This is a genomic window from Pseudomonas sp. BIOMIG1BAC (assembly GCF_001705995.2).
Classification (GTDB): domain Bacteria; phylum Pseudomonadota; class Gammaproteobacteria; order Pseudomonadales; family Pseudomonadaceae; genus Aquipseudomonas; species Aquipseudomonas sessilinigenes.
The window spans coordinates 2042466-2266397 of the sequence record NZ_CP049045.1; the positions used below are offsets into that span (position 1 = coordinate 2042466).

Below are 223932 nucleotides of genomic sequence, written 5' to 3' on the forward strand. Positions count from 1 at the left end.
TGGAGTTATTGGCCAGGCCATCCCTTGAGCGCCTTTATGTGCATATTCTCAACGGTGCCGTGTTCAAGTTGGTGCTGCAGCTGCTGGAGCAGGACGGCTGGCTGGCCGACCCGCGGGTGGAGTTGCTGTACGCCGGTGACTTGCGCGAGATCCAGTTGCCGTTCTTCGCCCTGCCGGCCGAGCTGGTGCTGGCGGACGATCACAGCGCGAAGATTCGTGACCGGCTGATCAGCGAGACCCACCTGGCCTTCAATAACCGACTGTTCAGTGAAGATGTGGAGCAGCTCCAGGAGCGGCTTGTGGCCGTGGAACCGTGGGTCGCGATCGATCCTGATGTCGCCCAGCTGCTCGATACCTGTGTGGGGCGAGAGGTTTTCGTCATCGCTACCGGGCCGAGCCTGGAGCAGCACTTTGGTGCATTGCGTGCCTTGGTCGGCCAGGCGCACAGGCCGCTGTTGATGTGTGTCGATACGGCCTATATGCCGCTGCGCAGGAATGGCATCCGGCCGGATCTGGTGGTGAGCATCGACCAGCGGATCTCCACTCGGCATCTACCGCCCCCAGGACAGTGAGGGGGCGACCCTGGTCTATATGCCCCTGGCCGATCCGCAGGTGCTCGAAGGCTGGCAGGGGCCGCGTTACGTCGGCTACTCAGCCAGCGATGTGTTCCAGGTGCTGCGCCAGCGCCTGCCTCGCGCGCAGCTGCACTCTGGCGGCAGCGTGATTCATCCGGCGGTAGACCTGGCAGTGAGGATGGGCGGCAAGCGCATCACGCTATTCAGTGCGGATTTTGCTTTTGCGCTAAACCGTACCCATGCCGGCTGGGAGGATGGAGATCTGGGGTCACAGCTGGGCGTGGCCAGGCATTGGGTGCTCGATGGTCACGGGCAGCGAGTGAGGACCCAGCTCAATTTTTGCAGTTACCTCTGCGAGTTGGAGCGATACATCGAGGCTCGGCCTGATGTTGCTTTCTTCAATACCAGCCGTAGTGGCGCGATGATCGCCGGTACCACCTTTCATGGAGACTATGTCCAATGAAGCCGCTTGAGCCGTTGTTGGCCCGCGCTCGGGCGGTTGCGAGGCTGTTTCGCCTGGGGTGCGATGTCGAGGCGGCGGGGCATGATCGACCTGTTCGAGTCGGTGCAGGCGCGGGTGGATACCGCACCGGGGGCGTTTCAGCAGGACTGGGCGCGGCTGTTGGGGGGGGGCGATGCTGGCGTGCCAGGGCGCGCAGGACTGGCTGGGGCTCGCCGACTATCTGGAATATGAGCTGGTGGATTGGCTGCAGGAGGGGGGCGCCGATTGAATGTGTGCCTTGTCGGGCAAGGTTTTCTGGCGTCAGTTTTTCGTTGGGTAGGGGTTTAAGCCCTTGTATTTAAAGGGGTGGCAGGGTGATGGCAAATATTTTTGAAAAAGCCCTAAAGCAACTTGCATCCGCGACGATAACTATTACGAAGGTTCTCTAGGCCATTACCCGGCGGTTGCCAGGGCCGGAAGCCACAGTACCCAACCCACGAGGAATTCGTCATGGCTTTAACAGTAAACACTAACGTTACATCGCTGATGGTTCAGAGAAACCTGAACCGCGCTTCCGACGCTCTGTCGACTGCGATGAGTCGTCTGTCTTCCGGCCTGAAGATCAACAGTGCAAAAGACGACGCTGCTGGCTTGCAGATCGCTACCCGTATGACTTCGCAGATCCGTGGTCAGAATATGGCGATCAAGAACGCTAGTGACGGCATCTCCATTGCCCAAACCGCTGAAGGTGCGATGCAAGAATCCACCAACATCCTGCAGCGTATGCGTGAACTGGCTGTTCAGGCTCGAAACGACTCTAACGGCACAAATGATCGTGTGGCTCTGAACAAAGAGTTCTCTCAGATGTCGGCCGAGCTGACTCGTATCGCCAAATCGACTAACTTGAACGGCAAGAACTTGATTGACGGTAGTGCTGGAACTATGACCTTTCAGGTCGGTTCCAACACCGGTCCAGATAACCAGATTTCCCTCGACCTGACCGCTAAGTTCGACGCTGCCAGTCTAAGTGTTGACAGCGGAACAATTGCCATCACTGGCGACTCCGCTACAATCGAAGGAAACACAAAAAATGCTCTGCAAAAAATCGACGCTGCTCTACAGACAATTAACTCCAGCCGCGCCGACCTCGGTGCTGCCCAGAACCGTCTGACCAGCACCATCTCCAACCTGCAGAACATCAATGAAAACGCCAGTGCTGCACTGGGCCGCGTACAAGATTCCGACTTCGCTGCTGAAACGGCCCAACTGAACAAGCAACAGACTCTGCAACAGGCTTCGACTGCAATTCTGGCTCAGGCCAACCAGCTGCCAAACGCTGTGCTGAAGCTGCTTCAGTAATGGCTGACTGAGCTTTGGCGAGGGTGTGCGCTGGTCGTGCTCTCTCGCCTTTTTACTTTAAGAGGTGGTGGGCATGGATATGAGTGTGAAGCTGAACTTGTCTTATCCCGTGGCCAAGCTCGCGGCGCCTGTCGCTGACCACCCAGTGGAAAGGTCTCTAGACCGTGTTCCTGCTGTGGCTGATCCAATCGTGCATACACAGGAAAGCAGTAAGGAGGCTCAATTCGAGCGGGAAAAAGTAAAGATGGCCGTGCAGGAAATCGAGAGGTTCGTCCAGTCGGTCAAGCGTAACCTGGAGTTCTCCATCGACGAGCCCTCCGGAAAAGTTGTAGTCAAAGTGATTGCCAGTGACTCGGGGGAAGTGGTTCGCCAGATTCCCAACGAAGAAGTGCTGAGGTTGGCAAACAGTTTGAACGATGCCAGCAGCCTGCTGTTCAGTGCCAAAGTTTGATAGTTGGCATGAATATTGTTCTTGTTCTTTTGGGCACCCTAGATGCCAAAAGACTGGCGGCACACTGAAGGGAGATACACATGGCAAGTCCAATTCTACCGAGTATCGGTCTGGGTTCCGGTGTCGATATCGGCGCCATCGTCAAGAGATTGGTAGAGGCTGACAAAGTAGCTAAGCAGAGCCAAATCGATCGGGCAACTGGAATCAACAGCGCGAGCATCTCGGGTATCGGAGCTTTGAAGTCGTTGCTGTCGACCTTTCAAGGCACCCTCTCGGCTACCGGGCTGGGCAGTGCCGTCAATCCAGCTTTTAAGGGGTTTGTTGCGACCTCCAGTGATACCAAATTCGTGGATGCTACGACTACCAATGCTGCAGTTTCTGGGAAGTATCAAATCCATGTCTCGCAACTGGCGACGGCATCGAAAGTGGCCAGTGGCGCTTTTTCCGGAGGGGCGTCCAGTGTGATTCCCCCCGGTACCTTGAATATCACTCAGAATGGCAAGAGCTATTCGCTGACGGTAGGTGCCAATGCGACCTTGCAGTCGGTGCGTGATTCGATCAACGCCGATTCCAAGCTGTCCTCGGCGGGGATCAGTGCCAACATCGTTACCGATTCTTTTGGTTCGCGATTGGTTATTGGTTCGGATGAGACCGGGGCTGGTTCCGATATCTCCACTAGCGGTATTGCTGGGCTGGAGATTGATGGTACTAAGGTGATGCCGAAGGGGGATGGCACCGATCCTATGACGGCTTCTGCCTCCGGCGCCATTGGCGGTGTGGCTAAGGATGCAATGTTCACTGTCGACGGTATGCCGCTGACGAGCAAGAGTAATACGACCTCGCAAGCTATTTCTGGTTTGAAGTTAAATCTGGTGGCAGCGATGACTGAGAGTACGGCTTCAGTCACGGTTGAAGTGAAAAGTAATACTGACGGTCTCAAGACCTCCATCCAGAAATTCGTTGATGCCTATAATGCTGTCGTCAATGGAATCACAACCCTGACTAAGCCGACCCCAGGGGTTGCTGGCAAGCCTTCAGTGCCTGCCCAGTTGACCGGTGATCCGCTACCGCGTTCGATCCTGGCGGCGATTCGCGCACCGCTCTCGGAGGTGGGATCGGGAGACAGGCTGACCGTGTTGGCGCAGTTGGGGGTCACGACCAACCCGAAGACCGGTGCTCTGGATTTCGATGACAAGAAGTTCACGGCGGCCATGAACGACAAGAAGCTGGGGGGGGAGGTTCAGAAGCTGTTCACCGGCGATAGTGCTGTTCCTGGCTCGGGTTTGTTGGATCGTATGGCTACTGCGATTAAGCCATTTACCGAGGGTGTTGACACCGCTGAGGGGGTTTTGACCGCTCGTGCTAAGAACCTTGACTTGGCCAAGAAGAAACTCGAAGGGCAGCAGGCTGCCTTGGATCGTCGTGTGGAAACACTAACCGCGGTGCTGACCAAGAAGTACAACAATATGGATGCCTTGGTTGGCAAGTTGAGGGCCACGGGTAACAGGATCACTTCGATGTTCGAGGCAATGAACGCGCAGAAGAGAGGCTGATTACAGCCTGCGCCAAAAGCCCGGCAGCGTTTTCCAACGCTCCGGGCTTTTGCGTTTTGCCTAAAGTTTTTTGACGTTGCGTCGATACGCTGTTTATACAAACCCTTGAGTTTTGAAGAGGTACCACATGAATCCGATGTTAGCCCTTCGCCAGTACCAAAAGGTGGGTGGGCAGGCGCAGACCTCCGAGGCTAGCCCGCATCGCCTGGTGCAGATGCTGATGGAAGGTGGCCTGGATCGTATCGCTCAGGCCAAGGGGGCAATAGAGCGCAAGGATGTTGCCAACAAGGGCGTGTTCATCAACAAGGCTATCGGTATCATCGGTGGCTTGCGCGAAGGCCTGGACCTGGAAAACTCCATGGACACCCTGGGGGGGCTGGACGGTCTGTACATTTATATGATGAAGCGTTTGGTCGAGGCTAACATCAAGAGCGATCCTGCGATTCTCGATGAGGTCGCCAACCTGCTGCGTACGGTCAAAGAGGGCTGGGATGCGATCGCCGCCCAGGGTCCCCAGTTTTAAGGAGAAACACCATGAGTGCAGTCCTGCAACGCATTGAAGAAACTCGCGTGGCCCTGGTCGATGCCTTGGCCGAGCGCAATTGGCAAGCCATCGGTGAGTTGGACTTGGCCTGCCGTTCGTGCATGGAGGACGTGCTTAGCGAAGCCGAGGTCGACGAGGCGGCCCTGAAGGGCAATCTGGAGGAGTTGATGGGGGTCTATCAGCAACTGCTGGAAGTGGCGACTGGCGAGCGCCAAGCGATATTCGACGAGATGTCGCAGATCCACCAAGCACAGAGCGCAGCAAAGGTTTACCATTTGTTCGGTTAATGTCGAGTTGAACCGAACACTGCGCGCCATAAATTTGACTGTGCACGCTTTTTTGACTTAACTAGTGGCTGTTTTCAGATTTCAGGCGTCTATGAGGGCAGAAAATGCCTTCAAGTGCGTCTAGCTTGCCCCCCTCTTTTTTTGGGCATTGAGTTGACTAGGGAAGTTGCTATTGCATGTGGCGTGAAACCAAAATTCTGCTGATCGATGACGATAGCGTCCGCCGCCGCGACCTGGCGGTGATTTTAAATTTTCTCGGCGAAGAAAATTTACCCTGCGGTAGCCATGACTGGCAGCAGGCTGTCGACTCTTTGTCGTCCAGTCGTGAAGTTATTTGCGTCCTCATCGGGACCGTAAATGCTCCTGGCGCAGTTCCGGGCTTGTTAAAGACACTCTCGACCTGGGATGAGTTCCTTCCGGTTCTGCTGATGGGTGAAAATTCCTCTGTTGATCTTCCCGAAGATCAGCGTCGTCGGGTGCTGTCCACCCTGGAAATGCCGCCTAGCTACAGCAAGCTGCTCGACTCGCTGCATCGGGCTCAGGTCTATCGTGAGATGTACGACCAGGCGCGTGAGCGCGGGCGTCATCGCGAACCCAATCTGTTTCGTAGCCTGGTCGGCACCAGCCGAGCGATCCAACACGTCCGGCAGATGATGCAGCAGGTGGCGGATACCGACGCCAGCGTGCTGATCCTTGGCGAGTCGGGTACCGGCAAGGAAGTGGTTGCACGCAACTTGCACTATCACTCCAAGCGCCGCGACGCGCCTTTCGTGCCGGTCAATTGCGGGGCGATTCCTGCCGAGTTGCTGGAAAGCGAGCTGTTTGGCCATGAAAAAGGCGCATTCACCGGGGCGATTACCAGCCGTGCCGGGCGTTTCGAGCTGGCCAATGGCGGAACGCTGTTCCTCGATGAAATTGGCGACATGCCGTTGCCGATGCAGGTCAAGCTCTTGCGTGTGCTGCAGGAGCGGACCTTCGAGCGCGTGGGTAGCAACAAGACCCAGGGCGTGGATGTGCGCATCATCGCTGCGACCCACAAGAACCTGGAAAGCATGATCGAGGTCGGCAGTTTCCGTGAGGACCTGTACTACCGCCTCAATGTGTTCCCTATCGAGATGGCCCCGCTGCGTGAGCGGGTGGAAGACATTCCACTGCTGATGAACGAGCTGATTTCGCGAATGGAGCACGAGAAGCGCGGTTCGATTCGCTTCAATTCCGCCGCCATCATGTCCTTGTGCCGTCATGGCTGGCCGGGCAACGTCCGCGAGCTGGCCAACCTGGTAGAGCGCATGGCGATCATGCACCCCTATGGGGTGATCGGCGTGGTCGAGTTGCCGAAGAAATTCCGCTACGTCGACGATGAAGACGAGCAGATGGTCGACAGCCTGCGCAGTGACCTGGAAGAGCGGGTGGCGATCAACGGCCATGCCCCGGACTTTGCTTCCACCGCCATGCTGCCGCCGGAGGGCCTGGATCTGAAGGACTACCTCGGTAGTCTGGAGCAGGGGTTGATCCAGCAGGCGCTGGACGATGCCAATGGCATCGTGGCGCGTGCCGCCGAGCGGTTGCGTATCCGGCGTACCACCCTAGTGGAGAAAATGCGCAAGTACGGCATGAGCCGTCGTGAAGGTGATGAACAGGCGGATGATTGACGCCTGTTTTTCAAGTCATTGAAATATGGGCGGTTTTTTTTAGGCACGGGTATTGCTAAGTCTCTCGTAACGTTCCGTTTAACTGACGGTCAGCCACGCGAGAGAGCCCCATGCCCCAAGCCGCCCAGATGTCTCCTGCTCCCGATACCCAGGGGCAATCGTCGTCCGTAGAGCAGGCAAGCCGGCTGGGTCTTGAGCAGGCCTTTGCCCTGTTCAACCAGGTATCGAGCCAACTTACTGACTCCTACAGCATGCTTGAAGCCCGGGTCACCGAGCTCAAGGGCGAGTTGGCGGTGGTCAGTGCCCAACGCATGCAGGAGCTGGCGGAAAAAGAACGCCTGGCCAATCGCCTGCAGAACCTCCTCGACCTGTTGCCGGGCGGCGTGATCGTGATCGACGGCCATGGCATCGTCAGCGAAGCCAACCCGGCCGCCTGTGATCTCCTGGGCTTGCCCCTGGAAGGGGAGTTGTGGCGCAACGTCATTACCCGCAGTTTCGCTCCGCGCGAAGACGATGGTCATGAGATTTCCCTGCGCGACGGTCGACGGCTGTCCATCTCGACCCGCTCGCTGGATGCAGAACCTGGGCAATTGGTGCTGCTCAACGACCTGACTGAAACCCGCCATTTGCAAGATCAGCTGGCTCGCCATGAGCGTCTGTCCTCCCTGGGCAAAATGGTGGCGTCCCTGGCGCACCAGATCCGTACGCCGCTGTCGGCGGCCTTGTTGTATGCCAGCCATTTGACCGAGCAGGAGCTGCCCGTGAGCACCCAGCAGCGTTTTGCCGGTCGGCTCAAGGAGCGCCTGCATGAGCTCGAGCACCAGGTGCGCGACATGCTGGTGTTCGCCCGTGGCGAGCTGCCGTTGACGGATCGCCTGACGGCCAGTGCCCTATTGCAGTCGTTGCAGGAAGCGGCCGCGCCTCATGTCCAGGAGGCGTCGGTGCGCTGGCAGTGCGATAGCCGCGAAGGCGAGCTGTTGTGCAATCGCGACACCCTGGTGGGGGCCTTGCTCAATCTGATCGAGAATGCGCTCCAGGCCAGTGCCGCAACGGCACGCTTGAAGGTCCACCTGTATCGGCGTGATGACACCTTGCGGTTGTGTATCAGTGACAATGGCAGTGGTATCGACGCTGCCGTGCTGGAGCGCCTGGGGGAGCCGTTTTTCACCACCAAGGCCAATGGAACAGGGCTTGGCCTGACAGTGGTCAAGGCGGTGGCGCGGGCTCATCAGGGAGAATTGTCACTGCGCTCGCGTCCCGGGCGTGGTACTTGCGCACTGGTGACCCTGCCTCTGTTCTCCAGTGCCCATGGAGTGGAGTGAAGGTAATGGCAATCAAGGTTCTACTGGTTGAAGACGATCGCGCCCTGCGTGAAGCACTGGCCGACACCCTGCTGCTGGCGGGGCATGACTACAAGGCGGTCGGTAGCGCCGAAGAGGCATTGACGGCAGTGGCCAGCGAGTCTTTCAGCCTGGTGCTCAGTGACGTCAACATGCCCGGCATGGATGGCCATCAGTTGCTGGGCCTGCTGCGCGCGCGCCAGCCGCAGTTGCCGGTGCTATTGATGACGGCCCACGGCGCAGTCGAGCGTGCCGTGGATGCCATGCGCCAGGGGGCTGCCGATTATCTGGTCAAGCCCTTCGAACCCAGGGCCCTGCTCGATCTGGTGGCGCGTCATGCCCTGGGCTGCTTGGGAGTGAGCGACGATGAAGGTCCGGTCGCCTTCGAGCCGGCCAGCATGCAGTTGCTGGAGCTGGCGAGTCGAGTGGCCCGCAGTGATTCCACGGTGCTGATCTCCGGGGAGTCGGGCACTGGCAAGGAGGTGCTGGCGCGCTACATTCACCAGCATTCGCACCGTGCGAGCCAGCCCTTTATCGCCATCAACTGTGCGGCGATTCCGGACAACATGCTCGAGGCCACTCTGTTCGGGCATGAGAAGGGGGCCTTTACGGGCGCTATCGCAGCCCAGCCGGGCAAGTTCGAGCAGGCCGATGGTGGCACGATCTTGCTCGACGAGATCTCCGAAATGCCCCTCGGCCTGCAGGCCAAGCTGCTGCGGGTCTTGCAGGAGCGTGAAGTGGAGCGGGTCGGCGCGCGCAAGCCCATCAGCCTGGATATCCGCGTAGTGGCCACGACCAACCGCGACCTGGCGGGAGAGGTGGCGGCCGGGCGTTTCCGCGAGGACCTTTATTACCGCTTGTCGGTTTTCCCCCTGGCCTGGCGTCCATTGCGCGAGCGCACTGCCGATATTCTGCCGCTGGCCGAAAGATTGCTGCTCAAGCACGTCAATAAAATGAAGCATGCCGCCGCCAAGCTCTCGGTCGAAGCCCAGGCTTGTCTGTTGACCTACCCCTGGCCGGGTAATGTGCGTGAGTTGGACAACGCATTGCAGCGGGCCCTGATCCTGCAGCAGGGCGGCCTGATTCGCCCTGAGGATTTCTGTCTCGCCGGGCCCGTTGCCTGTGCGCCGTTGCCGGCGCTCACGCCCGTTGGCCAGGCGGCCCGCGATGTGGTGGGGGAGCTGCCTGAGGCACCCCAGGAGTCGGGTGGCCTGGGGGACGATCTGCGGCGGCGGGAGTTCCAGATGATCATCGATACCCTGCGCTCAGAGCGCGGACGGCGTAAGGAGGCGGCGGAGCGCCTGGGCATCAGTCCGCGCACCCTGCGTTACAAATTGGCGCAGATGCGTGACGCCGGCATGGACGTCGAGGCCTATCTGTTCGCTACCTGATGAGAGGTTTACGAAGCCCAGGATGGGCTTTTGTCGAGTTGGGTCATGGAGCTGGCACCCTTGTTGCTAACACCTCACTAACCGCGGAGTGAGCGTCAAAAAAATGCGGGTCGTCAGAGAGAGTAGACCATGAGCCAAGGTATTGAATTTAATCGGTTGATGTTGGATATGCGGGCCATGCAGATGGACGCTATGTCGCAGCCAAAATCCGCCGCAGTAGCAGAGGTCGCCGGCAGCAGTTTCGCCGACCTGCTTGGCCAGGCCGTGAACAAGGTCAACGATACCCAGCAAGCCTCCAATCAGTTGGCCAACGCCTTCGAGATTGGCAAGAGCGGCGTCGATCTGACGGACGTGATGATTTCCTCGCAAAAGGCCAGTGTGTCTTTTCAAGCCTTGACCCAGGTGCGTAACAAGCTGGTTCAAGCGTATCAAGACATCATGCAGATGCCGGTTTAAGGACGAGATTGAGTCATGGCAGAAGCAGTCGCCGATAACGTACCGGCCAAGGCCACACCGCCGGTAGACGGGAAACCGCCGCTGTTCGGTTTGTCGTTCCTGGAAAACCTGTCCCAGATGACCATGCTGCGTCAGGTCGGCCTGTTGGTGGGCCTGGCCGCCAGCGTGGCGATTGGCTTCGCCGTGGTGTTGTGGTCCCAGCAGCCCGATTACCGGCCGCTGTATGGCAGCCTGGCGGGGATGGATGCCAAGCAGGTCATGGATACTCTGGCCTCTGCCGATATTCCCTACACCGTCGAGCCCAACTCCGGAGCCCTGCTGGTCAAGGCCGATGACTTGCCTCGTGCCCGCCTGAAACTGGCCGCCGCCGGCGTAGCGCCGGGTGATGGCAATGTCGGCTTCGAGATCCTCGATAAAGAACAGGGGCTGGGCACCAGCCAGTTCATGGAGGCTACCCGCTACCGCCGTGGTCTGGAAGGCGAACTGGCCCGCACTATTTCCAGCCTGAACAACGTCAAGGGTGCCCGGGTGCACCTGGCCATTCCGAAAAGCTCGGTATTCGTGCGTGATGAACGCAAGCCCAGCGCTTCGGTGTTGGTCGAGCTGTACTCTGGCCGCTCCCTGGAGCCTGGCCAGGTCATGGCTATCGTCAATTTGGTGGCGACCAGCGTTCCCGAGTTAAGCAAGTCCCAGGTCACCGTCGTGGACCAGAAGGGCAACCTGCTTTCCGACCAGGCGGAAAACTCCGCGCTGACCATGGCCGGCAAGCAGTTCGACTACAGCCGCCGCATGGAAAGCATGCTGACCCAGCGGGTGCATAACATCCTGCAGCCGGTGCTGGGTAACGATCGCTACAAGGCTGAAGTCTCGGCCGATGTCGACTTCAGTGCGGTGGAATCCACCTCTGAACAGTTCAACCCCGACCAGCCGGCCTTGCGCAGCGAGCAGTCGGTCAACGAGCAGCGTTCCAGCAGCAATGGCCCGCAAGGCGTTCCCGGTGCCCTGAGCAACCAGCCGCCGTCGCCGGCCTCGGCCCCGCAGACCACCGGTGGCGCCACCGCTGCTGCCGGTATGGTGCAGCCAGGGCAGCCGTTGCTGGATGCCAACGGCCAGCAGATCATGGACCCGGCCACTGGCCAGCCGATGCTCGCGCCTTATCCGTCGGACAAGCGTCAACAATCCACCAAGAACTTCGAACTCGACCGTTCCATCAGTCACACCAAGCAACAGCAGGGCCGCTTGAATCGCCTCTCGGTCGCCGTGGTGGTGGACGACCAGGTCAAGGTCAACCCGGCCAATGGCGAAACTACCCGTGCGCCGTGGAGCGCCGACGAATTGGCGCGCTTCACCCGCCTGGTTCAGGACGCGGTCGGTTTCGATGCCAGCCGTGGTGACAGCGTCAGTGTGATCAACGTGCCGTTCTCCGCCGATCGTGGGGAAGTGGTCGCCGATATTCCGTTCTACTCGCAGCCCTGGTTCTGGGACATCGTCAAGCAAGTGCTGGGCGTGCTGTTCATCCTGGTATTGGTGTTCGGTGTCCTGCGTCCGGTGCTCAACAACATCACCGGCGGCGGCAAAGGCAAGCAACTGGCTGGCCTGGGCAGCGACGTCGAGCTGGGCGGCATGGGCGGCCTGGATGGCGAGTTGGCCAACGACCGTGTCAGCCTCGGTGGTCCGCAAAGCATCCTGCTGCCGAGCCCGAGCGAGGGTTATGACGCTCAGTTGAATGCAATCAAGAGTCTGGTGGCAGAAGACCCGGGTCGAGTGGCCCAGGTCGTGAAAGAGTGGATTAACGCAGATGAGTGATAACCGAGCCGCTACCGCCAAACTGACCCGGGTCGACAAGGCCGCGATCCTGCTGCTGTCCCTGGGGTCTACCGATGCCGCGCAAGTGTTGCGCCACATGGGGCCCAAGGAGGTCCAGCGTGTGGGTGTGGCCATGGCGCAGATGGGTAACGTGCACCGTGAGCAGGTCGAGCAGGTGATGAGCGAGTTCGTCGACATCGTCGGCGACCAGACCAGTCTCGGCGTGGGCTCTGACGATTACGTACGCAAGATGCTCACCCAGGCCCTGGGCGAGGACAAGGCCAACGGCTTGATCGACCGCATCCTGCTGGGCGGCAACACCAGTGGCCTGGACAGTCTGAAGTGGATGGAGCCGCGGGCCGTGGCCGACGTGATCCGCTACGAGCACCCGCAGATCCAGGCGATCGTAGTGGCCTACCTGGATCCGGACCAGGCTGGCGAGGTGCTGGGCAACTTCGACCACAAGGCGCGACTGGACATCATCCTGCGGGTTTCTTCGCTCAACACCGTGCAACCTGCGGCGCTGAAAGAGCTGAACCAGATCCTCGAGAAGCAGTTCTCCGGTAACTCCAACGCTTCGCGTACCACCTTGGGCGGTATCAAGCGCGCCGCCGACATCATGAACTTCCTCGACAGCTCGATCGAAGGCCAGCTGATGGACTCGATCCGCGAAGTGGACGAGGACCTGTCCGGCCAGATCGAGGACTTGATGTTCGTCTTCAACAACCTGGCCGATGTCGACGACCGCGGGATCCAGGCGCTGTTGCGCGAGGTGTCTTCCGATGTGCTGGTGCTGGCCCTCAAGGGGTCGGACGAGGGCGTCAAGGAAAAGATCTTCAAGAACATGTCCAAGCGTGCCGCCGAGTTGCTGCGCGACGACCTGGAAGCCAAGGGTCCGGTGCGCGTCAGCGACGTGGAAACTGCGCAGAAGGAAATCCTCACCATTGCCCGCCGTATGGCCGAAGCCGGAGAGATCGTTCTCGGTGGGAAGGGCGGCGAAGAAATGATCTAAGGTCGCTTTATGTCGTCCAGCAGTGATGAAGCCCAGAGCGGACTGATCCGTGCTCGGGACGTAGAGGGTTTCGATGTCTGGGCGCTGCCCAGCTTCGACCCGGAACCCGAGCCGGAGCCGGAACCCGAGCCCGAGGAGATCGAGGAAGAAATCGAGGAGGTGCCGCTGGAGGAAGTCCAGCCACTGACCCTGGAGGAACTCGAGAGCATTCGCCAGGAAGCCTACAACGAGGGTTTTGCCACCGGTGAACGCGAGGGCTTCCACAGCACCACGCTCAAGGTTCGCCAGGAAGCTGACGTGGCCTTGAATGCCAAGTTGCAGGCGCTCGAATTGCTGATGGGCAATCTGTTCGAGCCAATCGCCGAGCAAGACACCCAGATCGAGAAAACCCTGGTGGACCTGGTCAGGCATGTAGCGCGCCAGGTGATCCAGCGTGAGCTGGCGATGGACTCCAGCCAGATCGAACAGGTCATGCGCGAGGCCCTCAAGCTGCTGCCCCTGGGCGTTGGCAATGTGCGGCTGTATGTCAATCCGCAGGACTTCGAACAGGTCAAGAGCCTGCGCGACCGGCATGAAGAAGACTGGCGCATCGTCGAGGACGAGTCCCTGCTGCCGGGCGGCTGCCGGGTCGAGACCGAGCACAGTCGTATCGATGCCAGCGTCGAGACCCGGATTACCCAGGCCATGGACCAGCTCTTCGATCAATTGCACGAACAATCGCTGCATCCTGCGGCGGCGGACTTGAGCCTGGAGCTCGGGCCGCGTACGCCGGACTTGCCGCAGGCACCAGCTGCCGATCCAGGTGCTGAACAGGATGCCGAGCAGCCTGAGCACACGGACCCTGTCCATGCGCCTTGATCGGACCAGCTTCGGCAAGCGCCTGGGCAGCTACGCCGAGGCCGTCAAGTTGCCGAGCCAGCCGGTCCTCGAGGGACGCCTGCTGCGCATGGTCGGCCTGACCCTGGAGGCTGAAGGCCTGCGAGCCGCCATGGGCACCCGCTGTCTGGTGATCAACGACGACAGTTACCACCCGGTTCAGGTCGAAGCCGAAGTCATGGGTTTCTCCGGGAGCAAGGTGTTCCTGATGCCGGTGGGCAGTGTCGCCGGGATTGCTCCCGGTGCTCGCGTGGTACCGCTGGGCGATACCGGGCGCCTGCCCATGGGCATGAGCATGCTCGGGCGAGTGCTGGACGGTGCCGGTCGGGCCCTGGACGGCAAGGGCGGCATGCGTGCCGAAGACTGGGTGCCGATGGACGGTCCGACCATCAACCCGCTCAATCGCGACCCTATCAGCCAGCCGCTGGATGTGGGTATCCGCAGCATCAACGGTTTATTGACAGTCGGTCGCGGCCAGCGCCTGGGTCTGTTCGCCGGTACGGGCGTGGGCAAGAGTGTGCTGCTGGGCATGATGACCCGCTTCACCGAGGCCGACATCATCGTGGTCGGGCTGATCGGTGAGCGGGGACGCGAGGTCAAGGAGTTCATCGAGCATATCCTCGGCGAAGAGGGGCTCAAGCGCTCGGTGGTGGTGGCATCGCCGGCGGACGACGCACCGCTGATGCGTTTACGCGCGGCGATGTATTGCACGCGGATCGCTGAGTATTTTCGCGACAAGGGCAAGAATGTCCTGTTGCTGATGGATTCGCTGACTCGTTTTGCCCAGGCCCAGCGGGAAATCGCCTTGGCGATCGGCGAGCCTCCGGCGACCAAGGGCTATCCGCCGTCGGTATTCGCCAAGCTGCCCAAGCTGGTGGAGCGCGCGGGCAATGCCGAGGCCGGTGGTGGTTCGATCACGGCGTTCTATACCGTGCTTTCCGAAGGCGACGACCAGCAGGATCCGATCGCCGACTCGGCCCGGGGCGTGCTCGACGGACACATCGTGCTGTCCCGGCGCCTGGCGGAGGAGGGGCACTACCCGGCAATCGATATCGAGGCCTCCATCAGCCGGGTCATGCCGGCGGTGATCAGTGCCGAGAACATGGCGCGCGCCCAGTACTTCAAGCAGTTGTGGTCGCGTTACCAGCAGGCTCGCGATCTGATCAGCGTCGGGGCCTACGTCGCCGGTGGCGATCGCGACACCGATACCGCGATCTCCCTGCATCCGGCGATGGTGGCCTATCTGCGCCAGGGACTGAACGACAACGTCAGCCTGGGCCATAGCCAGACCCATCTGGAAATGTTGTTCTCCCAGATCGCGAGCGGGTAACCGGTCATGGCCGATAGCCGTGCGGCGCGCCTGGCGCCGGTGGTGGACATGGCGGAGAAAGCCGAGCGCACTGCGGTCCAGCGCCTGGAATACTTCAATGGCCAGATGCGGGTCGCCGAAAGCAAGCTGGGTGACCTGGAGCGGTTTCGCAACGACTACCAGGAGCAATGGGTCGAGCGCGGCAAGCTGGGGGTTTCCGGCCACTGGCTGCTCAACTACCAGTACTTCCTCAGTCAGCTGGACACCGCTGTAGCCCAGCAGCGCCAGAGCCTGGCCTGGCACCAGAACAACCTCGACCGCGCCCGTGAGGCCTGGCAGCAGGCCTACGCGCGGGTGGAAGGGTTGCGCAAGCTGGTGCAGCGCTATATCGACGAGGCGCGGGCGCTGGAAGACAAGCGCGAGCAGAAACTGCTGGATGAGCTTTCCCAGCGCCTGCCGCGCCAATCGCCTTATTGAGCGGCGGTTTTTTTCCTGGCAGGTTGTTCGGCTGCCCAGTGGGTGCTAAACCTTCTAGACGTCGCCAATGACAAGGAACCAGTCTCATGTCGGTCGTTACAGAAATATCCCCGGATGGACAGAAACTCACTATTTCGATCAAGGGGCGTTTCGACTTCGGGCGTCACCAGGAATTTCGCGAGTCCTACGAACGACTCAACAAGACGCCGGAATCCATCGTGGTGGATCTCAAGGAGGCCACCTATCTCGACAGCTCGGCCCTGGGCATGTTGCTGCTGCTGCGTGATCACGCCGGTGGCGACAATGCCGACGTCCGGGTGATCAATAGCAACTCGGATGTCCGCAAGATCCTCGCCATCTCCAATTTCGACAAGCTTTTCGATATCAGTTGACTGGCGTGCGGTCGATGACCGAGTCCCTGTGCGTATTGATTGCCGAGGATGGCGCGGCGGACCGTCTGTTGCTGTCGAGCATCGTTCGTCGCCAGGGCCATCGGGTACTGGCCGCGAGCAATGGCCTGGAGGCCCTGGAGTTGTTCCAGGGCCAGCGCCCGCAGATCGTATTGATGGATGCGATGATGCCGGTCATGGACGGATTCGAGGCGGCGCGTCGGATCAAGGCGCTGGCGGGTGAGACCCTGGTGCCCATTATCTTCCTGACCTCCCTGAGCGAGGGCGAGGCGCTGGCTCGTTGCCTGGAGGCCGGAGGCGACGATTTTCTGGCAAAGCCCTATAACCCGGTAATCCTGGCGGCCAAGATCAATGCCATGGACCGCTTGCGCCGTCTGCAGGAAACCGTATTGCAGCAGCGTGACCAGATCACTCGTCACCATGACTACCTGCTCAACGAGCAGCGGGTGGCCAAGGCGGTGTTCGACAAGGTGGCGCATTCCGGCTGCCTGAATGCACCGAACATCCGTTACCTGCAATCGCCCTACGCACTGTTCAACGGCGATCTGCTGCTGGCGGCGTATACCCCGGCGGGGGATATGCACGTGCTGCTGGGGGATTTCACCGGCCATGGCCTGCCGGCTGCCGTCGGGGCGATGCCCCTGGCCGAGGTGTTCTATGGCATGACTGCCAAGGGCTACGGGTTGCCGGAAACCCTGCGGGAGATGAATGCCAAGCTCAAGCGCATCCTGCCGGTGGACATGTTCTGCTGTGCCACGCTGCTGTGCCTGAGTTCCCAGCGGCGGGCGCTGGAAGTGTGGAACGGCGGCATGCCCGAAGGGTATCTGTACAGCCATGCCAGTGGCGCGCGAACGCCCCTGGTGTCCCGGCACCTGCCGCTTGGGGTGCAGGGGGTTGAGGTGTTCGAGGACCGCACCGAGGTCTTTCCCATGGCCCCGGGGGGCCGGGTGTTCCTGCTCTCCGATGGTGTGATCGATACCTGCAATGCCGAGGATGAGTTGTTCGGTGCACAGCGCCTGCAGCAAGTGTTTGCCGCCAACCGCCAGGAGGAGTGCCTGCTGGGGGAGATCCAGCAGGCACTGGAAGACTTTGGCGGCCAGGCCCGGGACGATGTGAGCATGGTCGAGGTCAGCCTGCCGGAGTTCTCCCGCTTGGTGCCCCCGGCCCTGGTCTACTCCGACAGCGGCTTGTCCTGCCCGCTGGATTGGTCGGTGAGCTTCGAGTTTCGTGCCGCCACTCTCAAGCGCTTCAATCCGCTGCCTTATCTGTTGCAACTGCTATTGGAGGTGCATGGCCTGCGTTCCCAGAGCGGGGCGTTGTACAGCGTGTTGGCCGAGTTGTACTCCAATGCGCTGGAGCATGGAGTGCTTAAGCTGGACTCGCAACTCAAGCGTGATGCCCAGGGATTCACTCGCTACTATCGCGAGCGGGCCAGCCGCCTGGAGGAGTTGCGCGAGGGTTTTGTCCGCGTGCATCTGCAGGTCGAGCCCTTGGAGGCGGGAGGGCGCCTGGTGATACGGGTCGAGGACAGTGGCGAAGGATTCGACGTGGCGGCGATCATGGCTCGGCCCAACGATACCGGGCGCTTGTCGGGGCGCGGTGTCAGCCTGATTCGTCAGATGAGCCGCGAGGCACAATGGGCTGACGATGGTCGCAGTGTCCGCGTGGAGTTTTCCTGGGAGGCTCTGGCATAATTTCCTGGTTCTTGATCAAGGAGCGAACAAGTGGCTGAGATTCATCTGGATCACACGGTACTCAACGCGTTGCAGGAGGTCATGGAGGACGAATATCCCGTCCTGCTGGATACTTTTGTCTGCGATTCGGCCGAGCGTGTACGCGTGCTGCATAAGTCCCGGGACAGCATCCAGCTGGTCGCCGCTGCCCATAGCCTCAAGGGCAGCAGTAGCAACATGGGCGCTACACGCCTGGCCGAGCTCTGCCATCAATTGGAGCTGCGAGCCGCGCAGGCGGCTGATGAGGGGGTGCGCCAGTTGGTGGGTGAGATTGATGGCGAGTTCGCTATTGTCCGGCGCTTGTGTGAGCAGGAGCTGCAGCGTTTTCATTGCTGAATGGCGATCCTCGGCCAGTGCTTTGCAGGAGTTGGCCCGTCCTTTGCAGAGAAGTCTCGTACTGTACCTATGATTTCAGTGCAGCGGAGACTGTTCCATGGCTGTTACCCCTAATTCGCTTCTTCAGGCCACCGCCCAGGCCAGCCCTCAATCCAAGGCGCAAGCGGCTGCTGTTGGCCCTCTGGCAAGCGTTGCCCAGCCTGGGGACAAGGCTTCCAGCTTCGCGCAGCTCTACGCCAGCCAATCTCAAGCCAAAGTGCAGAGCAAGCCTCAGGCTGTCGCTGACAACAGCCCGTCACCGGTGCGCGACAAGAGCCCCGACAACACCCCGAAAAGGGACGCTGGCAATGATCAGGCTGCCGCATCGCAGCCAGCGGTTGCCGATAGCGGCAAGGCCTTGCCTGCCGAAAAACCGGCCAGCACCGGCAAAGATGGTGCTGCCAGCGATGACCGCAAGCCAGTCGATACAGCACAGGCCGAGGCGCCGTCCAGCGAGCCCGCGGTGGATCCAAGCCTGCTGCAAGGCCAGCCTGTAGCGCCGGTGGCAGAGCCTGCCCCGGTCCCTGTGCCGCAGCCTCAGGTCGAAGCGGCTCCTGTCCTGGTGCCAGCGCAGGTTGCGGCAGCGGTAGTGCCGGCGCCGGCCGCCGAACCTGCCAAAGAGGCGTTCGATCCCGAGGCCGACCCTCTGGATGCCCTGCCTGCCGTGCGTTTGGCCATGGAGCAAAGCGGCCATGTCTCGGCGTCCAGTCAATCGCAACCCAAGAATGCCTCTAGCACCGCTAACGCCGATGCTCAGTTGGCATCGGCGCCGAATATCGCCAATGGCATGGCCGGCCTGCTCGAGCAGGCTGGCAAGGGCGGTACCGAGCAGGGGGGCGAGAAGGCCTTCAGCGGTCTGATTACCGAAGGCTTGAAGGATCTCAAGGGCGCGTCCAGCGATACTCGCGTGGATGACTTCGCCAACCGCCTGGCGGCCCTGACCCAGGCGGCAACGCCCAAGACAGCCAATGCGGTGCCGGTCAACCAGCCATTGGCCATGCACCAGAGCGGGTGGACCGATGAAGTGGTCAACCGGGTGATGTACCTGTCCAGCGCCAACCTCAAGTCGGCGGATATCCAGTTGCAACCGGCCGAGCTTGGGCGCCTGGATATTCGCGTGCACATGATTCCCGACCAGCAGACCCAGGTGACGTTCATGAGTGCCCATGCGGGTGTGCGTGAAGCCCTGGAAGGGCAGATGCATCGCATGCGCGATATGTTCAGCCAGCAGGGCCTGGGGCAGGTGGACGTCAATGTTTCCGATCAGTCCCGTGGCTGGCAGGGCCAGGAGCAGGCGCAGCAAGAGCAGAACCGCGCCAGCGGCTCCAGCGCCAGTGGCTCGCGCCTGGATGGCGAGCCTGGCGATGACGGGCAGCCTGCATTGGCTGAGGTCTCTGCCCCGGTGCAGAGCGTGATCGGCACGAGTGTCGTGGACTATTACGCCTGACCGGATGACCAGCGGGAGCTTCCTGTGGCAAGGAGGCTCCCGGCGGACATTGCCCCGGCGTCCCGGCTCGCCATTTCTTTCAGCGTCCTGCTGACGGTCTCAGATCTGCATTTCTGACAAATCTGGCATAACACTTGCTCTTGCCTTGCCGTGCGACTGTGAACCCCCGAATAGTGACGGATTATTGGCATGGCGAAGAGCGAAGCAGCAGAAAAACCCACCGCAGGGAAAAGCAAACTCAAGCTTATCCTCTTGATTGTCCTGGCGTTGTTGTTGGCCATCGGCCTGTCGGTCGGCGCCACCTGGTATTTCATGCACAGTGCTCAGAGCAAGCCGGCACCGGCTGCGGAGACCGCCACCAACGTCAAACCCGCAGCGATCTATGAGCCCATGGCCCCGGCTTTCGTTGCCAACTACACGCAGAACGGCCGGCAGCGCTACATGCAGGTGAGCATCACCATGCTGGCGCGCAATCAAGCGGACCTGGATGCCCTGAAAGTGCATATGCCAGTGATCCGCAACAACCTGGTGATGCTGTTTTCCGCGCAGAATTTCGACACCCTGGCGACTCCGGTCGGTCAGGAAATGCTCCGCCAGAAAGCCACCGCCAGCGTCCAGGAAGTGGCCCAGAAAGAGGTGGGCAAGGTAGTGGTCGAGCAGTTGCTCTTTACTAACTTCGTATTGCAGTAGGAACACGACATGGCCGTGCAGGACCTGCTGTCCCAGGATGAGATCGACGCGCTGTTGCATGGCGTCGACGACGGTCTGGTACAGACCGAACACGCTGCCGAACCCGGTAGTGTCAAAAGCTACGACCTGACCAGCCAGGATCGCATCGTCCGCGGACGCATGCCGACTCTGGAGATGATCAACGAGCGCTTCGCCCGCTACACCCGGATCAGCATGTTCAACATGTTGCGTCGTTCCGCCGATGTGGCGGTCGGTGGTGTGCAGGTGATGAAGTTCGGCGAGTACGTGCACTCGCTGTACGTTCCCACCAGTCTGAACCTGGTGAAGATCAAGCCGCTGCGCGGCACCGCGCTGTTCATCCTCGACGCCAAGCTGGTGTTCAAGCTGGTGGACAACTTCTTCGGCGGTGACGGCCGTCACGCGAAGATCGAGGGGCGTGAGTTCACTCCCACCGAGCTGCGCGTGGTGCGCATGGTGCTGGAGCAGGCCTTCGTCGACCTCAAGGAAGCCTGGCAGGCGATCATGCCGGTCAATTTCGAGTACATAAACTCCGAAGTGAACCCGGCGATGGCCAACATTGTTGGCCCGAGCGAGGCGGTGGTGGTGTCGACCTTCCATATCGAGCTCGATGGTGGCGGCGGCGACCTGCACGTGACCATGCCGTACTCGATGATCGAGCCGATCCGGGAAATGCTCGACGCCGGTTTCCAGTCCGACCTGGACGACCAGGACGAGCGCTGGAGCAAAGCCCTGCGCGAAGACGTACTGGATGTGGCGGTGCCGCTGAGCGCCACGGTCGCCCGCCGGCAACTGCGCCTGCGCGACATCCTGCACATGCAGCCTGGCGATGTGATCCCGGTGGAGCTACCGGAAGACATGATCATGCGGGCCAACGGCGTGCCGTCGTTCAAGGTCAAGCTGGGTTCCCACAAGGGCAACCTGGCGCTGCAAGTGATCGAACCGATCGAGCGCCGCTGAACGGCGCTCCAACCTGTTTGTTGTTCAATGAATTTTTGCGCGTCGAGGACCCAAGATGGCTGACGAAATTAACTCCCAGGACGATCAGGCGCTGGCCGACGAGTGGGCTGCTGCGCTGGAAGAAACCGGTGATGCCGGCCAGGCCGATATCGACGCTTTGCTGGCGGCCGATGCCGGCGCCGCGGCCAGCGGTGGGCGCCTGCAAATGGAGGAGTTCGGCAGTGTGCCCAAGAACCATGAGCCGGTGAGTCTGGAAGGGCCGAACCTGGACGTGATCCTGGACATCCCGGTATCGATCTCCATGGAAGTGGGCAGCACCGACATCAACATCCGTAACCTGTTGCAGCTCAACCAGGGGTCGGTGATCGAGCTCGATCGCCTTGCGGGCGAGCCGCTGGATGTGCTGGTCAACGGCACCCTGATCGCCCACGGCGAAGTGGTGGTGGTCAACGAGAAGTTCGGTATCCGCCTGACTGACGTGATCAGCCCAAGCGAACGCATCAAGAAGCTGCGCTAAGTGAACAGGCTGCTTGGCGTATTGCTCGGCTTGCCCTTGAGTGCCCTGGCCGCAGAGCCTGTGGCCACTGCCCAGGTGACGGCCGCGGTGCCGGCGGTGGGCAGCCTTAGCGGGCAGCTGGCCCAGTTGGTGCTGGGCCTGTTGCTGGTGGTCGGGCTGATCTTTCTCCTGGCCTGGCTGTTGCGCCGAGTGCAGCAGGCAGGTCCGGCAGGCAAGGGGCAGGTGATCGAGCTGATCGGTTCCCGGGCCCTGGGCCCGCGTGACCGGTTGGTGTTGGTGCAGGTCGGCAACGAGCAGATCCTGCTGGGCCTGACCCCGGGCACGATCACCCCGTTACATGTACTCAAAGAGCCGGTGCAGGTGCCCAGCGCCGAACAGGCCACGCCTGAGTTCGCCCAGCGCCTGATGGAGCTGTTGGGCAAGGATCAGAAGGATAGGAAGTAATGCCGTTGCGCATCATCTTGACGTTGGCCCTGATGCTGGCGGCGCCGCTGGCGCTGGCGGCCGATCCGTTGTCGATCCCGGCCATCACCCTGGGCACCAATGCCAGCGGCCAGCAGGAGTACTCGGTCAGCCTGCAGATCCTGCTGATCATGACTGCGCTGAGTTTCATCCCGGCGTTCGTCATGCTGATGACCAGCTTTACCCGGATCATCATTGTCTTCTCGATCCTGCGCCAGGCCCTGGGGTTGCAGCAGACGCCGTCGAACCAGATCCTCACCGGCATGGCGCTGTTCCTCACCCTGTTCATCATGGCTCCAGTGTTCGACCGGGTGAACCAGGACGCGTTGCAGCCGTACCTGGCGGAAAAGATCACCGCCCAGGATGCGGTGGCCAAGGCCGAGGTGCCGATCAAGGACTTCATGCTGGCACAGACCCGCAGCAGTGATCTGGAGCTGTTCGTGCGCCTGTCCAAGCGTACCGACATTGCCAGTCCTGACCAGGCGCCGTTGACCATCCTGGTGCCGGCCTTCGTCACCTCGGAACTCAAGACGGCGTTCCAGATCGGTTTCATGATCTTCATCCCGTTCCTGATCATCGACCTGGTGGTCGCCAGTGTGCTGATGGCCATGGGCATGATGATGCTGTCGCCGCTGATCATTTCCCTGCCGTTCAAGATCATGCTGTTTGTCCTGGTGGACGGCTGGGCGCTGATCATCGGCACGCTGGCCGGCAGTTTCGGCGGTGTTTAGAACCTTGTTTGCGGGTGATCGACAATGACTCCAGAAGTCGCGGTAGACCTGTTTCGCGAAGCCCTGTGGCTGACCACCATGATGGTTGCCGTGCTGGTGGTGCCCAGCCTGCTGGTGGGCCTGATCGTGGCCATGTTCCAGGCGGCCACGCAGATCAACGAGCAGACCCTGAGCTTCCTGCCGCGCTTGCTGGTGATGCTGGTGACCCTGATTGTCGCCGGCCCCTGGCTGGTGCAGACCTTCATGGAATACATCCGTCAGTTGTACGGCAGTATTCCGCAGTTGATCGGCTGAACCCATGTCCTTGCTGGCGTTGACCGATACCCAGATCAGCAGCTGGGTGGCGAGCTTTGTGCTGCCGCTGTTCCGGGTCACCTCGCTGTTGATGGTGATGCCGGTCTTCGGCACGACCCTGGTGCCGCGGCGGGTGCGCTTGTACTTCGCCCTGGCGATCACCGTGGTGATCACCCCGGCGCTACCGCCCATGCCCGAGGTGCATGCGCTGGACGCCAGTGCCTTGCTGCTGGTGGCTGAGCAGATACTGATCGGTGCCGTGCTCGGGTTTGCCTTGCAGTTGTTCTTCCAGGCCTTTGTCATCGCCGGGCAGATCGTCGCGATCCAGATGGGCATGGGCTTCGCTTCCATGGTCGACCCGACCAACGGTGTCTCGGTGGCGGTGATCGGGCAATTCTTCACCATGCTGGTGACTTTGCTGTTCCTGGCCATGAACGGCCACCTGGTGGTGTTCGAGGTGCTGGTGGAAAGTTTCACCACGCTGCCGGTCGGTGGCGGGCTGATGGTCAATCATTACTGGGAGCTGGTCGGCAAGCTGGGTTGGGTGCTGGGGGCGGCGCTACTGTTGGTGTTGCCGGCGATCACCGCCTTGCTGGTGGTGAACATCGCCTTCGGCGTGATGACCCGGGCGGCGCCACAGTTGAACATCTTCTCCATCGGTTTCCCCCTGACCCTGGTGCTGGGGATGGGTATCGTCTGGATCAGCCTCGCCGACATTCTCAACCAGTATCAACCGCTGGCCGCCGAGGCCTTGCAGTTCTTGCGCGAATTGGCGAGGTCACGTTGAGCCATGGCTGAGAGCGAGAGCGGTCAGGACAAGACAGAAGACCCCACGGAGAAACGCAAGAAGGACTCCCGGGAAAAGGGCGAGATCGCTCGCTCCAAGGAGCTCAACACCCTGGCCATCATGTTGGCCGGGGCCGGAGGCCTGCTGGTCTTCGGTGCGAACCTGGCGCAGAACCTCCTGGAGATCATGCGCCTGAATTTTTCCCTGCCGCGCGATGTGCTGCTCAGCCCCGGGGCCATGGGCTTGTATCTGCTGCACTCGGGCAAGATCGCCATCCTGGCGGTGCAGCCGGTGCTGTTGACGCTGCTGCTGGCGGCCATCATCGGGCCGATTTCCCTGGGAGGCTGGCTGTTCGCCGGCAAGAGCCTGGCGCCCAAGTTCAGCCGGATGAATCCGGCCAATGGGCTGAAGCGGATGTTCTCCTTTACGGCGTTGATCGAGCTGCTCAAGGCCCTGGCCAAGTTCAGCCTGGTGCTATTCGTGGCACTGTCGGTGTTGTCCTCCGATATCGACGACCTGCTGCGGATCGCCCATGAGCCCCTTGAGCTGGCGATCATCCATAGTGTCCAGGTGGTGGGCTGGAGCACCTTGTGGATGGCTTGCGGGCTGATCCTGATTGCCGCGGTGGATGTGCCGGTGCAGCTGTACCAGGCCCACAAGAAGCTGATGATGACCAAGCAGGAAGTGCGCGACGAGCACAAGGACCAGGAGGGGCGACCGGAGGTCAAGCAGCGGATTCGCCAGGTGCAGCGCGAGATGTCCCAGCGGCGGATGATGGCGGCCATCCCTGAGGCTGACGTGGTGATCACCAACCCGACCCACTATGCCGTGGCCCTCAAGTACGATGCCGAGAAGGGCGGGGCGCCGATGCTGCTGGCCAAGGGCACGGACTTCCTGGCGCAACAGATCCGTGAGATCGCCACGGCTCACGAGATCATGTTGCTGCAGTCCCCGGCGCTGGCTCGCTCGATCTACTACTCCACCGAGCTTGAGGAGGAGATCCCGGCCGGCCTGTACCTGGCGGTGGCCCAGGTCCTGGCCTACGTCTATCAGATTCGCCAACATCGCGCCGGCAAGGGCAAGCGCCCGGACCCGCTCAAGGACCCGCAGATCCCCGACGACTTGCAGCGCGACAGCGCCGGCAATCGACCGGCTTCGGGGCCGGCGAAACCTGCCTAGCACGAGCCTCGCCCGTTCGGGCTTGCTCGTCAGAAAAATGGCTAATTGCTATTAACCTTCCCCAAGTCCTTCCAGGTGCAGCTCCTTGCGTGACGAAATGGGCGCAAATGCTTGATTGAGCTGTCCAGGTGAAAGTTGGAAGGCTTCTTGCAGTAGCCGCCCTGTATCGCTTCAGGCGTCAAAAGTTTGCTTTACGGAACGGGGTAAATCGGTGGATCGCACTCAGTTAATCAACACGGCTCGCAGTAACCTGGTCGACCTTGGTCGGGGCAACCTGGGTGTGCCGGTGCTGCTGTTGGTCATGCTGGCCATGATGATGCTGCCGGTGCCGGCGTTCCTGCTGGACGTGTTCTTTACCTTCAACATCGCCCTGTCGATCGTGGTCCTGCTGGTCTGCGTCTACGCCTTGCGGCCACTGGATTTCGCCGTCTTCCCCACCATCCTGCTGGTGGCGACCTTGTTGCGCCTGGCGCTCAACGTGGCGTCGACCCGGGTGGTGATGCTCCACGGCCAAGAGGGGCATGCCGCTGCGGGCAAGGTGATCCAGGCTTTCGGCGAAGTGGTGATCGGCGGCAACTATGTCGTGGGTATCGTGGTTTTCGCGATCCTCATGATCATCAACTTCGTGGTGGTGACCAAGGGTGCGGGGCGGATCTCCGAGGTGAGCGCGCGCTTCACCCTGGACGCCATGCCCGGCAAGCAGATGGCCATCGACGCCGACCTCAACGCCGGCCTGATCGACCAGAACCAGGCCAAGGCGCGCCGCGCCGAAGTCGCCCAGGAAGCCGAGTTCTACGGTTCCATGGACGGTGCCAGCAAGTTCGTTCGCGGTGACGCCATCGCCGGCCTGCTGATCCTGTTCATCAACCTGATCGGCGGTATGGCGGTCGGCATGTTCCAGCACAACATGACCTTTGCCGACGCGGGTCGAGTCTATGCCTTGCTGACCATCGGTGACGGTTTGGTGGCGCAGCTGCCTTCGCTGCTGCTGTCCACCGCGGCGGCGATCATGGTGACCCGGGCCTCGGGTTCCGAGGAAATGGGCAAGCAGATCAATCGCCAGATGTTCGCCTCGCCCAAGGCGCTGGCCGTCGCCGCCGCGCTGATGGCGGTGATGGGGTTGGTGCCGGGCATGCCGCATGTGTCCTTCCTCAGCCTGGCGCTGGTGGCCGGTGGTGCGGCCTACCTGGTCTGGAGAAAGCAGCAGCAGGCCAAGATCCGGGCCGAGGAAGAGGTGCAGCGCCAGCAGGAGCTGCTGCCATCTCCGGCACGCGCCATGGAAACCAAGGAGCTGGGCTGGGATGACGTGACTCCCATCGACATGATCGGCCTGGAAGTCGGCTACCGCCTGATTCCCCTGGTGGACCGCAACCAGGGTGGGCAGTTGCTCGCGCGGATCAAGGGCGTGCGCAAGAAGCTGTCCCAGGACCTGGGATTCCTCATGCCCACCGTGCATATCCGCGATAACCTGGACCTGGCGCCCAGCGCCTATCGCCTGACCCTGATGGGCGTGATCCTGGCCGAGGCCGAGATCTACCCGGATCGCGAACTGGCGATCAACCCGGGGCAGGTCTACGGCACGCTCAATGGCATCGCCGCCCGGGACCCGGCCTTCGGCCTGGAAGCGGTATGGATCGAGATCAGCCAGCGGCCCCAGGCCCAATCCCTGGGCTACACCGTGGTGGACGCCAGCACCGTGGTCGCGACCCACTTGAACCAGATTCTGTACAAGCATTCCAGTGAGCTGATCGGCCACGAGGAAGTCCAGCAACTGATGCAGCTGCTGGCCAAGAGTTCGCCGAAGCTGGCCGAGGAGCTGGTGCCGGGCGTGCTGTCGTTGTCGCAGTTGCTCAAGGTGCTGCAGGCGCTGTTGGCCGAGCAGGTGCCCGTGCGGGACATTCGCAGCATTGCCGAGGCGATCGCCAACAATGCCGCTAAGAGTCAAGATACTGCCGCTTTGGTGGCTGCGGTCCGCGTCGGACTCTCGCGCGCCATTGTCCAAAGCATTGTAGGCACTGAGTCCGAGCTGCCTGTGATCACCTTGGAGCCAAGGTTGGAACAAATTTTGCTCAGCAGTTTGCAGAAGGCAGGACAAGGCCAGGAAGAAGGCGTTCTGCTCGAGCCAAGCATGGCAGAAAAGCTGCAGCGTTCGCTGATCGAAGCGGCGCAGCGTCAAGAGATGCAAGGTCAACCGGTGATCCTGTTGGTTGCAGGTCCGGTCCGCGCCATGCTCTCGCGGTTCGGTCGCTTGGCCGTTCCGGGTTTGCATGTGCTGGCGTACCAGGAAATTCCTGACAACAAGCAAGTGACCATCGTTGCGACAGTAGGGCCCAACGGCTGAGGTAGTGGGTTATGCAAGTTAAGCGTTTTTTCGCCGCCGATATGCGTCAGGCCATGAAGCTGGTTCGTGATGAGCTGGGCGCTGAGGCTGCCATCATCGGCAACCGCCGGATCGCCGGTGGTGTCGAGCTGACGGCGGCGCTGGATTACAAGTTGTCGGCACTGTCGCCGCGGGTTCCGAACATGGAGCTCGAGGACGAGCTGCGCAAGACTCAGTCGCGGATCGTCACGGCCCAGGCCGAACTCAGCCTGCGCAGCGAGGGCGACAGTACCTCGATGACCAACCGTCAGTTGTTCGCCGGCCTGCCGTTGACCGCCGCCGAGCCCCTGATCGAACCAACCCTGACCGAGCGCCCGCGCCCGGCGCCAGCCCCTGCTGCACCGGCGGTGGACAATCGTGCCCTGGATTCGATGCGTTTCGAGCTCAACGGCCTGCGCGAGCTGCTGGAAGTCCAGCTGGGCTCCCTGGCCTGGAGCCAGTTGCAGGGCAGTCGTCCGGAGCAGGCCAATCTCTGGCGCCGGCTGCAGCGCATTGGCCTTTCCGGCCCGCTGGCGCGCGACCTGCTGGCCTTGATCACCGATATCGACGAGCCTCGCCAGGCCTGGCGCATGCTCCTGGCCCACCTGGCGCGGATGATCCAGACACCGGAGCTCGAGCCTCTGGAAGAGGGCGGGGTGATTGCCATGGTCGGCCCGGCCGGCATGGGCAAGACCACGACCCTGGCCAAGCTGGCGGCGCGCTATGTGCTCAAGTACGGTGCGCAGAACATCGCGCTGGTGAGCATGGACAGCTATCGCATCGGCGCCCAGGAGCAACTCAAGACCTTGGGGCGGATCCTCAATGTCTCGGTGACCCATGTCGACCCTGGCCAGTCCCTGGCCCAGGCCCTGGACCCACTGTTGCGCAAGCGCGTGGTGCTGATCGATACCGCCGGCCTGCAGGCCAGCGATCCGGCGCTGCGCATGCAACTGGAAAGCCTGGCCGGTCGCGGTATCCGGGCGAAGAACTACCTGGTGCTGGCCACCACTAGCCAGAAGCAGGTGCTGACCGCCGCCTACCACAGCTACAAGCGCTGCGGCCTGGCCGGTTGCATCCTGACTAAACTGGATGAAACGGCCAGTCTTGGCGAGGTATTGAGCCTGGCCATCAGTCACGAACTGCCGGTTGCCTATCTGACCGATGGGCCGCGGATTCCTGACGACTTGCATCTGCCCCGCCGGCATCAGTTGGTGAGCCGCGCAGTGAGCGTGCAGATGCAGGAAGAACCCAGCGAAGAGGCCATGGCCGACATGTTCGCTGACCTGTACCACAATCCGGCCAAGCGGGTCGGTTGAGGTACTCATGGATAGATTGCAGCGTATCTACATCGATGGTCTGCCAGGCACTGTTCCAATGGTGAACACGCAGCCAGTTATGTGGCCCCGTCTAAGTAAGACAAGGTAAAGAAAGAACATGGGCAGCATGCATCCCGTACAGGTGATTGCGGTGACCGGCGGCAAAGGTGGCGTCGGCAAGACTAATGTGTCAGTGAACTTGTCCCTGGCTCTGGCTGAGCTCGGCCGGCGGGTGTTGCTGCTGGATGCCGACCTGGGATTGGCCAATGTCGATGTCCTGCTGGGACTGACCCCCAAACGTACCCTGGCCGATGTCATCGAAGGGCGCTGCGAGCTGCGCGATGTGCTGCTCCAGGGCCCGGGCGGCATCCGTATCGTGCCGGCAGCCTCGGGCACCCAGAGCATGGTGCACCTGAGCCCGGCCCAGCATGCCGGCCTGATCCAGGCCTTCAGCGACATCGGCGACAACCTCGATGTGCTGGTGATCGACACTGCTGCGGGTATTGGTGACTCGGTAGTCAGTTTTGTCCGCGCGGCCCAGGAAGTGCTGCTGGTGGTCTGCGACGAGCCGACCTCGATCACCGATGCCTACGCCCTGATCAAGCTGCTCAACCGCGACTACGGCATGAACCGTTTCCGGGTCCTGGCCAACATGGCCCAGAGCCCCCAGGAAGGGCGCAACCTGTTTGCAAAGTTGACCAAGGTCACTGATCGGTTCCTGGACGTGGCCTTACAATATGTCGGCGCAGTTCCCTACGACGAAAGCGTGCGCAAGGCCGTGCAAAAGCAGCGTGCGGTCTATGAAGCCTTTCCTCGTTCGAAATGTGCATTGGCGTTCAAGGCCATCGCGCAAAAAGTCGATACCTGGCCATTGCCGGCGAACCCTCGCGGGCACCTGGAGTTTTTTGTCGAGCGGCTAGTGCATCAAACAGCGGGACCGGTGCTATGACTGCCAGTGGCTACAACCTCTACAAGAAGTCGGCGCGTGACAGCCAATACGAACTGATCGAGCGCTATGCGCCCCTGGTCAAGCGTATTGCCTATCACCTGTTGGCGCGGTTGCCGGCCAGCGTCCAGGTGGAAGACCTGATCCAGGCCGGGATGATCGGTTTGCTCGAAGTGTCGACCAAGTACGACGCGAGCAAGGGTGCGAGTTTCGAGACTTACGCGGGTATCCGTATCCGCGGTGCGATGCTCGACGAGGTTCGTAAAGGCGACTGGGCCCCGCGTTCGGTGCACCGTAATACGCGGATGGTCAGTGATGCCATTCGCGCAATTGAAGCTAAAACCGGTCGTGACGCTAAAGATCACGAGGTTGCGGCCGAACTTCAATTGAGCCTCGATGATTATTACGGGATTTTGAACGACACCCTGGGCAGCCGACTGTTCAGTTTCGACGACCTGTTGCAGGACGGCGAACACGAAGGGCTGCACGAGGATGGCGCCAGTGCTCATCTCGAGCCGTCACGGGACCTGGAGGATGAACGCTTCCAGGCCGCGTTGGCGGATGCGATTGCCAATTTGCCGGAGCGCGAGCGACTGGTGTTGGCGCTGTACTACGACGAAGAGCTGAACCTCAAGGAAATCGGTGAGGTCCTGGGGGTCAGCGAATCGCGGGTCAGCCAGTTACACAGCCAGTGCGCGGCCCGCTTGCGGGGGCGTTTGGGGGAGTGGCGAGCGCGCTGACAGGCAGTGTGGGGACACTGCGCCCAAGACCGGTCGGGCCTTGTGCCTGGCCGGTTTTGCAGTATGTGCTCCATGCAGTCGTTGCGTGTTATGCCGGATTGATTGAATGGCGTATCCAGGTACTGGATGCGTTTAAGACTGCTTGGAGGTCGAATTGGACAAGAACATGAAAATCCTCATCGTTGATGACTTCTCAACGATGCGGCGGATCATAAAAAACCTGTTGCGTGATCTGGGTTTCACCAACACGGTCGAGGCCGACGATGGCACCACTGCCATCCCGGTTCTCAACAGCGGGAGCATCGACTTTCTGGTAACGGACTGGAACATGCCGGGTATGACCGGTATCGACCTGCTGCGTCATGTGCGCGCCGATGAAAAACTCAAGCACCTGCCGGTACTGATGGTCACTGCCGAAGCCAAGCGTGAGCAGATCATCGAAGCCGCCCAGGCCGGCGTAAACGGCTATGTCGTCAAACCATTCACGGCCCAGGCGCTGAAAGAGAAGATCGAGAAGATCTTCGAACGCATCGGTTGAGATGCGTAGCCATTGCGCCACGGGGGAGCTATGGAGCATAACGAATCTTCACTGGGCGACTTTGAGTCGACCCTGAAAAAACATGCGCTGGAGCTGGTCGAAAGCCTGGAAAAGGGCAAGTTCGGCGAAGCTGTGCAACTGATCCATGAGCTCAATCAGACCCGTGACCGCGGCCTGTACCAGGAAGTGGGCAAGCTCACCCGCGAGTTGCATAGTGCGATCGTCAATTTCCAGATCGATCCGCACATGCCGCAAGCCGAGGAAGTTTCACAGATCACGGATGCCACCGAGCGCCTGTCCTACGTGGTCCGGCTGACGGAAGCCGCGGCCAACCGCACCATGGACCTGGTGGAGAGCAGCACCCCGCTGGTCAACGGCCTGAGCAGCGAAGCCCAGGCGTTGAGCGTGGACTGGGGGCGCTTCATGCGGCGCGAGGTCGGGGCCGAGGAGTTTCGCGAGCTGGCGCGTCGGGTCGACAGTTTCCTGACTCGTAGCGAACAGGAGACCCGTACCGTCTCGGGCCACCTCAACGACATTCTTCTGGCGCAGGATTACCAGGACCTTACCGGCCAGGTGATCAAGCGCGTGACCCAGTTGGTCACGGAAGTCGAAAGCAATTTGCTCAAACTCGTCTTGATGGCCAGCCAGGTCGATCGTTTCGCCGGCATCGAACATGACCGTGCCTCGATCCTGGCGGAAAAAGATCCGCAAAAACATCTCGCTAAGGGTGAAGGTCCGCAGATTCATGCCGATAAACGGGAAGACGTTATGTCCGGTCAGGACGATGTAGACGATTTGCTTTCCAGCCTTGGATTCTAGGAGCACCCATTAATGAGCTTCGGCGCCGATGAAGAGATCCTTCAGGATTTCCTGGTTGAGGCCGGCGAGATTCTAGAGCAACTGTCCGAACAACTGGTCGAGCTGGAAAGCCGGCCGGATGATGCGGATCTGCTCAACGCAATTTTTCGCGGTTTTCACACTGTTAAAGGGGGCGCCGGCTTCCTCCAGCTCAACGAGCTGGTGGAGTGCTGCCATATCGCCGAGAACGTCTTCGACATCCTGCGCAAGGGTGAGAGGCGTGTCGATTCGGAACTGATGGATGTGGTGCTCGAAGCGCTGGACACGGTGAACAGCATGTTCGGCCAGGTCCGCGAGCGTTCCGAGATCACTCCTGCGACACCTGAACTGCTTTCCGCCCTGGCCCGCCTGGCTGAGCCGGCTGGTGCCGAACCCGCCCCCGAACCGGTGGTGGAAGAGGTGGTGGAAGTGGTAGCGGAGCCTGCGGCCGAAAGCCCGTCGGGCGATATCACCGACAATGAATTCGAACTCCTGCTCGACTCGCTGAGCGCTGCCAAGGCCGAAGCCGAGGCTGCACCTGCTGCTGCGCCAGCGGTTGAGGGCGAAGCGGCCAGTGATGAAATCACCGATGCCGAGTTCGAGTCCCTGCTGGACCAGTTGCATGGCAAGGGCCAGTTCGCCCCCGATGCCATCGCACCTGCCGCGGCCAGTGCCGACAGCGGCGCAGCCGCCGGCAGCGATGAAATTACCGATGATGAATTCGAAGCCTTGCTCGATCAGCTGCATGGCAAGGGCAACTTTGCCGTTGACGCGCTGGAGTCGGCCGTGGCCGCCGTTCCCGCTACGCCGGCAGCCAGTGCCGCCGCCGCGAGCAGTGACCTGATCAGCGATCACGAATTCGAATCCCTGCTCGACGAGCTGCATGGCAAAGGCAAGTTCTCCGACACCCCGGGGACAGCCAAGCCCGCGGCCCCGGCAGCGGCTTCCGCACCGGCTGCGCCATCCGCCCCTGCCGCCGCTGCGGTGGCCAAGCCAGTCGCGCCGAAAGCCGAAGCCAAGGCCGAAGCGCCGAAGCCAGCCGCTGCCCCGGCCCCAGCCCGCGCAGCGGCTGCGGCCCCGGCGGAAAAGCCTGCCAGTGAAGCAGAAACCACGGTGCGCGTGGATACCGCGCGCCTGGACGAAATCATGAACATGGTGGGCGAGCTGGTGCTGGTGCGTAACCGCCTGGTGCGCCTGGGTCTCAACAGTGGCGACGAGGCCATGTCCAAGGCGGTGTCGAACCTCGACGTGGTCACCGCCGACCTGCAGACCGCGGTGATGAAGACCCGCATGCAGCCGATCAAGAAGGTCTTCGGGCGCTTCCCACGCCTGGTTCGCGACCTGGCCCGGCAGCTCAAGAAAGAGATCAACCTGGAGCTGGTGGGGGAAGAAACCGACCTCGACAAGAACCTGGTGGAAGCCCTGGCCGACCCGCTGGTGCACTTGGTGCGCAACGCGGTGGACCATGGTATCGAGTCGCCGGAAGAGCGCGAGGAGTCGGGCAAGTCCCGCCTGGGCAAGGTGGTGCTGGCAGCGGAACAGGAGGGCGACCACATCCTGTTGTCGATCTCCGACGACGGCAAGGGCATGGACCCCAACGTCCTGCGCGCCATCGCGGTCAAGCGCGGGGTGATGGACAAGGACGCCGCCGATCGCCTGAGCGATACCGAGTGCTACAACCTGATCTTCGCCCCGGGCTTCTCCACCAAGACCGAGATCTCCGATGTCTCTGGTCGCGGTGTGGGCATGGACGTGGTCAAGACCAAGATTTCCCAGCTCAACGGCTCGATCAACATCTACTCGACCAAGGGCCAGGGTTCGAAGATCGTGATCAAGGTGCCGTTGACCCTGGCGATCATGCCGACCCTGATGGTGATGCTGGGCAACCAGGCGTTCGCCTTCCCGTTGGTCAACGTCAACGAGATCTTCCACCTCGATCTGTCGCGCACCAATGTGGTGGACGGCCAGGAAGTGGTGATCGTGCGGGACAAGGCCTTGCCCTTGTTCTACCTCAAGCGCTGGCTGGTCAGTTCCGCCGCTCATGAAGAGCAGCGCGAAGGCCACGTAGTGATCCTTTCGGTGGGCACCCAGCGGATCGGCTTCGTCGTTGATCAGTTGGTGGGCCAGGAAGAAGTGGTCATCAAGCCCTTGGGCAAAATGCTTCAGGGAACCCCGGGCATGTCCGGCGCCACCATCACGGGTGATGGTCGCATCGCACTGATCCTCGATGTCCCGAGCATGCTCAAGCGTTACGCCGCACGGCGTATTTGATTCGGAGGGGAGGGGCGCTTGGCCTCGCCCCACCTAACGGAGTGTTTATGGCAGTCAAAGTCCTGGTGGTGGACGATTCGGGTTTTTTCCGCCGCCGCGTCTCGGAAATTCTTTCTGCGGATTCGAGCATCCAGGTCGTCGGTACCGCGACCAATGGTAAAGAGGCGATCGATCAGGCCCTGGCCCTCAAGCCGGACGTGATCACCATGGACTACGAGATGCCGATGATGGACGGCATCACCGCAGTGCGGCACATCATGCAGCGCTGCCCGACCCCGGTCCTGATGTTCTCTTCCCTGACCCATGAAGGCGCGCGGGTGACCCTCGATGCGCTGGACGCTGGGGCCGTGGACTTCCTGCCGAAGAATTTCGAGGACATCTCGCGCAACCCCGAGAAGGTCAAGCAACTGCTGTGCGAGAAGGTCCATAGCATCTCGCGCAGTAATCGTCGCTTCAGCAGCTACAGCACGCCAGCTCCGCAGCCGACTGCCGCTGCGGCGCCGGCTGCGTCCAGCTTCGGCAGCAGCCGCCCGGCACCAGCCCCGGCTCCAAGTCGTGCTCCGGCACCGGCTGCCAGTCCGGCGGCGCCAGCGCCCAAGCGCAAGGCCTACAAACTGGTGGCCATCGGTACTTCCACTGGCGGCCCGGTGGCGCTGCAGCGGGTGCTGACCCAGCTGCCGGCCAACTTCCCGGCGCCGATCGTGTTGATCCAGCACATGCCGGCGGCCTTCACCAAGGCCTTCGCCGAGCGCCTGGACAAGCTTTGCAAGATCAGCGTCAAGGAAGCCGAGGATGGCGACATCCTGCGTCCAGGCCTGGCACTGCTGGCCCCCGGCGGCAAGCAGATGATGGTCGACGGCCGCGGTGCGGTGAAGATCCTGCCCGGCGACGAGCGCCTGAACTACAAGCCGTGCGTGGACATTACCTTCGGCTCGGCGGCCAAGTCCTATAGCGACAAAGTTCTGGCGGTGGTGCTCACCGGCATGGGGGCGGACGGGCGCGAAGGCGCACGGTTGCTCAAGCAGGGCGGCAGCGCGGTCTGGGCCCAGGATGAGGCCAGTTGCGTGATCTATGGCATGCCCATGGCCATCGTCAAGGCCAACCTGGCGGATGCGGTGTACAGCCTGGACGATATCGGCCGGCACCTGGTCGAGGCTTGCCTGTAATGGATGTGCTCAGCCTTATCGGCATCATCATGGCGTTCGTCGCCATCGTGGGCGGCAACTACCTCGAAGGTGGTCATCTGTCGGCCCTGGCCAATGGTCCGGCAGCCTTGATCGTGCTTGGCGGGACCATCGGCGCGGCCTTGTTGCAATCGCCGCTGAGTGCCTTCAAGCGCGCCATGCAGATCCTGGCGTGGATCCTGTTTCCGCCGCGGGTCGACCTGGCTGGCGGTATCGACCGGGTGGTCAACTGGAGCCTGACGGCGCGCAAGGAGGGCTTGCTGGGCCTGGAAGGCGTGGCGGATGCCGAACCGGATACCTATTCGCGCAAGGGCCTGCAGTTGCTGGTGGATGGCGCCGAGCCGGAAGCGATCCGCAGCATCCTGGAAGTCGACTTCTACACCCAGGAGAGTCGTGATATCGAGGCCGCCAAGGTGTTCGAGAGCATGGGCGGCTATGCCCCCACCATCGGTATCATCGGGGCGGTCATGGGCCTGATCCACGTGATGGGCAACCTGGCCGATCCATCGCAGTTGGGCAGTGGTATCGCCGTGGCCTTCGTCGCCACCATCTATGGCGTGGCCAGTGCCAACCTGGTGCTGTTGCCGATCGCGGCGAAGCTGAAGTCCATCGCCCTGCGCCAATCGCGGTATCGGGAAATGCTCCTGGAGGGCATCCTGTCCATCGCCGAAGGCGAGAATCCCCGCTCCATCGAGCTGAAGCTGCAAGGCTTCATGGACTGATTATGGCCCGTCGTCGTCAGCATGAAGAACACGTCAACCACGAGCGCTGGTTGGTTTCCTACGCCGACTTCATCACCCTGTTGTTCGCGTTTTTCGTGGTCATGTACTCGATCTCCTCGATCAACGAGGGCAAGTACAAGGTCATTTCCGAAGCGCTGGTCGGGGTCTTCACCGATTCCGATCGCGCCCTCAAGCCGATTCCCATTGGTGACGAGCGGCCCAAGACCGTGACTCCGGCCAAGCCTCTGGTCAAGGACAGCGAGCAGACCGACGCCGGTATTTCCGGTGGTAGCGACCCGCTCAAGAGCATCGCCGACGATATCAGCGCTGCCTTCGGCGACTTGATCAGCTCCGACCAGATGACGGTGCGTGGCAACGAGCTGTGGCTGGAGATCGAGCTCAATTCCAGCCTGCTGTTCGGCAGCGGCGATGCCATGCCCAGCGACAAGGCGTTCAGCATCATCGACAAGGTGGCGAAGATCCTCAAACCCTTCGACAACCCGATCCATGTCGAGGGTTTTACCGACAACCAGCCGATCCAGACCATGCAGTACCCCACTAACTGGGAGCTGTCTTCGGCACGTTCGGCAAGTATCGTGCGCATGCTGGCGATGCAGGGAGTGAACCCGGCACGCATGGCTTCGGTAGGGTATGGCGAGTTCCAGCCGGTGGCCAACAATGCCACCGCCGAGGGCCGGGCACGCAATCGCCGGGTGGTGCTGGTGGTCTCGCGAAACCTGGATGTGCGCCGTAGCCTGACCGGCACAGGCAGCGCCAATGCGACGCCGGATGCGGCACTCAAGCGGGCTGGCACACAAACTGCACCAACCGCGGTGAAAACGCCGGTACAGAGGAACGCCGTCAATTCTCCGTCACCTGCTTTATAACTTTGCGCTATGTCTCGCCCTGCTGTGGCCGGGCGGGAGGAACAAACCGAATGAGAGTCTGGGCTGTTGCCAATCAAAAGGGTGGTGTTGGTAAAACCACCAGTTCTATCGCTTTAGCCGGCTTGCTGGCGGAGGCGGGCAAGCGCGTGGTCGTGGTCGACCTCGACCCCCACGGCTCCATGACCAGTTATTTCGGTTATGACCCTGACAGCCTGGAGCACAGCAGCTACGACCTGTTCCTGCACAAGGGCAATGTGCCCGAGGATCTGCCTGGGCAGTTGCTGCTGGGCACCAGCCATGAACGCATCTCGCTCCTGCCATCGAGCACCGCCCTGGCGACCCTGGAGCGCCAGTCGCCGGGGCAGAGCGGCCTGGGCCTGGTGATTGCCAAGAGCCTGGCCCAGTTGTGGCAGGACTTCGACTATGCCGTGATCGACAGCCCGCCGCTGTTGGGGGTGCTGATGGTCAACGCCCTGGCGGCCAGCCAGCAATTGGTGATCCCGGTGCAGACCGAGCACCTGGCGGTCAAGGGCCTGGAGCGCATGGTCAATACCCTGGCGATGGTCAATCGCTCGCGCAAGCAGCCGCTGCCGTTCACCATCGTGCCGACCCTGTTCGACCGTCGGACCCAGGCCTCCCTGGGCACATTGCGGATCCTGCGCGACAAGTTCCCCGAGGAGATCTGGCAGGGCTATATCCCCGTGGACACGCGCCTGCGCGATGCCAGCCGGGCTGGAGTCACTCCTTCGCAGTTCGATGGCAAGAGTCGCGGGGTCCTGGCCTACAAGGCCTTGCTCAAGCACCTGCTAGCCCAGCAACTCGTGGCGCAGGTGGCCTGACGTGAAGCGCCATTCAAGTCGCCCGGCAGTGCAGCCGATAACCCCTACAGATCGTTATGCAGGGGTGTCTGCATGGGTGTCCTCATGAATCGTCCCCTGGATATCAAGAACCGGCCGCAGCTGGCGTTGCAGTCGTACCTGGACGCGTTGCTGCAGGACGCTACCGAAGAGGAGCAGGTTCCGGAGCCGGTAGCGCAGGTCGTGTTGCCCGCCGCCCCACTCGTCGAGGAGGTTTCCAGCGAAGTCCTGGACGAGTTCCAGGCTGCGGTGTTGGAGGAGCAGGCCCGGGATGCACGGAGCCAGCACCAGGCAGCACCTGCCGAGCAAGCCAAGGTCGTACCGGCGGCCCCGGTAATGGATGCACCGGCGCCCTTGCCCAGCCCCGTGGTGCCGATGCTCCAGGCGCTGGTGCCACCGCTGGTGGAAGTTCACCTGCCGCCGAGCAACACGCCGCCGCCAGCCGCCGGTAGTGATCGTCCCAGTTGGGCGGCCGAGCCTTTCGAGTGCCTGCTGTTCGATGTCGCCGGCCTGACCCTGGCAGTGCCCCTGGTCTGCCTGGGCTCGATCTACTCCCTGGCCGGTCAGGAGTTGACGCCGTTGTTCGGGCAGCCGGAATGGTTCCTCGGCATCCTGCCGAGCCAGGCGGGCAACCTCAAGGTCCTGGATACCGCGCGCTGGGTCATGCCGGATCGGTATCGCGATGATTTTCGCCAGGGCCTGCAGTACGTGATCTCGGTCCAGGGCTACGAGTGGGGACTGGCCGTGCATCAGGTCAGTCGCTCGTTGCGCCTGGACCCCAATGAAATCAAGTGGCGCAGCCATCGTGGCCAACGCCCCTGGCTGGCCGGCACGGTGATCGAACACATGTGCGCCCTGCTTGACGTGGCCGAACTGGCGGAGCTGATCGCCACCGGTGGCGCCAAGCAGCTGGCAATCAGTCAAGCGGCCCACAAGCCGAAGTGAACCAAACACAGGCCGCGCCAGTGGGGCGCGGCCATACAGAACACACGCCGTTTCCAACGGTATTTTGAGGGGTCAGGGTATGAATAAGTCGTCGTCTGCACAGGGTTCCGAAGATCCGATCCTGCAATGGGTCACCTTCAAGCTGGATAACGAGTCCTATGGCATCAACGTGATGCGGGTCCAGGAAGTCCTGCGCTACACCGAGATCGCTCCGGTGCCGGGCGCGCCCAGCTATGTCCTGGGGATCATCAACCTGCGGGGTAATGTGGTCACCGTGATCGACACTCGCCAGCGTTTCGGCCTGGTGCCCACCGAGGTCAACGACAACACTCGGATCGTCATCATCGAAGCCGACAAGCAAGTGGTCGGGATCATGGTCGACAGCGTGGCCGAAGTGGTCTACCTGCGTCAGTCGGAAGTCGAGACTGCACCGAATGTCGGCAATGAAGAGTCGGCCAAGTTCATCCAGGGCGTCTGCAACAAGAACGGCGAGCTGCTGATCCTCGTCGAACTGGACAAGATGATGAGCGAAGAGGAATGGTCGGAACTGGAGAGTATCTGATTGATCCTCGAGGTAGCGGTTATTGTCCTGGCGATCTTCTGGGTCGCCACACTGGCCATGTTCTTGTCTTATGCCCGCAACCAGCGCCAGATCGCTGCGCAGCAGGCAGAAGGCGACGCCCTGCGCGACCAGCGGATCAAGGAGCTGGCCAAGCGCGTCGACCATTACCAGAACGGTACGGTGCGCATGGGCGAAGACCTGCATGAGCTGCGCGCAGTCGTGGCGCCGTTGCCGGACAAGCTGGCCCAGCTGGAGCAGCGAGACCCCTCAAGTCTGTCCTTCGCCCAGGCTGCCCGCCTGGTCGGCATGGGTGCCAGCGTTGACGAGTTGACCCAGTCCTGCGGCCTGACCCAGGCCGAGGCAGAGCTGGTCAGCAAGCTGCACAGAGGCTGACCGTCAGCCGCAAGCCGCAAGCTTCAAGCTTGCGGCTCATGGCTTGCAGCGGCTCTTCTAGTAATCGTCGCCGCGTTCGGTGACGTCCTTCTCCGACTCTATCTGTTGCGGATCGTGGCCTGCCGGGAACTTGCCCTTGAGGTTCCAGGCGAACGCGATGATCTCGGCGATGGTCCGGTACAGCTCCGGCGGAATGCTGTCGCCCAACTCCAGCCGGGCCAGCAATCTCACCAGTTCGGCGTTCTCATAGATCGGTACTTCATAGTCCCGGGCAATCTTCAGGATGGCTTCGGCCAGTTCGTCATCGCCCTTGGCGGTGAGCGTCGGGGCCTGTTGGCCGTCATATTTCAGGGCGATGGCCTGGCGAGGTGGGGCAGAGTGCTTCATGCGGTTTCGTCGACCCAGCGTTGTTCCAATCGGGTTTGTGGACCTTGGGGGGGGATGCCGAGGTGGCAATCCAGGTCGCCGACATTCAGGCCCGAGGCCAACAAGCGCTCGCGCAGGTTGCCCAGGTGGCTTTCGATCAGGCTTGCGGTGTAGGGGCGCTCGGCCCACAGCTGGCTGCAGAGGCGGCCCTGGATCAATTGTGCCTGGACTTGCAAGGGGCCCAGCGGCTCCAGGTCGAAGGCCAGGTCCACTCGCCATAGCGCCTGCCTGGGCTCGCGTTCCTCACGTTTGTTCTGGGGCTGTTGTTCCGGCTCGGGCGGCTCCTCGCGTTGCAGCTTGACCTGCAACGGCACGATGTCCTGCAGGTTGCGCATGGGGATTTCCAGCTGCCAGGTCGTCAGCAGTCGACCGTCGTCGGTGCGCCCGCTTTGTTCCAGGCTGGCCAGTTGATGGCTCTGCAGGCGTGATATCGCTGCAGCAGCCAGGCGCAGCAGTTGTTCCAGGCTGTCTGAACCTTCCAGGCTCTGCAACAAGCGTTCGGGGAGCGGGAAGCCACCGGGCGTGGGCTTGCTGGCGAGTTGGCCGAGGGTTCCCAGTGCACCGCGCACGAAGTTCGGTAGCGACTGGGCCAGTGTGCTGGCGGCCAGGATGGCATTGAGGCTGGTGGAGGAGGGCAGGGCTGGCGTCAGCTGTGCGACCAGGCGTAGCAGGTCGGCCTTGAGGTCCGATGCCTGGCCTGGATTGCCGGTGGCCAGTTGGGCTTCCAGAAACGCACCGCTGCCCAGCAGAGCTTGAGCCACCCCACGGCTGGTACTCAGTTGTTGCGCATCGGGCAGGTTGCCCAGCAGGCGCTCGATTGCTGAGCGCAGTTGCGTGTCTGCCTGGTCGCTGTCGGCCGGCAGATTTTGCAAGGCATTGAGCAGAGCCCCCAAGGAGCCCTGGCGGCCTTGTTGGGTCGCCAGTTGGGCGGCAATGGCCAGTTGATCCTGGCGGTTGCTCAAGGGGACGAAATTCAGGGTCTGAGCGTCGCTGACCAGGGCGCTCAACAAACTGCCGATACGCAGTGGCTGCGGGCTTTCCAGGCTCAGGGTGCTGCCGCTCTGGGCGGTGTTGAGCAGGCTCACCAGGGAGCGGTACACCGCGGGTTGGTTGCTCCCCTGGGGCAGCGCCTGGGAAGTCAGTACCTTGCCCTGCAGCAGGGTGCCGGGTGGCAGTTGCGTGGTGTCCAGTCGGGTCAAGGCGGCAACGCTGGAGGCGATGGCCTGCTGCACCGTGATGGCCAGGTTACCCGCCGACGGTTGGGTCACCGCCAGGCTGGTGCCCTGGGGCAGGGGTTGGCTGCTGGTGGCCTGCAAGGTGGTTTGCCGGCCATTGTCCAAGGTCAGCTTGAGCAGCAGCTCGAAGGTCTGGTCGGTCTGCTTGAGCGACAGCACTTCAGCCTTGGCGCTCTGGCCGGCGGCGATCAGCCCTTCCAGCGGCAGCGTCAGCTTGAGCAGTTCACCACTGGGCACCTGGGGACGCGAGGCGCCGGGAGCGGGCGTCGGTGGCAGCGGGAGGATGTTCATTTCGCCTGTCATTCGGACACAACCTGTGGAAATTAACCCCCTATAAGGTAGGGACTCACATGTATAATGCCGCCCGTCTTTGAAGGAGTGGTAAAAACAATACAATTGTTTGACGCAGCTCTCTAGAACAGGCCGCCAATGCATTTATCCTGCATCCCTTTAACGGCCGCTCCACTGCCGACTTGAACCCGTAAAGGCCCGTTATCCCTTGACCAGCCCTCTTCTCGAAGCCGTTGCACTCGCTTGTGAGCGCGATTGGCGGATGCTGTTTGAACACCTCGAGTTGCGCCTGACGGCTGGAGACATGGTGCAGATCAGCGGCCCCAATGGCAGTGGCAAGACCAGCCTGCTGCGCCTGCTTGCCGGACTGATGCAACCCACCAGTGGCCAGGTACTGCTCAATGGCCAGCCACTGCATGCCCAGCGTGCCGAACTGGCGCGCAATCTGTTGTGGATCGGGCATGCCGCTGGCATCAAGGATCTGCTTACTGCCGAGGAAAACCTGCGTTGGCTCTGCGCTCTGCATCAACCGGTTCGGCGCGAAGCGATCTGGCAGGCCCTGGCTGCCGTTGGCCTGAAAGGTTTCGAAGACGTGCCCTGCCATACCTTGTCCGCCGGCCAGCAGCGTCGCGTGGCCCTGGCGCGCTTGTACCTGGACAGCCCACCGCTGTGGATTCTCGATGAGCCCTTCACCGCCCTCGACAAGCAAGGGGTGGCCCAGCTCGAGGAGCACCTGGCTGCCCACTGCGAACGAGGCGGCATCGTGCTGCTGACGACCCACCACAGCCTGACCCGGACGCCATCGGGTTATCGCGATATCGATCTTGGACGGTGGGCCGCATGAGTGTCTTTGCCTTGTTGGTCGCCCGGGAAGCACGGCTGCTGTGCCGTCGCCCGGCGGAGTTGGCCAACCCCCTGGTATTTTTCGCAATCGTTGTCGCATTGTTTCCGCTGGCGGTGGGACCTGAGACACAATTGTTGCAAACCTTGTCTCCTGGGCTGGTCTGGGTAGCGGCCCTATTGTCCGTCCTGCTCTCGCTGGACGGGCTGTTTCGCAGTGATTTCGAAGATGGTTCCCTGGAGCAGTGGGTCCTTTCGTCGCACCCCCTGGCACTTCTGGTCCTGGCCAAGGTACTGGCACACTGGGTTTTTTCTGGTCTGGCACTAGTATTGCTGTCGCCTTTGCTGGCCGTGATGCTGGGGCTGCCGGTAGCTTGCCTGCCGGTGCTATTGCTCTCGTTGCTGCTGGGCACGCCGGTACTCAGCCTGCTTGGAGCGGTAGGCGCGGCATTGACGGTGGGACTCAAGCGCGGCGGCCTGTTGCTGGCGCTGCTGATCCTGCCTTTGTATATCCCGGTGTTGATTCTGGGCAGTGGTGCCTTGCAGGCAGCATTGCAAGGGCTGCCGGCGACGGGTTTCCTGCTATGGCTTGGTAGCCTGACTGCCTTGGCAGTAACCCTGACACCCTTTGCAATAGCTGCTGGCCTGAAGATCAGCGTCGGCGAATAATGAGGTCTGGTTGTTTTTTAACCAGTAAAGACCCTGGCTGTTCGTGAAAGCGAAGAGCAACCGTGATGGAAACAACGAATGAACTGGACCTGGTTTCATAAGCTCGGCTCGCCGAAATGGTTTTACGGCATCAGCGGCAAGCTGCTGCCCTGGCTGAGCGTTGCCGCCGTGTTGCTGATCGGTATCGGCGTGGTCTGGGGCCTGGCCTTTGCACCACCGGATTACCAGCAGGGCAACAGCTTCCGCATCATCTACATCCATGTGCCGATGGCGATGCTGGCCCAGTCCTGCTATGTCATGTTGGCCGTATGTGGCGTGGTCGGGCTGGTATGGAAAATGAAACTGGCCGACGTCGCCTTGCAATGCGCGGCGCCCATTGGCCATTCCATCACGTTCCTGGCGCTGGTGACCGGGGCCATCTGGGGCAAGCCGACCTGGGGCTCCTGGTGGGTCTGGGATGCCCGGCTGACCTCGATGCTCATCCTGCTGTTCCTGTACGCCGGCCTCATGGCCCTGAACGCCGCCATCAGCAACCGCGACAGCGCCGCCAAGGCCTGTGCGGTACTGGCGATTGTCGGTGTGGTGAACATCCCGATCATCAAGTACTCGGTGGAGTGGTGGAACACCCTGCACCAGGGCGCCACCTTCACCCTGACCGAAAGACCTGCCATGCCAGTGGAAATGTGGCTGCCGCTGTTGCTGACGGTACTGGGTTTCTATTGCTTCTTCGCCGTGGTGCTGTTGCTGCGCATGCGTCTTGAGGTGCTCAAGCGCGAAGCCCGGACCAGCTGGGTCAAGGCCGAAGTCCAACGCAGCCTGGAGGCCGCACAATGAGCTTTGCATCCTTCAGCGACTTTCTCGCCATGGGCCATCACGGCCTGTACGTCTGGTCGGCCTATGGCATCTGCCTGGTGGTCCTGGTGCGTGAGCTGGTGGCGCCGATCCTGGACCGCAGGAGCTATCTGCAACAAGAGGCGCGTCGTCTGCGCCGGGAGAACGGTAAGTGAATCCGCTGCGTAAAAAGCGTCTTTTGATCATCCTGGCGATCCTGGTAGGTGTGGGCATCGCCGTCGGCCTGGCCCTCAGTGCGCTGAAGGAAAACATCAACCTGTTCTACACCCCGACCCAGATCGCCAATGGCGAAGCCCCCCATGACACCCGCATCCGTGCCGGCGGCATGGTCGAGGCCGGTTCCCTGCAGCGCTCCGCCGACTCGCTGGACGTCAAGTTCGTGGTCACCGACTTCAACAAATCCGTGACCATCACCTACCGCGGCATTCTTCCGGACCTGTTCCGCGAAGGGCAGGGCATCGTCGCCCTGGGCAAGATCAATGCCGATGGCGTGGTGGTGGCCGATGAAGTGCTGGCCAAGCACGATGAGAAGTACATGCCGCCGGAAGTCACCAAGGCCCTGAAAGACAGCGGCCAGTCTGCTCCGACCCCGGCCAAGGAGGGTTAAGCCATGAGTTCCGCATTGTTCGTTCCCGAGCTCGGCCACCTGGCGATGATCCTGGCGCTGTGCCTGGCCCTGGTCCAGGCGGTGGTGCCGTTGCTGGGCGCCTGGCGTGGCGACCGCCTGTGGATGAGCCTGGCGCAGCCGGCGGCCTGGGGGCAGTTCGCCTTCCTGGTGTTCGCCTTCGGCTGCCTGACCTACGCCTTCATGAATGACGATTTCTCGGTGGCCTACGTCGCCCACAACTCCAACAGCGCCTTGCCCTGGTACTACAAGTTCAGCGCCGTGTGGGGCGCCCACGAAGGCTCGCTGTTGCTCTGGGCGCTGATCCTGGGCGGCTGGACCTTCGCCGTATCGGTGTTCTCGCGGCAGTTGCCGCAAGTGATGCTGGCCCGGGTACTGGCGGTGATGGGCATGATCAGCACCGGTTTCCTGTCGTTCCTGATCGTGACCTCCAACCCCTTCGCGCGGATCCTGCCCCAGGTTCCGGCCGATGGGCGCGACCTCAATCCGCTGTTGCAAGACATCGGCCTGATCGTCCACCCACCGATGCTCTACATGGGCTATGTCGGTTTCTCGGTGGCCTTCGCCTTCGCTATCGCTGCGCTGCTCGGCGGCCGCCTGGATGCCGCCTGGGCCCGCTGGTCGCGGCCCTGGACCATCGTCGCCTGGGCGTTCCTGGGCATCGGCATCACCCTGGGCTCCTGGTGGGCCTACTACGAGTTGGGCTGGGGTGGCTGGTGGTTCTGGGACCCGGTAGAAAACGCTTCCTTCATGCCCTGGCTGGTGGGCACCGCACTGATTCACTCCCTGGCCGTCACCGAGAAGCGCGGGGTGTTCAAGAGCTGGACCGTGCTGCTGGCGATCGCGGCGTTCTCCCTGAGCCTGCTGGGTACCTTCCTGGTCCGTTCCGGGGTCCTGACCTCGGTCCATGCCTTTGCCGCCGATCCTGAGCGCGGCGTGTTCATCCTGTTCTTCCTGTTGTTCGTGGTGGGCGGTTCCCTGACCCTGTTCGCCCTGCGCGCACCGGTGGTCAAGAGCCAGGTGGGCTTCAGCCTGTGGTCCCGGGAAACCCTGCTGCTGGGCAATAACCTGGTGCTGGTGGTGGCGGCGTCGATGATTCTGCTGGGCACCCTGTATCCACTGGTGCTGGATGCCCTGAGCGGCGCCAAGCTGTCGGTGGGCCCGCCGTACTTCAACGCCCTGTTCATTCCGTTGATGGCCTTGCTGATGGTGGTGATGGCGGTTGGCGTGCTGGTGCGCTGGAAAGACACCCCGGTGAAGTGGCTGCTGGGCATGCTCGGTCCGGTGCTGCTGGGCAGCGTGGCCCTGGCCGTGGTGGCCGGCATCGCCTATGGCGACTTCAACTGGGCGGTGCTGGCGACCTTCATGCTGGCAGCCTGGGTGTTGCTGGCCAGCGTGCGGGATATTTTCGACAAGACCCGCCACAAGGGCCTGATCAAGGGCCTGCCGAGCCTGACCCGCAGCTACTGGGGCATGCACCTGGCGCACGTGGGTATCGCGGTCTGCGCCCTGGGCGTGGTGCTGTCGAGCCAGAACAGCGCCGAGCGCGACCTGCGCCTGGAGCCGGGCGAGTCCATGGAACTGGCCGGCTACCACTTCATCTTCGAGGGCGCCAAGCACTTCGAAGGACCTAACTTCACGTCCGACAAGGGCACTGTCCGTGTCGTGCGCAACGGCAAGGAAGTGGCGGTGCTGCACCCGGAAAAACGCCTGTACACCGTGCAGAGCTCGATGATGACCGAGGCCGGGATCGATGCCGGTTTCACCCGTGACCTCTATGTCGCCCTGGGCGAATCCCTGGGTGATGGCGCCTGGGCCGTGCGGGTACACGTCAAGCCATTCGTGCGCTGGATCTGGCTGGGCGGTCTGCTGACCGGCCTGGGCGGGATGCTGGCGGCACTGGACCGGCGCTATCGAATCAAGGTGAAAAGCCGAGTGCGCGAGGCACTGGGCATGACGGGAGCCACCGCATGAAGCGCTGGATGATGATGTTGCCCCTGGCGGCGTTCCTGGTGGTGGCGGTGTTTCTCTACCGCGGCCTGTACCTGGACCCGGCCGAGCTGCCATCGGCGATGATCGGCAAGCCGTTCCCCGAGTTCTCCCTGCCTTCGGTGCAGGGCGACAAGACCCTGACCCGTGCCGACCTGCTGGGCAAGCCGGCGCTGGTCAATGTCTGGGCCACCTGGTGCATTTCCTGCCGGGTCGAGCATCCGGTGCTGAACAAGCTGGCCGAGCGCGGCGTGGTGATCTACGGGATCAACTACAAGGACGTCAACGCCGATGCCCTGAAGTGGCTGGCCGAGTTCCACAATCCCTACCTGCTGGACGTGCGTGACGAAGATGGCTCCCTGGGCCTGAACCTTGGTGTGTATGGCGCTCCGGAAACCTTCTTCATCGATGCCAAGGGCATCATCCGCGACAAGTATGTCGGGGTGATCGACGAGGTGGTATGGCGCGAACAGCTGGCTGCCAAGTACCAGGCCCTGGTGGACGAGGCCAAGCCATGAAGCGCTGGTTATTCGCCGCCCTGTTGGGCTTGAGCATTGCGGGGGTGGCCCATGCCGCCATCGACACCTACCAGTTCGCCAATGACAGCGAGCGCGAACGCTTCCATGAGTTGACCAAGGAACTGCGCTGCCCCAAGTGCCAGAACCAGGATATCGCCGACTCCAACGCGCCCATCGCCGCGGACTTGCGCAAAGAGATTTTCCGCATGCTCGGCGAGGGCAAGGACAATCAGCAAATCGTCGATTTCATGGTCGACCGCTACGGCGACTTCGTACGCTACAACCCGGCCCTGACCGGCAAGACCGCCTTGCTCTGGTTCGGCCCCGCCGCCCTGCTGCTGGGCGGCCTGGTGATCATCGCCGTGATTGTCCGGCGCCGCCGCGCCCAGCGCGGCGACAGCCCGAACACGCTTTCCGCCGAGGAGCGGCAGCGCCTTGACCAACTGCTGGATAAAAACCACCCATGATTGATTTCTGGCTTGCGGCAGGCCTGTTGCTCCTGATCGCCTTGAGTTTCCTGTTGATCCCGGTATTGCGCGAACGTCGCGCCCAGCGTGAAGAGGATCGGACCGCCCTGAACGTGGCGTTGTATGAAGAGCGCCTGGCCGAGCTGCAGGGCCAGCAGCAAGAAGGCGTGCTCACTACCGAGCAACTGGACAGCGGTCGCGCCGAGGCCGCCCGCGAGTTGCTGGCGGACACCGAAGGCAGTGGCCAGGCCAGCGGTTCGCGCCTGGGCAAGCCGCTACCCTTGCTGGCTGCGTTGCTGGTGCCGGTACTGGGCGTGGCCTTGTACCTGCACTTCGGCGCCAGCGACAAAGTCGAGCTGACTCGCGAGTTCGCCCAGGCGCCGCAGACCATGGAGGAAATGACCCAGCGCCTGGAGCGTGCGGTGGCGGCCCAGCCGGACTCCGCCGAAGGGCTGTACTTCCTCGGGCGTACCTACATGGCCCAGGACCGGCCGGCGGACGCGGCGAAGATCTTCGAGCGCACCGTGGCCCTGGCCGGACGTCAGCCCGAGCTGCTGGGGCAGTGGGCCCAGGCCCAGTATTTCGCCGACGACAAGAAGTGGTCGGACAAGGTCCAGGCCCTCACCGACGAAGCGCTCAAGGCCGACCCCAATGAAGTCACCAGCCTGGGCCTGCTGGGCATCGCTGCGTTCGAGGCCGAGCGGTTCCAGGACGCCATCGACTACTGGAAGCGCCTGCAGGCGCAATTGCCGCCGGACGACAAGTCCCGTGCTGCTCTGCAAGGCGGGATCGACCGGGCCAGCGAGAAACTGGTGGCTGCCGGGGGCAAGGTCGCCACCGAGCCGACGGCCAAGGCCAAGGGGGCACTGATCAAGGTCCGGGTCGACCTGGCCGCCGAGCTCAAGGCCAAGGTCCAGCCAGGCGACAGCGTCTTCATCTTCGCCCGTGCCACCCAGGGGCCGCCTGCGCCACTGGCCGCCAAGCGCCTGACGGTCGCCGACCTGCCGACTACCGTCGAGCTGGGCGATGCCGATGCGATGATGCCGCAGTTGAAACTGTCGAACTTTCCTGAAGTCCAACTGGTTGCGCGCGTATCCCGTGCCGGCCAGCCAATGACCGGCGAATGGGTCGGGCGTAGCCAGCCCCTGGCCAGCAGCACCCGTGCCGCCCAGCAGCTGACCATCGACACTCCGGATCAATAAGCAGAGAAGCCGTCATGACCGCCATCGCTCGCATCACCCTGTTGTCACTGGTCCTGGGGTTGAGTGCTTGTACGGTCCATCGGCCGCTTCCCACCAGTTCCGAGCCCATCCCGCCAGCGGGGCCGAGTACGCACCCGGCCCCCAGCCCGGCACCGTCGACCAGGCCGGTCACGCCGGGCACGCCCCATGCCCCCGCGCCTGCGACCAAGCCCTTGCCTCGCACTTCCACCCACTTCGCACCGCCGCCTGGTGGCAACAGTCACTGGGATGCGCGACTGGGGGTCTATGTGCTGGATAACCAGAGCAACACCTTCTACCGCCAGCGCACCTATTACCGCTGGAACAATGGTTGGAGCCGCGCCATCAGCCCCGACGGCCCGTGGGAGGACACCGATATCCATGGTGTGCCGGCAGGGCTCGGGCGCCAGTTCCAGTAAGCCGGGCTACCGCCTCCGTCACCGGGCCGCAGGCTCGGGTCTCCCATTTAAGCCACCGGCTCGCTGGCCGATACAGCGGGGTGTTCCCGAGTAGTGGCTATCGAGTGTCCGATGAAGAAAGACCTGAACAAACCCTATTTTGCGCCGATGTTTTTCTGGCTGGTGGTGATCGGCGTTCTGCTGCTGGTATATGGCATGGGGCCGGCCGAAGTGCCGGAGCTGATCTATCTGTCGGTACAACCGTTGTCCTTGCTGGTGGTCTTCGCCTTTTTCTATTACCTGTGTTGCTGGACCTTGATCTCGGTGTTCCCACTGGGCGAGGTGGGCTGGAAGAAGGTGGATTACCTTTGGTTGGCCCTGGCGTCCATGGCGTTGGTCAGTGCGACCCAGGTGGTGCGGGTGGACTGGTTCCAGACCGACTTCCATCTGGCCCAGAGCGCCGAGTCCGGCTTGCAGCGACGGGTGATGGCGGACATCGACGACCTGCTGGCCCCCGAACAGTGCAAGTCGGCGCCCCAGCGCCTTGAACCCCAGGACGCCGCCCAGGTAGCCAGCCTGTGCGAACGCTTCGCCACACTGCCGCGCATGGCCGATGGGCGCTTGTCGACACTCGGCGTGGTCCAGGTGGAACAGGCCCTGGAGTCGCTGCAGGGCGAGTATTCCTCACCCCTGGTCAGCCAGTGGCTGGAACGTATCGGGACCGACTTCTCCGAGCAAAAGCGCCAGCGCGAGGAAGTCCGCCGCCTGCATCAGCTGACGCAGGCCAGCCAGGCTGAAAAAACCTACAGCTACTGTTCTCCCTTGCTATTGGTGATTGCCCTGGCCCTGCGAGCTGCCAAGGTCACCGGCGAGGTGCTGCTCAAGGCGCCGCGGCGGCGCAAGCTGTGGCTGATCGTCAATCGGCGCGTGGTCCTCGATGGCCAGGGGTTTGCCCGTGGAGCCCGTGCCCGCCTGGACGAAGCCTTGAGGAACTGGCGAGTCGCGCAGTGGGGGGTGGTGCACCTGGCGTGCGATTTCATCGCCCCGGCCAGCCCACAGGACACCCAGGTGCCGGTGGGGGCAGGGTTCTACGAAAATGAATTCCATCTGGCTAACCTCGCTGAATTCGATAGCAGCGAATTCGTCGAATGGACTGCGAGCCAGAGCATCGATCTTCTGTACCTGGTGGGGGAGACCGACGCCGGGCTGATCGAGCGCGTGCGCCGCTGGGGCCAGGAGAGCAACGTCGAGGTCCTGATTCGCGAGCGGATTTGAGTGCCTGTTCGTCCTTGCCTCCTGGGCTTACGGCTGCCAGCTCAAGGTGCGGGAGATACGCCGCTACGCCCTGTCCCGCTCCAAGAGCAACGATGCATGTGCTTACATTTTTTCCGATAGCAGGCTAATGTTTTTCTTCGGCCCTGGTGCTGGCAGCCTGGCGCCGTGCAATCCGTTCAACAGAGGAAGGCGCTCCTATGAATCGGTCTTTGCTTGGCCTGTTTCGCAGTATCCAGTGCATTGCCCTGGCAGCCATGCTGGGTAGTGCACTGGCCCAGGATGCTCCCGGCATGCGGGTCGGTGTACGCGGGGAGATCGCCGGGATCAGTGGCGATGTACTGCGGGTGCATGTCACAACCGGCGAGAATGTCAGTGTCGAGCTGACGCCGCAGACCCAGGTGCGTGCCGTGACCCTGGCCAATATCGAGGACATCAAGCCCGGCAGCTACATCGGCTCGGCGGCGGTGCCCATGGCCGACGGCACTCTCAAGGCCCTGGAGGTGCATGTGTTTCCGCCGCAGATGGCCGGGACCGGCGACGGCCACCGGCCTTTCGACCTGGCCAAGGGCAGCAGCATGACCAACGGCAGCGTTGGCGATCTGGTGGTGAGCAATGGCCGGACCCTGACCGTCAACTACAAGGGTGGCCAGCAGAAGATCCTGGTGCCTGACGATGTGCCCATCGTCAATCTGCTGCCGGGGGATCGCAGCTTGCTCAAGTCCGGGGTCAAGGTGGTGATGTTCGTCACCCAGGGCGCCGACGGCAAACTGACTGCGCAATCGATTTCCGCTGGCAAGGACGGGGTGAAACCGCCGATGTAGGTTCGTCGTCCGGTGTTGCGTTGCCGGATGTTTCCATACCGGGGTTGTGCTGGCGGTCCGCCGAGCCCTGGTTTAGGGTTTGCGGTCGTTCAATAACGGCGGAGTCCCTTATGGAAAAGTCAACGTTCAATCCGGCCACGGTGTTCAACTCGTTGCAATACGGTTTCAGCCAGGCCGTGGAGGTGCGGGGCGGGCGGCGCTTGCTGCTGTCCGGGCAGGTGGGGGTGGACGAGTACGAGCGGACCGTGGGCCCGGGCCTGCGGGAGCAGACCGAGCAGGCGTTCGACAATATCCAGCGGGTGCTGGCCGAGGCCGGTGGGGCGTTGGCGGATGTGGTAATGCTGCGGATCTATATCGCCGAAGCGGCCCGGGACCAGCAGGAGCACATCAGCGAGGTCTTGCTCGAACGCTTTGCCAGCCAGCCACCGGCGTCTTCGTGGATCATTGTCAGCGGCCTGTCGCTACCCGAGTGGCTGATCGAAGTCGAGGCAGAGGCAGTGCTGGAGGAGCGTCAGCAGGTCGTCGAAACGGCGCTGTTCAATCCGGCGCGGGCCATCTGACCGCCAGTCAAGAAAATGCTAGGAGCGAGGCTTGCCCGCGATGGACTCGGAGCGCTGCGTTTATCCAGTGAACACGCGCTACCATCGCGAGCGAACTTCGCTCCTACCGGGATCACCTCGCTTAACTGATCGGCATTAACCGCACAGATCGCTTTTTCTATTCACCCGCGAGGGGTCACTTGGCGTTGGTGTAGATCTGGTCGAAGATCCCGCCGTCGTTGAAGTGGGTCTTCTGCACGCTGCGCCAGTCGCCGAAGGTCTTCTCCACCGAAAGGAAGTCGACTTTCGGGAAGCGGTCGGTGAACTTGGCCAGCACCTTCGGATCCCGCGGGCGCAGGTAGTTGTTGGCGGCGATCTCCTGGCCTTCCGGCGACCACAGGTACTTCAGGTATTCCTCGGCGGCGGCGCGGGTGCCTTTCTTCTCCACCACCTTGTCCACTACCGACACCGGAGGCTCGGCTTCGGCGGAGACGCTCGGGTAGATCACCTCGAACTGGTCGCGGCCGAATTCGCGGGCGATCATTTCCGCCTCGTTCTCGAAGGTCACCAGCACGTCGCCGATCTGGTTGGTCATGAAGGTCGTGGTGGCGGCGCGGCCACCGGTGTCCAGCACCGGCGCCTGCTTGAACAGCTTGCCGACGAAGTCCTTGGCCTTGTTCTCGTCGCCGCCGTTCTTGAGCACGTAGCCCCAGGCCGAGAGGTAGGTGTAGCGACCGTTACCCGAGGTCTTGGGGTTGGGCACGATCACCTGCACGCCGTCCTTGAGCAGGTCCGGCCAGTCCTTCAATGCCTTGGGGTTGCCCTTGCGCACGATGAACACCGTGGCCGAGGTGAAGGGGGCGCTGTTGTCCGGCAGGCGGGTGACCCAGTTGTCCGGGACCAGCTTGCCGTTGTCCGCCAGGGCGTTGATGTCGGTGGCCATGTTCATGGTGATGACGTCCGCCGGCAGGCCGTCGATCACCGAGCGCGCTTGCTTGCTGGAGCCGCCGAAGGACATCTGCAGGGTGATGTTTTCGTTGTGCTCGGCCTTCCAGTGCTTCTGGAAGGCGGCGTTGTAGTCCTTGTAGAAGTCGCGCATCACGTCGTAGGAAACGTTGAGCAGGGTCGGTGCGGCCTGGGCGGCGCCAGCCAGGGCCAGGCCGGCGGCCAGGAGCGAAGCGCTGAAGAGTTTTTTCACTGCACATTTCCTTTTATTCGAGAGTGAAGGCAATTTGCCGCCGACTATAGCCGGGGCGCTATATCTCTTTAAAGATTGAAAAGTACTTTGCTTATTCCATTTTCTTAAAAAGGGCATTACCGCAGCGTGAACAGAAGGCGGCGGCCGGTTCATGGTGGTTCTTGCGGCACACCGGGCAGTCGTGTTTGAGCTGCTCGCCGCGCATGGCGCTGGCCAGCTCGGCGGTGAAGATCCCGGTGGGCACGGCGATGATCGAGTAACCGGTGATCATCACCATGGACGAGATCACCTGGCCGATCACCGTCTTGGGCACGATATCGCCGTAGCCCACGGTGGTCAGGGTGACGATGGCCCAGTAGATGCCCTTGGGAATGCTGGTGAAGCCGTGCTCCGGGCCTTCGACCACGTACATCAGGGTGCCGAACACCGTGACCAGGGTGCAGACGCTGAGCAGGAACACCAGGATCTTCTGCTTGCTGCCGCGCAGGGCGTCGAGCAGGTAGTGAGCCTGCTTGAGGTAGGGCGCCAGCTTGAGCACCCGGAAGATCCGCAGCATGCGGATGATGCGGATGATCAACAGGTACTGGGCGTCGCTGTAGTACAGGGCGAGGATCCCGGGGACGATCGCCAACAGGTCCACCAGCCCGTAGAAGCTGAAGGCATAGCGCAGCGGCTTGGGCGAACAGTACAGGCGCAGCCCGTACTCGATGGCGAAGATCAGGGTGAAGCCCCATTCGATGTACGCCAGGACGTTGGCGTAGTCGCGGTGCACCTGGTCGATGCTGTCGAGGATCACGATCACCAGGCTGGCGAGAATGATCAGCAGCAAGGTGGTATCGAAGCGTCTTCCAGCCACGGTGTCGGTCTGGAAGATCATCACGTAGAGGCGTTGCCGCCAGTTGTCGCTGTTACCCATGGAAATCGCCTGAATCGAAGATCAGCGAAGCCTAGGTGGATTCGTCGCGCTAGCGCAAGGCGCCTCGCTGCGTGGCGTGCGGCCCAACACCCGATTGCAGGCCAGCACCAGCCAGCAGGCAAGGACGAAGGGGCCGGTCAGAGGCGGCAAGCCTATCGCGGCGATGCCGGGGGCGATCAACAGCGCCAGGACCATGCCCAGCAGCGGCCACCAGGGGCGCAGGCCAAGTTGGCCCAAGGCCAGGGCCACCAGCGCGCAGTTGTAGCCGGCCAGTCCCGAGAGCGCCTGGCCGGGCTCCTGCAGCATGACCGCCACGGCCAGGCCGAACCCCGAGCCGCCCAGGGCCCAGATCGCCGCCCGACGGTTGGCCAGCAGCAGGCCGGCGAAGACCAGCAGCCCCGCCAGCCAGTCGCCGAGGAACATCACCTGGCCCAGGCCCTGGAACAGGCCGCCCAGCAGCCCCGTGGGTGACAGCCCTGCGGTTTGCGGGTGGGCGGCCAGCGGTGTGAACAGGCCCGCCAGGAGCCAGCCGAGGCCGACGAAGGGCGCGGTGTAGGCCGGCAGCCGGGCGGGTTGCCGGGCGCGCTTGAGCCACTGCTGGGTGATGATCGCGCTCAGGCCGCCGGCGGCGATGATCAAAGGTGGCAGCAAGATCGACCAGGGCAGGTACAGGCTCAGCAGCAGCCCGAGCAATACGCCGTTGTAGCTGAACAGCCCGGCTTGCCGATCGGCCTTGGCGTAGCCCCGTTGCTGGGCCGTCAGTAGTCCGGCCAGGGCGCCGAGCAGGGCGCCACCGAGCAGCGCCGGAGCGCTGGCCAGGATCGCCAGCAGGCACAGCAGGCCGCACAGCGGGTCGCGCTGGAGAAAGATCTGGCTGAAGCCATTGAGCAGGGCAGTGGCCCAATCGGGGCAGAAAGCGTTGAACGACTGTGACGGCATGATGGACATCGGTCAGTGCGGCCGCTGTTGGCTGCGTCCGGCCCACCAGGCTCTCTCTGTGGAGAGCGCTGAATGGACCGGGGTCGCAGCGCCGGCAGTGGGGCAGGTCAGAGAAGGGTTTCGACACGCAGGGAATTAGTCGTCCCAGGTTGGCCAAACGGCACACCCGTGGTGATCACGACGGTATCCCCGCGCTTGGCCAGGCCTTGGGCCTGGGCGATTTCCAGGGCCGTGGCACACACTTCATCCACTTGGCGCAGGCGATCGTTGACCACCGAATGCACACCCCAGGCCACGCTCAGGCGGCGGGCCGCCAGCAGGTTGGGGGTCAGGTTGAGAATGGGCACCGACGGTCGTTCCCTGGCGGCGCGCAAGGTGGAGCTGCCGGATTCGCTGTAGTTCACCAGCACCGCCACCGGCAGGATGCTGCAGATACGCCGGATCGCACAGCTGATGGCATCGGACACCGTGGCTTCGGCCTGGGGCCGGCTGACGTCCAACTGGGCCTGGTAGTCCGGCCCGGTTTCCACCTGGCGGATGATCTTGCTCATCATCTGCACGGCTTCCAGCGGGTACTCGCCTGAAGCGGTTTCCGCCGACAGCATCACCGCATCAGCGCCTTCGGCCACCGCATTGGCGACATCGGTCACTTCAGCCCGGGTGGGCGCCGGGCTGAAACGCATGGACTCCAGCATCTGCGTGGCCACCACCACCGGCCTGCCCAGTTGGCGGCAGGTACCGATGATGTCCTTCTGGATCTGCGGCACGGCTTCGGCCGGTACCTCGACTCCCAGGTCGCCCCTGGCCACCATGATTGCGTCGCTCAGTTCGGCGATTTCCCGCAGTTGAGCCACTGCCGAGGGTTTTTCGATCTTGGCCATCAGGAAGGCCTTGTTGCCGATCAGCTCCCGGGCTTCGCGGATATCTTCCGGGCGCTGCACGAAGGACAGCGCCACCCAGTCCACCCCCAGTTCCAGGCCGAAGCTCAGGTCGCGGCGGTCCTTGGCGGTCAGCGGGCTCAGGTCCAGCACCGCCTGGGGTACGTTGACCCCCTTGCGGTCCGAGAGCTCGCCACCGTTGAGCACCGTGGTGTCGATGGCGTCGGCGTGCCTGGCCAGGACTCGCAAGCGCAGCTTGCCGTCGTCCAGCAGCAGGTCCATGCCCGGCTCCAGGGCGGCGATGATCTCCGGGTGCGGCAGGTTGACCCGCTGGGTGTTCCCGGGTGCCGGGTCCAGGTCCAGGCGCAGGGCTTGGCCGCGCACCAACTGGACCTTGCCGTCGGCGAAGGTGCCGACTCGCAGCTTCGGTCCTTGCAGGTCCATGAGGATGCCCAGTGGGTGGTTCAACTCGCTTTCGATCTGGCGGATCCAGGCATAGCGCTGGGCATGATCGGCATGGCTGCCGTGGCTGAAATTGAGCCGGAAGATGTTCACTCCGGCCTGTACCAGCTCACGGATGTCCTCGATGCCGTCGGTGGCCGGGCCCAGGGTGGCGAGGATCTTGACCTTCTTGTCAGGCGTCATGTTTGGTGGTCTCGAGAATCAGGATGGCGCGGAAGTCGTTGACATTGGTACGGGTCGGCTCGGTGACGATCAGGCTGTCCAGGGCCGCGAAATAGCCGTAGCCATTGTTGTTGTCCAGCTCGTCGCTGGCGTTCAGGCCCAGGGCCGTGGCGCGGGCGAAGCTGTCCGGGGTCATGATGGCCCCGGCGTTGTCCTCGGAGCCGTCGATGCCGTCGGTGTCGCCAGCCAGGGCGTAGATGCCGGGATGGCCCTTGAGGCTGTCGGTCAGGCTCAGCAGGAACTCGGCATTGCGCCCGCCACGGCCCGTACCGCGTACCGTGACCGTGGTCTCGCCGCCGGACAGGATCACGCAGGGCGCGGCCAGGGGTTGGCCATGCAGGGCCACCTGGCGGGCGATGCCGGCGTGGACCTTGGCCACCTCGCGGGACTCGCCCTCCAGGTCGCCGAGGATCAACGGGCTGAAACCGGCCTGGCGCGCCTTGACTGCCGCCGCCTCCAGGGATTGTTGAGGCCGGGCGATCAGCTGGAAATGGCTGCGGGCCAGGCACGGGTCGCCGGGTTTGACGGTTTCCGACTCGGGGCTCTGCAGCCAGGTGCGCACTGCCGGCGGTACCTCGATGGCGTAGCGCTGGAGGATCGCCAGGGCCTGGGCCGAAGTGCTGGGGTCGGCCACGGTGGGGCCGGAGGCGATGACCGTCGCCAAATCGCCGGGAACATCGGAAATCGCATAGGTGTAGACCGTGGCTGGCCAGCAGGCCTTGGCCAGGCGCCCGCCCTTGATCGCCGAGAGGTGCTTGCGCACGCAATTCATCTCGCCGATGGTGGCGCCGGACTTGAGCAGGGCCTTGTTGAGCGCTTGCTTGTCGGCCAGGGTGATGCCAGCGGCGGGCAGGGCCAGCAGCGCCGAGCCACCGCCGGACAGCAGGAAAATCACCCGGTCCTGTTCCGTCAGGTCGCTGACCATCTCCAGCACCCGCCGAGCCACGGCCAGGCCGGCGGCATCGGGCACCGGGTGGGCCGCTTCGACCACCTCGATCTTGTGGCAAGGGGCGCCGTGGCCATAGCGAGTGACCACCAGCCCACGGACTTCGCCCTGCCAGTTGCGTTCGACCACCTGGGCCATAGCCGCGGCGGCCTTGCCGGCGCCGATGACGATGACCCGGCCGCTGCGGTCGCTGGGTAGGTGGGCTTCGAGGACATGTTGCGGATGGGCGGCGTCGATGGCTGTGGCAAACAGCTCACGCAGCAATTGTTGCGGATCGACCGACATGGCGGGCTCCCGGATTCTTGTTATGGGGGCGTGAAACAGGTGTAGCCACCGCCAAGGGCGGTGTCAGGGTCGGCAGGGCCTGTCCGTGGCCCGCAGTGATGCGTTTCCTGCGGACCTTCGCACAGCCCGGGGCGGTGGCTACGAATGCTGCTTAGTGTTTGTCGCGGATCGAGAAGTTGGCCATGTGCTCCAGGCCCTTGATCAGGGCCGAGTGGTCCCAGTTGCCGCCACCGATGGCGTTGCAGGTGCTGAACACCTGCTGGGCGTTGGCGGTGTTGGGCAGGTTGATGCCCAGCTCGCGGGCGCCGCTGAGGGCCAGGTTGAGGTCCTTCTGGTGCAGGTTGATACGGAAGCCCGGGTCGAAGGTGCCCTTGATCATGCGTTCGCCATGCACTTCCAGGATGCGCGAGGAGGCGAAGCCGCCCATCAGTGCTTCGCGCACCTTGGCGGGGTCGGCGCCGTTCTTCGCGGCGAACAGCAGCGCTTCGGCCACGGCCTGGATGTTCAGGGCAACGATGATCTGGTTGGCCACCTTGGCGGTCTGGCCGTCGCCGTTGCCGCCGACCAGGGTGATGTTCTTGCCCATGCTCTGGAACAGCGGCAGGGCGCGTTCGAAGGCCTGGCTGTCGCCGCCGACCATGATGCTCAGGGTCGCGGCCTTGGCCCCGACTTCACCGCCGGACACCGGGGCGTCCAGGTATTGCGCGCCTTTTTCGTTGATCTTGGCGGCGAAGGCCTTGGTCGCGGTGGGCGAGATCGAACTCATGTCGATGACGATCTTGCCCTTGCCGATCCCGGCAGCCACGCCGTCGGCGCGCAGCAGCACGTCTTCGACCTGGGGGGTGTCGGGCACCATGATGATCACGAACTCGGCTTCCTGGGCCACTTCCTTGGGGGAGGCCAGGGCCACGGCGCCGGCGGCGATCAGGTCGGCCGGGGCCTTGCCGTGGTGTTCCGAGAGCAGCAGGTTGTGGCCGGCCTTCTGCAGGTTGGCGGCCATGGGGTGGCCCATGATGCCGGTGCCGATGAATCCGATTTTAGCCATGGGAAAATCCTCTTTTTATTGCTCTATAAGGTTGCGGGTGCCAAGGCATCCGTCTTGCGGGCAGCCTGGCCCCTACCGTAGGGGCGAGCAGCATCCGGCTGGCCCGCGATGAACGATGACGCGGTGGCCGATCAGATGGCGTTGTGGCTCTTGAGCCAGCCCAGGCCCGCTTCGGTGGTGGTCAGCGGCTTGTACTCGCAGCCGACCCAGCCCTGGTAGCCGATGCGCTCCAGGTGCTCGAACAGGAAGCGGTAGTTGATCTCGCCGGTGCCCGGTTCGTTGCGCCCGGGGTTGTCCGCCAGTTGCACGTGGTTGATCTGCTCCAGGTGGTTGGCCAGGGTCCGGGCCAGGTCTCCTTCCATGACCTGCATGTGATAGATGTCGTACTGCAGGAACAGGTTGGCGCTGCCGACCAGCTCGCGGATCGACAGCGCCTGGGCGGTGTTGTTGAGGTAGAAGCCGGGAATGTCGCGGGTATTGATGGCTTCCATTACCAGCTTGATGCCCACGGCCTGGAGCTTGTCGGCGGCGTACCTGAGGTTGTCGACGAAGGTCTTTTGCACCAGGGCCTCATCCACGCCCTGGGGGCGGATGCCGGCCAGGCAGTTGACCTGGGTGTTGCCCAGGACCTGGGCATAGGCGATGGCCAGATCGACCCCGGCGCGGAATTCCGCGACCCGGTCGGGCAGGCAGGCGATGCCACGCTCGCCCTTGGCCCAGTCGCCGGCCGGCAGGTTGAACAGCACCTGGGTCAGGCCGTGGGCGTCGAGCTGGGCCTTGATCTCGGCCGAGCTGAACTCATAGGGAAACAGGTACTCGACCCCGCTGAAGCCGGCATCGGCGGCAGCCTTGAAACGGGCGAGGAAGTCCTGTTCGGTGAACAGCATGGACAGGTTGGCGGCAAAACGCGGCATGGTGGTCTCCTGTGGATCTATCAAGTCCTGTCGCCGCTGGCACGGGCTGCGCAACGGTTCGAGGAACCTTGCGCGATACCAGAGCCCGTTTGGGGCGATCGCAGCCTTCGGCAGCGGCAACAGACACTGTGCGGGTGGGTCAGTCGAGCAGGGAAATTGCAGTGGGGGCGTCGTTGCCCACCAGTGCCAGGTCCTCGAACTCGTTGACCGCGTTGATCTCGGTACCCATGGAGATGTTGGTCACCCGTTCCAGGATGATCTCCACCACCACCGGTACCTTGAAGGTTTCGACCAGCTCCTGGGCCTGGCGCAGGGCCGGCTGGATATCCTTGGGCTCGAACACTCGCAGGGCCTTGCAGCCCAGGCCTTCGGCCACCGCGACGTGATCCACGCCGTAGCCATTGAGCTCGGGAGCGTTGAGGTTGTCGAAGGACAACTGCACGCAGTAGTCCATCTCGAAGCCGCGCTGGGCCTGGCGGATCAACCCCAGGTAGGAGTTGTTCACCACCACGTGGATGTACGGCAGGTTGAACTGCGCACCCACCGCCAGCTCTTCGATCATGAACTGGAAGTCGTAGTCGCCGGACAGTGCCACCACCTTGCGGCTTGGGTCAGCCTTGACCACCCCCAGGGCCGCAGGAATGGTCCAGCCCAGCGGGCCGGCCTGGCCGCAGTTGATCCAGTGGCGTGGCTTGTAGACGTGCAGGAACTGCGCGCCGGCGATCTGCGACAGGCCGATGGTGCTGACGTAGCAGGTGTCCTTGCCGAACACCTGGTTCATTTCCTCGTAGACCCGCTGCGGCTTGACCGGCACGTTGTCGAAGTGGGTCTTGCGCTGCAGGCTGGCCTTGCGCTGCTGACAGTCGTGCAACCAGGCGCTGCGGTCCTTGAGCTTGCCGGCCGCTTGCCACTCGCGGGCCACTTCCAGCAGTACGGTAAGGGCGCTACCGGCGTCGGAGACGATGCCCAGGTCGGGAGTGAAGACCCGGCCGATCTGGGTCGGCTCGATGTCCACGTGGATGAACTTGCGGCCTTCGGTGTAGACATCCACCGAGCCGGTGTGGCGGTTGGCCCAGCGGTTGCCGATGCCCAGTACGACATCGGACTTGAGCAGGGTGGCGTTGCCGTAGCGATGGGAGGTCTGCAGGCCGACCATGCCCACCATCTGCGGGTGATCGTCGGGAATGCTGCCCCAGCCCATCAGGGTCGGGATCACTGGGATGCCGGTCAGCTCGGCGAACTCCACCAGCAGCTCGCTGGCATCGGCGTTGATCACCCCGCCGCCGGCCACCAGCAACGGCCGTTCGGCCTGGGCCAGCAGGGCCAGGGCTTTCTCGGCCTGGACCCGGGTGGCCGAGGGCTTAGCCAGGGGCAGGGGCTGGTAGGCGTCGATATCGAATTCGATTTCCGCCATCTGCACGTCGAACGGCAGGTCGATCAGTACCGGGCCAGGGCGGCCGGAGCGCATTTCATAGAAGGCTTTCTGGAAGGCGTAGGGCACCTGGCCCGGCTCCAGCACGGTGGTGGCCCACTTGGTCACCGGCTTGACGATGCTGGTGATGTCCACGGCCTGGAAGTCTTCCTTGTGCAGGCGGGCACGGGGAGCCTGGCCGGTGATGCAGAGGATCGGGATGGAGTCGGCCGAGGCACTGTACAGGCCGGTGACCATGTCGGTGCCGGCGGGGCCCGAGGTGCCGATGCACACGCCGATGTTGCCGGCCTTGGTGCGGGTGTAGCCCTCGGCCATGTGCGAGGCGCCTTCGACGTGGCGAGCGAGCACATGATCGATGCCGCCGACTTTCTGCAGTGCGGAGTACAGCGGGTTGATGGCAGCGCCCGGGATGCCAAAGGCGGTGTCGACCCCTTCACGGCGCATCACCAGAACGGCGGCTTCGATTGCTCTCATTTTGCTCATGGTTTTGTGCCTCTTACGTTTTGTAATTGTATACAAGTGGCTTTGCGCAGAGTGTATTCACGGCGGGCTGCGCAGGTCAATGGCTTTTCTTGGAAGCAGACGGCTGCGTGTTTAGCCCCGATAAACCGGTGTCATTTTGTCGCATGGGCTATATTTCAACAATTATTGTATACAAAAACAAAGTTCATTGTGTTCTATTCGTTGCATCGAGCTTCTCCTGAAATGAGCTCCACCAGGCTTTCCAATAACAAGATGAGGACGGCACCCATGAGCGCTTTAACCTTGAAAGTCGCAATCAACCTGGCCAACCAGGCCATCCAGGCGGGGCGCAAGATCAGTGCCGCGCCACTGGCCATCGCGGTACTCGATGCCGGTGGTCATCTGGTGACCTTGCAAAGGGAGGATGGCGCTAGCCTGCTGCGCCCGCAGATCGCCATCGGCAAGGCCTGGGGGGCGATCGCCCTGGGCAAGGGTTCGCGCCTGCTGGCGCTGGATGCCCAGCAGCGCCCGGCCTTCATCGGCGCACTCAACAGCCTGGGGCAGGGCAGCGTGGTACCGGCGCCGGGCGGGGTATTGATTCGTGATCAGGCGGGCTTGGTGATCGGCGCCATCGGCATCAGTGGCGATACCTCGGACATCGATGAGCAGTGCGCCATCAGCGCCATCGAAGCCCAGGGCCTGGCCGCGGATGCAGGCGTCAGCGCCTAGGTCGCGCAGTACGTGTAGCCGCTGTCGAACCTGCGAGGCTGCGATCGGGTGCGCGTCGCCCGCCAAACCGGGCGACGCGGTACCTCAGGTTAATTGCCGATAGCCACCAGGGGGCTCGTGCCGAGCCGTACGCAGCCTGCGGGAACCCCATGGCGCCCTTGAACCGGGCGGCGCCAGGAGGGCGGGTTATGCGGATTCGGGCTCGCAGCCCTTGAGTACCAGGCGGATGATGGTCTGGGCGGCGGCTTCGTAATCTTCGTCAGCCAGCTTGGCCTTGCCGGTGACCACCGAGATCTGCCAGTCGAAGTCGGCGTAGGTCTGGGTCGCGGCCCAGATGCTGAACATCAGGTGGTGCGGATCCAGGGGCGCGATCTGGCCACGGTCGATCCAGGTCTGGATGCACTCGATGTTGTGCTTGGCCTGGGCGTTGAGCTGTTCCACCTGGTCCGGGCTCAGGTGCGGCGCGCCATGCATGATCTCGCTGGCGAACACCTTGGAGGCGAAGGGCAGGTCGCGGGAGATGCGGATCTTCGAGCGAATGTAGCCGCTGAGCACCTCGCTGGGCACGCCGTCGGCGTTGAATGGAGTGGAGGCCTGGAGAATGGGCTCGATGATGCTTTCGAGCACCTCGCGATAGAGGTTTTCCTTGGACTTGAAGTAGTAGTAGACGTTGGGCTTGGGCAACCCGGCCTTGGCGGCGATGTCGCTGGTCTTGGTCGCAGCGAAGCCCTTGTCGGCAAACTCTTCGCTGGCGGCTCGCAGAATCAGTTCTTTATTGCGCTCGCGGATGGTGCTCATAAACCAGGGGATTCCTTGCCTGTTCGGGCGGTTGCGCATGGTAGCACCGGGGTTGCGAGAGGCTCAAGAATGCCCACTGGGCAGCTTTTTTCCGAGTTGAAGGGGGCTTTTGGGGCAAGGGCGAGCGCATGCGCTCCTGGAGCGATCGACGCTTATAGGGGGCATGGCGGAGCCGGTCGCTATCTCGCCGGTAGCCTATGCCACAGGCTATGCTGCGGCCTCATTTGACGAAGGGAAGCCTGGCCCATGGCAGGAAGCAGTTTGCTGGTCTTGATCGACGATATCGCCGCGGTGCTGGATGACGTGGCCTTGATGAGCAAGATGGCGGCGAAGAAGACCGCCGGGGTCCTGGGGGATGACCTGGCCCTCAACGCCCAGCAGGTATCGGGTGTTCGTGCCGAGCGCGAGATTCCGGTGGTCTGGGCCGTTGCCAAGGGCTCGTTTCGCAACAAGCTGATCCTGGTACCGGCGGCGCTGGCCATCAGTGCCCTGGCGCCCTGGCTGGTGACGCCCTTGTTGATGCTCGGTGGCGCCTACCTGTGTTTCGAGGGTTTCGAGAAACTGGCGCACAAGTACCTGCACGCCGCCGATGCGGGTGCCGAGCCTGTGCAAAGCCAACAGGCGCAGGTCGATCCGTCGCTGGACCTGGTGGCCTTCGAACAGGACAAGATCAAGGGAGCGATCCGCACTGACTTCATTCTCTCCGCAGAAATCATCGCCATCACCCTGGGCACCGTGGCCGGCGCTTCGCTGGCCCAGCAGGTAGTGGTGCTTTCGGGAATCGCGGTGGTGATGACGGTGGGGGTCTATGGCCTGGTGGCCGGTATCGTCAAGCTCGATGACCTGGGGCTGTGGCTGGCAGGCAAGCCTGGGGCCCTGGCCAGGCGAGTTGGCGCGGCGATCCTGCGGGCGGCGCCATTGATGATGAAGAGCCTGTCGGTGATCGGTACTGCCGCGATGTTCATGGTCGGCGGCGGCATCCTGACCCATGGGGTTCCCGCCTTGCATCACCTGATCGAAGACCTGGCCGGGCGCAGTGCCTCGCTGCTCGGCGCCGTTGCGGTGCTGACGCCGACCCTGCTCAATGCCGTGGTCGGGGTCATTGCCGGGGCTCTGGTGCTGGCGGCGGTGACGCTGGCGGGCAAGCTCTGGCGTGGCCTGCGCGGTTGAGCCTGGCCTCAGGCCGCGGCTTGCTCTGCCTCCGGGCGTGGGGCTTGTGCCTGTTGGCGGCACCAGCGGCGCCAGGTGGCCTGCAACTGCATGAGCGCAGCGTGGGCCATCTCCCGTGAGGTTTCGGGGAGGTTGGGGGCGCTTGCCAGTGCCTGGAGCAAGGATCGCGTCGGGCCATCCAGTTGGTCGTGGCGCAGGGTCGTAGGGCCGCCGCTCCTGAGCAGCATCGCCAGGTGATTCAGATAGCGATCACGCTCGATGGCCAGGGCGCCGCGAGTGGTGTCCAGGCAGCCGCGCAGCTGTAGCAGCTCGTCTCCCAGGTCCAGCCCCTGGAGGCCATTGTCCCAGTGGTCGCGGCGGTTCTCGGGTTGCATCTGCCAATACCGGGACACGCGGATCAGGCGATCGGCCATGCGTCCGCCGAACCAGCTTTCGGCCTGCTCCAGCGGCCTTGAAGTGAGCTGTGCCAGGTCGAACAAGGAGGCTTTGAACATCCGGCGGTAGTGATGCTCCCCCGGGCTCAGGCTGACCAGGCGCAGCACCACCACGGCAATAGCGACGCCCATCAGGGTGGCCATGGCCTTGTTCAGGAAGGCGGCCAGGTCATAGGTCATCAGGTTGCCGGGGCCGACGTTGTTGACGAAGAAAATGCAGAAGGCCGACGCGATCGGTGCCAGTTTCGGCCGGCTCATGCAGAGCGACGCGAAAAATAGCGGCACGCCAAGGCCCAGGTACAGCAGGGGAAAGCCATCCCAGCCGGGGAGCAGGCCGAGGCCGACGAAGCCTGCGACAGGAACCGACAGGGCGATACCCTTGAGGAAGTTCAGGCAGGCTGCTGCAGGGTTCTCGCGGCCGGCGAACAGACTTAGCACCACACCGCAGATGGAGACCGCCCCCAGGCCCGAAGGCCAGGCGCAAAGGAGCCAGAAAGCGGCCACGGCGAGAAAGGCCAGGGCACTGCGCAATCCGCCCAGCAAGCCTTGCTCAAGGTCTCGGTGCCAGGACAAGGCTCCTGGGGCGCCGGGAGGAACCAGGCCCTGTTCCAGGGCACTGACGCTACGAGCACTTTGCGCCACCAGGTCCAGCACCTGGGACAGTTGCAGCAGGCAGAGACGGGCTTCGGTCGATTGCGAGCGATCGGCCAAGCCTTGTTCCAGGCGCTGGGCCAGGGCGGCCAAGGGCGACTCATGCTCGGCTGCCAGGGCCTGGCTGGTTTCGCGGATCAGCGCTTGCACCGATTGTGCCTCTTGCGGTTCGAGCAACTGTCGCTGTCGGGCCACGCTCCTGGCGGCGCGCAGCAGGCCCAGCAGGTCACGACTCAGAACGCGCAATGCCTGGGAACGGCGGCGCCCCTGTGCGCCCTCGAACCAGGCGTGATCGCGCTGGGCATCCACGGTGACGATGCTGCCCAGGGCGAGCAGCAGGCCCTGGCGTTGGTCATCCCCCAACAGTTCCGACGCTGTGGCGCGGCGCCCGGCCAGCCAGGCTGCCCGGCCCTGGGCGGCGAGGGCCTGCTCGACCCGGCGTGGCCAGAGCACGAGGCTGGCCACGCAGGCGCAAATGATCCCCAAGCCGATCTCCGAACAACGTGCCACCGCCTGGTCGAACACCTGCAAGGGCGCCACAGTGGCGGGCAGGGCAATGATTGCCGCGGTATAGCCGGCCAGCACGAATCCGTAGGCGGCATGGTTGCGCAGCAGCGAGGCGCCGGTGGTACACAAGGCCAGCCACAGGGCCATGGCCAGCAGGAACAGCAGCGGTGCCTGGCCCAGCAGACCGATGAGCAGGATCGATGCCAGGGCTCCGATCACCGTGCCCAAGAGACGATAAGCCCCCTTGGCCAGGACCATGCCGCTGCTGGATTGGCTGACGATGAACACGGTGGTCAGGGCCCATTGCGGTTGTTGAAAATCCAGGCGCAGGGCCAGGTAGAGCGCCAGTCCACCGGCAATCAGGTTCCGGGTGGCGAACAGCAGGTCCGAGGGGGTGGGAGCGAAGAGGGCTTGCCAGGTATCGGCGACACGAAAAGTCGGCAGTTTCATGTTGTGGCCACATAGATAGCTAGCTAACGATTAGCATCGTATCTACATTGCCTGAAGCTGCCAATGGTTGTTTCGAGCCTGGCGGGGCCGGTTGAAAGGTATGGCTGAATGGCGGGAACTGGCCGCCCTCCGATGGAAGGGCGGCCGGGCACTTACTCGGCGATCTGCAGCTTGCGGGCTTCGGTATAGACGTAGCGCACTTGTTCGTACTCGAACGGCGAGTTCAGCTCGCCGTAGCGGAAGTTGGTCTGGTAGCGCTTGTCGACACCGCGCAGCAGCCAGAGCTCCGGATGGTTCTTGCTGACTTCGGCGACATTGAGGAAGTTGATCGCCGATTCGGCGGTGTAGTCCACTGCCAGGCCGGCGGTGTCGCGCAGGTTCGACGGGCCGAGGATTGGCAGCACCAGGTAGGCCCCGCCAGGAACGCCATAGAAACCCAGGGTCTGGCCGAAGTCTTCGCTCTGGCGCGGCAGGCCCATCTTGGTGGCCGGGTCCCACAGGCCGGCAATGCCGATGGTGGTGTTGAGCAGCAGGCGGGCCGTGGTTTCCATCGAGCGCTGGCCCTTGAACTGCAACAGGCTGTTGAGCAGGTTGGGCACGTCGCCCAGGTTGTTGAAGAAGTTGCTGACCCCGGTGCGCAGGAACCTTGGCGTCACGTAGCGGTAGCCATCTACAACAGGCAGGAACACCCATTGGTCGAAGCGGTAGTTGAAGTGATAGACCCGGCGGTTCCAGGACTCCAGCGGGTCATAGACGTTCAGTGCACTGAGGGTCGAGCGTTCGAATTCACGCTGGTCCAGGCCCGGGTTGAACTTGAGTTGTTGCAGTGGCTCGGTGAACCCGTCGGGATCGGGGGCGGTGGTGGTGCCGGCCAGGCTGTTATCGGCCTGGGCATAGCCTGTGCAGAGCAACGCAGCGATAAGCAGGAGATGTTTAGCCACGGAAGAACTCCAGCATGGCGTCGCTGTTGACGCGGTAGTTGAGGTTGCCGCAGTGGCCACCATGGGGGTAGACGGTCAGGCGCTCGCCAAAGGTCCGGCGCAGGAAGCCCAGGTCGCCGGGGCCCAGGATCACGTCGTCGGCGTTATGCATCACGGCGATCTTCGGGCTGGCCTTGAGGTAATCCTGCAGGGCGTAGAGGCTGACCTGGTCGACCAGTTGCAGCAGGCTGCCGCCATCGGTGCGGGCGCGCCACATCGGGATCACTTGCTCGGTCAGGTAGCAGTCGAAGTCGCATTGCAGGGCACGCTTGAGGAAGGGCGTGAGGCTGGTGCCCTCGCGGATCGGGTACTTGGGCGGGGTAATCAGGCCGCGACGGTTGATCAGGTCCGAGGTGAAGGCGATGTCAGCCGCCGAGAAGCGGAAGGAGGTGCCGATCAGCATCGCCATCTGCTCGTTGCTCAGGTGCTGCTTGGATTGCTGCAGGTCGTAGAGCAGGGCATCGGTCAGGTCGATGTAGCCCTTCTGCTGGAAGTAGCGGGTGAGCTTGGCCAGCATCAGTTCGTAGAAGGTAGTGCTGTTGTTGATGCCCTTGACCTCGGTCTGCACCAGTTTGTCGAGGTTGGTGATCGAGGTGTAGAGGTTGACCGGAGGGTTGAGCAGCAGGACTTTCTTGAAGTTGAAGGTACGCCGGGTTTCGTCGAGCTTGCTGACGAACGCGGCATCCAGGGCGCCGAGGCTGTAGCCGGTGAGGTAGAAATCAGTGATCGGCAGCTTGGCATTCTGTGCCCGCACAGCCTGCATGACCCGGTAGAGATCCTGGGCGTCCTCGGCGGTCACGCCCGGGGTGGCGAAGCGCGAGGCGGCGCTGATGAAGTCGAAGCTGGTGGGCGAGGACAGCTGCACCACGTGGTAGCCGGCCTTGTAGTAGAGCTTCTTCAGGTATTCGTTGAGTGTGCTGTCGTAGCGTGCGCCAGTACCGGCGATCAGGAAGATCAGCGGGGCTGCATGGTCCTGGGTGGCGATGCGGTAGGTGAGCTTCTTCACCGCCCAGAAATTGTCCGGGAGGGTGAATTCACGCTCCGGGCGCAGGGTCAGGCTGTAGTCCGACTGACGGATGTCTTCATCGGAAGGCAGCTCCGGGCGCAGGTCCGGCGGCGTGGTGACGATGGTGGCTTCGAAGGGATTGGTCAATGGATAGCCGTAGCCGGCCGGGTCGACATCGACCGCCAGTGCGGACGCACTCAGGATAAGGCCGCCGAACAGGGCGGCGAAGCGCAAGGAACGAAGCATGACTGTATCCCTAGAAGGAAGGTGCCGAATGAGGTTCGCAGGCTATGACCACCGGGCTGCTGACGAAGTGCCATGGCTGGTTCAAATAACGCCTGGGTGCATCTGGCCGGGGTGATAGTAGCCGGACGATACACGTTGCCACCCCGAGCTGAACAGCTATCTGTGCGTCGTGCTTGCCAAGCGTGGCCGGAGCATTATGCTGGGCGCCGTTTTGATTGTTCGGAGTGTTGCATGTCTAGCCGCTTTCCCGTGATTGCCCTGCTCGTTGCCTTGCCGTTGTGGCTGGCCGCCAGCTATGGCCTGCGTTACGGCTTCATGGAGGACGCTCGCTGGGTGGGCGTCTGTATCGACGAGGCCGGGCGCTGGGAGTGTTCCCTGCGTTCCAGCCTGGGATGGATGATCCACTTCAAGGTGCTGGGTTGGAGTGCCCTGGGGGCGGCGCTCCTGGCGTTCGTCGTGCCCGGACGCGCTGGCTGGGGGCTGGCGACGCTGGCGTTGCTGGCCGCCATTCCGGCGTTGGTGCTGTACAACACCACCCTGGCGGTATTTGCCCTGGTGCTCGCGAGCCTGCGCCTGGTACGTGCCAGGCGCTGCTAGCCCGTCGGTTTCAGGCGATACGGGCCCTCAGGCTGCGCCACAGGGCGGCGACCATTAGCAGGCTGACCAGCGCCCATCCCCAGGCTTGCTGGTTGGCCAGGCCTTCCTGGTACAGCTGGGGTGCGATGGCCGCACCGATGATGAAGGTCAGCAGGGCTATCTCGCGACGTGGCACTCGTACTGGCCGGCACACGAATGCCAGCGCCGGCAGCAGCAGGGCGGCACTGGGGAAGCTGCGATAACGCGGATCGAATACCAGTTCCAGTGCCATCACCGCCGCGGCGAAGCCGGCTGCCGCCAGCCACCAGCCGGCGCGCTTCTCCAGGGTCGTGAAGAGCCGTTGGCGCCAGCCTTCACGTGGGCTCAGGGCCAGTGCGCAGTGAGCCAGGACCAGCAGGTTCAGACCCAGTAGCAAGGCTGCCCAGGCCCATTCGCCGGCGAAACGGCTGGTGACTCGCGTCAGTTCTGCGAAGGTACCGATGCTGCAGGCCGCCAGGGCCCCCAGCAATGGCAGCAGTAGGGCGGCTTTGGCGCTGCGGACTCGACCGCCGAGTACCAGGGTGCTGGCGAAGATCACCGCTCCCAGTCCCAGCCACAGCGGCCAGAAAGGCAGGTTGGAGACTGGCCCGGCAAGGATGCCCTTGTCCTGGCGATTGGCATCGAACAGCCCCCAGTAGCCGCCGACTGCCCCTTCGCTGGCGCGCTTCCAGGGTTGGTCGAAGGCCTCGATCAGGTTGTAGTGCCAGCCGTTCTGTTCTGCCAGGGCGACGAAACCGCGGATGAACCTGGCCTCGTTGACCCGGCTGGGGAGTGCGGTTTCGCGCTGGCGGCCCTCGCTGGGCCAGCCGGTTTCACCGATCAGTACGTCCTTGGGGGCGAAGCGGTTGCCGAACACCTGGCGTACTTCGGCCACATGATTGAGGGCTACGTCGATGTTCGATGGATCGTCTTCCCAGTAGGGCAGCAGGTGGATGGTCAGGAAGTCCACGGCGGGGGCGATTTCGGGATGCTTGAGCCAGAACTCCCAGACGTCGGCGTAGGTCACCGGCTGCTTGACGTTGTGCTTGACCTTGAGGATCAGGCGCGCCAGCTGTGGGCCGGTGACCTCCTTGCGCAGCAGCGCTTCATTGCCGACGATCACCGCGCTGACCACGTCCGGATTGGCGTTGGCCGAGGCGATCAACAGATCGACCTCTTTCTCGCTGTCCACCGGATTGCTGTTGATCCAGGCGCCGATCATCAGCTTCAGGCCGTGCTTGCGCGCCAGTTCCGGCAAGGCTTCCAGGCCGCTCATGGAGTAGGTGCGGATGCACTCGAAGCGGGTGGCCAGCAGCGCCAGGTCGGCATCCATGCGTTCGGGCCGCAGCTTGAATGGCTGGTCGAATGGCGACTGGTCCTTGTCGAACGGGGTGTAGGAGGCGCATTGCAACTTGTGGCTGGCGCTGGCGACATCCGGCAATTGCACCGGCTGGCCGAGGCCGTACCAGTAGCTGCAGAGGGCGATCAGGCCCAGCAGGCAGGCAAGCAGATAGGCGAGGGCGGGAAAACGAGGGGTGGCGGGCATGGTCAGGCCGTCAGGGGAACGAAGCCCGGCATCTTACCTGCATTCGCCCGCAGCTTGGTGGCCGGCATGATCCAGGCATGCAAAGTTCGGGCGGACCTGCTGGCCCTGAGAGGCGGATGCTGGCTACTGGCTTTCTGATGTCGCTGCTTGTTGCCTTGAGGTCGCAGCCAGAGCAGGTCGCGGATGGTGGCGGGTTGATGATCCAGGCATCAGTACTCCGCTGATGATCGAACGCGTTCGCGGTGAGGCGTGACGGAGGCGCCGAGCACCATAACCATACGTTGATGTGCCCGGCAGCCGCCCGGCACTGCACTTTTCGGGGAAGTAACGATGAAGATGCGACGACTCTTAGGGATGGTCTGAAGTAGCCATGTATTTCCCCGGCATACCACCTAGCGCAACTTTTAAACTCGCCAAATGATCAAAAAACAATCAATTCGACGAGTATTTCTTACGTTTTCGCCACCCGGACCCCACTCCGGTGGCCATTTCCCGCATTACAGGCGCACCTCTCCTGCATTCGTCAGTAAATGTCGGCGCGCCATCCACAGGTTCGACAGAGCGAACAGTGTCACCAGTTGCGCCGTGTTTTTGGCCAAGCCGCGAAAGCGCACCTTGGTGTAACCGAACTGGCGCTTGATTACCCGGAACGGATGCTCGACCTTGGCGCGCACCTGAGCCTTGGCCTTTTCAATCTTGCGCTTGGCTTTGTACAGCACGCTGCGCTTATCGAGTTTTTTGTAGGTGCTGCGGCGTGCCGCCACCTGCCAGATAACTTCACGTCCTTCATGCTCGGGCCGCTTTTCGACACCGGTGTAGCCTGCATCGGCGCAGACCACGTTTTCGTCGCCATGCAGCAATTTGTCCACCTGGGTGACATCCGCCACATTGGCCGCCGTGCCCACTACGCTGTGCACCAGACCCGATTCGTCATCGGCGCCGATGTGGGCCTTCATGCCAAAATAATACTGGTTTCCCTTCTTGGTCTGGTGCATTTCCGGGTCGCGCTTGCCGTCCTTGTTCTTGGTCGAACTGGGCGCATTGATCAGCGTTGCATCGACGATGGTGCCCTGGCGCAGCGACAGGCCGCGGTCGCCCAGATAGCCATTGATGACAGCGAGGATGCCGGCCGCCAGCTCGTGTTTCTCCAGCAAGCGGCGGAAGTTGAGAATGGTGGTTTCGTCGGGGATGCGCTCCAGGTTCAGCCCGGCAAACTGGCGCAGGATCGTGGTTTCGTACAGCGCTTCCTCCATCGCTGGATCGCTGTAGCCGAACCAGTTCTGCAGCAGATGCACACGCAGCATCGCCATCAACGGGTAGGCCGGACGGCCACCTTCACCTTTCGGATAATGTGGCTCGATCAAAGCAATCAAGCCCTTCCACGGCACCACCCGATCCATCTCGATCAGGAACAACTCCTTGCGGGTTTGCTTGCGCTTGCCAGCGTACTCGGCGTCGGCGAAGGTCATCTGCTTCATCGGGAAACTCGGTGGGTGGGGTCGCGGTATTTTGCCAAATCAGAAAGTCTTTTTCAGAGTTTCCTTAGGCGTAGGTGCCGCAATGGTACTTGCCCTTGGCTCCAGCTTGGCCAGCGCCGACAGCAAGACCCTGAGCATCGGCTATGTCGATGGCTGGTCCGATAGCGTGGCGACGACCTACGTGGCCGCGGAGGTGATCAAGAAGCTCGGTTATGACGTCAAGCTGCAGGCGGTGGCGACCGGGATCATGTGGCAGGGCGTGGCCACCGGCAAGCTCGATGCGATGCTGTCGGCCTGGCTGCCGGTGACCCATGGCGAGTACTGGACCAAGAACAAGGACAAGGTGGTGGACTATGGCCCCAACTTCAAGGACGCCAAGATCGGGCTGATCGTGCCGGAGTACGTCAAGGCCAAATCCATCGAGGATCTCAAGACCGATACCAGCTTCAAGAGCAAGATCGTGGGTATCGACGCCGGCTCCGGCGTCATGCTCAAGACCGACCAGGCGATCAAGGACTACGGGCTGGACTACAAGCTGCAAGCCAGCTCCGGGGCGGCGATGATCGCCGAACTGAGCCGTGCCGAGGAGAAGCAGGAGTCCATCGCGGTGACGGGCTGGGTGCCGCACTGGATGTTCGCCAAGTGGAAACTGCGCTTTCTCGATGACCCCAAAGGCGTGTATGGCGCCGCTGAAACCGTCAACAGCATCGGTAGCAAGGATCTGGCGAAGAAGGCGCCGGAGGTGGCAGCGTTCCTGAAGAAGTTCCAGTGGGCTTCGAAAGACGAAATTGGCGAAGTGATGCTGGCCATCCAGGAGGGCGCCAAGCCTGATGTTGCGGCCAAGGATTGGGTCGGCAAGCACGCTGATCGAGTGGCCGAGTGGACGGCTAAATAGCAGCGCAGCGTCTATATCAAGGGTCTCGGGGCCATTCGCGGCAAAGTCGCGGATGGCCCTGTTTTTTTGCGGGGGAGAATTGGCGCGGGGGTTAATGTCGTTCTAATACTAAGGTCGTCTAGAACCTGCCGGATAGCCGCATAGAGTGGATTAGGTTCCACCTAAAATCTGTGCTGCGAGGATAAAAACAATGAACGACAGCATTTACCTCTCGATTCAAAACAGCCCGCGTTTCAAGGAGCTGGTCAGTAAGCGGGAGCGGTTCGCCTGGATTCTTTCGGCGATCATGCTTGGGCTTTACTCGGCTTTCATTCTGCTGATCGCCTACGGGCCCCAGGTCCTGGGGGCCAAGCTCAGTCCTACCTCTTCCATCACCTGGGGCATCCCCATCGGCGTTGGCTTGATTGTCTCGGCCTTCATCTTGACGGCCATCTATGTGCGGCGCGCCAACGGTGAGTTCGACGAGCTGAACAAGGCGATCCTGAAGGAGGCCCAGCAATGATCCGCCGTCTATTCGCTGCACTCGGCCTTGCCGCGTTCGCTCCGGCCCTATGGGCCGCTGACGCCCTGACGGGCGAGGTCCACAAGCAACCCCTCAATGTATCGGCGATCGTGATGTTCGTGGTGTTCGTCGGTGCCACCTTGTGCATCACCTACTGGGCTTCCAAGCGCAACAAGTCGGCCGCCGACTACTATGCGGCGGGTGGCAAGATCACCGGTTTCCAGAATGGCCTGGCGATTGCGGGCGACTACATGTCGGCGGCGTCCTTCCTGGGAATTTCCGCCCTGGTGTTCACCTCCGGCTATGACGGGCTGATCTACTCCATCGGCTTTTTGGTGGGCTGGCCGATCATTCTGTTCCTGATCGCCGAGCGCTTGCGCAACCTGGGCAAGTACACCTTTGCCGACGTGGCGTCCTATCGCCTCGGGCAGACCCAGATCCGCACCTTGTCTGCCTGTGGTTCGCTGGTGGTGGTGGCGTTCTACCTGATTGCGCAGATGGTGGGTGCCGGCAAGCTGATCCAGCTGCTGTTCGGCCTCGACTACCACGTCGCAGTGATCCTGGTGGGCATCCTGATGTGCCTGTACGTATTGTTCGGCGGCATGCTGGCCACCACCTGGGTGCAGATCATCAAGGCGGTCCTGCTGCTCTCCGGCGCGTCGTTCATGGCCTTGATGGTGATGAAACACGTCAATTTCGATTTCAACACGCTGTTCTCCGAAGCAATCAAGGTCCACCCCAAGGGTGAGGCGATCATGAGCCCGGGCGGCCTGGTGAAGGATCCGATCTCTGCGTTCTCGCTGGGCCTGGCACTGATGTTCGGTACTGCGGGCCTGCCGCATATCCTGATGCGCTTCTTCACCGTGAGCGATGCCAAGGAAGCCCGCAAGAGCGTGCTCTATGCCACCGGTTTCATCGGTTACTTCTACATCCTGACCTTCATCATCGGTTTTGGCGCGATCCTGCTGGTGAGTACCAATCCAGACTTCAAGGATGCCGCTGGCGCCTTGCTGGGCGGTAACAACATGGCGGCGGTGCACCTGGCCAATGCCGTGGGTGGCAGCGTGTTCCTGGGCTTCATCTCGGCGGTGGCCTTTGCCACTATCCTGGCGGTGGTTGCAGGCTTGACCCTGGCAGGCGCTTCGGCGGTCTCCCATGACCTGTACGCCAGCGTGCTCAAGAAGGGCAAGGCCAACGAGAAAGACGAGATCCGCGTGTCCAAGATCACCACGGTGACCCTGGGTGTGCTGGCCATCGGCCTGGGCATTCTGTTCGAGAGCCAGAACATCGCCTTCATGGTGGGCCTGGCGTTCTCCATCGCGGCCAGTTGCAACTTCCCGGTGCTGTTGCTTTCCATGTACTGGAAGAAGCTGACCACCCGTGGTGCCATGATCGGTGGCTGGATGGGACTGATAAGCGCAGTGGCGCTGATGATCCTCGGTCCGACCATCTGGGTGCAGATCCTGCATCACGAGAAGCCGATCTATCCGTATGAGTACCCGGCGTTGTTCTCGATGCTTATCGCCTTCGTTGGTATCTGGTTCTTCTCCATCACCGACAAGTCGGCCTCTGCGGCCAACGAAAGGGCGTTGTTCTTCCCGCAGTTCGTGCGTTCGCAAACCGGCCTGGGTGCCAGTGGTGCGGTGTCGCACTAAGCGGTCTCCGACGTTCGGCTTCTATATAGAGGCAAAGTGATAGCGAAATGCCCTGGTCGAAAGGCCGGGGCATTTTTCATTGCCCAGGAAATGACCGCAGGGTTGTGGTGTGAGGGGATGGCTCGATGCCAGGGCTTGGTGGTCGTGACGGCGAAGTGGCTTTATGCAAAGACAGGGCAGGGGCAAAAAAATACGGCCTCTGAACAGAGGCCGTATTCGATGGAGCTAAGAACGGTAGTGCAAGGCCGGTCTTACTTGCGGTCTTCCAGCTTGGTGATGTCGCGCGACTCGTAGCCGGTGTACAGCTGGCGAGGACGGCCGATCTTGTAGGGGCTGGAGAGCATTTCTTTCCAGTGCGAGATCCAGCCGACGGTACGCGCCAGGGCGAAGATCACGGTGAACATGCTGGTTGGAATGCCGATGGCCTTGAGGATGATCCCCGAGTAGAAGTCGACGTTCGGGTACAGCGAGCGTTCGATGAAGTACGGGTCGGTCAGGGCGATCTCTTCCAGGCGCATGGCCAGTTGGAGTTGTGGATCGTTGTTGATGCCCAGTTCCTTGAGTACTTCGTCGCAGGTCTGCTTCATCACGGTGGCGCGAGGGTCGCGGTTCTTGTACACGCGGTGACCGAAGCCCATGAGCTTGAACGGGTCGTTCTTGTCCTTGGCCTTGGCGATGAACTTGTCGATGTTCGAGACATCGCCGATTTCATCGAGCATGGTCAGCACGGCTTCGTTGGCGCCGCCGTGAGCCGGGCCCCAGAGTGCTGCGATGCCGGCAGCGATACAGGCGAACGGGTTGGCGCCCGAAGAGCCTGCCAGGCGTACGGTGGAGGTGGAGGCGTTCTGCTCGTGGTCGGCGTGGAGGATGAAGATCCGGTCCATTGCCTTGGCCAGTACCGGGCTGATCGGTTTGATCTCGCACGGGGTGTTGAACATCATGTGCAGGAAGTTTTCCGCGTACGACAGGTCGTTGCGCGGGTACATCATCGGCTGGCCCATGGAGTACTTGTAGACCATCGCTGCCAGGGTCGGCATCTTGGCAACCAGGCGCACGGCGGAAATCTCGCGGTGCTGCGGGTTATTGATGTCCAGGGAGTCGTGGTAGAACGCCGAGAGTGCACCGACTACGCCGCACATGACCGCCATCGGGTGGGCATCACGACGGAAACCGTTGAAGAAGCTCTTCAACTGCTCGTGAACCATGGTGTGGTTCTTCACAGTGCTGACGAACTGGGCCTTCTGCTCGGCATTCGGCAGTTCACCGTTGAGCAGCAGGTAGCAGGTTTCCAGGTAGTCCGACTTTTCAGCCAGTTGTTCGATCGGGTAGCCGCGATGCAGCAGGATACCCTGGTCGCCGTCGATGTAGGTGATCTTCGACTCGCAGGAGGCGGTCGACATGAAACCCGGGTCAAAAGTGAAGCGGCCCGTGGCCGTCAGGCCCCGAACATCGATTACATCGGGACCAACGGTGCCGGTTAAAATGGGCAGCTCGACGGGGGCTGCGCCCTCGATGATCAACTGCGCTTTTTTGTCAGCCATGTGGCCTCCTATTTATGCTTGAAATCATCAGACAGACCCCCCACGCAGGGCCCGCACCACTATAGTGAGATAAATCCGAATGTCAATTTGCCTAAAGTCTTGTCCCAGAAGGCTTTGGGAGGGATTTTTTAGCGAAATTCACTGCCATTTACGCCTTTTATGAAGGTAACGCAATCAGCTATTAGGGGAAGGTGTTTGCGTTGTCATTAGTAGCCTAACTGTCTATACTCGGCCACCGACCGCCATGGGCTTCTGGGCCCGTTTTGATGGGGGTCGCACTCCCTGGGTGGTGGTTACCTGACCAGTGCACTCCCCAACAACTTTGCCCTGATTGTTAGGGGCTCTTCAGTGTGAAAAAAGCCGTGAATAGCCAACGACCTGTAAACCTAGACCTAAGGACCATCAAACTCCCCATTACCGGCGTTACGTCGTTTCTCCACCGTGTTTCCGGCATCATTCTCTTCCTGGGCATCGGCATCATGCTGTACGCATTGAGCAAGTCCCTGGGCTCCGAGGAAGGTTATGCCGAGGTGAAGGCGTGCTTGACCAGTCCGCTGGCCAAATTCGTTGCATGGGGCCTCCTGTCCGCCTTGCTGTACCACCTGGTGGCGGGTGTACGCCATCTGATTATGGACATGGGCATCGGTGAGACGCTGGAAGGCGGCAAGCTGGGCTCGAAAATCGTTATCGCCGTATCCGTGGTGGTAATCGTTCTGGCGGGAGTTTGGATATGGTAACCAGCGTTACGAACCTGTCGCGTTCAGGCCTTTATGACTGGATGGCGCAGCGTGTGTCTGCGGTCGTTCTCGCGGCTTATTTCATTTTCCTGATCGGATACCTCGTAGCGAATCCGGGCATTGACTACACCCAGTGGCATGGCCTGTTCGCAAACAACTGGATGCGTATCTTCAGTCTGCTGGCCATGGTGGCCCTGGGCGCTCACGCCTGGGTCGGCATGTGGACTATCTCGACTGACTACCTGACGCATATGGCGCTGGGCAAGTCGGCGACAGCAGTACGTTTCCTTTTCCAGGCAGTATGCGGCGTCGCAATGTTCGCTTACTTCGTCTGGGGTGTGCAGATTCTCTGGGGTATCTGATTCATGGCTAACATTCCAACCATTTCTTTCGACGCCATCATCATTGGCGGCGGCGGCGCTGGCATGCGTGCTGCGCTGCAGCTGGCCCAGGGCGGCCATAAAACCGCGGTGATCACCAAGGTTTTCCCGACTCGTTCGCACACTGTATCTGCCCAGGGTGGCATCACCTGCGCGATCGCCTCGGCGGATCCGAACGATGACTGGCGCTGGCACATGTACGATACCGTCAAGGGTTCCGACTACATCGGCGACCAGGACGCTATCGAGTACATGTGTCAGGAAGGTCCGGCTGCGGTCTTCGAGCTGGATCACATGGGCCTGCCGTTCTCCCGCACCGAAACCGGTCGTATCTACCAGCGTCCTTTCGGCGGTCAGTCCAAGGACTACGGCAAGGGTGGCCAGGCTGCCCGTACCTGCGCTGCTTCCGACCGTACCGGTCACGCACTGCTGCACACCCTGTATCAGGGCAACCTGAAAGCCGGTACCACTTTCCTCAACGAGTACTACGCAGTTGACCTGGTGAAGAACCAGGACGGCGCATTCGTTGGTGTGATCGCGATCTGCATCGAAACCGGCGAGACCCTGTACATCAAGTCCAAGGCCACCGTTCTGGCCACCGGCGGTGCGGGCCGTATCTACGCCTCCACCACCAACGCCCTGATCAACACCGGCGACGGCGTGGGCATGGCCCTGCGTGCTGGTGTTCCGGTGCAAGACATCGAGATGTGGCAGTTCCACCCGACCGGCATCGCCGGCGCCGGTGTACTGGTAACCGAAGGTTGCCGTGGTGAAGGTGGTTACCTGATCAACAAGCACGGCGAGCGTTTCATGGAGCGTTATGCTCCTAACGCCAAAGACCTGGCGGGCCGCGACGTAGTGGCGCGTTCCATGGTCAAGGAAATCATCGCTGGCAACGGCTGTGGCCCTAATGGCGACCACGTGATGCTCAAGCTGGATCACCTGGGCGAGGAAGTGCTGCACAGCCGCCTGCCTGGTATCTGCGAGCTGTCCAAGACCTTCGCCCACGTCGACCCTGTCGTCGCTCCGGTGCCGGTCGTTCCTACCTGCCACTACATGATGGGCGGCGTTGCCACCAACATCCATGGCCAGGCCATCACTCAGAACGCCGCTGGCGAAGACACCATCATCCCTGGCCTGTTCGCAGTGGGTGAAGTGGCTTGCGTATCGGTACACGGTGCCAACCGCCTGGGCGGCAACTCGCTGCTCGACCTGGTGGTATTCGGTCGTGCGGCTGGCCTGCACCTGGAAAAAGCGCTGACCGACGGTATCGAATACCGCGATGCCAGCGATACCGATGTGGACGTTGCACTGAACCGCCTGGCCAAGCTCAACGAGCGCACCACCGGCGAAGACGTCGCTACCCTGCGTCGCGAGCTGCAGAGCTGCATGCAGAACTACTTCGGTGTATTCCGTACCGGCGAATACATGCAGAAGGGTATTGCCCAATTGGCCGATCTGCGCGAGCGCATCGCCAACGTCAAGATCAACGACAAGTCTCAAGCTTTCAACACTGCGCGTATCGAAGCACTTGAGCTGCAGAACCTGCTGGAAGTGGCCGAAGCCACTGCCATCGCTGCCGAAGTGCGCAAAGAGTCCCGCGGCGCTCACGCCCGTGAAGACTTTGAAGACCGTGACGACGAAAACTGGCTGTGCCACACCCTGTACTTCCCGGGTGAGAAGCGCGTTGCCAAGCGTGCGGTCAACTTCTCGCCGAAGACTGTTCCGACTTTCGAACCAAAAGTCCGGACTTACTAAAGGGTGATCGATATGTTGCAAGTTGAAGTTTATCGTTACAACCCTGACACCGACTCGGCTCCGAAAACCCAGGTTTTCCAGGTCGACACCGGTGGCAAGGACTTGATGGTGCTGGACGTGCTGGCCCTGATCAAAGAGCAGGACGAGGGGTTCTCCTACCGTCGCTCCTGCCGTGAAGGCGTTTGCGGTTCCGACGGCATGAACATCAACGGCAAGAACGGCCTGGCGTGCATCACGCCGCTGTCCGCCGTGGTCAAGAAGAACAAGCTGGTGATTCGTCCTCTGCCAGGTCTGCCGGTTATCCGTGACCTGGTCGTCGATATGAGCATCTTCTACAAGCAATACGAGAAGGTGAAGCCATTCCTGCAGAACGATACTCCGGCCCCGGCCATCGAGCGTCTGCAGTCGCCGGAAGAGCGTGAGAAGCTCGATGGTCTGTACGAGTGCATCCTGTGCGCTTGCTGCTCGACCTCTTGCCCATCCTTCTGGTGGAACCCCGACAAGTTCCTGGGTCCAGCCGCTCTGCTGCAAGCCTATCGCTTCCTGGCAGACAGCCGCGACACCAAGACTTCCGAGCGTCTGGCTTCGCTGGATGACCCGTTCAGCGTATTCCGCTGCCGGGGCATCATGAACTGCGTCAACGTTTGTCCGAAAGGCCTGAACCCGACTAAGGCCATCGGTCACATTCGTAACATGCTTCTGCAAAGCGGCGTGTGATTCAGCTGTTGTACCTGTAGGACCGCTGTACCGTAAAAGCCAGGGCGCGGGCTTCAACCCGCGTCATGGCTCTAACCTGAGCAGTAGCTTACAAAGTGGCTGCTCTATATTTTTGAAGAAATGAGACAAGCAGGGGCATCCGGGCTGGTACCCGGACTATCAGCGTGATCCTAAGTGGCTTGTTTTGGTCGCTGCATTCGGACTTCTGCAAGCTTGCTCGGTGTCGTCGCCGGTGGTGTTCCCCTAACCGAGGGTGACCAAGCATGCAAGAAAGCGTGATGCAGCGCATGTGGAACAGCGCCTACCTATCCGGTAGTAACGCTGCCTATGTGGAAGAGCTCTACGAGCTCTACCTGCACGACCCTAACGCTGTGCCAGAAGAGTGGCGCACTTACTTTGATAAGTTGCCTGCCGACGGCAACACTGCCATCGATGTTTCGCACTCGACGATCCGCGATCATTTCGTCTTGCTGGCAAAGAACCAGCGCCGCGCCCAACCGGTTTCCGCCGGTAGCGTGAGCAGTGAGCACGAGAAGAAGCAAGTTGAAGTGCTGCGATTGATCCAGGCCTATCGGATGCGTGGCCACCAGGCATCCCAGCTGGACCCGCTGGGACTGTGGCAGCGTCCTGCACCTGCAGACCTGTCGATCAATCATTACGGCTTGACCAATGCCGATCTTGATACGACCTTCCGTGCCGGCGACCTGTTCATCGGCAAAGAGGAAGCGAGCCTACGCGAAATTCACGAAGCGTTGCAGCAGACATATTGCCGCACCATCGGCGCTGAATTCACGCACATCACCGATTCCGAGCAACGCCACTGGTTCCAGCAACGTCTGGAAAGCGTACGCGGCCGTCCAACCTATTCTGCCGACATCAAGAGCCATCTGCTCGAGCGTGTCACCGCGGCAGAAGGCCTGGAGAAGTACCTGGGCACCAAGTACCCAGGCACCAAGCGTTTCGGCCTGGAAGGTGGCGAAAGCCTGATTCCGATGCTCGACGAGCTGATCCAGCGCTCCGGTTCCTATGGCACCAAGGAAGTCGTGATCGGCATGGCCCACCGTGGTCGCTTGAACGTGCTGGTCAACACCTTCGGCAAGAACCCGCGCGAACTGTTCGACGAGTTCGAAGGCAAGAAGAAGGTTGAGCTGGGCTCCGGCGACGTGAAGTATCACCAGGGCTTCTCGTCCAACGTGATGACCTCCGGTGGCGAAGTTCACCTGGCGATGGCATTCAACCCGTCCCACCTGGAAATCGTTTCTCCAGTGGTCGAGGGTTCCGTGCGCGCCCGCCAGGACCGTCGTAACGACCCAACCGGCGAGAAAGTCCTGCCGATCTCCATCCACGGTGACGCGGCGTTCGCCGGTCAGGGCGTGGTCATGGAAACCTTCCAGATGTCGCAGACTCGCGGTTTCAAGACCGGCGGTACTGTGCACATCGTGGTCAACAACCAGGTTGGCTTCACCATCAGCAACCCGCTGGACTCGCGTTCCACCGAGTACGCCACCGACGTTGCGAAGATGATCCAGGCGCCGATCCTCCATGTGAATGGCGATGATCCGGAAGCGGTCCTGTTCGTGACCCAACTGGCCATCGACTATCGCATGCAGTTCAAGCGTGATGTGGTCATCGACCTGGTCTGCTACCGCCGTCGCGGCCACAACGAGGCGGACGAGCCAAGTGGCACCCAGCCGCTGATGTACCAGCAGATCACCAAGCAGCGCACCACTCGCGAGCTGTACGCTGATCGCCTGACCCAGGGCGGTGTGCTCGATGCAGAGCGCGTCCAGGCGAAGGTCGACGAATACCGCAATGCGCTGGACAACGGTCTGCACGTGGTGAAGTCGCTGGTCAAGGAACCGAACAAAGAGCTGTTCGTGGACTGGCGTCCGTATCTGGGCCACGCCTGGACTGCGCGTCACGACACTCGCTTCGACCTGAAGACCCTGCAGGAACTGTCCGCCAAGCTGCTGGAAATTCCGGAAGGCTTCGTGGTTCAGCGCCAGGTCGCGAAGATCTACGAAGACCGTCAGAAGATGCAAGCCGGCGGCCTGCCGATCAACTGGGGTTACGCCGAAACCATGGCGTACGCGACCCTGGCGTTCGAAGGTCACCCGATCCGCATGACTGGCCAGGACATCGGCCGCGGTACGTTCTCGCACCGTCACGCTGTTCTGCACAACCAGAAAGATGCCGGCACCTACATTCCGCTGAAGCATCTGTACGACGGTCAGCCGCGCTTCGACCTGTACGACTCGTTCCTGTCGGAAGAGGCTGTGCTGGCGTTCGAATACGGTTACTCGACCACCACGCCCAATGCGCTGGTGATCTGGGAAGCCCAGTTCGGCGACTTCGCCAACGGTGCACAGGTCGTGATCGACCAGTTCATCACCAGCGGCGAGCACAAGTGGGGTCGCCTGTGCGGCCTGACCATGCTGCTGCCGCACGGCTACGAAGGCCAGGGCCCTGAGCACAGCTCGGCGCGTCTTGAGCGTTACCTGCAGCTGTGCGCCGAGCACAACATTCAGGTGTGCATGCCGACCACCCCGGCACAGATCTACCACTTGCTGCGCCGTCAGGTGATCCGCCCGCTGCGCAAGCCGCTGGTAGTACTGACGCCGAAGTCGCTGCTGCGCCACAAGCTTGCCATCTCGACCCTGGAAGATCTGGCCGAAGGTTCGTTCCAGACCGTGATCCCGGAAGTCGATGCACTGGACCCGAAAAAGGTCGAGCGCGTGGTTCTGTGCAGCGGCAAGGTCTACTACGACCTGCTGGAAAAACGCCGTGCCGAAGGCCGCGAAGATATCGCCATCGTGCGTATCGAGCAGCTGTACCCATTCCCTGAGGACGACTTGAAAGAAGTCCTGGCTCCTTACACCAACGCCAAAGCGGCGGTCTGGTGCCAGGAAGAGCCGATGAACCAGGGCGCCTGGTACTGCAGCCAGCACCACCTGCGTCGCAGCATCAGCAACCTCAACAAGTCTCTCGTACTCGAGTACGCGGGCCGTGAGGCTTCTGCTGCCCCAGCATGTGGTTACGCATCGATGCACGCCGAGCAGCAGGAAAAACTGCTGCAAGACGCGTTTACCGTTTAACGCCTTCGCGCACCTGAAACCGAATTTAAGGAACCACAGACAATGGCTATCGAGATCAAAGCCCCCACTTTCCCGGAATCGGTTGCCGATGGCACCGTTGCCACCTGGCACAAGCAACCGGGCGACGCCGTCAAGCGTGACGAGCTGATCGTCGACATCGAGACCGACAAGGTCGTTCTGGAAGTGCTGGCCACCGCCGACGGTGTGCTGGGCGCTATCGTCAAGAACGAAGGCGACACCGTTCTGTCCGACGAAGTCCTGGGCTCCATCGTTGAAGGCGGCGCCGCTGCCGCCGCTCCAGCTGCTGCCGCTCCGGCTGCCGCTGCTGCCCCAGCTGCCGCTGAAGGCGAAGACGACCCGATCGCTGCTCCAGCCGCGCGCAAGCTGGCTGAAGAAAACGGCATCAACATCGCTTCCGTTGCCGGTACTGGCAAAGGCGGTCGTGTGACCAAGGAAGACGTAGTGGCCGCTGTTGCTGCCAAGAAGGCCGCTCCAGCCGCTGCGCCGGCCAAGGCTCCGGCTCCAGCCGCTGCTGCTCCGGTATTCGCTGCTGGCGATCGCGTCGAGAAGCGCGTACCGATGACCCGCCTGCGGGCCAAGGTTGCCGAGCGTCTGGTCGAAGCCCAGTCGAACATGGCGATGCTGACTACCTTCAACGAAGTCGACATGACCGAAGTCATGGCCCTGCGTTCGAAGTACAAGGATCTGTTCGAGAAGTCCCACAACGGCGTGCGCCTGGGCTTCATGTCGTTCTTCGTCAAGGCTGCCACCGAAGCCCTGAAGCGCTTCCCAGCGGTCAACGCTTCGATCGACGGTTCCGACATCGTCTACCACGGCTACGCGGACATCGGCGTTGCCGTTTCCAGCGATCGCGGCCTGGTGGTTCCGGTTCTGCGTAACGCCGAGCTGATGAGCCTGGCTGAAATCGAAAGCGGCATCGCCACCTTCGGCAAGAAGGCTCGTGATGGCAAGCTGTCGATGGAAGAGATGACTGGCGGTACTTTCACCATCACTAACGGTGGTACCTTCGGTTCGATGATGTCCACCCCGATCGTCAACCCGCCACAAGCGGCCATCCTGGGCATGCACAACATTCTGCAGCGTCCTATGGCGGTCAACGGCCAAGTTGTCATCCGTCCGATGATGTACCTGGCGCTGTCCTATGACCACCGCCTGATCGACGGTAAAGAAGCCGTGACGTTCCTGGTGACCATCAAGAACCTGCTGGAAGATCCAGCGCGTCTGCTCCTGGACATCTAAAAAGCAGCTGCAGGCTGCAAGCGACGAACTTCGTGCCTTCGGGCGTGACGTTTGGAACTTGCGGCTTGCGGCTTCTAGCTTGCCGCTAAAAGGAACCTTTTATGACTCAGAAATTCGACGTGGTAGTGATTGGCGCGGGCCCTGGCGGCTATGTAGCTGCAATCAAGGCCGCACAGCTTGGCCTGACGACTGCCTGCATCGAGAAGTACACCGACAAGGAGGGCAAGCTGGCCCTCGGCGGTACTTGCCTGAACGTCGGTTGCATTCCTTCCAAGGCACTGCTGGACAGTTCCTGGAAGTTCCACGAAGCGCAGGATGGCTTTGCCATCCACGGCATCAGCCACTCCGGCGTGAGCATGGACGTACCGGCCATGGTCGGTCGCAAGGCCAACATCGTCAAAGGCCTGACCAGCGGTGTTGCCACCCTGTTCAAGGCCAACGGCGTCACTTCGATCCAGGGCCACGGCAAGCTGCTGGCTGGCAAGAAAGTCGAAGTCACCAAGCCTGACGGTTCGGTGGAAGTGATCGAAGCCGAAAACGTGATCCTGGCTCCAGGTTCGCGTCCAATCGACATCCCACCAGCCCCGGTTGACCAGAACGTGATCGTGGACTCCACTGGCGCCCTGGAATTCCAGGCAGTGCCAAAGCGCCTGGGTGTGATCGGCGCGGGCGTCATCGGCCTGGAGCTGGGTTCGGTATGGTCGCGCCTGGGCGCACAAGTGACCGTGCTGGAAGCGCTGGATACCTTCCTGATGGCAGCCGACACCGCTGTTTCCAAGGAAGCGCTGAAAACCCTGACCAAGCAGGGCCTGGATATCAAGCTGGGTGCTCGCGTGACCGGCTCCAAGGTCAACGGTGAAGAAGTCGTAGTGACCTACACCGATGCCAGCGGTGAGCAGACCATCACCTTCGACAAGCTGATCGTAGCCGTTGGTCGCCGTCCTGTGACCACCGATCTGTTGGCTGCCGACTGCGGCGTGACCCTGGACGAGCGCGGCTTCGTGCACGTTGACGATCATTGCGCCACCACCGTCCCAGGCGTCTACGCCATTGGTGACGTGGTTCGCGGCATGATGCTGGCTCACAAGGCCTCGGAAGAGGGCATCATGGTTGTCGAGCGCATCAAGGGCCACAAGGCTCAGATGAACTATGACCTGATCCCTTCGGTTATCTATACTCACCCGGAAATTGCATGGGTTGGTAAAACCGAGCAGGCCTTGAAAGCTGAAGGCGTAGAAGTTAACGTCGGCACCTTCCCGTTCGCTGCCAGCGGCCGTGCCATGGCAGCCAACGATACCGGCGGTTTCGTCAAGGTCATCGCCGATGCCAAGACAGATCGCGTATTGGGCGTCCACGTGATTGGCCCAAGCGCTGCGGAACTGGTTCAACAAGGTGCGATCGGCATGGAATTCGGCACCAGCGCCGAAGACCTGGGCATGATGGTTTTCTCCCATCCGACCCTGTCCGAAGCCCTGCACGAAGCAGCCCTGGCTGTGAATGGCGGCGCCATCCACATTGCCAACCGCAAGAAACGCTAAGCAATAATAAGAAACCACGGCGGTTGGCCCGTCGTGAGCCTTGTGCGCAAGACTCACCGCGGAATATCCGCTGGACTCGACCTCTCAGGGTAGCGCCACACACTGGACCGGGGCCCAGGCTCCGGAACCCAGGTGTGGCGCTGGTTTGAGAGTAGCGGTCACAGGTGGTGCGGCACTCCTGGAGTGCAGCGCCGAATGCGCAGTACCTAACGAAGACGGTAAAAAGCATGAATCTTCACGAGTATCAGGGTAAGCAGCTGTTCGCTGAATACGGCCTGCCAGTATCCAAAGGCTACGCGGTAGACACCCCGGAAGAAGCAGCAGAAGCTTGCGACAAGATTGGCGGCTCCGAGTGGGTTGTCAAAGCCCAGGTTCACGCCGGTGGTCGCGGTAAAGCGGGCGGCGTCAAGCTGGTTCGCAGCAAAGAAGACGCTAAGGCATTCGCACAGCAGTGGCTGGGCAAGCGTCTGGTGACTTATCAGACTGACGCCAATGGCCAGCCTGTCACCAAAATCCTGGTTGAATCGTGCACTGATATCGCTAAAGAGCTGTACCTGGGCGCTGTCGTTGACCGTTCGAGCCGTCGCATCGTGTTCATGGCTTCCACCGAAGGTGGCGTGGACATCGAGAAAATCGCTCACGACACTCCAGAAAAAATTCTCAAGGCCACTATCGATCCACTGGTCGGCGCTCAGCCATTCCAGGGTCGCGAGCTGGCATTCCAACTGGGTCTGGAAGGCAAGCAAGTTGCCCAGTTCGCCAAGATCTTCGTAGGTCTGGCCAAACTGTTCCAGGATCACGACCTGGCTCTGCTGGAAGTGAACCCACTGGTCATCAAGGCCGACGGCGATCTGCACTGCCTGGACGCGAAGATCAACATCGACGCCAACGCCATGTACCGTCAGCCTAAGCTGAAGACCTTCCACGATCCGTCCCAGGACGATCCACGCGAAGCCCACGCTGCCAAGTTCGAACTGAACTACGTGGCCCTGGACGGCAACATCGGTTGCATGGTCAACGGTGCTGGTCTGGCCATGGGTACCATGGACATCGTCAACCTGCACGGCGGTAAGCCAGCCAACTTCCTCGACGTAGGTGGTGGTGCTACCAAAGAGCGCGTGACCGAAGCCTTCAAGATCATCCTGTCCGACGCCAACGTCGCAGCAGTACTGGTCAACATCTTCGGCGGCATCGTTCGCTGCGACATGATTGCCGAAGGCATCATCGGCGCCGTGAAAGAAGTCGGCGTGAAAATCCCGGTTGTTGTTCGCCTTGAAGGCAACAACGCTGAACTGGGCGCTAAAGTACTGGCAGAAAGCGGCTTGAACATCATCGCTGCTACCAGCCTGACCGACGCTGCTCAACAAGTTGTCAAAGCTGCGGAGGGCAAATAATGAGCGTCCTGATCAATAAAGACACCAAGGTTATCTGCCAAGGTATCACCGGTTCGCAGGGTAGCTTCCACACCCAGCAAGCCATCGAATACGGCACCCAGATGGTGGGTGGCGTAACTCCGGGCAAAGGCGGTACCGAGCACCTGGGCCTGCCAGTGTTCAACACCGTGAAAGATGCTGTAGCCGCCACTGGCGCCACCGCCAGCGTCATCTACGTTCCAGCTCCTTTCTGCAAGGACTCGATCCTGGAAGCAGCCTTCGGCGGCATCAAGCTGATCGTCTGCATCACCGAAGGCATTCCTACCCTGGACATGCTGGACGCTAAAGTTAAGTGCGACGAGCTGGGCGTGACCCTGATCGGCCCTAACTGCCCAGGCGTGATCACTCCGGGCGAATGCAAGATCGGCATCATGCCAGGTCACATTCACTTGCCAGGCAAGGTCGGTATCGTTTCCCGTTCCGGCACCCTGACCTATGAAGCCGTCAAGCAGACCACTGACGCCGGTTTCGGCCAGTCCACCTGCGTCGGCATCGGTGGTGACCCGATCCCAGGCTCCAACTTCATCGACATCCTGAAGCTGTTCCAGGAAGACCCGAAGACCGAAGCGATCGTGATGATCGGTGAGATCGGCGGTTCGGCTGAAGAAGAAGCGGCTGCCTACATCAAGGCTCACGTGACCAAGCCGGTTGTTTCCTACATCGCTGGTGTGACTGCTCCTCCGGGCAAGCGCATGGGCCACGCAGGTGCAATCATCTCCGGCGGCAAAGGCACTGCAGACGAGAAATTCGCTGCTCTGCAAGACGCAGGCGTGAAAACCGTGCGTTCGCTGGCAGACATCGGCAAGGCCCTGGCCGAGCTGACTGGCTGGGCGGTCAAGTAAGCCTCGCGCTTAACTTGTAGCTCTGCTGACAAAGGCCACCTTCGGGTGGCCTTTGTGCGTTCCGAGTTCCTGAAAAGGGTCTGGGACGGGGCAAAGAGAGAAAGGGGATTAATACCCGCGGAAATATAGTTTCAAAAAAGCGACATTGCGATGTCGCATATCAGAAAATTTACCCCACGCCGATGCGTTCGTCTTACAGATTCGTTACGCTAGCCGCCTCTTTGATGTGTCTGCGACCCACAAGGCCGCGGCACGCTAAACGGGTCAGTCTTATACGGACTGACAGCATTTCCCTCACCCATAAGGGAAATCCCTCTCTAAATTCCGATTCAGTAGTGTGGTATTTCCTTAATGAAAGTGTTGAAAGGCCAGGACATTCTGGCGCTCGGCTTTATGACTTTTGCCCTGTTCGTTGGAGCAGGCAACATTATCTTCCCGCCTATCGTCGGCTTGCAGTCCGGACCCCATGTCTGGATGGCGGCGTTGGGTTTTCTGATCACCGCAGTCGGCCTGCCGGTGATCACCGTGGTCGCCCTGGCCAAGGTCGGCGGCGCCATGGACTCCCTGAGCAGCCCCATCGGCAAGGTCGCCGGCGGCCTGTTGGCTGCAGTGAGCTACCTGGCAGTGGGCCCGTTGTTCGCCACTCCACGCACGGCCACCGTATCCTTCGAAGTGGGCCTGGCGCCGCTGACCGGCGAAAGCCCCCTGGCGCTGGCGCTCTATAGCACGGTCTACTTCCTGTTGGTGTTTTTCATCTCCTTGTACCCGGGCCGTCTGCTGGACACCGTTGGCCGCTTCCTGGCGCCACTGAAGATCATCGCCCTGGCGGTCCTGGGGATCGCGGCATTCGCCTTGCCAGCCGGTGATATCGGCCAGGCCACTCCGGAATACGTGGCGGCGCCGTTCTCCCAAGGCTTCATCAATGGCTACCTGACCATGGACACCCTGGGTGCCCTGGTGTTCGGTATCGTCATCGTCAACGCGATCCGCTCCCGTGGCGTCGAATCACCACGGTTGATCACCCGTTACGCGGTGATCGCCGGCCTGGTGGCCGGTGTCGGCCTGGCACTGGTCTACGTCAGCCTGTTCCGCCTGGGCTCCGGTAGCCACGAAGTAGCTGTTGGTGCGACCAACGGTGCGGCCGTGTTGCATGCCTATGTGCAGCACACCTTCGGCTCCCTGGGCAGTGGTTTCCTCGCGGTACTGATCTCCCTGGCGTGTCTGGTGACCGCCGTAGGCCTGACTTGCGCCTGTGCCGAGTACTTCAGCCGGGTCCTGCCGCTGTCCTACAAGACCCTGGTAGTGATCCTCGCGGGCTTCTCGCTGGTGGTGTCGAACCTGGGCCTGACCAAGCTGATCGCGTTCTCGATCCCGGTGCTGACCGCTATCTATCCGCCATGCATCGTTCTGGTGGCCCTGAGCTTCTGCAAGGACTTCTGGCAGGATCAACGCCGCATCGTCGGCCCGGTGATGCTGGTCTCGTTCATCTTCGGCCTGATCGATGCAATCAAGGGCACCGCGTTTGCCGATCTCGTTCCTAGCCAACTGTCCCACCTGCCGTTGAGCGAGCAGGGCCTGGCCTGGCTGGTGCCTTCGGTGATCATCCTGGCGCTGGCCGTGGTCTGCGATCGCCTGTTGGGCAAGCCCAGCGAAGCCCTGGCTTGATTTGACCTGTGTTCGCCGGCCGTCACGAGCGGTCGGCCAGCGCTGATAAAAATGCCCCGTATCCATCGATACGGGGCATTTTTTATGGGCCTTGCACGGTGTCTTTTTCCCCGGTGAGGCGTCGAAACAGTGCTCCCAGCTTTCGCCAATGCCCACAGGAATTTGCATGTCGTTCATCCAAGCCAACCAGATCCACCTATTGGCCGCTCTATGGTTCATCGTCTGCTGGGGCGGCTATACCCGCTATGCCACCTGGAAAGGCCGCGACACGCCTTGCCTGGCCAGTGTCCTGCACCTGTATCGCGAAGACTGGATGCGCCGCATGCTGCTGCGGGACAACCGTATTGCCGATGCCAGCGTGATCGGTAACCTGGAACGCAATGCTTCGTTCTTCGCCTCCAGCACCCTGATCATCCTGGCCGGCATCATCACCGTACTGGGTGCATCGGAGCGCGCGGTCTCGCTGTTGGCGGATATCCCCATGGTCCAGCAGGCTTCCCAGGGCATGTCGGAAATCAAGTTGCTATGCCTGGCCCTGGTGTTCGTCTATGCCTTCTTCACCTTCAGTTGGTGCATGCGCCAGTACAACTTCGCCGCGGTGCTGGTGGGTTCGGCGCCGATGATCGGCGAGCGGCATGTGTCCGAACAGGAGCGCAAGGCCTTTGCCGCCCGTGCTGCGCGGGTGATCTCCATGGCGGCCAACCAGTTCAACTTCGGCCTGCGCTCGTATTACTTCGGCATGAGCATGCTGGCCTGGTTCGTCAGTCCCTGGTTGTTCATGTTGATGAGTACCGGGGTAGTGCTGGTGCTCTATCGTCGCGAATTTCATTCCGACGTCCTGGACGTCATGGTCTATACCCCTACAGAGGCGCCCTTGCCCGAGGCGAACAAGGAGAGCAACGGATGACCATTACGTTCTGGTGCGTGTTTATCAGCGCGTTGTTGATCTTCATTGCGCGGATGCCAGTGGCCAAGGCCATGAAGGAGCAGGGTGGCTACGACAACCACCTGCCGCGCCTGCAGCAGGCCCGGTTGAGCGGGCGTGGTGCCCGGGCCCTGGCGGCCCACCAGAACAGTTTCGAAGCCTTCATCCTGTTCGCCGTGGGGGTGTTGATGGCACATACCACGCAGACCCAGGGTTGGCTGATCGATACCCTGGCAATCATCTTCGTGATTGCCCGTGTGCTTTACCTGGGGTGTTATCTGGCCGACCTGGCGTGGCAGCGGAGCCTGGCCTGGGGAGTGGGCCTGTTATGTTCTTTGTTATTGATGCTTAGTCCAACTTTTCGTTGGTTGTTGGCATAGAAGTTACGCCGGAAAAAATAAAGCCCGCACTTGGCGGGCTTTATTGTGTGTTGCGCTAAAACCGATTTAGTTGGTTTTAGGTGCGGCATCCTTAGCGGCTTCTTCGGCTGCAGCCTTGTTGGATTCAGCCTGATCTTTGGCAGCTTCGGCGTTTTCCTTGGCTGCGTCGTTCACCTTATCCTGAGCTTCGTTCATTTTCTGTTGGGCTTGCTCAGCATGTTGGTTGGCATCTTGAGCTTTGTCCTCGGATTTCTTGTCGCAGGCAGCCAGACCGAGGGAAGCGGTCAGCATCAGGGCAATAGCTAAAGTCTTACGCATGGGGTGTTTCTCCTGAGTGAAGATATCTACTGGCCTTTCGATCATGGCCTTGTGCTTTAAGTTCCTTGGGCCCCACAGATATATTAAGGATTGATGTCACGGAACTTTTTCGTGCTTTGTTAAATGCACATTTCTGACAATAACAAGAGATATCTGTGATGGCGCAAAATCTGATTTTTGAGCGTGCAACGCGATTCCTCTTGGCGCTACGCCACTGCCAAGTGTTGGGTATAACCGTTCATGACGCCTCTGAGGAAGGGATTACCCTGACCTTGCCCTACAGCCCCAAAATCGTCGGCGACTCGCAAAGCGGTGTCATTCATGGCGGGGCCCTGACGTCATTGATGGACTCTGCCTGCGGTATGGCCACGCTCTGCGTGCTGCCGGAGTTCGAGGTGTGTCCGACCCTGGACTTGCGCATAGATTATATGCACCCAGCCATTCCTCACCGGGATGTGCATGGTTTTGCCCAGTGTTATCGGGTCACCAAGGATGTGATCTTTACCCGTGGTTTTGCCTATCAGGACGACCCGGCGCACCCGGTAGCCCACGTGGTGGGCACCTTCATGCGTTTGGGCAAGGGGCTCAAGGGTGCCCCGGTTTCCTCCGGCACGGCAAAAGGAGATTCGGCATGAGCGAGGATTTCAAGGCATTGCTGGAGCAGGCCCATCGACAGGGTGAGTACGCCCCGCTGCTGCAAAGGGTTCCCTATGCAGGGCTGATCGGCATCGAGTGCTCGCGACAGGGTGATGAGCTGCTGTTTCGCCTGCCGGCCAACAAGGACAACATCGGCAATCCATTGCTGCCAGCACTGCACGGAGGAGTGATCGCCGGCTTCATGGAGCTGGCGGCATCCCTGCATCTGTTGATCTTCACGGGGGCGTGCGAGGTGCCGAAGATCATCGATTTCTCCCTGGATTACCTGAGTGCCGGGCGTTTTCGCGACACCTTTGCCCGTTGCCAGGTGTGTCGCCAAGGCCGGCGGGTGGCCAACGTCGCCATCACCGCCTGGCAGAGTACCGCTGATGAGCCGATTGCCACTGCCCGGGCACATTTCAAGATTCAGGAGAGTCCCGGCCCTTGAAATCTGCCGAGTGATCCCCACTTTCATGTCATCCCGCCGCCGTCCGCCTTCGGGCGCGGCCACAGCCATCTGATTGGAGTTTGATGACCATGAGTGTGGAAACTCAAAAGGAAACCCTGGGCTTCCAGACCGAGGTGAAGCAACTGCTGCACCTCATGATCCATTCGCTGTATTCCAACAAGGAAATCTTCCTTCGCGAATTGATCTCGAACGCCTCCGATGCGGTCGATAAATTGCGTTTCGAAGCCCTGTCCAAGCCCGAGTTGCTGGAAGGTGGCGCCGAACTGAAAATCCGTGTGAGCTTCGACAAGGACGCTAAAACCGTCACCCTCGAAGACAACGGCATCGGCATGAGCCGTGAAGATGTGATCACCCACCTGGGTACCATCGCCAAGTCCGGCACCGCCGACTTCATGAAGAACCTCACCGGCGACCAGAAGAAGGACTCGCACCTGATCGGTCAGTTCGGTGTCGGTTTCTATTCCGCGTTCATCGTCGCCGACCAGGTCGAGGTGTTCAGCCGTCGTGCCGGCCTGGCCGCCAGCGAAGGCGTGCATTGGTCGTCCAAGGGCGAAGGCGAGTTCGAAGTCGCCACCATCGACAAGGCCGAGCGCGGCACCCGTATCGTCCTGCACCTGAAGTCCGGCGAAGACGAGTTCGCCGACGGCTGGCGCCTGCGCAACATCATCAAGAAGTACTCCGACCATATCGCCTTGCCGATCGAACTGCCTAAAGAAGCGGCAGCTGCCGAAGGCGAGGAGAAGCCGGCGCTGGAGTGGGAAACCGTCAACCGCGCCAGCGCCCTGTGGACCCGTCCGCGTACCGAGATCAAGGACGAGGAATACCAGGAGTTCTACAAGCACATCGCCCATGACTTCGAGAACCCGCTGAGCTGGAGCCACAACAAGGTCGAAGGCAAGCTGGAATACAGCTCGCTGCTGTACGTACCGGCCCGCGCGCCGTTCGACCTGTACCAGCGTGAAGCGCCCAAGGGCCTCAAGCTCTACGTGCAGCGCGTGTTCGTCATGGACCAGGCCGAATCCTTCCTGCCGCTGTACCTGCGCTTCATCAAGGGCGTGGTGGACTCCAACGACCTGTCGCTGAACGTCTCCCGCGAAATCCTGCAGAAAGACCCGATCATCGATTCGATGAAGTCGGCGCTGACCAAGCGCGTGCTGGACATGCTGGAGAAGCTGGCCAAGAACGAGCCGGAGCAATACAAGGGCTTCTGGAAGAACTTCGGCCAGGTAATGAAGGAAGGCCCGGCCGAGGACTTCGCCAACAAGGAGAAGATCGCCGGCCTGCTGCGCTTTGCTTCCACCCAGGGCGAAGACGGCGAGCAGAACGTTTCCCTGGCCGAATACCTGGCGCGTGCCAAGGAAGGCCAGGACAAGATCTACTTCCTCACCGGCGAATCCTACGCCCAGGTCAAGAACAGCCCGCACCTGGAAGTCTTCCGCAAGAAAGGCATCGAAGTGCTGCTGCTCACCGACCGGATCGACGAGTGGCTGATGAGCTACCTCAACGAGTTCGACGGCAAGAGCTTTGTCGACGTGGCACGTGGTGACCTGGACCTGGGCAACCTGGACTCCGAAGAGGACAAGAAGGCCGCCGAGGAAGTCGCCAAGAGCAAGGAAGGCCTGGTGGAGCGGATCAAGACCGCCCTGGGCGAGAATGTCAGCGAAGTGCGGGTTTCCCACCGCCTGACCGATTCGCCGGCGATCCTGGCCATCGGTGAACAGGACCTGGGCCTGCAGATGCGCCAGATCCTCGAAGCCAGCGGGCAGAAGGTGCCGGACTCCAAGCCGATCTTCGAATTCAACCCAAGCCATCCGTTGATCGAGAAGCTCGACGGCGAGCAGAGCGAGGAGCGTTTTGGCGACCTGTCGCACATCCTCTTCGACCAGGCTGCCCTGGCAGCCGGTGATAGCTTGAAAGACCCAGCGGCATATGTCCGCCGGTTGAACAAGCTCCTGGTCGAGCTGTCGGTTTAATCAAGTAGCAAGAAAAACCCGCCCTAACGGCGGGTTTTTTCATTCTGGTGTCCCTTTGCTGGAGGAGCTGAGTCATGAGTCAAATCACCGTGCGTTCCGTGGTGTATCAGATCGATGGACAACCCTATGAGGGCCGCCTGGCCTTCGATGCCGCCCACAAGGGGCCCCGCCCGGGCTTACTGATGGCGCCGAACTGGATGGGGGTTACCGCCGGCGCGGAGAAGATCGCCGAGGCTGTCGCTGCCAAGGGTTATGTGGTGCTGGTCGCCGACCTGTATGGCCAGGCGTTGAGGCCTCGTGATTTCAACGAAGCGGGGGCGGCGATGACCCCGCTGAAGGATGACCGGGTGCTGCTGCGCAAGCGCATGCAGGCCTCGTTCGCGGCCTTGCAGGCCCAAGGGGAGGCGGCGGTCGACACCTCGAAGCTGGCGACCTTCGGTTTCTGCTTCGGTGGCTGCTGTGCCCTGGAGCTGGCCCGTAGCGGCGCGCCGGTGAAGGCGGCAGTGTCTTTCCACGGCACCCTGGATACTCCCGAGCCCGCCGACGCGCGTCATATCAAGGGCGCGGTGCTGGTGCTGCATGGGGCGGCCGATCCGTTCGTGGCCAAGGAGCAATTGCCGGCCTTCGAGGCGGAGATGGACGCGGCCGGGGTGGACTGGCAATTGGTCAGCTATGGCGGCGCGGTGCATTCGTTTACCGACACCCACGCCAATGTGCCCGGCAAGATGATGTATGACGCCAAGGTCGCGGGCCGCGCCTTCGCCACCATGCACCACCTGTTCGACGAGGTGTTCCAGGGCTGATTTCCCGATCCCCGCGCAAGCGGGCAGGCTTGCGCAGGGATGGGTTCAGTGGCGGGCGGGCGGCAGTTCGATGCGCTCGCTTTCTCCTGGCACCTGTGGCCAGTCCCCGGCCGCCCAGCGCTGGCGAGCTTCGTCGATCAGGGCTGGATCGCTGGCGACGAAGTTCCAGTTGATGCGCCGTGGCCCGTCCAGTGGGGCGCCACCGATCAGCACCGCGTGGCAATCGCTCTCGGCGAACAGCGTGGCGTTTTCCCCCTCCGGCAATACCACCAGCGAATGCACGGGCAGTGGCTCGCCGTCCAGCTGTGCCTCGCCGTCCAGCACATACAGTGCCCGTTGTTGATGCTCGGTCGGTATCAGCAGGCTGGTGGCGGTCTGCAGGTGCAGTTCGGCATACAGGGTCGGTGAGAGCACCGGCACTGGCGACTCCAGGCAGAAACCATTACCCGCGATCATGCGGATGCTCACCCCGAGGTTGTCGCTCACTGGCAAGGTGCCAGCCGGATGATGGCTGTAGTGCCCGGGTCCCTGTTCATGTTCCCTGGGGGAAGCCAGCCAGACCTGCAATCCATGCATCCGCCGGTCTTGGGTCAGTTGCGCCGGTGGAGTACGTTCGACGTGGGCAATGGCGCTGCCCGCGGTCATCCAGCTGACGTCCCCGGCCTGGACGATCTGGTCCGAGCCCAGGCTGTCCTTGTGCTGGATCTGCCCGGCAAACAGGTAGGTGAGGGTGGACAGGCCGATATGCGGATGCTGGCGGATGTTCATGCCCTTGCCCGCCGGGTAGGCGGTCTCGAGCATGTGGTCGAAGAATACGAAAGGCCCGACGCTGCGGCATTGTGCCGAGGGCAGGGGGCGCAGGATGGGCTGGCCTTCGACGTCCTCGGCACGGGGACGGATCACGAGGGGGGAATTCATGGCGGGCTCCAGGCTGATCGGGTTATGCCCCGGAGCATAACCCGCTTGCCCGTGCCGCGCGCTACTGGCTGAAGGCGCCTTCGGAGAGGTGGGTCTCGATGGTCACCTCGCTGGTGGTCATCAGCTTGTGGATCGGGCAGCGGTCGGCCACCCGGTGCAGTTCCTCGCGCTGGGCATCGGTGAGCACGCCCTTGAGGGTCAGCTTCACGTGCAGCGCGTACTTGCCCTTGGGCTCCTCGCTGTTGTCATGCTTGATCTCCACCGTGACGCCGGTGAGCGGGATGTTCTTCTTCTGCGCATAAAGCTTGAGGGTCAGGGCCTTGCAGGCACCCAGGGCGGCATCGAAGTAGTCGTGGGGTTCGGGAGCGGTGCCTTCGCCACCTGCGGACTTGGGCAGGTCGGTGAAGAAGTGGTGGTCGTCCACCTGGATGCTGTGGCGGTAACCTTCGCTGGACTCGGTATTGACGGTGATAGTCATGGCAAACCTCAGGCAGTGGTTGATGGAATCGGGTGTTAAAGGTGCTGAAGTTATAGAGCATCGCACAAGCCTCACGTTCCCCTTTTTCTGAACCTGCGAACTGGCGCCACGGTCTACCCTGCCTCGACACCCCAGGAGACCGTTCAGTGCACTGGAGACTTTTCTACGTTGGCACATTGTGGGCCTGGGCCCTGATGCCCCTGGCGGCCCAGGCACGGGACTACGCCTACAGCGATGCGCACCTGCACTACGTGGACTTTTTCCAGGAAACCCAAGGGATGCAAGCGCTGCTCAAGGCCATGGCCGACAACCGTATCGAGCAGGCAATGATCTCGGGGATTCCGGTAGCCAAGAAATGGCACGAGGACGAACCCAAGCGTCCACGCTACTACGCAGGAGACGACGCCGGTGCCTATTGGTACAGCGCCACCGATGTGCTGGTGGCTGCGGCGGTGAAGCAGTTGCCGGTCGAACAACGGCGGCGCCTGCACCCGTTCCTGTCGGGGTTCAATCCCAACGACAAGAATTCCGCGGCCCATATCCAGCGCATGCTCGATCTCGATCCGGGGTTGTGGCAGGGCATCGGTGAGGTCTTTACCCGCCACGATGACCTCACCGCACTGATCGATGACGACACGCCGCGGGCCAATAACGAAGCGATGGCCAAGGTCTACCGCCTGGCCGAAGAGCGTGACCTGCCCGTGATGTTGCACTCCAACATCACCTCCAAGCGTGAGCGCAATCCCTTGTATCTCGCAGAAATCGAAGAGCCGCTCAGCGAGCATCCGCAGACGCGCTTCATCTGGGCCCACGCTGGTACCAGCGCCGAGATCCATCGCCATCAGGAGCGCCTGGCGTTCCTGCTGCCAACCCTGGAGCGTTTGTTGCAGGCCTATCCCAATCTCTACATCGACCTGTCCTGGAGCTTGCTCACGCCGTATCTGATGGATGAGCAGGGCATGCCGAGCCAGGAGTGGCTACAACTGGTGCAGCGCTTCCCCGAGCGCTTCATGCTGGGGTCGGATGGGGTCGGTCGCTTCGACAAGCTGGGGCAGGAGCTCCGAAGCTTTGATGGCTTTCTCGATGCCTTGCCGGTGGAGGTGGCGCGCAAGGTGGCCCGTGACAACTTCCTGGCGATCCTGCCGGACTCTCGCTAAGGCGGCTCCTCGGGCGGATTGTCATTAGCCTGTCATGCCTTCTTCATAAGCTCGCGCCATCTCAATCAAGGAGCGCGGTATGCATCTCACTCGTTCAAGCGTTCTGGCAGCGCTGATGGTTTTCAGTGGCCTGGCCAGTGCCGAAGTCCGCATTGAAGGACCCGTGGAATACGGCGTGTTCGAAGGCCCCAAGGCCGAGCTGCAATCGGGGGAGCGGGTGCTGCGTCGCAGCAACGAGAAGATCCAGCAGACTGCAGTGGTTCCGGCGAGGTTGGGCACCAAGTTCGGCATGCGCTACCAATTGCAGGGAAAAGCCGCCGAGGGGCAGCCCCTGACCCTGCTATACCTGACTCCAGGCATCCGTACTCCCGATGGGGTGCGCCATGACAAACTGGAGGTCACCCAGAAGCTGGTGCCCAACGCGCCCCAGGATGTGATGGCCTACGAGTTCACGCAAAGCCATGAAGTCGTTCCTGGCGAATGGCACTTTATGGTGTTCCAGGGCGACCGTTTGCTCGCAGAACAGCGGTTTTCGGTGCGCTGAATCGTTTTACGCCCAGGTATCGAAGTGCTTGGGCGTTTTGATATCACCTTTTCGTCTTACGCAAAATCCTTCCGGCCCGATACCGTCTAAGAGCACCCTGCTGCAAGGTCTTGCAGCGCTCTAGGAAGGAGCCAGAGGAATGAGTCTCAGAAGTCTCAATATTGCGCCTCGCGCAAGCCTGGGTTTTGGTTTGCTGGCGCTCATGGTGTTTATCCTCGGGGCATTCGCCCTGATGCAAATGGCCAACATGCGCCAGCAGTCCGATGAAGTGGAGAGCAATTGGCTGCCCAGTGTCATGTCCGTCGGCGATATGAATCAGGATCTCTTGCGCATCCGCGCCCTGACCCTGCGCTTGCTGATCAATCGCGATCCGCAGGCCATCGCCCAGAACGAAACCAAGATCAACGACATCAAGAGTGGCCTGGGGGTTGCCCAGGGGCGCTATGAGTCCCTGATCGTGCTGCCCCAGGAGCGTGCCCTGTTCGACCGCTTCAAGTCCATAGAGAAACAGTACCTGCAGCGTCAGTCCCAGGTCATGGCATTCTCCAGCCAGAATCAGGTGGAGGATGCGGTCAAGGTGGTCAATGGCGAGATGAACCAGTTGGCCGATGAAATGGCTGCAACCCTGCATGAACTGGTCGAACTGAACAAGCAGAGTGCCACCCAGGCCACCGACCTGGCCCAGGCAGTGTTCAGCAAGTCGCGGATCTGGGTGGTGGTGATGATCGTGCTGGCCGCGCTGGTGACCATCAGCCTGGCGCTGTTATTGACCCGTAGTATCGTCCTGCCGCTGGCGCAGTCGCTGAACGTGGCTGAGGTCGTCGCCGGTGGCGACTTGACCGGTGATATCAAGGTGATTGGCAAGGATGAGCCGGCGCGCCTGCTGCACGCACTCAAGGCGATGCAGAGCAGCCTGCGGGAAACCATCAAGCGGATTTCCGACTCCTCCAGCCAGTTGGCGTCGGCATCGGAAGAACTCAGTTGTGTCACCGAGGATGCGACCCGGGGCTTGCATCAACAGAGCCTGGAAATCGAGCAGGCGGCCACGGCCGTCAACCAGATGACCGCGGCAGTGGAGGAAGTAGCCAGCAATGCCGTGGCCACGTCCCAGGCCTCCCGGGAGTCCGACCGGATCGCCCAGCATGGTCGCGAGCAGGTGCAGCAGACGGTGCTTTCCATCGAGTCACTGGCACAGGATGTGACGTCCAATGCCACTCAGGTGGAGGACCTGGCGCAGAAGGTCTATGGCATCAGCAAGGTGCTGGAGGTGATCCGCTCCATTGCCGAGCAGACCAACCTCCTGGCCTTGAACGCGGCCATCGAGGCGGCCCGGGCCGGGGATGCCGGGCGCGGTTTCGCGGTGGTAGCCGATGAAGTGCGAGCCTTGGCCCATCGGACCCAGCAGTCGACCCAGGAAATCGAACAGATGATCGGCGGGATCCAGCAGGGCACCGATCAGGCGGTCAGCTCCATGCAGCAGAGTAATAACCGTGCCCGTTCGACCCTCGAGGTGGCCAAGGCCGCCGGCCAGGCCCTGGAGGAGATTGCCTCGGCCTTCACCGAGATCAACGAGCGCAATGTCGTCATTGCCAGTGCCTCGGAGCAACAGGCGGCAGTGGCACGGGAAGTGGACCGCAACCTGATGAACATCCGCGACCTGGCCCACCAGACTTCGGCGGGAGCCAACCAGACCAGCGCCGCCAGCCAGGAGTTGTCGCGCCTGGCCGTGGACTTGAACACCATGGTGGCGCGTTTCTCGGTGTGAATCGCGGGCAATAAAAAAGCCCCTAACCAGTCGGGGCTTTTTATTGCAGCGGCTGGGCTTACTTGCCCTGCCAGCGCTTGAGGACCAGGGTAGCGTTGGTGCCACCGAAGCCGAAGCTGTTGCTCATTACGGTGTTGAAGGCAACGTCTTCGCGGGTCTTGGTCAGGATCGGCATGTCGGCCACTTCCGGGTCCAGCTCGTCGATGTTGGCCGAGCCGGCCATGAAGTTGCCTTCCATCATCAGCATGCAGTAGATCGCTTCATGGACACCGGCAGCGCCCAGGGAGTGACCCGACAGGCTCTTGGTGGAGCTGATGGCCGGGGCCTTGTCGCCAAACACTTCACGCACGCCCTTCATCTCGGCAACGTCGCCGACCGGGGTCGAGGTGCCGTGGGTGTTCAGGTAGTCGATCGGGGTGTCAACGGTGGACATGGCCATCTGCATGCAGCGGATGGCGCCTTCGCCGCTTGGGGCGACCATGTCGTAACCGTCGGAAGTCGCGCCGTAGCCGACGATTTCCGCGTAGATCTTGGCACCACGGGCCAGGGCGTGTTCCAGCTCCTCGACCACCACCATGCCGCCACCGCCGGCGATGACGAAACCGTCACGCTTGGCGTCGTAGGCGCGGGAGGCCTTGTCCGGGGTCTCGTTGTACTGGGTGGACAGGGCGCCCATGGCGTCGAACAGGAACGACTGGGTCCAGTGCTCTTCTTCACCACCACCGGCGAAGACGATGTCCTGCTTGCCCATCTGGATCTGCTCCATGGCGGTACCGATGCAGTGAGCACTGGTGGCGCAGGCAGAGGCGATGGAGTAGTTCAGGCCCTTGATCTTGAACGGGGTGGCCAGGCAAGCGGAAACGGTGCTGCTCATGGTCCGGGTGACGCGGTACGGGCCAACGCGCTTGACGCCTTTTTCGCGCAGGATATCCAGCGCTTCCATCTGGTTCAGGGTCGAGGCGCCGCCGGAGCCTGCGATCAGGCCGGTGCGAGGATTGGACACCTGCTCTTCGGTCAGGCCGGAGTCGGTGATGGCGTCCTTCATGGCCAGGTAGGCGTAGGCCGCCGCATGGCCGACGAAGCGATAGATCTTGCGATCGATCAGTTCTTCGAGGTTCAGGTCAATGGAGCCGGAAACCTGGCTACGCAGACCCATTTCGGCATATTCCGGGTTGAAGCGGATGCCAGGGCGACTTGCACGCAGGTTAGCGGAGACGGTCTCTTTGTCATTGCCCAGGCACGAAACGATGCCCAGACCAGTGATAACGACGCGGCGCATGCGGATAACCCTTAAAAATTGTCAGTGGAGGTGAACACGCCGACCCGCAGGCCTTCGGCAGTGTAGATTTCCTTGCCGTCGACGCTGACCGAACCATCGGCGATGGCCAGGTTCAGCTTACCCTTGAGTACGCGCTTGATATGAATGTTATAGGTGACCTTCTTGGCGGTCGGCAGCACCTGGCCGAAGAATTTCACTTCGCCCGAGCCCAGGGCCCGGCCACGGCCCGGCAGGCCTTGCCAGCCCAGGAAGAAACCGACCAGTTGCCACATGGCATCCAGGCCCAGGCAGCCTGGCATGACCGGATCGCCCTCGAAGTGACAGGCGAAGAACCACAGGTCAGGATTGATATCCAGCTCGGCGACCAATTCACCTTTGCCATACTTGCCGCCTTCGCTGCTGATATGGGTAATGCGATCGATCATCAGCATGTTACCGGCGGGCAGTTGCGCATTACCTGGGCCGAACAGCTCACCGCGACTGCAGCGCAGCAGATCTTCCCGAGTAAAGGCGTTTTGTTTGGTCATGCGAGCTCCTCAATAGTCCCGTGCGGCAGGGTTGGGCAAATCTTCCCGGCCGATCGAAGCATTCATGCCTCGAGCCGGCAGCCTACTCATAGACTATTGCGTTGTAGTGAAAGTCACAGCGCCAAGGGCATGAATGTACACTTGTGCACTGAAATTTTTTTCAAGGGCCTTTTCAGGGCCCTGTCGGGTGCCTAAGACTGCCGCACTTTCGCCCGCCACGCCAGTCGCAGAAGTTCGAAAATAACCCGTTACTGCACCCAACGTTGGAGAATTTGCTGCAGATCGGCACGCTTGAATGGCTTGGCCAGATAGTCGTTCATGCCCGCTGCAAGGCAGGCTTCGCGGTCGCCCTGCAAGGCGTTGGCGGTCAGGGCGATGATCGGTAGATCGACGCAGCCGGGCAGTTGGCGGATCTGCCGGGTGGCCTCGTAGCCGTCGACCAGCGGCAGCCGGCAATCCATCAGGACGGCCTCGAAAATCAGGCTTTCGGCGCTGCGTACCGCCTGGGCTCCGTCGGTGACGATGGTCACGGTGAAGCCCAGGCTGCGCAGCATGGCCTGGATCACCGTCTGGTTCACCGGATTGTCCTCCACCAACAGGACGTTGCGGCCTTCTCCCTGCTGGGCTGCGCTGTTCACCCGTGGGGCCAGTATCGGCAGGCTCTGCTGGAACAGCGCCAGCGGAATCTCTAGGGTGAATACCGACCCCCGGCCTTCTTCGCTCTGAGCGCGCAAGGTGCCGCCCATGCGCTCGGCCAGCGTCCGGGCAATGGGCAGCCCCAGCCCGGTACCGCCATAGCGCCGGGAGATCGAGCTGTCGGCCTGCTGGAAGGCATCGAACATCAGCTCCAGGCTGGCCGGGCTGATCCCGATCCCGCTGTCGCGCACCGCGCAGGTAAACCACAAGAGCTCGTGGTCCAGGGCCTGCCATTGCGGTTCGATACTGATGCTGCCCTGGTCGGTGAACTTCAGTGCGTTGCCGATCAGGTTGACCAGGATCTGGCGGATCCGCGTCGGATCGCCCTTGACCTGCAGGGCCTCCATGCCTGGCGGTAGTCGCAGGCGCAGGTCCAGGCCACGTTGCATCGCGCTGTGCTGGAAGGCCTGGGCCGAACTGCTGATCAGTTCGGCCAGGTTGAATGGAATGTGCTCCAGCTCCAGGGCCGAACGCTCGATACGCGAGAAGTCGAGGATGTCGTTGATTACCTTCAGCAGATGCTCGGTGGACTCGGAGGCAAGCGCCGCATACTCGCTCTGCTCGCGGGTCATTTCAGTGGTCTCCAGCAACTGCAGCATGCCCAGGACACCGTTCATCGGAGTGCGCAGTTCATGGCTCATCATCGCCAGGAAGTCGGACTTGGCCTTGTTCGCCTGCTCTGCTTCTTCCCGGGTCTGGATCAGCTGGGACATCGCCTGCTGCTGCTCGCGACTGGCCACCTCGAGGCCGGCCGCCAGGTTATTGATGTGGCGCGCCAGGTTGCCCAGTTCGCCGTCGTCGACGATGGGCAGTGGTGTCTTGAAGTCGCCTTCCTGGATCGCCTTGACCGCGTTGCCCATGGCCCTGATCGGCTGGGCCAGGCCCGAGGCCAGGCGTCGGGCCAGCAGGTAGGTGAAGAGCAGGGCGAACAGGGCAAGGATGGCGGCCTTGAGCAGGATTTCCTGCTGGCGCTGGCTGAAGGCATCGTTGGACATGCCGACGATCACCCGTCCCAGGTAGCCGTCGCCCTGGCTGGCCAGGCTGCCTGGATCGTTCTGCAGGAAGTCGTTGTGCACCTGGATGCGTTGCAGGCGTATCGGTGCCTGGAACACCTTGATCTGTTGTGCGTGCTTGTGGCTGGCCGAGGCTTGCTCGACATACACCAGGATATTGTTGGCGCTGTCCTGGACTTCCAGGAAGTGCACGTGAGGCGTGGCCAGGGTCGCCTGCAACAGGGCCTCCAGGCCTTCGTTGTTACCCGAGATCACTCCGTACTCGGTGGCCGGGGCCAATTGGTTGGCGATCAACTGGCCGGTATGGTTCAGCTCCTGGTGCAGGTCCTGGATGCGCACGAAAGTGAAGAAACTGATCAACAACAAGGTCAGGAGCAGGGCAGGGCCCAGGCTGATGAGCTGCGTGCGGGTCTGGATGTCCCAACGGCGACGCACTGTCATGGGCGTTTCTCTCCTTCGCTCAACTGGCGTGCGACGGCCTGGGCATCGACTTCCTCGATGCCCAGGGAGCGTGCCACCTGAGGGTTGCTCAATACTTTGAAGGCCGCCGGGTACAGCGAGCGGGGCCAATGTGCCGGTGGTTGGTCCAGTAGCTTGTCCAGGGTTTGCAACCAGTCTTGCTGGTCGCTGTAGGTGCTGGCCAGGCTACCGGCCCTGACGAAGCCCGCGTTCGGGCCGATCAGGGCTTGTTGTCGGGCGTAGCTGCTGAGCAGCAGGTTCTTCACGGTCTTGGGGTTGTACAGGCTGGGGTCGTCCAGGCCCAGCAGAACCTCGCTGTTGCGCAGGACTGCCTGCAGCGGCCGGCTGTCGCCGATGTTGTCCCAGGATTCGGCGATGATCTCCAGCTCCAGGCTGCGTGCTGCCAGGCGCAGTTCCTCGAGCAGGAACTGGCTGTCCTGGCCATACAGCACTCCCACGCGGCGGACCTGGGGTAGCACACTGCGGATCAAGCGCAACTGGCGCGCCAGGGGCGGGTCGCTCCAGAGCAGGCTGAGCCTGGCGCGTGGGGCCCCCTGCAAGCGCTGCTCGGCTTGCAGGCGGCTGATGCGCAAGACCAGGGTCGCCGGTCCCAGGGGCTCCTGCAGGCGCCAATCGAGGCTTTGCGGGTCCAGCAGGACCAGGCGTATGCCCCCGGGCAATTGCCCTGGCGCCGGTAGCTGTGCCAACGGTACGAAATGCACCTGGTCCTGGGGACGCAGGCTGGCCAGCTCCTGGGTAAAGGTGCGCACCCCTTCACTATCCTCGCTGGCGGTCAGCAAGACCTCGGCGGCGCGCAATGGGACGCACAGCAGCAGTCCCAGCAGGGCCAGGCCCCAACCCAGGCGACGCGCGCTGTACCGGCCCGTGCGCAGCAGCACCATGCTAGAACTCCAGCTCGGCGCTGACATAGGCTACGTGCCGCGAGTCGTAGCGGTTGTCGGCGAAGGTGGTGGGCTGGTGGTCGAGCCGTTGCTGCAGGGTGCCGGCCAGTTCCAGGTTGGCCCGGCCCAGGGCCAGCCGCTTGGCGATACGGGTATCGATCCGTTGGAAGCGATACCCGTTGAGGGCGTCGCTCCCATAGTAGAAGAGCGAACTGGACCAACCCTGGCCCCAGTTGCGCAGCCAGCCGGCAGAACCACTGTTGGTGGCGCTCAGGCGCCGGTCCAGGCGGTTGCTGGCCTGGGCATGGACGTAGGCGTAGGTCAGGCGCAGGCGATCATTGCGGTCCAGTTGCCAGTCCAACTGGCTTTCGGTCCCGGAGAAACGTGCCGAGTTGCTGTTGCTGGCGATGTACTGGTTATTGCGCAGCGGCTCGCTGATCATCCGGCTGATCTCGTCGTAGAACAGCTTGATGTCGAGGTTCAGCGCCTGATCGACGAAGTAGCCGTTGTAGCCCAGCTCCCGCGAGCGCATGCGTTCCTGGTCAAGATCGCCCGGGCCTCGGGTCTTGACGAAGTACTGGGCGCTGTTCTGGCCGTAGACCGGGCGATCCAGGCCGGTGACCCGGTAGCTCCAGTTGACGTTGTTCTCGAACATGTCCGGGGACCGGACGGCCTCGGAATACACCGCCCGCAGGCCATGGCGCGGGTTGATCAGGTAGTTGGCCGCGATCCTGGGTGTCAGGGAGTGGCCAGTCAACTGGGAGTCTTCGTACATGGCCCCGCCCTGGATCAACCAATGCTCGCTGGCCCGCCACTCCAACTGGCCGAAGAGGCGCCAGGTGGTGTCGTCGAGCGTGCCGTTGAAGTAGGTCTGCGAGTCGGCACGGTCATAACGATAGTTCATGCCGCTGACCAGCCGCAGGTTGTCGGCCAGGCTCAGGGTGTCCTGCAGCTCCAGGTCGTAACGGGTTTCCCGCGAGCTCTGGTCGATAAGGCCGCAGACGGCATCCCTGCCTCCGGTAATCCACTGATCGATCACTTGATGCGCCAGGGCCAGTTCTTCAGCAGTTCCTGCGGGTGCACCGCTGCGTGTGTCGGGCATGTTCCGCGCCAGGCGCTCTGTGTAGTTCGGGTTGAGCTGCCACAGGCGTGTCAGTTCGGGGCTGAAGGAGATGGCCGCATCGCAGGCTCTCCAGGTTTTCTGGCGATCCCAGTGCTGGGCCGAGCCCTGTACATAGAGGCTGTGCCGTGGGTCCAGGTCGAGATTCCAGCGCAGGGAGGTCGCATAGTCCTTGGCGATCACGTCGGAGTTGTAGCCTTTCTCGGTGTAATTATCGAACACCGGCTGATAGGTATAAGGCTGCTGGTTGCTGCCTTCCTTGGCATTGAACTGCCAGTCGAGGCTCTGTCGCTCATCGAGCATCTGGTTCACCGACAGGCCGATGCGGTTCAGGCGCTTGCTGTCGCGGTAGTCCGATCCGTCAAGGCGCCTGTCGAAACCGTCATCCTCCTGCCCGGACATCGACAGGCGCAGGTCGCCGCCGTCCCAGCCCGTGCCCTGGCTGGCGTACCAGTCGCTGATGCCGCGTTGGCCGCGGGTCACCTTGAACCGGGTGCCATGGCTGTTGGCTGGCGAGCGGGTGATGATGTTGACCACCGCCATCAGGGCGTTGGCGCCGTAGCTGACGGTGTTGGGGCCGCGAAATACCTCGATGCGCTCGATATCCTCCATGGCCACCGGGATATCGCTCCAGTCCACCGTGGCCAGGCCCGGTCGGTAGACCGAGCGGCCATCGATCAGCACCTGCATGCGCCGGGCCTCGCTGGCGTTGGTGCCGTGATAGTTGACCGTGGCCTGGTTGCCACTGATGGCGCCGACCATCATGCCCGGCACCAGGCGCAGCAGTTCACTGATCTCCCGGGCACCGCTGGCCCTGATCAGTTCGTTGTCGAGTACCGTCATGCTGCCGGGGACCGCTGCTGGCGACTGCTTCAGACGAGTGGCGGTCAGTACCTGGGGCAGGCTGGTCTCATCGACGAACAGATCTTCGGCCTGCGCCGGGTGGCCAAGCAGCAGGCCCAGCAGCAGTGGCAGGCGAATAGAGGGGGGACCAGCGGACACGGCGCAGCCTTGAATCTTGAAAGATGGCGCGCATGTTAACCGAGACGCTCGAGTTTTCCAGTCGCTGTGCCCGGCAAGCGCCCAGTGCCCGCGCGGGTTTGCGACAGATCGTCGGAATGGTTGCCGGGGCTGGTGGTGCAGTGGCCGCTCCGTATAATGCCGCCATCGCCACTGCTATGGATAAACGGATTGCATATGACACAACAGCGCCCTATTGCGGTCCTGGGAGGCGGTAGTTTCGGTACCGCCGTGGCCAATCTGCTGGCCGAGAACGGCCAGGCAGTGCGCCAGTGGATGCGTGATCCCGAACAGGCCGAGGCCATTCGGCTCAATCGCGAGAATCCGCGTTATCTCAAAGGCATCAAGATCCATCCCGCGGTGGAGCCGGTCACCGACCTGCTGGCCACCCTGAGCGACAGCGAACTGTGCTTCGTCGCCTTGCCCTCCAGCGCCTTGCGCGCCGTGCTGGCCCCCCATGCGCAGCTGTTGGGCGGCAAGATGCTGGTCAGCCTGACCAAGGGCATCGAGGCCCAGACCTTCAAGCTGATGAGCGAGATCCTCGAAGACATCGCCCCCCAGGCGCGGATCGGGGTGCTGTCGGGGCCCAATCTGGCGCGCGAAGTGGCCGAGCACGCCCTGACCGCCACGGTGGTCGCCAGCGAGGACGAACAGCTGTGCCAGCAGGTCCAGGCCGTGTTGCATGGGCGGACCTTCCGGGTCTATGCCAGTGCTGATCGCTTCGGCGTCGAGCTGGGCGGTGCCTTGAAGAACGTCTACGCAATCATCGCCGGCATGGCGGTCGCCCTGGGCATGGGCGAAAACACCAAGAGCATGCTGATCACCCGGGCCCTGGCGGAAATGACCCGTTTTGCCGTGAGCCAGGGAGCCAATCCGATGACGTTCCTGGGCCTGGCCGGGGTGGGCGACTTGATCGTCACCTGTTCCTCGCCCAAGAGCCGCAACTACCAGGTGGGTTTCGCCCTGGGCCAGGGCTTGAGCCTGGACGAGGCAGTGACCCGCCTGGGCGAAGTGGCGGAGGGCGTCAATACTCTCAAGGTGCTCAAGGCCAAGGCCCAGGAGCTGGGCGTCTACATGCCGCTGGTGGCCGGCCTGCATGCGATCCTGTTCGAAGGCCGGACGCTGAACCAGGTGATCGAGCTGTTGATGCGCGGCGAACCGAAAACCGATGTCGACTTTATCTCCACCAGCGGATTCAACTGAGCAGTACAGGAGCGAGACATGAACGATACGAATTCCGAGGCCAAGTACGAATCCATTCTCCTGCGGGTGTTGTGGATGCTGGTATTCGCCCTGGTGTGGCAGGTGGCGCAGTTCCTCCTGGGCGCGTTGGTGGTGGTGCAGCTGATCTACCGGTTGGTCTACGGCGCCCCCAATGCCGGCATGATGAATTTCGGCGACAGCCTGAGCCAGTTCCTGGCGCAGATCGGCCGTTTCGGCAGTTTCCATACTGAGCAGAAACCCTGGCCATTCGCCGACTGGCCGGCACCACGGGCACCGGAAGGCGAGGCGCCCCACAGCGTGCCGCCAGCACCGCATCCGGTACGTGACGAGGAGCCCAAGCTGTGAAGCTGTGGGTGCTGCGTCATGGCCAGGCTGAATCCCATGCGGCCACCGACGCCCAGCGCAACCTTACGGCCCATGGCCGTCAGCAAGTGCTGGACAGCGCGGCACAGCTGATCGGCCAGCCCATTGCGGCGATTCTTGCCAGCCCATACGCCCGGGCCCAGCAAACGGCGCACCTGGTACGCGAAGCCCTGGGGTTCGAAGGAGAGGTGCTTACGGTGCCGTGGCTCACGCCGGACACCAATCCCTTGAAGGCGCTGGAGCAACTGGACAGCGCCGACAATCTGCTGCTGGTCAGCCACCAGCCCCTGGTGGGCAGCCTGATCGGCCTGTTGCAGCATGGTCATTTGCGTGACCCGCAAGCCATGGACACCGCCAGCCTGGCCGAGCTGCAAGGCGACTGGCCGCTGGCCGGGACCATGACCCTCACCCGCGTCAGGCATCCCTGAATCCTGCAGGTAAGCGGGGCGTGGACCCGTTTGCCTGCAGGTGCGTGCGCTACATTTCTTAACTTGCAGCACTCCTTTGTGCGTGGAATAGTCGACCGAGCAAGTGCTTGGTTGGTAAGAGGCTGTTCCCGAACACAACAAAAACAGAGGAGCGAGTCATGTCTGCTGCTTTTCGTTTGCCCCTGCAAGTGTTCTACGAGCGCGAGGTTCGTCATCCCCAGCAACGTTTCCTGGTCCAGCCCTGCGGGGGTGGCAAGGTGCAGGAGCTGAACTGGGCTGACGTCGCGCGACAGGTCCGCAGCGCCGCCCAGTGGCTTCGGGAACGGCAACTGCCTCCGGGCAGCCGTATCGCGATCATCGGCAAGAACTCCGCCCACTGGATCATCGCCGACCTGGCGATCTGGATGGCCGGACATGTCTCGGTGCCGTTGTACCCCAACCTCACCGCCGAGTCGGTGGCCCAGGTGCTGGAGCACTCCGAATCGGCCCTGGTGTTCATCGGCAAGCTCGATGCCTGGCCGGAAATGGCCGCGGGGGTCAGGCCCGGATTACCTACGATCAGCCTGCCGCTGGCCCCCGAGGGGCGCTTCGATTTTTGCTGGGACGACCTGCAACGCTGCCAGCCCCTGGCAGAGAGTCCCTGCCCAGCGGCTGAGCAATTGGCCACCATCATCTATACCTCCGGCACCACCGGGATGCCCAAGGGTGTGATGCACAGCTTCGCCAACCTGGGGTTTGCCGCCAGCCATGGGGCCGACCTGTTTGGCCTGGGCCCCGATGACCGGCTGCTGTCCTACCTGCCGCTGTGCCATGTGGCCGAGCGCATGTTCGTCGAGATGGCGGCGATCTACACCGGACAGACGGTGTTCTTCGCTGAAAGTCTCGATACCTTCCTGGTTGACCTGCGACGTGCCCGGCCCACGGCGATGTTCGGGGTACCGCGAATCTGGACCAAGTTCCAGATGGGGGTCTACAGCAAGATGCCAGCCAGGCGCCTGGATTTTCTCCTGGGTCTGCCTTTCATCGGCAAGCGGGTCGGGCACAAGGTCCTGGCGGGCCTGGGGCTGGATGCCTTGCGGGTTGCCCTGTCCGGGGCGGCGCCGGTGCCCCAGGCCCTGCTGCATTGGTACCAGCGCCTGGGCCTGGACGTGCTGGAGGTCTATGGCATGACCGAGAACTGTGGTTATTCCCATATCGGCCGTTCCGGGGAATATGCCCCCGGCTGGATCGGGCGCCCGTGTCCCGAGGTCCAGGTGCGCATCGATGAGTCGGGGGAAGTCCAGGTGCGCAGTGGCGCGGTGATGCAGGGGTACTACAAGGACCCGCAGAAAACCGCGGAAACGGTCACGGAGGATGGCTTCCTGCGCACGGGCGACAAGGGTGAGCAGGATGCTGCCGGCAACCTGCGCCTGACCGGCCGGCTCAAGGAGATCTTCAAGACCAGCAAGGGCAAGTATGTGGCCCCGGCCCCCATCGAGATCCGCCTGGCCGAACACGCGCATATCGAGCAGGTGTGCGTGGTCGGTGATGGCCTGAGCGCGCCCCTGGGGTTGTGCGTATTGTCGGCGGCTGGCCAGCGGGCTGCCGGAGGCAGTACTCGCGAAGACCTGCACAGCAGCCTGGAAGGCCTGCTGGCCCAGGTCAATGGTCGCCTGGACAAGCATGAGCGCCTGCATCGCCTGGTGGTGGTCAAGGACAGCTGGGCGGTGGAGAACGGTTTCCTGACTCCGACGCTGAAGATCAAGCGCAATGTGATCGAGTCCACCTATGGGGGTAGTTTCCAGGCCTGGAGCGAGCGCGAAGAAGTCGTGCTGTGGCAGGATTGAGCGACGACAACCTAACAAGAAGGAAATGGCGATGAGCCTGTGGCGCACCACCCCAAACCTCGAACAATTGAATGCGATCCAGAAGAACACCATCGGTGAAGTGCTGGATATTCGCTTCGAGTCCTTTGACGAGCAATCGCTGACCGCGAGCATGGTCATCGACCACCGTACCCACCAGCCCTACGGTTTATTGCATGGCGGCGCCTCGGTGGTACTGGCCGAGACGGTCGGCTCGATGGCCAGCTACCTGTGCATCGATGCCAGCAAGTTCTATTGCGTGGGGCTGGAGATCAACGCCAATCACCTGCGCGGCCTGCGCAGCGGGCGGGTCACAGCGGTGGCCAGGGCCATTCACATCGGGCGCACCACCCATGTCTGGGACATCCGCCTGAGCAGCGACGAAGGCAAGGCCAGCTGTGTCTCGCGCCTGACCATGGCGGTGGTGCCCCTGGGACAGACTCCGCCAGCGCAGTGAGGCCGCACGCCATAGGCTGAGCCTGGGTGTCAGTATTCCTGTCCGTTACGGTCATTGCCCTGGTGCAAGGGCCTGCGGACAATCGGTATTCGTTTGGTGGATGGATAGGACGGTATGTCGCAACAGGTGTTTTTCGCTCACGCCAATGGGTTTCCCTCCGGCACGTACGGCAAGTTGTTTGCCGCCCTGGCGCCGGAATTCGAGGTGGCTCATTTGCAGCAGCATGCCCACGATCCACGCTTTCCGGTGGATGACAATTGGCAGAGCCTGGTGGATGAGCTGATTCATCACCTGCAACAGCAGGCGCAGCCGGTGTGGGGCGTGGGGCACTCGTTGGGTGGCGTGCTGCACCTGCACGCGGCCCTGCGGTGCCCGGAGTTGTACCGGGGGGTGGTGATGCTCGATTCGCCGGTGCTGACCCGCGCCGACCAGTGGGTGATCCGCGCGGCCAAGCGCTTTGGCTTCATCGACCGCCTGACCCCGGCTGGCCGTACCCTGGGCCGCCGCGAGGAGTTCACCGACATCGAGTCGGCCCGCAGCTACTTTTCGCGCAAGACCCTGTTTCGCGCCTTCGACCCGGATTGCCTGGATGCCTACTTGCAGCATGGCTTGCTGCAAGTAGGCGATCGCCTGCGCCTGCGTTTCGACCCGGCCACCGAGATCAGTATCTACCGCGGCGTACCGCACACCAGCCCGGGCAGTGCCCGCCAGCTCAAGGTGCCCCTGGCGGTGGTACGCGGCCAGCAGAGCAGGGTGGTGATGCGCCATCACACCAGCGCCGTGGGCCGCATGCCCCAGGGCGTGTCGCTGACCATGCCCGGCGGCCACATGTTTCCCCTTGAGCGACCTGAAGACACCGCGACCTTGCTCAAGGACCTGTTCAATCGCTGGCAGCACGACCAGCAACGGAGCCTGGCATGAACCAGGCCGTGGAAGAAGTGCGCCTGAGCCTGCCGCATATCGAGCTGGCAGCCTATCTGTTCGGCCCCGAGGACGGCCTGCCGGTCATCGCCCTGCATGGCTGGCTGGACAATGCCAACAGCTTCGCGCGCCTGGCGCCCAGGCTCGAAGGGCTGCGTATCGTCGCCCTGGACCTGGCCGGCCATGGGCACTCCGGGCATCGCCCGCCTGGAGCGGGTTATGCCTTATGGGACTATGTGTATGACGTGCTGCAGGTGGCCGAGCAACTGGGGTGGCAGCGTTTCGCCCTGATGGGCCACTCCCTGGGGGCCATCGTGTCCCTGGTGCTGGCGGCAGCCATGCCGGCCCGCGTCAGTCACCTGGCCCTGATCGATGGCGTCATCCCGCCTACCGCTACCGGCGAGGGCTCCGCCGAGCGCCTGGGCATGGCACTGCAGGCGCAACTGGATTTGCAGGGCAAGCGCAAGCCGGTCTACAGCACCCTGGAGCGAGCCATCGAGGCGCGGATGAAAGGGGTGGTGGCCGTCAGCCGAGAGGCCGCCGAGCTGTTGGCCCAACGTGGCTTGATGCCGGTGCCCGGTGGCTACACCTGGCGCAGCGACAGCCGCCTGACATTGGCCTCGCCGCTGCGCCTGACCCAAGAGCAGGCCATGTCCTTCGTGCAGCGGGTCGCCTGCCCAACGCAACTGGTGGTGGCTGGCGATGGCATGCTGGCCAAGCACCAGGAATTGCTCCAGCGTCTACCCTTCAACCTGGAACAGCTGCCGGGCGGGCACCACCTGCACCTGAACGATGAGGCCGGTGCCACCTTTGTCGCAGACTGTTTCAATCGGTTTTTCGCCCTTCCTTGACTTGATCCGGTCAACTGTCGAGGCTTGGCGGGTTGAAATGGGAGACAACCATGATAGATCTGTACACCGCTGCGACCCCCAATGGCCATAAGGTTTCCATCCTGCTTGAAGAGCTCGGCCTGCCCTATACCGTGCATGCCCTGAGCTTCGACAAGAAGGAGCAGAAGGCGCCGGCGTTCCTCAAGATCAATCCCAATGGGCGTATTCCGGCCATCGTCGACCGCGACAATGGCGATTTTCCGGTATTCGAATCCGGTGCGATCCTGGTGTACCTGGCCGAGCGCAGCGGCCGCTTGCTGCCGGCCGATGCCAAGGGGCGCTCGGTGGTCATGCAATGGCTGATGTTCCAGATGGGCGGCATCGGTCCGATGCAGGGGCAGGCCAATGTGTTCTTCCGCTATTTCCCGGAGAAGCTCCAGGGCGCCATCGACCGTTACCAGCACGAGACCCGGCGGCTCTATGAGGTGCTCGACACCCGCCTGCAGCAGGTCGAGTACCTGGCCGGCGACTACAGCATTGCCGACATCGCCACCTTCCCCTGGGTACGCAGCCATGAGTGGTCGGGTGTTCCGGTCCAGGGGCTGGAGGCGCTGCAACGCTGGATGGCGGCCATGGAGGCTCGGCCTGCGGTCCAGCGTGGTTTGCAGGTTCCGCAACGCAGCGATGACGCCAGCGTCGTCAAGGGCGCCCAGGCCATGCTGATCCGATGAGGGGCCCAATGCGTTCTCTGAGTGTTCTGGGCCTATCGCTGGTCAGCCTGCTGGCGGTCGCCGCCGATCTGCCCGGCAGCCAGGATCTGCCCCTGGTACCACGGTTGACCGATGCGCAAATCGTCGACTACCGCCCCGAAGCGGAGCAGGAGCGGATCTACCCCATGGGGGCGATTCGCAGAATCAGCGGCCAGTTGCGTTTCGATGGCCAGGTCAATGCCCGCGGCAAGCTCACTACCGTCACCTACCAGTTGCCCGCCGAGCGTAGCTCCAACGAAGCCTTCACCCTGGCTCGCGAAGCCTTGCAGAAGCAGGGGGCCGAGCTGCTGTTCTGGTGCCAGGCCCGGGACTGCGGCGAGAGTAGCCTGTGGGCCAATGAGGTATTCGGCAATGCCAAGCTGTACGGCATCGACGAGCAACAGGCCTACCTGTTGTTGCGCCTGGCAGCGCCCAGGGACAACTCCCTGGTGGCCCTCTACAGCATTACCCGGGGCAATCGCCGGGCCTACCTGCATGTGGAGCAGTTCGACGCAGGGACCCCACTGGGAGAGCTGCTACCTACCTCCGCGACCTTGCTGCGCCAGCTCAAGGATACCGGCAGGCTGGACCTGGCCAGGCTTGCCGAGCCACAACCGGCCTGGCTCAACTTGCTGTCGCGTGGGTTGAACCTGGATACCACTTTGCGGGTCAGTCTCTCCGGTAGACAGGCCGAAGCCTGGCGCCAGGCCCTGATCGGCCAGGGCGTACGCGCGACGCGAATGGAAACCGGCGACACCCAGGCATCCGGCCTGCACTTCGAACTGCTGCGTTAAGCTCTTGCAGGCGGCCCGCACTCGCGGGCTCGCCTACTCTTCACTGGTTACTCTTGCGCGAGACATTTCATGCCCAATAACGATCGCCTGTTGGTGCAGATCCTGCTCCTGGTGCTGTTCGGTGCCAGCTTCTGGGTGATGGCACCTTTCTGGTCGGCCCTGTTCTGGGGGGCGGTCCTGGCTTTTGCCAGCTGGCCGTTGATGCGTTTGCTGACTCGCTGGCTCAACGGCCGCGAATCCCTGGCCGCCGGTTTGCTGACCCTGGGCTGGATGCTGCTGGTAGCGGCTCCACTGGTCTGGCTCGGCCTCAACCTGGCGGATCACGTGCGTGATGCCACGGCGTTCATCAAGGATGTCCAGGTGGATGGCTTGCCCGAGGCCCCGGCATGGCTGGGCAGCTTGCCGCTGGTGGGCGAGCGCCTGGTGGGTTGGTGGAACAGCATCGACGAACAGGGCGCGGCACTGATGGTGGCGGTCAAGCCTTACCTGGGGCAGGTGGGCAACTGGTTGCTGGCCCGTAGCGCCCAGGTGGGCGGGGGCATCCTGGAGCTGACCCTGAGCCTGGTCTTCGTGTTCTTCTTCTATCGCGACGGCCCGCGCCTGGCGTTGTTCGTGCATCGCTTGCTGGAACGCCTGATCGGCGATCGTGCGGGCTACTACATCGACCTGGTGGCCGGTACGGTGCAGCGCGTGGTCAACGGGGTGATCGGCACAGCGGCGGCCCAGGGCCTGCTGGCCTTGATCGGCTTCATCATCGCCGGGGTGCCCGGAGCACTGGTGCTGGGGATCGTGACCTTCCTGCTCAGCCTGATTCCCATGGGGCCGCCCCTGGTCTGGATTCCGGCCACCGCCTGGCTGGCCTGGAAGGGCGAGTACGGCATGGCGGTGTTCCTGGGGATCTGGGGCACCTTCATCATCAGTGGCGTCGACAACGTGCTCAAGCCTTACCTGATCAGTCGCGGTGGCAACCTGCCGCTGGTGATCGTCCTGCTGGGAGTGTTCGGGGGCTTGTTCACCTTTGGCTTCATCGGCTTGTTCATCGGCCCGACCTTGCTGGCAGTGGCCTACAGCCTGTTGCTGGATTGGAGCGCCAGCCAGTCACGGCCCCAGGAACCGCGCTGAGGCCTGCAGGGCGCTCAGGGGCGCGACAGTCGCAATACCGCGGTCAGGCCGCCGCCAGGGGTTTCCTCCAGGCGCAACTGGCCGCCCATGCGCTCGGCCGCTTCGCGGGCGATGGTCATGCCCAGGCCCACCCCGCCTGAGTTGCGGTTGCGCGATCCTTCCAGGCGAAAGAACGGCTCGAACACCGCCTCGCGCTTGTCGGCAGAAATACCCGGCCCATGGTCGATGACGCGGATCAGCAATTGATCGCGGCTGTCCTCCAGGGTCAAGGTGGCCTGGCCGGCATAACGCAACGCGTTGTCCAGCAGGTTGTTCAGGCACGATTGCAGGGCCATGGGCTGTACCAGCAAGGGCGCGCAATGGCCCTGGGCCTGGACATCGGCGCCCTGGTCCTGGGCGTTCTCGCACATCGACTCCACTAGCGCCTGGACGTCCATCAATTGCCAGATCTCGCTGGTGCGCTGTTCATGCAGATAGCTGAGGGTGGCATCGAGCATCTTGATCATGTCGTCCAGGTCCTGGCGCATCTGTCCTTGCAGCTTGCTGTCCTCGATCTGCTCCAGGCGCAGTTTCAGGCGCGACAGGGGCGTGCGCAGGTCGTGGGAGACCGCACCGAGCATGCGCCCGCGTTGCTGGACCTGCTCGCGTATGCGCTTTTGCATCTGGTTGAAGGTGCTGGCGGCTTGCCGTGCCTCGTGGGGACCGAGTTCTTCCAACGGCGGGCTGTCGAGGTTTTCACTGAGCCGCTCGGCGGCAGCGCTAAGGCGCTGGATGGGACGTGATAGCAACTTGGCGCCGTACCAGGCTGCGATGATCAGCGAGATGAACTGGAAGGTCAGGGGCACCAATGGGCCGCCGAACCAGGGGCGCGGTCGCCGGGGGAAGCGTGGCACCGGGGCCGGGGCCTGGCCATTGTCGAGCGCCACCGATCCGGGCGGTGGGGGCGGCGGTGGAGGGGGGCCGTAATGGTGGAACCAGAAGAATGCCAGTAGATGGGCGAGGACAATCGCCACCAGCAAGACGCCGAACAGCCGGCCGAACAGCGTATCGACGCGTCCACGCATCAGCCGATGTCCCGGGCGTCGAACAGGTAGCCCTCGCCACGTACGGTCTTGATCAATTGCGGTGATTTGGGGTCATCGCCGAGCTTTTGCCGCAGGCGCGACACCAGCAGGTCGATGCTGCGGTCGAAGGCTTCGATGGAGCGCCCACGGGCGGCATCCAGCAACTGCTCGCGGCTCAGGACCCGGCGTGGGCGTTCAAGGAAGACCCAGAGCAGGCGGAACTCGGCGTTGGACAGTGGTACGACCAGGCCGTCGGCGGAAATCAGTTGGCGCAGGACACTGTTCAGGCGCCAGTTGTCGAAGCGCACGTTGGCCCGCTGTTCGCTGCGATCGTCGCGCACCCGGCGCAGGATGGTCTGGATTCGCGCCACCAGTTCCCGGGGCTCGAAGGGCTTGGCCATGTAGTCGTCGGCGCCCAGTTCCAGGCCAATGATGCGGTCGGTAGGCTCGCACCGCGCGGTGAGCATGAGGATCGGGATCTCCGATTCGGTGCGTAACCAACGGCACAGGGACAGGCCGTCTTCGCCGGGCAGCATGAGGTCGAGAACCACCACGTCGAAATGTTCGGTTTGCAGGGCCTGGCGCATCGCGGCCCCATCGGTGACGCCGCTGGCGTGGATGTTGAAGCGCGCCAGGTAACCGATCAGCAGCTCACGGATCGGCAGGTCGTCGTCGACGATCAGCGCCCGGGTGTTCCAGCGCTTGTCGTCGCCATTGGCCGGGGCTTTGGAGTCGTCGTTGAGAGGGGCTGGAGTGTTATGCATGGGTAGGGTCATCTGCCAGGTAGGCTGCCGGCCACCAGGGAGTGGCAAGCTTGCGACTTCAGCATAGGCGTCCGGCCCGGGGGCTGGAAGCGCTGTTCGAGGGTCTTGCGGCTGGCAAGGGTAGCGTCATGGCGTGTTACGGGCGTGTCGTTCGTGTATCCGGCTCGATACAAAAGACCCGATGCCTGGGGAATTTGCCGTGCTGGTGGAAACCTCGGATTGCCATTGAGGAGGAATTAGCGCGCATCGGGTCCCGGATCGGTGCGGCTTGCGCTACAATCCGCGCCGATTTCGACTTGCCTGAGAGCTTCTTCATGTCCGCCTGCCAGACACCTATCATCGTCGCCCTGGATTTCCCCACCCGTGACGCCGCACTGAAACTGGCCGATCAATTGGACCCCAAACTGTGCCGGGTCAAGGTCGGCAAGGAGCTGTTCACCAGCTGCGCGGCCGAGATTGTCGGGACCCTGCGGGACAAGGGATTCGAAGTGTTCCTGGACCTGAAATTCCATGACATTCCCAACACCACCGCCATGGCGGTCAAGGCTGCTGCGGAAATGGGCGTCTGGATGGTCAACGTGCACTGCTCCGGTGGCCTGCGCATGATGGCCGCCTGCCGTGAGGTGCTGGACCAGCGCAGCGGCCCGCAGCCCCTGCTGATTGGCGTCACCGTGCTCACCAGCATGGAGCGTGAGGACCTGGCTGGCATTGGCCTGGATATCGAACCCCAGGAACAGGTACTGCGCCTGGCCGCGTTGGCGCAAAAGGCCGGTATGGATGGCCTGGTGTGCTCGGCGCTCGAGGCCCAGGCCCTGAAGAGCGCCCATCCGTCCCTGCAACTGGTGACCCCGGGGATCCGTCCGGCGGGCAGCGCCCACGACGATCAGCGGCGTATCCTGACGCCGCGCCAGGCCCTGGATGCCGGTTCCGACTACCTGGTGATCGGTCGCCCCATCAGCCAGGCAGCGGATCCGGCCAAGGCCCTGGCCGACGTAGTGGCCGAGCTGGCCCTGTAATACCCGGGAGCCGTTCTTCCGGCTCCCTGTCTCCAGCCCCGGTTCCGGGGCTGGCCTGCTTTCAGACTTTGAGCACCAGCTTGCCGAAGTTCTCGCCGCTGAACAGTTTCATCAGGGTTTCCGGGAACGTCTCCAGGCCCTCGACGATGTCCTCCTTGCTCTTGAGTTGCCCCTTGGCCATCCAGCCGGCCATTTCCTGCCCGGCGGCGGCGAACTGCGCGGCATGGTCCATCACCACGAAGCCTTCCATGCGCGCCCGATTGACCAGCAACGACAGGTAGTTGGCCGGTCCCTTGACCGCTTCCTTGTTGTTGTACTGGCTGATGGCGCCACAGATCACCACCCGGGCCTTGAAGTTCAGGCGGGTGAGCACGGTGTCGAGGATATCGCCGCCGACATTGTCGAAATACACATCGACCCCTTTGGGGCACTCGCGCTTGAGACCGGCCTGGAGGTCTTCGCTCTTGTAGTCGATGGCACCGTCAAAGCCCAGTTCCTCGACGAGGAAGCGGCACTTGTCCTGGCCGCCGGCGATGCCGACCACCCGGCAGCCCTTGAGCTTGGCAATCTGCCCGGCAATGCTGCCCACTGCGCCTGCGGCCCCGGACAACACCACGGTTTCGCCAGCCTTGGGGGCGCCGACATCCAACAGGGCAAAGTAGGCGGTCATGCCGGTCATTCCCAGCACGGACAGGTAGCGCGGCAAGGGCGCCAGGCGTGGGTCCACCTTGTAGAAGCCGCGGGGCTCGCCGACAAAATAGTCCTGTACCCCCAGGGCTCCATTGACGTAGTCGCCGACGGCGAAGTCCGGATGCCTGGAGGCGCTCACCCGGCCTACGCCCAGGGCGCGCATGACCTCGCCGATACCCACCGGCGGGATATAGGACTTGCCTTCGTTCATCCAGCCGCGCATGGCCGGGTCCAGGGACAGGTATTCGTTCTTCACCTGGATCTGTCCGGCACCGGGCTCGGCCACGGCCACTTGCTGGTAGGTGAAGGTATCGCGGGTGGCCGCGCCAACGGGGCGCTTGGCGAGCAGGAACTGGCGGTTGGTCAGGGTGGTCATGGCAGGCCCTCGAGAGCTGGATGAAACCCTAGTTGATAGTCCCTTGGGCCGGCTGCTGCAAGGCTCACCCGCCCAGCGAATGGGCTGCGATCCAGAGCCGTGATAAGTGGCAGGAGGCCTCATCACCCGGACGCATGGGGTGGCAAACGGATGCCTGATAGTGCTGCCGCTGCGTCTACCCTCTATGGCTAGATGGGTCCGGGTATTGGGCCCGTACAGGATCGAGGAGCTTTGCATGAGCATGACGTTTTCCGGCCAGGTAGCCCTGGTGACCGGCGCGGCCAACGGTATCGGCCGCGCCACCGCCCTGGCGTTCGCTGCCGAGGGCCTGAAGGTGGTCGTGGCGGATCTGGACGTGACCGGCGGCGAGGGCACCGTGGCGCTGATTCGCGAGGCGGGGGGCGAGGCGCTGTTCGTGCCCTGCAATGTCACTCTGGAGGCCGATGTGCAGCAGCTCATGGCCCGCACCCTCGAGGCCTACGGTCGCCTGGACTATGCCTTCAACAACGCCGGGATCGAGATCGAGAAAGGTCGCCTGGCCGAGGGTTCGCTGGATGAGTTCGACGCCATCATGGGGGTCAACGTCAAGGGTGTGTGGCTGTGCATGAAGCATCAGCTGCCGCTGTTGCTGGCCCAGGGTGGAGGCGCCATCGTCAATACCGCCTCGGTAGCGGGGCTGGGCGCGGCGCCGAAGATGAGTATCTATGCTGCGTCCAAGCATGCGGTGATCGGCCTGACCAAGTCGGCGGCCATCGAATACGCCAAGAAGAAGATCCGGGTCAATGCCGTGTGCCCGGCTGTGATCGATACCGACATGTTCCGCCGTGCCTACGAGGCAGACCCGAAGAAGGCCGATTTCGCCGCGGCCATGCACCCGGTCGGACGCATCGGCAAGGTCGAGGAGATCGCCAGCGCCGTGCTTTATCTGTGCAGTGACGGCGCAGCCTTTACCACCGGCCAGGCACTGGCTGTCGATGGAGGGGCCACGGCGATCTGATGAGTGGCCGGTTCCTGGCGGCAAATGCCGCCAGGCGTCGATGGAATCGACCTTCAGCGTCCTGAAAACGACCTCTATCTAGCTTTTTGCCATTATTGCGACGCCAGAGACTTGTGTGCCGGTGTTCGCCGTTGCGACCCTTCGCAAAAACAAATGGCCCTGTCGCCATTGGGGACTTGAAGGGGATTGCGCAGCATGACGACGACCTCTAGCGGACGCTTTGCCAACCTGGGCATGGCCAAGAAACTGGGCATGGGCTTTGCCCTGGTGTTGCTCCTGACGGCACTGGTGGCCGGTATCGGGGTCTGGTCCCTGCAAACCATCAGCCAGCGTTTCGATGGCCTCAAGCAGATGTCGCAGCTCAATAGCGGGGTCCTCAAGATTCGCTTGCTGGAGCAGGACTATGCGTTGCATGGCGACAGCAAGGTCGTCGATACCCTGCACGAAAACCTGGAGGCACTGGGGGCATTGGCTCAGCGACTCAAGGGCCAGTCCTCGGCCAACCAGGCGGTCATGGCGGATGTCGAGTTGGCATTGGCCGACTATCGCAAGGCCTTCGATGGGTTCGTCGAGTTGACCCAGGCCAAGGACCTGGCGCTGGAAATGGCCAGTTGGTCGGTGTCCAGCGTGGCCAACAACCTCGATGTGCTGCAGGCCGGGCTGGTGGACGACGGCACTTATTCCTTCAAGGATTCCCAGGGCCAGGAGGGGGCCGGGTTCATCGAGCAGGCCAGCCAGGTCAGCCAGGTCTCGCGCCTGATGTTGCAGGCCATGAACGAGGCACGGGTGCGCCTGGACCAGAACCGCAAGGGTGGGGACCAGGAACCCGGCGAGCAGGGACGGATCGAGCAGGCCGTGCAGTCCCTGGCCCTGGTCGAACAGCTCAAGGGCAGCGTCAAGGACGCGGGATACCAGACCGTTCTGAATGAGGTATCGGGGCACATCGGCAACTTCAGCGAAAAACTCGACGAGTACACCGGCCTGTTGGTCCAGGAGAAGCAGGTCTATAGGCAGTTGCACGAGCGTGCCGCCCAGGTGATGGCCCGTGTTGACCAGGCCTATGCCGCCCAGGATCGGTCGATGCAGGACGAGCTGGAGAAAAACGCCCTGTTGATCCTTGGGTCGTCGGCCTTGGCCTTGTTGGTGGGGTTGTTGGCGGCCTTGGCCATTACCCGGTCGATCGTCCGGCCCCTGCGCACTGTGATGCAGGTGGCCCAACAGATAGCCGCGGGGGACCTGACGGCGACGGTGGCGGTCGGGCGGCGTGACGAGATCGGCCAATTGATGCAGGCGATGCAACAAATGAGCAGCGGCTTGAGCAGTATCGTCAGCGGCCTGCAATCGGGGATTGAAAGCCTGGCCGGATCGGCGCAGTCGCTGTCTGCCGTGACCGAGCAGACCAACCTGGAAGTCAGCAACCAGAAGGAGGAAACCGAACAGGTGGCCACGGCCATGAACCAGATGACCGCCACGGTCCATGATGTGGCGCGCAATGCCGAGGAGGCGGCGCTGGCGGCCCAGGCCGCGGATGACAAGGTCGAGACTGGCCAGCAGGTGGTACGCCAGAGCATGCAGCGTATCGAGCAACTGGCGGATTCAGCGAATCGCGCCAGCAGCGGTATCCAGAGCCTGAATGCCGAGATCGCCAATATCGGCAGCGTGCTGGATGTGATCAAGAGCGTGGCCGAGCAGACCAACCTGCTGGCGCTCAATGCGGCCATCGAGGCTGCGAGGGCGGGTGAGCAGGGCAGGGGATTTGCGGTCGTGGCCGATGAGGTGCGGGCGTTGGCCAAGCGCACCCAGCAGTCCACCGAAGAAATCGCCCGTCTGGTGGTGGCCTTGCACGCAGCCGCGGACTCGTCGGTCCAGCAGATCCAGGGCAGCGGTGAGTTGGTCAAGCTAGCGGTGAGCGATGCGTTGCTTACCGAAAGCGCCTTGGGCAGCATCGCCGCGGCCGTGTCGCTGATCCAGCAGATGAACCAGCAGATCGCTGCCGCCGCCGAGCAACAAAGCTCTGTGGCCGAGGAGATCAATCGCAGTGTCACCAGCATTCGCGCCAGTGCCGATCAGTCCTCGCAGGCGATGCAGGGCAGCGCCGCGTCGAGCATCGAGCTGGCGCAATTGGGGGGCGAGTTGAAATCCATGGTGGGGCATTTTCGCCTGTAGCGGCGGGGTGGGCATGGCTGTAGCCAGCCAGTGCCCGGCATGGCGCGCCGGGCACGATCATCCATCTCAGTCGTAGATGGCTTTCTTTTTCCAGTCGGCGTCGGCTTCCACTTCTTTCAGGCCCTGGGTCAACTCGTTGACCTCGTCTTCCGCCGGCTCCAGGGTCGAGAGCACCATGGCATTGGCCCGTGCCAGGAGCTTGTCCAGGTACTCCAGCTGTTCGCTGTAGACCTTGGGGTCCGGTTGCTTGCGCAGGTATTGCACTCCGCGCTCGAAGGCCAGGCGGGCTTGACCCGGCTGGTTCTGCTGCAAGGCGTGCTGTCCCAGGTTGTTGAAGAATTCGATGTGCAGCAGCACCAGGATATGGCGGATTTCCTTGATCCAGCGCTTGGCTTCGTTGGGGGGCAGGAAACCATCGTGGGCGGCGCGGGTGACCTGGCCGTGCATGGCCTCCAGCAGGAAGCGCACGTCCTTGGCCTTGGCTTCGGTCAGGATCGGTGATGGCGGGTTGTTGACCGGGATCGACTCCCCTTGGCCTACCAGGGTGTTCAGCTCGGCAAGGCGGGCCTTGAGTGCTGTGTTGGCTTTATCCAGGTTGAGCAGGCGCTGCACCACATTGAGTTCCAGGCGGGTCAGCAGCAACTTGAGGGCCGGCGACATGAATTGGCCGGGGAAGGTTTCGGTGAGTTCGCCACAGCGGCGCAGACGGTCATTGAGCTCGACCTTGGTGCGGACCTTTTCCAGCTTGTTGTTTTCCACCACATGGTTCATGTAGCCAATGGCGATCAAGAGTGCGATCCCGGCTATTACCAGCAGGGTGATCATGAGTGGTGTCACCGTTAAAACCTCGTTATAGGATTTCGCGTGCGAGTGTAGTGGCTTGGCATTTGGGCGCATAGCGCCGCTCGACGAGCCGGAGATGGCTTGAGCCCTGTCCCTATAGATGCGATGACCGTCTCTATAGTGATAGCAGGCGAACAGGGAGGGCCATGGGTTCAAATTGATATCACCGGCTGCGCAGGACTATAGCGTCTTGTCGGGTGACAGAATATAGGCGTCAAAGCGCGGGCAGCAGAAAAGCCCATGGCAGGCCTGAAACGGGTCCGAAGTTATTGATTTAAATAAAGTTATATCTGGGGGTTGACGACCTCCCAAAGCATCCATAGAATGCGCGCCACTTTCAGCGGAAAGCTAAACGCGAAACGCTGGAGGGAGTGAATGTTGTAGCGTGTCCCCTTCGTCTAGTGGCCTAGGACACCGCCCTTTCACGGCGGTAACAGGGGTTCGAGTCCCCTAGGGGACGCCAATGCGGGAATAGCTCAGTTGGTAGAGCACGACCTTGCCAAGGTCGGGGTCGCGAGTTCGAGTCTCGTTTCCCGCTCCAATTTTAAACGGTCTGGCTTTCGGGCGAGACTGAGTGAAACCAGAGCCCAAGTCTTCGGATGCGGATCTGGACACCGAAACACACACCATGTGTTCCGGGTAGCGTGTCCCCTTCGTCTAGTGGCCTAGGACACCGCCCTTTCACGGCGGTAACAGGGGTTCGAGTCCCCTAGGGGACGCCATTTGCGGGAATAGCTCAGTTGGTAGAGCACGACCTTGCCAAGGTCGGGGTCGCGAGTTCGAGTCTCGTTTCCCGCTCCAATTTTAAACGGTCTGGCTTTCGGGCGAGACTGAGTGAAACCAGAGCCCAAGTCTTCGGATGCGGATCTGGACACCGAAACACACACCATGTGTTCCGGGTAGCGTGTCCCCTTCGTCTAGTGGCCTAGGACACCGCCCTTTCACGGCGGTAACAGGGGTTCGAGTCCCCTAGGGGACGCCATTTGCGGGAATAGCTCAGTTGGTAGAGCACGACCTTGCCAAGGTCGGGGTCGCGAGTTCGAGTCTCGTTTCCCGCTCCAAATTCACAAAAACGCCGCTCATTCGAGCGGCGTTTTTGTTTGCGCGTCATAAAGCGATCTTGGCTTCACGCCGTCCTGCAGCCGTCTGGGCAGATACCGTTTCGAGCTCGTCCGCTCCCTTGTCCTGCCAGCTCCCGGCAGTACTGGAGCTTGCAGGAAAATGATATTTGATTGATCGAATATGATATTGAACCGAGCGGCGCCGCAGCCTAGTTTCTTCATCGAAAGCACCTTGCCCTTAACTATAAAAATAAAGGTATGCGTCGATGACCCGCCTCTCGATGGCCTGGACAGCATTGTCTTCGTTCCCAGCTATAGCACCGAACGGTATCCCAACAGGGTGCGACTATCCTCGCTGGAGTAAGCCCTCAGGCCTTTCGCGCGCCACAGAGCGAAATGTCCTACCTCGCTCTACTGATCCTAGTCGATCGTGATTTTCGCTATGGCAGTTCGCTGATGAGTAGCGAGGCTGCCTATCTTCTGGAGGTCGGTGATGGCACTGGGCGATATCGCAGACCATGTCCAGGGCCTCGAACTCACGCCGCGCTTGCAGGCACCCTACGACTGGCCTCATTGAGCTGCGTTTGCGGCTAGCCTGCTGTCATGACGGGTAATGGAGCGGGCGGGGCAAAACATGGTGCATTTGATCGCCACACAGGAAACCAATCGTATTGCCGCTAATTTCCTGCGGCATCTGCGCCGCTGCTTGCGGGACATGTCGGTGCCATTCGACTTGCCGACAGCATTGGCGCGAGTGGGGAGCGATGCCCGGGCGGTGCTTGCGGGTGACGAGCTGGCGCTGAGTTTCCAGCAGTACTACCAACTGCTCGAGCAGGTGCCCGAGAGTGTTGCCGAGCGCGGTTTCTACCTGCGCTTGGGGGCGTTGTACGACATCACCGATATCGGCTTGCTGGGGTATGCCTGCCTGAGCGCAGAAAACCTGCGCAAATCCTGGGACCTGACCTTCGGCAGCACCGCCTTGCTCCCGCATCCGCTCAATGGAACCAGGCGTGTCTGTGGTGGCCGGGTCGAAGTGTTGCTGCACGCGCCCCTGCACCCTGGCGTCAATGCGCGTGGGTTGCAGGAAGAGTGGCTGGCCTCCACCTGGCACTGGATCTGCCAGCGCCTGCCGGAGGTCAGTGACAGTCAGGAGTTGCGCCTGGAGCTGGATTACCCGGCACCGGCCTACAAGGCGCTCTATAGCGAGATCTTTCCCGGCCGGATCGAGTTCTCCCGACCTGGCACGCGGTTGTCGTTTCCCGAGGCCTGGTACGAGTTGCCCTTTCCTGCGGCCAACCCTTCCACATCGCGTTTGTGCCATGAGCAGTGCCTGTTGGTCATGGCCCAATTGGATAACAACAAGAGCGGCCTGATCGACGACGTGCGACGGATGCTGTTGATGAACCCCCAGCGCGAGTTCCCTAGCCTGGAAGTCATGGCCGAGCGCGTCAGGATGACTCCCATCACCTTCTACCGACATCTGGCGAAGGCTGGGGTCAACTACCGCATGGTGGTCCTTGAAGTGCGAATGGGGCTGGCCAGGGAATATCTGGAAAAAACGCGTATTCCCCTACAGGAAGTTGCTTACACCCTGGGTTATGACTACCCAGCGAATTTTTATCGGGCGTTCAAGAAGTGGTTTGGTTTTACCGCGCAAGAGTGTCGTTTGGGTCGGGATGGAGTGGCTCACCAGTAAAGTTGCCGACTGCAATCTAATGATAGTGGAATGCGAGGATATGATATTGAAGGGCTTGGAGAGATTGATAGATCCTGTTCTGTAGATATCCCAGGGGAGGTATTCACATGAACAGTCAAAAGAATAAAAACTTCAAGTCGAGTCATACCGGATATAGCGATGCAAAGTCCGACATGGTGTTTCTCAACGGCAAGATATATACCGTCGATGAACAACAACCGTGGGCCGAGGCGGTGGCGATAAAGGATGGGCTCTTTGTCGCGGTAGGGCGCAGCGTCGATATCCAGGCCTATATCGACGAGCAGACCCAAGTGGTGGACCTGCAGGGCTCGTTCGCCATGCCGGGCATCTACGATATGCATACCCACCCCGACTTGGCACTGGCGCCGCGCTACTCAGGCTACTTGAGTGTCGGCCTGGACAGTCCCACCCCGGAGGACGTCAAGGCCAGCATCCTGGAGTACGCCAACCAACACCCGGGAGATGGCTGGATCTACGGGCAGTACTTCGTCCACTTCGAGTTCCGCAAGGCCGGGATCGAGCCCGGGCGCGACTGGCTGGACCAGATCATCGCCGATCGCCCGGTGGCGATCCTCGATCGTTCCTGGGGTTCGATCATGGTCAATTCCAAGGCACTGGAGCTGGCGGGCATCGATGCGCAGACCCAGGATCCGAGCAACGGCTACATTGTTCGCGACTCGGTGACCGGTGAGCCCAGTGGCGTTCTCGTGGACGGCGGTTACGCCATGATTCATGCCGCCATGCCGCCCACGCCGATGCATGCGCTGGTCCGTGCCTACGGTGAAGGCGTCCAGTACCAGACCGGGCGCGGGGTGGTCGGAACCAAGTACGTCCATGTCTGCGAGCATCGCCTCAACGCACTCAAGACCCTGGATGACGCCGGTGACCTGACCTTGCGGGTGGAGGCGGCGATCAGCTGGCAGGACGATATCTTCCCGGTCAGGCGTCGTTGGGAGCTGCTGGCCGGTGAGCGGCACTTCTACCGCAGTGCTCGCTTGAATGCCGGTGCGGTGAAGTTCCACTTCGATGGCACCCATGAAACCCAGTCTTCCTACTTCGCCACGCCCTATAGCGGCGCAGGGCAGTGGCGAGGCAGCCTGAACCTGACCCCCGAACATATCACCGACCTGGTGGTGGACCTGGACCGGCAAGGCATTCGGGTGATCGCCCACTGTACCGGCGATGCGGCGTCGGACCTGTTCCTCGATGCCGTGGCCGAGGCCCGGCGGCGCAACGGACCCGATGGCGTGCGGCACCATTGCGCGCACTCCTCGGTGTTGCTCGAGCAGAACCTGCCGCGATTCAAGGCATTACAGGTCACCGCCGATTTTTCCCCAGTGGCCTGGTATCCCTATCCCTTCTCCATGGCCCGCGCCCAGGCCAATGGCGAGGAACGTTCCCAGCGGCTGTTCAACTTCAAGGGCGTACTCGATGCAGGAGGCGTCGCGGTGATGGGGACGGATTGGCCTGTATCGGACATCAATCCCTGGATCGGTTTCGAGACCATGATCACCCGGCAGAACCCATGGGACCAGAGCGATGCCTGCTACTACGGCAGCCCCATTTCCCTGGAGCAGGCCATCCGGGTGATGACCATCAACGGAGCCTGGTGCATGGAGCTGGAGCATCGTTGCGGCAGTATCGAGGTCGGCAAGTCCGCGGACATGATCGTGCTCGATCGCAACCTGTTCGAGTTGGAGCCCAGGGGCAATATCCACAATACCCAAGTCGATCTCACTGTCCTGGAGGGCGCAGTGGTCTGGGATCGACATGATCGTTTTGGCGGTACGCAATGGCAGGCACGCTGGCGCAAGGAACTGCCGCAGTTCCACGAAAAAATCTAATTAGTATTCGGTGCGCGAATCATTCGTGCGGTCATGCCTGAACTTGCCAGTGTGGGTGAGAGCAATGTCTTCGAAACTTCCGATCATTCGTGTCAGTGTTATTTCCGGGTTTCTCGGTTCGGGAAAAACCACGTTGTTGAACCGTATTCTTAATGGCGACCATGGTTTGAAGATTGCGGTCATGGTCAATGACTTTGGTGAAATAAACATAGACGCCAATTTGATTGTCAGTGCCTCGCAGAATATAACCAGCCTGGCCAATGGTTGTATTTGTTGCACTGTTGAAAGTGATCTGATCGAGCAACTTGAGAAGTTGTGCAAGATGCAAGAGGGGCGACCCGAACATATCCTGATAGAAACCAGTGGTGTTTCCGATCCTGGGCGGGTGGTGCACACCTTGAGGTATCCGCAATTGCGCCAACGGCTGGTACTCGACACCGTGGTGGTGCTGCTCGATGCCGAGCGTCATCGCGACCTGCCTGAGGAGGTCAGGCCCCTGGCCCAGGAACAGTTGGCCGCTGCCGATATCGTGGTGATCAACAAGGTCGATCTGGTCAGTCCCGAGAGCTTGCAGGAGCTGAAGCGGCAGTGGCTGTTTCCCCGGGCCAAGGTCCATGAGGCGGTCTTTGCCAATATCCCCTTGCCCTTCATCTTCGATACCAGCCCGGAGCGTTTCGCGCCGCTTGCGTTCCATGCCCGCCAGCCGGGTTATGTCGTGGCCAGGCCCCAGCGACATGATCAACTGTTCAGCAGTTTCAGTTGGCACAGCTCGGCGCCCCTGTCCCTGGCGGCCCTGCGCAAGGTGATTGGCGGGTTTCCGGACCATGTCTACCGAGCCAAGGGGTTTCTTTATCTGCAGGGGTACCCCGACCGACGCTTTGTCCTGCATCTGGTGGGCGCGCGCCTGGATATCCAGCCTGGCGCGACCTGGGATGAGCAAGAGGCCGTGGGTAGCCACCTGGTGGTGATCGGCTCCAGGCAGTTGGATGCCCAGGCGCTGTATGAGCGCCTGGAGCAATCGGTCTGCCACCCAGAGCTCACTGTTACCCGGCTGGCCGTGGGCTCAGAGCGATAACAGCAAGCGTCCGGCGAACAGCAGCAGGACCAGCCCCATGCAGCGTTCGAACCAGTGCCCCAGGCGCATGAACAGCAGGCGGACGCGGGAACTGGAGAAAAACAGCGCGACGATGACGAACCACAGCGCGTTCACCAGGCACATCCAGGCGCCATACAGGGCCTGGATGCTCAGCGGCGTGCTGGCGCTGACCAGGGTGGTGAAGATCGCCAGGAAAAACAGGGTCGCCTTGGGGTTGGTGGCGTTGGTCAGGAAACCGGTGATGAAGGCGCGCGGCAGTGTCTGTCGAGCCGGCTCAGGCTCCGCTTCCCCCGGTACGCTGGACTTGGCCTTGCTGCGCAGCAGGCTGATGCCCAGGTAGAGGATATAGGCGGCACCCAGTAGCTTGGCGACGTTCAACAACCAGGGCGTGGTGTGCATCAGGGCGCCGACGCCCAACAGCGTATAGAGCACATGGACCGAGATGCCGGCGCCGATCCCCAGGGCGGTACAAGTGCCGATCATGCGGCCAAAGCGCACGCTCTGGCGGATGGTGACGGCAAAGTCCGGCCCGGGAGCGAGCACGGCGAGAAAGTGAACCACTGCCAGGGCGGCGAATTCACCGAGATAGGTGGACAGCATGGAAACTCCGTGAGGCAGGTTGAAGGGGCGAGGGATCAGGCCAGGTCGTAGCTGACCGAGAGCACGCCCTTTTTTTCCGTTACCGATTCAATGCGTACCTGGCCCAGTTCCCGCAGTCGTTGTACATGGGTACCTCCGCAGCCAAAGGTCGGCAACGGGCCGAAGCCGACCTGGCGCATGCCGTCCTGCAACTCGATGCGGCGCTGCAAATCCGCGGTTATCCATTGTTCGATAGCGCTGTGCAGCAAGTCGGCATCGATGGCCTGAGGTGTCGGCCCCGGTTTGAACGACACCCGGCCTTCGCCTGGCCAGTGGTGGGCCTTGACCGGTATCCAACCCAGGCTCTGGCCGAAGTGGCCGATCAGGTGTCCGGCCGAGTGCATACGGCTGTTGAACAGGCGTTGGTCCGGGTCCACCCGGGCGATGAAAGAGCCGGGCTCCAGGGGCTGGGACAGGTGGTGCAGGATCTGTTCACCGTCCTGCAGTACCCGTAGCACCCGGGCCTCGCCAATCCAGCCGGTGTCGCTGGGTTGGCCGCCGCCCTGGGGATGGAAAGGCGTGGCGTCGAGGGTGGCGATAAACGAGTCGTCCACCCTGGTGCAGCCCAGGACTTGCACCGGGATATTCAATTCATCGTCTTGGAAATACAGGCGCAGCGTCATGTTCGAGACCTTGCAAGTGAGTGTTTTTATTATGTGGCGGCCTCGATTGCGTGATAATCCGTTCGAAACTCAATGGACTATTGCGTCATGAGCATAAATCTACCCCTGCCTTTGCTGGCCGAAATGGCCATTTTCGTCCGCGTGGTGGAGACCGGTAGCTTCTCCGAGGCCGCGCGCCAGCTGGGTTCTTCGCCTTCTGCGGTGAGCCGCAGCGTTTCGCGCCTGGAGAAGGCCCTGGCCACCCGCTTGCTGCAACGCACCACTCGCAAGCTGCGCTTGAGCGATGGTGGCGAGGAAGTGTTCAAGCGCTGCTGCGAGATGGTCAGCGCGGCGCGTTCGGTGATGGAGATCAGCGGCCAGTTCACCCACGAGGCCGAGGGCGTGGTGCGGGTCAGCGTGCCCAAGGCGGTGGGGCGTTTCGTGGTGCACCCGCACATGCCCGAGTTCCTGCGGCGTTACCCGAAGGTGGATGTGGAGTTACTGCACGAAGACCGGGACGTCGACCTGATCGACGATCATGTCGACCTGGCGATCCGCATCACCGACCGGCCGCCGCCTGGGTTGATCGGCCGCCAGTTGCTGCGCATCGACCATCTGCTGTGCGCCACGCCGCAGTACCTGGCGGAGCACGGCACGCCGGGCCATCCCCAGGACCTGCGCCAGCACAGTTGCATCTACCTGGGCGAGACGCCCAGCGACGCGCGCTGGAAGTTCACCCAGGGCAGCAAGGCGGTCACCGTGGCGGTGCGTGGGCGCTACGCCGCCAACCACACCGGCGTACGCCTGGATGCGGTGCTGCAGCACCTGGGGATCGGCAGCCTGCCGTACTTCACTGCGCGCCATGCCCTGGAGCAGGGCTTGATCGTGCAGGTGCTGCCGGAGTGGACCTTTCTGGCCTCCTACCACGGCGGCGCCTGGCTGCTGCACTCGCCGACCCGCTACCTGCCGCCCAAGTTGCGGGTGTTCATCGATTACCTGGTGGAGTGCCTGGCCAAGGAGCCGACCTTGGGCCGGCCGGGCAGGGCGCCCTAGTCGCCGCCAAACAGCGCCCATGAAAAAGGCCCGCCGGTGTAACCGTGCGGGCCTTGGTGACACCAGGCGTATCGATCAGTGCTTGCTGTCCTGGTCGGAGAGCGCCAGCAGCTGTTTTTCCTGGTTCCAGTCGAAGGGCTCGTCGTTCTGCTCGGCCTCGTAGCGGCGCTCCTCGAGGGCCTGGTACAGGTCGATTTCCTCGTCGGGCATGTAGTGCAGGCAGTCGCCGGCGAAGTACCACAGCAGGTCGCGCGGCACCAGGTGGGCGATCTGTGGGTAGCGTTGCATGATCTGGCACAGCAGGTCCTGGCCCAGGTACTGGCTTTCGATCGGATCGATCGGCAGCGAGGCGCGCAGTTCATCGAAGCGCTCCAGGAACAGCGCGTGGCTTTCTTCGGGAACCTGTTCGGCTTCTCCCACGGCCACCAGGATGCTGCGCAGGTGGTCCAGCAGGACGAGATGGTCGGCGACGGTGTTGGACATGACAGGGTCCTCAAGAGCAAAACGGGCGCGGGAGTATATAGCCCCCACGCCCGGTTTCATAATCGACCAGCCCAAGGGCGGTCGCCTAGCGGGTCTTGCCTTCGCTCAAGGTCAACTCTTCCTTGGCGAAATCATCCACATCGATGACTTTGCGCCGCGCTGCTTCGGCCGCGTGCAGGCTTTGCGCCTCGGCTGCCTGCAGGACACCGGCCTCCAGCGCGGCGTCGATGACCGATTCGCCGGCCGCGGGCTTGAACTGGCCGCTTTTCAACGCCTCGTGCAGGCGCTTGTATTGTGGATGGGCGGCGCTGAGCAGTTCGCAGGCATGCTGCAGGGCACCCACCGGATCGTCCGCCGCTTGCGGGCGGTAGCAACCTTCGAGCACGGCTTCCAGGGCTGGGTCGCCCTTGGCCCGGCCGATGATCGCTGCCACTTCGGCGTCCAGTCGATCCGAGGGGCCGGTATGGCGCCGGCCAAAGGGAAACACCAGGACCCGCAGCAGGCAGCCGAAGGTGCGGCTGGGGAAGTTGCGCAGCAGTTCGTCCAGGGCCCGTTCCGAGTGGCCGAGGCTTTCTTCCATGGCCCAGGCCAGCAGCGGTTGCAGGTACTCCGGCGAATCCAGGTCGTGGTAGCGCTTGAGCGCCGCTGAGCCCAGGTACAGGTGGCTGAGCACATCGCCCAGGCGTGCGGACAGGCGCTCGCGGCGCTTGAGTTCGCCACCCAGGAGCATCATCGACAGGTCGGCGAGCAGGGCGAAGGCTGCGGCCTGGCGGTTCAAGGCGCGGAAGTAGCCCTGGCTGAGGCTGTCCCCCGGGGCTTTTTCGAAGCGACCCAGGCCCAGGTTCAGCACCAGGGTGCTGGCGGCGTTGCTCACGGCGAAGCCGATGTGCTTGAGCAGCAGGGCATCGAACTCCTTCAGGGCCTGGTCGTGGTCTTCGCGCCCGGCCAGGGCCATTTCCTTGAGCACGAAGGGATGGCAGCGGATCGCCCCCTGGCCGAAGATCATCAGGTTGCGCGACAGGATGTTGGCGCCTTCCACGGTGATGAAGATCGGCGCGCCCTGCCAGTTGCGGCCCAGGTAGTTGTTGGGCCCCATGATGATGCCCTTGCCGCCGTGCACGTCCATGGCGTGGCCGATGCATTCGCGGCCGCGCTCGGTGAGGTGGTACTTGAGGATCGCCGACAGCACCGAGGGTTTTTCCCCCAGGTCCACGGCGTTGGCGGTGAGCATGCGCGCGCTGTCCATCAGCCAGGCATTGCCGCCGATGCGCGCCAGGGCTTCCTGAATGCCTTCGAAGGCCGCCAGCGGCACGTTGAACTGCTCACGTACCTGGGCGTACTGGCCGGTGACCAGGCTGGTGAACTTGGCAGCGCCGGTGCCCACTGCCGGGAGCGAGATGGAGCGTCCCACCGACAGGCAGTTCATCAGCATCATCCAGCCCTTGCCGAGCATGTCCTGGCCGCCGATAAGGAAGTCCAGGGGGATGAATACGTCCTTGCCGGAGTTGGGGCCATTCATGAAGGCGGCGCCCAGGGGCAGGTGGCGGCGGCCGATTTCCACCCCAGGGGTGTCGGTGGGGATCAAGGCCAGGCTGATGCCCAGGTCTTCCTCTTCGCCCAGCAGGTGGTCCGGGTCATGGGCCTTGAAGGCCAGGCCCAGCAGGGTCGCTACCGGGCCCAGGGTGATGTAGCGCTTTTCCCAGTTCAGGCGCAGGCCGAGGGTTTCCTCGCCTTGCCACTGGCCCTTGCAGATGATGCCGGTGTCCGGCATGGCCCCGGCGTCGGAGCCGGCCAGGGGGCCCGTCAGGGCGAAGCAGGGAATATCGTCGCCCCGGGCCAGGCGCGGCAGGTAGTGGTTGCGCTGTTCGTCGGTGCCGTAGTGCAGCAGCAGTTCGGCCGGGCCCAGGGAATTGGGAACCATGACCGTGGAGGCCAGGTCGCCGCTGCGGGTCGCCAGCTTCATCGCCACCTGGGAGTGGGCATAGGCCGAGAAGCCCTTGCCGCCGTACTCCTTGGGAATGATCAGGGCGAAGAAACCATGTTCCTTGATATGCGCCCAGGCCTCGGCAGGCAGGTCCATCTGCTGGCCGATCTGCCAGTCGCTGACCATGGCGCAGAGTTCTTCGGTGGGACCGTCGATGAAGGCTTGTTCTTCCTCGGTGAGCTGGGCCTTGGGATAGGCCAGCAGGGTGTTCCAGTCAGGACGCCCGCTGAACAGCTCGCCATCCCACCACACGGTGCCGGCGTCGATGGCGTCGCGCTCGGTTTGTGACATCGGTGGCAAGACTTTCTGGAACCAGTTGAACAGCGGGGCGCTGAAATGCTTGCGCCGCAGGTCCGGCAGCAACAGGGGCGCGGCCACTGCCGCCAGGACGACCCAGAACACCAGCAGCAACCAGCCGGGAGCGTGGCTGAAGATGCCCATGGCCAGCAGGTAGACAGCGACTGCGCCCAGGGCGGGCAACGGAGCGGTGCGGCGATGTGCCAGGTAGGCGACGCCAGCCAGCAGAACCAGTATCCACAACAACAGCATATTCAATCCTCCATGAGGCCAGGGGGCCGAAGCACCCTCAGAGCTTAGTCGGCGTGCGACCAAGCGGGTGCCCGGGGCGGTGCGGGGCAGGCTGGCCCTGGCCGGTGAACGTCGGCTGCCCGTTTCGTCCGGCTGGGTGAAGCAGGCCATGATCTTTGGCCGAAACGTCGTTATCTCTGTGCTGGATGCCTCTATAGACTCAGGGTTCACCTGGAGGTTAAGCCCATGCACGAGTACCTGTGTCCCAGCCGCTTCATCGATAGTGACCACCCGGCGGTAGTGGAGTTCGCCGAATCTCATCGCGGCACCCGAGGCGACCCCAGGGAGCAAGCGGTGAGCCTCTACTACGCGGTACGCGAGGCCGTGCGCTACAACCCCTACACCTTCAGCCTCGACCCCGGGAGCCTGCGCGGCAGCCACGCCCTGGCCACGGGCGAGAGCTATTGCGTGCCCAAGGCCACCTTGCTGGCCGGTTGTGCACGGCATTGTGGGATTCCTGCCCGGATAGGCCTGGCGGACGTGCGCAACCATCTCTCGACCCCGCGCTTGCTGGAATTGTTGCGCAGCGACGTGTTCGCCATGCACGGCTATACCGAGCTGTACCTGGACGGGCGTTGGGTCAAGGCCACGCCGGCGTTCAACCAGGACCTGTGCGAGCTGTTCGATGTGGCGCCGCTGGAGTTCGACGGCGTGCAGGACAGCGTCTTCCATCCCTTCAATCGCCAGGGCGAGCAGTTGATGGAATACCTGGTGGACCATGGGCAGTTTGCCGATGTCCCGGAGCACTTCTTTTTCGACCACCTGAAAAAATGCTATCCGCATCTGATCGGCCAGCCGCAATTCACAGGACTTGGGGATATGCACAGCGATTTGAGTCGCGGCTGATCAGGCGTAGACTGCCCCGGCATTCATTACCGAGGGATGGTCATGCTGAAGATCTGGGGACGCAAGAATTCATCGAATGTCAGGAAAGCGCTGTGGTGCGCCGAGGAATTGGGGCTGGCCTATGAGTCCCTGGATGCCGGTGGCGCCTTCGGCGTGGTGGACACCCCCGAGTACCGGGCGCTGAACCCCAACGGGCGGATCCCGATGATCGAGGACGAAGGCTTCGTGCTCTGGGAATCCAACACCATCGTGCGCTATTTGCTGGCTCGGCATGCCGCCGGCACGCCCTGGTATCCGGCCGACGTGCAGGCACGGGCCAGTGCCGAGAAGTGGATGGATTGGAACACCTCGACCTTCGCCGATGTGTTCCGTCCCCTGTTCTGGGGGGTATTGCGCACCCCGTCGGAACAACAGGATTGGGTGAAGATCAATGCGGCCAGGGACACCTGTGCCGACTTGCTGGGGCGGGTCGACCAGGCGCTGGCCGGGCAACCCTACCTCTCCGGCCAGCAGATCGGCATGGGCGACATTCCCTTGGGCAGTTTCATTTATGCCTGGTTCGAGATGCCGATCGAGCGGCCATCGATGCCCCATCTGGAAGCCTGGTACCAGCGCCTGCAGCAGCGCCCGGCCTATCGTCGGGCGGTGATGACCGCGTTGACTTAATACCCACTATTGATAGACATGACTGTACTTGCAGGGCGTCGGCACGCAACATGGCGAGCGTCCGGCGTCGTTGCAATCTGGCCGGGCCGCCCTTAACTATAAAACTCCCTCTTCTTGGTGCATGAATCCGATATGAGTTCCGCTCTGTCCATCCGGCAGCTAACCAAAACCTACGGCAACGGTTTCCAGGCCCTGAGTGGTATCGATCTGGATGTCGCCGAGGGTGACTTCTTTGCCCTGCTCGGTCCCAACGGGGCCGGTAAATCCACCACTATCGGCATTCTCTCGACCCTGGTGAACAAGACCAGCGGAACGGTGAATGTCTTCGGCCATGACCTGGATCGCCAGCCGGCGGCGCTCAAGCGCAGCATTGGCGTGGTGCCGCAGGAATTCAACTTCAACCAGTTCGAAAAGACCTTCGACATCGTCGTGACCCAGGCCGGCTATTACGGTATTCCGGCGAAGGTCGCCAGGGAGCGGGCCGAGCAATACCTGACCCAGCTCGGCCTGTGGGACAAGCGCGACATGCCTTCGCGCTCCTTGTCCGGTGGCATGAAGCGCCGGTTGATGATCGCCCGGGCCCTGGTCCATGAACCGCGCCTGTTGATCCTCGATGAACCCACTGCCGGGGTGGATATCGAGCTGCGCCGTTCGATGTGGAGCTTCCTTACCGAGCTCAACCAGAAGGGCATCACCATCATCCTCACCACTCACTACCTGGAAGAGGCCGAGCAGTTGTGCCGCAACATCGGCATCATCGACCACGGCACCATCGTCGAGAACACCAGCATGCGCCAGTTGCTCGGCCAACTGCATGTGGAGACCTTCCTGCTCGACCTCAAGCATGACCTGTCCGTCGCACCCTCGTTGGTCGGTTATCCGGCCCGACTGGTGGACAGCCATACCCTGGAGGTCCAGGTAGACAAAGCCGCAGGGATCACCGCGCTGTTCGGCCAATTGGCGCTGCAAAACATCGAGGTGCTGAGCCTGCGTAACAAGACCAACCGACTTGAGGAACTGTTCGTGTCCCTGGTGGAGAAGAATCTGTCGAAGGTGGCGGTATGAGTTCAGAGTTCCAAGCCAACCTGGTGGCGCTCAATACCATCGTCTACCGCGAGGTCAAGCGCTTTACCCGGATCTGGCCGCAGACCCTGCTGCCGCCAGCCATCACCATGGTCCTGTACTTCGTCATCTTCGGTAACCTCATTGGCCGGCAAATCGGTGACATGGGTGGCTTCACCTACATGGAGTACATCGTGCCGGGGCTGATCATGATGTCGGTGATCACCAACTCCTACGGCAATGTGGTGTCGAGCTTCTTCGGCAGCAAGTTCCAGCGCTCCATCGAGGAACTGATGGTGTCGCCGGTGTCGCCCCACACCATTCTGGTCGGCTACACCCTGGGTGGGGTGCTGCGTGGGCTGGCGGTGGGAGTGATCGTGACGCTGCTGTCGCTGTTCTTCACCAAGCTGCAGGTGCATCACCTGGGCATCACTGTGCTGGTGGTGGTGCTGACGGCGACGATCTTCTCGCTGTTGGGCTTCATCAACGCGGTGTTCGCACGCAACTTCGACGATATCTCGATTATTCCGACGTTCGTCCTGACACCACTGACCTACCTGGGCGGGGTGTTCTACTCGATCAACCTGCTGCCGCCGTTCTGGCAGACCGTGTCCCTGGCCAACCCGGTGTTGCACATGGTCAACTCGTTCCGCTACGGCATCCTCGGGGTATCGGATATCAGTATCGGCACCGCGATCACGTTCATGCTGGTGGCCACGGCGGTGCTTTATATCGGTTGTGCCCGGTTGCTGGTCAGCGGGCGCGGCATGCGCCAGTAAGCAGCACTGTCGGCAATGAAAACGGCCTCCCTCGGGAGGCCGTTGTCGTTTCTAGCGCCGCTGCAACTTGCGCCGTCGCCATTGGCGGGCGACCCACCAACGCCAATAGAGCATGGTCAGGCAATAGGCCTGGGCCCCCAGTACCAGGCCGGCCACCACCGAACCCAGGAGGAAGGGTTGCCACAGGGTGGACAACTGGCCGCTGATCCACTCCCAGGTAAGGCTGTCGGGCAGGGTGCGTGGCGGTACGTTCATCAGCCAGGCTCCTAGCTGATAGGTGCAGAAGAACACCGGCGGCATGGTGATCGGGTTGGTCAGCCACACCAGGCTGACGCTGATGGGCATATTGCCCCGCAGCCAGATGGCCAGCACTGCGGCGAGAAGCATCTGCATCGGGATCGGGATGAAGGCGGCGAACAGGCCCACGGCCATGGCCCGGGCCACCGAGTGCCGGTTGAGGTGCCAGAGGTTGGCGTCATGCAGCAGGGTACCGAGAAAGCGTAAGGACTTGTGTTCGCGGATGCTGCTGGGATCTGGCATGTAGCGTCGGAATAAGCGCCGGGGCATAAGGCTTCTCGGTCGGGTCAAGCGGCAATTATGACCGGATTGTAACTAGGGCAAATTCAGACATTGTGACAAATGATAAAGCCGCCTCCCGACATTCTTGGCTAATCCCAGGGTAGGGATTGTCATGGATGGAGTGGCGAATGCGCACAGGGATGCTGGGGTTGGCCGCGGGGCTTCTGGCACTGGGTTTCCTGCCAGCCTTGCCGCCCGCCTGGTGGTTGTGGCCGATGGGGATACTGGCATTGATGATGCTGCCGTTTCGTACACATCCGGTGGCATTTTTCCTGTTCGGCCTGGCTTGGGCGTGCACGTGCGCGCAATGGGCGCTTGATGACCGCCTGGCCTCGCGACTGGATGGGCAGACCCGTTGGCTGGAGGGGAGGGTCGTCGGTTTGCCGGAGAGCGGAACAGGGGTAGTACGTTTCGAGGTGCAGGATGCCCAGGCCCGGCGTGATCGGTTGCCAAGGCGAATGCGCCTGAGCTGGCGTGATGGGCCGCAGGTCAGAAGTGGCGAGCGCTGGCGCCTGGCGGTGACCTTGCGGCGCCCGGCGGGCCTGCTCAATCTGCAGGGTTTCGACTACGAAGCCTGGTTGCTGGCCAGGCGGATTGGCGCCACCGGTACGGTCAAGGGCGGCCAGCTACTGGCTGCGGCCCGTGGTGCCTGGCGTGATGGCTTGCGCCAGCGGTTATTGGCCGTCGAGGCCCATGGGCGTGCCGGAGGGCTGGCTGCTCTGGTGATGGGGGACGGTTCCGGGTTGGCGCGTGAGGATTGGCAGCTGCTGCAGGACACTGGCACCGTGCACTTGATGGTGATCTCCGGGCAGCACATCAGCCTGTTGGCCGGGGTGGTTTACCTGGCCGTGGCGGGATTGGCACGTCATGGCGCGTGGCCCGAGCGTTGGCCCTGGCTGCCCTGGGCTTGTGCCCTGGCATTCCTCGCGGCCCTGGGTTATGGGCTGCTGGCCGGGTTCGACGTGCCCGTCCAGCGCTCTTGTGTGATGGTGGCGCTGGTCCTGCTCTGGCGCTTGCGCTTTCGTCACCTGGGGACCTGGTGGCCGTTGTTGCTGGCGCTTGATGCGGTCTTGCTGTTCGAACCCCTGGCCAGCCTGCAACCGGGGTTCTGGTTGTCGTTCGCCGCGGTGGCGATCCTGGTCTTCACCTTCGCCGGGCGCCTGGGGACATGGCGCTGGTGGCAAAGCTGGAGCCGCGCCCAGTGGTTGGTGGCCATCGGCCTCTTGCCATCGCTACTGGCCCTGGGCCTGCCCATCAGCCTCAGTGGTCCAGTGGCCAATCTGCTGGCCGTTCCCTGGATCAGTTTTCTAGTACTGCCGCCAGCCTTGTTGGGGTGCCTGCTGTTGCCCGTGCCCTATCTGGGAGAGGGAATGCTGTGGCTGGCCGGTGGGTTGCTCGACGGGTTGTTTCGTTGGCTGGAGGTGGTGGCCCGATGGTCCCCGGCTTGGATGGCACCCCTGCTTCCCTGGTGGCTCTGGGTCTTGTCCTGCCTGGGTGCTGGCTTGTTGCTGTTGCCTGCTGGTACGCCGTTGCGGATTTTCGGCTGGCCCTTGTTGTTGCTGGTGGCCTGGCCACCGCCGCAGCGGGTGCCCTATGGCCAGGCCGAGGTCTGGCAGCTGGATGTGGGGCAGGGATTGTCATTCATCCTGCGTACCAGGGAGCACGCGATGCTGTATGACGCCGGCGCCCGCAGCGGTGATTTCGACCTGGGGGAGCGAGTGGTGGTGCCGACCTTGCATCGGCTGGCCATCCGGCAACTGGACCTGATGCTGCTCAGCCATGCCGATAACGATCACGCCGGAGGTGCCCTGGCGGTGCAGCGGGCGTTGCCGGTGCGCCTGGTACGCAGTGGCGAGTCCCGGGAGTTGCCGGTGGCCCTGCAAGCCGCACCTTGTGAGTCCGGAGTGAGCTGGCAATGGGATGGCGTGCGTTTCAGCCAATGGCAATGGGCCCACGCCCGTGATGGCAACCAGGCATCCTGCGTGCTGTTGGTCGAGGCGAATGGAGAGCGCCTGCTGCTCACCGGCGATATCGACGTCCAGGCCGAAAGAGCCTTTCTAGACAGTCCGCTGGGGGTGCCTGTGCATTGGCTGCAAGCGCCTCACCACGGTAGCCGGACCTCGTCGTCCAGGGCCTTGTTGCAGCGCCTGGCCCCTGGCGCGGTGCTGATCTCCCGGGGGCGTGGCAATGCCTATGGCCATCCCCACCCGCAAGTGGTGGCGCGTTATCGACGCCAGGGCGTGATCATCTACGACAGCGCCGAGCAGGGGGCACTGAAGCTGCAACTAGGGGCCTTCAGCAAGCCATACAGCGTGCGGGAGCAGCGGCGTTTCTGGCGTGCTCCACCGGCAATGCCTTAAATAACCGTGGGTTATTAAAGCCTCTGAACATGCGACATCACGGTCTTCGGTGCGTCCAGCCCCTATGTTAGAGTGGCGCACTTTTTCGAGGGGGCTGTCACTGTGTGGGAATTGGTCAAATCCGGCGGCTGGATGATGTTGCCGATCATTCTGAGTTCCATCGCTGCCGTGGGCATCATTGCTGAGCGCTTGTGGACCCTGCGAGCCAGCCGTGTCACACCGCCCCATCTGCTGGGCCAGGTCTGGCGCTGGATCAAGGACAAGCAGCTGAACAAGGACAAGCTCAAGGAGTTGCGCGCCGACTCGCCACTGGGTGAGATCCTGGCCGCAGGCCTGGCCAACTCCAAGCATGGCCGCGAGATCATGAAGGAATGCATCGAGGAGGCGGCTGCCCGGGTCATCCACGAGCTGGAGCGCTACCTCAATGCCCTCGGCACCATCGCCGCCATGGCGCCTTTGCTGGGCCTGCTGGGTACGGTACTGGGGATGATCGATATCTTCAGTTCGTTCATGGGCTCGGGCATGACCACCAACGCCCATGTACTGGCGGGGGGGATTTCCAAGGCGCTGATCACTACGGCGGCCGGCCTGATGGTGGGTATTCCGTCGGTGTTCTTCCATCGCTTCCTGCAACGCCGGGTCGATGAGTTGGTGGTGGGCATGGAGCAGGAGGCGATCAAGCTGGTCGAGGTGATCCAGGGCGACCGCGATGTCGACCTGGCCGAGGACAAAGCGTGAAGTTCCGTCGCAAACCCCGGGAAACCGTGGATATCAACCTCGCGTCGCTGATCGACGTGGTGTTCATCCTGCTGTTGTTCTTCGTCGTGACCACCACCTTCACCCGGGAAACCGAACTGCGTGTCGACTTGCCGGAGGCGGTCAGCGGTTCGCCCGCCGAGGACCAGCAGGTCAAGCAACTGGATATCGCCATCAGTGCCGATGGCGTGTTCTCGGTGAACAACCAGGTGCTGCCCAAGAGTGACCTGGCGAGCCTGATCGATGCATTGCAGAAGGAATCCGGTGGCGACACCAACCTGCCGCTGTCCATCAGTGCCGACGGCAAGACCCAGCACCAGGCGGTGATCACCGCCATGGACGCCGCTGGCAAGCTCGGTTTCAGCCACTTGCGCATGACTACCGTCGAGGCGGCAACGGCACCCTGATGGCATTTTCCGATCGTCTGTTGGCCGCCTGGTACCAGGGCCATCCCGCGTTGAAACTGTTGCAGCCCCTGGAATGGCTGTATCGCCATGTCGTGGTGGGCAAGCGCCAGCGCTTCCTGGCGGGCCAGGGCGAGATCTACCAGCCGCCGGTGCCCTTGGTGGTGGTGGGTAATATCACCGTCGGCGGCACTGGCAAGACGCCCTTGATCCTGTGGCTGGTGGAGCATTGCCAGCGCCTGGGCCTGCGGGTTGGGGTCGTCAGCCGTGGGTATGGGGCCAAGCCGCCGCACCTGCCATGGCGCGTCGATGCCCAGGACAGCGCCGAGGTGGCTGGCGACGAGCCGTTGTTGATCGTCCAGCGCTGTGGCGTGCCATTGATGATCGACCCTGATCGCAGTCGCGCGGTGCAGGCCTTGCTGGCCGCGGAACCGCTGGACCTGATTCTGTCCGATGATGGCCTGCAACACTACCGCCTGGCCCGGGACCTGGAGCTGGTGCTGATCGACGCTGCCCGTGGTTTGGGCAATCGCCGTTGCCTGCCGGCCGGGCCGCTGCGTGAGCCGGTGGAGCGCCTGCACAGCGTCGATGCACTGTTGTACAACGGCGCCAGCGATGATCGCGACGATGGTTTCGCCTTTCAGCTCCAGCCCTCGGCACTGGTCAACCTGCAAAGCGGCGAGCGTCGCGGCGTTGAGCATTTTGCCCCGGGGCAGGCCGTGCATGCGGTAGCGGGCATCGGCAACCCCCAGCGTTTCTTCAATACCCTTGAAACGCTACACTGGCGACCTGTTCCCCATGCATTTGCCGACCACGCCCAATTCAGTGCGCAGGCCCTGGCTTTCAGCCCGCCATTGCCGTTGGTCATGACTGAAAAAGACGCGGTCAAATGCCGCGGCTTCGCGGCTGCCGACTGGTGGTACCTGGCGGTGGACGCGGTGCCATCGCCGGCTTTCGTCGCCTGGTTCGATACCCAGTTGATGCGCCTGCTGCCCGATCGCCTATTGCCTTAACCGCTTTTATCCAGGGAAACCCTCATGGACACCAAACTGCTCGACATCCTGGCCTGCCCGATCTGCAAAGGCCCTCTCAAACTCAGCGCCGACAAGACCGAGCTGATCAGCAAGGGAGCCGGCCTGGCCTACCCGATTCGCGATGGCATTCCGGTCATGCTGGAAAGCGAAGCTCGCACCCTGACCGCCGAGGAGCGCCTGGAGAAATGACCAGCGCCTTCACCGTCGTTATCCCGGCACGTTTTGCTTCCACCCGCCTGCCAGGCAAACCGCTGCAACTGATCGCCGGCAAGCCGATGATCCAGTGGGTCTGGGAGCAGGCCAGCAAGAGCCGCGCCGAGCGTGTGGTCGTGGCCACTGACGATCAGCGCATCGTCGACGCTTGCCGGGGCTTTGGTGCCGAGGCGCTGCTGACCCGTGAAGACCACAACTCCGGTACTGATCGCCTGGCGGAAGTCGCCAGCCAACTGGGCCTGGCGGCAGACGCCATCGTAGTCAACGTCCAGGGCGACGAGCCGCTGATCCCGCCGGCGGTGATCGACCAGGTAGCCGCCAACCTGGCTGCCCATCCCGAAGCGCGCATGGCCACCTTGGCCGAGCCGATCGAGGATGCACAGACCCTGTTCAACCCCAATGTGGTCAAGGTGGTCAGCGACCTCAATGGCCTGGCTTTGACCTTCAGCCGTTCGACCTTGCCCTGGGCTCGGGACGCCTTTGCCCGCAATCGTGAAGAGCTGCCGGCCGGCGTGCCTTATCGCCGCCATATCGGCATCTACGCGTACCGGGCTGGCTTCCTTCACGACTTCGTCAGCTGGGGGCCTTGCTGGTTGGAGAACACCGAGTCCCTGGAGCAGCTGCGGGCCCTGTGGCACGGCGTGCGGATTCATGTAGCCGATGCCCTCGAAGCACCGCCCACCGGCGTGGATACCGCAGAAGACCTGGAGCGCGTCCGGCGCTTGCTGGAGGCTTGATGCAGGTCCTTTTCGTCTGCCTGGGCAATATCTGCCGTTCGCCCACCGCCGAAGGCGTGTTGCGCCACAAGTTGCGCGAGGCCGGCCTTGCAGAGCAGGTGCAGGTCGCATCCGCCGGTACCAGCGACTGGCATGTCGGCAAGGCGCCGGACACCCGTAGCCAACGGGCGGCGCTGCAGCGTGGCTATGACCTGTCGGCACAACGGGCGCAGCAGGTCGGCAGCGCCGACTTCTCGCGCTATGACCTGATCCTCGCCATGGATCACAGCAACCTGCGCAATCTCAAGGCCTTGCAGCCTGCTTTGGGCAAGGCTGAGCTGGACCTGTTCCTGCGGCGCTACGAGGCGGTGCGCGACGAGGTGCCAGACCCATACTACGACGGGGAAAAGGGCTTCGAGGAAGTGCTGGACCTGATCGAGGCGGCCTGCGATCGCCTGGTGATCGAATTGAAGGGACGGTTATGAGCCTGCATGTCCAGTCCGATGTATCCCTCAAGCCGTTCAATAGCTTCGGGGTCGAGGTCAAGGCCCAGTTGTTCGCCCAGGCCCACGACGATGCAGATGTCCGTGAGGCGCTGGCCTATAGCCGTGAGCACCAGGTGCCACTGTTGGTGATCGGCGGTGGCAGCAATTTGCTGCTGACCCAGGATATCCAGGCCCTGGTGCTGCGCATGGCCAGCCGTGGCATCCGCCTGCTCAGCGATGACGGGCAGCGGGTGGTGGTAGAGGCCGAGGCAGGGGAGACCTGGCATCCCTTTGTCCAGTGGACGCTGGAGCAGGGGTTGTCCGGGTTGGAGAACCTCAGCTTGATCCCTGGTACCGTCGGTGCCGCGCCAATGCAGAACATCGGTGCCTACGGCGTCGAGATCAAGGATGTATTCGCCGGCCTCACGGCGCTCGACCGGCAGACCGGGGAGCTGCGGGACTTCGACCTGGAGCAATGCCAGTTCGCCTATCGCGACAGCCTGTTCAAGCGTGAAGCCGGTCGCTGGTTGATCCTGCGGGTGCGCTTTGCCCTGAGTCGGGCCGGGCATTTGCATCTGGAGTACGGTCCGGTGCGCCAGCGCTTGAGCGAGCAGGGGGTCGAGCAGCCCGATGCCCGTGATGTCAGTCGTGCGATCTGCAGCATCCGCAGCGAGAAGCTGCCTGATCCGGCGGTGCTGGGGAACGCGGGCAGTTTCTTCAAGAATCCGGTGGTACCGGCAGGGCTGGCGGAGCAGATCCGCCAGGCTCACCCGGGGTTGGTGGGTTATCCACAGGCGGACGGGCAGGTGAAGCTGGCTGCCGGCTGGTTGATCGAGCAAGCGGGCTGGAAGGGCTTTCGCGAAGCCGACGCCGGAGTTCATCGCCTGCAATCCCTGGTGCTGGTCAACTATGGCAGCGCCACGGGGCAGCAGCTGTTGGAGCTGGCACGGCGGATTCAACGAGATATCGCCGAGCGCTTCCAGGTCGAGCTGGAGATGGAGCCCAATCTCTACTAAGTGCGGCTGGCGCTATTGCCAGCCATGATCAAAAGGCCTTGCCCGGCTGACGTTCGGGCAAGGCTTTTTTTTTAATTAAGGCTTAACTTAGCAGGCTAAGAATGTGCTTTTGTTATCCCTGAAAGGCCCGTTGAAGCCCTGTCTTCATAAGAGAGCCCGATTAGCCTGAGCCGATCTGCGTGCCCCGCGATCGCGGTGCCGCGCGACAGATGGCTCGACCCCATCACCCTACAGAATGCGGGCGTGCCCATGATTACCCTTAAGCTCAATGGTCAAGATCACCCCCTGGACGTCACCGAGGACATGCCCCTGTTATGGGCCATTCGCGATGTGATCGGCTATAGCGGTACCAAGTTCGGCTGCGGCATGGGCCTGTGCGGCGCCTGTACCATCCATATCGATGGTGATCCGGCACGCAGTTGCATTACCCCCGTAGGCTCGGTCCTGGGCAAGAATGTCAGCACCATCGACAACCTGCACAATGACCCGGTAGGTAAGGTGGTTCAGCAAGCCTGGCTCGATACTGCGGTGGCCCAGTGCGGTTACTGCCAGGGTGGCCAGATCATGTCTGCGACTGCGCTGCTCAAGACCCATCCCAATCCCAGCGATGAACAGATCGAAGAAGCGATGCTCGGTAATATCTGTCGCTGCGGTACCTACAATCGGATCAAGACCGCGATCCGCCAGGCCTCCACTCACTTGCAGGAGGCCAAGGCATGAACCGCTTGCCTAGTGATTTCACACTGAACAACCTCAGTCGCCGGGGGTTCCTCAAGGGCGTGGGCGCCACCGGTGCCCTGGTGCTGGCTGCTAGCTGGGGTTGGCAGGATGCGTTTGCCGAGGACAAGAAGTTCGGTGCCGAAGGCATGCCCCATGGCTGGGTCGACGATCCCAAGGTCTATGTCAGCATCGACGCCGACGGTACGGTGACGGTGATCTGCAATCGCTCGGAAATGGGCCAGGGCGTGCGCACCAGTCTGAGCATGGTGGTGGCTGATGAGCTGGAGGCCGATTGGGCCCGGGTCAAGGTCAAGCAGGCGCCAGGTGACGAAGCGCGCTATGGCAATCAGGACACCGATGGTTCGCGCAGCATGCGCCATTGGTTCGAGCCCATGCGCCGTTGTGGCGCCGCCGCGCGGACCATGCTGGAGCAGGCAGCTGCCGCGCAGTGGCAAGTGCCACTGGCGGAATGCCGGGCGCAGCTGCACAAGGTGGTCCACCAGCCCAGCGGGCGGGAGCTGGGCTATGGCGACCTGGCTGTGGCTGCCGGGGCCCTGGCGGTACCGGCGCGGGACAGCTTGCGCCTGAAGACGGCGTCGCAGTTTCGGTACATCGGCAAGGAAGCGACCCGGGCGATCGATGGCGAGGACATCGTCAATGGCCGTGCGGTGTACGGCGCCGATGTGCACTTCGAAGGCATGCTCTTCGCTACGGTGGCGCGGCCGCCAGTGTATGGCGGCAAGGTCAAGTCCGTGGACGACAGCGCTGCACTGAAAGTACCGGGGGTGATCAAGGTAATCCCCATCGACAGTCGCCCATTGCCTTCGGAGTTCCAGCCTTTGGGCGGAGTGGCGGTGGTGGCGAGCAATACCTGGGCGGCGATCAAGGGGCGCGATGCCTTGAAGGTCGAATGGGATGATGGGGCCAACGCCAGCTACAACTCCATCGAGTATCGCAAGGAGCTGGAAGCGGCCGCGCAGAAGCCGGGCAAGGTGGTGCGCAGCACCGGCGATATCGATGGGGCCCTGGGTGGCGCCGACAGCAGCCTGGAGGCTACCTATTACTTGCCACACCTGGCCCAGGCACCCATGGAGCCGATGGTGGCCGTGGCGCGTTTCCAGGAGGGACGCTGCGAAGCCTGGGCGCCGAGCCAGGCACCACAGGTGACGCGCGAGCGGATTGCCGAGCGCCTGGGCATCGGTTTCGATCAGGTCACGGTGAACGTGACATTGCTGGGCGGTGGTTTCGGCCGCAAGTCCAAGCCCGACTTCATTCTCGAGGCGGCGGTCCTGGCCAAGGCTTTTCCCGGCAAGGCGGTACGGGTGCAATGGACTCGTGAGGACGACATCCACCACTCGTACTTCCATACCGTGTCGGCCGAGTACCTCAAGGCCGGGCTGAACAAGGACGGCATGCCCGCGGGTTGGCTGCATCGCACCGTGGCACCGAGCATCACCGCGTTGTTCGCCCCGGGCATGAACCATGAGGCGGCCTTCGAACTGGGCATGGGTTTCACCAACATGGCCTATGCGATCCCCAATGTGCGACTGGAGAACCCGGAGGCGGCGGCCCATACCCGGGTTGGCTGGTATCGCTCGGTCTCGAACATTCCCCACGGTTTCGCGATCCAGAGTTTTGTTGATGAGCTGGCCCACAAGGCCGGCGAGGATCCGTTGAAGTATCAGCTGCGGTTGCTGGGGCCGGATCGGAAGATCGATCCGCGGACCTTGAGCGAGGAGTGGAACTACGGCGAGTCCCCCGAGCGCTACCCCATCGATACCGGGCGCCTGCGTACGGTACTGGAAACCGCGGCGAAAGCCGCTGGCTGGGGCCGTGAGTTGCCCAAGGGGCGTGGCCTGGGGCTGGCGGTGCACTACAGCTTCGTGACTTATGTGGCGGCGGTGATCGAGGTGGAGGTCAAGGCGGATGGCACCTTGATTGTGCACAAGGCCGACATTGCCGTGGATTGTGGTCCGCAGATCAATCCTGAGCGCATCCGCTCGCAGTTCGAAGGGGCCTGCGTCATGGGGCTGGGCAATGCGGTGCTGGGGGAAATCAGCTTCAAGGATGGCAAGGTCCAGCAGGACAATTTCCATATGTACGAAGTGGCGCGCATGTCCCTGGCGCCCCGGGAGGTCCAGGTGCATCTGGTGACGCCACCTGGCGAGGTGCCGCTGGGCGGTGTGGGGGAACCCGGCGTGCCACCGATTGCCCCGGCGTTGTGCAACGCGATCTTCGCCGCCACTGGCAAGCGTATCCGTAGCCTGCCGGTGCGTTACCAGTTGCAGGGCTGGCAACAGGCGAGCGCTTGATGGACAGCGTCGACCTGAATGTCCTGCGTAGCGTCCTGGAGTGGCGGCGTGCCGGGCACGCGGTAGTGCTGTACAGCGTGGTCCAGACTTGGGGCAGTGCGCCGCGACCGCCCGGGGCCATGTTGGCCCTGCGCGACGATGGCGTGGTGATCGGCTCGGTGTCCGGTGGCTGCATCGAGGACGACCTGATCACTCGCCTGGGAGATGGGCGCCTGCTGCCGGATGGGCCACCGGTGCAACTGGTGACCTATGGCGTGACCCTGGAGGAGGCGGCGCGTTTCGGCTTGCCCTGCGGGGGAACCTTGCGCCTGACCGAGGAGCGGGTTGGGGATCCGGCCTGGGTCGCCGAGCTGCTCGAACGTTGCCAGGCGCACCAGATCGTGGCCAGGGAGCTGGACCTGCGCACTGGAGAGGTGCTGCTCAAAGCGGCGAGTCGCAGTGATGAACTGGCGTTTGATGGGGTGATCCTGCGAGCAATCTATGGGCCGCGCTGGCGCTTGTTGCTGATCGGTGCCGGGCAACTGTCACGCTATGTGGCGCAGATGGCGCGCCTGCTGGATTTCGAAGTACTGATCTGCGATCCGCGCCAGGAGTTTGTACACGGTTGGGAAGCACAGGATGGGCGGTTCGTCGCAGGAATGCCTGACGATGCCGTGCTGAGCATCGAGCCCGACGAGCGCACGGCGGTGGTGGCCCTGACCCATGATCCGCGCCTGGATGACATGGCGTTGCTGACGGCACTGGACTCCCGGGCATTTTATGTGGGCGCCCTGGGGTCCCGGGCCAACAGCCAGAAACGCCGGGACAACCTGGCGTTGCTGGGCCTGTCGGCGCAGTCCATCGAGCGCTTGCACGGACCTGTCGGGTTGCACATCGGCAGCCACACACCGGCAGAGATTGCCTTGTCGCTGCTGGCGGAAATCGTTGCGCTCAAGAATGGCGTCGAGCTGTTGCAGAAGAAGCTGCCGGCGCGGGTGGTGGAGACGGTGAAGTGAACGAGCGGCCCTGTGCAATCATCCTGGCGGCGGGGCAGGGCACGCGCTTTCGTCAGATGGCCGGAGCTGAGAAGGACAAGTTGCTGGCGCCGTGCCGTGGTCGTGACGGGGTAATGCGTCCCGTATTGGAACAGGTGCTGGTGAATGTGCCGGTGCAGGTTGAGCGACGAGTGCTGGTGACCACGCCGGATCGACCGCAGGTGGTGGAACTGGCGCATGCCTACGGTTGCCAGGTGCTGTTGCTGGAGTCCATGGGGATGGGGCATAGCCTGGCTGTGGCAGTGGCTGCTTGTGCCGATGCCAATGGTTGGATGATCTGGTTGGGGGATATGCCCTTTATCCTGCCCGATACTGCTGGCCAGCTGATCGATGCATTGACCGAGGAGAGCATCAGTGTTCCGCGTCTAGGGGCCGAGCTTGGTCATCCGGTGGGGTTTGGTCGATCTTATGGCAACGCGTTGCGGGGACTGTCCGGTGATCGTGGTGCTCGCCCTCTGTTCGCTTCGGGCCAAGTGGTCGAGGTGCCGGTGACGGATCCTGGGGTGACCTGGGATGTGGACTTGCCGGAGGCGCTGTTCTATCGAGGTGGTTAAATGATGCAGGCATGAAAAAGCCCCGCCCGGTTACCCGGGCGGGGCTTTTTCATTGGCCGGTGGAATCAGGCGAGGGGTTTAGGCTCGTGCTGCTCTTTCTCGGCATGTGCAACGTGCTCGACAGCGCGAGGTGCTTCCTCGTCTGTTGGGGCAGGCTGCTCGATCGCAGGCTCGGCTACCGGAGTCGCCTCAACGACCTCGACAGCTTGTGGTGCCGTCTCGATCACGGCTGGCGCTTCTACCGGAGCAGGCTCGGCAGTCACTTCGGCTTCAGTCGAAGCGGTAGCGGCGGCCAGTTCGGCTTCCTTCTGCAGGCGCTCGGCTTCACGCTTGCGGCGACGCACTTCACGTGGGTCGTTCGGGGCGCGGCCGTTGCTGGTCAGGGCGCTGGCTGGGGTAGCCTCAACCACTGGAGCTGGTGCTTCGACAGCTACGGGGGCTGCAACCGGAGCTGGCTCCTCGACTTGAGCTGGCTGCTGGGCAACCACGGGCTGTTCGACGACTACCGGTTCGGCCACCGGAGCTGGTGCCGGGGCTTCCTGGGCAGGCTCGATGGCCTTTTCTTCAACCACTGGCTGGGCGATCGGTTCGGCTACCGGCTGTTCGGCGACCACTGGCTGGGCTTGGACTACCACGGCAGGCTCGGTGACCACTTCAACCTTTGGCTGCTCTTCGACTACTGGAGCCACTTCGACCGCTGGGGCTGCTGGAGCTTCTACCGGGGTGGTGGCTTCAACCACTGGTGCTTCAGGGGCTTTTTCTTCCACGGCAGCAGTCGCACGCTCGGCTTGCTGGTGAGCCTCGGCTTCGGCGCTGGCACTGATGGTGGTGCTGGCAACGGCGGCGGTGACCGCAAGACCGGCAGCCAGGTCGTCGCTGCTTGGCTCTTCGGTATTTTCTTCCGAGCCTTCGATCACGTTGCCGTTGGCATCACGCTGGCGCTCGCGACGATTGCTGCGACGGCGCTGGCCGCGGGAACGACGGCGTGGACGCTCGCCATCGGCGTTGTCCTGGCCTTCTTCCTGCAGTTGCTCTTCGTTCGGCAGCACTTCTTCTTCGCTGGCAGCCGCGGCTTGAGCCTGCTCAGTGCGTGGCTGGCGTTCTTCGCGTGGCTGGCGTGGCTGGCGCTCTTCACGAGGCTGGCGGGCCGGACGTTCTTCGGCAACCACGGCAGCTACCGCTGGAGCAGCGTCCAGTGGCTCGCGCAGTTCGCGCACACGCTCTTCACGCTCGCCGCGTGGCTTGCGTTCTTCACGTGGGGCGCGCGGCTGGCGTTCTTCACGCGGAGCACGTGGTTGGCGCTCTTCACGAGCGGTGGTTGGCGCTTCCTCGCGGGCTTCGCGCAGTTCACGTGGCTGGCGTTCTTCGCGTGGGGCGCGTTCTTCACGTGGAGCACGCTCTTCGCGAGGCTTGCGCTCTTCATCGCGACGGCCGTTGCGATTGCGGCTCTGCTGGCGACCGTTGCGACGCTCTTCGTTGCGGGCAGGTCGCTCGGTTACCGGCTTCTCGACTACAGCTGGAGCTACTGGCTCTTCCTTGGTCGCGAACAGGCTGACCAGGGACTTGACCAGGCCTTTGAACAGGCTTGGCTCGGCGACTGGGGCTGGAGCGGCGGCCGGGGCCGCGGCTTCGGTTGGAACCGGGGCGTTGGCGCGAGCCGGAGCCGTCTTCACTGCGGCTTCCTGGCGGACCAGGGTGCGGGTCGCGGCGGCTGGTTGAACCTCCTCGGCCTCGGCAGCGGCAGCGGCGATCTCGTAGCTGGACTGGTTGGTGTTGGCATCCGGGTTGTCATCGCGCAGGCGCTGAACTTCGAAGTGCGGCGTCTCGAGATGGTCGTTCGGCAGGATGACGATACGGGCCCGGGTACGCAGTTCGATCTTGGTGATCGAGTTGCGTTTTTCATTGAGCAGGAAGGCGGCAACCGGAATTGGCACTTGAGCGCGGACTTCGGCGGTGCGGTCCTTCAGGGCTTCTTCTTCGATCAGGCGCAGGATCGCCAGGGACAGGGACTCGACGTCACGGATGATGCCGGTGCCGCTGCAGCGTGGGCAGACGATGCCGCTGCTTTCGCCCAGGGATGGACGCAGGCGCTGGCGGGACATCTCCAGCAGGCCGAAGCGCGAAATGCGGCCGATCTGCACGCGGGCACGGTCGGCTTCCAGGCATTCGCGGACTTTTTCTTCCACGGCACGCTGGTTCTTGGCTGGGGTCATGTCGATGAAGTCGATGACGATCAGGCCACCGATGTCACGCAGGCGCAGTTGGCGAGCGATTTCTTCCGCTGCTTCCAGGTTGGTCTGCAGGGCGGTTTCTTCGATGTCGCTGCCTTTGGTGGCGCGAGCCGAGTTGATGTCGATGGACACCAGGGCTTCAGTCGGGTCGATGACGATGGAGCCGCCGGAAGGCAGTTCGACCACGCGCTGGAAGGCGGTCTCGATCTGGCTTTCGATCTGGAAGCGATTGAACAGCGGTACGCTGTCTTCGTACAGCTTGATCTTGCTGGCGTATTGCGGCATCACCTGGCGGATGAAGGTCAGGGCTTCGTCCTGGGCTTCGACGCTGTCGATCAGCACTTCGCCGATGTCCTGGCGCAGGTAGTCGCGGATCGCGCGGATGATGACGTTGCTTTCCTGGTAGATCAGGAATGGTGCGGAACGGTCCTGGGACGCTTCCTTGATAGCGGTCCAGAGTTGCAGCAGGTAGTCCAGGTCCCACTGCATTTCTTCGCTGCTGCGACCCAGGCCGGCGGTGCGGACGATCAGGCCCATGTCGGCAGGAGCCACCAGGCCGTTCAGCGCTTCGCGCAGTTCGTTGCGCTCTTCACCTTCGATGCGGCGGGAGATGCCACCTGCCCGTGGGTTGTTCGGCATCAGGACCAGGTAGCGACCGGCCAGGCTGATGAAGGTGGTGAGGGCAGCGCCCTTGTTGCCACGCTCTTCTTTCTCGACCTGGACGATGACTTCCTGGCCTTCGCTCAGCACGTCCTTGATATTGACGCGGCCTTCGGGGGCTTTCTTGAAGTATTCGCGGGAGATTTCTTTGAGGGGCAGGAAGCCATGGCGCTCAGAGCCGAAGTCGACAAAGGCAGCCTCGAGGCTAGGTTCGATGCGAGTGATACGGCCTTTATAGATGTTGGCTTTTTTCTGCTCGCGAGCACCGGACTCGATGTCCAGGTCGTAGAGGCGCTGGCCATCTACCAGGGCAACACGCAACTCTTCGGGTTGAGTTGCGTTAATCAGCATTCTTTTCATGTAGTACCGTCGGTTTCCGGGCTGCCGGAAACGGCGTTCGGCACACACGACTTCTCACGGTCGGTGTCAGGTGCGTCAGGAGTGGGTGACCACTCGAGTGTCTAGCGAGGTCCGTCCCGTCAGTGACTGGGACGAAGTCGCGACTCACGCGTCCTGCTTGCTGTGGTGACTAAGGCACCGCTTAAGCAAAAGTCTGTCAGGAGGAGGAATCAACCGATAACTGTGGACGGGATGAAGCGTCTTGATAAAGCCTAATGCTACACAGTCCGACGGTTGTGCATCTCCACCCTACACGTATCCCTGATAATTCGGGTGCTGCCGCGCGCAGAATCTGCAGCGGGTTGGCATTTACCGTGAGCTCCGAAGGGGAGATCACGCATTATGGCTAAGGCGTTGTTTCCGCAGTTCTTGCTCGGAGGTTTCAGTTGCTGACTGCACTTTGTGAACTGGCCGTTAATCGCTGCGTAGAAAGCGAGTTAGCACTCTGCTTTCTAGGGTTTCAGGCCTCATGTCACCTGCGCTTGTTACAGCGTCCAACTCTTCCGTTATATAGCGAGAGCTGCGTAGGACGGCCTTGCGTCCTTATGAATTGCGTTGGTCAGGGCCGGCTGTTTGCCGCTCTTCCTCTGTCCAGCCGCTTTTGGCGGCGTTCGCGACTATAGCAGTAATCATTAAGTGCTTCAAATCCATAAAAATTGTTATTATCCGCCCCATGACGACTACTGCCCCCTCGACCCCAGGCGTCCAAATGCTTGAGGTCTCGCCGGAATATGCCGGCCAACGTATTGATAATTTTCTTCTCGCTCGACTCAAAGGCGTGCCTAAGACCTTGATCTACCGCATTTTGCGCAAAGGCGAAGTGCGAGTGAACAAGGGGCGAATCAAGCCTGAGTACAAGTTGCAGGAAGGGGACATCGTGCGCGTGCCGCCGGTGCGCGTGCCTGAGCGCGACGAGCCGGTGCCCCTGGCCCAAGGGCTGTTGCAACGCCTTGAGGCGGCGATCGTCTTCGAGGACAAGGCGCTGATTGTGATCAACAAGCCCGCTGGCATTGCCGTACATGGCGGTAGTGGCCTGAACTTCGGGGTGATCGAAGCCTTTCGTCAGTTGCGTCCGGATGCCAAGGAGCTTGAGCTGGTGCATCGGCTCGATCGTGATACCTCCGGCCTGCTGATGATCGCTAAGAAGCGCAGCATGTTGCGCCACTTGCATGCTGCATTGCGTGGCGATGGCGTGGACAAGCGCTACATGGCGCTGGTCCGTGGGCATTGGGCTACTAGCCTGAAGCAGGTGCGTGCACCGTTGCTCAAGAGCAACCTGCGTTCCGGGGAGCGCATGGTGGAGGTCAATGAGGAGGGCAAGGAGGCCTTGACGGTATTCAAGGTCCTGCGCCGTTTCGGTGATTTTGCCACCATGGTCGAAGCCAAGCCGGTAACCGGTCGTACTCACCAGATTCGTGTGCATACGCTGCATGCCGGGCACTGCATCGCCGGTGACAGCAAGTACGGCGACGACGACTTCACTCGGGAAATCCGTGACCTGGGCGGCAAGCGACTGTTCCTGCATGCCTACATGCTGACGGTACCGCTACCCGACGGTGGCGAATTGAAGTTGCAGGCCCCGGTAGACGAAATGTGGGCCAAGACCGTGGAGCGCCTGAGTGCACCCTGATTACCAACTGCTGATCTTCGATTGGGATGGCACCCTGGCGGACTCCATCGGTCGGATTGTCGAGTCCATGCATGTGTCCGCTGATCGTTCTGGTTTTCCCCGGTGTGATGATTCGGCTGTCAAGGGCATCATCGGGCTGGGTTTGCCAGAGGCGATCCGGACGCTGTATCCCGAGATCGATGACAGGCAGTTGGTGGTCTTTCGTCAGCACTACGCTGATCACTACATCGCGCTTGATGCAGAGCCTTCGCCGCTGTTTGCCGGGGTCGTTCAGTCGCTCGAGGCCTTGCGGGTCGAGGGGTATCGGCTGGCTGTCGCGACCGGCAAGGCGCGGCGCGGCCTGGATCGGGTGCTGAAAGCCCATGGCTGGGAAGGGTACTTCGATATCACCCGGGCTGCCGATGAGACGGCCAGCAAGCCGCATCCGCTGATGCTGGAGGAAATCCTTGCTCATTGTGGTGTGGGGCCGCGCCAGGCTTTGATGGTCGGCGATTCGTCCTTTGACCTGTTGATGGCGCGCAATGCCGGTATGGACTCGGTTGCTGTGAGCTATGGTGCCCAGCCTATCGAGGCGTTGCAGGCGCTCGAGCCGCGCCTGTCCATCGATCATTTTCCTCAGTTGCACGCCTGGCTTGGCCAGGGTGCCGGTTAATTTGTTGTTGGGGTGTTACGCATGACCGACGAATGGAAAGCACCAAACGGCTCCAGTGCAGAAGGTGCCGATGACAAGAGTTGGAAGCTGTTGGAGAAAACCTTGCTGGCTGGTGTCCAGGAGCAGCGTCGCTCACGACGCTGGGGGATTTTTTTCAAGTTGCTGACCTTCGTATACCTGATCTTGGCGTTGGCATTGTTCACGCCGCTGATGAGCATGGAAAAAAATGCTGCCCGTGGCGGCAGCTATACCGCGGTGATCGATGTGGTTGGCGTGATCGCGGACAAGGAGTCCGCCAGTGCGGACAATATTGTCGGTAGCCTGCGCAATGCGTTTGACGACCCCAAGGTCAAGGGGATCGTCCTGCGGATCAACAGCCCTGGCGGCAGTCCGGTCCAGTCCGGTTATGTCTATGATGAAATCCGTCGATTGCGTGCGCTGCATAAGGACACCAAGGTCTATGCGGTCATTTCCGATCTGGGGGCTTCTGGCGCTTACTACATTGCCAGTGCTGCTGATCAGATCTATGCCGATAAGGCCAGTCTGGTGGGCTCGATCGGAGTGACAGCGGCCGGTTATGGTTTTGTCGGGACCATGGAGAAGCTGGGGGTCGAGCGTCGAACCTATACCTCTGGCGAGCATAAGTCGTTCCTCGATCCGTTCCAGCCGCAAAAGCCTGAAGAGACCCGGTTCTGGCAGGGGGTGCTGGACACCACTCATCGCCAGTTCATTGCCAGCGTCAAGCAGGGGCGGGGTGAGCGTCTCAAGGACAAGGAGCATCCCGAGCTGTTCTCTGGCTTGGTGTGGTCGGGGGAGCAGGCTCTGCAGTTGGGGTTGATCGATGGTTTGGGGAGTACCAGTTCGGTTGCGCGCGATGTGATCGGCGAAAAAGAACTGGTGGACTTCACCGTCCAGGAGTCGCCGCTCGATCGTTTCTCCAAGAGGCTCGGTACCAGCATGGCTGAGCGGATCGCGATGTGGATGGGCTTTCAGGGGCCGGTCTTGCGCTGATCTTGGGTGTTGAATGAAAGCCGGCTTGAATGCCGGCTTTTTGCTGTCTGGTCAGGGGATTTCCACGCCTTCGGCCAGCAGCATGTCTATCAGGCGGATCAATGGCAGGCCTATCAGGCTGGTAGCGTCGCAGCCTTCGGTGCTTTGAAAGAGGCTCACTCCGAGGCCTTCGGCCTTGAAGCTGCCGGCACAGTCAAACGGCTGTTCGGCGTGCAGGTAGCGTTCGATGCGCTGGCTGTTGAGTTGACGCATGTTGACTTTGAAGGGGATGCAGTCCACCTGGCATTGGCCGGTCTGGCTGTTCAGTAGGGCGAGCCCGGTCAGGAAGGTCACGCTCTTGCCGCTGGCATCCAGGAGTTGCTGGCGGGCCTTGGCGAAAGTATGGGGCTTGCCGATGATTCTCTCGCCCAGCACGGCGACCTGGTCCGAGCCGATGATCAGGTGCGTCGGATGGCTGCTGGCAAGTGCCCGGGCCTTTTCCTCGGCCAGGCGCTTGACCAGCTCCGTGGCACTCTCGTTTGGGCGATGGCTTTCGTCGATGTCCGGGGACGCGCAGGTGAAGGGGAGTTGCAGGCGGGACAGTAGTTCCCGGCGGTAGGTCGAGCTTGAGGCGAGTAATAAAGGCAGCATGCACATCTCCTGGGCAGGCCGGAGATTCTAGCCGGGCGGACAAGTGACGGACAGGGCTGAATTTCCTTTGACATGGCTGGGGGCATCCCTATAATGCTGCGCCTATGTTGAATGACCCGATTCCATCTCACGTTGACCCGCGCAAATTGGCTGATCGTGGCACTACCCTTGAAGGTGAGGTGCTGCTGGCCGATTTGGAGAGACTCTGCGACCCGCTTTCCGACAACGTCGGTACGGTGCAGGCCAAATTCGTTTTCGAGCGCGACGAGCGTAAGTCTGTGGTTATCCACAGTTCTATCGACGTCGAAGTCAAAATGGTTTGCCAGCGTTGTCTTGAGCTGGTCACCCTGCCGATCCACAGCGAATGTAGTTACGCGGTGGTGAAAGAGGGTGCAAATACCCAGTCGTTGCCGAAAGGTTATGACGTGCTGGAACTGGGCGAGGATCCTTTGGATCTGCAGGCGTTGATCGAGGAAGAGCTTTTGCTTGCCCTGCCAATCGTGCCTGCTCATCATCCGGAAGAATGCCAGCAGCCGGACGGGCTCGACGAGCCCGAGCCGAGCGAGGACGAGGTAACGCGGTCCAACCCGTTCAGTGTATTGGCGCAGTTAAAGCGTGACCCAAACGTTTAGGAGTTAATCAATTATGGCTGTTCAGCAGAACAAAAAATCCCGCTCTGCCCGTGACATGCGTCGTTCCCACGATGCTCTCGAGGCTAGCGCTCTGTCCGTAGAAAAAACCACTGGTGAAGTTCACCTGCGTCACCACGTATCGCCAGAAGGCGTATACCGTGGTCGTAAAGTGATCGACAAGGGCGCTGACGAGTAATCCTTGTCCGCTCAAGTCATCGCGATTGACGCAATGGGCGGGGACTTCGGTCCCCGCAGCATTGTTCAGGCCAGTATTGCTTGCCTTTCTGCTACCCCCTCGTTGCACCTGACCCTTGTGGGTCAACCCTCCCTCCTTGAAGAACTGTTATCTGGCCAGCCGGCTGTGGATCGCTCGCGCCTGACGATTACCCCTGCGAGCGAGGTGGTCACCATGGACGAGAAACCCTCCCAGGCCCTGCGTGGCAAGCCCGATTCTTCGATGCGGGTGGCGCTTGAGCTGTTGCGCGAGGAAAAGGTCCAGGCCTGTGTCAGTGCCGGTAATACCGGGGCGCTCATGGCGCTGTCGCGCTACGTACTCAAGACCCTGCCCGGTATCGATCGCCCGGCGATGGTGGCTGCCATTCCCACTCAGCGTGGCTACTGCCAATTGCTCGACCTGGGGGCTAACGTCGATTGCAGCGCCGAGCATCTGCTGCAATTCGCCATCATGGGCTCGGTTGCGGCGCAAACCCTGGGCATCGCTCGCCCCCGGGTGGCCTTGCTGAACATCGGCACCGAGGACATCAAGGGTAATCAGCAGGTCAAGCTTGCAGCGAGCCTTTTGCAGCAGGCCCGTGGCTTGAACTACATAGGGTTCGTCGAGGGTGATGGGTTGTATCGTGGTGAGGCCGACGTGGTGGTGTGCGACGGATTTGTCGGCAACATCCTGCTCAAGTCCAGTGAGGGCTTGGCCACCATGATTTCCTCCCGTATCGAGGCCTTGTTCAGGCGCAGCCTGCTGTCCAGGGCTGTGGGGGCGCTGGCGTTGCCGTTGATGCGGCGATTGCAGGCCGATCTGGCGCCAGCCCGGCACAACGGCGCAAGCTTTCTCGGGCTGCAGGGCATTGTGGTGAAAAGCCACGGTTCGGCTGGGGTCCAGGGGTTCCAGAGTGCGATTCAACGAGCGCTGATCGAGATCCAGGAAGATCTGCCGCGTCGCCTGCATGGGCGTCTTGAAGACTTGCTGCTTTAGGCGTTTGGCTCTTGAAATGCTTAAATGTGACCGCTCAGTTCAATTGGCCATCCAACTGTCAGTTTCTTGCGTCCACCGCGGTGTGACGTCAATTCTTCGACGACAAGATCATTAGGGGCTTGTTACATGTCTGCATCCCTCGCATTCGTCTTTCCAGGGCAGGGCTCGCAGTCCCTCGGCATGTTGGCCGAGCTGGGCGCGCAGTACCCGTTGGTCCTCGATACTTTCAAAGAAGCCTCCGATGCCCTGGGCTACGACCTTTGGGCGCTGACCCAGCAGGGTCCGGAAGAGCTGCTCAATCAAACCGACAAGACTCAACCGGCGATCCTCACCGCCTCTATCGCCCTTTGGCGCGTATGGCTGGCCGAGGGTGGTGCACGGCCGGCTTTCGTTGCCGGTCACAGCCTGGGCGAATACAGCGCGCTGGTCGCCGCTGGTAGCCTGACTTTGGCTGAAGCGGTCAAGCTGGTGGAGCGTCGCGGTCAATTGATGCAGGAAGCTGTGCCGGCAGGCCAGGGCGGCATGGCCGCGATTCTTGGCCTGGATGATGCCGATGTGGTGGCGGCCTGTAACGAAGCTGCCCAGGGTGAAGTGGTTAGCGCGGTGAACTACAACTCTCCGGGCCAGGTTGTAATCGCCGGTGCCAAGGCGGCGGTGGATCGTGCCATCGAAGGTTGCAAGGCGCGCGGCGCCAAGCGTGCCATGCCGTTGCCGGTCAGCGTGCCATCTCATTGTGAACTGATGCGTCCGGCAGCTGAGCGTTTTGCCGAATCGATCGCAGCGATCAACTGGCAGGCTCCACAGATTCCGCTGGTACAGAACGTCAGTGCCGCAGTGGCAGTGGACCTGGACACTCTCAAGCGTGACTTGCTGGAGCAGCTGTACAAGCCGGTTCGTTGGGTCGAGTCGGTGCAGACCCTGGCAGCCAGCGGCGCGACCCAATTGGTCGAATGTGGTCCGGGCAAGGTCCTGGCCGGTCTCAACAAGCGCTGCGCCGAAGGTGTGGCGACCTCTAACCTGAATACCCCAGATGCTTTCGCTGCCGCACGCGCAGCGTTGGCCTGAACTAGGAGAAGCTTGCATGAGTCTGCAAGGTAAAGTTGCACTGGTGACCGGCGCCAGCCGTGGTATCGGCCAGGCTATCGCCCTTGAACTGGGGCGTATGGGCGCTGTTGTCGTGGGCACTGCCACTTCTGCCTCGGGTGCCGAGCGTATCGCCGCGACCCTCAAGGAAAATGGTGTCCAGGGCACTGGCCTGGAACTCAATGTCACCAGCGATGAATCCGTGGCTGCGGTGCTGGCCAGCATCACCGAGCAGTTCGGTGCACCGGCTATCCTGGTGAACAATGCCGGTATTACCCGCGACAACCTGATGATGCGGATGAAAGACGACGAGTGGTACGACGTGGTCGATACCAACCTCAATAGCCTGTATCGCCTGTCCAAGGGTGTACTGCGCGGCATGACCAAGGCCCGCTGGGGCCGAATCATCAATATTGGTTCGGTTGTGGGTGCCATGGGTAACGCAGGCCAAGTAAACTACGCCGCCGCCAAGGCTGGCCTGGAAGGTTTCAGTCGCGCCCTGGCGCGAGAAGTGGGTTCAAGGTCGATCACCGTGAACGCGGTCGCTCCCGGCTTTATCGATACCGATATGACCCGTGAGCTGCCAGAAGCGCAGCGTGAAGCCCTGCAGACACAGATTCCGCTGGGTCGTCTGGGCCAGGCCCAAGAGATCGCGCAAGTGGTCGCTTTCCTGGCCTCCGACGGTGCGGCATACGTTACTGGGGCTACAATCCCGGTCAACGGCGGGATGTACATGTGAGTCAAATGTGACGGATTGCTTCAAAAAAATGTCATACGAGCTGTCTAAAATCCGTTATAAAGCTGCAATCTATTTATAGGCAGATGGCCAACGGGTTTGAGGGTAAAGCTTTCGGTTGAAAAGCTGAAAAGCCTTTCTATACACTTACCCACTGGCCAGCTGCCTGAATTTGTCCATTAGGAGTGAAAACAAGGTATGAGCACCATCGAAGAGCGCGTCAAGAAAATCGTTGCTGAGCAACTGGGCGTTAAAGAAGAAGAAGTTGTTAACACCGCTTCCTTCGTTGAAGACCTGGGTGCCGACTCCCTTGACACCGTTGAGCTGGTGATGGCTCTGGAAGAGGAATTCGAGACCGAAATTCCTGACGAAGAAGCTGAGAAGATCACTACCGTTCAAGCAGCTATCGACTACGTTAACAGCCACCAGGCTTAATCGTTTGTAGTCGTCTTTTGCTGTCATGGAAAAACCGCACTGCCGTCACGGCGTGCGGTTTTTTCTTTAGGCCTGATGCAAAGCGTCGTCATTAGAAAAAGGAGAGTGCTGTGTCGCGTAGACGCGTCGTAGTCACCGGTATGGGTATGTTGTCGCCACTGGGTACTGATGTACCGAGCAGCTGGCAGGGCATTCTGGCTGGCCAAAGTGGCATCGGTCTGATCGAACACACCGACCTTTCTGCCTATTCCACCCGTTTTGGCGGCTCGGTAAAGGGCTTCAATGTCGAGGAGTACCTGTCGGCCAAAGAGGCCCGCAAGCTCGACCTGTTCATTCAATACGGCCTGGCGGCCGGATTCCAGGCGGTACGCAATGCGGGCCTGGAAGTCACCGACGCCAACCGTGATCGCATTGGCGTGGCCATGGGCTCGGGTATTGGCGGTCTGACCAATATCGAGGAAACCAGCCGCACCTTGCACGATTCCGGCCCGCGGCGGATTTCCCCGTTCTTCGTGCCCGGTTCGATCATCAATATGATTTCCGGCTTCCTGTCCATTCACCTGGGGCTCCAGGGGCCGAACTACGCCATTTCCACGGCGTGTACCACGGGCACCCACTGCATCGGCATGGCTGCGCGCAATATTGCTTACGGCGAAGCCGACGTGATGATTGCCGGCGGCGCCGAGATGGCTGCTTGCGGCCTGGGCATGGGCGGCTTCGGGGCATCCCGTGCACTGTCGACTCGCAACGACGAGCCTACCCGCGCCAGCCGTCCATGGGACAAGGGGCGTGATGGTTTCGTGCTGTCTGACGGCTCCGGAGCCCTGGTCCTGGAGGAGCTGGAGCATGCCAAGGCGCGCGGCGCCACCATCTATGCCGAGTTGATCGGCTTTGGCATGAGCGGCGACGCCTATCACATGACTTCACCGCCCGCAGACGGCGCCGGTGCAGCTCGCTGCATCGCCAACGCCCTGCGCGACGCGAAGATCAATGCCGATCAGGTGCAGTACATCAATGCCCATGGTACTTCGACGCCTGCTGGTGACCTGGCGGAAGCCGAAGCGATCAAGAGTGTGTTCGGCGACCACGCCTACAAGCTCGCGGTCAGCTCCACCAAGTCCATGACTGGCCACCTGTTGGGTGCCGCCGGGGCGATCGAGGCGATCTTCAGCGTGCTGGCGATCAATAGCCAGGTCGCACCGCCCACCATCAACCTGGATGAGCCGGACGAAGGCTGCGACCTGGATTTCGTGCCGCACACTGCGCGCAGCATGGATATCGATGTCGTGCTGTCCAACTCCTTCGGTTTTGGTGGGACCAACGGCTCCCTGGTATTCCGTCGGTTTTCCGAGTGATGCACAGCTGGGTCGACGGTCGTCCGGCTGACGCTCTGTCGCTCAAGGACCGTGGCCTGGCCTACGGCGATGGTCTGTTCGAGACCATCGCCGTCAGATCCGGCAAGCCGCTGCTGCTCGAGCGGCACTTGCAGCGTCTGGCCGAAGGCTGCCGGCGCCTGGCCCTGGTGACGGATCCGGAGCTGGTGCGCAGCGAAGTGCTGGCCTATGCCCAAGCCCTGGGCGAAGGGGTACTCAAGCTGATCCTGACCCGGGGCGATAGCCTGCGGGGCTACGCGGCCGATCCTGCGGCGCCGGCGCGGCGGATCCTCCAGGGCGGTGCCTTGCCGGCCTACCCGGCGGCCCATGCCGCACAAGGGGTTCAGCTGTTTCCTTGCACCACGCGCTTGTCCGAGCAGCCCTTGCTGGCTGGTCTCAAGCATCTCAATCGCCTGGAGCAGGTCCTGGCCCGAGCCGAATGGCGCGACAGTGACCACGCCGAAGGCCTGATGCTCGATGGCGCCGGGCACGTGATCGAGGGCGTGTTCAGCAATCTGTTCCTGGTCGCTGGAGGGCAGCTACTGACGGCGGATCTGAGCCGTTGTGGCGTGGCCGGGGTGATGCGCGGCGAAATCCTCGCCCAGGCCCAGCTGCAAGGCATTCCCGTAGCGATCACCGACATCAGTCTCGAGCAGTTGCACCAGGCTGATGAAGTCTTTGTCTGCAACAGTGTCTATGGCATCTGGCCGGTACTGTGCTGCGCCGGGATGCGCTGGTCGGCAGGACCGCTCACCCGTAAACTGCAGGGCATTACCCGCGCACTACTGGATGCTTGATTCGTGAGACGTAAATTATTGCTCCTGCTGGAAACCGGACTGGTCCTGGCAGGGCTGCTGTTGGGTGCAAGTGCCTGGAAGTTGCACTCGGCCCTTGAGCAACCGCTGAACCTGAGCCAGGAGCAGTTGCTGGATGTTCCTGCAGGCTCCACTCCCACCGGTACCTTCAATCGCTTGCAAGCCGACGGTGTCATCGAGGATGCCTTCTGGTTGCGCTTGTACTGGCGTTTCAATCTGCCTAACCAACCTCTGCACAGTGGCGAGTACCGCATGACTCCGGGGATGACGGCCGAGGGGCTGATCGGGGTCTGGCAACGGGGCGAGGTCGTGCAGTACAGCCTGACCCTGGTGGAGGGCTGGAACTTCCGCCAGGTTCGCAACGCCCTGGCCAAGAGCGACAAACTGCAGCAGACCCTGGCAGGCCTCAGCGACAGCCAGGTGATGGACAAGCTTGGGCATGCCGGGGTGTTTCCCGAGGGGCGCTTCTTTCCCGACACCTATCGTTTTGTTCGTGGCATGACCGATGCCGAGCTTCTGGAAAAAGCCTACGTCCGTCTGGACGAGGTGCTGGCCAAGGAGTGGAGCAAGCGGGCCGACGATGCACCCTACAGTGATCCCTACCAGGCGCTGATCATGGCGTCGCTGGTGGAAAAGGAAACCGGCGTACCCCAGGAGCGCGGGCAGATCGCTGGAGTATTCGTGCGTCGAATGCAAATTGGCATGCTGCTGCAGACCGATCCAACGGTGATCTATGGTCTCGGCGAGCGTTACACCGGCAAGCTGACCCGGGCGCACTTGAAAGAGTCCACGCCCTACAACACCTACGTGAATGCCGGTCTGCCACCGACGCCGATTGCCATGGTGGGGCGCGAGGCGATTCACGCCGCGCTTAATCCGGTGGCGGGCAAGAGCCTGTACTTTGTTGCGAGGGGAGATGGCAGCCATGTCTTCTCCGACGACCTGGACGCCCACAACAGTGCTGTGCGCGAGTTTCAGCTCAAGCGGCGTGCCGATTATCGTTCCAGTCCGGCACCTGCGAGCGCCCCGGCAACTTCGGAGGCCGGAACCCCGGCGGCTGGTGACGCAGGGGGCGAGGCTGAGCAAGCGCCATCGACCCCGCTGGCGGCTCCTGCAGCTGGCGAGCCCGAACCCGCCCCGAAAAGCCCACAATGAATTTGATCAAGGACTGCCCGTGACAGGCTTGTTTATTACTCTGGAAGGCCCGGAAGGCGCGGGCAAAAGCACCAATCGTGAGTACCTTGCCGAGCGCTTGCGCGCCGCAGGCATCGAGGTCGTGCTGACTCGCGAGCCCGGTGGTACTCCCCTGGCCGAGCGTATCCGTGACGTGCTGCTGACCCCGGCTGACGAGGTCATGAACAGCGATACGGAACTGCTGCTGGTATTCGCGGCCCGTGCCCAGCACCTGGCGACGGTGATCCGTCCCGCACTGGCCCGTGGTGCGGTGGTGCTCTGTGACCGGTTCACCGACTCCACCTACGCCTACCAGGGCGCGGGGCGTGGCTTGAGCCTCGAGCGGATCGAGGCTCTGGAGGATTTCGTCCAGGGCGAGCTGCGGCCGGATTTGACCCTGGTCTTCGATCTGCCGGTAGAAGTTGGCCTGGCGCGGGCCAGTGCCCGTGGTCGCCTGGATCGCTTCGAGCTGGAAGGGCAGGCTTTTTTCCAGAAGGTCCGCGAGGCGTTCCTTGAGCGCGCTGCTGGCGCCCCGCAACGTTACTTCCTGGTCGACGCGGCACAGCCCCTGGCCCAGGTCCAGCAATCCCTGGATGCCCTGGTGCCTCGCTTGCTGGAGCGCGCCCGTGGCTGACGTCTTTCCCTGGCAGGCGAGCCTCTGGCAGCAATTGGCCGGGCGTACCCAGCATGCCCATGCCTATCTCCTGCATGGCCCTGCGGGGATCGGCAAGCGAGCCCTGGCCGAGCGCCTGATGGCGCGCTTGCTGTGCCAGAAGCCACAAGGGCTGGACGCCTGCGGGCAATGCAAGTCCTGCCTGCTGCTGCAGGCGGGCAGCCATCCGGACAACTACATCCTGGAGCCCGAAGAGGCGGACAAGGCGATCAAGGTCGACCAGGTGCGCGAGCTGGTGAGTTTCGTGGTCCAGACCGCGCAGTTGGGTGGTCGCAAGGTGGTGCTGATCGAGCCTGTGGAGGCGATGAACATCAATGCTTCCAACGCATTGCTCAAGAGCCTTGAAGAGCCTTCCGGAGACACTGTGCTGTTGCTGGTCAGCCACCAGCCCAGTCGGTTGTTGCCGACCATCAAGAGCCGCTGCGTGCAGCAGGCTTGTCCGTTGCCCAGCGAGGCTATGAGCCTGCAGTGGCTGGCCACAGCCTTGCCCGAATGCAGCGAAGAGGAGCGAGTGGAGCTGTTGACCCTGGCTGCCGGTTCGCCCCTGGCTGCCGCCGGATTGCAGGCCCAGGGCGTTCGTGAGCAGCGTGCGCAGGTAGTGGAAGGGGTGAAGAAGCTGCTCAAGCAACAGCAGTCGCCAACCCAGTTGGCCGAGTCCTGGAACGCCATTCCCTTGCTGCTGCTGTTCGATTGGTTCTGTGACTGGTCGAACCTGGCCTTGCGCTATCAACTGACCCAGGACGAGGACGGGCTGGGATTGGCTGATATGCGCAAGGTGGTGCAGTACCTGGCGCAGAAGTCGCCCCAGGCCAGGGTCCTGGAGATCCAGGACTGGATCCTGGTCCAACGGCAGAAGGTCCTGAACAAGGCCAATCTCAATCGTGTCCTGTTGTTGGAGGCGTTGCTGGTCCAGTGGGCGGCGCTGCCTACCCGGAACTGATGCGCGGCGCCTAGAATCAGACCTGTTCCCGGCCGGATAACGACCTCCGGCCTTTCATTCATCGGATGCAGTTGTAGCCCTATGCTTGTAGATTCCCATTGCCACCTCGATCGCCTCGACCTTGCCGCCCATGATGGCTCCCTTGATGCCGCACTGGCAGCGGCCCGCCAGCGTGGCGTGGGGCATTTCCTGTGCATCGGCGTGAGTGCCGACAATGCGGCGGACGTCAAGGCCCTGGCCGACCGCTATGACGATGTCGATTGTTCAGTGGGGGTGCATCCCTTGGACGTGCAGCCGGGGGCTGCGCCGGCCCTGGACTGGCTGCTGGACGAGTTGAACCATCCGCGTGTGGTGGCCATTGGCGAGACCGGCCTGGACTATCACTACGAACCCGAAGCTGCCCAGTTGCAGCAAGCATCGTTCCGCCTGCACTTGCAGGCCGCCCAACAGACCGGCAAGCCAGTGGTCGTGCATACCCGGGGCGCCCGTGCCGACACCCTGGCGTTGTTGCGCGAAGCGGCATTGCCCAACGCTGGAGTGCTGCATTGCTTCACCGAGGATTGGGACATGGCCAAGGCTGCCCTGGATCTTGGGTTCTACATTTCCCTGTCGGGAATCGTGACTTTCCGCAATGCCGATGCCCTGCGCGACGTAGCGCGGCAAGTGCCGGCCGACCGCCTGCTGGTGGAGACCGATTCGCCGTACCTGGCACCCATACCTTATCGCGGCAAGCCCAACTTGCCGCAGTACGTGCGTGAAGTGGCGGAGTTCCTGGCCATGTTGCGCGGTGAGTCCTATGAGGCGTTTGCCGAACAGACCACGGCGAACTTCAAGCGCCTGTTTCCCTTGGCCAGGGTCAAGAGCGCAATCTGAGGCGCGCGCCGGCGCGGCAAATTCCAGGCAAAAAAAACCCGGGTTCTGGGGGGTGAATCCGGGTTAAGACCATTAGGAGTAAAACTAAGGCACGCGGTCCTTCGGTACCTAGATCGGCGTTTCACTTGGGGGAGATGTCCCGCCGACATTTCAAGTATTGATCACTATCGTATTGAGTCCAGTTACCCCTGCTCGTTTTTTAAACAAATTTGGAATACGAGCGCTTCCCATGAGTTCTCACTTGCCGGGCCTGTTGCAGGATTGCGCATTGCTTCGTTGAAAATAGGCGGATCTGCCTTCTTTTTCGGTGAAACAGGCCGTTCTGGCCGTTTTTTAGCAAGCACTCATCACCCTGGCTGCAGAACCGTGCTTGTCCCTGCTTTGCATTGCGACTGATGCAGTCGAATCGGGCTTGTCTGGTAGCCCGCATGTTGGAATCGCGACTCGTTGCATTATTTTCGTCGAGCACTAGGCTTTGAGTGGTCATGGGTTCTTGCTGTAGGAAAGGCTGGACCTTGTAGTCTGATTCGAGCCTTTGACTCGCTCGATGTTTGCTTCTGGAACTGCCTTTGGCCCCAGTATCCATGGGCGATAGCGGGTTTTTCAGGCTCACTCCGGGGGCTTCCAGCAGATCGAGTTTTGTGTCGGAAACCGTGGCAACGACGGATGATCCGTGCATTTTGGCGCAAGTTAGGCATAATACGCGGCTTCGATTTTGACCCCGAACAGACCTTTTCTTATGCAGAAAGAACCTCGTAAGGTCCGTGAATTTCGTCGCCGTGAGCAAGAAATTCTCGATACCGCGCTCAAGCTGTTCCTCGATCAAGGTGAAGACAGCGTCACCGTCGAGATGATTGCGGATGCCGTGGGTATCGGCAAAGGGACCATCTACAAGCACTTCAAGTCCAAGGCGGAAATCTACCTGCGCCTGATGCTCGACTATGAGCGGGATTTGAACGAGTTGCTGCACTCTGCCGATGTCGACAAGGACAAGGAGGCCCTGTCCCGGGCCTACTTCGAGTTCCGCATGCGCGATCCACAGCGCTACCGGTTGTTCGACCGCCTGGAAGAGAAGGTGGTCAAGGGCAACCAGGTTCCGGAGATGGTCGAGGAACTGCACAAGATCCGTGCTTCCAACTTCGAGCGCCTGACCCTGCTGATCAAGGGCCGTATCAGCGAAGGCAAGCTGGAAGACGTGCCTCCGTACTTCCATTACTGCGCCTCCTGGGCATTGGTCCATGGTGCCGTGGCGCTGTACCACTCGCCGTTCTGGAGCAATGTGCTGGAAGACCAGGAAGGCTTCTTCCAGTTCCTGATGGACATCGGCGTGCGCATGGGCAACAAGCGCAAGCGCGACCCCGACACCTCGAACCACTGACGCGCTCAAGCGTTGGATTGCGCCATCAGTGCTCTGTATGGCGCAGTGTCCGAGGAATATACTCAGGCTTGGGACTTGCTAAAACCTGATTTTTGAGTCAGGTTTTGTGCGCCTCTCCCTTCTTACGCCGGAGTCATCCATGATCGTCGATCGTCAAGGCAGGCGCTTTCGCAACTTGCGGATCAGCCTGACGTCTGCGTGCAACTACGCCTGTACCTACTGCGTGCCCAATGGCAAGCGGCTGGTGGCTGCCCAGGACGAGTTGTCGGCCGAGGCGATGGCGCGGGGCGTGGCGTATCTGATCGAGGCCGCCGGTATCGAGCGCTTGCGCATCACTGGCGGCGAGCCGCTGGTCAGTCCCAAGCTGGAATCCTTCATGGCGGCTGTAGGGCAGATGGGCCTGGAGGACATCAGCCTGACCACTAATGGCCAACTGCTCGCGCGCAAATTGCCGCTGCTGCTCGATGCCGGCATCCGGCGCGTCAACGTTTCCCTCGATACCTTGGATGCCGCGGCTTTTCGCAGCATTGCCCGTGGTGGCGACTTGGCCACAGTGCTTGATGGCCTCTCGCAGGCGCGTGCGGCAGGCTTGAAGGTCAAGGTCAATATGGTGCCGCTGCGGGGGCAGAACCTGGACCAGGTCATGCCGCTGCTCGATTACTGCCTGGAACAGGGCTACGAACTGCGCTTCATCGAGTTGATGCGCATGGGCCACCTGGCCAGCGATGGCAATGCCTTTGTGCAGCAGTTTGTCAGCTTGCGGCAACTGCTGGAGCTGATCGGCCAGCGTTACGAATACCTGCAAGCCGAGGCGCCGCTGGACGCCACTGCTGTGCGCTATGAAATCCCCGGCCTGGGCCACTTCGGCGTGATCGCCAACGAAAGCGTGCCATTTTGCCGGACCTGCTCGCGCTTGCGCCTGTCGTCCACCGGCTGGCTGCACGGCTGCCTGTCCTCGAGCAACCGCCACTATGTCGGCGACTTGCTGGACAAACCGCGTCATCAAGCCCTGCCAGCTCTACAGCGGTTGTTGGTCAAGGCCTTGGGCGACAAGCAGGACGTGGCATTTTCCGGTGGCGCCACGGTGATGAAAATCATTGGTGGTTGACCCTTGGGTAGCTGCCATCCCCTTCGATAGTAGAGCTGGCGCGGAAGCTGCATCTCGTGGCAATTCGCCGGTTTTCCGTCACCGGATTTTGGAGGGTAGGATGCGTAGCCTGGTTTTGCTGCTGGCCTTTTTGGCGCTTGGCGGCTGCATGAATGTCAGTGATATGGGCGAAGGGGTGCGCTACCACCTGAGCGATGCGGGGATGCTCGATCATAGCGATACCCGGCGTACCAGTTCGTTTCGCATTCAACCCGATTCGTTCATTTTCATCGCCCAAGGGCACTTTGTGCCGCCTGGCAGCGCTTATCCGCGACCTAACGTAGTGGCTGAGGAAGCCTTCAACGGCTTTATCGAGTATTTCCCGATGGTCCGCCGGGCCAAGGCTCCGGAAGGCCTCAATGAAGCCATGGCCGAAGCTCGGAGCCAGGGCGCGCATTACCTGCTCTATGCGCGGTTCGCCAAGGCCGATGACCGCATCGGCAACTCTGACGAATGGCTGGACCAGGAAGCGGTGGATCGCCTGGGGGTCGACACCAGTACCATCCAGATCATGCTGATCGAAACCAGCACTCAGTACCTGATCGATTCCGCGCGCATGCGCAGTCGCGGCGGTTTACTGACGTTCCATGACAACAAGCCGCAAGACTTGCTCGGCCCACCCCTGCAGCAATACGCTCGTGGCCTGTTGGGGTTGAGCGACTGAAGCAAGGAGGAGAGTGGTATGAGTGGTCCAGGCAAGGCCAACGATTTGCTGGCGCAGATTCCCAAGGCTGAAAAGGGTTTACCGCCGGTCCATTCGTGGAATCCCGAGTTCTGCGGCGATATCGACATGCGTATCGCCCGCGACGGGACCTGGTACTACCTGGGTACGCCCATCGGTCGCAAGCCCATGGTCAAGTTGTTCTCCACCATCATCCGCCGCGATGGTGACGACTACTTCCTCGTCACCCCGGTGGAGAAGGTCGGGATCAAGGTCGATGACGCGCCCTTTGTCGCGGTGACCCTGGAAGTGGAGGGGCGAGGCGAGGAGCAGGAGCTGCGCTTTTTCACTCATGTCGATGAGCAGGTGTGTGCCGGCAGCGAGCATCCGCTGCGGGTAGAGGTTGACCCGCAAACCGGGGAACCGGCGCCTTATATCCACATTCGACACAATCTCGAGGCGCTGATCCATCGCAATGTTTTCTACCAGTTGGTGGAGCTGGCGCAGGCTCGCGTCCTGGACGGCCGGAGCTGGCTTGGGGTGTGGAGCGGCGGGGTATTTTTCCCCATTGGCCCGGAGCCTTGAGCCGCGCCCGGACTGTTGTAAGAATATATTTCTTGCTCTTGATCCGGCCTTTCATGTATCAAATCCGACATGATCAAACATGTCCGATTCGATAAGAAAAAAAGGGTGGTCGACGAGCTGATCCGGCGCATTGAAAGCGGCCTGATGGAGGACGGCTTCCAGCTACCGGGAGAGCATCGCCTGGCCGAGGAGTTCGGTGTCAGCCGTGGCACCCTGCGCGAGGCCCTGGCTGAGCTCAAGCGACGTAATTACATTGCCACGCAGAGCGGGGTGGGCTCCATCGTCACCTTCGACGGTGTCGCACTGGACCAAAACCATGGCTGGGCCCAGGCCCTGGCCGACAGCGGCGCACTGATCAACACCGAGGTGTTGCGCTTAGAGGCGATCTGTCGTCCGGACCTCAAGCATCGCCTGGGCACTGACCGGTTCATCGCCCTGGATCGCCGGCGTCGCAGCACCGATGGCCGGGTACTGTCCCTTGAGCGTTCGCTGATCCCTGCATCCGGCGAGCTGGAAGGCCTGCCTCGGGTCGGCCTGATCGATGATTCCCTGACCATCACCCTGGCCGCCTATGGCTATATCGGCGAGCGCGGTGACCAATGGATCGGCGCCGAGCCGTTGAGTGCCGAGGACGCCGAGTTGCTGGGGCGGGCCACCGGTGAAGTGTTCCTCAAGGCCCTGCGTACCACCTATGACCGCCAGGGCCGTTTCATGGAGCAGGTCGAAAGCCTCCTGGACCCGCAGCATTTTCGCATGCACCTGCAATTCGGGGATTTGCCGTGAGCCCCATCCAGCGTGCGCTGGGAGCTTTCTACGGACTGGCCTTGGGCGACGCCCTGGGGATGCCGACCCAGTCCCTGAGCCATGAGCAGATCCGCCAACGTTTCGGCAGCATCCATACCCTGGAGGACGCCGGCCCGGACCAGCCGATCGCCGCCAACATGCCCAAGGGCTCGATCACCGATGACACCGAGCAGGCGATCCTGGTCGGGCGCCTGCTGGTGCAGGGGCGAGGCCGGATCGATCCGCAAGAGCTGGCGCAGGGCCTGGTCGAATGGGAAGCCGCCATGCGAGCCAAGGGTTCCCAGGATCTGCTGGGGCCTTCCACCAAACATGCCATTGAGATGATCCTCGCCGGGTATTCGGTGGAGGAGTCGGGGCGTTATGGCACCACCAATGGTGCAGCCATGCGCATCACCCCGGTGGCGATCGCTACCGATGTTGCCGAGCCGCAGGCCTTTGTCCAGGCCGTGGCCCAGGCCTGCCAGGTGACCCATAACACCAGCCTGGGCATTGCCAGCGCAGCGGCAGTGGCCGCGGTGGTGTCTGCGGGAATCAACGGGGCACCGCTGGTCGAGGCCCTTGCCCTGGGGATGCGGCTTGCCCGCCAGGCCGAGGCGCACGGTTACTGGGTGGCCGGCGCGAGCATCGCTGCCCGCCTGGAGTGGGCCGCGACCTTGCGGGTCGATGGCGACAAGGCCCGGTTCACCCGGACGCTGTATGAACTGATTGGTACCTCGGTGGCCTCCCAGGAGTCGGTGGTGGTGAGTTTTGCCCTGGCCGGACAAGTGGCGCTGGGGCAGCTGGCGGCTTTCGAGGCGCTGTGCCTGGCGGCCAGCCTGGGCGGCGACACCGACACGATTGCCGCGATCCTCGGCGCCATGCTCGGCGCTTGCCTGGGCCTGGACGGCTGGCCTGGCGATCTGATCGCCTTGGTGCGGCAGGTCAATAAACTGGATCTGCAGCCTCTGGTAGAACAACTGCTGGCCTTGCGCTGATTCGCCAAGGCCGTTGCACCGTCGGCCAGCCGCCGACCGCTATGGAAAGCCCTGAGCTCGCCCGCTGCGGCTGGCGGCTCTGGATACGGCCAGGAATGCCGGGATGTTCAGCGACTTCCGAAATTGCCTAAGACCATAACAACGGCAACAGGAGCGTTACCGATGAGTTCATCGACAGCCGGGCAGGGTGCCGGGCAACTGGAGACCCGTGGCATCGAACCCGTCCCCGAGGCGGAGTGCGACGGCCATCCGCTACAACTGTTCTGGGTCTGGTTCGCAGCCAATATCAGTATTCTCGGCTTGCCCCTGGGGGCGACGCTGGTAGCGTTTCGTGGCTTGTCGATCTGGCAGGTACTGCTGGTGGCGTTCCTCGGCTCGGTGGGCTCGTTCGCCGTGGTCGGCCTGATCTCGGTAGCCGGTCGGCGGGGGCGGGCTCCCAGCCTCACGCTGTCACGGGCGATCTTCGGGGTGCGGGGTAATATTGGCCCGACCCTGGTGTCGATGCTGTCCCGGGTGGGCTGGGAAACGGTGAATACCACCACGGCCGCCTTCGTCCTGCTGTCCCTGAGTTCGATCCTGTTCCAGACCCCGGCGTCGGCGAAGGATGCACCTTTGCTGACTCTGTTGTTCATCGCCATTTTCGTGCTGCTGACCCTGAGCGTATCGGGCCTGGGGCACGCCACCTTGCTGCTGATCCAGAAGTGGGCCACCTATGGTTTTGGCGCGTTGAACGTGCTGGTGGGCGGGTTCCTCTGCGCCACCATCGATTGGACAGCCGTGTTCAATGCCGCTCCAGCACCCATGAGCGCCGTGTTGATCGGCATCGGCACCATGGCCGCGGGTACCGGTATCGGCTGGGCCAGCTCCGGGGCGGACATGTCGCGTTATCAGCGGCGCTCGGTCACCGCCGGCCGCCTGGTGGCCTCGGCCGCCTTCGGTGCCGGCATTCCGCTGGTACTTTTGATCACGTTGGGGGGCTTGCTGTCGGTGGGCAATGATCACCTGGCCTCGGCAGTCGATCCGATCATTGCCATCCGCGACATGCTGCCGACCTGGATGGCCGTGCCTTACCTGGTCGCCGCCTTCGGCGGGCTGCTGCTGTCGAACAACCTGTCGGTGTATTCCGCCGGCCTCACCGCATTGACCCTGGGCCTGAAGGTCAAGCGTGTCTATGCGGTGCTGGTGGACATCGTGGCGATCTTCATCGGCTCGATCTACTTCATGCTGATCGCCGACAGCTTCTATGGCCCCTTCATCAGCTTCATTTCCCTGCTGGCGGTACCCATCACCGCCTGGGTGGGGATCTTCGTGATGGACCTGGTCCACCGTCACCACTACAGCGCCGCCGACTTGCTGGATGTCAGCCCCACCAGTGCCTACTGGTACCAGGGCGGTATCGAATGGCGCGCCTTCGGCGCCTGGTTGCTGGCGATCGTCCTGGGTTTTTGCTTCACCAGCATTGGTACCACCGCCGAGGATGTCTGGTTCACCGGGCCTCTGGCCAATTCATGGCTAGGCCAGAACGGCCTGGGCTGGGTTGTCACGTTCCTGGTGGCCGGTGGTGGTTATGGGTTGCTGGGCGGGGCGCGGGACCGGCGTGCCGGTTTTGCCGAGAATGCCAATGCCTAGGCTGCTTCATAGCGGCCAGGTCATTGTCGATCTGGCGATGCCGGTGGAATGCCTGCCGGCGCCGGGGGGCGAGGTGTTGGCCGAGTCGGCACGCTTCGATGCCGGTGGCGGTTTCAATGTCATGGCGGCGGCGGCGCGTAACGGCTTGCCGGTGGTCTACCTGGGGCGCCATGGCCAGGGGCGCTTCGGTGACCTGGCGCGCGAGGCGATGCAGCGCGAAGGCATCCAGATGAGCCTGGCGTGCAGTCCTGGCGCCGATACCGGCTTGTGTGTGGTCCTGACCGATGCCAGTGCCGAGCGCACCTTCATTTCCCATATCGGTGCCGAGGGCGAGCTGTCCACCGAGGACCTGGCGCAGGTCCGGGTGGCGGCCGATGATTATGTCTATGTCAGTGGCTACAGCCTGCTGCAGGCGAGCAAGGCCCAGGCTTTGCTCGACTGGTTGCTGGCCCTGCCAAGCGACCTGCCGCTGATGTTCGATCCGGGACCTCTACTGGGCTCGGTGGAACCATCGCTGATAGCGGCCCTGCTGCCTCGGGTGGGTATCTGGAGCAGCAATCGCGCCGAGGCGCTGCAATTCACCGGGTGCCTGGATATCGACAGTGCCTTGGAGCACTTGGCCATGCGCCTGGCACCCGAGGCTTTGCTGGTGCTGCGTGATGGTCCCCGGGGGTGCTGGGTCCGCCAGCAGGGGCGACATGCCCTGGTGCCCGGGTTTCAGGTCGAAGCGCTGGACAGCAATGGGGCCGGTGATGCCCACGCTGGGGTCTTTGTCGCGGCCCTCGCGGCGGGCTACGCGCCCCTGGCAGCCGCTCGCCGGGCCAACGCCGCGGCAGCCCTGGCGGTTACCCGCCGGGGGCCGGCCACGGCGCCGGGCACTGCAGAAGTTGAGGCCATGCTGCGGGCTTGCTGATCCGCTTAGCCAGCCTGGCACAAGGCTTCGATCAATTCCTGCTTGCGCATGCGCGAGCGTCCCGCAATGTTCTTTACCCGTGCTTCCTGGAGCAGGCTGTCCCTGGTCTGGGTGGCCAGCGACGCCTTGCTGTTACGTGGGTGGCCCTGGCGGCTCGCGGCTGCGCGCCGGGCTGAGTCGCTGCGGGCCCGGGCCTTGTCCGTCGGGTTCTTGTCCCTGCCGGAGCCCCCGGCCCGCTCGCCGCCGCCGGACTGCTTGTTGACCGTGGCCCAGGCCCTGGCTTCGGCCTCCTCCGGGGGCAGGCCGCGTTCTTCATAGCTGGCCTCGATGGCCGCCGCCTTGCGCCGCTGGGCCAGGGTGTACTTGGCTTTGCTTCCTCGAGTCATGGCGTCTTTCCTCTTGGATCCTGGCAAGCAGGACTGGCTGGATGACAGCGCGAATGGCCCGTTACTGATTGCTGCCTTCGGAGCCCGAGCCGCCGGTGGTGGTCTTGGAGCCGGTGCCGCTTTTGCCGTTGTCCGGTGTCCCTGAGTCCAGGGTGCCGGCACCGCCCTGGCGGCCGTTGTCGTTGCCCTGGATCCGTGGATCGGTGCCGGTGGCCGGTGGCAACGAGCCTTCGTCCATGGTCGGCGGGTTGATGTTGATCTTCGGTGAGCCTTGGGTAGCCGGGGATTTGGGGCCTTCCACGGGGTTGGTGGGGCCGGTGGAGCCGGCCATGGCCGCGCTGGACAGCAGTCCGGCCAGGACCAGGGCAGAGAGTTGGACCTTGATCATGATGTCGCCTCCATTCGTTAGAGTCGCTACCTGATATTGGTCTGCCCTGGCCCGCGATTGGTGCCGGGTGATCGACGAGCGGTGTCAGGCCTGGGCCGCCCGGGATCGAAGCCGGTAGCTCCAGCCCAGGCGGCCAAGCGCGATCAGCCAGTTCACTGTGGCGATCGCCAGCACGCCTAGCAGCAATGCCTGGATTCCGGCTTCGACGATGATCCGTCCGGCCAGCCACGGGAAGCCGAATACGCCAATGAAGTAGGACAGGCTGAACAGCAGCAATGCCTGCGAGGTGTGGCCCGGTGGCGCTTCATTGGCTGCCTGGCCGTTGATCACCGAGTAGGTCAGGCCATAGCCGATGCCCAGTGCCATGGCGGCCAGCAGGTAGCTGGCGCTGCTGTCCACCACCGACAGGAACAGTAGGATCGACACCATCATCAATCCCGACAACAGGCACGCGGCCCAGTACGGATCGCGTTTGACCACGATGCCGGCAATCAGCATCCGGCTGGCGATGGCCGCGCTCATGAAACCAATGAAGAACAGTGAGTAGTCCACGCCTCGGGCGGGGCCATAGCTGGTCTGGAAGCTCGACAGGCCGCCGAACACGCAACCTCCCAGGCCCACCATCAGGATCGGGAACAGGGCCCTGGAGGTCAGTACCCGGAGGGTGCCGGTCCAGGTGATTCGTGCCGCTGCGGTGCCCAGGTGGTCGGTACGCCGCTGCAGGTGGCCAGCCAGTCGCCAGAAGATCAGCACACCTAGCAGGCTGGCTGCGGCGGCAAGGAAAAAGCTGCTGCTCAGGGGATATCCCAGGGCACTGGCCAGGCGTCCGAGCAGTGGAGCGGAGCCGATGCCGCTCATCATGCTGCCTGACAACAGGGCGAAGTAGCGTGGACGCTGCGAGGGGGCGACCAGCATGGCGACGATGATCGGTCCCAGGGTGTAAAACACTCCCCAACCCAGGCCAAGGATCAAGCCGAAGCACAACAGTGCGGGCCCGACGCCCGGCGTCAGGGCGAAGCCCAGGCAGGCGATGACCAGCAGGCTGCCGAAGCAGGCCACCGAGCGCGCTGCGCCGAGCCAGTCCGCCAGGTGCCCGGAGGCGATCACCGCAACGAAGGTGCTGAGCATCGCCACGGAAATCACCCGGCCGGCGTCATGCTCGTTGCCGCCGTGGCTGCTGATCAGCAGCGAGAGGAGGAAGGTCGAGCCATAGGACAGGGACAGCAGGTAGCTGCCCAGGCAGAACAGCCCGAACAACGGGTCGAAAACCCGAGGTGACGGGGGCGTGCAGGGGGACATGAAAGCGCCTCTTTATGCTTGTCGTTGTGCGGGGCTTTCTAACACGTCTGTAGCCAGTGATTGTTCCATTACTCACCGCCTCAGGATCAGTCGGCAGCGGAGTGAATGTGGGTGCTACTGGCCGATTTCCTCCAGCAACTCGCGCCGAAAGCGTTCAAGGCGTTCATGCCGGACCTGTGCCAGTTTGCTGCCAGTGGTGGTCTGGAAGCCTTCGGCCAAGTGCAGCAGCTTGCTCTGGAAGTGGTCCAGGGTGAAGCGCGAGTCATCCAGTTCGCGTTGTCTGGCCCGTGGGTCGGCCGGGTCGTACAGGGCTCGGCCCAGGCGCCCCGAGACATAGAAAGTGCGAGCCACGCCGAGCGCGCCCAGGGAGTCGAGGCGATCGGCATCCTGGAGGATTCGCGCTTCCAGGGTAGTCGGTGTCAGCCCGGCGGAAAAACTGTGGGCGGCGATGGCATGGGCCACGGCCTCGATATCGCTGGCGCTCCAGTGCAAGTCGGCCAGGATCTGCCGTGCCCGCTGGGCCGAGAGCCGCGAAGCCTGGGAGCGCAGCGGCGAGCTTTTTTCCACGTTCACGCAGTCATGGAGCAGGGTTGCGGCCAGCAGCAGGCGCAGGTCGCCGCCTTCCTCTGCGGCGATGCGCCGGACATTGCTCCACACCCGATACAGGTGGGACAGGTCGTGGGCGCCGTCGTCGTGGGGTTCGAAGGCATGGGGCAGCAGGCTGGCAGCCAAGGGTTCCAGGGGCGCGAAAGTCATGGGGCAGGCTCCGGTTGGCGGTGTGGTCGTCACTCTAACCGCTGGCGCTGGTGACGATAAGTGTCGATGCGGCGCAAGGCCGGCACGCAGGGATAGCCGATGGTGGATAAATGCCCGTGCATGTCTTTCGGCTGTCGTTCTAATATGGCCGACCTGATTCCGCCATGAGAACCGCCGATGACCGTCGAAATCCGTCCTGCGCTGCCCAGCGATGCCCTGCAGATCCTTGCGTTCATCACCGAACTCGCCGACTACGAGCGAGCCCGTCACGAGGTGATCGCCAGCGTCGCCGATATCGAGCGCAGCCTGTTCAGCGAAGGCGCCACGGCCCATGGCCTGATGTGCCTGCGCGACGGCGTACCGATCGGTTTCGCGGTGTTCTTCTTCAGCTATTCCACCTGGCTGGGCAGCAACTGTCTGTACCTGGAGGATCTCTACATCACCCCCGAGCAGCGTGGCGGAGGGGCCGGCAAGCAACTGTTGCGGCATCTGGCGCAGATCGCCTGCGACAACGATTGCGGGCGTTTCGAGTGGAGTGTGCTGGAGTGGAATGAACCGGCGATCCAGTTCTACAAGTCCCTGGGTGCGCAGCCCCAGGAGGAATGGGTCAAGTACCGCATGGATGGCGAGGTGCTGCGGGCCTTCGCCCGCGGCTGAAGCGCGGGCGCCAGCGATCCGGGTCGCTGGCGCCGCACTCAAGGTCGACTCAGGCCTTGAGGGTCGCCATGTCGATCACGAAGCGGTATTTCACGTCGCCCTTGATCATGCGCTCGTAGGCCTGGTTGATCTGGCGGATATCCAGCATCTCGATGTCGCAACGGATGCCGTGCTCGGCGCAGAAATCCAGCACTTCCTGGGTTTCGGCGATGCCGCCGATCAACGAGCCGGCCAGCACCCGGCGGCCCATTACCAGCTTGCCGGCGTGCAGTGCCGGGTCCACCGGTTCGATCAGGCCCACCAGGATGTGCACGCCGTCAAAGCGCAGGGTGTCGAGGTAGGGATTGAGGTCGTGGGCCACCGGGATGGTGTCCAGGAGGAAGTCGAACTGCCCGGCCGCGGCCTGCATCTGCGCCGGGTCGGTGGACACGATCACGTGATCCGCGCCTTGTTGCCGGGCTTCCTCGGCCTTGCTCGCCGAGCGGGTGAACAAGGTCACTTCGGCCCCCAGGGCCTTGGCGAACTTGATGCCCATGTGGCCCAGGCCGCCCATGCCGAGAATCCCCACCTTGTCCCCGGCCTTGACGCCGTAGTGCTTGAGCGGCGAGTAGGTGGTGATGCCGGCGCAGAGGATCGGCGCGGCGCTGGCCGGGTCCAGGGACTCGGGGATGCGCACCACGAAATGCTCGCTGACCACGATGCTGTCGGAATAGCCACCCATGGTGTTGCTGCCATCGATCCGGTCTGGCGAGGCGTAGGTCAGTGTCGGACCCTGCAGGCAGTATTGTTCCAGGTTGGCGGCGCAGGCCTCGCACTGGCGGCAGGAGTCCACCATACAGCCGACGCCGACCAGGTCGCCGACCTTGTGCAGGCTGACGCTGGAGCCGACGGCGGTGACCCGGCCGATGATTTCATGGCCCGGCATCAGCGGGTACACGGCGATGCCCCATTCGTTGCGGGCCTGGTGGATATCGGAGTGGCAGACGCCGCAGTAGAGGATCTCGATGGCCACGTCGTCCGGGCGCGGGCTGCGCCGCTGGAAGCTCATGGGGGCGAGGGGAGTGGTGGCCGACTGGGCGGCATAACCGATGGCGGTGTACATGGTGGACCTCGCAAAGCGCTGACAAGTGAGGCGGCGCATTGTCGGCGCGAGGCTTGCGGGCAACCATGGCGATTCCTCGGCATGTCATGCCTAATCCTCCGCCATCGACGGTTTTCACGGGGCATTGGCCAACGGACCTGCGATGATGCTGGCATCCCTTCCCTTGCATGAAGTTTGCCCACATGTTGTTGACCCGCCATCTGGACGCCAATGCCCCCCTGGTCGCGCTGCTCGAGCCCCTGGCCAGTCGCGAGGGCTTCGCCGCTACTGCCTTGCCCGGGATCCAGGTGCTGCGGGCCAGCCGCGATGTGGCCCGGGGGCCGCAGATCTACGAGCCGAGCCTGATGATCATCGTCCAGGGCAGCAAGCTTGCGTACCTGGGCACTCGGACCCTGGAGTACGGTGCCGGGCATTACCTGATCCAGGCGCTGTCGGTGCCGTTCGAGTGCGAAACCTTCGCCTTGCCCAACGCGCCGCTGCTGGGAATCTCCATCGGTATCGACCGCGCCGTGCTCAGGGAACTGGTGCTGGCCATGGGCATCGGCGATGGACCCGCAGCCGCGGCGCAGACCCTGGAGTCCATGACCTCGGTGGTCCTCGACGACAGCATGCGCGGTTGTGTGGAGCGCTTGTTGCGCTGCCTGCACGATCCCCTGGAGTGCAAGGTCATGGGGCCGGCGCGGGTCCGTGAGCTGCTGTTCGCCGCCTTGCGCGGACCCCAGGCCGAAGCCTTGCGGGCGCTGGTGGAGCAGCAGGGGCATTTCGCCCGGGTCGCCGCCTCGCTCAACCATTTGCACCAGCACTACACCGAGCCGTTGAACGTCGAGACCCTGGCCCGCTGCGCCAATATGAGTACCTCGGCTTTCCATGAGCATTTCAAGCGCAGCACCTTGTTGTCGCCGGTGCAGTACCTCAAGCGCTTGCGGCTGCTCAAGGCCCAGCAATTGCTGCTGGGAGAGGGGTTGGGCGTGGCCCAGGTGGCCCACAGGGTGGGTTACCAGAGCACCTCGCAATTCAGCCGCGAGTACAAGCGTTACTTCGAGCGCAGCCCGGGGGATGAGCGCGCGGCTTGAGCGCTGGAATGAAAAAGGCCCCCATATGGGGGCCTTTTCGCAGGGCGTCGACTTACATGTTCGGGTAGGTCGGGCCGCCGGAGCCTTCCGGGGTGACCCAGGTGATGTTCTGCGCAGGGTCCTTGATGTCACAGGTCTTGCAGTGCACGCAGTTCTGGGCGTTGATCTGGAAGCGCTTCTCGCCGTCTTCCTGGGTGACCACTTCGTACACGCCGGCCGGGCAGTAGCGCTGGGCTGGCTCGTCGTACAGCGGCAGGTTGCGGCCCAGGGGGATACTCGGGTCGGTGAGCTTCAGGTGGCAAGGCTGCTCTTCTTCGTGGTTGGTACCGGAGATGAACACCGAGCTCAATTTGTCGAAGCTCAGCTTGCCGTCGGGTTTCGGGTAGTCGATCTTCACGCAGTCCTTGGCCAGCTTGAGGCAGGCGTAGTCCGGCTTGGTGTCGTGCAGGGTGAACGGCAGCTTGCCGCCGAACAGGTTCTGGTCGACCCAGTTGAAGCCACCACCGACGATGGCGCCGAACTTGTGGATCGCCGGGCCGAAGTTACGGCTGGCGAACAGCTCGTCATGCAGCCAGCTGGACTTGAATGCGCTGACGTAGCTGTTGAGCTCGTCGGCGCCTTCGGAACCGGCCAGCAGCGCATCGGCCACGGCATCGGCGGCCAGCATGCCGGACTTCATGGCGGTGTGGCTGCCCTTGATCTTGGCGAAGTTCAGGGTGCCCAGGTCGCAGCCGATCAGCGCGCCGCCCTTGAACACCATCTTCGGCAGCGAGTTCAGGCCGCCCTTGCAGATGGCGCGGGCGCCGTAGCTGATGCGCTTGCCACCTTCCAGGTACTGCTTGAGTACCGGGTGGTGCTTGAGGCGCTGGAATTCATCGAACGGCGACAGGTAGGTGTTGGAGTAGGACAGGTCGACAATCAGGCCGACCACCACCTGGTTGTTCTCCAGGTGATAGAGGAAGGAGCCGCCGGTGTTCTCGGTGCCCATGATGTCCAGCGGCCAGCCGGCGGTGTGTACCACCAGGCCCGGTTGGTGCTTGGCCGGGTCGATTTCCCAGATTTCCTTGAGGCCGATGCCGTAGTGCTGGGCGTCGGCGTCGCTGTCCAGGTTGAAGCGCTTGATCAGCTGCTTGCCGATATGGCCACGGCAGCCTTCGGCGAACAGGGTGTACTTGCCGCGCAGTTCCATGCCCGGGGTGTACATGCCGTCCTTGGGATGGCCTTCGCGATCCACGCCCATGTCGCCGGTGAGGATGCCGCGGACCACGCCGTTTTCGTCGATCAGGGCTTCCTGGGCGGCGAAGCCTGGGTAGATCTCCACGCCCAGGTTCTCGGCCTGCTGGGCCAGCCAGCGGCACAGGTTGCCCAGGGAGATGATGTAGTTGCCTTCGTTGTGCATGGTCTTGGGCACAAAGAAGTCGGGAACCTTGGTGGCGGCTTCGCCGTTGCGCAGGACATAGATGTCGTCGCGGGTGACCGGGGTGTTGAGCGGGGCGCCCAGTTCCTTCCAGTCAGGGAAGAGTTCGTTCAGGGCCCGTGGTTCGAACACGGCGCCGGAAAGGATGTGGGCACCGACTTCGGAGCCTTTTTCAACGACGCAGACGCTGATTTCCTTGCCTGCTTCTGCAGCCTTCTGCTTCAGGCGGCAAGCGGCGGACAAGCCTGCGGGGCCGGCACCGACGATGACTACGTCGAATTCCATGTATTCGCGTTCCACTAGGCTATCTCCTACTCAAGGCTCAACGGTTTTTTCTAATTGGAGGTTTGGCATTGCGTCCCGCTTTCTCCCATCGCCGATGGGGGGAGAGGGGAGGGACGGCCGACCTTTCTCTCTGGGCGGCGCATTATATCTACACCACTCCTAGCGTCCAATACAAACGTTTGTTTGAAATTGCCGCAGGCCAGGTAAATCAAAGAAGCGCGGCGTATGAACGGCCATTTTGCCGTATTGACCGGAAAAGGTGTTCCGGTCAAGATACGGTCGGTTTTGCGCTCGCCGTAGGCTGACTGTTGGTCTCAAGAGCACCTCTAAAGGCAGGGCAAAGGCAGTGAAGGTGACGGGCCGCGCAGCTTGAAAGTGCGCAGTTTACACGCCGCGATAATGAATGACTCGTCGGTCACCACTGACGAACGGTCATCACCTCGTGAGCAACGTCTACCTTATGTGCGCCGGCGTTTTTGGAGGTGCCCTTGTGCCGATGAGCATCAACCGCCAGGTTCTCGCCTAGGCGACTTTCTTTTCACCGGAGAGTAACGAGGAATCCATGAAGGTTCTTGTAGCTGTCAAACGAGTGGTCGACTATAACGTCAAGGTTCGCGTCAAGGCGGACAACTCTGGCGTCGACCTCGCCAACGTCAAGATGTCGATGAACCCTTTCTGCGAAATCGCAGTGGAAGAAGCCGTACGCCTGAAAGAGAAAGGCGTGGCGACTGAAATCGTCGTCGTCTCCATCGGTCCCGCTACTGCTCAAGAGCAACTGCGTACCGCCCTGGCACTGGGTGCCGATCGCGCGATCCTCGTCGAGTCCGCTGAAGAGTTGACCTCCCTGGCCGTGGCCAAGCTGCTCAAGGCTGTGGTCGACAAGGAACAGCCTCAACTGGTGATCCTGGGCAAACAGGCCATCGATAGCGACAACAACCAGACCGGCCAGATGCTGGCGGCCCTAAGCGGCTACGCCCAAGGCACCTTCGCCTCCAAGGTCGAAGTGGCTGGCGACAAGGTCAATGTCACCCGTGAAATCGACGGCGGCCTGCAGACCGTTGCGCTGAACCTGCCAGCGATCGTCACCACCGACCTGCGTTTGAACGAGCCGCGCTACGCGTCGCTGCCGAACATCATGAAAGCCAAGAAGAAGCCGCTCGAGACGTTGACTCCTGATGCTTTGGGCGTTTCCACCGCCTCCACCAACAAGATCCTGAAAGTCGAAGCGCCGGCTGCACGCAGCGCAGGCATCAAGGTCAAGTCGGTGGCTGAACTGGTCGAGAAACTGAAAAACGAAGCGAAGGTAATCTGATCATGACTATCTTGGTAATCGCTGAACACGATAACAAAGCGCTGGCCCAGGCCACCCTGAACACCGTGGCCGCTGCTGCCAAAATCGGTGGCGACATTCACGTGCTGGTGGCCGGTCAAGGCGTTGGCGCCGTGGCCGAGGCTGCTGCCAAAGTCGCTGGCGTGGCCAAGGTGCTGGTAGCCGACAACGCTGCCTATGCGCACCAACTGCCGGAAAACGTCGCACCGCTGGTTGCCGAGCTGGGCGCTGGCTACAGCCACATCCTGGCTGCCGCCACTTCCAACGGCAAGAACATCCTGCCGCGGGTTGCTGCCCAGCTGGACGTCGACCAGATCTCCGAGATCATCTCGGTAGAAAGCGCCGACACCTTCAAGCGTCCGATCTATGCCGGTAACGCCATTGCTACCGTGCAGTCCACTGCTGCGGTCAAGGTCATCACCGTGCGCGCCACCGGCTTCGACGCCGTTGCCGCCGAAGGTGGTTCGGCTGCGGTGGAAACCGTTGGTGCGGTCCACGATGCCGGTAAGTCGAGCTTCGTCGGCGAAGAGCTGGCCAAGTCCGATCGTCCTGAGCTGACCGCTGCCAAGATCGTCGTTTCCGGCGGCCGCGGCATGCAGAACGGCGACAACTTCAAGCACCTGTACGCCCTGGCCGACAAGCTGGGCGCTGCGGTCGGCGCTTCCCGCGCGGCCGTGGACGCAGGCTTCGTGCCTAACGACATGCAGGTCGGCCAGACCGGCAAGATCGTCGCGCCACAGCTGTACATCGCCGTCGGTATCTCCGGCGCGATCCAGCACCTGGCGGGCATGAAGGACTCCAAGGTGATCGTCGCGATCAACAAGGACGAAGAGGCGCCCATCTTCCAGGTGGCCGACTACGGCCTGGTGGCTGACCTGTTCGAAGCGGTACCTGAGCTGGAGAAGCTGGTCTAATCCAGCGGCTTCACTTATAAAGAGCCCGGCCTTTTGGCCGGGTTTTTTTTGTCTGCCGTTTGTTGGGAGGTATCGCCATGGATCTGCGCCGCGTGAGTGGCTGGCCAGTACTGTTGGGCATGTTGCTGTGCTCGTCGCAGGGGATGGCTGCGGGCAAGTGCGAGCGGCTGGTAGTGACCGGCAGTCCCGATGCGCCACCTTACCTATGGCGCGATCCACAGGACCCCAAGCACCTGATGGGGGCCAGTGCCGACCTGCTGCAACAGGTGGCAGGGGAGTTGGGCCTCAAGGTGGAGTTGCTGTATGCCGGCAAACGCTCCGAAGCCCTGGAGGAGGTGCGTAGTGGGCGCATGGACATGCTGGCCGATGCACCGCTGACCATCAATGAACTGGAGTCCTTGGACTACATCCATCCGGCGCTGGTGCTGAACGACTACCTGGTCTGGACTCGCAAGGACTCGACCCTGGCCTACACCCAATTGGCGGACTTGCATGGGCGTACTGGCGCTGTGTCGGAAAAGGCTCGCCTGACGCAGCCCTTCGTGGCGCTGGCCAAGGAGCACCTGCAACTCAAGCACCTGCCAAACCTGACCCAGGTCTTCCAGAAGCTGCTGCTGGGCGAAGTGGACTATGTGCTGGCGCCGCGTTATGCCGGTATGACCATGGCCCAGTCCCTGGGAATGGCGGCGGACCTGGTCGCGTTTCCCCAACCTATCGACAAGTCAGGGCTGTTCCTGGCGTTGTCCCACAACTCGGCTTGCAATGACCCATGGTTGCGCGGACAGCTGGCAAAAAAGATGACAGAATTGCCCGCGTCCGGTCTGACGGAGGCCCTGTTGCAGCGCAATCTGGAGCGCTGGAAAGCCCAGTTGCAGCAACCCGTCAGCAGCCCCAAACCGTAGGAATCTTGTGTGACTATTCGACCTCTTTTTGCTGCCTTGGCCTTTCTGGCCATGGCCGGTTGTGCATCCGATCCGGCCCCCAACGAGCAGATGCGTCTGACTGCCCGGGCCCTGGAGCAGGCCAAGGCTGTGGGTGCTACGGCCGAGCAGGTGCCGGAATTGAAACTGGCCGAAGAAAAGTTTTCCCGAGCCCAGGGCAATATGCAGGATGAGTCCTACAAGAAAGCCCGGGTACGAGCCGAGCAGGCCGAGCTGGATGCGCGCCTGGCCGAAGCCAAGGTGCTGACCCAGAAGAGCCAGGAGCAGGTGAACGTACTCAACACCCGCATCACTCGCCTGCGCAAGCAACTGGGGGATGCCCAATGAAGATTTCCAAACCGGTATTTGGCAGTGCCCTGCTGTGGGTCTGCGCCAGCCTGGTGGGCTGTGCCGGCCAGCAGAGCGAGGAAGCCCTGCAACAGGCCTACAACGACTTCCAGAAGGTCAAGGAGGACTCCAATGTCCTGCGCAGCGCGCCCAAGGATGTGATCCGCGCCGGTGAATCACTGGCCCGTGCCGATCGTCTTTCAAGCTATTGGGGCAGTGGCAGCGACGTTGAGCATTACGCCTATCTCAGCCGCCGCTACAGTGAGATTGCCCGGGAACACACCGAGCAGATGCTCAACCAGGAGCGCGCAGCCAAGCTCGAGCTGGAGCGCCAGCGCCTGCAACTGGCATTGCGCGAGGCCAAGCTGAGCAGCGTGCAGCAGCAAGGGAAGTGGCTGGAGGAGCAGATCCTCAGCATGGCCACTACCCATACCGACCGTGGCCTGGTGATGACACTGGGCGACGTGTTGTTCGATACCGGTGAAGCGGAGCTCAACAACTCCTCCAATCGCATCGTGCTCAAGGTGGCGCAGTTCCTCCAGCTCAACCCCAAGCGCGTAGTACGCATCGAGGGATATACCGACAACACCGGCGAGCGCCAGAACAACCTGCAGCTGTCTCGTGATCGCGCCCAGGCTGTGGCCGATGTGCTGGTGGACCTGGGGGTCGATGAAAAACGCATCCAGGTCGAGGGTTATGGTGACGACTACCCGGTGGAGGCCAACGCCTCCGAGCGTGGTCGGGCCCAGAATCGGCGAGTGGAAATAGTCTTTTCCGATGAAAAGGGCCAGCTCGGCGCCGCTCGCTGAAGCCGCCTGGTTGTTGCTGAAAACCCGATGCCCCACAGGCATCGGGTTTTTTTATGGTGGTCGCAAGTTGCTAAAAAAACTGCAGTGATGCTTTTCACTGACTGGGGTGCTCGACTATTGTAGGAACTGTCCCAGTACACTTCCAAACTGTGCTGGTACTGATTCGCACAAAAATAAAACACCGTGAAATCGGGTGCTGCGCCATGACCAATCTCTTGCTCTATCAACGTATCGCTCAGCAATTGGCTGAGGATATTCGCCGTGGTGTCTATCAGCCGGGGGAGCGCGTACCGTCGGTACGCAAGATGAGTTCGCAGCTCAATGTCAGCCATGCCACGGTGCTCCAGGCCTACGCTAACCTCGAAGACCAGGGGCTGATCCGGGCGCGGCCGCAGTCGGGTTACTACGTGCACCAGACGCCAGCGCTGACGGCACCGACGCCGGACATTGCCCGGGTCGAACGGCCAGGGCTGGTCACCCGTAGCAGTATCATCCAGCAGGTGTTGGTGGAGTCGCGTCGCGAAGGGGTTTTCCCCTTGGGAGCCGCGGTGCCCAGTGTCGACTACCTGCCGGTGCGGGCGTTGCACCAGCAACTGGCCAAGGTCACCCGGTTTCATAGTCCTCGGGCGTTCAGCTACATGTTCAGCCCGGGTTTCGAACCCCTGCGGCGCCAGGTAGCGATTCGCATGCGTGACGCGGGAGTGGTGGTCGATCCTTCGGAAGTGGTCATCACCCATGGTTGTGTCGACGCGCTGCAAATGTCGCTACGGGTCCTGACCCGCCCAGGTGACCTGATCGCTGCCGAGTCGCCGACCTACTACGGCTTGCTGCAACTGGCTGACCTGCTTGGGCTCAAGGTCATCGAGATTCCCAGCGACCCGTCCACCGGCATGAGCCTGGAAGCCTTGCAACTGGCTGCCAACCAATGGTCGATCAAGGCACTGGTATTGACGACGCGCCTGAGCAACCCGCTGGGCGGCACCATGCCGGAAGAGCGCCAGAAGCAGCTTCTGCGCCTGGCGTCGGATTTCGATATCCAGGTGGTCGAGGACGATATCTACGGCGAGCTGATGTTCGAGGTCGGACGTACCAAGGCCCTCAAGGCCTACGATCGCCTGGATCGGGTGATCTACTGTTCCAGTTTCTCCAAGACGTTGTCGCCCGGAGTGCGCATTGGCTGGATGATTGCCGGCAAGTACCAGCAGGAGATCCAGCGCTTGCAGACCTTCAGCACGCATTCGGCGTGCAGCGTCACTCAGATGGCGGTTGCGGCCTATCTGGAGAACGGTGGTTATGACCGGCACCTGCGTTTTATCCGCCAGGAGTACCGCAAGAACCTCAGCGCTTTCCAGTTGGCGGTCCAGCAGTATTTCCCCGAGGGAACGCAGATTACCCGGCCTACTGGCGGTTTCATCCTGTGGGTCAGCTTGCCGGGGCGGGTCAACACCCAGGAACTGCATGTGCGTGCCTTGCAACAAGGCATCAGCATTGCTCCGGGGCTGATCTTCAGTAACACCGAGCAGTTCAACCACTGTGTGCGCCTTAACTGCGGCACGCCATGGAATCGTGAAGCCGAGCGAGCGCTGATGACTTTGGGAATGCTTGCCAGCCAGTTGTGCCAGGAGGCCACTGGCGCGTTCTGAACAATCCGGCTCCATGCTTGTCATGGGGCTTGCAACAAGCGAGCATAGAGAACCTTTTATCGATCTACCTGCCTTTTATGAAAGCCTTTTTTCCTGCCATCTGGTTATGTGCCTGTCTGTTGGGGGTTGCCGTGTTGCCCGTCCAGGCCGCGCCGGTTGCAGATAAGCCGCGGGCCGGCCAGGCGCATCCGAGCAAGTCGGCCAGCACCAGGAAGGCTCCAGCGCCCAAGGCGCCGGCGAGCAAGCCCAAAAGCGGCAAGCAATCACCCGCTACCAGCAAGGGCAAGTGGGCCTATCAAGATATCAAGACCCCACTGGTCAGCCCCAAGGTCGACCTGAGCCTGCCACCGGAAATGGTCAAGCACCTGCAACCCATTGGCAGTACTCCATTGCCCAAGCACACGCCGTTGTTGCCACCGATGTTTGGTGAGAAACCCAAGGAAAGCAGTCCATTCCAACTCAACGGGCGTTTGCTCAGCAACGAAATGCAATTGCAGTTGCGCAGGGACGAGCGCCGTGACATCGAGGGCGCTGCCCTGGATTTCGAGTTCAAGCAATAAATTCTTCAACCGCTGTGTGACTGGGCTGATCGACACTTTGTCGGAGACTGATCAGTCACGCACGGTTGTGCGTTAAATCCGTTCTTTGAGTAATTTTAAACAGCTGTTTTAGCGGTTACTCTTACCAGGCGTCATTCGACACTTTGCTTGTCGCGAGGAGCTTTTCGTCATGAACTGCCGTGAAGGTTGTGGCGCTTGCTGCATTGCCCCTTCCATCAGTACCCCAATGCCCGGCATGCCCAATGGCAAGCCGGCCGGGGAACGTTGCCTGCATCTTTCCGTCGAACACCTGTGCAACCTTTTCGGCTTGCCTGAGCGGCCGGCGGTGTGTGGGGCGTTCCAGGCAGATCCTGAGGTTTGTGGCGAAAGCCGTGAAGAAGCCATCCGCCTGATCGGTTGGTGGGAGCAAGTGACAGCGGCTTAGGGTGTCCTCAATGAACGGAACTTCAACAATAAGGAATAAGACAATGGGTTCGCTGCATCGAATTGCTGTGCTCTGTGGGTTAACCGTGCTGTTGTCGGCAACGGCCCAGGCCGAAGACTGGCAAACGGCCAAGGATGAAGACGGCATCAAGGTCTCCTTGAGTGAAGTGGCCGGTTCCAAATACAAGGCCTATCGTGGGGTCACCACCATGAAGACCAGCATCGCCAAGCTCCGTGCGCTGCAGGAAGACGTGGCCGGTGCCTGCTCCTGGATCCACGAATGCAAGACTCAGAAGCTGCTCAAGCACGAGGGCGATCAAAGCTGGACCTACACCCAGTTCAATACCCCTTGGCCGGTCACCGCGCGTGACTCGGTCCTGCACATCACCACCAGCGAGGGTGCCGACGGCAGCCTGACCCGCAAGCTCGAAGGTGTGCCGACCTATATTCCGGAAGAAAAAGGCTTCGTGCGCGTGGCCCAGGTCGAGGGTTACTGGAAGTTCGTGCCCAAGGGCGCCGATCAGGTCGAGGTGACCTATCAGGTCCATACCGAGCCTGGAGGCAGCGTGCCTTCCTGGCTGGCCAACAAGTTCGTGGTCGATGCTCCTTTCAATACCCTGAAGGCATTGAAGACTCGTGCTGAAAAGCCCTGATCGCTGAGAGTCACAACGATACAAGGCCGCCTCCGGGCGGCCTTTTTCATGGGCTGCCTAGGGCCCAGGCGGAACGTTTTTCAAAGGCTCAAGGTCCAGATGTTGTAGGCCCAATCAGGGGCTATCGAGGAGGCATTGATGCAAAAGTGGCAAGTCGCTTTCGTTGATGATCACGGTGTCCAGTCTGTCGAGTATTTCGATTGCGAGCAGCAACCGACACTGGAGCGCGCCGCTCAATTGGTTCGAGCAAAATTGCTGCCGATAAGTGCCGAACTGGACCTCAACGACCTGGAGGGGCGTACCGAAACCCCCACCCTCAAGAGCCTGAAAGAACAAAACAGTATTCAGATTCTTAGCATCACGCCGATCTAATCAGTAGCGGGAGTAGCTCCGATAGCAATTTCTGGCGACCTCCAGAGGTTGGCGCTAATCTGCAAGCAAGATCAGCGAGTTCTTCGCCAAGCCTTGATCTTGCCAGCTCCATGCTTGTTTCCCGTCGACCCTTTTCGGGTCGTGACGCAGGCCTGTTGCGTGCTGCCGGGAAGCACGGAAAGTCTATCCATAGGTTCGAGGAGGACGTTTCATGAGCACAGCCTTTCAAGAAGATCTCAGCAGCAGCGTGCTGCGCCGCATGAAAGAAGGCGGCTTTGATTTTTCACGATTCCATCCCATCGAGTTCTACGCCATTTTCCCGGATGAGGAGCGGGCACGCAGGGCGGCAGGACATTTTCGCGGTGAATCCTTGAATGCCCAGGTCAGCGTGCGTGACGACGGTGCCTGGTACCTGGAACTGAGCAAGGTGATGTACGCCACCTATGGTGGCATCGGCGATTTCGAGCAGGATTTCGAAGCTGTGGTCGAGCCTCTGGGCGGCATCATTGAAGGCTGGGGGGTGAAGCACGAGATCCGCGGGCGACTGGTTTAGTCCGTAGCGAGCCTGATGATCGGCCAACCCCTTGGGTTGGCCGATTGCATTTATGGGGCCGATAAAAAAAGCCACCCGGGAGGGTGGCTAAAGGGAAGACCGGTCAGGAGAGGGAACCGGTCGGGAGGGTCCGGCTCCGGTCGTCATCGGCGTCATCAAAAAGAGGGCAGCGACTCCATCAGGCTGGGTGGAGTACTTGCTCGATGGGGGCAATTATCTGTGCGTGCGGGCGCACAGAGAAATCGACTCTGGCTATACGCTCGATAGACAAAGGCCTTGCCGTTGCAGGCTGCTTAGAGGGCGGCCTCGACTGTTGCGCCAGTGCGCGCAGTTCAGGGGATTTGCTTGCGTCCGGCCATGTGCTTCAGGTAGCCCAGCAATAACTCCAGCTCTGCATCGGGCAGGACGCTGGCACTGAACCCTGGCATTTTGGCCTGGGGCCAGCGCCTCAGGCCCTGGGGATCGCGGATATAGCGCTTGAGGAAACCTGGGTTGAAGTACTCGGTGGGGTTGTAGGGAATATTCAGGTCCGGGCCGAACTGCGCATCGCCGGCGCCATTGAGGCGATGGCAGGCCAGGCAGTTCTTCTGGAACAGTGCGAACCCCTGGTTGACCGGGTCGTTGGCCGCCAGTCCAGGGGCTGGCAGCAGGGCCGGGAAGCGTTCGGCCACCGGTGCCAGGCGCTGGATGCGTGCCACCTGGAACGGCCACTGCTCGGGGCTGATGTGCCCGGCAGCGGGGTCGGTCCAGACCAGGTAGAAAGGCCCGGCGCCAGGCTTGCCTGCCGCCAGGGCCGGCCAGGGCTTGGCCGGGTCCTCGATGGCGAGCCAGGCCCGGGCTCCATGGCGGTTGAGCAAGGGCGCGGCATTCAGTTCGGCGGCAAAGCCATCCAGGGCCACGGCCTGTAGATGATCCTCGGCCTTCAGGTCCTTGAGCAGGCTCGCCAGGGGAACTGCCCGGTAGGTCATGTCGCGCTTGTAGGAGACATCATCCTTGATGGTGATGTCCTGGGCTGCGGGGTGCTGGAGCAGCTCTTCGGTCTGCCAGGTGCGGCTGCCGGAGCCCAGGTCGATCAGGAGTTGGGCAGCATGCAGGGGCATGCTCAGCAGCAGGGTGGTGCAGAGGAACAGGGCTTTCAATTGATGGCCGTGGGATCGTCGTCAGTGGGTTCGTTGCCGGGCAGCACGTCGTCTGGTCGCGACACATGGTCGAACAGGGCGTCCCGGAGTTCATCGTAGTTGCCGCCGTTCACGATACCGAAATAACCGTGCTTGATCAGCGTGTCTTCGGCCTCAAGGGCATGCTGGTTGGTATCGCTGTAGATCACCACGGTAGCGTTGGGGTCCAGTACCACCTTGCGCAGTTGGTAGGCCAGGCCTTCGGCGCTGATGCCGGTGCCGTCCTCCAGTTCGAGGTTGACCTGCAAGGAGTTGTGCAGGTTGCCTGCGGCGAAGTCGCTGTCGTTGCGCAGGTCCAGGATCAGCGCGCCGTCATTGATTTCATCCACCGCGCGGTTGACGTCGATGATCCCGGCGTGGGCGTTGAAGGCGCTCAAGAGCGCGGCAAATGCAATCCAATGGCGCATGAATCTTCCCCGTGATGTTCCACAGGAAGACTGGCACACAAGTCCGTGCCCCGGTAGGAACCGGGGATAATTTTATGACCCGTTGATCGAGCAGCCACGAATCAGCCGAGCACTTTGGTGAGGTTCGGCAAGATCAACAGCAGTGTGGTTGCGAAGAGAATGAGTCCCGCCTGGCGTACTTTCGATTGTTTGAACATGGCTGAATGCCTTTTGTTGTTATTCCTGAGCATCAATGCAAGCCGGTTCCTTTACTTCACTATGGGCCGGCGATGTTTCCATTTTCTTACCTGTTCCGGTGCAAAGTCCGTCCGAAACTTCCTACAGTTTCTACCTTAGGGGCCTTGAATCCCCTGGCTTAGATCCAATTCATATGGAGTTATCGCCAATCTCAATCAAATCGCTATAGCTGCTGCCCAAGACCCGGTGGCCGCCCTTTGGCTAGACAGCTCGCGACCCTTCATCGGTTGATCCATTAGCTACCTACCGTTCGTCTGAGCGTGAGCGTCAAGGCGGCTGAGCGCATCGGTCATTGAATCCAACGCTGTCGCGCCTAAGGTGGGAACTCGACATTTTTCCCTGTACAGCGGTTCGAGGACGTCATGACCCAAGCTCTGATATTCGATGCATTACGCACGCCCCGTGGCAAAGGCAAGGCCGATGGCGCCCTGCACAGTGTGAAACCGGTGAACCTGGCGGCGGGCCTGTTGCGTGCCCTGGAGCAACGCTGTGAGCTGGACACCAGCCAGGTGGACGACGTCGTCCTGGGCTGCGTGACCCCCATTGGCGACCAGGGCGCCGATATCGCCAAGACCGTCGTACAAGCGGCGGATTGGGATGTGAGCGTGGCCGGGGTACAGATCAACCGTTTTTGTGCCTCGGGCCTGGAGGCGGTCAACCTGGGGGCCATGAAGGTGCGCTCCGGCTTCGAGGAACTGGTGGTGGTGGGCGGCGTGGAGTCCATGTCGCGGGTACCCATGGGCAGCGATGGCGGTGCCTGGGTGCTGGACCCCGAGACCAATATGCACAGCCACTTCACGCCCCAGGGCATTGGTGCCGACCTGATCGCGACCCTGGAAGGCTTCTCCCGCCAGGACGTCGACCAGTTCGCCCTGCATTCCCAGCAGAAGGCCGCGCGGGCCCGGGCGGCCGGCGCCTTCGACAAATCCCTGGTGCCGGTGCAGGACCAGAACGGCATTGTCCTGCTGGACCATGATGAGTTCATCCGCGCCGACTCGACCCTGGAGGGCCTGGGCAAGCTCAAGCCGAGCTTCGAGATGATGGGGCAGATGGGTTTCGACGCCACGGCCTTGCGGGTCTACAGCCATGTGGAGCGGATCAACCATGTGCACACGCCTGGCAACAGTTCCGGGATCGTCGATGGTGCGGCGCTGATGCTCATCGGCTCCGAGGCCAAGGGGCGCGAACTGGGCCTGCGTCCCCGGGCGCGGATCGTTGCCACCGCCGTCACCAGTACCGATCCGACCATCATGCTCACCGGGCCGGCCCCGGCCACTCGCAAGGCCCTGGCCAAGGCCGGGTTGCGGGTCGAGGACATCGACCTGTTCGAGGTCAACGAGGCCTTTGCCTCGGTAGTGCTCAAGTTCATCAAGGACATGGCTGTCGATCCGGCCAAGGTCAACGTCAATGGCGGCTCCATCGCCATGGGGCACCCGTTGGGCGCCACGGGCTGCGCGATTCTCGGCACCTTGCTCGACGAACTGGAGGCCCGCCGCCAGCGCTACGGCCTGGCCACCCTGTGTGTCGGCGGTGGCATGGGTATCGCCACCATCATCGAACGCCTCTGAGCCCCGACTTCAAGGAATCCTTTCATGACCGATGCCATCCGTTACGAAAAAGGCCAGGACCAGATCGTCGTCCTGACCATCGACATGCCGGGCCAGAGCGCCAACACCATGAACGCGGTCTACCGCGACGCCATGGCCGCCACCCTGGCCAGGTTGCAAGCCGAGCAGGACAGCCTGGCCGGGGTGATCATCACTTCGGCGAAAAAGACGTTCTTCGCCGGTGGTGACCTCAATGAGCTGATCAAGGTCGGCAAGCCCGAGGCCCGGGCTTTCTATGACATGGTGCTGGCCCTCAAGGCCCAGCTACGGGCGCTGGAGACCCTGGGCAAGCCGGTGGTCGCGGCGATCAATGGGGCGGCCCTGGGTGGCGGCTGGGAGATCTGCCTGGCCTGCCATTACCGCGTGGCCCTGGACGACAAGTCGCTGCAGATCGGCTTGCCGGAAGTCACCCTGGGCCTGCTGCCTGGCGGCGGCGGGGTCGTGCGCATGGTGCGCATGCTGGGTCTGGAGAAGGCCCTGCCGTACCTGCTCGAGGGCAAGAAAGTCCGGGCGCAGCAGGCGCTGCAGGCGGGCCTGGTGAATGAGCTGGCCAGCGATCGCGACGAACTGCTGGCCAAGGCCCGGGCCTGGATCGCCGGCAACCCGGGGGCCAAGCAGCCCTGGGATGTGAAGGGCCACCAGATTCCCGGTGGCACCCCGTCGAATCCGAAGGTGGCACAGATGCTGGCCATTGCCCCTTCGGTGCTGCGGGCCAAGACCCAGGGCTGCTTCCCCGCGCCAGAGAAGATCCTCTGTGCGGCGGTCGAAGGTGCCCAGGTGGATTTCGATACCGCGCAACTGATCGAGGCCCGTTACTTCACCGAGCTGACCAGCGGCCAGGTGGCGAAGAACATGATCGGTACCTTCTGGTTCCAGCTCAATGAAATCAATGCCGGTGGTTCGCGCCCCCAGGGTATCTCGCCCCAGGTGACCCGCAAGGTCGGGGTGCTGGGTGCCGGGATGATGGGCGCGGGCATCGCCTACGTCAGCGCGGCAGCGGGCATCGAGGTGGTGCTCAAGGACATCAGCCTTGAAGCGGCGCAGAAGGGTAAGGCCCATTCCGTGGCCCTGCTGGAGAAGAAGGTGGCTCGCGGGCACTTGAGCGCCGAACAGCGCGACGCGACCCTGGCACGCATCCTCACCACCGCCGAGGATGCCGACCTGGCCGGTTGCGACCTGATCATCGAGGCGGTCTACGAGGATCGCGAGCTCAAGGCCAAGGTGTCCAGGGCGGCGCAGCAAGTGGTCGGCGCCGAGGCGGTGATCGCTTCCAACACCTCGACCCTGCCGATCACCGGGCTGGCCAGTGCGGTGCCCAATCCGGACAAGTTCATTGGCCTGCATTTCTTCAGCCCGGTGGAAAAGATGCCGCTGGTGGAAATCATCAAGGGCGCCAAGACCAGCGACGAGACCCTGGCCCGCGGTTTCGACTTCGTCCTGCAGATCAAGAAGACCCCGATCGTGGTCAACGATAGCCGCGGCTTCTTCACTTCCCGAGTGTTCGGCACCTTCACCAACGAAGGCATCGCCATGCTCGGCGAAGGCATCGCCGCGCCGATGATCGAGACCGAGGCCCGCAAGGCCGGGATGCCGGTGGGGCCGCTGGCGATCTCCGACGAAGTGTCCCTGAGCCTGATGAGCCACATTCGCCTGCAGACCAGCAAGGACTTGCAGGCCGAGGGCAAGCCCGGCATCGAGCACCCGGCATTCGCCGTAATCGACCTGCTGCTCAACGAGTACAAGCGTGCGGGCAAGGCCGCCGGTGGCGGTTTCTACGACTACCCGGCCGGTGGCCAGAAACACCTGTGGCCGCAGTTGCACACGCGCTTCTACAAGGCCGACGGGCAGATCTCGCCCCAGGATGTGCGCGACCGCTTGTTGTTCATCCAGGCCATCGAGACCGTGCGTTGCGTGGAAGAGGGCGTGCTGCAGTCCACGGCCGACGCCAACGTCGGCTCGATCTTCGGCATCGGTTTCGCGGCCTGGAGTGGCGGCGCGCTGCAGTTCATCAACCAGTACGGGGTGCAGGATTTCGTCGCCCGTGCCCAGTACCTGGCGCGCCAGTACGGCGAGCGTTTCAACCCGCCGAACCTGCTCCTGGAGAAGGCGCGCCAGGGCCAGGTGTTCTGAGCCTGGCGGTCGTGAAATGACGGGTCCCGGGGCTTGCCTTGCCGTGGTATTTCAAGGCAGGCTCTGGGGTGTTCGTTATTGCCATCGCCTTGTCAGGAATATTTTATGTCGCTACGCATCTGCATTCTTGAAACCGATATCCTGCGTCCCGAACTGATCGACCAGTACCAGGGCTACGGGCAGATGTTCCAGCGCCTGTTTTCCCAACAGCCCATCGCCGCGCAGTTCAGTGTCTACAACGTGGTGCAGGGCCAGTATCCCGCTGACGACCTGAAGTTCGATGCCTACCTGGTGACGGGCAGCAAGGCCGATTCCTTCGGTACCGATCCGTGGATCCAGACCCTCAAGACTTACCTGCTGGAGCGCTACGAGCGTGGCGACAAGCTGCTGGGCATCTGCTTCGGCCATCAGTTGCTGGCGCTATTGCTGGGTGGCAAGAGCGAGCGGGCGAACCAGGGCTGGGGCGTGGGCATCCACAACTACAAGCTTGCGGCCAAGGCGCCTTGGATGAGCCCGGTGGTGGAGGAACTGACGCTGTTGATCAGCCACCAGGACCAGGTCACCGCCTTGCCGGAGAACGCCACGGTGATTGCCTCCAGCGATTTCTGCCCATACGCGGCCTATCACATCAACGACCAGGTGCTGTGCTTCCAGGGGCATCCGGAGTTCATCCACGACTATTCCCGTGCGTTGCTCGACCTGCGCCATGAGTTCCTCGGCGAACAGGTCTACCAGAAGGGCGTGGCCAGTCTCGAGCACGATCATCACGGCACTACCGTGGCCGAATGGATGATGCGCTTCGTCGCCCACAAACCCGCAGCGGCCTGAAGTGACCCACGGCCCCGCCTGGCGCGGGGCCGCGTTGTTTCACAGCCAGCCTGAACGCTTGAAGCTGGCCCAGAGGGCCACGCAACCCACGCTGATGAAGCCCAGGACGCCAAAGTAGCCGTAGTGCCAGCTCAGCTCCGGCATGTTCTGGAAGTTCATCCCGTAGATCCCTGCCACCGCCGTGGGAAACGCCAGGATCGCCGCCCAGGCGGCGAACTTGCGCTGCACGATGCTTTGCCGCGAGGCCTCCAGCAGCACGCCAATCTCGATGGTCTGGCTGGCGATGTCGCGCAGGGTCGAAAGGTCTTCCATCTGCCGCGTGACATGGATCTGCACGTCACGAAAATACGGCCGCATGTTCTTGTCGATGAAGGGAAAGCTGAGCTTTTGCAGGTCCTCGCTGATTTCCACCATTGGCGCGACGTGGCGGCGCAGGCGCAACACATCGCGGCGCAGGCTGTGCAGGCTGAGAATGTCCCGCTCGTTCATCGCCTGGCACAGCACGTTGCTCTCCAGTTCGTCGATTTCCGCGTGGATGGCTTCGCTCACGGGCTGGTAGTTCTCGGTGACGAAGTCCAGCAGGGCGTAGAGCACGAAGTCTTCGCCATGCTCGAGCAGCAGTGGGCGGGCCTCGCAGCGCTGGCGCACATGGCCATAGGAAGCCGAATGACCGTTGCGCGCAGTGATGATGTAGCCATTGCCGGCGAAGATGTGGGTCTCAATGAACTCCAGCTTGCCGTTGGTGCGCACCGGCGAGTAAGTGACGATGAACAGGGCGTCGCCGAAGGTTTCCAGCTTGGGCCGGCTGTGCTTCTCCAGGGCATCCTCGATGGCCAGTTCATGCAGATTGAACTGGCGTTGCAGGTTGGCCAGCTCGTGGGCGTTGGGCTCCTCCAGGCCGATCCAGACGAAATGGCCGGGTTTCGCCGCCCAGGCTGCGCCTTCGTCGAGGCTGATGTCCGTGACTTTCTTTCCACCGCTGTAGACGGCGGCAGCAACAACTCTACCCATGGTTCCGGTTCACTTCTTCTTATCAATGGCACGGTGACAGATCAGCAGCTTAGCTTGCATTGCAGCATCAGAGTCGCCCATGGGATGCGAGTTCGCCGATAAATGAAAGCCCGCACGGGGCGGGCTTTTGCACAAGGGGCTCAGTTTGGTTGCAACTGGCGGTCCATGCTGGTGATGCAGTCGAGCATTTGCTCGCGACATTGGGCCATCAGGCGCGGTATGTCGTCGGGGGTCAGGCCGGCAGTGGGGATTGCCGGTAGCGAACGGATCAGGACCTCACCACTGTTCCAGCGATTCAGGCGCATGTGCTTGATGTAGTTGCTGGTGCATACCGGAACGATGGGGACCCCGGCGGCAATCGCCATCTGGAAGGCACCGCGCTTGAACGGCAACAACTCCTGACCGCTGTTGCGCGTGCCCTCCGGGAACACCCAGATCGAGGTGTCCTTGTGTTGCAAGGTATGGGTGGTGGTGACGATCGAGCGTCGTGCCTTGTGCGGATTGCCACGGTCGATCAGGACGTTGCCCGACAGCCAGAACAACTGGCCGAACAACGGCACCCACTTCAGGCTTTTCTTGCCGATGCACACGGTGCGTGGCGGCACCACATTGCCGAACACGAACAGGTCGTAGTTGGACTGATGGTTGGCAATGATCACACAGCTTTGCGGCTTGTCCATCAACGGGCCGGCCTCGGCCCTGACCTTCAGGCCCAGGATACGCATGGCCGGCCAAGCATATAGGCGGGCACACAGGCGGCTGTTGTCAGGGTTGAAGGGGCGACACAGCCCAAGCAGCAAGCCCAGGCTGCCAGCCACTATAAAGTGCAAGCCCATCAATGACATACGAAACAGATACAGCATCTAAACGGCTACCGCGCAGGGGACAAAAGGTGGCGCAGTGTACGAGTGTGCACTGTTTTCGGCAATTGCTGTGCCGGGCAACAAGAGGGGCGATGCTTGAGCAGATGTGTCCGATGGTGGGGCGTGCAGGGACCAGAGGGCGGAGCAATAAAAAGCCCGGCACAAGGGCCGGGCCATGTTTCGTCATGCCGAGGTTCAGCCCAGGTGTCCCTGGTCCTCGATAATGGCGTTGTCCAGATTGTCCAGCAGGGCCTTGCGCACCTTCAACTTGGTGTTCTTGTGGGCCAGCATGTTGATCTTCTTCAGTTGGCGTGCCGCTGCCAGGGCCGCGCCCTGCAGTTCTTCGGGGCTGACCACCTTGTCGAGAAAACCGGCATCCACGGCGCTGTGCGGGTCGAACATCTCGCCGTTGATCACCGAGCGGTGGAAGGCCGAGCGCCGTAGGCGGTCACGGGCCAGCTCGATGCCTGCGTGGTGCATGGTCAGGCCGATCTGCACTTCGTTGAGGCCGATGCTGAAGGGCCCCTCGACACCGATGCGGTAGTCGGCGGACAGCAGCAGGAATGCTCCCTTGGCGACCGCGTGCCCCGGGCAGGCCACGATCACCGGGAAAGGGTGGGACAGCAGGCGTCGGGCCAGGGTCGAGCCCAGGGTCACCAGGGCCACGGCCTCCTTGGGGCCGGCGGTCATGACCTTGAGGTCGTAGCCCCCGGACAGAATCCCCGGCTGGCCAGTAATGATCACCACCGCGCGATCGGCAGTGGCCTGGTCGAGTGCGGCGTTGAAGGCGGCAATCACGTCCGGGGAGATGGCATTGACCTTGCCATTGCTCAAGGTCAGGGTCGCGATACCGTCTTCGAGATGGTAGGAAATCAACTCACTCATGACGCAATTCCTTGTATTAGAAGTGCAGCAGAAGTTACCCAGCATGATCGGTCCGGTAAAGCGCCGTGACTGACTGGTGAGTCAGGCTTTGCTCCGGGCGGCAGGCCGCACGACCTGCTGGGCTGCCTATGTATAGCCGCACGGCAGCGTGGAGCAGGCCGAAGATTGGCCGGTTTGCCTTGTGCCATGGGCGCGCGTAGGCCCGGAAAACCAGAAAAGTGCTTAAGCGCATGAAAATTCTGAAAAAAACCTTTGCCATCTGAAAAGCTTTCGACTACATTAGCGCGCCTCGACAGACTGAATCGGTTTGAAGAGAAACGGTGAGGTGTCCGAGTGGCTTAAGGAGCACGCCTGGAAAGTGTGTATACAGGAAACTGTATCGAGGGTTCGAATCCCTCCTTCACCGCCATATTCGATGTACTCTAAACCCCTGAAAACGTTGAAGTTTTCAGGGGTTTTTTGTTGCCCGATAGAAAGCTTAGGGCATTTTTAGGGCAAAAAATGCGGCCCTTAGGCCGCTGGTGGCCGCCTTAGTCCGTCCTAAACCCCATCATTTTGGAAACAATACCCGCCATGCTCTTTGTGTCCGAAGGTATCCAGCGGCCGTAGTGTTTTTTCACCATCGTTGTATCGCTGTGCCCGAGCTGGCGGGCCACCCATTCAATGGGCACATAGCTCGACAGCGCTTGGCTGGCGAATGTATGGCGGCACTGGTTGGGGCCACGGTGCCGAATCCCGGCAGACTTGAGAATGCCTGTGAACCATCGGCCGAGGCTCGATGCGTGCCAGGGTTCGCCACTGATGCCATTACGGAATACAAAGCGAACGTTCTCACGTTTGGTGGTGATGTTGTCGCGCTGCAGGACTGTGATGGCGACCGGTGGCAGGTGCGCGGTTTCCTCCAGTTGTCGCCGAAGGTAGTCGATAGCCGGGTCTATCAATTCCACGGCCCGTATACGGCTGCGTTCCTTCGGCACCTTATAGACCGATTCGACTCGGGCGCGCCTGACCCAGGCGACACCATTTTCTAAGTCGATATCATCGACGCCAAGGGCGATCAATTCTGAAACAGATAGTCCTGCCCAGCAGTCGAAAAGGATCATGTTGATATCCGACTGGCGCTTGACGCTGGCCCTGCTGAGCTTTTCCAGTTCTTCGCGGCTGAAAGGGTCGGCGGTGTCCTGGTCGTGGTCGCGCTCGATGTTCTTTATTCTATCGAGCGGGTTTGCCTTGATGATGCCGTCCCCGAAGGCATCGGCCCATACACCGCGCACAATGGTGAAGATGTCATTTACGGTCTTCGGGGCGAGACCTTTTTTCAGCAGGTGGGCCTGGAACAGCTCCAGGTCGGTTTTGCTGATGTCAACGATGCGGGCTGCGCCGTTCCAGGCTTCTACGTGCTTGGATTTGCTGCCGTAGTTGCGGCTGGTGCTGTTGGCCCGCAGTGCGTCCTGCACTGACAGCCAGCGTTTGATCCCCTCGGCCACCGTTCGATTGTCTGGTTTGTTCTGTCCTTCCTGCCTGGATTTCAGCCAGGTTGATTCGGGAAAGTGCGCGGCATAGTCGAATCGATTTTCCTTGATCTCGGCCAGGATCGTTCGGCGCTTGTTGTCCGCATAGGCAATTGAGGCTTTGTTGATCTTGGTGATGTTGCGCAACGGTTCGCGGCGGCGTTCGCCTTCGAACATGAAGGCGATCCGCAGTTGGTTTCCGTTGATATCGAGGCCCTTTGGCAGGGCCTCGACTCCAGGTGGCAGCTTGGATTTCATGGTTGGCCGGCCATCCACTTCTCGATGGCTTCCTTGTTGTAGACCAGTACGTTTGCTGGATCGGTTCGGTAGTGTTTCCCCTCCAGCCATTTGCCCCTGGATCGGTACTTTCTGGCGGCCTCGGTACTGATTCCGAATACCGTCGGCAGCAGTTTCTGCCTAAACCATGTACCGGGAGTGATGAAGTTATGCTCGATCTCGATTTCGACCTTCTCTGCCGCGCTCATGCTGCCTCCTCGGTCTGGTTGCTGGCTGGCTGCGTTTTCGTGGCGCAGACTTGTTGGGTGAATGTTTCGCCGCGCTTGCGGCTGACAGTGAGATATCGGCGGTGGCCTTGGCGCATCTGTTCGATCTTCTCCGGGTCCGCCCAGCCCACCAGTGGCGCGCTAGGGCGTGCAGGGTCCTGACGGGTTTGCAGCTTCTCCAGCTCGGCCAGGACGTCCTTGAGGTCAAGCGTCGATATGGTCATTACCTTGTCGCCCTGGTTGATCGCCCGGTGCAGACTGGCTTTCGCGTAAGCAATGGCTTGGTTCATTGTTTTGGCCCTGTATGGATATGCCAGGCGAGGTAGAGCAGGGCGGGGAATGTGAGAAGGATCATGGCTGCACCGCCAGTGCTGCGGCCTTGCGCTTGCGCATCAGCTCGGCAACGTCATCCGGGTAGCTGATCTCCGCTGCACCCATCTCAACCGCCCGAGCGCGCTTGCTGAGGCAGATGTCGAAGTGCTCGCGGATGGTGCCCGGCTTCTGGAGCCACTTCGGCTTTACGCCGATCTGGTCGGCCATGGCTAACAGTTCCTCGGTGCTGTCAGCGAACATGTGGCACATCTTCATGCGGCCGAACGTGGCGTTCATGTCGTCGACGTAGACGGTCATGGCTGCACCTCCTGGGCCTTGGCCGCGTCAATGGCTTCGTCGAGGGTTTCCTCGTTGAGAACCATGTTTTGCGGGGTCAAGCCGGCGAATACACCGCCATGGCTGATGGTTTCGAGGTCGCGGGAGCGTAGCCACTGATACCGCTCGGCATCCTTGCGCAGCTCGTTAGCTAGGTGCCATGGCGTCCAGTAGCCGTCGTCCATAAGTGTTGCGAGCGGCTGCTGGGGACCGTTCCAGCGCAGACCGTAACGGGGCAATCCATTGCCTTCCGGCGGGCGAGGGGGGACTGCTGGGCGCAACCCCCGCAGTTGCTCAAGCTGTGCGAGTAGAGCCAGAAAGTTTTCGCCCGTTGCAATACGCAGCGTTTCTTTCTCTGGCGTGATTTCGTATTCGTAGTGCCGCTGCGCAGCCTCGACTACCAGGCGAGCGGACAAGCCGATGCTGAAGCGTCCGGCGCCCACCAGTGCAGGTTTTTTCAGCTTGGGCCATTGATCGGAAACCAGTACGGGCTGCTCGGCTGGGCGGGTGTAGACCTCTGCGCTGCCGTCCTCATCGCACAGATCATTGGCCTCAGGCATGGCGAACAGCACTTGGCCAGGGAATTCCATTTCGCAGATCCCGCCTTCAAGCAGCCATTCCAGGTACATTCCTTCATCGTTCTGGCGAGTTACAGCTACCGCCTGGATCAGGATCGGCTCGCCCTGGTGCTGGGCGGCTGGCTGCACCGCTCGCATCGTGTTCGGCGCCATGCTCGGGTCTTCCACGATCTTGAAGCCGAGAACGGTGTCGGCAGGCTGGGCGAGAAGGGCGCGCAGTTCACCGACTGCACGCAGGCTGTCCTGGTAGCTGTCGCCGACTATCCGCATCAGCAGTTCGCGCAGTTCGTTACTCATGGCTCGCGCCCTCGGTAGTTTTGCTATCCAGTGCGGCTGCGCCTTCCGGTGTGATCACCCACTTTTCGCGACGGTAGATGCTGCCGGGTGCCTCTGACCATTCGATATCGACCAGGCCGCGCCTTTTCAGCGCATTCATCGTTGAGTTGGTGCAGCTCCCGTAATAGCCGTCCGGACGCTTGTGCAGATCCCTCAACGTGTCCTGCATGCGGTATGACAGTTTGCTCATGGCTGGCCTCCTGGAGTGGTCCGGTCGATACGCTCGATTTCTGCCAAGATCAGTGCGCCGGCCTTGATCAAGTCTCGCCGGGAGGTCGTCGGTTTCCACCAGCTCGACTCCCATGGCCAAGCAAGCGATACCAGGAGTGCTGCTGTTTGATCTGCGGGTGCTGCTGATCCGGCCAGCGCATAGCACGCTGCGGCTCGGGCCAGTTGTCCGCCTCGATACTGATCGTCTTGCGCTGGTGTGCGCCCTTCATCCCGGATCTGCCGCTGACGTTCTGTGATTACGTCAAGTACGGCCTGTGTGGTGGTCCCGAGTACACTTTCAGGCAGTAAGGTGGCGATGCTCAGATGCTGGGCGCGGCTGGCGCGGTCATGCTCTTTGCTTCCAGTCCTCACAACCCAGTCGTGGCCATCTGGATGGGTGACTAAGAGCCAGCCTCGTATTGTCGGGTCGGCTTTGCAGGTGCAGGGCAAGCGACCCTGGTTGCAGTCGCATAGAGGTTTCTGGCTCATGCGGCCTCCTTGGGTTGCTCGGTTTGGCGCCACGGGTCATTTGCTCGGGCGATGGCTGCCATGGGCGGTGGGCTGACGCTGTTACCGCACATGTGAACTTGTTGGGTTTTGGTGAAGGGCTTGCCGTCGGCGCCGTGGCTGATGATGTAATCGGCAGGGAAGCCTTGCGCCTTGTACAGCTCAGCCGGTTGCAGCATCCGCAGGCAGATGTCGACGATCACGTAGGGCGTGCCCTTGATCGTGACGGTGACCAGGCCCAGCCGATCCTTGGTGGTGATGGTTGGCGCAGGCGCGTCGGTTGAGCTCGTGTTCTCGGCGCCGTAGTAGCTGATCAGGAATGCCGCGACCCGCAACGCGCCTGCTTCAATCTCTGGCGATAGTTGCAGCTCGACCAGTGAGCTTTTACCGCCACCGCCGGCAGTGATGGTTGGTGCCGGTTCGTCCACTCCCTTTCCGACGCTGGCGCCGAACTGACGCTCCATGAAGGCGGTGACCAGCCCGTGGTGAGTGCCCCCGGCGCTGATCGTGTGCAGGGGATCACCAGCATCCCGCGCATCACAGTTGCCGCGCAGGTGCACCAGGTTTGCGGTCACCAGTTGCTGTTGGCTGCCGGTGTTGGTCACAGTGGTCATTGGATCAAGAATGTCCTTGGCATGCGTGGTGTTGAATCCACCGTTGGCCTGGATCATCACGGCGGTGCCGATGGACTGACCGCCACCGCTGGCGGTGATGGTGCCAACTGGGCCGCAAATGTCGTTCACTCCGTGGGAGCGGCGCTTGGTTGTGCCGGAGCCCTCGCCGTGTCCGGCCTGGACGATGCAGGCCGAAGCGAGCGCCCGGTGGTTTTGGGTCATCAGCGTGCCGGCTGGTTGATCCACGCTCACTGGCTTGCCTGAGTACACTGGGCCGCCAGCCCCAACCATCACCGGGCTGATCAGCGTCAGTTCACCTCGATTCGCGCAGGTCACAGTCGGCAGCGGGGCGGACGGGTCGTTTATCCGGTCGCTGCCCTGATGTGTTGCTGGCGCGATGATCGGGCTGGCCATGGCGAACGATCCGCCGCGGGGCCAGGACGTTACGGTCCGCAGCGGTTCATGGGCTGACTGCACGCTGTCGCCGGACCAGTTCGCAATAGGCACGATGAACGGGTCAGCGGCATCAATGACGAATTTCTTCATGCCCTTGGCGATTCGCTTCAGGGTGGCATCTGCTAGCGGCGTCGGCCTCCCGAAAATGCTTTTGCTCGGGATCGTCCAGTCAATGCATTCGGCGGCGGTGCGCCACTTCTTCTGGCCCTTGGCCGGGTTCTTTGCATGGGTTGGCTCTGGCCACACGATGGGCTGGCCGTCGCAGCGTGCGATCATGAACAGGCGTTCACGGGTGGTGGGTGCGCCGTAGTCGCAAGCCTTCAAGATGCGCCATTCCACCTGGTAGCCCATGCCCACCAGCAACTGGACGAACCGGTGCCAGGTGACGCCGCGACGTTTAGGGTCTGGCACCAGGAACTGTTCGTGCACCGGCACGCGCTCGCCCATGGCAGCCACGGTGCCATCGAGTTTCATTACTCGTCCGGTGGCCTTGTCGCGCTTGGCGATCAAGGGGCCCCATTGCAGGATCTGCTTCACGTTCTCCAGGCTGATGACGCGAGGCTTCTTCTTGCCGCCCCACTTGAGACCGATCCAGGACAGGTTGCGGATCTCGCGCTTGCGCGGTTGGCCGCCGGCTGCCTGGCTGTGGTGGGTGCAATCGGGGCTCATGTGGAACCAGCCAGCGCGACGGCCCTGGCATTCTTCGTCGGGGTCGCCGTCGAACACGTCGGTGGTGTAGTGCTGGGCGTGCGGGTGGTTGGCGGTGTGCATGCTGATCGCTGCGCGGCTATGGTTCTTCGCCACGTCGACCTTGCGGCCTAGGCCCATTTCGAGTCCCGTGCCTGCGCCGCCGCCACCGCAGAAGAAGTCGACCACTATTTCATCGTCCTGAGCGTTGAGGTTCAGGGAATACTGGGTCTTGAAGTCGAAAGGAGGCGTTTTCAGGGAAGTCATGCCACGTCCCCCCAGGGCCAGTCCGCTGCTTGGCGCTGCTGGTGCCGCTCGTAAGCCTCGCGCAAGGCGTCCCGCAGGTGCGGATAGCCCTCGGTCTCGGCTTCATGAGGGAAAGTAACGGTGCTGTTTTCCGGCTCGGCCCAGAAACTGCCATGGGTGTTCAGCCATTCGATCAGGCGGGTATCGAGCGAATCGGCATTCAGCGCAGCGCCCGCTGTGGCGGTGTGGAAAACTCGGTAAGCCAGTTCCCTGGCCTGTGGAATGAGCGCGGCAGCTTTTGCGTGGGCATCTTCGGCCTTGAGTGCTTTGAACGTCTTCGTGGCCAGCTCCAGCGCTTGGGCCATGCGGATCAGGGTTTGTTGATCGTCCACGGTGAAGGGCTGGGCTTTGAGCTGCTGTTGTTGGGCCTGGTGTTCGGTCGCCTGGGCCGCTAGTGATTGGCAGCGCTCGGCAGTTCGCGCCAGGTCGCTGCTCAAGGCGTGGTTGCGGTCCCGATAGTCTGCCGTGGCGCGTGCCAGGGTGCGCAGGAAGGCCCTGCGGATGAAGTAGGCCAAGGCGAGGACGCCGAGTAGGGCGCCGGCGAAGATGATCATGTATTGGGCTTGCATGTGCTGTGATCCTCGATAGAGCCCGCCGCCGGATGTGTAACGTGGTGAGAGGACGGCGGCGGGGTGTTGCAAGGGTGGTTAGCGGGTCGCTTCGTACAGCGGTACTTCGTTGATCGCGGCCTTGATCTTGGCGCGCACGGCGTTGTACGCCTCCTCAAGCACCTTTTCCGGGCGGATCAGTTCGAACCACATGGCCAGGCGCCCGTCGACGATGCGATAGCGGAAGCGGGCCGGGATGCAGAAGCCATCGCCGCCCAAGAAGGGTTTGATGCCGATAAAGAACTGCTCAGGGATGTTGAGCTGGCCCGCTTCACCGGCGCGGCCGTCGATTTCCTCGTTGTAAGTCAGTTGAACCTGGCCGTTATCGAGGCGGGTGCCTTGGCGAAAGCTAATGTTCTTCTTGGCTTCCAGGGTGCGGCTGATCTCCAGCATGTCCGCAGCGCTCGGGGCGGCTGGGAAGTCGTCTTGCTGGACGATGTCCTTCACGTTGTCCTCGATGAACTCGGCAAATGCGGCTTGATCCATCCGCTTGCGGTCGGCGGCTTTCCAGCGCCCCCACTCAACGGTAATGGGGCAGCAATAGCTGGCGGTATGATCGGACCAGGCCGGGGTTCCTGGCTGGTGATAGTCCAGTACAGCGGTGAAGGTGCGGCCCTCGGGGCCGTTGCAGAACACCGACGTGGCCGGTGTGGCGAACCGGTTCACGTACTCAATAAAACTGTCTGCATCCAGCATGGTGACTTGCTGGCGAATGCGGCTCGGCGCGGGCAACAGATCCTCCAGGTCTTGAACCTTGACGCCGTTGGGCACCAGGGCCACCGGGGCATGCAGGCCCGGATGGTCAAAGGGTTTACCCAGCGCCTGGGCGAGGCTGACAAACTGTTGAATGGCTTCTTGCATTGGATGTGCTCCAGTCTTTGTGGTGAGAGGTGGTTACTGCGAAACGTTGCGCAGGGTGGCTGGGCTGTCCTCGTCAATGACGGGGCGCAGTGGCAGATCCTGCTGGCGAGGGTCTCGCCGGGTGAGGTTGCCTTCCGGGGTGAGGAAGAACAGCGAAGTGCCCCGGGACAGGGTCGGCTCTTTCACCTTCACATCGGCCTTGATGTTCATCTGGCCGCGCCCGTCCGGCTTGTAGTTCAACTCGATGACCAGCTTGCCGCCCTTGCCGGAAAGGCGAATTGCATCGATCAGGCGGTATTGGGCGTCGCTCAGTTCATCGAGCAGGCCGCCGGCCTCGATGTCGCGGAAGGTGTCGATAAAGGGTCGTGCTTTAGTCATGTGCTGTGTCTCACTGGTTGCTTGCCCCTGGTCGGCAGGGGCTACCGTTGCTAGGCCGCCGCTTTGCTGGGCTGGGCATCGAGGTAGGCGGCCAGGTCTTTCAGGTAAACGGTAGGAGTGCCTTTGTTCGTCCCGCCCAGTCGAGTTACCTTCAATGCGATACGTCCTGCGCTGATGGATCGAAGGAGGTAGCGATCACTGGATAGGTGCTTGAAATAGCGCTCCCGCACGGCGGTAAGTGTCGGGTGGTCCGTTGGCCATTCCTTTCGCAGTCGGTCGAAGGTGTCGCTCATGGGCTGGCCTCCCCGGACCCCGCCAGGGGCCGCAGCTTGGTGCGGATCAGATCGGCCAGCCCCTGGGCATCAGCGCTACAGGCGGTGGCGCAGACATGGCCGTGGGCATCTGCTACCACTGCGCCCCATGGCATGCCAGGGGTGTTTGTCGGGGTGACAAAGGCCATTAGCCCGGGAGTGATCACGCTGTTAACGCGGTGGGCCACTTCTGCCAGATCGGTGATGGTCAAGGCTGGTTCACCAGCAGCTCGTTGCCCTTGCGCCAAGCTGCCCAGGAAGATCGGAACCAGGGCCAGGGTGTCAGTGGTGCGGGTGAAGGCGTGGAGGTGGTTAGTCTTCATGCTGCGGCTTCCTTGTTCGCGATGGTGATGCCCAGTTTTTTGGCGAGGTACGACACGCCGGCTTCGGTAACCATCACAACGGCGTAATGCCGTACCTGGCCCGACTTGCCGATCTGCACCGAGCGCGGGTCGGCGAACAGGTTGCCTTGGTCGCGGTGGTGGCTGGCCAGGGTCCCGTCGGCGGCCAGAACGTGCAGTTCGCGGAGCTTTGCGCGGAAGGCGCGAGGCTTGAGCCCTAGCAGTGCCGCTGTTTCGTCGAGGGTGCGGTTCATGGTGGTGGCCTCAGGCTGCGGTGCGCTGGGGGCGGTTGCGGATGCATTCCAGCAACTGGTCGACCTTGACCTTGAGGTGCGAGATCGACTCTGTGTTGGTCAACAGCAGATCGCCGGGCTTTAGCTCAACGCCGGCTTCGCTGATGTGTGGGTTCACTGCTGGGGCATCTGTTCGCCAGATGTGGACCACCACGCCGCCACGACGGCGGATGAAGTCCGCTTCGTTCTCGAAGCGCACATCGCTGACCACGAACCCGATCACGCTCGTTAGGGCGTTTTGCATGTAGTTCAGGTTCTGTTCTGCGATCTTGAGCCAGACGTCTGGATGGACCATTTGCCGGGCCCACTCGGTGCCCATTGACTGCATGAGGTGGCGGGGCGACTTCCCCAGCCAGGCCAGTTCCTGCTCCTTGCGGTCACCTTCGAAGTCCTCGACGTCGAGGTTGAAAATCTCCATTAGGCCGGTGCGCAGCGGATCTGCGAAGGCGTACTGCTCCAGCATGTGGACTTGCGCCAGGTGATCCGCGACGGTGGATTTTCCGGAGCGAGCGAGGCCGGCGAGGCCGATCAGAATTGGATTCATGCTGCATCACCCCCGAACGGGCCGAGGTCCACCGGTTTAGCGGTGGCGATACGACGGGTAGTGGCGATCACCAGCAGGCCGGTTTGGCGCTGGATGGCCTCGACGGCGGCAGGGCTGGTGCAGGCTGCGGGGTGGAGATACACCGGGCAGCGGGTGGGGCTGTGCTGTGTTGTCGTTTGCATATCTCGTACTCGTGGTGAGAGGGGTACGAGATAAAATTAGTGTTACTGATTTAATAAGTCAACAGTAACACTTATAAATTGGTGGGATGTATGTCTTCTGGGCACAAAAAAACCCGCAGTTGCGGGTTTCTTAGGCTGTATGGGTCACAGGTCTACGATTTTTCGCCTAGCACGGCCGATGACCAGCCATTCATCACTGGCTTTCACTACCCTTTCCGGCCAGTCAGGATTTGTTGCATATAGATAGAGTTCTCCACCTTCTTGGCTGATTTGCTTGAGGCTAACAGCTTTGTCTGTGACTCTTTTGGCAACCACAAAATCTCCCGATTTCCAGGGCATCTCGGGGTCGATTACTACCTTATCGCCTGCTTTGAAATCAGGTTCCATGCTTCGTCCTTCTACGCGCAGGATGAATGCGCGAGGGCCAGCAGGTCCACCTGCTTCTACCCATTCTTCTGTTTCTATCCGTTGGGTTCCATCATCCGCCTCAAGAAAGGCTACAGCTTCTTCATATCCGATCACAGGCAACAGCCTCCCCGCCGATCCCATATCCGTTGTGTTTCGATGCCAGTGGCCATTTGTGGGCGTGGTATCAATCTGGGCGCTACTTGCCTGCGCCAGAGTTTCTGCCAATCGGGGGCTGACGCTTTCGGGGGCGAACCGCAAAGCGCGGCTCAGGCTTATCAATGCGGATATGTTAAGAGGGATTCTGCCAGTCATGTACTGGCTCACAACGCTTTGGCTTGACCAGCCGCAATCCTCCGCGACCTTGTCTTGGCTAAGGCTCGGGTCCTGCTTTTTTCTCTCCTGATAAATCTTCTTCAGGCGGGAGGATTCTTCGGCGATGTAGGTAGGTTTTTTCGTCATGCGGCCAAATCTATAAGGGCTGCTTATGTCGTTCAAAGAGTAACGCTTATTTCTTGCTTGCCTCTAAATAGAAGTAACACTAATATTTGGTCGGGCACCCATTCGAGGAGCGAAGGATGGAAATTGAGATAGGTACTCCCCTTGCCGAGTTTGCCAGGGGGAAAACCCAACCAGAGATGGCTCAGCTGTTAGATGTTTCGCAAAGCGCGGTATCACAGATGATCAATTCGTCCCGGGACATTCGCGTCCTTGTAACCCGGGGCAAAGTAATGGCATTTGAGATTCGCCCAATTGGAAGCCGCCGAAAGGATTTGTCCGCGGCTGCATAAAGGTGCCGGGCTGGGACCTCTCACCACAAGATCCCCCAGCCCGGCTACGACGATACACAGCACATGCACATCGGTCGTGAGCTGGATGATAGGGCGCGCCCTATGGTCTGGCTAGACCGTAAAAGAGGTATTTACGGTTATGAGTCGCGTATCCAAACCAACGGCCGTCGAGCCGGTACTTTCATTGAGGAAAGCGATTTATCGCGCTGGCCATAGCTACCGGGGCGGCGTCACCGCGCTGGCGGTGGATATGGTCATGGACTACGACACCCTTCAAAAGAAGCTCAAGCATGATTTCGAGCATCGCTGGCTGGACCCGGACGAGCTTGAAGAGGTTATCCGACTGACCCAAAGCGAGGTGCTGCTGGACGCGCTGATGCGCCCAGCAGGGATGGTCTGGTACAAGCCTGAGCCTGCCGCGCCAACGCACCAAGCCTTGCAGTCAGTCAGCCGGCTACTTCATGAAGCCGGCATGTTCGTCTCAAGCATGCATCGCGGTGCCGCCGACAATATTTGGGAGCCGCACGAAGTAGAGGACCTGGAGAAGCACGGCGCGGACGTGATTCGGGCTGTCCTGGGCATCATGGCCGGAGCCCGCGCAGCGATGGAGGAAGACCTCCATGGCTGATGTGATCGATATTGCCAACGACCAGGCCGACTACTTCCTGCAAGTGGCACTGGAACGCTGCCAGCGCCAGACAACTGGTGTCGCCAGCGCGGAATTCTGCGAAGACTGTGACGAACCGATCCCGCTTCTTCGCCGGCAGGCTGCTCCCGGGTGCCAAACCTGTGTCCCCTGCAAGGAGTTGCGGGAGCGGCGCAGATGAACCAACCGGTCAACGAAGCGCCCACAGCAGCGTGGGCGCAACGCTATATCCAACAGTTTGGCCTGGCCCTGGTTTCTATGGAGCCAGGCGAGAAGGCCCCCAAGGACCTGGGCTGGAACAAGCCCGGCGGCTATTACACTGACGCCGAGGCAGCGGCGGGGTTCTGGCAACAAAACCCTGCGCACAACCTGGGCGTGGTGCTTGGCCCGAGCCGGGTTTGCTCGCTCGATGTCGATGATGTCCAGTGGACTCGCCATGTACTTTACGAGCTGCACGGCATCGACCTGGATGCCATGGCGCTGGTGTTCCCGACCGTGGTCGGTAACCCGGCGCGCTTCCGCGTGATGTTCCGGGTTCCGGATGACCTGGAGCTAACCCGCCATTCCCTGTCATGGCCGAATGAGAAGGACCCAGACGGGTCGATCTACAAGCAATTGGCTGCCCAGGCCAGGGCGGCCAAGGCGGCTGGAGACCTGGCAGGGGAGGCCGCTGCCAAGACCGAGGCGCAAGAGTACCAGCGGTTCACTGTGCTGGAGCTGCGCGCAGGCCTGGTGCAGGACGTATTGCCTCCTTCGATCCATCCAGGCACCGGCAAGCCTTATTTCTGGCGGACTGCGCCCAATGCGGCCGATGGTTTGCCAATGCTGCCGGGTGAGTTGCTTTCGATCTGGAACAACTGGGACATCTTCAAGCGTGACGCCGAGGCGGCTTGCCCCTGGGCGCCGAAGCCCAAGAAGGACCCCGGCAAAGCAATTAAGCGACCTGCCCCCAAAGGTGACCAGCCGTCGGTGATCGACGAGTTCAACCGCTGTCACGACGTCGAGGAACTGCTGCGGGCCCATGGCTACATCAAGCGCGGCAGTAAGTGGCTGTATGCACAAAGCAGTACCGGTATGCCCGGCATCACGGTTAAAGATGAACGGGTGTACTCGCACCACGGCGCCGATCCGCTGGCCAACGGTCACCAGAACGATGCTTTCGAGGTCTATTGCCTGCTGGAACACAACGGCGACCAGTCCCGGGCGGTGCGAGAGGCTGCGCGCCTGTTGGGTATGCAGCATTCATTGCGTCCAGATCCTCGGGATCTTCCCCCGCCCCCTTCTGAGGACATGAGCGGGCCGGGCCTGGTCGGTGCAGTTGCAGAAAGCGAGGCCGCTCCAGCTCCTATGGGGGGCACGGGGGAGGTCCTTACGGCTGAACAGGTATTGCGTCGGTTTGCACTGATCGAGGGCACCACCCAGGTCTGGGACTGCGATCAAGCGCGGTCTATGAAGAAGTCGGCATTTGAGGCACGAGTCAGTAAGCCCATTGCCAAGGAATGGCTGGACAACACCAGCAAGCGCCTTATCTCCGCTGACCATGTCAGCGACCTGGAGCAGGCGCGGCGCATGGCAGGCAAGAAGACAGACGCCTTCGGCATGTCTCCGACCGACCGCTACGTGTACATCGATGGGACTAAAGACGTCTGGGACCGAGAGAAGAAGCGGCGCATTGCCGAAGGTGCGGTAAAGATGGCCCTCGGTGATGCCTACGCGCTGTGGCTCAACAGCAGCGAACGGCGGACGGTGGACGTTGAACACATTGTGTTCGACCCGACCATGACGAAAGACCCATCGATCTATATCAACACCTTTGACGGGCTGCCGCTGGAGCCTGTCCGGAACGACGACGCCTGCAAAAACCTACGTTGGCTGATCTCGTTTCTGTGCAACAACGACGAAGCCGCAGTGAAGTGGCTCACACGGTGGCTGGCGTATCCGCTCCAGCACCTGGGCGCAAAGATGGATACCGCAGTGCTGATGCACAGCACCATGGAAGGCTCGGGCAAAAGCCTGTTGTTCGCCGATGCGTTGGGCATGCTGTACGGCCAGTACGCGGCAACCGTGGGCCAGACCCAGCTTGAGAGCAACTTCAACGCATGGCAGAGCCGCAAACTCTGGTCGGTGTTTGAAGAAGTGGTGAGCCGTGACCAGCGCTACAACCAAGTGGGCAAGATCAAGCACCTGATCACCGGCAAGACCGTGCGGATGGAATCCAAGTTCATCAACGGTTGGGAGGAAGCCAACCACATGAACGCAGTGTTCCTGAGTAACGAGATCCTGCCCTGGCCGATCAGCGACAGCGACCGCCGGATGCTTGTCATGTGGCCCATGGAAACGTTGCCAGTGGAGCGCCAGAAGGCGATAGGCAAGGAGCTGGAGGAGGGTGGCGTGGCGGCTCTGTATGGCTGGTTGCTCTCGGTGGACCTGGGCGACTTCAACCAGCGCACACGCCCGCCATCGACCGAAGCCCGGGAGCGGCTGGTGGCCTTGAGTCGGGCCGCCTGGCAGACGTTCTTGCACTTGTGGCGCTATGGCGAGCTGGGTTTTGGTTTGTGGGGACCGTGCCTGTCTTCGGATGTGTACGCGGTGTTTCTTGAGTGGTGCCAGCGCAACAAGGAGCACGCCATGAGCCAAACCAAGTTTTCGCTGTTCCTCAGTTCGGAGATCGATAAGACGCGGGCGATCCCCTGGACCGAGGGGATGAACCGCAAGTTCGGCGCGTTCTTCTTTCCTCCCAATCTTGAACCTTCCCCGCCCCCTTCAATGAAAGCGGCCGCCCTGGGCAAGCAGGTCGAGGAGTGGCGGGCCCGCGCTCGGGTCGCCGGGTGGAGCGTGGACAGTTGGGACCATGTGCCGAGGCCTGCACCATGACTGCGCTCAAATGTGTGTTGGGTGTGTTGGGTGTGTGTCGGGTTGGTTTTGGCAATTCAACACAGGTTAAACCCTTCTATTTCACGGGCTCTAGGGCTGTGTGTCGGGTGTGTTGGGTTTGGCTACGCGGGCGCGCATGCGTGACGTTATTTGGAGCCGGTTCGAAGGCAGATTTTATTTCCCATGCGAGGACTGAAAAACCCAACAAACCCAACACACTCAACACAGGTTCTATTAGATCATTGAATTTAAAGGGATTTATTTGTGTTGGGTTTGTGTTGGGTTGGGTGTTTTTTGTGTCGGGTATGGTTTCCAGGGGGGTGGGGCAATGATTCAGGAGATCGAGGAGCTGATGTTGCATTGGGCGGCCCAGCTCGGCCGCGTGGGTGATGGCGGCGGCTTAGGCAGCCCCATGGCAACGATCATGGAGTGGGGAGGGTGCGCACCGCGTGGGACGCCAGGGCCGCGTTTGCCTGGTGGCGGTGCTGGGATTGATCACATTGCTTCGGAGGTTTCGGCCGCACTCGCGCAGATTGAGCGCCAGTCAGAGAAAGGAGCCCTGCTGGTCCGGCTTGCGCATAACCGCTACCTGCCTGCCAAGCCGTTGACCGTCCAGGCGCAGCTCGCCCTTTTGCAGTTGCCCACCAGTGCAGATCGAACTTACCGGAATTGGGTCCACCGGCTGCATCAGCAAGTGCAGGTCATTCTTGCAGTACGAACGGTCACGGCCCGTGGTGGCCCCAAGCGCAGCAGTCGTGCCGGAAGAGACTACATTGCGTCGAGGGAGGCACGCTGGCAGCTTTGACCGTTCGTCGGGATGGTTTGTCGTGTTGTGGTCGTATTGTTGTCGCGTTGTTGTCGTGTTTGTGTCGCGTTCTGACCAACCGAAAATACCCCCTTTTCGGTTTTTCCGGAGGGGGGTAAAAAGTCACCACGATATGCGACCTGCGCCTAGGCGCTCCACCTGAGCACGTGCTGTGCACCTTGTCCTGACCTTGGTCGGGGCGCTGAAAACCCCGTCACCCTGGCGGGGTTTTCTTTTTCCGGCGTTCGCCGCGCTCCCCCATTTGAGACCCCCTATGACTAACGAGCAGCAAGCGCTGGCAGAGATGCCTATCTGGTTGGTAATTGTCCTGGCCCTGGTGGGCGGTGTGTCCGGCGAGATGTGGCGAGCCGACAAGGATGGCGCCCGGGGGTGGGTGCTGTTGCGGCGCCTAGCGCTTCGGTCCGGTGCGTGCATCGTCTGCGGCATGGCAGCGCTGATGCTGCTGATCGGCGCCGGTGTTTCGATCTGGACGGCGGGCGCCTTCGGCTGCCTGACTGCGATGGCCGGGGCGGATGTTGCCATTGGCCTGTACGAACGGTGGGCGGCTCGGCGGATCGGCGTCATTGAAGTGTCCGCCGAATCAAATCGCTCTGAGTAGCGCCCCCCAGCCCCCGATTAAGCAGGTTTCTTCAAATGAATGAATCCAGGCAGCAGCAGATGCTTGCAGGGCAATCCTCTATTGCTCAAAAAGTCTTCGGTTATGTACCCATTCAAACATCCTGGATCGCTAGGGATATTCATCGCGCAGTCCTCACTGCCAATGCCAGTGGAGCATCGGCGTATGCCGTCCGGCGCGCACTCGGTGAACTCAAAGATGCTGGGCTTATCAGGGAACCGGAGGGTGGCAAATTCCAGCGTGATCCAACAACCCCCAAAACGAAGAAGGAACAGACTGTGACTCAGGCAGCAAAGCAGGTTGTTGTATCGATCAAGACGCCTGAGGGCGCGCTGGACGCTTTGGCCGTTCTGTCAGGAGAGGTGGTGTGTGTGGCCGATGAATTCAGCAAACGCATGAAGGCGTTGGCTGCGCGTATCGAAGAAGTTGCCCTGACGGTTGAGGCTGAACGCGAAAGCAATGCGGAGGCCATTGTGAAGGCCAAGCGCCTGCAAGAGGCGCTTCGTGAGTTTGCGTAAGTGGGTTCTTTGGCTATTCGTGACAGGCGATCTCTCGGATTTGAGCGATGCAGTGATGGTGCACCAGATTGGGGCGCCGAAAACCGCCGGGGACCCTGGGAGCCTTTCCCGGACACGGGGTCGGAAACCCGCGGATCTTTGTTAGCGGCTGGTTCACCCGCTTAGTGAACTGGCGGTGAACTGGTGAACACCCCGTATTCATTGGGTTAACTGGACGTCAAACACATGACCGTTATCAGCAAGTCGGACTTTGCGGCCCGGCGCGGTTGGGCCAAGTCCTACGTTTCCAAACTGGCCAAGCAAGATCGGCTGGTGCTGACCGCAGACGGCAAGGTCGAGCTGGAGGCAACCGAGGCCCTGCTGGCTGAATCGGCAGACCCCAGCAAGGCGGCGGTGGCTGCCCGGCATGAAGAAGCGCGCATTGATCGCGATGTGCGCAGCGGCCTGGTGCCGACTGCTGAAACCGATGCTGTGCCGCAACTCCCCAGCAAAGGCCCGGATTTTCAGAAGTCCCGAGCCCACCGGGAGCATTACCTGGCCAAGCTGGCCGAAGCTGAGTTCTACAAGGTCCAGGGTGACCTCGTTGATCGCGAAGCGGTAACGGTTGCGGCCTACAACGCGGGGCGCATGGTCCGTGATTTGCTGTTCAGCATGTCGCCGCAACTGGCTGCCGAGGTCGCGGCACTGAGCGATCCCTGGGAAATCGAGCGACACCTGACTGGGGCGTTTCGCCGGGCCCTTGAAGACGCCGGACGCATGACCGACGCCGACCTACAACAAGCCATCACACAGAGCTGAACCTATGCCCGAATACGCAAACGGTGCAGAGGTGTACCGCGATGCGTATTGCCGAGGGCTACAGCCAGACCCTGCACTATGGGTTGACGAATGGGCAGATGAATACATGCGAATCCCGCGTGACACGGGAGCCGCAGAGCCCGGCAAGTACCGCACGGACCGTACGCCGTACGCACGAGAACCCATGCGCTGCCTGTCCCCGGCCCACCCCTGCAAACGGGTGGTGACCATGGTGGCCTCGCAGTTGATGAAAACCCAGATCGCCTTGAACTGGATCGGCGGCCTGATCCACATGGCCCCATCCAACATCCTGACCTTGCTGCCGAGCCTCGGCCTGGCCAAGCGGGTTTCGTCGCGGATCGGCAAGACGATCAAGGCCACGCCTGAGCTGAACAAGCGGGTGGCGTCCAGCCGCTCCCGCGACTCCCGCAACACCATGGACACCAAGGAGTTCGAAGGTGGCTCGCTGTATGTGACCACGGCCGGTTCTGCCGCCAACCTTGCCGAGCTATCGGCTCGGTATGTGTACGGTGACGAGGTCGACCGGTGGGAGGTTGATGTGGGCGAGGAGGGCGACCCCATCGAACTGGCGGAAGCCCGGGGCAGTACCTTCGGCCGCAACGCCAAGTTCTACTTTTCCAGCTCGCCGACCATCAAGGGCGCCTCGCGGATCAGCGACCTGTTCGAGTCCAGCGACCAGCGGCATTACTACGTGCCGTGCCCAACCTGCGGGCATCACCAGGTGCTGGAGTGGGAGCGCCTGCTGTACTCCGCTGATTTCAGCGTGGCGCACTACCAGTGTGCAGGTCCTGAGTGTGATGTCCTGATCGAGGAACACCACAAAGGATGGATGCTGGCTAACGGAAAGTGGCGGGCGCACGCCGAGGGCGACGGGGAAACGGTGGGGTTCTGCCTCAACGCTTTGTACGCCCCTTCCGGCTGGACCGACTGGCGGACCTTGGCCCGGCAGTACGAGAAGGCCAAGAAGGCCCAGGCCGCTGGCAACCTGGAGCCGATGCAGGTGTTTTACAACACCCGCCTGGCCAAGGTCTGGGACAGCGCCCAGGAGCAAACCAAGGCCCACGTCCTACGGGATCGGGCCCGGCTTGAGCGCTACAGCCTCGGCTCGATGCCGGCCGGGGTGTTGATGCTGACCGCTGCGGTCGACGTGCAGGCCAACCGCCTTGAGCTGATGGTGATGGGCTTCGGTGTTGGCCTGGAGCGCTGGGTTATCGACCACCAGGTGATTTGGGGCGATCCGGCGAACCAGAAGACATGGGATGTGCTGGACGAGAAGCTCAAGGCGCGATACCGGCATCCTTGCGGCGTCGCGCTGGCGGTCCTGGCTGCGGGTGTCGACTCCGGTGGTCACCACACGGACGAGGTTTACCAGTTCTGCCGCCTTCGCCGGTGGCGCAACATATTCGCCATCAAGGGGGCTAGTAAGCCCGGGCGTCCGGTCATTGCCCAGCGCCCGTCGATGGTCGATGTCACCTGGCGCGGGCAGACCGAGCGCAACGGCGCCGAGCTGTGGTTTGTCGGCACCGACACCGCCAAGGACTGGATCTACAACCGCTACCCGTTCCCAGACGGTCCGGGTGCGTTGCACTTTGCCAACGACTTGCCCGACGAGTTCTTTGACCAGTGCGTGGCCGAAAGCAAGGTGGCCCGCTACGTCAAAGGCTACAAGCGCATCGAGTGGGTGAAGGGCAAGGCTGACCGAAACGAAGCGCTCGACCTGATGGTGTATTGCCTGGCGATGGCCCATTACCTGGGCATCAATCGCTACCTCGACGCTGATTGGGAGCGGGTCCGGCAGGCGCTGGCACAGGGCGGGTTGTTCGACGAAGAGGCCGGCCAGCAGGCGGTGTCGCCTGCACCCGCGACCGATGAACCGGAACCACAGGCCATCGAGAGTCCGGCTCTGCCACCTGTGGCCAGGGCCCAACCCGTAGCGCCGCAACCTCAACGCCGCATGTCCACCAGCGGCTATCTCAAGAGACGCTGATATGTCCTTTACCCAGAAACACCTCGACGCTATCGAGGCGGCTATCGCTCGCGGTGAAAAAACCGTGCGCTATGTCGACCGCACGGTGGAATACCGGACGGTGGACGAGCTGCTCAGGGCTCGCGAGGAGATCCGAGGCAGTCTTGCCGCAAGTGCTGGCCCACGCCCCCGCGTGGTTCGGCTTTACCACGGGGGCAAAGGACTGTAATGGCTCGCCACTACCCAACGTTGAGCCGTCAAGGCTTCCTGCTGCCATCAAACATCAAGGCCAGCTACGAAGGCGCCGGGGAGGGGCGCCGGTCGGCGGGCTGGGACGCCCCGGAGAGTAGCCTCAACAGTATCAACACCCCGGCCTTGCGCAACTTGCGCTCGCGCTCCAGGGCAGCGGTGCGTAATGACCCCTATGCCTTCAACGTGGTGGACAAGCGGGTCAGTAACCTGATCGGCACCGGCATTACCCCTCGGGCCCAGACCGTCGACAACGACCTGCGCAAGCTGTTGCATGTCTTGTGGGAGGATTGGGTGGACGAGTCGGATGCCGACGAGCTAACCGACTTTTATGGCCAGCAGGCGCTGGTCGCCCGGACCGTTGAAACCTCGGGTGAATGCTTCGTGCGGTTGCGGCCGCGTCGAACCGAGGATGGGCTGGCGGTGCCCTTGCAGGTGCAACTGCTGGCGCCGGAGTTTGTGCCCCATGACAAATTTGAAACCACCCGCGACGGCAACGTCATTCGGGCCGGGATCGAGTTCAACGGCATAGGCAAGCGGGTGGCGTACTGGATGTATCGCTCGCACCCGGGGGAATCCTCCGCATTGACTGGAGGCTATAACCAGCTAGTGCGAGTGCCGGCCGCCCAGGTGCTGCACATCTTCGACCCGCTGGAGCCCGGCCAGTTGCGTGGTGTACCGCGCCTGTCGCCAGTGCTGAAACGCCTGCGCAGCCTCGATAACTACGATGATGCGGTGCTGTTCCGGCAGGAGGTCGCCAACCTGTTCGCGGGCTTTATTACCCGTCCCACGCCGGAAGGTGGTCCGCCGGCACTCGATCCCGTCACCGGCCAGCCGTTGACTCTGGATCGAGACGGGTTCACGCCGATGGTGGCGCTGGAGCCGGGGACCATGCAGGAGCTAGGGCCCGGGGAGGAGGTCGAGTTCTCCACGCCGCCGGATGCGGGTAACAACTACCCGGACTTCATGCGCCAGCAACTCATGGCTGCTGCTGCCGGCGCGGGGGTGCCCTACGAGATCGTTACCGGCGATATGAAGGACATCAACGATCGTGTGATGCGGGTGGTGCTGAACGAGTTTCGCCGGCGTCTGGAGCAGTTGCAGTTCGGCGTTTACGTGCACCAGCTCTGCCGCCCGGTGCGTGCGGCTTGGCTGGATATGGCGTTCTTGGCCGGTGCCGTGCAATTGCCGGACTACGCCCAGCGTCGCCGTGAATACCTGCGTACCCGCTGGGTGCCCCAGGGCTGGCCGTACCTTCAACCGGTACAGGACGTTCAAGCCCGACGAATGGAAGTGCAGGCCGGCTTCGCCTCGCGCAGCGAGATGTGCCTGCGTACCGGCTACGACGCTGAAACGGTCGACGCGGAAAACGCCGCTGATCTTGAGCGGGCGAACGGCCTGGGCCTCAACTACAACACCCTCGAAAGCGTCGAGCTGCTCGACGACAAGGAGCAACCATGAGCAAGAAAACTCAGGTCCGCGTCTACGACGCTGCCGGCGCGCTGGTGCCGGTCAAGGACCAGACCTGGTACACACTGCGAGCCAGCGGCGAAGCCGAACAACGCAACATCGAAGTGTTCGTGTATGGCGAGATCGGCGCCTGGGGCGTGACCGCGAATCAGTTTGTGCAGGATCTGCGGGCCCTGGATGACGGAGTGTCGCCGGTGGTGGTTGCCTTCAATAGCATTGGTGGGGATCTGTTCGATGGCCTGGCAATGCACAACGCGCTTTCGCGTTTGGGCGAGCGCTGTACCGGTCGGATTGACGCCCTGGCCGCCAGCGCCGCCAGCGTGGCAGTGTGCGGCGCGCATCGAGTGGTGATCGCCGCCAACGCCATGGTGATGATTCACAACCCGTGGACCTATGCTGCAGGCGATGCCGACGACTTCCGCAAGGTCGCCGATGTGCTGGATCAGACCCTGGAGGCGATCATCGCGGCCTACAAGTCTAAGGCGCCGGACATCGACGATGCCGAGCTGCGGCGCCTCGTCGATGCCGAAACCTGGCTGACCGCCAACGAGGCTGTGGCGCTGGGCCTGGCGGACGAAGTAGGCGACGGGGTCAAGGTCAGCGCCTGCCTGGGCCATGGCGATGCGCTGCGGCGCTTTCGCAACGCGCCCCCTGGGCTGCTGGCCCAGCTGGACGAGCAACCGCCAACGGTTCCGGGTGAGCCGGCAACACCGCCCGAACCGGCTCCGGTGGTGGACGCTGCCCAGCTGGCTCTGCTGATCACCCAGCGTTGCGCTGAGTCCGGTATCAGCAACCTGGTAGAACCGTTGCTCAAGTCCACTCAGTTGGAAAGTGAGGCGGTGGTCCAGGCTGGCCTGGCCCGGGCCAAGACCATCAACGATCTGTGCGTAGCCGCTCGGTTGCCGGAGTTCAGCGCCGAGTTCGTGGCCACTGGCTTGGACGCGGCCGGTGTCCGCGCTCGCTTGTTCGACAAGCTGGTGGGCACCGGCAAGGGCTTTGAAATCAATAACAGCCTGCCGTTGGAAAACGACCCCCCGCCCAAGGTACAGGCCAAGAAAATCGACCAGCCCTCAATCTGGGCTGCTCGCCAAGCTGCACAACAACCCTCCGCAAAAGGAACCAGACCATGACTGTTCAACGTGAGCCGATGCATGCGGGTGAATTCCTGCTGTCCGAAGGCGCCGGCAACATCTCCCGCGAAGCCATCAACGTCGCCGCCGGCCCGGCCCTGGAGCCCGGCCAGATCCTCGGCCTTGTCACTGCTACCGGTGAGTTCGCGCCTTACAAGCCAACTGCCGAAGACGGCAGCGAGAACGCCCAGGCCATCCTCTACGGCCCACTGGGCGAGTCGGATGTGGTGCGACGCGGTCGCGCCGTGGTGCGCCTTGCTGAGGTTAGTGAGGCTTGTCTGACTGGCCTCGACATGGCGGCTGAAAAGGCCCTGGCCAGTCACTTCGTGATCGTCCGCTAAGACCCTTCACCCTCGTTTATCGAACCCGCCCTTGCGGGTTTTTTGCTTTCTGGAGATTGCTTCATGGCTGACATTGAGATTTTTAACGACGATGCGTTTTCGGTTTCCTCGCTGACTGCGGCGATCAACGAGCAGGAATACCTGCCGGGTCGTATCAGCAGCCTGGGTCTGTTCCAGGAGGAGGGCATTACCACCCTGACGGTTCAGATCGAGAAGGACGGCGACACCATCGCCTTGGTCCCTGCGGGCGAGCGCGGCACCTCGGGTCTGGTGGTCGGTGGTAGCAAGCGCAACCTGATCCCGTTCAACAC

Annotated in this window: 228 protein-coding genes, 7 tRNA genes and 3 pseudogenes (2 of these 238 running past the window's edge); 173 read left to right on the forward strand and 65 right to left on the reverse strand. The window is 62.0% G+C overall.

Annotation, left to right across the window (positions count from 1 at the left end; genetic code table 11):
- The 41 genes and pseudogenes from ATY02_RS09575 to ATY02_RS09775 form a co-directional block, all read left to right on the forward strand.
- A pseudogene (locus tag ATY02_RS09575) lies at positions 1-1038 on the forward strand (motility associated factor glycosyltransferase family protein) (it extends 253 nt beyond the left edge of the window).
- Between the two features lie 489 nt (positions 1039-1527).
- Positions 1528-2376, forward strand: a complete 849-nt coding sequence (locus tag ATY02_RS09580; protein WP_068578579.1) for a flagellin domain-containing protein — start codon at positions 1528-1530, stop codon at positions 2374-2376.
- 73 nt (positions 2377-2449) lie between these two features.
- Complete coding sequence (locus tag ATY02_RS09585; RefSeq protein WP_068578578.1) at positions 2450-2827, forward strand: flagellar protein FlaG; 378 nt, start codon at positions 2450-2452, stop codon at positions 2825-2827.
- 80 nt (positions 2828-2907) lie between these two features.
- Positions 2908-4380, forward strand: a complete 1473-nt coding sequence (gene fliD, locus ATY02_RS09590; protein WP_068578576.1) for a flagellar filament capping protein FliD — start codon at positions 2908-2910, stop codon at positions 4378-4380.
- A 127-nt stretch (positions 4381-4507) separates the two neighbouring features.
- Positions 4508-4903, forward strand: coding sequence for a flagellar export chaperone FliS (fliS, locus tag ATY02_RS09595; protein ID WP_068578574.1), 396 nt, complete (start codon positions 4508-4510; stop codon positions 4901-4903).
- An 11-nt stretch (positions 4904-4914) separates the two neighbouring features.
- Positions 4915-5211: a flagellar assembly protein FliT gene (locus tag ATY02_RS09600; RefSeq protein WP_068578573.1), complete on the forward strand. Its 297-nt coding sequence runs from the start codon at positions 4915-4917 to the stop codon at positions 5209-5211.
- A 176-nt stretch (positions 5212-5387) separates the two neighbouring features.
- Entirely contained in the window at positions 5388-6863 is a 1476-nt protein-coding gene (locus ATY02_RS09605) for a sigma-54 dependent transcriptional regulator (protein WP_068578571.1), read from the forward strand.
- A gap of 110 nt (positions 6864-6973) precedes the next feature.
- Entirely contained in the window at positions 6974-8185 is a 1212-nt protein-coding gene (locus ATY02_RS09610) for an ATP-binding protein (RefSeq protein ID WP_068578569.1), read from the forward strand.
- Between the two features lie 5 nt (positions 8186-8190).
- Positions 8191-9594 (forward strand): sigma-54-dependent transcriptional regulator, encoded by a 1404-nt coding sequence (locus tag ATY02_RS09615; protein WP_068578567.1) that lies wholly within the window; start codon positions 8191-8193, stop codon positions 9592-9594.
- 129 nt (positions 9595-9723) lie between these two features.
- Positions 9724-10050 (forward strand): flagellar hook-basal body complex protein FliE, encoded by a 327-nt coding sequence (fliE, locus tag ATY02_RS09620; protein WP_068578565.1) that lies wholly within the window; start codon positions 9724-9726, stop codon positions 10048-10050.
- 15 nt (positions 10051-10065) lie between these two features.
- On the forward strand, positions 10066-11856 hold the full coding sequence (fliF, locus tag ATY02_RS09625) for a flagellar basal-body MS-ring/collar protein FliF (RefSeq protein ID WP_068578563.1): 1791 nt from the start codon (positions 10066-10068) through the stop codon (positions 11854-11856).
- Positions 11849-12868, forward strand: a complete 1020-nt coding sequence (fliG, locus tag ATY02_RS09630) for a flagellar motor switch protein FliG (protein WP_011059975.1) — start codon at positions 11849-11851, stop codon at positions 12866-12868. Before fliF ends, fliG begins: the two co-directional genes overlap by 8 nt.
- A gap of 9 nt (positions 12869-12877) precedes the next feature.
- Positions 12878-13726, forward strand: coding sequence for a flagellar assembly protein FliH (gene fliH / locus ATY02_RS09635; RefSeq protein ID WP_068578561.1), 849 nt, complete (start codon positions 12878-12880; stop codon positions 13724-13726).
- A complete protein-coding gene (gene fliI / locus ATY02_RS09640; RefSeq protein ID WP_068578559.1) occupies positions 13716-15074 on the forward strand; it encodes a flagellar protein export ATPase FliI in 1359 nt (452 codons plus the stop codon). Before fliH ends, fliI begins: the two co-directional genes overlap by 11 nt.
- Before the next feature lie 6 nt (positions 15075-15080).
- Positions 15081-15530 (forward strand): flagellar export protein FliJ, encoded by a 450-nt coding sequence (gene fliJ / locus ATY02_RS09645; protein ID WP_068578557.1) that lies wholly within the window; start codon positions 15081-15083, stop codon positions 15528-15530.
- A gap of 86 nt (positions 15531-15616) precedes the next feature.
- Entirely contained in the window at positions 15617-15922 is a 306-nt protein-coding gene (locus ATY02_RS09650) for an STAS domain-containing protein (protein WP_022643029.1), read from the forward strand.
- Positions 15923-15936: 14 nt separating this feature from the next.
- Entirely contained in the window at positions 15937-17634 is a 1698-nt protein-coding gene (locus ATY02_RS09655) for an ATP-binding SpoIIE family protein phosphatase (RefSeq protein ID WP_193791195.1), read from the forward strand.
- Positions 17635-17664: 30 nt separating this feature from the next.
- Positions 17665-18009, forward strand: coding sequence for an Hpt domain-containing protein (locus ATY02_RS09660; RefSeq protein ID WP_083236063.1), 345 nt, complete (start codon positions 17665-17667; stop codon positions 18007-18009).
- A gap of 97 nt (positions 18010-18106) precedes the next feature.
- On the forward strand, positions 18107-19495 hold the full coding sequence (locus ATY02_RS09665) for a flagellar hook-length control protein FliK (RefSeq protein ID WP_068578553.1): 1389 nt from the start codon (positions 18107-18109) through the stop codon (positions 19493-19495).
- A 189-nt stretch (positions 19496-19684) separates the two neighbouring features.
- Positions 19685-20185 carry a flagellar basal body-associated protein FliL gene (gene fliL / locus ATY02_RS09670; RefSeq protein ID WP_068578551.1) on the forward strand — a complete coding sequence of 167 codons (501 nt, stop codon included), beginning with the start codon at positions 19685-19687 and terminating at the stop codon, positions 20183-20185.
- Between the two features lie 9 nt (positions 20186-20194).
- Positions 20195-21163 (forward strand): flagellar motor switch protein FliM, encoded by a 969-nt coding sequence (fliM, locus tag ATY02_RS09675; RefSeq protein WP_068578549.1) that lies wholly within the window; start codon positions 20195-20197, stop codon positions 21161-21163.
- 55 nt (positions 21164-21218) lie between these two features.
- The gene (gene fliN, locus ATY02_RS09680; RefSeq protein ID WP_068578547.1) at positions 21219-21680 is read left to right on the forward strand and encodes a flagellar motor switch protein FliN; all 462 of its coding nucleotides are present in this window, start codon (positions 21219-21221) and stop codon (positions 21678-21680) included.
- Positions 21681-22124 (forward strand): flagellar biosynthetic protein FliO, encoded by a 444-nt coding sequence (fliO, locus tag ATY02_RS09685; RefSeq protein WP_068578545.1) that lies wholly within the window; start codon positions 21681-21683, stop codon positions 22122-22124.
- Positions 22124-22873, forward strand: coding sequence for a flagellar type III secretion system pore protein FliP (gene fliP, locus ATY02_RS09690; protein ID WP_068578543.1), 750 nt, complete (start codon positions 22124-22126; stop codon positions 22871-22873). The genes fliO and fliP overlap by 1 nt, the downstream gene beginning before the upstream one ends.
- A gap of 24 nt (positions 22874-22897) precedes the next feature.
- Entirely contained in the window at positions 22898-23167 is a 270-nt protein-coding gene (gene fliQ / locus ATY02_RS09695) for a flagellar biosynthesis protein FliQ (protein WP_022643038.1), read from the forward strand.
- A 4-nt stretch (positions 23168-23171) separates the two neighbouring features.
- Positions 23172-23954 carry a flagellar biosynthetic protein FliR gene (gene fliR / locus ATY02_RS09700; protein WP_068578541.1) on the forward strand — a complete coding sequence of 261 codons (783 nt, stop codon included), beginning with the start codon at positions 23172-23174 and terminating at the stop codon, positions 23952-23954.
- A 3-nt stretch (positions 23955-23957) separates the two neighbouring features.
- Positions 23958-25133, forward strand: a complete 1176-nt coding sequence (flhB, locus tag ATY02_RS09705; RefSeq protein ID WP_068578539.1) for a flagellar biosynthesis protein FlhB — start codon at positions 23958-23960, stop codon at positions 25131-25133.
- Positions 25134-25344: 211 nt separating this feature from the next.
- Complete coding sequence (gene flhA, locus ATY02_RS09710) at positions 25345-27474, forward strand: flagellar biosynthesis protein FlhA (protein WP_068578537.1); 2130 nt, start codon at positions 25345-25347, stop codon at positions 27472-27474.
- An 11-nt stretch (positions 27475-27485) separates the two neighbouring features.
- Complete coding sequence (gene flhF, locus ATY02_RS09715; RefSeq protein ID WP_068578535.1) at positions 27486-28808, forward strand: flagellar biosynthesis protein FlhF; 1323 nt, start codon at positions 27486-27488, stop codon at positions 28806-28808.
- 118 nt (positions 28809-28926) lie between these two features.
- Positions 28927-29757, forward strand: a complete 831-nt coding sequence (gene fleN, locus ATY02_RS09720; protein WP_016963180.1) for a flagellar synthesis regulator FleN — start codon at positions 28927-28929, stop codon at positions 29755-29757.
- Positions 29754-30494: an RNA polymerase sigma factor FliA gene (gene fliA / locus ATY02_RS09725; protein ID WP_011060003.1), complete on the forward strand. Its 741-nt coding sequence runs from the start codon at positions 29754-29756 to the stop codon at positions 30492-30494. Before fleN ends, fliA begins: the two co-directional genes overlap by 4 nt.
- A gap of 166 nt (positions 30495-30660) precedes the next feature.
- Entirely contained in the window at positions 30661-31032 is a 372-nt protein-coding gene (locus ATY02_RS09730) for a chemotaxis response regulator CheY (protein WP_003183998.1), read from the forward strand.
- A gap of 30 nt (positions 31033-31062) precedes the next feature.
- The gene (locus tag ATY02_RS09735; protein WP_068578533.1) at positions 31063-31851 is read left to right on the forward strand and encodes a protein phosphatase CheZ; all 789 of its coding nucleotides are present in this window, start codon (positions 31063-31065) and stop codon (positions 31849-31851) included.
- A 12-nt stretch (positions 31852-31863) separates the two neighbouring features.
- Complete coding sequence (locus ATY02_RS09740; protein ID WP_068607988.1) at positions 31864-34140, forward strand: chemotaxis protein CheA; 2277 nt, start codon at positions 31864-31866, stop codon at positions 34138-34140.
- 47 nt (positions 34141-34187) lie between these two features.
- Positions 34188-35306, forward strand: coding sequence for a protein-glutamate methylesterase/protein-glutamine glutaminase (locus tag ATY02_RS09745; protein ID WP_068578467.1), 1119 nt, complete (start codon positions 34188-34190; stop codon positions 35304-35306).
- Positions 35306-36046: a flagellar motor protein gene (locus tag ATY02_RS09750; protein ID WP_068578465.1), complete on the forward strand. Its 741-nt coding sequence runs from the start codon at positions 35306-35308 to the stop codon at positions 36044-36046. Before ATY02_RS09745 ends, ATY02_RS09750 begins: the two co-directional genes overlap by 1 nt.
- Positions 36047-36048: 2 nt before the next feature.
- Positions 36049-36933 carry a flagellar motor protein MotD gene (gene motD, locus ATY02_RS09755; protein WP_068578463.1) on the forward strand — a complete coding sequence of 295 codons (885 nt, stop codon included), beginning with the start codon at positions 36049-36051 and terminating at the stop codon, positions 36931-36933.
- A gap of 50 nt (positions 36934-36983) precedes the next feature.
- Positions 36984-37772 carry a ParA family protein gene (locus ATY02_RS09760; protein ID WP_068578460.1) on the forward strand — a complete coding sequence of 263 codons (789 nt, stop codon included), beginning with the start codon at positions 36984-36986 and terminating at the stop codon, positions 37770-37772.
- Positions 37773-37856: 84 nt separating this feature from the next.
- Positions 37857-38735 (forward strand): CheW domain-containing protein, encoded by an 879-nt coding sequence (locus ATY02_RS09765; RefSeq protein WP_068578468.1) that lies wholly within the window; start codon positions 37857-37859, stop codon positions 38733-38735.
- Positions 38736-38814: 79 nt separating this feature from the next.
- Positions 38815-39297 carry a chemotaxis protein CheW gene (locus ATY02_RS09770; RefSeq protein WP_011060011.1) on the forward strand — a complete coding sequence of 161 codons (483 nt, stop codon included), beginning with the start codon at positions 38815-38817 and terminating at the stop codon, positions 39295-39297.
- The gene (locus tag ATY02_RS09775) at positions 39298-39690 is read left to right on the forward strand and encodes a DUF2802 domain-containing protein (protein WP_068578458.1); all 393 of its coding nucleotides are present in this window, start codon (positions 39298-39300) and stop codon (positions 39688-39690) included.
- Between the two features lie 57 nt (positions 39691-39747).
- On the opposite strand, the gene ATY02_RS09780 is transcribed toward ATY02_RS09775, so the two are convergent.
- On the reverse strand, positions 39748-40077 hold the full coding sequence (locus ATY02_RS09780; protein ID WP_068596061.1) for an EscU/YscU/HrcU family type III secretion system export apparatus switch protein: 330 nt from the start codon (positions 40075-40077) through the stop codon (positions 39748-39750).
- Complete coding sequence (locus tag ATY02_RS09785) at positions 40074-41654, reverse strand: flagellar hook-length control protein FliK (protein WP_068578472.1); 1581 nt, start codon at positions 41652-41654, stop codon at positions 40074-40076. Before ATY02_RS09785 ends, ATY02_RS09780 begins: the two co-directional genes overlap by 4 nt.
- A 196-nt stretch (positions 41655-41850) precedes the next feature.
- On the opposite strand from ATY02_RS09785, the gene ccmA reads away from it, so the two are divergent.
- The 13 genes from ccmA to ATY02_RS09850 all read left to right on the forward strand — a co-directional run bounded on the left by ccmA (position 41851) and on the right by ATY02_RS09850 (position 51876).
- Complete coding sequence (gene ccmA / locus ATY02_RS09790) at positions 41851-42486, forward strand: cytochrome c biogenesis heme-transporting ATPase CcmA (protein ID WP_068578474.1); 636 nt, start codon at positions 41851-41853, stop codon at positions 42484-42486.
- Positions 42483-43151 carry a heme exporter protein CcmB gene (gene ccmB / locus ATY02_RS09795; protein ID WP_068578476.1) on the forward strand — a complete coding sequence of 223 codons (669 nt, stop codon included), beginning with the start codon at positions 42483-42485 and terminating at the stop codon, positions 43149-43151. Before ccmA ends, ccmB begins: the two co-directional genes overlap by 4 nt.
- 78 nt (positions 43152-43229) lie before the next feature.
- Positions 43230-43985 carry a heme ABC transporter permease gene (locus ATY02_RS09800; protein WP_068578478.1) on the forward strand — a complete coding sequence of 252 codons (756 nt, stop codon included), beginning with the start codon at positions 43230-43232 and terminating at the stop codon, positions 43983-43985.
- Positions 43982-44158 (forward strand): heme exporter protein CcmD, encoded by a 177-nt coding sequence (ccmD, locus tag ATY02_RS09805; protein ID WP_022643069.1) that lies wholly within the window; start codon positions 43982-43984, stop codon positions 44156-44158. Before ATY02_RS09800 ends, ccmD begins: the two co-directional genes overlap by 4 nt.
- A complete protein-coding gene (gene ccmE, locus ATY02_RS09810) occupies positions 44155-44610 on the forward strand; it encodes a cytochrome c maturation protein CcmE (RefSeq protein ID WP_068578480.1) in 456 nt (151 codons plus the stop codon). Before ccmD ends, ccmE begins: the two co-directional genes overlap by 4 nt.
- Positions 44611-44613: 3 nt before the next feature.
- Positions 44614-46602 (forward strand): heme lyase CcmF/NrfE family subunit, encoded by a 1989-nt coding sequence (locus tag ATY02_RS09815; protein ID WP_068578483.1) that lies wholly within the window; start codon positions 44614-44616, stop codon positions 46600-46602.
- Complete coding sequence (locus ATY02_RS09820) at positions 46599-47135, forward strand: DsbE family thiol:disulfide interchange protein (RefSeq protein ID WP_068578485.1); 537 nt, start codon at positions 46599-46601, stop codon at positions 47133-47135. The genes ATY02_RS09815 and ATY02_RS09820 overlap by 4 nt, the downstream gene beginning before the upstream one ends.
- Positions 47132-47602 carry a cytochrome c-type biogenesis protein gene (locus tag ATY02_RS09825; protein WP_068578487.1) on the forward strand — a complete coding sequence of 157 codons (471 nt, stop codon included), beginning with the start codon at positions 47132-47134 and terminating at the stop codon, positions 47600-47602. The genes ATY02_RS09820 and ATY02_RS09825 overlap by 4 nt, the downstream gene beginning before the upstream one ends.
- Complete coding sequence (gene ccmI / locus ATY02_RS09830; RefSeq protein ID WP_068578489.1) at positions 47599-48804, forward strand: c-type cytochrome biogenesis protein CcmI; 1206 nt, start codon at positions 47599-47601, stop codon at positions 48802-48804. The genes ATY02_RS09825 and ccmI overlap by 4 nt, the downstream gene beginning before the upstream one ends.
- Before the next feature lie 14 nt (positions 48805-48818).
- Positions 48819-49241: a hypothetical protein gene (locus ATY02_RS09835; RefSeq protein WP_068578491.1), complete on the forward strand. Its 423-nt coding sequence runs from the start codon at positions 48819-48821 to the stop codon at positions 49239-49241.
- A 111-nt stretch (positions 49242-49352) separates the two neighbouring features.
- Positions 49353-50495 (forward strand): hypothetical protein, encoded by a 1143-nt coding sequence (locus tag ATY02_RS09840; RefSeq protein ID WP_068578493.1) that lies wholly within the window; start codon positions 49353-49355, stop codon positions 50493-50495.
- A 197-nt stretch (positions 50496-50692) separates the two neighbouring features.
- On the forward strand, positions 50693-51316 hold the full coding sequence (locus ATY02_RS09845) for a hypothetical protein (RefSeq protein ID WP_068578495.1): 624 nt from the start codon (positions 50693-50695) through the stop codon (positions 51314-51316).
- Positions 51317-51426: 110 nt separating this feature from the next.
- On the forward strand, positions 51427-51876 hold the full coding sequence (locus tag ATY02_RS09850; RefSeq protein WP_068578497.1) for a RidA family protein: 450 nt from the start codon (positions 51427-51429) through the stop codon (positions 51874-51876).
- 175 nt (positions 51877-52051) lie between these two features.
- Here the strand turns inward: ATY02_RS09850 and ATY02_RS09855 are convergent, their stop codons facing one another.
- The 8 genes from ATY02_RS09855 to gcl all read right to left on the reverse strand — a co-directional run bounded on the left by ATY02_RS09855 (position 52052) and on the right by gcl (position 61575).
- Positions 52052-53053 (reverse strand): sulfate ABC transporter substrate-binding protein, encoded by a 1002-nt coding sequence (locus ATY02_RS09855; RefSeq protein WP_068578499.1) that lies wholly within the window; start codon positions 53051-53053, stop codon positions 52052-52054.
- 91 nt (positions 53054-53144) lie between these two features.
- Positions 53145-53969, reverse strand: coding sequence for an ion transporter (locus tag ATY02_RS09860; RefSeq protein ID WP_068578501.1), 825 nt, complete (start codon positions 53967-53969; stop codon positions 53145-53147).
- A gap of 21 nt (positions 53970-53990) precedes the next feature.
- The gene (locus ATY02_RS09865; protein WP_068578530.1) at positions 53991-54908 is read right to left on the reverse strand and encodes an urea transporter; all 918 of its coding nucleotides are present in this window, start codon (positions 54906-54908) and stop codon (positions 53991-53993) included.
- A gap of 107 nt (positions 54909-55015) precedes the next feature.
- Positions 55016-56431 carry a pyruvate kinase gene (gene pyk, locus ATY02_RS09870; protein ID WP_068578503.1) on the reverse strand — a complete coding sequence of 472 codons (1416 nt, stop codon included), beginning with the start codon at positions 56429-56431 and terminating at the stop codon, positions 55016-55018.
- Positions 56421-57701, reverse strand: a complete 1281-nt coding sequence (locus tag ATY02_RS09875) for a glycerate kinase type-2 family protein (RefSeq protein WP_068578505.1) — start codon at positions 57699-57701, stop codon at positions 56421-56423. Before ATY02_RS09875 ends, pyk begins: the two co-directional genes overlap by 11 nt.
- 151 nt (positions 57702-57852) lie before the next feature.
- Positions 57853-58746 (reverse strand): 2-hydroxy-3-oxopropionate reductase, encoded by an 894-nt coding sequence (locus ATY02_RS09880; protein ID WP_068578507.1) that lies wholly within the window; start codon positions 58744-58746, stop codon positions 57853-57855.
- Positions 58747-58877: 131 nt separating this feature from the next.
- Entirely contained in the window at positions 58878-59660 is a 783-nt protein-coding gene (gene hyi, locus ATY02_RS09885; protein ID WP_068578509.1) for a hydroxypyruvate isomerase, read from the reverse strand.
- A 139-nt stretch (positions 59661-59799) separates the two neighbouring features.
- Positions 59800-61575 carry a glyoxylate carboligase gene (gene gcl / locus ATY02_RS09890; protein WP_068578512.1) on the reverse strand — a complete coding sequence of 592 codons (1776 nt, stop codon included), beginning with the start codon at positions 61573-61575 and terminating at the stop codon, positions 59800-59802.
- Between the two features lie 267 nt (positions 61576-61842).
- Here gcl and ATY02_RS09895 point away from each other — a divergent pair, with 267 nt between their 5' ends.
- On the forward strand, positions 61843-62283 hold the full coding sequence (locus tag ATY02_RS09895; RefSeq protein WP_068578514.1) for a GlcG/HbpS family heme-binding protein: 441 nt from the start codon (positions 61843-61845) through the stop codon (positions 62281-62283).
- Between the two features lie 186 nt (positions 62284-62469).
- Here the strand turns inward: ATY02_RS09895 and ATY02_RS09900 are convergent, their stop codons facing one another.
- Entirely contained in the window at positions 62470-63081 is a 612-nt protein-coding gene (locus ATY02_RS09900) for a TetR/AcrR family transcriptional regulator (RefSeq protein WP_068578516.1), read from the reverse strand.
- A gap of 246 nt (positions 63082-63327) precedes the next feature.
- On the opposite strand from ATY02_RS09900, the gene ATY02_RS09905 reads away from it, so the two are divergent.
- Complete coding sequence (locus ATY02_RS09905) at positions 63328-64251, forward strand: DUF808 domain-containing protein (protein WP_068578518.1); 924 nt, start codon at positions 63328-63330, stop codon at positions 64249-64251.
- Positions 64252-64259: 8 nt separating this feature from the next.
- Here ATY02_RS09905 and ATY02_RS09910 read toward each other — a convergent pair whose 3' ends face one another.
- From ATY02_RS09910 to ATY02_RS09920, 3 genes are all read right to left on the reverse strand, one after another.
- The gene (locus ATY02_RS09910; protein WP_068578521.1) at positions 64260-66293 is read right to left on the reverse strand and encodes an FUSC family protein; all 2034 of its coding nucleotides are present in this window, start codon (positions 66291-66293) and stop codon (positions 64260-64262) included.
- Positions 66294-66445: 152 nt separating this feature from the next.
- Positions 66446-67234: a VacJ family lipoprotein gene (locus ATY02_RS09915; RefSeq protein ID WP_068578523.1), complete on the reverse strand. Its 789-nt coding sequence runs from the start codon at positions 67232-67234 to the stop codon at positions 66446-66448.
- Complete coding sequence (locus ATY02_RS09920; protein ID WP_068578525.1) at positions 67227-68525, reverse strand: serine/threonine protein kinase; 1299 nt, start codon at positions 68523-68525, stop codon at positions 67227-67229. Before ATY02_RS09920 ends, ATY02_RS09915 begins: the two co-directional genes overlap by 8 nt.
- Before the next feature lie 231 nt (positions 68526-68756).
- Between ATY02_RS09920 and ATY02_RS09925 the strand changes: the two genes are divergently transcribed.
- Positions 68757-69122, forward strand: coding sequence for a hypothetical protein (locus ATY02_RS09925; RefSeq protein WP_068578527.1), 366 nt, complete (start codon positions 68757-68759; stop codon positions 69120-69122).
- A 10-nt stretch (positions 69123-69132) separates the two neighbouring features.
- On the opposite strand, the gene ATY02_RS09930 is transcribed toward ATY02_RS09925, so the two are convergent.
- Together ATY02_RS09930 and ATY02_RS09935 are read right to left on the reverse strand one after the other, a co-directional pair.
- On the reverse strand, positions 69133-70686 hold the full coding sequence (locus tag ATY02_RS09930) for a beta (1-6) glucans synthase (RefSeq protein ID WP_068578529.1): 1554 nt from the start codon (positions 70684-70686) through the stop codon (positions 69133-69135).
- Positions 70687-71183: 497 nt separating this feature from the next.
- Positions 71184-72164 (reverse strand): IS5-like element IS1384 family transposase, encoded by a 981-nt coding sequence (locus ATY02_RS09935; protein ID WP_010466230.1) that lies wholly within the window; start codon positions 72162-72164, stop codon positions 71184-71186.
- Between the two features lie 82 nt (positions 72165-72246).
- Between ATY02_RS09935 and ATY02_RS09940 the strand changes: the two genes are divergently transcribed.
- From ATY02_RS09940 to ATY02_RS09950, 3 genes are all read left to right on the forward strand, one after another.
- Positions 72247-73059, forward strand: coding sequence for a glycine betaine ABC transporter substrate-binding protein (locus tag ATY02_RS09940; RefSeq protein ID WP_068587934.1), 813 nt, complete (start codon positions 72247-72249; stop codon positions 73057-73059).
- 190 nt (positions 73060-73249) lie between these two features.
- Complete coding sequence (locus ATY02_RS09945; RefSeq protein ID WP_068587932.1) at positions 73250-73561, forward strand: DUF485 domain-containing protein; 312 nt, start codon at positions 73250-73252, stop codon at positions 73559-73561.
- Positions 73558-75216, forward strand: coding sequence for a cation acetate symporter (locus ATY02_RS09950; RefSeq protein ID WP_068587930.1), 1659 nt, complete (start codon positions 73558-73560; stop codon positions 75214-75216). The genes ATY02_RS09945 and ATY02_RS09950 overlap by 4 nt, the downstream gene beginning before the upstream one ends.
- A 251-nt stretch (positions 75217-75467) precedes the next feature.
- Here ATY02_RS09950 and gltA read toward each other — a convergent pair whose 3' ends face one another.
- Positions 75468-76757: a citrate synthase gene (gene gltA / locus ATY02_RS09955; protein ID WP_068587928.1), complete on the reverse strand. Its 1290-nt coding sequence runs from the start codon at positions 76755-76757 to the stop codon at positions 75468-75470.
- Between the two features lie 350 nt (positions 76758-77107).
- Here gltA and sdhC point away from each other — a divergent pair, with 350 nt between their 5' ends.
- The 12 genes from sdhC (at position 77108) to ATY02_RS10015 (ending at position 91487) form a co-directional block, all read left to right on the forward strand.
- A complete protein-coding gene (gene sdhC / locus ATY02_RS09960; protein ID WP_015634665.1) occupies positions 77108-77494 on the forward strand; it encodes a succinate dehydrogenase, cytochrome b556 subunit in 387 nt (128 codons plus the stop codon).
- Positions 77488-77856: a succinate dehydrogenase, hydrophobic membrane anchor protein gene (gene sdhD, locus ATY02_RS09965; RefSeq protein WP_068587926.1), complete on the forward strand. Its 369-nt coding sequence runs from the start codon at positions 77488-77490 to the stop codon at positions 77854-77856. Before sdhC ends, sdhD begins: the two co-directional genes overlap by 7 nt.
- 3 nt (positions 77857-77859) lie before the next feature.
- Positions 77860-79632, forward strand: a complete 1773-nt coding sequence (sdhA, locus tag ATY02_RS09970; RefSeq protein ID WP_068587925.1) for a succinate dehydrogenase flavoprotein subunit — start codon at positions 77860-77862, stop codon at positions 79630-79632.
- Between the two features lie 12 nt (positions 79633-79644).
- Positions 79645-80349 carry a succinate dehydrogenase iron-sulfur subunit gene (locus ATY02_RS09975; protein ID WP_022643104.1) on the forward strand — a complete coding sequence of 235 codons (705 nt, stop codon included), beginning with the start codon at positions 79645-79647 and terminating at the stop codon, positions 80347-80349.
- 263 nt (positions 80350-80612) lie between these two features.
- Complete coding sequence (locus ATY02_RS09980; RefSeq protein ID WP_068587923.1) at positions 80613-83444, forward strand: 2-oxoglutarate dehydrogenase E1 component; 2832 nt, start codon at positions 80613-80615, stop codon at positions 83442-83444.
- Between the two features lie 42 nt (positions 83445-83486).
- Positions 83487-84704: a 2-oxoglutarate dehydrogenase complex dihydrolipoyllysine-residue succinyltransferase gene (gene odhB, locus ATY02_RS09985; RefSeq protein WP_068587921.1), complete on the forward strand. Its 1218-nt coding sequence runs from the start codon at positions 83487-83489 to the stop codon at positions 84702-84704.
- Positions 84705-84805: 101 nt separating this feature from the next.
- Complete coding sequence (gene lpdA / locus ATY02_RS09990) at positions 84806-86242, forward strand: dihydrolipoyl dehydrogenase (protein ID WP_068587920.1); 1437 nt, start codon at positions 84806-84808, stop codon at positions 86240-86242.
- A 227-nt stretch (positions 86243-86469) separates the two neighbouring features.
- On the forward strand, positions 86470-87636 hold the full coding sequence (gene sucC, locus ATY02_RS09995; RefSeq protein WP_068587918.1) for an ADP-forming succinate--CoA ligase subunit beta: 1167 nt from the start codon (positions 86470-86472) through the stop codon (positions 87634-87636).
- The gene (gene sucD / locus ATY02_RS10000; RefSeq protein WP_068587916.1) at positions 87636-88517 is read left to right on the forward strand and encodes a succinate--CoA ligase subunit alpha; all 882 of its coding nucleotides are present in this window, start codon (positions 87636-87638) and stop codon (positions 88515-88517) included. The genes sucC and sucD overlap by 1 nt, the downstream gene beginning before the upstream one ends.
- A gap of 351 nt (positions 88518-88868) precedes the next feature.
- Positions 88869-90182 carry a branched-chain amino acid transport system II carrier protein gene (brnQ, locus tag ATY02_RS10005; RefSeq protein ID WP_068587914.1) on the forward strand — a complete coding sequence of 438 codons (1314 nt, stop codon included), beginning with the start codon at positions 88869-88871 and terminating at the stop codon, positions 90180-90182.
- Between the two features lie 166 nt (positions 90183-90348).
- The gene (locus ATY02_RS10010; RefSeq protein WP_068587912.1) at positions 90349-91089 is read left to right on the forward strand and encodes a DUF599 domain-containing protein; all 741 of its coding nucleotides are present in this window, start codon (positions 90349-90351) and stop codon (positions 91087-91089) included.
- The gene (locus ATY02_RS10015) at positions 91086-91487 is read left to right on the forward strand and encodes an MAPEG family protein (protein ID WP_068587910.1); all 402 of its coding nucleotides are present in this window, start codon (positions 91086-91088) and stop codon (positions 91485-91487) included. Before ATY02_RS10010 ends, ATY02_RS10015 begins: the two co-directional genes overlap by 4 nt.
- Before the next feature lie 66 nt (positions 91488-91553).
- On the opposite strand, the gene ATY02_RS10020 is transcribed toward ATY02_RS10015, so the two are convergent.
- Positions 91554-91805: a hypothetical protein gene (locus ATY02_RS10020; protein WP_068587938.1), complete on the reverse strand. Its 252-nt coding sequence runs from the start codon at positions 91803-91805 to the stop codon at positions 91554-91556.
- A gap of 158 nt (positions 91806-91963) precedes the next feature.
- Between ATY02_RS10020 and ATY02_RS10025 the strand changes: the two genes are divergently transcribed.
- From ATY02_RS10025 to ATY02_RS10040, 4 genes are all read left to right on the forward strand, one after another.
- Positions 91964-92440: a PaaI family thioesterase gene (locus ATY02_RS10025; RefSeq protein WP_068587908.1), complete on the forward strand. Its 477-nt coding sequence runs from the start codon at positions 91964-91966 to the stop codon at positions 92438-92440.
- Positions 92437-92889, forward strand: a complete 453-nt coding sequence (locus ATY02_RS10030) for a PaaI family thioesterase (protein ID WP_068587906.1) — start codon at positions 92437-92439, stop codon at positions 92887-92889. Before ATY02_RS10025 ends, ATY02_RS10030 begins: the two co-directional genes overlap by 4 nt.
- A gap of 89 nt (positions 92890-92978) precedes the next feature.
- A complete protein-coding gene (htpG, locus tag ATY02_RS10035) occupies positions 92979-94883 on the forward strand; it encodes a molecular chaperone HtpG (RefSeq protein WP_068587936.1) in 1905 nt (634 codons plus the stop codon).
- Positions 94884-94957: 74 nt separating this feature from the next.
- Entirely contained in the window at positions 94958-95686 is a 729-nt protein-coding gene (locus tag ATY02_RS10040) for a dienelactone hydrolase family protein (protein WP_068587904.1), read from the forward strand.
- Between the two features lie 45 nt (positions 95687-95731).
- Here ATY02_RS10040 and ATY02_RS10045 read toward each other — a convergent pair whose 3' ends face one another.
- Both ATY02_RS10045 and ATY02_RS10050 read right to left on the reverse strand, forming a co-directional pair.
- The gene (locus ATY02_RS10045) at positions 95732-96604 is read right to left on the reverse strand and encodes a pirin family protein (protein WP_068587902.1); all 873 of its coding nucleotides are present in this window, start codon (positions 96602-96604) and stop codon (positions 95732-95734) included.
- A gap of 61 nt (positions 96605-96665) precedes the next feature.
- Positions 96666-97082 (reverse strand): OsmC family protein, encoded by a 417-nt coding sequence (locus tag ATY02_RS10050; protein WP_068587900.1) that lies wholly within the window; start codon positions 97080-97082, stop codon positions 96666-96668.
- Between the two features lie 194 nt (positions 97083-97276).
- Here ATY02_RS10050 and ATY02_RS10055 point away from each other — a divergent pair, with 194 nt between their 5' ends.
- The 4 genes and pseudogenes from ATY02_RS10055 to ATY02_RS36535 all read left to right on the forward strand — a co-directional run bounded on the left by ATY02_RS10055 (position 97277) and on the right by ATY02_RS36535 (position 100548).
- Entirely contained in the window at positions 97277-98239 is a 963-nt protein-coding gene (locus tag ATY02_RS10055) for an amidohydrolase family protein (RefSeq protein WP_068595557.1), read from the forward strand.
- A 79-nt stretch (positions 98240-98318) separates the two neighbouring features.
- A complete protein-coding gene (locus ATY02_RS10060; protein WP_068587980.1) occupies positions 98319-98783 on the forward strand; it encodes a DUF3859 domain-containing protein in 465 nt (154 codons plus the stop codon).
- Positions 98784-98922: 139 nt separating this feature from the next.
- Positions 98923-99693: pseudogene (locus ATY02_RS36530) on the forward strand (MCP four helix bundle domain-containing protein); the annotation flags it as partial.
- On the forward strand, positions 99685-100548 hold the full coding sequence (locus tag ATY02_RS36535; RefSeq protein WP_416220676.1) for a methyl-accepting chemotaxis protein: 864 nt from the start codon (positions 99685-99687) through the stop codon (positions 100546-100548). The pseudogene ATY02_RS36530 and the gene ATY02_RS36535, both read left to right, overlap by 9 nt.
- Positions 100549-100606: 58 nt before the next feature.
- Here the strand turns inward: ATY02_RS36535 and fabB are convergent, their stop codons facing one another.
- The 5 genes from fabB to ATY02_RS10090 form a co-directional block, all read right to left on the reverse strand.
- Positions 100607-101827, reverse strand: a complete 1221-nt coding sequence (fabB, locus tag ATY02_RS10070) for a beta-ketoacyl-ACP synthase I (protein WP_068587977.1) — start codon at positions 101825-101827, stop codon at positions 100607-100609.
- Between the two features lie 11 nt (positions 101828-101838).
- Positions 101839-102354: a 3-hydroxyacyl-[acyl-carrier-protein] dehydratase FabA gene (gene fabA / locus ATY02_RS10075; protein WP_068587975.1), complete on the reverse strand. Its 516-nt coding sequence runs from the start codon at positions 102352-102354 to the stop codon at positions 101839-101841.
- Positions 102355-102602: 248 nt separating this feature from the next.
- Positions 102603-104504: an ATP-binding protein gene (locus ATY02_RS10080; protein ID WP_068587973.1), complete on the reverse strand. Its 1902-nt coding sequence runs from the start codon at positions 104502-104504 to the stop codon at positions 102603-102605.
- Positions 104501-105424 (reverse strand): ABC transporter substrate-binding protein, encoded by a 924-nt coding sequence (locus ATY02_RS10085; RefSeq protein WP_068587971.1) that lies wholly within the window; start codon positions 105422-105424, stop codon positions 104501-104503. The genes ATY02_RS10080 and ATY02_RS10085 overlap by 4 nt, the downstream gene beginning before the upstream one ends.
- A 1-nt stretch (position 105425) precedes the next feature.
- A complete protein-coding gene (locus ATY02_RS10090) occupies positions 105426-107546 on the reverse strand; it encodes a TonB-dependent receptor plug domain-containing protein (RefSeq protein ID WP_068587969.1) in 2121 nt (706 codons plus the stop codon).
- Between the two features lie 195 nt (positions 107547-107741).
- Here ATY02_RS10090 and ATY02_RS10095 point away from each other — a divergent pair, with 195 nt between their 5' ends.
- The 10 genes from ATY02_RS10095 (at position 107742) to ATY02_RS10140 (ending at position 116296) form a co-directional block, all read left to right on the forward strand.
- Positions 107742-108767: an NAD(P)H-dependent glycerol-3-phosphate dehydrogenase gene (locus ATY02_RS10095; protein WP_068587967.1), complete on the forward strand. Its 1026-nt coding sequence runs from the start codon at positions 107742-107744 to the stop codon at positions 108765-108767.
- Positions 108768-108785: 18 nt separating this feature from the next.
- On the forward strand, positions 108786-109133 hold the full coding sequence (locus tag ATY02_RS10100; RefSeq protein WP_068587965.1) for a DUF4389 domain-containing protein: 348 nt from the start codon (positions 108786-108788) through the stop codon (positions 109131-109133).
- Positions 109130-109579, forward strand: a complete 450-nt coding sequence (sixA, locus tag ATY02_RS10105) for a phosphohistidine phosphatase SixA (protein WP_068587963.1) — start codon at positions 109130-109132, stop codon at positions 109577-109579. Before ATY02_RS10100 ends, sixA begins: the two co-directional genes overlap by 4 nt.
- A gap of 158 nt (positions 109580-109737) precedes the next feature.
- The gene (locus tag ATY02_RS10110) at positions 109738-111405 is read left to right on the forward strand and encodes an AMP-binding protein (protein WP_068587962.1); all 1668 of its coding nucleotides are present in this window, start codon (positions 109738-109740) and stop codon (positions 111403-111405) included.
- Positions 111406-111436: 31 nt separating this feature from the next.
- The gene (locus ATY02_RS10115) at positions 111437-111880 is read left to right on the forward strand and encodes a hotdog fold thioesterase (RefSeq protein ID WP_068587959.1); all 444 of its coding nucleotides are present in this window, start codon (positions 111437-111439) and stop codon (positions 111878-111880) included.
- A gap of 114 nt (positions 111881-111994) precedes the next feature.
- A complete protein-coding gene (locus ATY02_RS10120; RefSeq protein WP_068587957.1) occupies positions 111995-112801 on the forward strand; it encodes an alpha/beta fold hydrolase in 807 nt (268 codons plus the stop codon).
- On the forward strand, positions 112798-113652 hold the full coding sequence (locus ATY02_RS10125) for an alpha/beta hydrolase (RefSeq protein ID WP_068587955.1): 855 nt from the start codon (positions 112798-112800) through the stop codon (positions 113650-113652). Before ATY02_RS10120 ends, ATY02_RS10125 begins: the two co-directional genes overlap by 4 nt.
- Positions 113653-113702: 50 nt before the next feature.
- Positions 113703-114362: a glutathione S-transferase family protein gene (locus ATY02_RS10130; protein WP_068587953.1), complete on the forward strand. Its 660-nt coding sequence runs from the start codon at positions 113703-113705 to the stop codon at positions 114360-114362.
- An 8-nt stretch (positions 114363-114370) separates the two neighbouring features.
- Positions 114371-115174: a DUF4892 domain-containing protein gene (locus ATY02_RS10135; protein ID WP_176719737.1), complete on the forward strand. Its 804-nt coding sequence runs from the start codon at positions 114371-114373 to the stop codon at positions 115172-115174.
- A gap of 69 nt (positions 115175-115243) precedes the next feature.
- Positions 115244-116296: an AI-2E family transporter gene (locus ATY02_RS10140; RefSeq protein WP_068587950.1), complete on the forward strand. Its 1053-nt coding sequence runs from the start codon at positions 115244-115246 to the stop codon at positions 116294-116296.
- Between the two features lie 14 nt (positions 116297-116310).
- Here ATY02_RS10140 and ATY02_RS10145 read toward each other — a convergent pair whose 3' ends face one another.
- Together ATY02_RS10145 and ATY02_RS10150 are read right to left on the reverse strand one after the other, a co-directional pair.
- Positions 116311-117360 carry a sensor histidine kinase gene (locus ATY02_RS10145; RefSeq protein WP_068587948.1) on the reverse strand — a complete coding sequence of 350 codons (1050 nt, stop codon included), beginning with the start codon at positions 117358-117360 and terminating at the stop codon, positions 116311-116313.
- Entirely contained in the window at positions 117360-118124 is a 765-nt protein-coding gene (locus ATY02_RS10150; RefSeq protein WP_068587947.1) for a response regulator, read from the reverse strand. The genes ATY02_RS10145 and ATY02_RS10150 overlap by 1 nt, the downstream gene beginning before the upstream one ends.
- Positions 118125-118438: 314 nt before the next feature.
- On the opposite strand from ATY02_RS10150, the gene pyrF reads away from it, so the two are divergent.
- On the forward strand, positions 118439-119140 hold the full coding sequence (gene pyrF / locus ATY02_RS10155; RefSeq protein WP_068587945.1) for an orotidine-5'-phosphate decarboxylase: 702 nt from the start codon (positions 118439-118441) through the stop codon (positions 119138-119140).
- Positions 119141-119201: 61 nt separating this feature from the next.
- Here pyrF and ATY02_RS10160 read toward each other — a convergent pair whose 3' ends face one another.
- A complete protein-coding gene (locus ATY02_RS10160; RefSeq protein ID WP_068587943.1) occupies positions 119202-120206 on the reverse strand; it encodes an NADP-dependent oxidoreductase in 1005 nt (334 codons plus the stop codon).
- A 235-nt stretch (positions 120207-120441) separates the two neighbouring features.
- Between ATY02_RS10160 and ATY02_RS10165 the strand changes: the two genes are divergently transcribed.
- From ATY02_RS10165 to ATY02_RS36545, 3 genes and pseudogenes are all read left to right on the forward strand, one after another.
- Positions 120442-121203: an SDR family oxidoreductase gene (locus ATY02_RS10165; RefSeq protein WP_068587941.1), complete on the forward strand. Its 762-nt coding sequence runs from the start codon at positions 120442-120444 to the stop codon at positions 121201-121203.
- 1080 nt (positions 121204-122283) lie between these two features.
- A pseudogene (locus tag ATY02_RS36540) lies at positions 122284-122508 on the forward strand (HAMP domain-containing protein); the annotation flags it as partial.
- Positions 122506-123369, forward strand: coding sequence for a methyl-accepting chemotaxis protein (locus ATY02_RS36545; RefSeq protein ID WP_416220677.1), 864 nt, complete (start codon positions 122506-122508; stop codon positions 123367-123369). The pseudogene ATY02_RS36540 and the gene ATY02_RS36545, both read left to right, overlap by 3 nt.
- 66 nt (positions 123370-123435) lie before the next feature.
- Here the strand turns inward: ATY02_RS36545 and ATY02_RS10175 are convergent, their stop codons facing one another.
- A complete protein-coding gene (locus ATY02_RS10175; RefSeq protein ID WP_068587940.1) occupies positions 123436-124194 on the reverse strand; it encodes a hypothetical protein in 759 nt (252 codons plus the stop codon).
- 405 nt (positions 124195-124599) lie between these two features.
- Between ATY02_RS10175 and ATY02_RS10180 the strand changes: the two genes are divergently transcribed.
- From ATY02_RS10180 to ATY02_RS10205, 6 genes are all read left to right on the forward strand, one after another.
- Positions 124600-124675, forward strand: a tRNA-Glu gene (locus tag ATY02_RS10180).
- Positions 124676-124677: 2 nt separating this feature from the next.
- Positions 124678-124753, forward strand: a tRNA-Gly gene (locus tag ATY02_RS10185).
- 105 nt (positions 124754-124858) lie between these two features.
- Positions 124859-124934 (forward strand) — tRNA-Glu (locus tag ATY02_RS10190).
- A gap of 3 nt (positions 124935-124937) precedes the next feature.
- Positions 124938-125013: transfer RNA gene (locus ATY02_RS10195), tRNA-Gly, on the forward strand.
- A gap of 105 nt (positions 125014-125118) precedes the next feature.
- Positions 125119-125194: transfer RNA gene (locus tag ATY02_RS10200), tRNA-Glu, on the forward strand.
- A 3-nt stretch (positions 125195-125197) separates the two neighbouring features.
- Positions 125198-125273, forward strand: a tRNA-Gly gene (locus tag ATY02_RS10205).
- Positions 125274-125291: 18 nt separating this feature from the next.
- Here ATY02_RS10205 and ATY02_RS10210 read toward each other — a convergent pair.
- Positions 125292-125495: a hypothetical protein gene (locus ATY02_RS10210; RefSeq protein WP_141698217.1), complete on the reverse strand. Its 204-nt coding sequence runs from the start codon at positions 125493-125495 to the stop codon at positions 125292-125294.
- A 412-nt stretch (positions 125496-125907) separates the two neighbouring features.
- Here ATY02_RS10210 and ATY02_RS10215 point away from each other — a divergent pair, with 412 nt between their 5' ends.
- From ATY02_RS10215 to ATY02_RS10225, 3 genes are all read left to right on the forward strand, one after another.
- Positions 125908-126969 carry an AraC family transcriptional regulator gene (locus ATY02_RS10215; protein ID WP_068578021.1) on the forward strand — a complete coding sequence of 354 codons (1062 nt, stop codon included), beginning with the start codon at positions 125908-125910 and terminating at the stop codon, positions 126967-126969.
- Positions 126970-127076: 107 nt separating this feature from the next.
- A complete protein-coding gene (locus ATY02_RS10220) occupies positions 127077-128834 on the forward strand; it encodes an amidohydrolase (RefSeq protein WP_068578019.1) in 1758 nt (585 codons plus the stop codon).
- 64 nt (positions 128835-128898) lie between these two features.
- Positions 128899-129909, forward strand: a complete 1011-nt coding sequence (locus tag ATY02_RS10225) for a CobW family GTP-binding protein (RefSeq protein WP_068578017.1) — start codon at positions 128899-128901, stop codon at positions 129907-129909.
- Here the strand turns inward: ATY02_RS10225 and ATY02_RS10230 are convergent.
- Both ATY02_RS10230 and ATY02_RS10235 read right to left on the reverse strand, forming a co-directional pair.
- A complete protein-coding gene (locus ATY02_RS10230; protein ID WP_068578015.1) occupies positions 129898-130530 on the reverse strand; it encodes a LysE family translocator in 633 nt (210 codons plus the stop codon). The genes ATY02_RS10225 and ATY02_RS10230 overlap by 12 nt on opposite strands.
- Positions 130531-130565: 35 nt before the next feature.
- Positions 130566-131192, reverse strand: a complete 627-nt coding sequence (locus ATY02_RS10235; RefSeq protein WP_068578013.1) for a hypothetical protein — start codon at positions 131190-131192, stop codon at positions 130566-130568.
- A gap of 87 nt (positions 131193-131279) precedes the next feature.
- Between ATY02_RS10235 and ATY02_RS10240 the strand changes: the two genes are divergently transcribed.
- Positions 131280-132224: a LysR family transcriptional regulator gene (locus tag ATY02_RS10240; RefSeq protein ID WP_068578011.1), complete on the forward strand. Its 945-nt coding sequence runs from the start codon at positions 131280-131282 to the stop codon at positions 132222-132224.
- A gap of 75 nt (positions 132225-132299) precedes the next feature.
- Here ATY02_RS10240 and ATY02_RS10245 read toward each other — a convergent pair whose 3' ends face one another.
- Positions 132300-132707 carry a PA2817 family protein gene (locus ATY02_RS10245; RefSeq protein WP_068578010.1) on the reverse strand — a complete coding sequence of 136 codons (408 nt, stop codon included), beginning with the start codon at positions 132705-132707 and terminating at the stop codon, positions 132300-132302.
- A gap of 85 nt (positions 132708-132792) precedes the next feature.
- A complete protein-coding gene (locus tag ATY02_RS10250; protein WP_068578008.1) occupies positions 132793-135240 on the reverse strand; it encodes an acyl-CoA dehydrogenase in 2448 nt (815 codons plus the stop codon).
- Between the two features lie 225 nt (positions 135241-135465).
- On the opposite strand from ATY02_RS10250, the gene ATY02_RS10255 reads away from it, so the two are divergent.
- The 4 genes from ATY02_RS10255 to ATY02_RS10270 all read left to right on the forward strand — a co-directional run bounded on the left by ATY02_RS10255 (position 135466) and on the right by ATY02_RS10270 (position 138632).
- Entirely contained in the window at positions 135466-136125 is a 660-nt protein-coding gene (locus tag ATY02_RS10255; RefSeq protein WP_068578006.1) for a transglutaminase-like domain-containing protein, read from the forward strand.
- A 42-nt stretch (positions 136126-136167) separates the two neighbouring features.
- On the forward strand, positions 136168-136791 hold the full coding sequence (locus ATY02_RS10260) for a glutathione S-transferase family protein (RefSeq protein ID WP_068578027.1): 624 nt from the start codon (positions 136168-136170) through the stop codon (positions 136789-136791).
- 132 nt (positions 136792-136923) lie between these two features.
- Complete coding sequence (locus ATY02_RS10265; protein ID WP_068578004.1) at positions 136924-137856, forward strand: ABC transporter ATP-binding protein; 933 nt, start codon at positions 136924-136926, stop codon at positions 137854-137856.
- Entirely contained in the window at positions 137853-138632 is a 780-nt protein-coding gene (locus ATY02_RS10270) for an ABC transporter permease (RefSeq protein ID WP_068578002.1), read from the forward strand. Before ATY02_RS10265 ends, ATY02_RS10270 begins: the two co-directional genes overlap by 4 nt.
- 51 nt (positions 138633-138683) lie before the next feature.
- On the opposite strand, the gene ATY02_RS10275 is transcribed toward ATY02_RS10270, so the two are convergent.
- Complete coding sequence (locus ATY02_RS10275) at positions 138684-139199, reverse strand: DUF2062 domain-containing protein (protein ID WP_068578001.1); 516 nt, start codon at positions 139197-139199, stop codon at positions 138684-138686.
- 140 nt (positions 139200-139339) lie between these two features.
- On the opposite strand from ATY02_RS10275, the gene ATY02_RS10280 reads away from it, so the two are divergent.
- The 12 genes from ATY02_RS10280 (at position 139340) to ATY02_RS10335 (ending at position 150815) form a co-directional block, all read left to right on the forward strand.
- Positions 139340-141571: a DNA internalization-related competence protein ComEC/Rec2 gene (locus ATY02_RS10280; protein ID WP_068577999.1), complete on the forward strand. Its 2232-nt coding sequence runs from the start codon at positions 139340-139342 to the stop codon at positions 141569-141571.
- A gap of 102 nt (positions 141572-141673) precedes the next feature.
- On the forward strand, positions 141674-142309 hold the full coding sequence (locus ATY02_RS10285; protein WP_068577997.1) for a MotA/TolQ/ExbB proton channel family protein: 636 nt from the start codon (positions 141674-141676) through the stop codon (positions 142307-142309).
- Entirely contained in the window at positions 142306-142734 is a 429-nt protein-coding gene (locus ATY02_RS10290; RefSeq protein ID WP_068577995.1) for an ExbD/TolR family protein, read from the forward strand. The genes ATY02_RS10285 and ATY02_RS10290 overlap by 4 nt, the downstream gene beginning before the upstream one ends.
- The gene (lpxK, locus tag ATY02_RS10295) at positions 142734-143744 is read left to right on the forward strand and encodes a tetraacyldisaccharide 4'-kinase (RefSeq protein ID WP_068577993.1); all 1011 of its coding nucleotides are present in this window, start codon (positions 142734-142736) and stop codon (positions 143742-143744) included. The genes ATY02_RS10290 and lpxK overlap by 1 nt, the downstream gene beginning before the upstream one ends.
- A gap of 24 nt (positions 143745-143768) precedes the next feature.
- Positions 143769-143954 (forward strand): Trm112 family protein, encoded by a 186-nt coding sequence (locus ATY02_RS10300; protein WP_056836870.1) that lies wholly within the window; start codon positions 143769-143771, stop codon positions 143952-143954.
- Entirely contained in the window at positions 143951-144715 is a 765-nt protein-coding gene (gene kdsB, locus ATY02_RS10305) for a 3-deoxy-manno-octulosonate cytidylyltransferase (RefSeq protein WP_068577991.1), read from the forward strand. Before ATY02_RS10300 ends, kdsB begins: the two co-directional genes overlap by 4 nt.
- Positions 144715-145179: a low molecular weight protein-tyrosine-phosphatase gene (locus ATY02_RS10310; RefSeq protein WP_068577989.1), complete on the forward strand. Its 465-nt coding sequence runs from the start codon at positions 144715-144717 to the stop codon at positions 145177-145179. Before kdsB ends, ATY02_RS10310 begins: the two co-directional genes overlap by 1 nt.
- Positions 145176-146195: a UDP-N-acetylmuramate dehydrogenase gene (murB, locus tag ATY02_RS10315; protein ID WP_068577987.1), complete on the forward strand. Its 1020-nt coding sequence runs from the start codon at positions 145176-145178 to the stop codon at positions 146193-146195. Before ATY02_RS10310 ends, murB begins: the two co-directional genes overlap by 4 nt.
- A gap of 249 nt (positions 146196-146444) precedes the next feature.
- Positions 146445-146915, forward strand: a complete 471-nt coding sequence (locus tag ATY02_RS10320; protein WP_068577985.1) for a (2Fe-2S)-binding protein — start codon at positions 146445-146447, stop codon at positions 146913-146915.
- On the forward strand, positions 146912-149227 hold the full coding sequence (locus tag ATY02_RS10325) for a xanthine dehydrogenase family protein molybdopterin-binding subunit (protein WP_068577983.1): 2316 nt from the start codon (positions 146912-146914) through the stop codon (positions 149225-149227). Before ATY02_RS10320 ends, ATY02_RS10325 begins: the two co-directional genes overlap by 4 nt.
- Positions 149227-150222 (forward strand): XdhC family protein, encoded by a 996-nt coding sequence (locus ATY02_RS10330; protein WP_068577981.1) that lies wholly within the window; start codon positions 149227-149229, stop codon positions 150220-150222. Before ATY02_RS10325 ends, ATY02_RS10330 begins: the two co-directional genes overlap by 1 nt.
- Complete coding sequence (locus ATY02_RS10335; RefSeq protein WP_068577979.1) at positions 150219-150815, forward strand: nucleotidyltransferase family protein; 597 nt, start codon at positions 150219-150221, stop codon at positions 150813-150815. Before ATY02_RS10330 ends, ATY02_RS10335 begins: the two co-directional genes overlap by 4 nt.
- 65 nt (positions 150816-150880) lie before the next feature.
- On the opposite strand, the gene rne is transcribed toward ATY02_RS10335, so the two are convergent.
- A complete protein-coding gene (gene rne / locus ATY02_RS10340; protein WP_068577976.1) occupies positions 150881-154066 on the reverse strand; it encodes a ribonuclease E in 3186 nt (1061 codons plus the stop codon).
- 712 nt (positions 154067-154778) lie between these two features.
- Here rne and rluC point away from each other — a divergent pair.
- Genes rluC through sppA form a run of 3 tightly spaced genes read left to right on the forward strand, consistent with a single transcriptional unit; the run spans position 154779 to position 157398 of the window.
- Positions 154779-155735, forward strand: coding sequence for a 23S rRNA pseudouridine(955/2504/2580) synthase RluC (rluC, locus tag ATY02_RS10345; RefSeq protein WP_068577974.1), 957 nt, complete (start codon positions 154779-154781; stop codon positions 155733-155735).
- Positions 155725-156387 (forward strand): HAD-IA family hydrolase, encoded by a 663-nt coding sequence (locus ATY02_RS10350; protein ID WP_068577973.1) that lies wholly within the window; start codon positions 155725-155727, stop codon positions 156385-156387. The genes rluC and ATY02_RS10350 overlap by 11 nt, the downstream gene beginning before the upstream one ends.
- Positions 156388-156408: 21 nt before the next feature.
- Entirely contained in the window at positions 156409-157398 is a 990-nt protein-coding gene (gene sppA / locus ATY02_RS10355; RefSeq protein ID WP_068577971.1) for a signal peptide peptidase SppA, read from the forward strand.
- A 51-nt stretch (positions 157399-157449) separates the two neighbouring features.
- Here sppA and ATY02_RS10360 read toward each other — a convergent pair whose 3' ends face one another.
- A complete protein-coding gene (locus ATY02_RS10360; protein ID WP_068577969.1) occupies positions 157450-158028 on the reverse strand; it encodes a Maf family protein in 579 nt (192 codons plus the stop codon).
- 104 nt (positions 158029-158132) lie between these two features.
- Between ATY02_RS10360 and ATY02_RS10365 the strand changes: the two genes are divergently transcribed.
- The 20 genes from ATY02_RS10365 to ATY02_RS10460 all read left to right on the forward strand — a co-directional run bounded on the left by ATY02_RS10365 (position 158133) and on the right by ATY02_RS10460 (position 176062).
- Complete coding sequence (locus ATY02_RS10365; protein WP_068577967.1) at positions 158133-158660, forward strand: YceD family protein; 528 nt, start codon at positions 158133-158135, stop codon at positions 158658-158660.
- A gap of 13 nt (positions 158661-158673) precedes the next feature.
- Positions 158674-158856 (forward strand): 50S ribosomal protein L32, encoded by a 183-nt coding sequence (gene rpmF, locus ATY02_RS10370; RefSeq protein WP_010447173.1) that lies wholly within the window; start codon positions 158674-158676, stop codon positions 158854-158856.
- A 3-nt stretch (positions 158857-158859) separates the two neighbouring features.
- The gene (gene plsX, locus ATY02_RS10375; RefSeq protein WP_083235822.1) at positions 158860-159870 is read left to right on the forward strand and encodes a phosphate acyltransferase PlsX; all 1011 of its coding nucleotides are present in this window, start codon (positions 158860-158862) and stop codon (positions 159868-159870) included.
- A gap of 126 nt (positions 159871-159996) precedes the next feature.
- Positions 159997-160935, forward strand: coding sequence for an ACP S-malonyltransferase (gene fabD / locus ATY02_RS10380; protein WP_068577962.1), 939 nt, complete (start codon positions 159997-159999; stop codon positions 160933-160935).
- Positions 160936-160951: 16 nt separating this feature from the next.
- Positions 160952-161692, forward strand: coding sequence for a 3-oxoacyl-ACP reductase FabG (fabG, locus tag ATY02_RS10385; RefSeq protein WP_068577961.1), 741 nt, complete (start codon positions 160952-160954; stop codon positions 161690-161692).
- 195 nt (positions 161693-161887) lie between these two features.
- Positions 161888-162124 carry an acyl carrier protein gene (gene acpP, locus ATY02_RS10390; protein ID WP_004884578.1) on the forward strand — a complete coding sequence of 79 codons (237 nt, stop codon included), beginning with the start codon at positions 161888-161890 and terminating at the stop codon, positions 162122-162124.
- A 110-nt stretch (positions 162125-162234) separates the two neighbouring features.
- The gene (gene fabF, locus ATY02_RS10395) at positions 162235-163479 is read left to right on the forward strand and encodes a beta-ketoacyl-ACP synthase II (protein WP_068577959.1); all 1245 of its coding nucleotides are present in this window, start codon (positions 162235-162237) and stop codon (positions 163477-163479) included.
- The gene (gene pabC / locus ATY02_RS10400) at positions 163479-164294 is read left to right on the forward strand and encodes an aminodeoxychorismate lyase (protein WP_068577957.1); all 816 of its coding nucleotides are present in this window, start codon (positions 163479-163481) and stop codon (positions 164292-164294) included. The genes fabF and pabC overlap by 1 nt, the downstream gene beginning before the upstream one ends.
- Before the next feature lie 3 nt (positions 164295-164297).
- On the forward strand, positions 164298-165467 hold the full coding sequence (gene mltG / locus ATY02_RS10405) for an endolytic transglycosylase MltG (RefSeq protein ID WP_068577955.1): 1170 nt from the start codon (positions 164298-164300) through the stop codon (positions 165465-165467).
- Positions 165468-165486: 19 nt separating this feature from the next.
- Entirely contained in the window at positions 165487-166119 is a 633-nt protein-coding gene (gene tmk / locus ATY02_RS10410) for a dTMP kinase (RefSeq protein ID WP_068577953.1), read from the forward strand.
- A complete protein-coding gene (locus tag ATY02_RS10415) occupies positions 166112-167098 on the forward strand; it encodes a DNA polymerase III subunit delta' (RefSeq protein WP_068577951.1) in 987 nt (328 codons plus the stop codon). The genes tmk and ATY02_RS10415 overlap by 8 nt, the downstream gene beginning before the upstream one ends.
- 81 nt (positions 167099-167179) lie before the next feature.
- Entirely contained in the window at positions 167180-167971 is a 792-nt protein-coding gene (locus ATY02_RS10420; protein WP_068577949.1) for a TatD family hydrolase, read from the forward strand.
- 739 nt (positions 167972-168710) lie between these two features.
- Entirely contained in the window at positions 168711-169349 is a 639-nt protein-coding gene (locus ATY02_RS10425) for a TetR/AcrR family transcriptional regulator (protein WP_068577947.1), read from the forward strand.
- Between the two features lie 139 nt (positions 169350-169488).
- Positions 169489-170457: a GTP 3',8-cyclase MoaA gene (locus ATY02_RS10430; RefSeq protein WP_068577945.1), complete on the forward strand. Its 969-nt coding sequence runs from the start codon at positions 169489-169491 to the stop codon at positions 170455-170457.
- 100 nt (positions 170458-170557) lie between these two features.
- On the forward strand, positions 170558-171160 hold the full coding sequence (locus tag ATY02_RS10435) for a DUF4823 domain-containing protein (protein WP_068577943.1): 603 nt from the start codon (positions 170558-170560) through the stop codon (positions 171158-171160).
- 18 nt (positions 171161-171178) lie between these two features.
- Positions 171179-171742 (forward strand): DUF1285 domain-containing protein, encoded by a 564-nt coding sequence (locus ATY02_RS10440; protein ID WP_068577941.1) that lies wholly within the window; start codon positions 171179-171181, stop codon positions 171740-171742.
- A gap of 69 nt (positions 171743-171811) precedes the next feature.
- Positions 171812-172525 carry a GntR family transcriptional regulator gene (locus tag ATY02_RS10445; RefSeq protein ID WP_068577940.1) on the forward strand — a complete coding sequence of 238 codons (714 nt, stop codon included), beginning with the start codon at positions 171812-171814 and terminating at the stop codon, positions 172523-172525.
- A complete protein-coding gene (locus ATY02_RS10450; RefSeq protein ID WP_068577937.1) occupies positions 172522-173520 on the forward strand; it encodes an ADP-ribosylglycohydrolase family protein in 999 nt (332 codons plus the stop codon). The genes ATY02_RS10445 and ATY02_RS10450 overlap by 4 nt, the downstream gene beginning before the upstream one ends.
- A gap of 162 nt (positions 173521-173682) precedes the next feature.
- On the forward strand, positions 173683-175149 hold the full coding sequence (locus ATY02_RS10455; RefSeq protein ID WP_068577935.1) for a purine-cytosine permease family protein: 1467 nt from the start codon (positions 173683-173685) through the stop codon (positions 175147-175149).
- The gene (locus ATY02_RS10460) at positions 175142-176062 is read left to right on the forward strand and encodes a PfkB family carbohydrate kinase (protein WP_068577933.1); all 921 of its coding nucleotides are present in this window, start codon (positions 175142-175144) and stop codon (positions 176060-176062) included. Before ATY02_RS10455 ends, ATY02_RS10460 begins: the two co-directional genes overlap by 8 nt.
- A 5-nt stretch (positions 176063-176067) precedes the next feature.
- On the opposite strand, the gene ATY02_RS10465 is transcribed toward ATY02_RS10460, so the two are convergent.
- The 4 genes from ATY02_RS10465 to ATY02_RS10480 form a co-directional block, all read right to left on the reverse strand.
- Entirely contained in the window at positions 176068-176448 is a 381-nt protein-coding gene (locus ATY02_RS10465) for a Rho termination factor N-terminal domain-containing protein (protein WP_068577931.1), read from the reverse strand.
- Positions 176449-176509: 61 nt separating this feature from the next.
- The gene (locus tag ATY02_RS10470) at positions 176510-176836 is read right to left on the reverse strand and encodes a hypothetical protein (RefSeq protein WP_068577929.1); all 327 of its coding nucleotides are present in this window, start codon (positions 176834-176836) and stop codon (positions 176510-176512) included.
- A gap of 84 nt (positions 176837-176920) precedes the next feature.
- Complete coding sequence (locus ATY02_RS10475) at positions 176921-178135, reverse strand: MFS transporter (RefSeq protein WP_068577927.1); 1215 nt, start codon at positions 178133-178135, stop codon at positions 176921-176923.
- Between the two features lie 114 nt (positions 178136-178249).
- Positions 178250-178891, reverse strand: coding sequence for an HD domain-containing protein (locus tag ATY02_RS10480; protein WP_068577925.1), 642 nt, complete (start codon positions 178889-178891; stop codon positions 178250-178252).
- Between the two features lie 177 nt (positions 178892-179068).
- Between ATY02_RS10480 and ATY02_RS10485 the strand changes: the two genes are divergently transcribed.
- A complete protein-coding gene (locus tag ATY02_RS10485; RefSeq protein WP_022643191.1) occupies positions 179069-179548 on the forward strand; it encodes a GNAT family N-acetyltransferase in 480 nt (159 codons plus the stop codon).
- Between the two features lie 49 nt (positions 179549-179597).
- On the opposite strand, the gene ATY02_RS10490 is transcribed toward ATY02_RS10485, so the two are convergent.
- On the reverse strand, positions 179598-180650 hold the full coding sequence (locus ATY02_RS10490; protein ID WP_068577924.1) for an NAD(P)-dependent alcohol dehydrogenase: 1053 nt from the start codon (positions 180648-180650) through the stop codon (positions 179598-179600).
- A 182-nt stretch (positions 180651-180832) separates the two neighbouring features.
- Between ATY02_RS10490 and ATY02_RS10495 the strand changes: the two genes are divergently transcribed.
- Positions 180833-181723, forward strand: a complete 891-nt coding sequence (locus tag ATY02_RS10495; protein ID WP_068577922.1) for an AraC family transcriptional regulator — start codon at positions 180833-180835, stop codon at positions 181721-181723.
- Positions 181724-181775: 52 nt separating this feature from the next.
- On the opposite strand, the gene ATY02_RS10500 is transcribed toward ATY02_RS10495, so the two are convergent.
- Positions 181776-183440: an electron transfer flavoprotein-ubiquinone oxidoreductase gene (locus tag ATY02_RS10500; protein ID WP_068577920.1), complete on the reverse strand. Its 1665-nt coding sequence runs from the start codon at positions 183438-183440 to the stop codon at positions 181776-181778.
- A 547-nt stretch (positions 183441-183987) separates the two neighbouring features.
- Between ATY02_RS10500 and ATY02_RS10505 the strand changes: the two genes are divergently transcribed.
- The 11 genes from ATY02_RS10505 (at position 183988) to ATY02_RS10555 (ending at position 191950) form a co-directional block, all read left to right on the forward strand.
- Entirely contained in the window at positions 183988-184737 is a 750-nt protein-coding gene (locus tag ATY02_RS10505; RefSeq protein WP_068577918.1) for an electron transfer flavoprotein subunit beta/FixA family protein, read from the forward strand.
- Positions 184738-184739: 2 nt separating this feature from the next.
- Positions 184740-185669, forward strand: coding sequence for an electron transfer flavoprotein subunit alpha/FixB family protein (locus ATY02_RS10510; protein WP_068577915.1), 930 nt, complete (start codon positions 184740-184742; stop codon positions 185667-185669).
- Positions 185670-185746: 77 nt separating this feature from the next.
- Positions 185747-186571, forward strand: coding sequence for a substrate-binding periplasmic protein (locus ATY02_RS10515; protein WP_068577913.1), 825 nt, complete (start codon positions 185747-185749; stop codon positions 186569-186571).
- 9 nt (positions 186572-186580) lie between these two features.
- The gene (locus ATY02_RS10520; RefSeq protein WP_068577911.1) at positions 186581-186937 is read left to right on the forward strand and encodes a DUF4398 domain-containing protein; all 357 of its coding nucleotides are present in this window, start codon (positions 186581-186583) and stop codon (positions 186935-186937) included.
- The gene (locus ATY02_RS10525; protein WP_068577909.1) at positions 186934-187746 is read left to right on the forward strand and encodes an OmpA family protein; all 813 of its coding nucleotides are present in this window, start codon (positions 186934-186936) and stop codon (positions 187744-187746) included. The genes ATY02_RS10520 and ATY02_RS10525 overlap by 4 nt, the downstream gene beginning before the upstream one ends.
- Positions 187747-187949: 203 nt before the next feature.
- Complete coding sequence (locus ATY02_RS10530) at positions 187950-189389, forward strand: PLP-dependent aminotransferase family protein (protein WP_068577907.1); 1440 nt, start codon at positions 187950-187952, stop codon at positions 189387-189389.
- Positions 189390-189466: 77 nt separating this feature from the next.
- A complete protein-coding gene (locus ATY02_RS10535) occupies positions 189467-189949 on the forward strand; it encodes a translation initiation factor 2 (RefSeq protein ID WP_068577906.1) in 483 nt (160 codons plus the stop codon).
- A gap of 169 nt (positions 189950-190118) precedes the next feature.
- Complete coding sequence (locus tag ATY02_RS10540) at positions 190119-190373, forward strand: YkgJ family cysteine cluster protein (RefSeq protein ID WP_068577903.1); 255 nt, start codon at positions 190119-190121, stop codon at positions 190371-190373.
- Between the two features lie 43 nt (positions 190374-190416).
- Entirely contained in the window at positions 190417-191025 is a 609-nt protein-coding gene (locus ATY02_RS10545) for an START domain-containing protein (protein WP_068577902.1), read from the forward strand.
- Positions 191026-191163: 138 nt separating this feature from the next.
- Positions 191164-191397 carry a hypothetical protein gene (locus ATY02_RS10550; protein WP_068577900.1) on the forward strand — a complete coding sequence of 78 codons (234 nt, stop codon included), beginning with the start codon at positions 191164-191166 and terminating at the stop codon, positions 191395-191397.
- Between the two features lie 211 nt (positions 191398-191608).
- Positions 191609-191950 carry a ribonuclease E inhibitor RraB gene (locus ATY02_RS10555; RefSeq protein WP_068577898.1) on the forward strand — a complete coding sequence of 114 codons (342 nt, stop codon included), beginning with the start codon at positions 191609-191611 and terminating at the stop codon, positions 191948-191950.
- A gap of 332 nt (positions 191951-192282) precedes the next feature.
- Here the strand turns inward: ATY02_RS10555 and ATY02_RS10560 are convergent, their stop codons facing one another.
- Both ATY02_RS10560 and ATY02_RS10565 read right to left on the reverse strand, forming a co-directional pair.
- A complete protein-coding gene (locus ATY02_RS10560; RefSeq protein ID WP_068578025.1) occupies positions 192283-193050 on the reverse strand; it encodes a c-type cytochrome in 768 nt (255 codons plus the stop codon).
- Between the two features lie 35 nt (positions 193051-193085).
- Positions 193086-193535, reverse strand: coding sequence for a rhodanese-like domain-containing protein (locus tag ATY02_RS10565; RefSeq protein WP_068577896.1), 450 nt, complete (start codon positions 193533-193535; stop codon positions 193086-193088).
- A gap of 599 nt (positions 193536-194134) precedes the next feature.
- Between ATY02_RS10565 and ATY02_RS10570 the strand changes: the two genes are divergently transcribed.
- The 3 genes from ATY02_RS10570 to ATY02_RS10580 all read left to right on the forward strand — a co-directional run bounded on the left by ATY02_RS10570 (position 194135) and on the right by ATY02_RS10580 (position 198337).
- Entirely contained in the window at positions 194135-195340 is a 1206-nt protein-coding gene (locus ATY02_RS10570; RefSeq protein ID WP_068577894.1) for an acetyl-CoA C-acetyltransferase, read from the forward strand.
- A gap of 24 nt (positions 195341-195364) precedes the next feature.
- Positions 195365-197509, forward strand: a complete 2145-nt coding sequence (locus tag ATY02_RS10575; protein WP_068577892.1) for a 3-hydroxyacyl-CoA dehydrogenase NAD-binding domain-containing protein — start codon at positions 195365-195367, stop codon at positions 197507-197509.
- A 105-nt stretch (positions 197510-197614) separates the two neighbouring features.
- Positions 197615-198337: an amidotransferase gene (locus ATY02_RS10580; protein WP_022643210.1), complete on the forward strand. Its 723-nt coding sequence runs from the start codon at positions 197615-197617 to the stop codon at positions 198335-198337.
- Between the two features lie 39 nt (positions 198338-198376).
- Here ATY02_RS10580 and ATY02_RS10585 read toward each other — a convergent pair whose 3' ends face one another.
- The 3 genes from ATY02_RS10585 to ATY02_RS10595 form a co-directional block, all read right to left on the reverse strand.
- A complete protein-coding gene (locus tag ATY02_RS10585; protein WP_068577887.1) occupies positions 198377-199348 on the reverse strand; it encodes a magnesium and cobalt transport protein CorA in 972 nt (323 codons plus the stop codon).
- A gap of 140 nt (positions 199349-199488) precedes the next feature.
- Positions 199489-200211: a lysophospholipid acyltransferase family protein gene (locus ATY02_RS10590; protein ID WP_068577886.1), complete on the reverse strand. Its 723-nt coding sequence runs from the start codon at positions 200209-200211 to the stop codon at positions 199489-199491.
- A 195-nt stretch (positions 200212-200406) separates the two neighbouring features.
- Positions 200407-201096 (reverse strand): crotonase/enoyl-CoA hydratase family protein, encoded by a 690-nt coding sequence (locus ATY02_RS10595; protein WP_068577885.1) that lies wholly within the window; start codon positions 201094-201096, stop codon positions 200407-200409.
- Positions 201097-201415: 319 nt separating this feature from the next.
- On the opposite strand from ATY02_RS10595, the gene ATY02_RS10600 reads away from it, so the two are divergent.
- Positions 201416-201505 (forward strand) — tRNA-Ser (locus tag ATY02_RS10600).
- Between the two features lie 121 nt (positions 201506-201626).
- Here ATY02_RS10600 and ATY02_RS10605 read toward each other — a convergent pair.
- The 17 genes from ATY02_RS10605 to ATY02_RS10685 all read right to left on the reverse strand — a co-directional run bounded on the left by ATY02_RS10605 (position 201627) and on the right by ATY02_RS10685 (position 211837).
- Positions 201627-202865, reverse strand: coding sequence for a tyrosine-type recombinase/integrase (locus ATY02_RS10605; protein ID WP_068577884.1), 1239 nt, complete (start codon positions 202863-202865; stop codon positions 201627-201629).
- A complete protein-coding gene (xisR, locus tag ATY02_RS10610) occupies positions 202862-203092 on the reverse strand; it encodes an excisionase family protein (RefSeq protein ID WP_068577881.1) in 231 nt (76 codons plus the stop codon). The genes ATY02_RS10605 and xisR overlap by 4 nt, the downstream gene beginning before the upstream one ends.
- Positions 203089-203400, reverse strand: a complete 312-nt coding sequence (locus tag ATY02_RS10615; RefSeq protein ID WP_068577880.1) for a hypothetical protein — start codon at positions 203398-203400, stop codon at positions 203089-203091. Before ATY02_RS10615 ends, xisR begins: the two co-directional genes overlap by 4 nt.
- Before the next feature lie 61 nt (positions 203401-203461).
- Positions 203462-203740, reverse strand: coding sequence for a DUF4031 domain-containing protein (locus ATY02_RS10620; protein WP_068577874.1), 279 nt, complete (start codon positions 203738-203740; stop codon positions 203462-203464).
- Positions 203737-204633, reverse strand: a complete 897-nt coding sequence (locus ATY02_RS10625) for a hypothetical protein (protein WP_068577872.1) — start codon at positions 204631-204633, stop codon at positions 203737-203739. The genes ATY02_RS10620 and ATY02_RS10625 overlap by 4 nt, the downstream gene beginning before the upstream one ends.
- Complete coding sequence (locus tag ATY02_RS10630; protein WP_068577871.1) at positions 204626-204862, reverse strand: hypothetical protein; 237 nt, start codon at positions 204860-204862, stop codon at positions 204626-204628. The genes ATY02_RS10625 and ATY02_RS10630 overlap by 8 nt, the downstream gene beginning before the upstream one ends.
- Positions 204859-205371 carry a hypothetical protein gene (locus ATY02_RS35955; RefSeq protein WP_206600593.1) on the reverse strand — a complete coding sequence of 171 codons (513 nt, stop codon included), beginning with the start codon at positions 205369-205371 and terminating at the stop codon, positions 204859-204861. Before ATY02_RS35955 ends, ATY02_RS10630 begins: the two co-directional genes overlap by 4 nt.
- Positions 205368-207413, reverse strand: a complete 2046-nt coding sequence (locus tag ATY02_RS10640; RefSeq protein WP_068577869.1) for a DNA cytosine methyltransferase — start codon at positions 207411-207413, stop codon at positions 205368-205370. Before ATY02_RS10640 ends, ATY02_RS35955 begins: the two co-directional genes overlap by 4 nt.
- A complete protein-coding gene (locus ATY02_RS10645) occupies positions 207410-208021 on the reverse strand; it encodes a hypothetical protein (RefSeq protein WP_068577867.1) in 612 nt (203 codons plus the stop codon). The genes ATY02_RS10640 and ATY02_RS10645 overlap by 4 nt, the downstream gene beginning before the upstream one ends.
- A 78-nt stretch (positions 208022-208099) precedes the next feature.
- Positions 208100-208921: a YfdQ family protein gene (locus tag ATY02_RS10650; protein ID WP_068577864.1), complete on the reverse strand. Its 822-nt coding sequence runs from the start codon at positions 208919-208921 to the stop codon at positions 208100-208102.
- Positions 208922-208954: 33 nt separating this feature from the next.
- The gene (locus ATY02_RS10655) at positions 208955-209299 is read right to left on the reverse strand and encodes a hypothetical protein (protein ID WP_068577863.1); all 345 of its coding nucleotides are present in this window, start codon (positions 209297-209299) and stop codon (positions 208955-208957) included.
- Between the two features lie 50 nt (positions 209300-209349).
- A complete protein-coding gene (locus ATY02_RS10660) occupies positions 209350-209592 on the reverse strand; it encodes a pyocin activator PrtN family protein (RefSeq protein WP_068577860.1) in 243 nt (80 codons plus the stop codon).
- On the reverse strand, positions 209589-209933 hold the full coding sequence (locus ATY02_RS10665) for a hypothetical protein (protein ID WP_068577858.1): 345 nt from the start codon (positions 209931-209933) through the stop codon (positions 209589-209591). The genes ATY02_RS10660 and ATY02_RS10665 overlap by 4 nt, the downstream gene beginning before the upstream one ends.
- The gene (locus tag ATY02_RS10670) at positions 209930-210205 is read right to left on the reverse strand and encodes a hypothetical protein (protein WP_068577857.1); all 276 of its coding nucleotides are present in this window, start codon (positions 210203-210205) and stop codon (positions 209930-209932) included. Before ATY02_RS10670 ends, ATY02_RS10665 begins: the two co-directional genes overlap by 4 nt.
- A gap of 10 nt (positions 210206-210215) precedes the next feature.
- Complete coding sequence (locus ATY02_RS10675; RefSeq protein WP_068577855.1) at positions 210216-210788, reverse strand: deoxynucleotide monophosphate kinase; 573 nt, start codon at positions 210786-210788, stop codon at positions 210216-210218.
- Entirely contained in the window at positions 210785-210970 is a 186-nt protein-coding gene (locus ATY02_RS10680) for a hypothetical protein (RefSeq protein ID WP_068577853.1), read from the reverse strand. Before ATY02_RS10680 ends, ATY02_RS10675 begins: the two co-directional genes overlap by 4 nt.
- Before the next feature lie 144 nt (positions 210971-211114).
- Positions 211115-211837, reverse strand: coding sequence for a LexA family transcriptional regulator (locus tag ATY02_RS10685; protein WP_068577852.1), 723 nt, complete (start codon positions 211835-211837; stop codon positions 211115-211117).
- Between the two features lie 468 nt (positions 211838-212305).
- On the opposite strand from ATY02_RS10685, the gene ATY02_RS10690 reads away from it, so the two are divergent.
- The 13 genes from ATY02_RS10690 to ATY02_RS10750 form a co-directional block, all read left to right on the forward strand.
- Positions 212306-212794, forward strand: coding sequence for a phage regulatory CII family protein (locus ATY02_RS10690; protein ID WP_068577847.1), 489 nt, complete (start codon positions 212306-212308; stop codon positions 212792-212794).
- Positions 212787-212993 (forward strand): TraR/DksA C4-type zinc finger protein, encoded by a 207-nt coding sequence (locus ATY02_RS10695; RefSeq protein ID WP_068577843.1) that lies wholly within the window; start codon positions 212787-212789, stop codon positions 212991-212993. The genes ATY02_RS10690 and ATY02_RS10695 overlap by 8 nt, the downstream gene beginning before the upstream one ends.
- Positions 212990-215686, forward strand: coding sequence for a bifunctional DNA primase/polymerase (locus tag ATY02_RS10700; RefSeq protein WP_068577841.1), 2697 nt, complete (start codon positions 212990-212992; stop codon positions 215684-215686). The genes ATY02_RS10695 and ATY02_RS10700 overlap by 4 nt, the downstream gene beginning before the upstream one ends.
- 328 nt (positions 215687-216014) lie before the next feature.
- Positions 216015-216491 (forward strand): hypothetical protein, encoded by a 477-nt coding sequence (locus ATY02_RS10705; RefSeq protein ID WP_068577839.1) that lies wholly within the window; start codon positions 216015-216017, stop codon positions 216489-216491.
- Between the two features lie 274 nt (positions 216492-216765).
- Entirely contained in the window at positions 216766-217110 is a 345-nt protein-coding gene (locus tag ATY02_RS10710; RefSeq protein ID WP_068577837.1) for a phage holin family protein, read from the forward strand.
- Between the two features lie 35 nt (positions 217111-217145).
- Positions 217146-217646 carry a hypothetical protein gene (locus tag ATY02_RS10715; protein ID WP_068577834.1) on the forward strand — a complete coding sequence of 167 codons (501 nt, stop codon included), beginning with the start codon at positions 217146-217148 and terminating at the stop codon, positions 217644-217646.
- A gap of 225 nt (positions 217647-217871) precedes the next feature.
- A complete protein-coding gene (locus tag ATY02_RS10720) occupies positions 217872-218444 on the forward strand; it encodes a terminase small subunit (RefSeq protein WP_068577832.1) in 573 nt (190 codons plus the stop codon).
- 4 nt (positions 218445-218448) lie between these two features.
- A complete protein-coding gene (locus ATY02_RS10725; RefSeq protein WP_068577830.1) occupies positions 218449-220452 on the forward strand; it encodes a phage terminase large subunit family protein in 2004 nt (667 codons plus the stop codon).
- A gap of 1 nt (position 220453) precedes the next feature.
- Positions 220454-220660, forward strand: coding sequence for a phage head-tail joining protein (locus tag ATY02_RS10730; RefSeq protein WP_068577828.1), 207 nt, complete (start codon positions 220454-220456; stop codon positions 220658-220660).
- Entirely contained in the window at positions 220660-222141 is a 1482-nt protein-coding gene (locus tag ATY02_RS10735) for a phage portal protein (protein ID WP_068577826.1), read from the forward strand. Before ATY02_RS10730 ends, ATY02_RS10735 begins: the two co-directional genes overlap by 1 nt.
- Positions 222138-223280 carry a head maturation protease, ClpP-related gene (locus ATY02_RS10740; protein ID WP_068577824.1) on the forward strand — a complete coding sequence of 381 codons (1143 nt, stop codon included), beginning with the start codon at positions 222138-222140 and terminating at the stop codon, positions 223278-223280. Before ATY02_RS10735 ends, ATY02_RS10740 begins: the two co-directional genes overlap by 4 nt.
- Positions 223277-223621 carry a head decoration protein gene (locus ATY02_RS10745; RefSeq protein WP_068577821.1) on the forward strand — a complete coding sequence of 115 codons (345 nt, stop codon included), beginning with the start codon at positions 223277-223279 and terminating at the stop codon, positions 223619-223621. The genes ATY02_RS10740 and ATY02_RS10745 overlap by 4 nt, the downstream gene beginning before the upstream one ends.
- A gap of 63 nt (positions 223622-223684) precedes the next feature.
- Positions 223685-223932, forward strand: the beginning of a protein-coding gene (locus ATY02_RS10750; RefSeq protein ID WP_068577820.1) for a major capsid protein. It continues 748 nt past the right edge of the window; only the first 248 of its 996 coding nucleotides appear in the window; its start codon is at positions 223685-223687; its stop codon lies beyond the right edge, outside the window.

Bases quoted from the DNA above. Each gene is read 5' to 3' on its own strand.
- ATY02_RS09580 (WP_068578579.1), top strand. From the start codon at position 1,528: ATGGCTTTAACAGTAAACACTAACGTTACATCGCTGATGGTTCAGAGA.
- ATY02_RS09585 (WP_068578578.1), top strand. From the start codon at position 2,450: ATGGATATGAGTGTGAAGCTGAACTTGTCTTATCCCGTGGCCAAGCTC.
- fliD (WP_068578576.1), top strand. From the start codon at position 2,908: ATGGCAAGTCCAATTCTACCGAGTATCGGTCTGGGTTCCGGTGTCGAT.
- fliS (WP_068578574.1), top strand. From the start codon at position 4,508: ATGAATCCGATGTTAGCCCTTCGCCAGTACCAAAAGGTGGGTGGGCAG.
- ATY02_RS09600 (WP_068578573.1), top strand. From the start codon at position 4,915: ATGAGTGCAGTCCTGCAACGCATTGAAGAAACTCGCGTGGCCCTGGTC.
- ATY02_RS09605 (WP_068578571.1), top strand. From the start codon at position 5,388: ATGTGGCGTGAAACCAAAATTCTGCTGATCGATGACGATAGCGTCCGC.
- ATY02_RS09610 (WP_068578569.1), top strand. From the start codon at position 6,974: ATGCCCCAAGCCGCCCAGATGTCTCCTGCTCCCGATACCCAGGGGCAA.
- ATY02_RS09615 (WP_068578567.1), top strand. From the start codon at position 8,191: ATGGCAATCAAGGTTCTACTGGTTGAAGACGATCGCGCCCTGCGTGAA.
- fliE (WP_068578565.1), top strand. From the start codon at position 9,724: ATGAGCCAAGGTATTGAATTTAATCGGTTGATGTTGGATATGCGGGCC.
- fliF (WP_068578563.1), top strand. From the start codon at position 10,066: ATGGCAGAAGCAGTCGCCGATAACGTACCGGCCAAGGCCACACCGCCG.
- fliG (WP_011059975.1), top strand. From the start codon at position 11,849: ATGAGTGATAACCGAGCCGCTACCGCCAAACTGACCCGGGTCGACAAG.
- fliH (WP_068578561.1), top strand. From the start codon at position 12,878: ATGTCGTCCAGCAGTGATGAAGCCCAGAGCGGACTGATCCGTGCTCGG.
- fliI (WP_068578559.1), top strand. From the start codon at position 13,716: ATGCGCCTTGATCGGACCAGCTTCGGCAAGCGCCTGGGCAGCTACGCC.
- fliJ (WP_068578557.1), top strand. From the start codon at position 15,081: ATGGCCGATAGCCGTGCGGCGCGCCTGGCGCCGGTGGTGGACATGGCG.
- ATY02_RS09650 (WP_022643029.1), top strand. From the start codon at position 15,617: ATGTCGGTCGTTACAGAAATATCCCCGGATGGACAGAAACTCACTATT.
- ATY02_RS09655 (WP_193791195.1), top strand. From the start codon at position 15,937: ATGACCGAGTCCCTGTGCGTATTGATTGCCGAGGATGGCGCGGCGGAC.
- ATY02_RS09665 (WP_068578553.1), top strand. From the start codon at position 18,107: ATGGCTGTTACCCCTAATTCGCTTCTTCAGGCCACCGCCCAGGCCAGC.
- fliL (WP_068578551.1), top strand. From the start codon at position 19,685: ATGGCGAAGAGCGAAGCAGCAGAAAAACCCACCGCAGGGAAAAGCAAA.
- fliM (WP_068578549.1), top strand. From the start codon at position 20,195: ATGGCCGTGCAGGACCTGCTGTCCCAGGATGAGATCGACGCGCTGTTG.
- fliN (WP_068578547.1), top strand. From the start codon at position 21,219: ATGGCTGACGAAATTAACTCCCAGGACGATCAGGCGCTGGCCGACGAG.
- fliP (WP_068578543.1), top strand. From the start codon at position 22,124: ATGCCGTTGCGCATCATCTTGACGTTGGCCCTGATGCTGGCGGCGCCG.
- fliQ (WP_022643038.1), top strand. From the start codon at position 22,898: ATGACTCCAGAAGTCGCGGTAGACCTGTTTCGCGAAGCCCTGTGGCTG.
- fliR (WP_068578541.1), top strand. From the start codon at position 23,172: ATGTCCTTGCTGGCGTTGACCGATACCCAGATCAGCAGCTGGGTGGCG.
- flhB (WP_068578539.1), top strand. From the start codon at position 23,958: ATGGCTGAGAGCGAGAGCGGTCAGGACAAGACAGAAGACCCCACGGAG.
- flhF (WP_068578535.1), top strand. From the start codon at position 27,486: ATGCAAGTTAAGCGTTTTTTCGCCGCCGATATGCGTCAGGCCATGAAG.
- fleN (WP_016963180.1), top strand. From the start codon at position 28,927: ATGGGCAGCATGCATCCCGTACAGGTGATTGCGGTGACCGGCGGCAAA.
- fliA (WP_011060003.1), top strand. From the start codon at position 29,754: ATGACTGCCAGTGGCTACAACCTCTACAAGAAGTCGGCGCGTGACAGC.
- ATY02_RS09730 (WP_003183998.1), top strand. From the start codon at position 30,661: ATGAAAATCCTCATCGTTGATGACTTCTCAACGATGCGGCGGATCATA.
- ATY02_RS09735 (WP_068578533.1), top strand. From the start codon at position 31,063: ATGGAGCATAACGAATCTTCACTGGGCGACTTTGAGTCGACCCTGAAA.
- ATY02_RS09740 (WP_068607988.1), top strand. From the start codon at position 31,864: ATGAGCTTCGGCGCCGATGAAGAGATCCTTCAGGATTTCCTGGTTGAG.
- ATY02_RS09745 (WP_068578467.1), top strand. From the start codon at position 34,188: ATGGCAGTCAAAGTCCTGGTGGTGGACGATTCGGGTTTTTTCCGCCGC.
- ATY02_RS09750 (WP_068578465.1), top strand. From the start codon at position 35,306: ATGGATGTGCTCAGCCTTATCGGCATCATCATGGCGTTCGTCGCCATC.
- motD (WP_068578463.1), top strand. From the start codon at position 36,049: ATGGCCCGTCGTCGTCAGCATGAAGAACACGTCAACCACGAGCGCTGG.
- ATY02_RS09760 (WP_068578460.1), top strand. From the start codon at position 36,984: ATGAGAGTCTGGGCTGTTGCCAATCAAAAGGGTGGTGTTGGTAAAACC.
- ATY02_RS09765 (WP_068578468.1), top strand. From the start codon at position 37,857: ATGAATCGTCCCCTGGATATCAAGAACCGGCCGCAGCTGGCGTTGCAG.
- ATY02_RS09770 (WP_011060011.1), top strand. From the start codon at position 38,815: ATGAATAAGTCGTCGTCTGCACAGGGTTCCGAAGATCCGATCCTGCAA.
- ATY02_RS09780 (WP_068596061.1), bottom strand. From the start codon at position 40,077: ATGAAGCACTCTGCCCCACCTCGCCAGGCCATCGCCCTGAAATATGAC.
- ATY02_RS09785 (WP_068578472.1), bottom strand. From the start codon at position 41,654: ATGACAGGCGAAATGAACATCCTCCCGCTGCCACCGACGCCCGCTCCC.
- ccmB (WP_068578476.1), top strand. From the start codon at position 42,483: ATGAGTGTCTTTGCCTTGTTGGTCGCCCGGGAAGCACGGCTGCTGTGC.
- ATY02_RS09800 (WP_068578478.1), top strand. From the start codon at position 43,230: ATGAACTGGACCTGGTTTCATAAGCTCGGCTCGCCGAAATGGTTTTAC.
- ccmD (WP_022643069.1), top strand. From the start codon at position 43,982: ATGAGCTTTGCATCCTTCAGCGACTTTCTCGCCATGGGCCATCACGGC.
- ATY02_RS09815 (WP_068578483.1), top strand. From the start codon at position 44,614: ATGAGTTCCGCATTGTTCGTTCCCGAGCTCGGCCACCTGGCGATGATC.
- ATY02_RS09820 (WP_068578485.1), top strand. From the start codon at position 46,599: ATGAAGCGCTGGATGATGATGTTGCCCCTGGCGGCGTTCCTGGTGGTG.
- ATY02_RS09825 (WP_068578487.1), top strand. From the start codon at position 47,132: ATGAAGCGCTGGTTATTCGCCGCCCTGTTGGGCTTGAGCATTGCGGGG.
- ccmI (WP_068578489.1), top strand. From the start codon at position 47,599: ATGATTGATTTCTGGCTTGCGGCAGGCCTGTTGCTCCTGATCGCCTTG.
- ATY02_RS09835 (WP_068578491.1), top strand. From the start codon at position 48,819: ATGACCGCCATCGCTCGCATCACCCTGTTGTCACTGGTCCTGGGGTTG.
- ATY02_RS09840 (WP_068578493.1), top strand. From the start codon at position 49,353: ATGAAGAAAGACCTGAACAAACCCTATTTTGCGCCGATGTTTTTCTGG.
- ATY02_RS09845 (WP_068578495.1), top strand. From the start codon at position 50,693: ATGAATCGGTCTTTGCTTGGCCTGTTTCGCAGTATCCAGTGCATTGCC.
- ATY02_RS09850 (WP_068578497.1), top strand. From the start codon at position 51,427: ATGGAAAAGTCAACGTTCAATCCGGCCACGGTGTTCAACTCGTTGCAA.
- ATY02_RS09860 (WP_068578501.1), bottom strand. From the start codon at position 53,969: ATGGGTAACAGCGACAACTGGCGGCAACGCCTCTACGTGATGATCTTC.
- ATY02_RS09865 (WP_068578530.1), bottom strand. From the start codon at position 54,908: ATGCCGTCACAGTCGTTCAACGCTTTCTGCCCCGATTGGGCCACTGCC.
- pyk (WP_068578503.1), bottom strand. From the start codon at position 56,431: ATGACGCCTGACAAGAAGGTCAAGATCCTCGCCACCCTGGGCCCGGCC.
- ATY02_RS09875 (WP_068578505.1), bottom strand. From the start codon at position 57,701: ATGTCGGTCGATCCGCAACAATTGCTGCGTGAGCTGTTTGCCACAGCC.
- ATY02_RS09880 (WP_068578507.1), bottom strand. From the start codon at position 58,746: ATGGCTAAAATCGGATTCATCGGCACCGGCATCATGGGCCACCCCATG.
- hyi (WP_068578509.1), bottom strand. From the start codon at position 59,660: ATGCCGCGTTTTGCCGCCAACCTGTCCATGCTGTTCACCGAACAGGAC.
- gcl (WP_068578512.1), bottom strand. From the start codon at position 61,575: ATGAGCAAAATGAGAGCAATCGAAGCCGCCGTTCTGGTGATGCGCCGT.
- ATY02_RS09895 (WP_068578514.1), top strand. From the start codon at position 61,843: ATGAGCGCTTTAACCTTGAAAGTCGCAATCAACCTGGCCAACCAGGCC.
- ATY02_RS09900 (WP_068578516.1), bottom strand. From the start codon at position 63,081: ATGAGCACCATCCGCGAGCGCAATAAAGAACTGATTCTGCGAGCCGCC.
- ATY02_RS09905 (WP_068578518.1), top strand. From the start codon at position 63,328: ATGGCAGGAAGCAGTTTGCTGGTCTTGATCGACGATATCGCCGCGGTG.
- ATY02_RS09910 (WP_068578521.1), bottom strand. From the start codon at position 66,293: ATGAAACTGCCGACTTTTCGTGTCGCCGATACCTGGCAAGCCCTCTTC.
- ATY02_RS09920 (WP_068578525.1), bottom strand. From the start codon at position 68,525: ATGCTTCGTTCCTTGCGCTTCGCCGCCCTGTTCGGCGGCCTTATCCTG.
- ATY02_RS09925 (WP_068578527.1), top strand. From the start codon at position 68,757: ATGTCTAGCCGCTTTCCCGTGATTGCCCTGCTCGTTGCCTTGCCGTTG.
- ATY02_RS09930 (WP_068578529.1), bottom strand. From the start codon at position 70,686: ATGCCCGCCACCCCTCGTTTTCCCGCCCTCGCCTATCTGCTTGCCTGC.
- ATY02_RS09935 (WP_010466230.1), bottom strand. From the start codon at position 72,164: ATGAAGCAGATGACCTTCGCCGACGCCGAGTACGCTGGCAAGCGCAAG.
- ATY02_RS09940 (WP_068587934.1), top strand. From the start codon at position 72,247: ATGGTACTTGCCCTTGGCTCCAGCTTGGCCAGCGCCGACAGCAAGACC.
- ATY02_RS09945 (WP_068587932.1), top strand. From the start codon at position 73,250: ATGAACGACAGCATTTACCTCTCGATTCAAAACAGCCCGCGTTTCAAG.
- ATY02_RS09950 (WP_068587930.1), top strand. From the start codon at position 73,558: ATGATCCGCCGTCTATTCGCTGCACTCGGCCTTGCCGCGTTCGCTCCG.
- gltA (WP_068587928.1), bottom strand. From the start codon at position 76,757: ATGGCTGACAAAAAAGCGCAGTTGATCATCGAGGGCGCAGCCCCCGTC.
- sdhD (WP_068587926.1), top strand. From the start codon at position 77,488: ATGGTAACCAGCGTTACGAACCTGTCGCGTTCAGGCCTTTATGACTGG.
- sdhA (WP_068587925.1), top strand. From the start codon at position 77,860: ATGGCTAACATTCCAACCATTTCTTTCGACGCCATCATCATTGGCGGC.
- ATY02_RS09975 (WP_022643104.1), top strand. From the start codon at position 79,645: ATGTTGCAAGTTGAAGTTTATCGTTACAACCCTGACACCGACTCGGCT.
- ATY02_RS09980 (WP_068587923.1), top strand. From the start codon at position 80,613: ATGCAAGAAAGCGTGATGCAGCGCATGTGGAACAGCGCCTACCTATCC.
- odhB (WP_068587921.1), top strand. From the start codon at position 83,487: ATGGCTATCGAGATCAAAGCCCCCACTTTCCCGGAATCGGTTGCCGAT.
- lpdA (WP_068587920.1), top strand. From the start codon at position 84,806: ATGACTCAGAAATTCGACGTGGTAGTGATTGGCGCGGGCCCTGGCGGC.
- sucC (WP_068587918.1), top strand. From the start codon at position 86,470: ATGAATCTTCACGAGTATCAGGGTAAGCAGCTGTTCGCTGAATACGGC.
- sucD (WP_068587916.1), top strand. From the start codon at position 87,636: ATGAGCGTCCTGATCAATAAAGACACCAAGGTTATCTGCCAAGGTATC.
- brnQ (WP_068587914.1), top strand. From the start codon at position 88,869: ATGAAAGTGTTGAAAGGCCAGGACATTCTGGCGCTCGGCTTTATGACT.
- ATY02_RS10010 (WP_068587912.1), top strand. From the start codon at position 90,349: ATGTCGTTCATCCAAGCCAACCAGATCCACCTATTGGCCGCTCTATGG.
- ATY02_RS10015 (WP_068587910.1), top strand. From the start codon at position 91,086: ATGACCATTACGTTCTGGTGCGTGTTTATCAGCGCGTTGTTGATCTTC.
- ATY02_RS10020 (WP_068587938.1), bottom strand. From the start codon at position 91,805: ATGCGTAAGACTTTAGCTATTGCCCTGATGCTGACCGCTTCCCTCGGT.
- ATY02_RS10025 (WP_068587908.1), top strand. From the start codon at position 91,964: ATGGCGCAAAATCTGATTTTTGAGCGTGCAACGCGATTCCTCTTGGCG.
- ATY02_RS10030 (WP_068587906.1), top strand. From the start codon at position 92,437: ATGAGCGAGGATTTCAAGGCATTGCTGGAGCAGGCCCATCGACAGGGT.
- htpG (WP_068587936.1), top strand. From the start codon at position 92,979: ATGAGTGTGGAAACTCAAAAGGAAACCCTGGGCTTCCAGACCGAGGTG.
- ATY02_RS10040 (WP_068587904.1), top strand. From the start codon at position 94,958: ATGAGTCAAATCACCGTGCGTTCCGTGGTGTATCAGATCGATGGACAA.
- ATY02_RS10045 (WP_068587902.1), bottom strand. From the start codon at position 96,604: ATGAATTCCCCCCTCGTGATCCGTCCCCGTGCCGAGGACGTCGAAGGC.
- ATY02_RS10050 (WP_068587900.1), bottom strand. From the start codon at position 97,082: ATGACTATCACCGTCAATACCGAGTCCAGCGAAGGTTACCGCCACAGC.
- ATY02_RS10055 (WP_068595557.1), top strand. From the start codon at position 97,277: ATGCCCCTGGCGGCCCAGGCACGGGACTACGCCTACAGCGATGCGCAC.
- ATY02_RS10060 (WP_068587980.1), top strand. From the start codon at position 98,319: ATGCATCTCACTCGTTCAAGCGTTCTGGCAGCGCTGATGGTTTTCAGT.
- ATY02_RS36535 (WP_416220676.1), top strand. From the start codon at position 99,685: ATGCAGAGCAGCCTGCGGGAAACCATCAAGCGGATTTCCGACTCCTCC.
- fabB (WP_068587977.1), bottom strand. From the start codon at position 101,827: ATGCGCCGCGTCGTTATCACTGGTCTGGGCATCGTTTCGTGCCTGGGC.
- fabA (WP_068587975.1), bottom strand. From the start codon at position 102,354: ATGACCAAACAAAACGCCTTTACTCGGGAAGATCTGCTGCGCTGCAGT.
- ATY02_RS10080 (WP_068587973.1), bottom strand. From the start codon at position 104,504: ATGACAGTGCGTCGCCGTTGGGACATCCAGACCCGCACGCAGCTCATC.
- ATY02_RS10085 (WP_068587971.1), bottom strand. From the start codon at position 105,424: ATGGTGCTGCTGCGCACGGGCCGGTACAGCGCGCGTCGCCTGGGTTGG.
- ATY02_RS10095 (WP_068587967.1), top strand. From the start codon at position 107,742: ATGACACAACAGCGCCCTATTGCGGTCCTGGGAGGCGGTAGTTTCGGT.
- ATY02_RS10100 (WP_068587965.1), top strand. From the start codon at position 108,786: ATGAACGATACGAATTCCGAGGCCAAGTACGAATCCATTCTCCTGCGG.
- ATY02_RS10110 (WP_068587962.1), top strand. From the start codon at position 109,738: ATGTCTGCTGCTTTTCGTTTGCCCCTGCAAGTGTTCTACGAGCGCGAG.
- ATY02_RS10115 (WP_068587959.1), top strand. From the start codon at position 111,437: ATGAGCCTGTGGCGCACCACCCCAAACCTCGAACAATTGAATGCGATC.
- ATY02_RS10120 (WP_068587957.1), top strand. From the start codon at position 111,995: ATGTCGCAACAGGTGTTTTTCGCTCACGCCAATGGGTTTCCCTCCGGC.
- ATY02_RS10125 (WP_068587955.1), top strand. From the start codon at position 112,798: ATGAACCAGGCCGTGGAAGAAGTGCGCCTGAGCCTGCCGCATATCGAG.
- ATY02_RS10130 (WP_068587953.1), top strand. From the start codon at position 113,703: ATGATAGATCTGTACACCGCTGCGACCCCCAATGGCCATAAGGTTTCC.
- ATY02_RS10135 (WP_176719737.1), top strand. From the start codon at position 114,371: ATGCGTTCTCTGAGTGTTCTGGGCCTATCGCTGGTCAGCCTGCTGGCG.
- ATY02_RS10140 (WP_068587950.1), top strand. From the start codon at position 115,244: ATGCCCAATAACGATCGCCTGTTGGTGCAGATCCTGCTCCTGGTGCTG.
- ATY02_RS10145 (WP_068587948.1), bottom strand. From the start codon at position 117,360: ATGCGTGGACGCGTCGATACGCTGTTCGGCCGGCTGTTCGGCGTCTTG.
- ATY02_RS10150 (WP_068587947.1), bottom strand. From the start codon at position 118,124: ATGCATAACACTCCAGCCCCTCTCAACGACGACTCCAAAGCCCCGGCC.
- pyrF (WP_068587945.1), top strand. From the start codon at position 118,439: ATGTCCGCCTGCCAGACACCTATCATCGTCGCCCTGGATTTCCCCACC.
- ATY02_RS10160 (WP_068587943.1), bottom strand. From the start codon at position 120,206: ATGACCACCCTGACCAACCGCCAGTTCCTGCTCGCCAAGCGCCCCGTT.
- ATY02_RS10165 (WP_068587941.1), top strand. From the start codon at position 120,442: ATGAGCATGACGTTTTCCGGCCAGGTAGCCCTGGTGACCGGCGCGGCC.
- ATY02_RS36545 (WP_416220677.1), top strand. From the start codon at position 122,506: ATGAGCAGCGGCTTGAGCAGTATCGTCAGCGGCCTGCAATCGGGGATT.
- ATY02_RS10175 (WP_068587940.1), bottom strand. From the start codon at position 124,194: ATGATCACCCTGCTGGTAATAGCCGGGATCGCACTCTTGATCGCCATT.
- ATY02_RS10210 (WP_141698217.1), bottom strand. From the start codon at position 125,495: ATGAAGAAACTAGGCTGCGGCGCCGCTCGGTTCAATATCATATTCGAT.
- ATY02_RS10215 (WP_068578021.1), top strand. From the start codon at position 125,908: ATGGTGCATTTGATCGCCACACAGGAAACCAATCGTATTGCCGCTAAT.
- ATY02_RS10220 (WP_068578019.1), top strand. From the start codon at position 127,077: ATGAACAGTCAAAAGAATAAAAACTTCAAGTCGAGTCATACCGGATAT.
- ATY02_RS10225 (WP_068578017.1), top strand. From the start codon at position 128,899: ATGTCTTCGAAACTTCCGATCATTCGTGTCAGTGTTATTTCCGGGTTT.
- ATY02_RS10230 (WP_068578015.1), bottom strand. From the start codon at position 130,530: ATGCTGTCCACCTATCTCGGTGAATTCGCCGCCCTGGCAGTGGTTCAC.
- ATY02_RS10235 (WP_068578013.1), bottom strand. From the start codon at position 131,192: ATGACGCTGCGCCTGTATTTCCAAGACGATGAATTGAATATCCCGGTG.
- ATY02_RS10240 (WP_068578011.1), top strand. From the start codon at position 131,280: ATGAGCATAAATCTACCCCTGCCTTTGCTGGCCGAAATGGCCATTTTC.
- ATY02_RS10245 (WP_068578010.1), bottom strand. From the start codon at position 132,707: ATGTCCAACACCGTCGCCGACCATCTCGTCCTGCTGGACCACCTGCGC.
- ATY02_RS10250 (WP_068578008.1), bottom strand. From the start codon at position 135,240: ATGCTGTTGTTGTGGATACTGGTTCTGCTGGCTGGCGTCGCCTACCTG.
- ATY02_RS10255 (WP_068578006.1), top strand. From the start codon at position 135,466: ATGCACGAGTACCTGTGTCCCAGCCGCTTCATCGATAGTGACCACCCG.
- ATY02_RS10260 (WP_068578027.1), top strand. From the start codon at position 136,168: ATGCTGAAGATCTGGGGACGCAAGAATTCATCGAATGTCAGGAAAGCG.
- ATY02_RS10265 (WP_068578004.1), top strand. From the start codon at position 136,924: ATGAGTTCCGCTCTGTCCATCCGGCAGCTAACCAAAACCTACGGCAAC.
- ATY02_RS10270 (WP_068578002.1), top strand. From the start codon at position 137,853: ATGAGTTCAGAGTTCCAAGCCAACCTGGTGGCGCTCAATACCATCGTC.
- ATY02_RS10275 (WP_068578001.1), bottom strand. From the start codon at position 139,199: ATGCCCCGGCGCTTATTCCGACGCTACATGCCAGATCCCAGCAGCATC.
- ATY02_RS10280 (WP_068577999.1), top strand. From the start codon at position 139,340: ATGCGCACAGGGATGCTGGGGTTGGCCGCGGGGCTTCTGGCACTGGGT.
- lpxK (WP_068577993.1), top strand. From the start codon at position 142,734: ATGGCATTTTCCGATCGTCTGTTGGCCGCCTGGTACCAGGGCCATCCC.
- ATY02_RS10300 (WP_056836870.1), top strand. From the start codon at position 143,769: ATGGACACCAAACTGCTCGACATCCTGGCCTGCCCGATCTGCAAAGGC.
- kdsB (WP_068577991.1), top strand. From the start codon at position 143,951: ATGACCAGCGCCTTCACCGTCGTTATCCCGGCACGTTTTGCTTCCACC.
- ATY02_RS10310 (WP_068577989.1), top strand. From the start codon at position 144,715: ATGCAGGTCCTTTTCGTCTGCCTGGGCAATATCTGCCGTTCGCCCACC.
- murB (WP_068577987.1), top strand. From the start codon at position 145,176: ATGAGCCTGCATGTCCAGTCCGATGTATCCCTCAAGCCGTTCAATAGC.
- ATY02_RS10320 (WP_068577985.1), top strand. From the start codon at position 146,445: ATGATTACCCTTAAGCTCAATGGTCAAGATCACCCCCTGGACGTCACC.
- ATY02_RS10325 (WP_068577983.1), top strand. From the start codon at position 146,912: ATGAACCGCTTGCCTAGTGATTTCACACTGAACAACCTCAGTCGCCGG.
- ATY02_RS10330 (WP_068577981.1), top strand. From the start codon at position 149,227: ATGGACAGCGTCGACCTGAATGTCCTGCGTAGCGTCCTGGAGTGGCGG.
- rne (WP_068577976.1), bottom strand. From the start codon at position 154,066: ATGAAAAGAATGCTGATTAACGCAACTCAACCCGAAGAGTTGCGTGTT.
- rluC (WP_068577974.1), top strand. From the start codon at position 154,779: ATGACGACTACTGCCCCCTCGACCCCAGGCGTCCAAATGCTTGAGGTC.
- sppA (WP_068577971.1), top strand. From the start codon at position 156,409: ATGACCGACGAATGGAAAGCACCAAACGGCTCCAGTGCAGAAGGTGCC.
- ATY02_RS10360 (WP_068577969.1), bottom strand. From the start codon at position 158,028: ATGCTGCCTTTATTACTCGCCTCAAGCTCGACCTACCGCCGGGAACTA.
- ATY02_RS10365 (WP_068577967.1), top strand. From the start codon at position 158,133: ATGTTGAATGACCCGATTCCATCTCACGTTGACCCGCGCAAATTGGCT.
- rpmF (WP_010447173.1), top strand. From the start codon at position 158,674: ATGGCTGTTCAGCAGAACAAAAAATCCCGCTCTGCCCGTGACATGCGT.
- fabD (WP_068577962.1), top strand. From the start codon at position 159,997: ATGTCTGCATCCCTCGCATTCGTCTTTCCAGGGCAGGGCTCGCAGTCC.
- fabG (WP_068577961.1), top strand. From the start codon at position 160,952: ATGAGTCTGCAAGGTAAAGTTGCACTGGTGACCGGCGCCAGCCGTGGT.
- acpP (WP_004884578.1), top strand. From the start codon at position 161,888: ATGAGCACCATCGAAGAGCGCGTCAAGAAAATCGTTGCTGAGCAACTG.
- pabC (WP_068577957.1), top strand. From the start codon at position 163,479: ATGCACAGCTGGGTCGACGGTCGTCCGGCTGACGCTCTGTCGCTCAAG.
- ATY02_RS10420 (WP_068577949.1), top strand. From the start codon at position 167,180: ATGCTTGTAGATTCCCATTGCCACCTCGATCGCCTCGACCTTGCCGCC.
- ATY02_RS10425 (WP_068577947.1), top strand. From the start codon at position 168,711: ATGCAGAAAGAACCTCGTAAGGTCCGTGAATTTCGTCGCCGTGAGCAA.
- ATY02_RS10430 (WP_068577945.1), top strand. From the start codon at position 169,489: ATGATCGTCGATCGTCAAGGCAGGCGCTTTCGCAACTTGCGGATCAGC.
- ATY02_RS10435 (WP_068577943.1), top strand. From the start codon at position 170,558: ATGCGTAGCCTGGTTTTGCTGCTGGCCTTTTTGGCGCTTGGCGGCTGC.
- ATY02_RS10440 (WP_068577941.1), top strand. From the start codon at position 171,179: ATGAGTGGTCCAGGCAAGGCCAACGATTTGCTGGCGCAGATTCCCAAG.
- ATY02_RS10445 (WP_068577940.1), top strand. From the start codon at position 171,812: ATGATCAAACATGTCCGATTCGATAAGAAAAAAAGGGTGGTCGACGAG.
- ATY02_RS10455 (WP_068577935.1), top strand. From the start codon at position 173,683: ATGAGTTCATCGACAGCCGGGCAGGGTGCCGGGCAACTGGAGACCCGT.
- ATY02_RS10460 (WP_068577933.1), top strand. From the start codon at position 175,142: ATGCCTAGGCTGCTTCATAGCGGCCAGGTCATTGTCGATCTGGCGATG.
- ATY02_RS10465 (WP_068577931.1), bottom strand. From the start codon at position 176,448: ATGACTCGAGGAAGCAAAGCCAAGTACACCCTGGCCCAGCGGCGCAAG.
- ATY02_RS10470 (WP_068577929.1), bottom strand. From the start codon at position 176,836: ATGATCAAGGTCCAACTCTCTGCCCTGGTCCTGGCCGGACTGCTGTCC.
- ATY02_RS10475 (WP_068577927.1), bottom strand. From the start codon at position 178,135: ATGTCCCCCTGCACGCCCCCGTCACCTCGGGTTTTCGACCCGTTGTTC.
- ATY02_RS10480 (WP_068577925.1), bottom strand. From the start codon at position 178,891: ATGACTTTCGCGCCCCTGGAACCCTTGGCTGCCAGCCTGCTGCCCCAT.
- ATY02_RS10485 (WP_022643191.1), top strand. From the start codon at position 179,069: ATGACCGTCGAAATCCGTCCTGCGCTGCCCAGCGATGCCCTGCAGATC.
- ATY02_RS10490 (WP_068577924.1), bottom strand. From the start codon at position 180,650: ATGTACACCGCCATCGGTTATGCCGCCCAGTCGGCCACCACTCCCCTC.
- ATY02_RS10495 (WP_068577922.1), top strand. From the start codon at position 180,833: ATGTTGTTGACCCGCCATCTGGACGCCAATGCCCCCCTGGTCGCGCTG.
- ATY02_RS10505 (WP_068577918.1), top strand. From the start codon at position 183,988: ATGAAGGTTCTTGTAGCTGTCAAACGAGTGGTCGACTATAACGTCAAG.
- ATY02_RS10510 (WP_068577915.1), top strand. From the start codon at position 184,740: ATGACTATCTTGGTAATCGCTGAACACGATAACAAAGCGCTGGCCCAG.
- ATY02_RS10515 (WP_068577913.1), top strand. From the start codon at position 185,747: ATGGATCTGCGCCGCGTGAGTGGCTGGCCAGTACTGTTGGGCATGTTG.
- ATY02_RS10525 (WP_068577909.1), top strand. From the start codon at position 186,934: ATGAAGATTTCCAAACCGGTATTTGGCAGTGCCCTGCTGTGGGTCTGC.
- ATY02_RS10530 (WP_068577907.1), top strand. From the start codon at position 187,950: ATGACCAATCTCTTGCTCTATCAACGTATCGCTCAGCAATTGGCTGAG.
- ATY02_RS10535 (WP_068577906.1), top strand. From the start codon at position 189,467: ATGAAAGCCTTTTTTCCTGCCATCTGGTTATGTGCCTGTCTGTTGGGG.
- ATY02_RS10540 (WP_068577903.1), top strand. From the start codon at position 190,119: ATGAACTGCCGTGAAGGTTGTGGCGCTTGCTGCATTGCCCCTTCCATC.
- ATY02_RS10545 (WP_068577902.1), top strand. From the start codon at position 190,417: ATGGGTTCGCTGCATCGAATTGCTGTGCTCTGTGGGTTAACCGTGCTG.
- ATY02_RS10550 (WP_068577900.1), top strand. From the start codon at position 191,164: ATGCAAAAGTGGCAAGTCGCTTTCGTTGATGATCACGGTGTCCAGTCT.
- ATY02_RS10555 (WP_068577898.1), top strand. From the start codon at position 191,609: ATGAGCACAGCCTTTCAAGAAGATCTCAGCAGCAGCGTGCTGCGCCGC.
- ATY02_RS10560 (WP_068578025.1), bottom strand. From the start codon at position 193,050: ATGCCCCTGCATGCTGCCCAACTCCTGATCGACCTGGGCTCCGGCAGC.
- ATY02_RS10565 (WP_068577896.1), bottom strand. From the start codon at position 193,535: ATGCGCCATTGGATTGCATTTGCCGCGCTCTTGAGCGCCTTCAACGCC.
- ATY02_RS10570 (WP_068577894.1), top strand. From the start codon at position 194,135: ATGACCCAAGCTCTGATATTCGATGCATTACGCACGCCCCGTGGCAAA.
- ATY02_RS10575 (WP_068577892.1), top strand. From the start codon at position 195,365: ATGACCGATGCCATCCGTTACGAAAAAGGCCAGGACCAGATCGTCGTC.
- ATY02_RS10580 (WP_022643210.1), top strand. From the start codon at position 197,615: ATGTCGCTACGCATCTGCATTCTTGAAACCGATATCCTGCGTCCCGAA.
- ATY02_RS10585 (WP_068577887.1), bottom strand. From the start codon at position 199,348: ATGGGTAGAGTTGTTGCTGCCGCCGTCTACAGCGGTGGAAAGAAAGTC.
- ATY02_RS10590 (WP_068577886.1), bottom strand. From the start codon at position 200,211: ATGCTGTATCTGTTTCGTATGTCATTGATGGGCTTGCACTTTATAGTG.
- ATY02_RS10595 (WP_068577885.1), bottom strand. From the start codon at position 201,096: ATGAGTGAGTTGATTTCCTACCATCTCGAAGACGGTATCGCGACCCTG.
- ATY02_RS10605 (WP_068577884.1), bottom strand. From the start codon at position 202,865: ATGAAATCCAAGCTGCCACCTGGAGTCGAGGCCCTGCCAAAGGGCCTC.
- xisR (WP_068577881.1), bottom strand. From the start codon at position 203,092: ATGAGCGCGGCAGAGAAGGTCGAAATCGAGATCGAGCATAACTTCATC.
- ATY02_RS10615 (WP_068577880.1), bottom strand. From the start codon at position 203,400: ATGAACCAAGCCATTGCTTACGCGAAAGCCAGTCTGCACCGGGCGATC.
- ATY02_RS10620 (WP_068577874.1), bottom strand. From the start codon at position 203,740: ATGACCGTCTACGTCGACGACATGAACGCCACGTTCGGCCGCATGAAG.
- ATY02_RS10625 (WP_068577872.1), bottom strand. From the start codon at position 204,633: ATGAGTAACGAACTGCGCGAACTGCTGATGCGGATAGTCGGCGACAGC.
- ATY02_RS10630 (WP_068577871.1), bottom strand. From the start codon at position 204,862: ATGAGCAAACTGTCATACCGCATGCAGGACACGTTGAGGGATCTGCAC.
- ATY02_RS35955 (WP_206600593.1), bottom strand. From the start codon at position 205,371: ATGAGCCAGAAACCTCTATGCGACTGCAACCAGGGTCGCTTGCCCTGC.
- ATY02_RS10640 (WP_068577869.1), bottom strand. From the start codon at position 207,413: ATGACTTCCCTGAAAACGCCTCCTTTCGACTTCAAGACCCAGTATTCC.
- ATY02_RS10645 (WP_068577867.1), bottom strand. From the start codon at position 208,021: ATGCAAGCCCAATACATGATCATCTTCGCCGGCGCCCTACTCGGCGTC.
- ATY02_RS10650 (WP_068577864.1), bottom strand. From the start codon at position 208,921: ATGCAAGAAGCCATTCAACAGTTTGTCAGCCTCGCCCAGGCGCTGGGT.
- ATY02_RS10655 (WP_068577863.1), bottom strand. From the start codon at position 209,299: ATGACTAAAGCACGACCCTTTATCGACACCTTCCGCGACATCGAGGCC.
- ATY02_RS10660 (WP_068577860.1), bottom strand. From the start codon at position 209,592: ATGAGCGACACCTTCGACCGACTGCGAAAGGAATGGCCAACGGACCAC.
- ATY02_RS10665 (WP_068577858.1), bottom strand. From the start codon at position 209,933: ATGAAGACTAACCACCTCCACGCCTTCACCCGCACCACTGACACCCTG.
- ATY02_RS10670 (WP_068577857.1), bottom strand. From the start codon at position 210,205: ATGAACCGCACCCTCGACGAAACAGCGGCACTGCTAGGGCTCAAGCCT.
- ATY02_RS10675 (WP_068577855.1), bottom strand. From the start codon at position 210,788: ATGAATCCAATTCTGATCGGCCTCGCCGGCCTCGCTCGCTCCGGAAAA.
- ATY02_RS10680 (WP_068577853.1), bottom strand. From the start codon at position 210,970: ATGCAAACGACAACACAGCACAGCCCCACCCGCTGCCCGGTGTATCTC.
- ATY02_RS10685 (WP_068577852.1), bottom strand. From the start codon at position 211,837: ATGACGAAAAAACCTACCTACATCGCCGAAGAATCCTCCCGCCTGAAG.
- ATY02_RS10690 (WP_068577847.1), top strand. From the start codon at position 212,306: ATGAGTCGCGTATCCAAACCAACGGCCGTCGAGCCGGTACTTTCATTG.
- ATY02_RS10695 (WP_068577843.1), top strand. From the start codon at position 212,787: ATGGCTGATGTGATCGATATTGCCAACGACCAGGCCGACTACTTCCTG.
- ATY02_RS10700 (WP_068577841.1), top strand. From the start codon at position 212,990: ATGAACCAACCGGTCAACGAAGCGCCCACAGCAGCGTGGGCGCAACGC.
- ATY02_RS10705 (WP_068577839.1), top strand. From the start codon at position 216,015: ATGATTCAGGAGATCGAGGAGCTGATGTTGCATTGGGCGGCCCAGCTC.
- ATY02_RS10710 (WP_068577837.1), top strand. From the start codon at position 216,766: ATGACTAACGAGCAGCAAGCGCTGGCAGAGATGCCTATCTGGTTGGTA.
- ATY02_RS10715 (WP_068577834.1), top strand. From the start codon at position 217,146: ATGAATGAATCCAGGCAGCAGCAGATGCTTGCAGGGCAATCCTCTATT.
- ATY02_RS10720 (WP_068577832.1), top strand. From the start codon at position 217,872: ATGACCGTTATCAGCAAGTCGGACTTTGCGGCCCGGCGCGGTTGGGCC.
- ATY02_RS10725 (WP_068577830.1), top strand. From the start codon at position 218,449: ATGCCCGAATACGCAAACGGTGCAGAGGTGTACCGCGATGCGTATTGC.
- ATY02_RS10730 (WP_068577828.1), top strand. From the start codon at position 220,454: ATGTCCTTTACCCAGAAACACCTCGACGCTATCGAGGCGGCTATCGCT.
- ATY02_RS10735 (WP_068577826.1), top strand. From the start codon at position 220,660: ATGGCTCGCCACTACCCAACGTTGAGCCGTCAAGGCTTCCTGCTGCCA.
- ATY02_RS10740 (WP_068577824.1), top strand. From the start codon at position 222,138: ATGAGCAAGAAAACTCAGGTCCGCGTCTACGACGCTGCCGGCGCGCTG.
- ATY02_RS10745 (WP_068577821.1), top strand. From the start codon at position 223,277: ATGACTGTTCAACGTGAGCCGATGCATGCGGGTGAATTCCTGCTGTCC.